Origin of the sequence: Streptomyces nigra (assembly GCF_003074055.1) — a bacterium.
Taxonomy (GTDB): Bacteria; Actinomycetota; Actinomycetes; order Streptomycetales; family Streptomycetaceae; genus Streptomyces; species Streptomyces nigra.
Genome location: NZ_CP029043.1, coordinates 5129774 through 5359992, shown reverse-complemented (window position 1 = coordinate 5359992; position 230219 = coordinate 5129774). Strand labels below are relative to the sequence as shown.

Genomic DNA, 230219 nt, shown 5'->3' with positions numbered 1-230219 from the left:
TCTTGTCGGCAATCGCTTCTACGAGCTGCGCCTTGTTCACGTCTTCCCCTTCGGAGACATCGCCAGAACGAAAGTGTTCAAGCTTTTTCGCACGTTAGGCAGATATATACCGCAAATCAAACACGAAACGGGCTAATCACCCTTGTGCCGCAACAGACTCGACTGCCTCGAAGGTGTTCTCAGCGTTCCTCTTCGGGGAATCGCCCCGCGTCGAGGTCCGCGACGAACCGCTCCAGACGCCTTGCCGCTTCGGCGACGTCGTGCTTGGCCGCGGCCGTAATGACCAGCAGCTTCCGGGTCAGCGCCATCCGTACGCCCTCCGGGACTTGCAGTGCGCGCACGCTCGCGTGCGCTTCCTTGAGTTGGTCCGCGACCGCCGCATAGAGCTCGAGTTGGCCGTCGTGTTCCATGCACAGATTGTGCCATCTGGGGCGAGTTGTCGCCTGCCAGGGGTGCAACTCCGGCCTCGGTTGGCCTTCCGGGCACTTGCGGAAGCCGCGGTGACACCACTCGCGTACCCCGGCAACACCCTTCTGAACGTGGGGTGTTGTGCCGGGCGTGGCGGACGGGCAGGGCCGTTCGGGTGCAGACATGGCAGTACCCCCGATCGGGCCGATCGGGGGTACCGCGGGTGTGTTGGGGTGGCCGAAAGTCGTCTTGCTCGGCCTGGCGGCTCAGCCCTGCAGGGTGCGCGGCTTGAACGACGGCCGCTTCGCCTCGTAGGCCGCGATGTCGGCCTCGTTCTGCAGGGTGATCGAGATGTCGTCGAGGCCGTTCAGCAGCCGCCAGCGGGAGTTCTCGTCCAGCTCGAAGGCGGCGGTGATCCCCTCGGCACGCACCTCACGCGCCTCGAGGTCCACAGTGACCTCAGCCGTGGGGTCCTTCTCGGTGAGCTCCCACAGCGCGTCCACGATCTTCTGCTCCAGCACGACCGTGAGCAGGCCGTTCTTCAGCGAGTTGCCGCGGAAGATGTCGGCGAAGCGGGACGAGATCACGGCCTTGAAGCCGTAGTTCTGCAGCGCCCACACGGCGTGCTCGCGGGAGGAGCCGGTGCCGAAGTCGGGGCCGGCCACCAGCACCGTGGCGCCTTCGCGCTCGGGGCGGTTGAGCACGAACTCCGGATCCTTGCGCCAGGCCTCGAACAGCCCGTCCTCGAAACCGTCCCGGGTCACCTTCTTGAGCCAGTGAGCAGGGATGATCTGGTCGGTGTCGACGTTGGAGCGGCGCAGCGGGACCGCCCGGCCGGTGTGCTTGGTGAATGCTTCCATGACTGATCAGACTCCAGCGGGCGTACGGGTCTCGGCGTCGGACAGGTCGGCCGGGGAGGCCAGGTGGCCCAGGACCGCGGTGGCCGCCGCGACCTGCGGCGACACCAGGTGCGTCCGGCCGCCCTTGCCCTGCCGGCCCTCGAAGTTGCGGTTGGACGTGGACGCCGAGCGCTCACCGGGGGCGAGCTGGTCGGGGTTCATGCCCAGGCACATCGAGCAGCCCGCGTGCCGCCACTCGGCGCCGGCCTCCTTGAAGACGACGTCCAGGCCCTCCGAGACGGCCTGCAGACCGACCCGCGCGGAGCCGGGGACGACCAGCATCCGTACGCCGTCGGCGACTTTGCGGCCCTTGACCAGCTCGGCGGCGGCGCGCAGGTCCTCGATGCGGCCGTTGGTGCAGGAGCCTACGAAGACGGTGTCCACCTTGATGGAGCGCAGCGGCTGGCCGGCCTCCAACCCCATGTACTCCAGGGCCTTTTCGGCGGCGAGGCGCTCCGAAGCGTCTTCGTACGAAGCCGGGTCGGGGACGGACGCCGAAAGCGGAGCGCCCTGGCCGGGGTTGGTGCCCCAGGTGACGAACGGCGACAGCGCGGAGGCGTCGATGACGACCTCGGCGTCGAACTCGGCGTCGTCGTCGGTCCGCAGCGTCTTCCAGTACGCGACGGCGGCGTCCCAGTCCTCGCCCTTGGGCGCGTGCGGGCGGCCCTCGAGGTAGTCGAAGGTGGTCTGGTCGGGGGCGATCATGCCCGCGCGGGCGCCGGCCTCGATCGACATGTTGCAGATGGTCATCCGGGCCTCCATCGAGAGCTTCTCGATGGCGGAGCCGCGGTACTCCAGGACGTAGCCCTGGCCGCCGCCGGTGCCGATCCGCGCGATGATCGCGAGGATCAGGTCCTTGGCGGTGACACCCTCGGGCAGCTCGCCGTCGACCGTGATGGCCATGGTCTTCGGGCGGGCCATCGGCAGCGTCTGGGTGGCCAGCACATGCTCCACCTGGGAGGTGCCGATGCCGAACGCCAGGCCGCCGAACGCGCCGTGCGTGGAGGTGTGCGAGTCGCCGCAGACCACGGTCATGCCGGGCTGGGTCAGACCCAGCTGGGGGCCGACGACATGGACGACGCCCTGCTCGACGTCGCCCAGCGGGTGCAGCCGGACGCCGAACTCGGCGGCGTTCTTGCGCAGGGTCTCCAGCTGGACGCGGGAGACGGGGTCCGCGATGGGCTTGTCGATGTCGAGGGTCGGGGTGTTGTGATCCTCGGTCGCGATGGTGAGGTCGAGCCGGCGCACCCGGCGACCGGTCTTGCGCAGGCCGTCGAAGGCCTGCGGGCTGGTCACCTCGTGCAGCAGGTGCAGATCGATGAAGAGGAGGTCGGGCTCGCCCTCGGCGCGCCGGACGACGTGGTCGTCCCAGACCTTCTCCGCGAGTGTCCTACCCATCGCTTTCCCTTCGGCCGGTCTACGGTCCACCGGCCCAACTAGAGATCTTGAGAAGGCGACCGCCGCCCGCGCCCCTGCTTCCGGGCGTCCGCCGCCAGGCCCGTTCTGGTCCACGAGCCGCTGTGCCTTCGTGACATCCAGAGTGGCGTGTTCCACGAGAAATTGAACTTGCGTTTCACAGAGTGAGACGCGAGTATCGTTTCATGGACAACAGTAGCGGCGTCGGCGTCCTGGACAAGGCAGCCCTTGTCCTGAGCGCCCTGGAGTCCGGACCGGCCACCCTCGCGGGACTCGTCTCGGCCACCGGACTCGCACGACCCACGGCACATCGGCTGGCCGTGGCATTGGAACACCACCGGCTGGTGGCGCGCGACATGCAGGGCCGTTTCATTCTCGGCCCCCGGCTCGCGGAACTGGCCGCGGCGGCGGGTGAGGACCGTCTCCTCGCGACGGCCGGCCCCGTCCTCACGCATCTGCGGGACGTCACGGGCGAGAGCGCCCAGCTCTACCGCCGCCAGGGCGACATGCGCATCTGCGTCGCCGCGGCGGAGCGGCTGTCCGGCCTGCGGGACACGGTCCCGGTCGGCTCGACGCTGACGATGAAGGCCGGTTCGTCCGCGCAGATCCTGATGGCCTGGGAGGAGCCGGAGCGCCTGCACCGCGGCCTGCAGGGCGCCCGCTTCACGGCCACCGCCCTCTCCGGCGTACGGCGCCGCGGCTGGGCCCAGTCGATCGGCGAGCGCGAGCCGGGCGTCGCGTCGGTCTCCGCGCCGGTGCGCGGCCCGTCGAACCGCGTGGTGGCCGCCGTGTCGGTCTCCGGCCCCATCGAGCGCCTCACGCGCCACCCGGGCCGTATGCACGCCCAGGCGGTCATCGACGCCGCCTCCCGCCTGTCCGAGGCACTGCGCCGCACGGGCTGACCCCCGCCTGCGACGACGTACGTACGCCGTCGGTCCGGGATCCGCCTCAACGCCGCGGCGGATCCCGGACCGACGGCACGACCTTTTCAGGAGTGCGGGGCTCCCCCAGTCAAGAGCTCGCGCTCTCCGAGTCAGGAACCCGCGCTCTCCGAGCGGTGGCCGAAGCGGTCCTTCGCGGACCGGCCGCGCCGCTCCACCGGCACCTGCCCGTGCGCGGCCGCGAGCCCGAACGCCGGCATGTCCCCGTAGATGGACTCGGAGGTGCTCGGGCACGTCGACGACGACGCCCTGCCCCGGACCATCCGCATGGGCGCGGCCCTGTGGGCTCTGCCGCAGGTGCCCGAGCCGGACGAGGACGACGAGCCCGTCCGTGGCGCCCATGAGACCGCGGACCGGCTGCTGGCGGACCTGGGCTGGACCGACGCGCAGGCGCTGGTGACGATCTCGCCGGCCTACCGCTCCCTGGTCGTGGCGCTGGCGGCGCTGCGCCGTCTCGGCTACGACTGGGACCCCCAACTCCTGCTGTCCTACGCGCGGTTGATGCACGGGGCGGCCGTCCTCGACCTGGACTTCGTGGAGACCCACGCGTCGGAGGCGGAGAAGGTCGAGACGGCGGTCCTCGGCGCGGTGCTCGTCGAGCCGATGCTGCGGGCCCTGCACCGGCTGGCCCAGGAGGAGTCCGCCCGGCGCTATGGCTTCGCGTGACCCGTGACACCCGGCCCGTGACCTGCGGCCGGGACACGCGGCCCACGACACGACGAAGGCCCCCCGCCGAAGCGGAGGGCCTTCTCGCTGTACCCCCGACCGGATTCGAACCGGCGCTACCGCCTTGAGAGGGCGGCGTGCTAGGCCGCTACACAACGGGGGCGAGGATCATACGTTTCCGCAGATCCGAGCTGGTCTACCTGGACTCGAACCAAGACTAACTGAACCAGAATCAGTCGTGCTGCCAATTACACCATAGACCAATGTGGTTTAGACCAGTTTGTACCCCCGACCGGATTCGAACCGGCGCTACCGCCTTGAGAGGGCGGCGTGCTAGGCCGCTACACAACGGGGGCCCTAGCGATCCTGCATCGAGGTCGGTGGGAGCTACCCGAGCCGTCCTCGCGGGAAGGATCTGTACCCCCGACCGGATTCGAACCGGCGCTACTGCCTTGAGAGGGCAGCGTGCTAGGCCGCTACACAACGGGGGCTTTGCGGATTGGTTTCCGCGGCGCAGATGAGCTCTGCGAGCTGGCCTACCTGGACTCGAACCAAGACTAACTGAACCAGAATCAGTCGTGCTGCCAATTACACCATAGGCCACTGGAACGCAAGCCCCGGAGGGGATCTTGTTCTAGTTCGCTCCCCCGGGTCCCGGCCTTTCGGCCCGCTCCCCGGCGGCGCAGGAAGAACATTACCTGAACGTGGGCCGGGCTCCAAAACGGGTATCGGCGCCGAGGAGCGCCGGGAGTTCGGCGAGCGAGGCGATCCGGTGGGGCCCGGAGCCCACGTCATCGCCGGTGTACACACCGTCACGGTCGATCCACACCGACAGCAGCCCGGCGTCCGCGGCCCCCCGTCCGTCGATGCGCGGATGGTCGCCGACGTAGGCCACCTGGTGCGGCGCGAGCCCCAGGGCGGCGCAGGCGGCGAGGAAGGCGCCGGCCTCCGGCTTGGACACGCCCAGCTCGGCCGCGCACAGGACGGCCTCGAAGCGGTCGTGGACGCCCAGCATCCGCAGCTTGCGGTCCTGGACGTGCAGGCTGGAGTTCGACAGGACCGCGTGCCGGTGGCTGGCGGCGAGGGCGTCCAGGACCGGCAGCACGTCCGGGAACAGCGCCCACGCCGTCTCGTAGTGCGCCACATACCGGTCGAACCAGGCGTCGGCCCCGGCGTCGGTCAGCTCCTCGCCGAGGAAGACCCGCACCCGGTCGCGGCGCTGTGCCTGGAAGGTCACCTCGCCCGCGGAGAAGCGCGCCCACTGGGCCTCGGTGATCTCGCGCCAGCGCGTCAGGGCCCGCTCGGCGCTGCCGTACCGCTCGAGCAGCCCCTCGGCCGCCAGGTGCGCGCGCATGCCGGCGCGGTCGGCCGTGGTGTAGTCGAAGAGGGTGTCGTCGACGTCCCAGACCACGGCGCGAATGCTCATGATCCGACGGTAGCGCGCGGCACCGGGGCGTGTCCGGGGGTCCGCCGGGCGGGCCGTCAGACCAGGGCCTCGGAGGAGTCCGGGGCCACGAAGAAGTCGGTGACGAAGCAGGTGACCTCGCCGTCGGCGCCGCGGCCCGTCCAGGTGGGGTAGGCGCCGTCGCCCCAGCCCGAGGTGAAGGCGGCCAGGGTGTGGCCGGTGCCGGGGGACGTGACCAGGTGGGGTCCTCCGGACCAGTCGCTGTTCTCGAAGGCGTCCCACAGCGGCCCCTCGTCCTCCTGCGCCTCGGGGAAGCCCTCCTCGGCCGCGGCGTCGTAGAAGCAGCCGGTGCCGGCGTCGACGCCGTAGCCGTAGAACTCGTCGTCGCCGAGGTCGGCCGGGTCCTGGCCGGGGCGCAGCGCCAACTCCCAGGTCACGGTGGGTTCGTCGCGGACGACCAGGCGGGCCGCGGCCACCCGGCGGTGGGGGCGGTCGGACGGGGCCTCGCCGGGGCGGGTGAGGGTGGCGACGGCGGCCTCGACGCGGTAGCGGCCGGGGGCGACCGTGACCGTGAAGGGCTCGATGTCGCCGGTGCCCAGGTACACGAAGGGGTCGCAGGCGACGACCCGGCCGGTGGGCAGGTCCAGCTCGCCGCCGTCGGCCACGTGGATCACACCGGTGGTCCCGGAGGGGTGGCTGAACGTGCTGCCCGGCGTGAACAGCCAGGTGTAGTCGCGAGGGGACATCGGCATGGCGGACGCGCCTTCCTGATCAAGGACTTGGTGGGAAGACCGTAGCGGGGACCACTGACATCGCCGACGACGAAGGGGCGGCACCCGCGCGACGCGGGTGCCGCCCCTCACGGGTACGCGGGGATCAGGCCGCGGTCAGCTTCGCGAGCGCCGCGTCGATCCGGGCCAGCGTCCGGTCCTTGCCCAGCACCTCGAGGGACTCGAAGAGGGGCAGGCCGACCGTGCGGCCGGTGACGGCGACGCGGACCGGGGCCTGGGCCTTGCCGAGCTTGAGGCCGTGGGCCTCGCCGGCGGCCAGGACGGCCTCCTTCAGCGACTCGGCGGAGGACCAGTCGGCGGCCTCCAGCTTCTCGCGGGCGGTGCGCAGCAGGGCGTCGGAGCCCTCCTTCATGGCCTTGGCCCAGGACGCCTCGTCGAAGACCGGCTCCGGCAGGAACAGGAAGTCGACGTTGTCGGTGATCTCGGAGAGGACCTTGAGGCGGGTCTGCGCGTGCGGGGCGATCGCCTGCCACTTCGCCTCGTCGAACGCCTCCGGGGCCCACGGGGCGAAGGGGGCCTGGAGCCACGGGCGGCAGCGCTCGGCGAAGTCCTTCACGTCGAGCAGCCGGATGTGGTCGGCGTTGATCGCCTCGCACTTCTTCAGGTCGAAGCGGGCCGGGTTCGGGTTGACGTCCTCGATCTCGAAGGCCGCGACCATCTCGTCGATGCTGAAGATGTCCTGGTCGGCGGAGAGCGACCAGCCGAGCAGCGAGAGGTAGTTGAGCAGGCCCTCGGGCAGGAAGCCGCGCTCGCGGTACAGGTTCAGCGAGGACTGCGGGTCGCGCTTGGAGAGCTTCTTGTTGCCCTCGCCCATCACGTACGGCAGGTGGCCGAAGGCCGGGGTCCGCTTGGCGATGCCCAGGTCGGCGAGCGCCTTGTAGAGGGCGATCTGACGGGGCGTGGAGGAGAGCAGGTCCTCGCCGCGCAGGACGTGGGTGATCTCCATCAGGGCGTCGTCGACCGGGTTGACCAGCGTGTACAGCGGGGCGCCGTTGGCACGGACGATGCCGTAGTCCGGGACGTTCTCCGGGAGGTAGGTGATCTCGCCGCGGACCAGGTCGGTGAAGGTGATCGGCTCGTCGGGCATCCGGAAGCGGACGATCGGCGTGCGGCCCTGGGCCTTGTACTCCTCGACCTGGGCGTCGGTGAGCTCGCGGCAGTGCCCGTCGTAGCCGGACGGCTTGCCGGCGGCGCGGGCGGCCTCGCGGCGGGTGTCCAGCTCCTCCTGGGAGCAGTAGCAGTGGTACGCGTAGCCGCCGTCGAGGAGCTTGGCCGCGACGTCCTGGTAGATGTCCATGCGCTGCGACTGGCGGTACGGCGCGTGCGGGCCGCCGACCTCGGGGCCCTCGTCCCAGTCGAAGCCCAGCCAGCGCATGGCGTCCAGCAGCTGTTCGTACGACTCCTCGGAGTCGCGGGCCGCGTCGGTGTCCTCGATGCGGAAGACCAGGGTGCCGCCGTGGTGCTTGGCGAACGCCCAGTTGAACAGGGCGGTGCGGACCAGGCCCACATGGGGGTTTCCGGTGGGTGAGGGGCAGAAACGGACGCGCGGGGGTACCCCCTGTCCGAGCGGGGGTGAGGACTTGGGGGAGGGTGCGCTAGCCACGCTTGACAACCTTGTTGGTGAGAGTGCCGATGCCTTCGATGGTGACGGCGACCTCGTCGCCGACGTGCAGGGGTCCGACCCCGGCCGGGGTGCCCGTGAGGATGACGTCGCCGGGGAGCAGCGTCATGGCCTCGGAGATGTTGACGACCAGGTCCTCGATGGAGTGGATCATCTCGCTGGTGCGGCCGAGCTGGCGCTGTTCACCGTTGACCGTGAGCTGGATCGTCAGGTCGGACGCCGTCTCGACGTCCAGGCCGGTCTCCACCCAGGGGCCGAGCGGACAGGAGCTGTCGAAGCCCTTGGCCCGGGCCCACTGCTTCTCGCGCTTCTGGACGTCCCGCGCGGTGACGTCGTTGGCGCAGGTGTAGCCGAAGATCACGTCCTTGACGCGTTCGCGCGGGACCTCGCGGCACAGCCTGCCGATGACGACGGCGAGTTCCGCCTCGTGGTGGAGGTCCTCGGTGAAGGACGGGTACTGGATCTCGTCGCCGGGGCCGATCACCGAGGTGGAGGGCTTGAAGAAGGCGAACGGGGCGTCGGGCACCTCGTTGCCGAGTTCACGGGCGTGCTCGGCGTAGTTGCGGCCGAAGGCCACGACCTTGTTGGGGAGCACCGGCGGCAACAGCCTGACCTTGCTCAGCGGCACCTTCGTGCCGGAGAGCTCGAAGTCCGTGAACGGGATGCCCTTGATGATGTCGAGGACGAGTTCGTCCGGCCTGTCGCCCTCGACCGCGCCGAAGGCGACGTTCCCGTCGATGGAGAATCTGGCGATGCGCACGGGATCCTGCGCCCCTCACTTGAGCCGGCTGGAGTCTGACGCTCCAGGCTAGCGCGGTGAGGCGTCCGCGCCTCGCGCGAGCGGCGCGGACGCCGGGGCCGTGTGGCGGATCCCTCCGCGGGGCGGTCGTCCGGGTGTGAACGACCGGCGGTCACCACCCGTACTAACCGGCGACGGTGGTCGCGGGGAGTTCCTGGAGGATGGTGCGCTTGGGGTTGGCGGTCTGAGCGGGGAGGTCGAGGGAGTGCTCCGGCTGCTCGGGGATGCGCAGTTCGTCGGCGCTGTCGAGGTGGGCCAGCTTCGTGCGCCGCGGGTTGGCTATGGTGTGGATCATCGTCGTCTTCACGCTCTTACTGAGTCCTGTCGTGACGAAGCGCCCGGATACGGGCCCGGTGGGGGCCTGCGTCCGGACGCGGGTGGGCAGAAACATCCCTCTTGTAAAGCGCCAGGCTAAACATCCGGTTCCCGGAGAAGTCGTGAAGACCACTTGATCTGGGTGTGAGTTTGCTCACGCTCGGATGCATAAAACGGTCAATTCAGACCTGCCCGGAGGGTCGGGGAAACGGACAATCGCCCCCTGAACCCATCATTCCGCTCCTGATCATGGCGACTGGGACACCCTCCGCGCGAAAGCGACTCGCGGAATTATGTCCGTTCTGGTGCGAATAAGGCTGCACGGCAGGTAATCCCGCACTCACGCGGTGTCACGTATGTCACGGCTCGACCTACGGGCCTTGTTGGAGATCCTGCACTGTGCTGGAATTCCACGGACCGCCGCAGGATCGAGCCGGCGCACAGGGGGCGCATCGACGCGCCGAGTGGCGGCGAGAAGGGGGAGCCAGCGCCGGTCACTCACGACCACCAGGGAGCGTGTTCAGGACGCTCCCCAATACGCCGACACCGTGTCCGACCGCTCACGCGGAAGGGCGCCTGGTCCAGAGGTTGCGACGCTAGTGCAGGGACGTTTCAAGAGGGATGGCAGCGCTTCGGCGGAGCCGGAGCACGGCGGGACCGACCGAGGTCCCTCGCCCCAGCACGCCCAGACCCAGGGCCCGGCCCCGTCGGTCGACAGCGGTGAGCGCTCCGGGCGCCCCGCCGTGTCGGCGTCTCCGGGTGCCGCGGTCCCCCCGCCTCCGACGAAGAAGCCGGCCAAGGGCGAGACCGGCCCGGGCTCGCGAATAGCCCTGCGCAACTGGCGTATCTCCACACGCCTCGTCGCGCTGCTGACGCTCCCCGTGGTCGCGGCCACCTCGCTGGGCGCCCTGCGCATCAGCGACAACATGGACGACATCCAGCAGCTGGAGAACATGCGGCTGCTGACGGACATGACGAAGCGGGCCACCGAGCTCGCCCACGCCCTCCAGGAGGAGCGGGACCAGTCCGCCGGTCCGCTCGCCCACGGCGCCAAGTCGACCGACTACACGGTCAAGGGCTACCGCGACAAGACGGACCGCGCCGCGCAGAGCTTCCGCGACGCCTCCGAGGAGATCGACGACCAGAGCCGCGACGGCAGCCTCAAGGGCGTCCGCGACAACATCGTCCAGCTCATCCGCGAGCTCGGCACGATCTCCGAGGTCCGCGGCACCGCGTTCCAGGCCGAAGGCAACTCCACGCAGACCGTGGAGGCCTACCACCGGCTGATCACCCACCTGCTGGACCTCTCCCAGGACATGGCCGAGGCGACCAGCAACCCGGACATGATCCAGAGCACCCGCGCCCTGGCGTCGTTCTCCTCCGCCAAGGAGTACGCCTCCATCCAGCGCGCGGTCCTCGCCGCGGCCCTGCCGGCGAACAACACCGCCGACGCCGACCTCTCGGACAACGACCGCCTCTACGCCGACTCCGCGCTGGAGAGCCAGAAGTCCGAGCTGCGCTCCTTCAAGAGCATCTACGGCAGCGAGCCCGCCGACGAACTGCTCAAGCCCATCGGCGAGGGCAACCCGACGATCAAGGCCAGCGACACCTACGCCACCCGCGCCCTGACCTCGGCCACCGGCCTCGCCTCGCTGGACAAGCGCTCCTACCGGGACTGGGTGGACGACAGCACCACCAAGATCCAGGGCATGCGCGCCATCGAGACCACGCTGCTCGAGGAGATGGAGCAGAAGGCCCGCGAGCTCCGCAACGAGTCGGAGAGCGAAGCGATCATCTCCGGTGCGCTGATCCTGCTCGTGCTCGGTGTGTCGCTGGTCGGCGCGTTCGTCGTGGCCCGCTCCATGATCCGCTCGCTGCGCCGGCTGGAGGAGACCGCCACCCGGGTCGCCCAGGACCGCCTGCCCGAGCTGGTCAAGCAGCTCTCCGAGTCCGACCCGCAGGACGTCGACACCTCCGTCGAGTCCGTCGGTGTGCACTCCCGGGACGAGATCGGCCAGGTGGCCGCGGCCTTCGACGACGTGCACCGCGAGGCGGTCCGCCTCGCCGCCGAGCAGGCCCTTCTGCGGGGCAACGTCAACGCGATGTTCACCAACCTCTCGCGTCGCTCCCAGGGCCTCATCCAGCGTCAGCTCTCGCTCATCTCCGAACTGGAGTCCCGCGAGGCCGACCCGGACCAGCTGTCCTCGCTCTTCAAGCTCGACCACCTCGCGACGCGTATGCGCCGTAACGGTGAGAACCTCCTCGTCCTCGCGGGTGAGGAGCCCGGCCGCCGGTGGACCCGCCCGGTCCCGCTGGTCGACGTGCTCCGCGCCGCCGCGTCCGAGGTGGAGCAGTACGAGCGCATCGAGCTGGCCGCCGTGCCGACCACCGAGGTGGCCGGCCGCGTGGTCAACGACCTCGTGCACCTGCTCGCCGAGCTGCTCGAGAACGCGACCTCCTTCTCCTCGCCGCAGACCAAGGTCAAGGTCACCGGTCACGCGCTGCCCGACGGCCGCGTGCTGATCGAGATCCACGACACCGGTATCGGCCTCTCCCCCGAGGACCTCGCGGCGATCAACGAGCGGCTCGCCTCGCCGCCCACCGTGGACGTGTCCGTCTCCCGCCGCATGGGTCTGTTCGTGGTCGGCCGTCTGTCGCAGCGCCACGGCATCCGCATCCAGCTGCGCCCGTCCGACTCCGGTGGTACGACCGCGCTGGTCATGCTGCCTGTCGACGTCGCCCAGGGCGGCAAGAAGCCGGCCGGCGGCAAGCCCGGCCCGAACGGCCCCGGTGCCTCCGGCGGTCCCGCCGCCGCGCAGGCCGCGGCCGGTGCGGCCGCCGCCCGCCGTCAGGTGCAGTCCGGCGGCGGCGCCTTCGGCGGAGGTTCGCCGAACGGCGGCGCTCCGGGCGGTGGCCGGCTCGGTGCCGGTCAGGGCCCGCGGGCCGCGCTGCCCGGACGTGACGGCGGTGCCCCGGGTGCGCCACGCGGACCGCAGGGCGGTCCCGGTGCTCCCGCGCAGGGCCGGCCGGCTCCGGCCGGTGCCGGCTTCGGCGGCCCCTCGCAGGGCGCCGGCCAGGGCATGCAGAGCAACGGCGCCGGTCAGGACCTCTTCGGCGGCTCCCGCGGGACCGCGCCCGGCCGCGACCAGTCCCGGCAGAGCGCCCCGACGCCCCCGCCGGCTCCGCCCGCCGCCGGCGAGCAGGGCCCCCGCCGTGGCCGCCGGCCGCAGCTGCCGCCGCGCGGCGGCGCGCGGGCCGAGCTGCCGGGCGGCAACCAGCCCTCGCGTCCCAGCTGGAGCGACGAGAACGCGCAGCCGCCCGTGCCGCGTGCCTCCCTCGACGCCCCGCGCGGCCACGACGAGGACCCGGCGCAGCAGACCTCGCGGATGCCGCGGATCGACGACCGGCAGGGCCCGGCCTCCACCTCGGAGTTCCCCCGCCCGGACTTCGACGCCCCGGCCCCGGGCGGATACGACCCGCAGAACACGGGTCAGTTCGCCCGCCCCAACGCCAACGCCCAGCACGACACCGGCCAGTTCGTCCGCCCGGACGTCTACGGCACCAACGGCTCGGGCCAGAACAACGGCTCCCAGACGGGCCAGTTCCCCGCGCCGCAGGCGTACGACGGCGGCTCGACGGGCCGGCACTCCCTGCCGGGCCGCCCGGGCCCCGAGTCCACGGGCCAGTTCGAGCGTCCCCAGGTCAACGGCAACGGGTCGTACGGCGGCAACACCGGCTACGGCGCCGGGCAGCAGCCCCCCGTCCCGCAGCGTCCGCAGCAGCGGCCCGCGCGTCAGGAGCCCGAGGCCCTGCCGCCGGCGACCGGTCCCGGCGACGGCCGTACCCCGCTGTACGACACGCTGGAGACCAACTGGTTCCACGGCGGACCGCAGGGACGCCACAGCACCGACACCCCGGCCGCCGCTCCGCAGCAGCAGGAGCGGCCGGCCCCCGCGGAGCGGCCCCAGCCGCCGTCCGCCCCCCAGCGCTCCGCGTCGACCGCCTGGCGCAGCTCACCGAACGACGACCTCGTCCGGCAGGCTGAACGCGTCAGGCAGCCCGCCGCGGGCGGAGTAACCACCTCCGGCCTGCCGCGCCGGGTGCCCAAGGCGAACCTCGTCCCGGGCACGGCTCAGCAGCAACAGCACCAAAGCGGTCCGCAGGTCTCGCGTGCGCCCGATGACGTACGCGGCCGGCTGACCAATCTTCGTCGGGGCATCGCTCAGGGCCGTCAGGCCGGCAGCGGCCAGACCGGCAGCTTCCCGAGCCCCACTCACCAGCAGGAGCGTTAGTTGAGCCAGATGAGCCAAGCGGCACAGAACCTCAACTGGTTGATCACCAACTTCGTGGACAACACCCCTGGGGTGTCCCACACCGTCGTCGTGTCCGCCGACGGCCTTCTGCTGGCCATGTCGGAGGGCTTCCCTCGCGACCGTGCCGACCAGCTGGCGGCCGTCGCGTCGGGTCTCACCTCGCTGACGGCAGGTGCCAGCCGGATCTTCGAGGGCGGCGACGTCGCACAGACCGTGGTGGAGATGGAGCGGGGGTTCCTCTTCCTCATGTCCATCTCGGACGGGTCGTCCCTCGCCGTCCTCGCGCACCCGGAGGCGGACATCGGCCTCGTCGGGTACGAGATGGCGCTCCTGGTCGACCGCGCGGGCGCGGTCCTCACCCCCGACCTGCGCGCCGAACTCCAAGGCAGTCTGCTCCACTGACATCTCCCGGATCCACCCGTCTCACCAAATCACCGTCCGGCCGCCACAATCCCCCCACTGGCCCCCTCACCCGACGGCTTGACCGACCGACTTGTGTCCCAGCCCGGAGGATTCATGACCCCGCCCACCGCCTCTCATGATCCGTACGCGGAGCCGTACGAGGATGAGGGCGACCAGCCGCTGGTACGTCCGTACGCGATGACCGGCGGCCGGACCCGGCCGCGCTACCAGTTGGCCATCGAGGCCCTGATCAGCACCACGGCCGACCCGGCGGCGCTGATGGGGCTCCTCCCGGAGCACCAGCGCATCTGCCACCTGTGCCGTGAGGTGAAGTCGGTCGCCGAGGTCTCCGCGCTTCTGTCCATGCCCCTGGGCGTGGCCAGGATCCTCGTGGCCGACCTCGCAGAGGCGGGCCTGGTCGCCATCCACCAGCCGGGTGGCGACGAGAACAACGGTGGCGCACCGGACGTGACGCTGCTCGAAAGGGTGCTCAGTGGACTTCGCAAGCTCTGAACCAAGCCGGGCGACCACCTCCGCGAAGATCGTGGTGGCGGGTGGCTTCGGCGTGGGCAAGACCACGTTCGTGGGTGCCGTCTCGGAGATCAACCCGCTGCGCACGGAGGCCGTCATGACCTCCGCGAGCGCGGGGATCGACGACCTCACGCACACCGGGGACAAGACCACCACCACGGTGGCCATGGACTTCGGACGCATAACCCTGGACCAGGACCTGATCCTGTACCTCTTCGGTACCCCGGGTCAGGACCGCTTCTGGTTCATGTGGGACGACCTGGTGCGCGGTGCCATCGGCGCCGTCGTGCTGGTGGACACCCGCCGGCTCGCCGACTGCTTCCCGGCGGTCGACTACTTCGAGAACAGCGGGCTGCCCTTCGTCATCGCCCTCAACGGCTTCGACGGACACCAGCCGTACACACCGGACGAGGTGCGCGAGGCGCTGCAGATCGGACCGGACGCGCCGATCATCACGACGGACGCCCGGCACCGCGCCGATGCCAAGAGTGCGCTGATCACGCTGGTCGAGCACGCCCTCATGGCACGGCTGCGGTAGCGCAAGTCAGCGGGCGCGTACGGCAGTTGTCGTAGATGTCCCGGAGCCGGCTGTGGCCTTTGACACGGTCGGCTCCGCTGTTCATAACGTTTCGGCAGAGGAATCGGGTGGTACGGCAACTCGTCGCGGTCGACCCGTCTCGCTGTGCGCACAAAGGCCCCGTCTTTTGACGGGGCTCGTTCTTTATGACCGTTTTATCTGGGACTTACATCGCACGGAATCCTCCTCTTCCACTGTTTGGAGGAGCGCGGGCCCACGTGCTGGAATGCCAGAACTGCCCACTGGCCGAAGACGTACTCATCGGTAATGCGTACTCCAAGGCGATGGGCTCTGAGACACAGCGGCACGACCTAGGTGCCGACCCCGCCGGAAGGTTGTTGGTCGAGTGAGGCGAAGCAAGAACAGTCCCGAGCCGTCGGCCCGGGGCAACTTCACCCCGCCGCCGCGCGGAGCGGCGCCCGCCCCTGTGCCCGGATCCGAGCCCACGGCCGCGCCGGCCTCGAGCGGCGGCCGTTTCTCGCCGCGCAACTGGCGCGTACCGACGCGGCTGAACGCGATCCTGCTCATACCCGTGATAGTCGGCCTCGTCATGGGTGGCTTCCAGGTCAAGAGCTCGATCGACACCTGGCAGCAGGCCGAGGACGCCGAGAACGTGGCCCTCCTGGTGCGCGCCGCCGAGGAGTACGGCAACGCCCTGCTGGACGAACGCGACCTCACCGCGGCCGACCTGCTCCAGGGCAAGGGCGCCACGGACACCGTGACCCAGCTGCGCTCGGCGACCGACAGCGCCAAGGAGAAGTTCGACCAGGCGGCACAGAACCTTCCGCACACGGCCGCACTCGACCGCCGTATGCAGCTCTTCCGGTCCAACGAGACCAAGCTGGCGCCCCTGCGCCAGGCCGCCTACACCAAGGCGATGGACCCGGTGAAGACCGAAGAGGGCTACGTCGCCGTCCAGCACTCCCTGATGGAGTTCGCCAACGAGCTCAGCCTGGGCACCGGCAACATCACCTCCTACGGCCGCACCGTCTACGCAGTCTCGCTCGCCAAGGCAGCCGTCTCGCTCCAGCGCTCGATCGGCGTGCACATGCTGATCCGGCCGAGCACCAAGGAGGCCGTGGTCCGTCAGCAGAGCGTCTCCCTCGTGTCGTACCGCTACCTCGAGGGCATCGCGATCAACGAGTTCGTCTCGGGCGCCACCCAGGACGACGTCGACCAGCTCGACCAGATCATGGCCGAGCAGCGTAAGAAGATCGGCGACAAGGGCCCGGCGGTCGACGCCGGTGACAGCAGCTCCACGCAGGGCGGCGCCTACACCGCCATGCCGGCCGCCGACGCCATGCTCCAGGGCATCGCCGCGGGCACCTTCACGCCGGAGCAGCTCGCCGCCAAGGGCGTCACGCCCAAGGCCTGGCTGGGCGCCTCCACCGCGAAGTTCGAGGGCTACCGCGAGATCGAGACCGACCTCGTGAGCAAGGCCGTGGACGAGGCCGCGAGCGTCTCCGAGGACGCCAAGACCGACGCCCTCATCACCGGTGCGGCCGTCGTGGTCGCCCTGCTCCTCGCGTTCATCCTGGCCGGCGCGGTCGCCCGGCAGATGTCCCGCGCGATGCGCCAGCTGCGCAACGCCGCCTTCGGCATCGCCGAGCAGCGCCTGCCGATGCTGGTCGACCAGCTCTCGCGCACCGACCCCGGCCGGGTCGACACGCGGGTCGCGCCCATCCCGATCACCACCCGCGACGAGATCGGCGAAGTCGCCCGCGCCTTCGACCAGGTCCACCGCGAGGCCGTCCGGCTCGCCGCCGAGCAGGCCCTGCTGCGGGGCAACATCAACGCGATCTTCACCAACCTGTCGCGCCGCAACCAGTCGCTGATCGAGGGCCAGCTGACCCTGATCACCGACCTGGAGAACAACGAGGCGGACCCGGACCAGCTGGAGAACCTCTTCAAGCTGGACCACCTCGCGACCCGTATGCGCCGCAACGGCGAGAACCTCCTGGTCCTCGCCGGCGAGGAGCCCGGCCGCCGCTGGGACCAGCCGGTCCCGCTGGTCGACGTGCTGCGCGCCGCCTCCTCCGAGGTGGAGCAGTACGAGCGCATCGAGCTGTCCGGCGTCCCGGAGGCCGAGATCCACGGCCGCGCGGTCACCGACCTCGTGCACCTGCTCGCCGAGCTGCTGGAGAACGCCACCACGTTCTCCTCGCCGCAGACCAAGGTGCGCGTCACCGCGACCCGTCTCCCCGACGGCCGCGTGATGATCGAGATCCACGACAAGGGCATCGGCCTCACCGCCGAGGACTTCGCGGACATCAACCACAAGCTGGCCAACCCGCCCACCGTCGACGCGGCGATATCCCAGCGCATGGGCCTGTTCGTGGTCGGCCGGCTGTCCGACCGGCACGGCATCCGGGTCCAGCTGCGCCCCTCGGGCGAGCAGGCCGGCACGACCTCGCTGGTCATGCTGCCGGACGCCATCACGCACGGTGGTGGCGGCGGCGAACAGCAGCCGCTGCAGGACGAGTTCACCGTCTCGCAGATCATCCCGGAGCAGCAGTTCCAGGGCGGCGAGAACTTCGGCCAGCCGATGCGTACGGCGGCGGAGCTCGGCTTCGACGACAGCGCCTACACCGAGGTCCCGGACGACATCCGCGAGCTCGACCCGGTCGGCCGCTCCCTGATGCGCGAGGAGCGCCGGGCGGCCCTGGAGGCCCAGTCGCAGGGCCAGGACGGCTCCGAGGCACCCGCCTACGACGAGTTCGGCCAGCCCGCCTACGACGACCGCAACGGCTACGCCGGCCACCAGGACGGCTACGACCAGCAGCAGGCGTACGACGAGCAGCGGCAGCACTCCTACGAGGAGCAGCAGCAGGCGTACGGCGAGCAGCAGCGCGCCGCCTACGAGGAGCCCCAGCAGGCGTCGTACGACGACACGTACTACGCGCCGAACGGCGGCCTGTCCCGCGACGACACCTTCTCGTCCAACGGCGGCTACCAGGACTCCGGCTATGCGGAGCCCGCGGCCGAGGAGCCGGCGGCGCGCAACGGCTCCGGCCAGGACGGTTTCACGGCCTTCGACCAGCGGCGTCACCAGGACGACTGGCCGCAGCAGGACAACTACCGCGACGGCTACCGTGACCAGTACGCTCCGGAAGCGGAATCCTCGCAGGCCGGTGACGTCACCGAGTCCGACAGCGTAGGCTTCGATCGTCCGGGACCGGCTCATTCCGCGCCCCACGCCATGACCGACGCCGGGCTTCCGCGTCGCGGCGCCGCCGCGAGCGGCACCAATGGCACGCGTCCCGTGCGGCAGGAAGCGCCGGCACCGGCTCCCACGCAGGAGAGCAACGGCGACAGCGGCTGGCGTTCGCAGAACGACGAGCGCTGGCAGCAGGCCTCGGCGCTCCGGAAGCCCAAGGCGGGCGGAGTCACCTCCTCCGGCCTGCCGCGGCGGGTCCCGAAGGCCAACCTGGTCCAGGGAGCCGCCGAATCCACCCCCCAGGGGGGCCCACAGGTCTCCCGTGCTCCCGAGGACGTCCGGGGCAGGCTGAGCAACCTGCGCCGCGGTGTCCAGCGGGGTCGCAGCGCGGGAAGTGAAACGAACGGCCAGGGCTTCGGTCCTGACAGCACCTACAACCAGGAGCGTTAGTGTGAGCCCGATGAGCCAGGCGGCACAGAACCTGAACTGGTTGATCACCAACTTCGTGGACAACACCCCCGGGGTGTCCCACACGGTGGTGGTCTCCGCCGACGGACTCCTTCTGGCGATGTCCGAAGGCTTTCCGCGCGACCGCGCCGACCAGCTCGCGGCCGTCGCCTCCGGTCTGACGTCACTGACGGCAGGCGCCTCCCGCATCTTCGAGGGCGGCAGCGTGAACCAGACGGTTGTGGAGATGGAGCGGGGATTCCTCTTCATCATGTCCATCTCCGACGGTTCGTCCCTCGCGGTCCTCGCACATCCCGAGGCGGACATCGGCCTCATTGGGTACGAGATGGCGCTTCTGGTCGACCGTGCCGGTACGGTCCTGACGCCGGATCTGCGGGCGGAACTCCAGGGGAGCCTGCTCAACTGAACGGACAGCGGTGCGTTTTGGCGTCCCGGGGCCGTAAGGTTTCGGGACGCGGCTCCACATGATGGGTGCCAGGCACAGTCGGAGGAGGAGAGAAAGTGGCAACACCCCCAGACGGTTCGTCATCGGGCAACTGGTCGTACGGCCCTGCCCAGGGTCAGAACGACGGTTCCCAGAACCGGTACTTCCCCTCCCAGCCGAACCAGCGGCAGCCGTACGCCCCGCAGGGTCCCGGACCCTCGCCGTACGACCAGCCGCCGGCGCCGCGCATCCAGCCGGTGCAGCCGCAGCGACGCGCCCCTGAGCCGACGCCCGCCGGGGCGTCGAACAACCCGCTGGTGCGTCCGTACGCCATGACCGGCGGCCGGACCCGCCCGCGCTACCAGCTCGCCATCGAGGCGCTGGTGCACACCACCGCGCAGCCGCACCAGATGCAGGGCCAGCTGCCCGAGCATCAGCGGATCTGCAACCTCTGCCGAGAGATCAAATCGGTGGCCGAGGTCTCGGCCCTCCTCACGATCCCCCTCGGCGTGGCCAGGATCCTCGTCGCCGACTTGGCGGAGGCAGGACTGGTCGCGATCCATCAGCCCGGCGGCGACGAGAACGCCGGCGGCCAGCCAGACGTGACACTGCTCGAAAGGGTGCTCAGTGGACTTCGCAAGCTCTAGCGGAGGGCCTTCCCGCTCCACCACGTCCGCGAAGATCGTGGTGGCTGGCGGCTTCGGCGTGGGCAAGACCACGTTCGTGGGTGCCGTCTCGGAGATCAACCCGCTGCGCACAGAGGCCGTCATGACGTCCGCTTCGGCCGGCATCGACGACCTCACCCACACCGGGGACAAGACGACCACGACGGTCGCCATGGACTTCGGCCGTATCACCCTGGACCAGGACCTGATCCTGTACCTCTTCGGTACGCCCGGCCAGGACCGCTTCTGGTTCATGTGGGACGACCTGGTGCGCGGCGCCATCGGCGCGATCGTGCTGGTGGACACCCGCCGGCTCGCCGACTGCTTCCCCGCGGTCGACTACTTCGAGAACAGCGGGCTGCCCTTCGTCATCGCGCTGAACGGCTTCGACGGCAACCAGCCGTACAACCCGGACGAGGTGCGCGAGGCGCTGCAGATCGGCCCGGACACCCCGATCATCACGACGGACGCCCGCCACCGCGCGGACGCCAAGTCGGCGCTGATCACGCTCGTCGAGCACGCGCTGATGGCGCGGCTGCGGTAGGCGGACGGCTTCCGCGGCCACTGGGCTGCCTCGGACGGTCGATGCCGTCGGAGGCAGCCTTCTGGCGTCTCAGGCGCTCTGTGCGCCGCTCAGGCACGACGAAGGGCCCCTCTCCGTACGGAGAGGGGCCCTCGCTGCGTTCTGGGCTCAGCGCCAGCTGTGCGGGGCGCGGAAGCCGCCCTCGCGCTCCAGGCGGCGCCAGCCGGCCTTGGCGCGGCCCCGGTGGGCTGGGGCCTCGGTGGGCCGGGCGGCGGCGCGGGCGAGGAGGATCGCCGTGATGGCGGCGACTTCCTCGGGGTCGGCGTGACCCTTCTCGACGCGGATGTCAGGGACGTTCATGGGTTCAGTCTCCATGGATGAGGTTTCCGCACGGATACCGGTGGGTTACTGCGGAGGGTTGCCGTGCTTGCGGGACGGCAGGTCGGCGTGCTTGGACTGCAGCATCGCCAGGGAGCGGACGAGGACCTCCCGGGTCTCGGAGGGGTCGATCACGTCGTCGACCAGGCCCCGCTCGGCCGCGTAGTAGGGGTGCATCAGCTCGGACTTGTACTCCTTGACCATGCGGGCCCGCATGGCCTCGGGGTCCTCGGCCTCGGCGATCTGGCGCCGGAAGATGACGTTGGCGGCGCCCTCGGCGCCCATCACGGCGATCTCGTTGGTCGGCCAGGCGTAGGTGAGGTCGGCGCCGATGGACTGGCTGTCCATGACGATGTACGCGCCGCCGTACGCCTTGCGCAGGATCAGGGAGATCCGGGGCACCGTCGCGTTGCAGTAGGCGTACAGCAGCTTGGCGCCGTGGCGGATGATGCCGCCGTGCTCCTGGTCGACGCCCGGGAGGAAGCCGGGGACGTCCAGGAAGGTGACGATCGGGATGTTGAAGGCATCGCACATCTGCACGAAGCGGGCGGCCTTCTCGGACGCCTCGATGTCGAGCACGCCGGCCAGCGACTGGGGCTGGTTGGCGACGATGCCGACGACCTGGCCGTCGAGCCGGGCCAGCGCGCAGATGATGTTGCGCGCCCAGCGCTCGTGCACCTCCAGGTACTCGCCGTCGTCGACGATCTCCTCGATGACCTTGGCCATGTCGTACGGCCGGTTGCCGTCGGCCGGCACCAGGTCGAGCAGCGCCTCGCTGCGGCGGTCCGCGGCGTCGGACGGCTCCACGCGGGGCGGGTTCTCCCGGTTGTTCTGCGGGAGCATCGACAGGAGGTACCGCACCTCGGCGATGCACGTCTCCTCGTCGTCGTACGCGAAGTGGCAGACGCCGGAGGTCTCGGCGTGCACGTCGGCGCCGCCCAGGCCGTTCTGCGTGATCTCCTCGCCGGTGACGGCCTTGACCACGTCGGGGCCGGTGATGAACATCTGCGAGGTCTCACGGACCATGAACACGAAGTCGGTGAGGGCGGGGCTGTAGGCCGCGCCGCCCGCGCACGGGCCGAGCATCACGCTGATCTGCGGGATGACGCCGGACGCCTTGGTGTTGCGCTGGAAGATGCCGCCGTAGCCGGCGAGGGCGGAGACGCCCTCCTGGATACGGGCGCCGGCGCCGTCGTTCAGGGAGACCAGCGGGGCGCCGGCCGCGATGGCCATGTCCATGATCTTGTGGATCTTGGTGGCGTGGGCCTCGCCCAGCGCGCCGCCGAAGATCCGGAAGTCGTGCGCGTACACGAAGACCGTGCGGCCCTCGACCGTGCCCCAGCCGGTGATGACACCGTCGGTGTACGGCTTCTTGGCCTCCAGGCCGAAGCCCTGGGCCCGGTGCCGGCGCAGCTCCTCGACCTCACGGAAGGTGCCGGGGTCCACGAGCAGCTCGATGCGCTCCCGGGCGGTCAGCTTCCCCTTGGCGTGCTGCGCCGCGGTGGCCTTCTCGCTCGGGCCGGCCAGCGCCTGGGCACGGATCTCGTGCAGCTCGGCGGTCCGTCCACGGGCGTCGATCGGCTCACCCGGTGCCTCATCCAAAACGGTCATGTAGTGACCTTACGAAGGACCCGGCGCAATGCGAGCCGTCGACTCCTCACAGTCTCCGGAGCGTTTTCCTGGTAGCACTGAACAGAACCGAGGCGGCATGCAGCCTTTCCGACTGCTCAGAGGGCGTGTGCCTTGTGGGGGTCGCACAAACCCGTCAGAGGAGAACCACCTCACATCGGTGGGTGCGGCATTGCGTCCCCGGAGTGACGCGGAGCCGGAGCCGGGGCCCGGTGGCGAGGATCTCGACCGTCTCGTCGGCCTGTGCCACCCGTCGTACGGGGTGGTCCCAGACGATCTCCAGGGGTTCGCCCGTCCGGGGTGGTTCGCTCACGCAGAGGGTAGCGGTGCGGCCGCGGCGGCGGACCAGCACGCTCGCTCCGGCGCCGGCGGTGAGCGGGCCCACGGTGCCCGGCTCCCAGAAGACGGCCGCCGTCACGCCGAGGGAGGGGACGTGGACGGCCTGGCGGTCGCCGTCATTGGCGAGGACGGACAGCCAGCGGCGGTCGGCCGCCCGCGCGGCGACCTCCCGGCGGCTCGCGCCCGGCATCAGCACATACCGGTAGGTGGCGCCGCGCGGGTCGGTGCCGTGGTCGAGCCAGAGGGTCTGCCAGCGGCGGGTGCGGCGCTCGGTGGTGCTGGTGGTGTTGATGTCGGCCCAGGCGCCGCCGCGGTCCTCGCGCAGGGTGCGCAGCCGCCCGTACGGCACGATCCAGCCGCCATGGCCCTCCAGGTGGGCCCAGCCGGGGCCGCGCACGAGCGCATGGGTGCCGCCCTCCCCCAGATTGCGGTTGTCGACGACGGTCTCGACGGGGACGCCGTCGGAGCAGCTGATCCCGGCACCGAGGCAGACCACGGCGTCGTCGAGGCAGAACCACGCCTTGCGGGCCCGCAGCGACGACCCCAGCCCCTCCAGATCCTGGCCGATGGCCGCGTACTCACCGTCCGTCGTGCCGCCGACCCACCGGGCACCGGGCCGGGCCTCGCCCCATTCGCCGCCGGCGCGGTCGGGGAGGCGTCGGGTGGAGACGGTCGTACCGGGGAGGCGGTACCAGTCGACGGTCGGCCAGTACCAGTCGGTGTACTGGTCGCCGAGACCGTCGGCCCACCAGGAGACCATGCCGGCGCCGGTGTGCCAGCCGCGCGGGTTCTCGCCGTTGCCGCACTCGTAGTGGGCGATCCGGTCGCCGGCCATGGCGATGTTCACGACGAAGCGCGGGCGGCGGTGGACGGCGCGGTCCATGGCAGCGAAGAGATGGTGCCCGACGGGCTCGTCGGCCGCCGGGACCGGCGACTCCGCCACGGCGTGCAGGCGCGCGAGGTCGGCGACCCCGAACTGACGTGACGTCAGTACCGGCGTGACACTGTCCCGTCGGATCCATCCCTTGACGAGCGCGTGCCAGCGGTCGCGCTCGGCCGTGCTCGCGCCGCCCGCGAGGAGGACGATCGCGGCGATGAGGGCGTGCCCGTGGTAGTGGTCGCTCCGCATGACCCGTCGGTCGTCGTTCTTCAGATAGCCCCGGCTGATGGCACGCCCGTTGACGCTGTCCATCACCAGTCCGTCGTGGATCAGCGGGGCGTACGCGCGCTCGACACTGTCGAGGACGATCCGGCGGTTGGGGTCGGTGACCTCCCAGTCGGAGCCGGCGAGCAGGGCGAAGAGGCGTCCGAGGCCGTCGAGGAGGACCTGGCCGTAGGTGCCGGAGTAGGCGACCCAGGTGTGCTGCACGAAGGACCCGTCGGCATGGAGACCGTCGCCGGACGTGACATACGGGAAGACCGGGGAGAGGGCGTCCCGGGCGAGCGCGATCCGGTCCGGGGCGCGGCCGAGGACGCCGCGCAGGGCGACGCTGCGGCAGAGGTCGACGCGGTTGGCTCCGGTGGAGGTGCCGGAGTAGTCGGTGAGCAGGGTGTCGGGGATGAAGTGGTCGACGGCGGCGCAGGCGGCGTCGATCCGGTCCTGGCCGAGGTGGTCGTGGAGGGCGGCCGTGATGTCCATGAGCAGGCGCGGGCTGCCGATCTGCCACTCCCACCAGTTGCCGTAGGGGGTGGTGCCGGGGTGGTAGACGGTGACGGAGAGATGGTCGAGCCCGCGCAGGACGTCGGCGAGCAGGGCGGGGTCGGCGGTGGCTCCGGTGCCGGGCTGGACGTGGGCCTGGGCCATGGTCCACAGACGGCTGTAGCTCCGGGTGATGCCGCCGGGCGGGTCGAAGGGCTGGCCGGGCCACAGGGACGTCGGGGTGGGGGCCATCGTCTGCTGGAAGCCGCGGGCCAGCGTGCCGGTCTCGGCGAGCCGGCCGGCGTACGGCTCGATGGCGGGGTCGTAACCGGTCCCCAGGGCGATGCCGAGCCAGCGGGCGCGGAGGGTGTCGTAGGGGTCGGCCGCCTCGGCGCGGGCCGGGGTCTCGGCCGTACGGCCGAGAGTCGCGGCGAGGGCGGCGGCGGTCAGCAGGGCTCGGCGCGTTGGGGTCATGTCCATGCCCTATCACGTGACAGCGCGTGACACCAGAATCACCTTGCGGATGATGTTGAAAGTTGAAGGGAATGCGTCTACGGTGGTGTGTGTTGGGTAGTTAAACATTCAACTTCACCCCCCTCGAGGAGAACGCCATGGGCATCTTCAACCGCAAGGACTCCGCCGCCACCACCGCGACCGCCACCCCGGCCGCCGCCGTGGCCGTCGCGCCCGAGCTGGCCGCGCTGACCGGCGACTACACGATCGACCCGGCACACTCCACGCTCGGCTTCGTCGCCCGGCACGCCATGGTCACGAACGTCAAGGGCAAGTTCCTCGACTTCAGCGGCTCCCTGCACCTGGACGGCTCGAACCCGGCCGCCTCCACGGCGTCCCTCGACATCAAGATGGACAGCATCGACACCGGGTCGGCGGACCGCGACGGGCACCTCAAGAGCGCGGACTTCTTCAAGACGGACGAGTTCCCGACGATGACGTTCCGCTCCACCAAGGCGGAGGCCCTGGGCGGCGACGACTACCGCATCACCGGCGACCTCACCATCCTGGGCACCACCCGCCCGATCACCATCGACCTGGAGTTCAACGGCGCCGCGAAGGACCCCTTCGGCAACGAGCGCGTCGGCTTCGAGGGCAAGGCGGAGATCCTGCGCTCCGAGTGGGGCCTGACCTGGAACGCCGCGCTGGAGACGGGCGGCGTGCTGGTCTCCGACAAGATCAAGCTGAACTTCGACATCTCGGCGATCAAGAACGCCTGATCGTCGCGACCTCCGGGTCGCCCTTTTCCGAGCACACCCGCCCCCCGGTTCCCGCCGGGTGGGCGGGTGCTCTGGTTCTTGCGTACGGGACGACGCCGATGCCCCCTTGTCAGTGCCGGGTGGCAGGCTCTGGCGGCATGCGCAGGGGCGGGAGGTCTTCGAGGGTGCGGTCGCCGACCCGGAGTCCCTGCCGGACCTTCCCGTCGTGCGGGCTTGTGCGGCCGACGGGGGTTGTGTCGAGGGCGAGGACATCCTGGGACTTCGACGATGCCGGTGAGATGGCGCGGCGGCTGCCCCGGCCGGCGGGGCTCTTCCTGGAGTAGGGGGCCGGCACTGGCCGGAGGGCCGGTGGCTGGAATTGGGTTCTTGTGGGGGGTGTCACAGGGTTCTCATAATCCAGCGAGCAGTTGAGGACGGGGTGTGTCGGACGTTCCCGATTGACATGTCCCCGTCATTGCAGGTCATCGCACCTTCTCGCGTTCGTATGTCGAACCCCCCACGGAAGGCATCACGTTGAAGAAGCTCCTCACCGCGCTCAAGAGATGCGTGGTCCTCGGCGCCGCCGCTCTCGCGATCGTCAGTCTCCAGCCCGTGTCGGCCGCGCAGGCCGCCGAGCGTGTCGTCGGCGGGACCCGTGCCGCGCAGGGCGAGTTCCCGTTCATGGTCCGGCTCTCCATGGGCTGTGGCGGCGCGCTCTACACCCAGCAGATCGTCCTCACCGCCGCCCACTGCGTCGGCTCGACCGGCCCCAACACCGGCATCACCGCGACCGCCGGTGTCGTGGACCTCCAGAGCTCCAGCGGACGGGTCCAGGTCCGCTCCACCTACGTGTACCGGGCGCCGGGGTACAACGGCACGGGCAAGGACTGGGCGCTCATCAAGCTCGCGCAGCCGATCAACCTGCCGACGCTGAAGATCGCCACCACCACGCAGTACAACTCCGGCACGTTCACCGTCGCCGGCTGGGGCGCCAACCGTGAGGGCGGGGCCCAGCAGCGCTATCTGCTCAAGGCCAACGTGCCGTTCGTGAGCGACGCCCAGTGCCGTTCCTACAGCGGTTACGGCGGGCTCGTCGCCAACGAGGAGATCTGCGCCGGGCTGCCCTCCGGCGGCGTGGACACCTGTCAGGGCGACTCCGGCGGCCCCATGTTCCGGCGCGACGCGAGCAACGCCTGGATCCAGGTCGGCATCGTCAGCTGGGGCATAGGCTGCGCCCGGCCGAACGCGCCCGGCGTCTACACCGAGGTCTCCACCTTCGCCTCGGCCATCGCCTCGGCGGCGTCCTCCCTCTGAACGGAATGGCTCAAAGGCCCGGTGCCGCAGGGCGCCGGGCCCGTCCGCCGCGTTTCAGAAGCCTCCACCGTCGAAGCCGCCTCCGCCGCCGCCTCCGAAGCCCCCGTCGCCGAAGCCGCCGCCGAAGTCACCGGAGTCGAAGTCCGCGCCCGAGACGTCGCCGCCCTCGTAGCCGCCGAAGTCGCCGTACCCGGAGCCGTAGTCGGCCCCGTACGCCGGGCCCGCCATCATGCTGCCGAGCAGGGTGCCGATGAGCAGGCCGGGCAGGATGCCTCCGCCGAAGTAGCCGCCCGCCCAGGGGCCGTAGGCCGGTCCGGCGTCCCAGTAGGGCCGTCTGCCGTACTCGGTCTCGACCTCGCGGACCGCGGGATCGCGGCCTTCGGCCAGCCGGGCCTGGTCCGCCGCGCACACCGGCACCTCGCGCGGGGCGCCGCCGGGCGGCGTCCAAGTCTCGTCGGCCACCGCGGGGCCGTGCCGCGGGTCGAAGAAGCAGGGTGGCCGGCGCTCCGGCAGAGGCCGGCCTTCCCGGCGGGCGGCCAGCAGGGCGAGGGAGAAGCGGCCGTCCGCCAGGGCCTGGGTGACCGCCTTGACGTCCTCCGGCTTGCGCGCGGCCTCCATCAGCCGCTTGGCTTTTTCGTAGGAGTCCAGGGCGTTCTCGTAGTCCGCACGCATCGCGTCGTCGGCGCCGGGTTCGCCAGGATGGAAGTCGAGCCGGTCCAGTTCCTCGCCGAACGCGGTGATGTCCTCGTCGACGACGACCCGCAGTTTCTCCAGCGCGGCCCGCTGCTCCTCCTCGTGGCGCCGCCGGTTGCGCCGGACCAGCGCGTAGGCGCCCGCGCCGCCCGCCGCGACCACGACCCCGGCGACGACGAGGCCACCGGTGTCCACACCGCCGCCTCCGCCGCCGTCGCCCCAGGAGGCGGGGGCCGAGCCCCGGGCGCTGCGCAGCGCCGCGTCGACGAAGTCGTTCAGCTGGGCCTTGGGGTCGTCGACGTCCTGGACCGACGTGACGAGGTTCTGCACGCCGCGCGAAGGCAGCACGACGGTGTCGGCCCGGGCCCCGAAGCGGTCGCCGCTGCGGATCGCGTACAGACCGGTGATGCCGGTCTCCGTCCGCAGGTTCAGGAAGATGTTCCGTTCGGGCTGGTCGGCCGGCAGGACGGCCACGAAGACCGGTTTGCCGGCGTCCTTGATCTTGTCGGAGAGCGCTTCGGCGTCCGACGACGACAGTTGGTCCGAGGCGGCGGGATCGACGTACACCGGATCCTCGCGGAGCGCCTCGGCCACCGTGGACAGGTCCGTGGCCGCATGTGCGCCGGGCGTACCGGTCAGGAGCACCGCCGCGGTGGCGGCGACCGGCACGATCAGCGAGCGCATGAGGCCCCTCAAGCGCGGAGTCCTCATGCCTTCGACGCTACCCGATGCGGCGGTCCCGGGCGCCCGGGACCGCCCGCGGCGCTACCGGGCCGGCGCGACCCCGGCCCGCAGCAGCCCGTAGGTGTACGCGTCCTCCAGCGCCTGCCAGGACGCGGCGATGACGTTCTCCGCGACGCCGACCGTGGACCACTCGCCCGCCCCGTCGGACGTGGAGATCAGGACGCGGGTGGTGGACTGGGTGCCGTGGACGCCCTCGAGGATGCGGACCTTGTAGTCGACGAGGTCGAGGGCGGCCAGCTGGGGGTAGATCTTCTCCAGGGCGACGCGCAGCGCCCGGTCGAGGGCGTTGACCGGGCCGTTGCCCTCGGCGGTGGCGACGATCCGCTCGCCCTTGGCGAAGAGCTTGACGGTGGCCTCGTTGGCGTGGCTGCCGTCGGGACGGTCCTCGACGATCGCGCGCCAGGACTCGACGTCGAAGTACTTCAGCGGCCTGCCCTCGACCTCGGTGCGCAGCAGCAGTTCGAAGGAGGCGTCGGCCGCTTCGTACGTGTAGCCCTTGAGTTCGCGCTCCTTGACCCGCTCGACGACCCGGCCGACCAGCTCGCGGTCGCCGCCGAGGTCGATGCCGAGCTCCTTGCCCTTGAGCTCGACGGAGGCGCGGCCGGCCATGTCGGAGACCAGCATCCGCATGGTGTTGCCGACCTGCTCGGGGTCGATGTGCTGGTAGAGGTCGGGGTCGACCTTGATCGCGGAGGCGTGGAGTCCGGCCTTGTGGGCGAAGGCGGAGACGCCGACGTACGGCTGGTGGGTGGAGGGCGTGAGGTTCACGACCTCGGCGATGGCGTGGGAGATGCGGGTCATCTCGCGCAGCCGGCCGTCGGGGAGGACCTTCTTGCCGTACTTCAGCTCCAGGGCGGCGACGACCGGGAACAGGTTGGCGTTGCCGACCCGCTCGCCGTAGCCGTTGGCCGTGCACTGGACGTGGGTGGCGCCCGCGTCGACGGCGGCGAGGGTGTTCGCGACCGCGCAGCCGGTGTCGTCCTGGGCGTGGATGCCGAGCCGGGCGCCGGTGTCGGCGAGGACGGTGGAGACGACGGCCTGGACCTGGGCGGGGAGCATGCCGCCGTTGGTGTCGCACAGGATGACGACGTCGGCGCCGGCCTCGGAGGCGGTGCGTACGACGGCCTTGGCGTACTCGGGGTTGGCACGGTAGCCGTCGAAGAAGTGCTCGCAGTCGACGAAGACGCGGCGGCCCTCGGCGACCAGGTGGGAGACGGTGTCGCGGACCATCTCCAGGTTCTCGTCGAGGGTGGTGCGCAGCGCCAGCTCGACATGCCGGTCGTGGGACTTGGCGACCAGGGTGATCACGGGGGCGCCGGACTCCAGCAGCGCCTTGACCTGCGGGTCCTCGCATGCCTTGCCGCCCGCGCGCCTCGTCGCGCCGAAGGCGACGAGCTGGGCGTGCCGGAACTCGATCTCCTGCTGGGCGCGGGCGAAGAACTCGGTGTCCCGCGGGTTGGCGCCGGGCCAGCCGCCCTCGATGAATCCCACGCCGAAGTCGTCCAGGTGACGGGCGATGGCCAGCTTGTCGGCGACGGTGAGGTTGATGCCCTCCCGCTGGGCGCCGTCGCGCAAGGTGGTGTCGAAGACGTGGAACGAGTCGTCGAGCTCGTTGGTCGGCGTCATGGTCGTAAGGCTCCTGATCTGGATCTCGGTCTAACCGGAATGACCGGCTCCACCGTCCCCACCTATGGTCCCTCACGCTCTCCGCCCGGCTGCGGGTGGGCCGGGAAACAGAAAAACCCCTCGCGGGTGCGAGAGGTCTGCGCGCGGGTCGAGGACGACGGTGTCCACCCGTACCTGGTCGTACGTGGTGGTCACTGCGGACCGGCGCGCCTGCTGCCAATAATCATGGCGAACGAGAGCACGGGGGAAGTCTGGCACACCTCCACCCCGTGCTCACCGTCCGTCTCAGGATGCGAACACTGTGCTGATCATCGACGGTGGCGTACGTACCCGTCGACGGCCGCGTTGGTGTCGCCGGCCACGAGCTGGGACGAGGCGCTGCCCAGGGTGACGCGCTCGGCTCCGGCACTGATGGTGGTGACGTGCACCGGCTCGTCGGTCACGGGGCCGCCGGTGACGGACGCGCTGATCAGACGGGTGCCACCGGTGCGCAGGTCGCGCAGATAGACGTTGGCCGGGCCGGCCGAGCCGTCGGGCAGGCGCGGGGTGGCCTCGTAGCCGACGTACCGGCCGTCGGCGCTGACGACGGGCCGGTCCGGCGAGGTCTCGCCGTCCGGGCCGGCGTCGATCCGCCGGGTGACGTCACGGCGCAGATCGCGGACGTACAGGTCGGAGGCGTCCGGGCCGCCGCCGGGCAGCAGGTCCTCGTCCCAGTTCTCGAAGGCGACGGTACGGCCGTCCGCGGAGAGCGTGGCGGGCATGGCGTAGCGCGTGGCCGGGGAGCCGTCCGCCTTGACGTTGACCTGCTCCTCGGTGCCGGTGCGGCGGTCGTGCACCCAGGTGACGCCGTTGGAGCTGCGCGGGACGGGCTGGGTGTAGAGCACGTACCGGCCGTCCGCGCTGACGTCCTGCAGCAGGGCCGCGTTGGTGGGGCGGTCGGTGTTGCTCACCCGCTCGGTGCGGCCGGTGCGGCGGTCGTGGACGTACACGGCGCCGAACAGGTCGCGGGCGCCCTCCTCCATCCGGTCGGCCTTGGCGTTGAAGAAGACGTACCGCGCATCGGCGGACAGACGGGCGCCGGCCGAGTACGCGGAGCCGCCGTCGAAGGCGACGCTGATCCGCTCGGTGGTGCCGGTGCGCCGGTCGTGGAGGTAGACGTCCTCCGCCCCGGTGTCGGCGGGCGGGGTCTCCCAGGGCACGAGATCGCGGGCGCGCGAGCCGAACAGGACGTAGCGGCCGTCGGCGCTGATGTCCCGCAGCGACGAGCCCTGATCGGCCTGGGTGCCGTCCGAGGCGACGCTGACGCGTTCGACGGCTCTGGTGCGCCCGTCGCGCACGAAGACGTCGGTGTCCGCGTTGGTGTCGCCCGGCACGAGATTGGCGGCGTCCGACGAGAACGCGGCGAACCGGCCGTCGGCGCTGAGCAGAGGCGCGGACGCGTGTCCGTCGCCCTGCTCCCCCGTGGCCGAGAGGGTGACCCGCTCGACAGGCGGGGCGCCGGGCGCGGCGCCGGCGTCGGGCCCGGTCAGTGCCGCCGTCGCGGCCAGGACCAAGACGGTGACGAGCGCGCGCGGGCGCGCGGTGCGGTGCATGGATGGTCCCCCTGTGAATCCCCGTGGACGCTTCTCCCCCGGCCCCGCGCCGAGGGCCCCCAAGCCAAACGCACAGCGCACGACGGGGTCAATCCCCCGAATTGGGTACAACCTGGACGCGTTCTCAGGCGTCCGCGACCAGGCTCTCGTCGAGGAACTCCCGTACATGGCCCAGGATCCGGGCGCGGTCGGTGCCGCGCAGACCGATCGCCACATGGATCGAGAAGCCGTCGAGGAGGGCCCGCAGCCGGGCGGCGAACCGGTCCGGATCGACCGGCCGGAACTCCCCGCGCGACACGCCCTCCGCGATGAGCGCCACGAGGTCGCGGTGCCAGGCGCCCTCGATCGCGGCCTGCCGGTCCCGGGCGTCGTCGTCGGCGTTCTGCGAGCGGTTCCAGACCTCCAGCCACAGCGTCCAGTGCGGGTCGCCCAGGCCGTCGGGGACGTACAGGTCGACGTAGGCGTCGAGCCGTTCGCGGGCGGAGTCGCCCCGGGCGAGCAGCCGGCCGCGTTCGGCGCCGAGGCGGCCCTCGCTCCACTCCAGGGTGCGCAGCAGCAGTTCGTCCTTGGAGCGGAAGTAGTACAGGAGGTGGCCGCTGCTCATACCGACCTCGCGGCCGAGCGCCGCCATGGTCAGCTTCTCCAGGCCGCGCTCGGCGATCATCTCCATGGCGGCGGCGAGCACCTCGTCGCGGGGCGGCGCCTGCCTGCGCCCACCGGCCATCTCATGCACTCCTACGTCATCGGCTGCTGCTGGGTGATGCAATGGATGCCTCCACCGCCCGCGAAGATCGTACGGGCGTCGACCAGGGTCACCGTGCGTCCGGGGTGGAGGCGGCGCATGATGCCGGCGGCGATCTCGTCGTGCGGGTCGTCGAAGGCGCACAGGATCACGCCGCCGTTGCAGACGTAGTGGTTGATGTAGGAGTAGTCGACCCAGTGGCCGTCCTCGTCCTTGAGCACGGTCGGGGCGGGCACCTCGACGACCTCGAGATGCCGTCCGCGCGCGTCGGTCGCGCCGCGCAGGATCTCCAGGTACTCCAGGGAGCGGGCGTGGTCGGGATGCTCGGGGTTCCGCTGGCTGTGCACGACGACGGTGCCGGGTCCGGCGAAGGCGGCGACGATGTCGACGTGGCCCTGGGTGCCGTACGTCCCGTAGTCGCCGGCGAGGCCGTGCGGGAGCCAGATCGCCTTGGTGGTGCCGAGCCGGGCGTGGATCTCCGCCTCGACCTGCTCGCGGGTCCAGCCGGGGTTGCGTCCGGCGCCGAGCTGCACGGTGTCGGTCAGCAGGACGGTGCCCTCGCCGTCGACGTGGATCGCGCCGCCCTCGTTGACCAGCGGCGAGGAGTGGACGGGGACGCCCGTGAGGCCGGCGATCCGACGGGCGATGCCGGCGTCGTGCTCCCAGCGGGCCCACTCCTGGCCGCCCCATCCGTTGAACACCCAGTCCACGGCGGCCAGTCGGCCGTCCTCGTCCCGGACGAAGGTGGGGCCGATGTCACGCATCCACGCGTCGTCGAGCTCGCTCTCCGTCAACTCGACGCCGGAGCCGAGCAGTTCCCGGGCGGAGGCGGCCTGACCGGGACCGTGGACCATGGTCACCGGCTCGAACCGGGCGACGGCGCGCGCCACTTCGGCCCAGGCGACGCGGGCCGCGGCGAGCTCGGCGGCGGTGGCGAACGTCGGGTTGGGACCCGGCCACGCCATCCAGGTGCGCTCGTGCGGGGCCCACTCGGGGGGCATGCGGAAGGTCATCACCACGTCCTAGAGGGCTGGAGGGCTGGAGGGCTAGAGGAAGTACAGGCGGTTGAGGGAGACGGAGTCGGCGGGCTCGGAGCGCAGCGGTTCGCCGTCGAGGGTGACCAGGCCGGTGCGCCCGTCGACCTCGACGGCCCCGACCCGGGAGTTGCGCCGCAGATCGGCGGGCCCGATGCCGCGGGTACCGCGCACGGCGACCCTTCTGCGCCGGGTGGGCATCGAGTCGCCGCCCTGGTCGAGGGCGGCCTGCGCGACGAAGGCCACGGAGAGGTCGGCGGGCGTGGCGCCGTACGCCCCGAACTGCGGGCCGAGCACCAGGGGCTCGCAGGTGTCGGTGGCCGCGTTGGGGTCGCCGGTCACCCCGTACGCGGGGAACCCGGCCTTGAGGACGAGCTGTGGCTTGGCACCGAAGAACTCGGGGCGCCACAGCACGAGGTCGGCGAGCTTGCCGACCTCGATCGATCCGACCTCGTGGGCGAGGCCGTGTGCGAGGGCCGGGTTGATGGTCAGCTTGGCGATGTAGCGCAGGACGCGCTCGTTGTCGTGGTCCTCGGGCGCGCCGAACTGCGCCTTCATCTTCCCGGCCATCGCGAGGGTGCGCCGGACGGTCTCGCCGGCCCGGCCCATGCCCTGCGCGTCGGACGAGGTGATGCCGATCGCACCCAGGTCGTGCAGGACGTCCTCGGCGCCCATGGTCCCGGCGCGGATCCGGTCACGGGCCATGGCGGCGTCGCCTGGCAGGTCGGTCTTGAGGTCGTGGACGGAGACGATCATGCCGTAGTGCTCGGCGACGGCGTCCCGGCCGAAGGGCAGGGTGGGGTTGGTGGAGGACCCGATGACGTTCGGGACGCCGGCCATCTTCAGGACGTTCGGGACGTGCCCGCCGCCGCAGCCCTCGATGTGGAAGGCGTGGATGGTGCGGCCCTCCAGCACCCTCAGGGTGTCCTCGACGGACAGGCACTCGTTCAGGCCGTCGCTGTGCAGGGCGACCTGGACGTCGTGGTCCTCGGCGACGCGCAGGGCGGTGTCGAGCGCGCGGGTGTGGGCGCCCATGTCCTCGTGCACCTTGAATCCGGAGGCGCCGCCCTCGGCGAGGGCCTCGACCAGGGGTGCCTCGTGGGAGGACGAACCCCGGGCGAGGAAGCCGATGTTGACCGGCCAGGCGTCGAAGGCGCCGAACGCGTGCCGCAGCGCCCAGGGCGAGTTGACGCCGACGCCCCAGACCGGTCCGAACTCCTGGCCGATGATCGTGGTGACGCCGGAGGCGAGCGACGCCTCCATGACCCGCGGGGACAGCAGATGGACATGGGTGTCGACGGCGCCGGCGGTGGCGATCAGGCCCTCGCCGGAGACGATCGAGGTGCCCGTGCCGACGACGACGTCGACCCCGTCGAGGGTGTCCGGGTTCCCGGCCCGCCCGATGGCGCTGATCCGCCCCTGCCGGATGCCGATGGACACCTTGCGGATGCCGAGGACCGCGTCGACGACCACGACGTTGCTGATGACGACGTCGCAGGTCTCGCGGACGGACGCCGCCTTCAGATGCAGCCCGTCCCGGGCGGTCTTGCCGAACCCGGCGAGGAACTCGTCGCCCGGGCGCTGGGAGTCGGACTCGACGCGGACGGTCAGCCCGGAGTCGCCGAGCCGGACGCGGTCACCGGCGCGGGGGCCGTGGGTGGCCGCGTACTCGTGCGGGGTGAGGCGGCGGGCCTCGGCGGGGTGTCCTCCGGGACGGCTCATCGGCCGGCCTCCTTCTCGTCGGTGCCCAGGTAGCCGCAGGCGGCGGCCCGGCGCAGGGCCTCCTCGCGGGCGCCGGGCGCGTCCAGCGGCCCGTCGACCAGGCCCGCGAAGCCGATGGCGACGCGGTCGCCGCCGATGGGGACGAGCCCGACCTCGGCGCTCTCCCCCGGCCCGAACCGGACGGAGGACCCGGCGGGCACGGCGAGCCGCATCCCGTACGCCTGGGCCCGGGTGAAGTCGAGGCGCGGGTTGGCCTCGAAGAAGTGGAAGTGGGAGGTGACGGAGACCGGCACGGCGGCGGTGTTGGTGACCGTCAGCCGCAGGGCCGGCTCGGGTTCGGCGTGCTCGGGGCCGGGCAGCAGGGCGCCCGGGGCGTGCTCGCCCAGGCCGCCGCCGATCGGGTCGGAGACGACCGCGAGCCGGGAGCCGTCGTCGAAGACGGCCTCGACGTGCACCTCGGTGACGACGTCCGCGACACCGGGCAGGACGTCGTCCGGGCCGAGCACGGAGCGGGCCCGCCCGATCGCCTCGGTGAGCCGGAGGCCGTCGCGGGCGGCCTCGCACACCGTGTCCGCGATGAGCGCGGTCGCCTCGGGGACGTTGAGCCGCAGCCCGCGCGCGCGGCGGGCCCGCGCCAGTTCCGCGGCACCGAAGAGCAGCAGCCGGTCACGTTCCGTGGGCGTCAGTCTCATACCGCGGCCTCCTCCTTGCCCGCCATAAGTTAGAACATCACTCTAAACGTCAGAATCCAGCATTCCAAGGGTTGACGACGAGGACGATCGCACCTCAGATTGAACGGCACTCTAATCGAGGGAGATCAGCCATGCCGAGGGAACAGCGCGGGGTCGACACCATCCCCGAGGACGAACGCACCAGTGGACCGAAGGACCTCGTGTCGATCCTGCTCGGGTCGAATCTCTGTCTGGGAGTGATCGTCTTCGGCTGGCTGCCGCCGTCGTTCGGTCTCGGCTGGTGGGCCTCCGTCAGCTCGATCGTGCTCGGCACCCTGGCCGGCACCGTCCTCACCGCCCCGCTGGCCCTGGTCTCGCTGCGCACGGCGACCAACCTGTCGACGTCGTCCGGCGCCCAGTTCGGCGTGCGCGGACGCCTGGTCGGCTCGGTCGTCGGCCTGCTGCTGGCTCTCGGATACTCCGCGCTCACCGTGTGGATCGGCGGCGACGTGATGGTCGGCGTACTGGGCCGCCTGACCGGCATGCCGGCCGACGACGTCGCGTACGGCGTGGTCTACGCGCTGCTGGCCGCCGCGACCGTCGCGGGCGCGGTGTACGGCTACCGCGTGCTGCTCGCCCTGTCCCGCGTCCTCGCGATCGGCATGACGGCCCTGCTGGTCCTCGGCGTGATCGCCTACGCCCCGCACTTCACGACCGGCGCGCTCCCGGAGGCCGGCGGCTATCTGCTGGGCGGCTTCTGGCCGACCTGGCTGCTGTCGGCGGTCGCGGCCGGACTGTCCGGGCCGATCGCGTTCATCACCCTGCTCGGCGACTACACCCGCTACATCTCACCCGTCCGCCACTCCGCGCGCCGGGTGCTGCACGCGACCTGGCTCGGCCTGATCCTGGGCCTGCTGGTGCCGCAGCTCTTCGGCACCTTCACGGCGTACGCGGCACGCGCGGCCCTCGACTACGCGGGGCCGCTGGTCGACGCCTCCCCCGACTGGTACCTGCTGCCGCTGCTGCTCGCCGCCTCGGCCGGATCGGTCGGCAACGCGGGCCTGATGCTCTACTCGATGGGCCTGGACCTGGACGCGATCCTGCCGCGCGCCTCCCGCGCGACGGCCACGTACGCGGTCGCCGTCGTCGCCACCGTGTGCGTCTTCGCCGGGCACTACGCCTCCAGCACCCAGGACGCGATGACGTCGTTCGTGCTGCTGCTGACGGCGATCGGCACGCCCTGGGCGGTCATCACCCTCATCGGCTTCGCCCGCTGCGGGGGCGTGTACGACGCGGAGGCGCTCCAGGTGTTCAACCGCCGGGCACGGGGCGGGATCTACTGGTACCGGGGCGGCTGGAACATACGGGCGACGGTGTCCTGGACGCTGGGCGCGGTGGTGGGCGTCCTGGCGGTCGCCCTGCCGTCGTACGAGGGGCCGCTGCTGGGCCTGACCGGCGGGGTGGACTGCAGCTTCCTGCTGTCGGGGCTGGTCGGGGGCGCGGCGTATCTGCTGCTGACCCCCGGCGCCGCCGCGCCCGCGAACACCGCGGCCGCCGTGGACAGCGTGCCCACGGCGGCCGTGAAGGTGCCTGCCGACGACTAACCCAGCGGGTGCATCCAGCCGTGCTTGTCGTCGGCCGTGCCGCGCTGGATGTCGAGGAGAGCCTGGCGCAGCCTCATCGTGACCTCGCCGGGCTCGCCGCCGCCCTGCTGCCACTCGGCGCCGGTGCGCTTGACGGTGCCGACCGGAGTGATGACCGCCGCGGTGCCGCAGGCGAAGACCTCGGTGAGGGTGCCGTTCTCCGCGTCGCGCTGCCACTGGTCGACGGAGACGCGGCCCTCCTCGGCCGTGTAGCCGAGGTCACGGGCGACCTGCAGCAGCGAGTCACGGGTGACGCCCTCCAGGATGGAGCCGGTGAGGGACGGGGTGACGATCCGGTCGCCGTACACGAAGTACAGGTTCATGCCGCCGAGTTCCTCGACCCACTTGCGCTCGACCGCGTCGAGGTAGCAGACCTGGGCGCAGCCCTCGGCGGCCGCCTCGGCCTGGGCCAGCAGGGAGGCGGCGTAGTTGCCGCCGGTCTTTGCGTCGCCCATGCCGCCGGGCACCGCGCGGACGTGGTCCTCGGAGACCCAGATCGACACCGGCTTGACGCCGCCCGGGAAGTAGGCGCCGGCCGGGGAGGCGATGACGATGAACAGGTACTCGCCGGCGGGCCGGACGCCCAGCCCGACCTCGGTCGCGAACATGAACGGCCGCAGGTACAGGGACTCCTCGCCGCCGTGCGCGGGGACCCACGCCTGGTCCTGCTTCACCAGCGCGTCACAGGCCTCGATGAACGTCTCGACCGGCAGCTCGGGCATGCCGAGCCGGCGGGCCGAGCGCTGGAAGCGGAGGGCGTTCTTCTCGGGGCGGAAGGTGGCGACGGTCCCGTCGGGCCGGCGGTACGCCTTGAGGCCCTCGAAGATCTCCTGCGCGTAGTGCAGGACCATGGTGGCCGGGTCGAGGGAGAGCGGCGCGTACGGCACGAGCTGGCCGTCGTGCCAGCCGCGGCCCTCGGTCCACTTGATCGTCACCATGTGGTCGGTGAAGTGGCGGCCGAACCCCGGGTCGGCCAGGATCGCGTCGCGCTCCGCGGAGGAGAGCGGGCTGGCGGAGGGCTTGAGCTCGATCGTGGGCGTCGTCATGAGTGGTTGTCCTTCACCGGTTGTGTGTGACGGGCCGCGCTCACGCCTGTACTGCCCGTGGCCAGTGCTAGGACGTCCGAGCATTCCCTCATTCCGCGGCTCCTTGTTCGATTATCGCAAGAGCGGGGCGTGGACGAAATCGGCCTGTTCGGTGCGTTCGGCGTGGAGTGCGACCCAGGGGTCGATGGTGTCACCCGGCGGCGGACATGCGGAAGCCGCCGGGTGGGATGACCCGGCGGCTTCGAGGGGTGCGAGCGGCGCGGGTCAGCCGGCTACTCGTACGGAGAGCGCGTCGCCGATCTCCGACGTGCTGCGCGCGGGCCTGCCGGTGCGGTCGGCCAGGTCGGCGGAGACCGCCTCGTCGATCCGGGCGGCCTCGGCCTCGTAGCCGAGGTGGCGCAGGAGCAGGGCGACGGACAGGACCGTGGCGGTGGGGTCGGCCTTGCCCTGGCCCGCGATGTCCGGGGCGGAGCCGTGCACCGGCTCGAACATGGACGGGAACTCGCCGGACGGGTTGATGTTCCCGCTGGCGGCGACGCCGATGCCGCCGGAGACGGCCGCGGCGAGGTCGGTGACGATGTCGCCGAAGAGGTTGTCGGTGACGATGACGTCGAACCGCTCGGGCTGGGTCACCAGGTAGATGGTGGCCGCGTCGACGTGCATGTACTCGGTGGTGACCTCGGGGAACTCCTCGGCCACCCGGTTGAAGACGTCCGTCCACAGATGACCGGCGAAGGTCAGCACGTTGTTCTTGTGGATCAGGGCGAGCTTCTTGCGCGGGCGGGCCTGGGCGCGGGCGAAAGCGTCGCGGACGACGCGCTCGACACCGAAGGCCGTGTTGACGGAGACCTCGGTGGCGACCTCGTGCGGGGTGCCCTTGCGGATCGTGCCGCCGTTGCCGGTGTACGGGCCCTCGGTGCCCTCGCGGACCACGACGAAGTCGATGCTCGGCTCGCCGGCGAGCGGGGTGGCCACACCCGGCAGGAGCTTCGAGGGACGCAGGTTGACGTGGTGGTCGAAGGCGAACCGGAGCTTCAGCAGGAAGCCGCGCTCCAGGACGCCGGAGGGGACCGACGGGTCGCCGATCGCGCCGAGCAGGATGGCGTCGTGGCCCTTGAGGGCGTCGAGGTCGGCGTCGGTGAGGGTCTCCCCCGTGGCGTGGTAGCGCCGGGCGCCGAAGTCGTACTCCTTGGTCTCCAGCTTCACATCCTGCGGGAGGACGGCGGAGAGGACCTTCAGACCTTCGGCCACGACCTCCTGGCCGATGCCGTCACCGGGGATCACTGCGAGATCGATGCTGCGAGACATGTCGGCACCCTACTGCTCGTCCCATGGGATGACACACGCCGTCCGCCATACGGACAGCGTGTGTCGGCGACGAGGTTCCCTACGCGGCCTGGTGGCCGGTCGCGCCGCCGTTGTCCCGGCGGTCGAGGGCGCGCTGGAGGGCAGCGGCCGCGTTCTTGCGGTCGTTGTCGCTGGTGCGGGAGAGATGACGGACTCGACGGCGGGCGGTCGTCTCGGCCATGGGAAATCGACTCCTTCGGCAAGCACGGGAGTGCGGGGAGGGTTACGAGACGCCGGAAGGGGCGGGGAGCGGTGCCGCAGGGGTTGCCTGCACGGGGCCCGGCTCACGACCGCCATTCGCTTGATCGAGCGAGACGTTCGGCTCCTACAAAGCTAAGGGAGCGGGACGCGTCTGTCTCCACAATTACTCGGACTTCCTACTATCTGAGACGGCACCCTCGGTCACACCGGTCTGACCTGTGCTTTTCCCGTCCGCCCCTCAGAGCACATCCCCGTCCCGCCAGTCGAAGACCAGCTCGAACGCGGGGTCCAGCGGACCGGCGAGCGCGGGCCGCACGAAGGTGCTCCCCTCCTCGTCGGGCAGCCGTACGACCCCCTCCACGCCGAGCGCGCAGATCCGCCCGGGCCACACCCGCCAGCCGCGCGCGGCGTACAGCGCGGCGCCCTCGTCGCCGGCGGAGAGCATCCCCGCGTCGTACGCCCGGTCGACGATCCGCTCCAGCTCCGCCATGATGCGCCCGCCGAGTCCGCGGCGGCGCCGGTCGGCCCGGACGGCGACGGCCTCGATGTAGCCGACCCGCAGCCAGCGGTCCCGGTGCCGGACCCGGCGCATCACGACCGAGCCGTGCCCGGCGAGCCGCCCGGCCTCGTCGTGGACGAGGGCGTGGACACCGCCGAGCGCGTGCTCCCAGTCCTCGTCGGCGAGATCGCCGTCGAAGGCCTCCTCCAACAATGCGCGCACGGCGTGGAGTTCGGCGGCGGTCAGATCGGCGGTGTGGGCGGTGCGCGCGGCACCGGCGGCTGCGGCGGACGTCATACGCCCAGTGTCCCGGCCGCCGCCGGGGCGGGGTCGGGCGTCAGCCAGTCGGCTGATCCTCCGCACGGCCCGGGAGGCACCGCCGCGCCCGGGGGAACGCTGGGTGCATGAACGACACGGCGAAGGTGTTCCTGGAAGGCGGCCCGGACGATCTGCCCGAGCGCATCGTCCCGGCCCCGTCCCCCGGCCCGGACGTGAAGATCGAGCTGCGCAACGGCTACGAGCACTTCCGGCCGACCTCCCGCCGCACCGGGACACCGCAGGGGGAACTGCCGGTGTACGAGTGGTGGGAACGCACGGAGATGCCCGGGTAGCGGGCTTACGGAGAAGCGCGAGGGGCCGGGCGCGAGCGCCCGGCCCCTGTCACGCACGACGGCTGGGTCAGCCCATGTGCGGGTACGCGTAGTCGGTCGGCGGGACCAGCGTCTCCTTGATGGCGCGGGTCAGCGTCCAGCGCATCAGGTTCTGCGGGGCGCCGGCCTTGTCGTTGGTGCCGGAGGCACGGCCGCCGCCGAAGGGCTGCTGGCCGACGACGGCGCCGGTCGACTTGTCGTTGATGTAGAAGTTGCCGGCCGCGTAGCGCAGCTTCTCCATGGTGCACGCGGTCGCCGCGCGGTCGGTCGAGATGACCGAGCCGGTCAGCGCGTACGCGGACACCGACTCCATCTGGGTCAGCATCTCGTCGTACGTGTCGTCCTCGTAGACGTGCACGGCGAGGATGGGGCCGAAGTACTCGGTCGTGAAGACCTCGTTCTCCGGGTCGCTGCACTCGATGACGGTCGGACGCACGAAGTAGCCGACCGAGTCGTCGTAGGAGCCGCCCGCGACGATCGTGCAGGACGGGTCGGCCTGGGCGCGGTCGATGGCGGCCTTGTTCTTGGCGAAGGCGCGCTCGTCGATGACGGCGCCGATGAAGTTCGACAGGTCGGTGACGTCACCCATGGTCAGGTAGTCGACCTCGGCCGCGAACTCCTCCTTGAAGCCGGAGTTCCAGATCGACGCCGGGATGTACGCCCGGGAGGTCGCCGAGCACTTCTGGCCCTGGTACTCGAAGGCACCGCGGGTCAGGGCGGTCTTCCGGACGGCGCGATCGGCGCTGGGGTGCGCGACGACGAAGTCCTTGCCCCCGGTCTCGCCGACGATCCGGGGGTACGAGCGGTACTTCTCGATGTTGTTGCCGACCGTCTTCCACAGGTACTGGAAGGTCCTGGTCGAGCCGGTGAAGTGGATGCCCGCGAGGTCGCGGTGCTCCAGCGCCACCTTGGAGACCTCGATGCCGTCGCCGGTGACGAGGTTGATGACGCCCTTGGGCAGCCCGGCCTCCTCCAGGAGCTGCATGAGCAGCACGGCGGCGTGGGTCTGCGTCGGGGACGGCTTCCAGACGACGACGTTGCCCATGAGGGCGGGCGCGGTCGGCAGGTTGCCCGCGATGGCCGTGAAGTTGAACGGCGTGATCGCGTAGACGAAGCCCTCCAGCGGGCGGTGGTCGAGGCGGTTCCACACGCCCGGGGAGTTCGCCGGGGGCTGCTCGGCAAGCAGGTCGCGGGCGTACTTGACGTTGAAGCGCCAGAAGTCGACGAGCTCGCACGGGGTGTCGATCTCGGCCTGCTGGGCGGTCTTGGACTGGCCGAGCATCGTGGAGGCGGCCAGCGTCTCGCGCCAGGGGCCGGCCAGCAGCTCGGCGGCGCGCAGGATGATCGCGGCGCGGTCGTCGAAGGACATGGCACGCCAGGCCGGCGCGGCGGCGAGGGCCGCGTCGATGGCGTCCTGGGCGTCCTGCTGGGTGGCGGTGCCGAAGGTGCCGAGGCGGGCCTTGTGGTTGTGCGGCTGCACGACGTCGATCCGGTCGCCGCCGCCCATCCGCTTCTCACCGCCGATGGTCATCGGCAGGTCGATGGGGTTCTCGGCCAGCTCCTTGAGCTTGGCCTCCAGCCGAGCGCGCTCGGGCGAGCCGGGAGCGTAGCCGTGCACCGGCTCGTTGACGGGGGTGGGGACCTGGGTCACAGCGTCCATGGGTTCCGTAACTCCTTACTGAGCGTGTGTATCGAGCCGTTGTGCAGGGGCCGGGGGGTGGGGCCGCGGTGCGGTGGCTCAGCCCTTGCTGACCATGGAGCGGACGAAGAACCGCAGGTTGGCGGGCTTCTCCGCGAGCCGCCGCATGAAGTAGCCGTACCAGTCGGTGCCGTAGGCCGTGTAGACGCGCATGCGGTGGCCCTCGGCGGCCAGCCGCAGGTGCTCGTCACTGCGGATGCCGTACAGCATCTGGAACTCGTACTCGTCCAGTTTGCGCCCCGCGCGGCGGGCGAGCTCCTGTCCGATGGAGATCAGTCGCGGGTCGTGGGAGCCGATCATCGGGTACCCGGTGCCCTCCATCAGGATCCGCAGGATCCGGACGTACGCCTTGTCGATGTCCTGCTTGCGCTGGAGGGCGACCTCGGCGGGCTCCTTGTAGGCGCCCTTGACCAGGCGGACCCGGCTGCCGGTCGCGGCGAGGCGGCGGGCGTCGTCCTCGGTGCGGAACAGATAGGCCTGGATGACGCAGCCGGTCTGCGGGAAGTCCTTCCGCAGCTCTTCGTGGATGGCGAACATCGAGTCGAGGGTGGTGTGGTCCTCGGCGTCCAGGGTGACCGTCGTACCGATGGCGGCGGCGGCCTCGACGACGGGGCGGACGTTGGCGAGGGCCAGCTCGTGGCCTCCCTCCAGCGCCTGGCCGAACATGGACAGCTTCACGGACATCTCGACGCGCTCGCCGAGCTCCAGGTCCTTGATGCGGTCGATGAGGTGCAGATAGGCGTCGCGGGCGGCGGCGGCCTGCTCGGGGCGGGTGATGTCCTCGCCGACGACGTCCATGGTCAGCTCCAGGCCCTTGCCGGTGAGCTCCAGGACGATCGGCACGATCTCGTCGACGGTCTCGCCGGGGATGAACCGGTCGACGACCTGCTTCGTCACCGGGGCCGCCGAGATCAGGCGTCGCATCCGGTCGCTGCGCGACGCGGCGAGAATCACGGGACCCAGCACGGGGCACCTCCACAGACAACGAAAGGCGGCCGAATCCCGACCATTCGGGTACGGCACGGAGAACCACCGTGAAACCTAGGGATCTCTCCGATCGTCGGCCATCGACAGCTGTCACGCATCCGTGCCGGAGATCTCAGACATATGTATGAAGCCCTCGGTGGAATGAGGGAGAATTGCCCGCGTGACGCCCGCAGACAAGGCCGACTACCAGGAGCTCGTGGACGAGATCTCCGAGCTTCTGGGCGCGCCGGCGACGCTGGAGAACCGCGACTTCGAGCTGATCGCCTTCGGCGCGTACGACAGCGAGGGCGAGCTCGACGCGTCGGCTCTGGACCCGGTGCGCACCCGCTCGATCCTGACCCGGCGCTCCACGGCGGCCGTGCGGACCTGGTTCGAGGGCTTCGGCATCACCCGGGCGAGCGGCCCGGTGCGTATCCCGCGCACCCCGGAGGCCGGGGTGTACCGCGCACGGATCTGCCTCCCGGTACGCCATCGGGGTGTCGTCCTCGGCTATGTGTGGCTGCTGGACGGCGATCCCGGCCCCACCGACCGGCAGCTGGACGACGCGATGGCAGTGACCGCGCGGATCGGCGCGCTGCTCGCGGACGAGGCGCAGCACGGCGCCGATCTGAGCCGTGAGCTGCGCGCGGTGCTGACCGCGGAGCGCGGCTGGCAGAGCGACATGGCCGTCGCCGAGCTGCGCACGGCCCTCGGCCCACGCGCGGACGGCGTCCACACGGTGCTCTGCGTGGCCCCCTGGCCGTCCGCGGACCCGGACGACGCCCCGTCGGTCCGGACGGTGCCGCACGCCACCGCGCTGTGCACGGTCCCCTGGGGCGCGGCCGGGCAGAGCCTCGCGGTGCTCGTCCGGCTGCGCTCGGCGGACGTACGGACGGCGGCGCACGCGGCGGCGGCCCGGCTCCTGAAGGACGGCACGACCCCGGCCCGCCCCTCCGCGGGCCTCGGCGAACCGCGCACCGGGCTCTCCGAGCTGGCCGCGTCCTGGCGGGAGGCGTCGGCGGCGGCGCGCGCGGCGCTGGCGGAGCCTCGCCTCGGCCCGGTGGCCGAGTGGTCCGGCATCGGCCCGTACCGCCTGCTGACCGCACTGCCCCCGGAGGCGTCCCGCGACGCGGCGGTCGCCCCGCTGCTCTCCCCCGCCCAGCGCGAGCTCGCCCACACCGCCGAGGTCTACCTGGACCGCGCGGGCCAGGCGGGCCGCACGGCCGCCGAACTCGGCATCCACCGCCAGACCCTGTACTACCGCCTCTCCCGCGTCGAGCAGCTCACGGGCCTGGACCTGGACGACGGCGAGGACCGCCTGTTGCTGCACATGGCGTTGAAGGCCGTCCGGCTCTAGAGGTTGCCTAACCGGCGGCCTCGATGACCATGCCGAGCCCCTCGGCGAGCGCGTCGGCGTCGGGCGCGCGGTCGGGGTCGAACTGCCACTGGACGATGAGGCCGGTCATCAGGGTGGTGTAGAAGCGGCCGAGCGTGTCCAGGGTCCTGTCCGGGACATCCTTCTCGGGCACGCCCGTGAACAGGGCGACGAGGGCCCGTTCGGCGTCCCGCTGCTGGCGCGCCAGGTGATCGCGTACGGCGGGCAGTTGGTCCCCCATGGCCACGATCTCGACGCTGAGCCGCCACATCGAACCGGGCTCGCGCATGGTGGCGATGATGTTGGCCCACACCTCGCGGAACCGCTCCAGGGAGCCGGGCGGGGCCGTGACACCCCCGCCCTCCGCACCCTCGAAGGCGTCGGACAGCTCGCCGACCAGGGCCAGGTAGGCCTCCGCCAGCAGCGCGTCCTTCGAGCCGTAGTGATAGCCGATCGACGCCAGGTTGGTCCCCGACTCCTTGACGATGTCGCGTGCCGTCGTGCGCGCGAACCCCTTCGCCAGCAGGCAGCGCTTGGCGCCTTCGAGCAGATCCTCACGGTGTCCCATGCGACTTACCCTACCGCCCGTCCATACAGCCGTCCTATACAGCCGTCCTAGACAAGCGTTTAAGACGTGCGTACATTCACCGGCATGACTTCCGAACCGAAGAGCGCCACCCGTGTGCCGACCCGTGCCGGCCGCCGCGAATGGACGGCCCTGGGCGTGCTGATGCTGCCGCTGCTGCTGGTCTCCATGGACGTCTCCGTCCTCTACTTCGCCATCCCGGCGATCGGCGCGGACCTGCGGCCCAGCGGCACCCAGCAGCTGTGGATCTTCGACATCTACGCCTTCGTCCTCGCCGGGCTGCTGATGACGATGGGCGCCCTCGGCGACCGCGTCGGCCACCGCCGGCTACTGCTCACCGGCGCCGCCGCGTTCGGCGCGGCCTCGCTCGCGGCGGCCTACGCCGGCAGCGCCGGGATGCTGATCGCGGCCCGCGCGGTCCTCGGCGTCGGCGGCGCCACCCTGATGCCGTCGACCCTGGCCATGCTGCGCGCGCTGTTCCATGACTCCGGCCAGCGCGCGAAGGCGATCGGGGTGTGGTCGGGCGTGATGACGGCGGGGATCGCGCTCGGCTCGGTGCTGAGCGGGGTGCTGGTGGAGTTCTTCTGGTGGGGCTCGGTCTTCCTGGTCAATCTGCCCGCGATGGCCCTGCTGCTGGTCCTCGGCCCGCTGCTGCTGCCGGAGTCGCGAGCGGACCGCCCCGGCCGCTTCGACCTGCTGAGCGTCCCGCTGTCGCTGGCGGCCGTGCTTCCCGTGATCTACGGGCTGAAGGAGATCGCCGCCGACGGCTGGAACGTCCGCTACGTCGTGTCGATCACCGTCGGCCTGCTCTTCGCGGCCCTGTTCGTGCATCGGCAGCGCACGGCGGCGGCGCCGATGATCTCCCCGGAGCTGTTCCGTGGCCGGGGTTTCGCACCGGCCGTCGCCCTCAACCTGCTCTCGGCGTTCGGTGTGATGGGCTCGGCCTATTTCACCACGCAGTATCTGCAGTCGGTGCTCGGCAAGAGCGCCCTGGAGGCGGCCCTGTGGGCGCTGTTGCCCTCGGTGCCGATCGCCGCGGCGGCCCCCGTCGCCACCGGGCTGGTGAACCGGGGCGTGCACCGGGCCCATGTCGTCGCGGGGGGCTTCCTCGTCGCCTCGGCCGGCTTCGGGGTGCTGTCCCTGGCCGGCCCCGACTCACTGGCCCTGGTCCTCGGGGCCTGCGCGATCCTCGCGGTCGGCGGTGTCGTCGCGATGTCCCAGATCATGGATATGGCGCTGGGAGCCGTGCCGGTGGAGCGGGCGGGGGCCGCGTCCTCGCTGATGGAGACGTCGAGCGAGTTCGGCGGGGCGATGGGCATGGCGGTGCTCGGCTCGATCGGGGCCGCCGTCTACCGCCATGAGGTCCCCGCGTCGGCGCCGGACGCGGCCCGCGAGACCCTGGGCGGTGCGCTGGCCGTCGCGGACCGGGTGCCGGGGCTGGCGGCGGTCGCGCGCGAGGCGTTCACCAGTGGGATGCAGGGCGCGGCACTCGCCGGGGCCGCCGTACTGGCCGGGGCGGCGGTGATGGCCGCGCTCACCCTGCGGCGGGCCCGCACCTGGGGGCGGACATGCGAAACGCCGGACGAGCCGAGCACGCTCGGCCCGTCCGGCGTCTGAGGAGACGACCTGGACCTGGATCAGGTCAGGTTCACCGCACGCGCGGACGTCGCGCCGATCTCGGCCGCGACCTCCGCCAGCACCCCGGCGGGCACCGTGTCGTCGACGGTGAGGACGGCCAGCGCCTCGCCGCCGGCCACGGCACGCGAGACCTGCATACCGGCGATGTTCAGGCCCGCCTCTCCGAGGATGCGGCCGACGGTGCCGACGACACCCGGGCGGTCCTCGTAGCGCAGGACGGCCATGTGGTCGGCCAGCGCGAGGTCCACGTCGTACTCGCCGACGGCGACGATCTTCTGGAGGTGCTTCGGGCCGGCCAGCGTGCCGGAGACCGACACCTCCTCGCCGTTCGCGAGAGTGCCGCGCACGGTGACGACGTTGCGGTGGTCGGCCGACTCGGAGCTGGTCGTCAGCCGGACCTCGACGCCGCGCTCCTGCGCGAACAGCGGGGCGTTGACGTACGACACGGTCTCGTCGACGACGTCCTCGAAGACACCCTTGAGGGCGGAGAGCTCCAGCACCTTCACATCGTGCTGGGTGATCTCGCCGTACACCTCGACGTCGAGGCGGACCGCGACCTCGCCGGCGAGCGCCGTGAAGATGCGGCCGAGGCGCTCGGCGAGCGGCAGGCCCGGCTTGACGTCCTCGGCGATGACGCCGCCCTGGACGTTCACCGCGTCGGGGACCAGCTCACCGGCGAGCGCGAGCCGCACGGAGCGGGCGACGGCGATACCGGCCTTCTCCTGCGCCTCGTCGGTGGAGGCGCCGAGGTGCGGGGTGCTGACGACCTGGTCGAACTCGAACAGCGGCGAGTCCGTGCAGGGCTCCTTCGCGTACACGTCGAGACCGGCGCCGGCGACCCGGCCCTCCTTGAGGGCGGAGTACAGCGCCTCCTCGTCGACGATGCCGCCGCGCGCGGCGTTGACGATGCGCACGCTCGGCTTGACCTTGCGCAGCGCCTCGTCGCCGATCAGGCCGACCGTCTCCGGGGTCTTCGGCAGGTGGACGGTGATGAAGTCGGAGACCTCGAGCAGCTCGTCCAGGGACAGCACCTTGACGCCCATCTGCGCGGCGCGGGCCGGCTGGATGTAGGGGTCGTAGGCGACGACCTTCATGCCGAAGGCGGACATGCGCTGGGCGACGAGCGCGCCGATGCGGCCGAGGCCGACGACACCGAGCGTCTTCTCGGCCAGCTCCACGCCGGTGTACTTGCTGCGCTTCCACTCGCCGTTCTTCAGCGCGGCGTTGGCCTGCGGGATGTTGCGGGCGGTGGCGAGCAGCAGACCGCAGGCCAGCTCGGCGGCGGTCACGATGTTCGAGGTGGGGGCGTTGACGACCATGACGCCGGCCTTGGTGGCGGCGGAGACGTCGACGTTGTCCAGGCCGACGCCGGCTCGCGCGACGACCTTGAGCTTGTTGGCGGCGGCGATCGCCTCGGCGTCCACCTTGGTCGCGGAGCGGATCAGGATCGCGTCCACCTCGGCGATGGCGGGCAGCAGCTCGGCCCGGTCGGCGCCGTTGCAGTGCCGGATCTCGAAGTCCGGACCAAGCGCGTCCACGGTCGCGGGCGAAAGCTCTTCAGCGATGAGTACGACGGGTTTCGAGCTCACGTGAGTCCTCACAAGTCCATTGCGGACGGCCGTCCCGACGGCCGCAGGCGGTGGAGGGAAGGTGGCCGCGGAAGACGCACGACGCTGTGGGCCTGACGCGTATGTAGTACGGCAGTGTAGTGCCGTGACGGAGGCGGTCTCACGCCCCCGCGGAAGGATCACTCGTCCGTGGTTGGACGAGATGGACAACAGGGTCGGAGCAGCTGCTCCGACCCTGTCGGCACGAGGCTTACGCCTCCTCGTTCACCCAGCTCATGAGCTTGCGCAGCTCCTTGCCGGTGGTCTCCAGCAGGTGCTCGGAGTCCTGCTGCTTGTACTCGTTGTACTTCTTCAGGCCGCCGTGGTACTCGTCCATCCACTGCTGCGCGAAGGTGCCGTCCTGGATCTCGCCGAGGACCTTCTTCATCTCCGCCTTGGTGGCGTCGGTGATGATCCGCGGGCCGGTGACGTAGTCGCCCCACTCGGCGGTCTCGGAGATCGACCAGCGCATCTTCTCCAGGCCGCCCTCGTACATGAGGTCCACGATCAGCTTCAGCTCGTGCAGGCACTCGAAGTACGCGATCTCCGGCTGGTAGCCGGCCTCGGTCAGCGTCTCGAAGCCCGCCTTGACCAGGGCGGCGGTGCCGCCGCAGAGGACGGCCTGCTCACCGAACAGGTCGGTCTCGGTCTCCTCGGTGAAGGTGGTCTTGATGACGCCGGCGCGGGTGCCGCCGATGCCCTTGGCGTACGACAGGGCGAGCGCGAAGGCGTTGCCGGAGGCGTCCTGCTCGACGGCCGCGATGCACGGGACGCCGCGGCCCTCCTCGTACTGACGGCGCACCAGGTGGCCCGGGCCCTTGGGGGCGACCATGCAGACGTCCACGCCGGCCGGGGGCTTGATGAAGCCGAAGCGGATGTTGAAGCCGTGACCGAAGAACAGGGCGTCGCCGTCCTTCAGGTTCGGGGCGATGTGCTCCTCGTAGACCTGGCCCTGGATCGGGTCCGGGACGAGGATCATGATGACGTCGGCCTCGGCGGCGGCCTCGGCGGGGGTCACCACGCGCAGGCCCTGCTCCTCGGCCTTCGCCTTGGACTTGGAGCCCTCGTGCAGACCGACACGGACGTCGACACCCGAGTCACGGAGCGACAGCGCGTGGGCGTGGCCCTGGCTGCCGTACCCGATGACCGCGCCCTTGCGGCCCTGGATGATGGACAGGTCGGCGTCGGCGTCGTAGAACAGCTCGGCCACTTTGGGTTCTCTCCTTGGGTGCAGGTGTTGCGTCCCACCGTATGACGGTGGGGGTGAGGGAGGTCTCGGGGTCTCGGAATGCGGGCGGCCGGATTCGCCCGGCCGCCCGAACGGCGTCCTACGCCGACCGGTCCAGGGCGCGCAGCGACCGGTCCGTGATCGAACGGGCGCCGCGGCCGATGGCGATCGTGCCGGACTGGACGAGCTCCTTGATGCCGAACGGCTCCAGCATCTTCAGCATGGCCTCCAGCTTGTCGCTGGAGCCGGTGGCCTCGATCGTGACGGCCTCCGGGGAGACGTCGACGGTCTTGGCGCGGAACAGCTGGACGATCTCGACGATCTGGGAGCGGGTCTCGTTGTCGGCGCGGACCTTCACCAGAACGAGTTCACGCTGAACGGCGGAACCGGGCTCCAGCTCGACGATCTTCAGCACGTTGACGAGCTTGTTGAGCTGCTTCGTCACCTGCTCCAGCGGGAAGTCCTCGACGCTGACGACGATCGTGATGCGGGAGATGTCGGGGTGCTCGGTGACACCGACCGCGAGCGAGTCGATGTTGAAGCCGCGCCGGGAGAACAGGGCGGCGATCCGGGCCAGGATGCCCGGCGTGTTCTCCACCAGGACGGAGAGCGTGTGCTTGGACATGATCTTTTACGTCTCTCTCGCTCAGTCGTCTTCGTTGTCGCCGAAGTCGGGGCGGACGTCCCGGGCGGCCATGATCTCGTCGTTGGAGGTGCCGGCGGCGACCATCGGCCACACCATGGCGTCCTCGTGGACGATGAAGTCGACGACGACGGGGCGGTCGTTGATGGAGTTCGCCTCCTCGATCACCTTGTCGAGCTCGTCCGGCGACTCGCAGCGCAGGCCCACGCAGCCCATGGCCTCGGCCAGCTTGACGAAGTCCGGCACGCGGGTGCCCTTGGCCTGCGGGTTGACGTCGTCCGGGCCGGAGTGCAGCACGGTGTTGGAGTAGCGCTGGTTGTAGAACAGGGTCTGCCACTGGCGGACCATCCCGAGGGCGCCGTTGTTGATGATGGCGACCTTGATCGGGATGTTGTTCAGGGCGCAGGTGGTGAGCTCCTGATTGGTCATCTGGAAGCAGCCGTCGCCGTCGATCGCCCAGACGGTCCGGTCCGGGACGCCGGCCTTGGCGCCCATGGCGGCCGGCACCGCGTAGCCCATCGTCCCGGCGCCGCCGGAGTTCAGCCAGGTGGCGGGCTTCTCGTACTGGACGAAGTGCGCGGCCCACATCTGGTGCTGGCCGACGCCCGCCGCGAAGACGGTGTTCTCCGGGGCGAGCCGGCCGATCCGCTCGATGACCTGCTGCGGGGAGAGCGAGCCGTCCTCGGGCAGGTCGTAGCCGAGCGGGTAGGTGTCGCGCCAGCGGCTGAGGTCCTTCCACCAGGCGGTGTAGTCGCCCTGGTGGCCCTCGGCGTGCTCCTTCTGGACGGCCTGGACGAGGTCGGCGATGACCTCGCGCGCGTCACCGACGATCGGCACGTCGGCGGCGCGGTTCTTGCCGATCTCGGCGGGGTCGATGTCGGCGTGGACGATCTTGGCGTACGGGGCGAAGCTGTCCAGCTTGCCGGTGACGCGGTCGTCGAAGCGGGCTCCGAGGGCGACGATCAGGTCGGCCTTCTGCAGCGCGGTGACGGCGGTGACCGAACCGTGCATGCCCGGCATGCCCACGTGCAGCGGGTGGCTGTCGGGGAATGCGCCGAGCGCCATCAGGGTGGTGGTGACGGGCGCTCCGGTGAGTTCCGCGAGGACCTTCAGCTCGGCGGTGGCGCCGGCCTTGAGGACGCCGCCGCCGACGTAGAGAACGGGGCGCTTCGCGGAGGTGATGAGCTTGGCGGCCTCGCGGATCTGCTTGGCGTGCGGCTTGGTGACGGGCCGGTAGCCGGGCAGGTCCATGACGGGCGGCCAGGTGAAGGTGGTCCTCGACTGGAGGATGTCCTTGGGGATGTCGACCAGGACGGGTCCGGGGCGGCCGGTGGAGGCGATGTGGAACGCCTGCGCGATGGTCCGCGGGATGTCCTCCGCCTTGGTGACGAGGAAGCTGTGCTTGGTGATCGGCATGGTGATGCCGACGATGTCCGCCTCCTGGAAGGCGTCCGTGCCGATCGCCTTGGACACGACCTGGCCGGTGATCGCGACGAGCGGCACGGAGTCCATGTGCGCGTCGGCGATCGGGGTGACCAGGTTGGTGGCGCCGGGACCCGACGTCGCCATGCACACCCCGACCTTGCCGGTGGCCTGCGCGTAGCCGGTGGCCGCGTGGCCCGCGCCCTGCTCGTGGCGGACCAGCACGTGGCGCACCCGGGTGGAGTCCATCAGTGGGTCGTAGGCCGGCAGGATCGTGCCCCCGGGGATGCCGAACACGGTGTCGGCGCCGACCTCCTCGAGCGAGCGGATGAGGGACTGCGCACCCGTGACGTGCTCGGGCATGGACTGCTGTCCTCCGGATCGGGGCCGGGGCTGTGGGTGAGCCCCGGAGGCCTGCTCGGTCATCGGCATTCTCTTCTCGATGCTGAGGGTTTTTGCGAGGTTTGGGCGGAGTGTCGGCGTTGCATCACAGGTGCTGGTGCAACAAAAAACCCCTCGTGCCATAAGGCAAGCGAGGGGAGCGCGCCGGGTGTGGGTCGCTGGGATTCCGGGTCGGTCCGGACGTCACCAGCTTCAGCCGACGCGCTTTCCAAGTACGAGAATTCGGGTGCGCATGGCACTGACCCTCCCCCCGGCGCGCACCCGGTGTCAAGTGGGTGGGACGGGAGTCTCATTATGTGAGCGGAGCCCCGTCCCGCCGCCGAGAACGGCCGGAACCCCTCCGGTGTACCTGCCCGTCCCCCGGTCGGCGGGCTCCCGCGCACTGCCCACGAACGCCGGTTCGACGGCGCCGTTCGGCACCGGGTAGTGGCCGGCGGTGAGCGCCCGGCGCAGCCGGTACTCGTCCAGCGGACCGGAGAAGGCCATGCCCTGTCCATGGGTGCAGCCCATGGAGCGCAGCGCGACCACCTGTTCGGGGAGGTCCACCCCGTCGGCCACCGACTGGAGCCCGAGGTCGGACGCGATCCGGAGCAGCCCGCCGGTGATCTTGTGCAGCCGGGCGGACTCGACGACGCCCTCGACCAGGCCCCGGTCGAGCTTGAGCACGTCGACGGGGAGCCGGCGCAGGGCGGTGATGGCCGCGTAGCCGCTGCCGAAACCGTCGAGGGCGATCCGGACGCCGAGCCGGCGCAGCCCGCTGAGCCGGCGCTCCAGCTCGTCCAGCGAGATCCGCGGGTCGAGGTCGGCCAGCTCGATGACGAGCGACCCGGACGGCAGCCCGTACCGGGTCAGGAGCGTCTCCACGGAGCCGAGGGGCATCGACCGGTCGAGCAGGCGGCGCGCACCCACCCGTACGGCGACGGGGACGGCGTGTCCGGTCGCGGTGCGCTCGGCGGCCTGCTCGACGGCCTCCTCCAGCATCCAGCGGCCGAGCTCGGCGGTCTTGTCGCTGTCCTCGGCCACCCGCAGGAACTCGGCGGGGGTGAACAGCACGCCCTGCGAGGACCGCCAGCGCGCCTGGGTGGCGACCGAGGTGATCCGGCCGGTCTCCAGGCACACCACCGGCTGGTGCAGCAGCGCGAACTCGCCGTCGTGGAGCGCGGCCCGCAGACGCGTGGCCAGCTCCGCCTTGCGGACGACGTCCTGCTGCATCTGCGGCTTGTACAGCTCGACGCGGCCCTTGCCGCCCGCCTTCGCCCGGTACATGGCCAGGTCGGCGTTGCGCAGCAACTCGCCCGCGCCGAGGCCAGGTTCGGCGAAGGCGACGCCGATGGAGGCGTTGACGCGGACATCGTTGCCGTCGATGAGGTAGGGCTGGGACAGCGTCACCCTGAGGCGGTCGGCGAGCTCCAGGATGTGTCCTTCCCGGGCGGTACGGTCGCGTGTGCCGTCCCCGGTGATCAGGGCCGCGAACTCGTCGCCGCCCAGCCGCGAGGCGATGTCCCCGCCGCGGACCGCGTCCTGGAGTCTGCGGGCGGCCTGGACGAGCAGCTCGTCCCCGGCCTGGTGTCCGATCGTGTCGTTGACGCCCTTGAAGCCGTCGAGGTCGATGAAGAGCACGGCCGTGTTGCGCAGGGCGACGCCCCGGTCGGTGGCGCGGCGGCCGGACAGGGCCTGCTGGACGCGCTTGGTGAACAGGGCGCGGTTGGGCAGGTCGGTGAGCGGGTCGTGCTCGGCGTTGTGCTGGAGCTGGGCCTGGAGGCGGACCCGCTCGGTGACGTCCCGGCTGTTGAAGATCAGCCCGCCGTGGTGCCGGTTGACCGTCGACTCGACGTTGAGCCAGCCGCCGTCGCCCGAGCGGAACCGGCACTCGATGCGGGTGGTGGGTTCCTCCAGCGGGCTGGTGGCGAGGAAGCGGCGCACCTCGTGCACCACGCAGCCCAGGTCCTCCGGGTGGATCAGGCCGGCCAGCTCCGAGCCGACCAGCTCCTCGGCCGAGCGGCCGTAGACGCCGGCGGCGGCCGGGGAGACGTACCGCAGGATGCCGTTGGGCGCGGCGATCATGATGACGTCGCTGGAGCCCTGCACCAGGGAGCGGAAGTGGTTCTCCTTCTGGGCCAGTTCCTGGGTGAGGGTGATGTTGTCGAGCAGCATGATGCCCTGGCGCACGACGAGGGCGAGCACCACGGTGCCGCCGGTGATGAGCACCACCTGGTCGACGCTCCGGCCGTTGAGGACGTTGTACAGGATGCCCAGGGTGCAGACGGCGGCCGCGAGGTAGGGCGTGAGCGCGGCCAGGGAACCGGCGATCGGCCGGGTCAGCGGGTACCGGGGCTGGTCGCCCTGCTGCGGGGCCGGGTGGTGGTGGCCGGCGCCGCGCTGGCCGGGCAGGTGCTCGTGGACCACGCGGGAGTGCCCCCCGTCGTCCTGCCGCCCTGCGTCGTCCTTCCCGCGCCGGGGCGCCGCCCAGGGCGCGTAGGCGAGGAGCAGGGAGCCGGCGAACCAGCCGGCGTCGAGCAACTGGCCGGACTGGTACGAGTGGTGGAACAGCGGCGAGGTGAACAGGGCGTCGCACATGACGGTCAGGGCGAGCGCGCCGATCGCGGTGTTGACCGCGGTGCGGTTGGCCGAGGAGCGCCGGAAGTGCAGGGCGAGCACCATGCTGACCAGGGCGATGTCCAGCAGCGGATAGGCGAGCGAGAGCGCGGTGTGCGCCACGCCGGGCCCTTCGGACTTGGCGGCCTGGGCGAGGGCGAGGCTCCAGGCCAGCGTCAGCAGCGAGCCGCCGATCAGCCAGGCGTCCAGCCCGAGGCAGACCCAGCCGGCCTTGGTCACGGGCCGCTTGGCGAGCACCAGGAGACCGACGATGGCGGGCGGGGCGAAGCACAGGAAGAACCCGTCGGCGTACGAGGGACTCGGCACGGGCCGCTCCAGGACGACCTCGTACCACCCCCAGACCAGATTGCCGAGGGCGGCCATAGCCGAGGAGAGCGCGAACAGCAGCCAGGCGGGCCGGAAGCGGATCCGGCGGCTGCGGGCGTACCGGAAGCAGGAGACTGCGGCGACCGCGGCGGCGGCGGCCAGCCCGAAGTCGCCCATGATCAGCGCGAGTCGGCCCGAGCCCCAGCCGAGCGCGGACCCGACGGCGTAGGCCGCGCACACCAGGGCCAGCGCGACCTGCTGGACGAGCGCCGAGCCGCCGAGCAGGGGGCGGTGGGGCAGGGTCGGCCGCGGCAGGCGCCGGTTCCGCACTCCGTCGACGCGTGTCGGGGAGGGCGGCGGCGAGCTCACCGGTCTCCTCCTGTGTGCGCCGCTCGCGGGTCCCGTGGGTCCGGGTGGGCCGGGCGGGTCTGCCGCCTCCTGCCGCCGGGCCCACCGTGATGGCGGCCGTGACGGCAGCCGTGACCATCCTCGTGGCCGCGTCCGCGGGCGGCCGTCCTCCAGGGTCGCCGTCGGCGGCCCCGCCGCGTCGGATCGATCGTCCATAGGCCGTGCATCGCCCGTCGCCCCCCTCACACATCTGGTCTGTCCGTCCCCGGCGCCGAACGGTGCACGGCGCAGCCCCTGTCCGGACGATACACCAGTCTCGTCACTCAGGGACATAGCACCTCTACTCTCCGTGACGACCAGCGCATATGCGCGTACGGACCGTCTCCGAAGGGTTGCGGACGGTACTCGAAGCGGATTTCCGGCTTGTTGCGTGGCGGCGCGCGCGTCACCCCGCGCGTGGTCGGCCGGTGGGCGTCACGCGGGGTTCGCGCCCGTCGTAAGGATCACGTTCCGCAAGGGCTCCCGGTTCACCCAACGAGTCAACTGGTCCACCAGCAACCGCTTCGCGCGCGGCAGGAACGCGGAGGTGGGTCCGCCGACGTGCGGGCTGATCAGAACGCCGGGGGCGCGCCAGAGGGCGTGCGCCGGCGGAAGCGGCTCGGGGTCGGTGACGTCCAGGGCCGCGGTGATGCGACCGGTCTCCAGCTCGGCCAGCAGGGCCTTGGTGTCCACGACGCCGCCGCGGGCCACGTTGACCAGCAGGGCGCCGTCCTTCATCCGGGCGAGGAAGGAGGCGTCGACCAGGTGCCGGGTCTCGTCCGTGAGGGGCGTGGACAGGATGACGACGTCCGCGTCGGGCAGCAGCGCGGACAGATCGGTGAGTGGATGCACAGGGCCGCGCGCCGTGGTGCGCGCCGAGCGCGCGACGCGCGCCACCCGCGCCACCTCGAAGGGGACGAGCCGGTCCTCGATGGCGGCGCCGATCGAGCCGTATCCCACGATCAGAACGTTTCTGTCGGCGAGCGCCGGGCGGAAACCACCGCGCCACTCCCCCTTGTCCTGCGCGCGCACGAAGTCGGGGATGCCGCGCAGGGACGCGAGGATCAGCGCGAGCGTGAGCTCGGAGGTGCTCGCCTCGTGCACCCCGCGCGCGTTGCACAGTCGCACGCCGGGTCGCAGATGCCGCAGACCCGGCTCCACGTGGTCGGTGCCGGCGGACAGCGTCTGCACGACCTCGACGGCGGTCATCTCCGGCAGGGGCCGCTGCCCGACCGGGGACGGCTTCATGTACGGCACGACGTAGAAGGCGCAGTCCGCGGGGTCGGCGGGATAGTCCTCGGCGCCGTCCCAGAAGCGGTACGCGGGACCTGCGGGAAGGCCCTCGATCTCGTCGGGACGGAGGGGGAGCCACACGTCAGCAGTCATGTCTGGAGGCTATGTCAGGCGAACTGGAGTGCAGAGGTTAGGTTGGGGTGCCGGAAGAGGGAGGGTTACGGCCAGGTGGAGCGCAGGACGATCGGCGCGGGCGCACTCGCGGTGGGAGCCGTCGGACTCGGGTGCATGCCGATGAGCTGGGCCTACAGCTCGTCGCGGCAGCGCGGCGAGGAGTCCCTCAGAACCGTGCACCGCGCGCTCGATCTGGGCGCGACGCTGCTGGACACCGCCGACATGTACGGCCCGTTCACCAACGAACTGCTGGTGGGGCGGGTGTTGAAGGAGCGGCGGCCGGACGCCTTCGTGTCGACGAAGGTCGGTCTGCTCGTGGGCGAGCAGCACATCGTGGCCAACGGCCGCCCCGGCTATGTGAAGCGGGCGTGCGACGCCTCGCTGCGCCGGCTGCAGACCGACGTCATCGACCTGTACCAACTGCATCGCGCCGACCCGGAGATACCCGTCGAGGAGACGTGGGGCGCGATGGCGGAGCTGGTGCAGGCCGGCAAGGTGCGGGCGCTGGGGCTGTGCGCGGTCGGCGCCCGCGGCGGCCGGCGTTCCGGCGCACGGCTGCACGACGCCACGATCCGCCAGCTGCAGCGGGTGCAGCAGGTCTTCCCCGTGAGCGCGGTGCAGGCCGAGCTGTCCGTGTGGTCGCCCGAGGCACTGGAGACGCTGCTGCCGTGGTGCGAGGCCCGCGGGATCGGCTTCCTGGCCGCGATGCCGCTGGGCAACGGCTTTCTGACCGGCACCCTGACCCCGGGCCAGGGCTTCGAGCCGGACGACGTGCGGGCCCGGCACCCTCGCTTCACCGCCGAGATGATGGCGGCGAACCAGCCGATCGTGGTGGGGCTGCGCCGAATCGCCGCCCGGCACGGCGAGGGGGTCACACCGGCGCAGGTGGCGCTCGCCTGGGTGCTGGCGCAGGGGCGGCACGTGGTGCCGGTGCCGGGTGCCAAGCGGGAGCGGTGGGCGGCGGAGAACGCGCGGGCCGAGGCGCTGCGGCTGACGTGCGAGGACCTGGCCGAGGTGGCGGAGCTGCCCCGGGCACGGGGATCCTGGGACTGACGGCGGTCCCGCTGCCCGGCCGGACCGGGCCGCGTGTCCCCTGACCGGAGATCCGGACCCGTGATCCGAGATCCGTGAGCGGAGATCGGGAACCCGTGGGGCCCGGGCGGTGTATGAAGAGTGAGACCCGCCGCGTCGAAGGGACCGTGATCGTGCAACGTCGAGCTGTGTCGGCCGTGTTGGCCGCGGCCGCACTCCTGCTGACGGCCGGATGTTCGTCCGGCGACGGTGACGCGCCGGAGAAGAACGGAGGGGCGAGACCGACCGCCACCGCCGGCTCGGAGACGTCGCCGAGCGCCCGGGCGACCGCGACACCGCCCGCGAAGGGCTCCGTCTCCGTGGTGCGCACGGTCGCCGAGGGCCTGAAGACCCCCTGGGGTCTCGCCCCGATCCCGGGCGGCGACCTGCTGGTCTCCTCTCGCGACGAGGCCACGATCACCCGGATCGACACGAAGACCGGGAAGAAGACCGAGCTGGGCCAGGTGCCCGGGGTGTCGCCGGCCGGCGAGGGCGGGCTGATGGGCATCGCCCTGTCCCCGGACTTCGCCGCGGACCACATGATCTACGCCTACTTCACCTCGGCCTCGGACAACCGCGTCGTGCGGATGCTCTACGACGAGAAGCGGCCCGCCGGACAGCAGCTGGGCGCACCGGACACGATCTTCAAGGGCATACCCAAGGGCTTCATCCACAACGGCGGCCGGATCGCCTTCGGCCCCGACCGGATGCTCTACGCGGGCACGGGCGAGAGCGGTGACACCGGTCTGTCGCAGGACAAGAAGTCGCTGGGCGGCAAGATCCTGCGGATGACCCCGGAGGGCGAGCCGGCGCCGGGCAACCCCTTCCCGGACTCCCCGGTGTACTCGTACGGCCACCGCAATGTGCAGGGGCTCGCCTGGGACCGTGAACAGCGGCTGTTCGCCTCGGAGTTCGGCCAGGACACCTGGGACGAACTGAACGCGATCAAGCCGGGCGACAACTACGGCTGGCCCGAGGCGGAGGGCCGCACCGACGACGACGCCTTCCACAGTCCGCTCGCCCAGTGGGCCACCGACGAGGCCTCCCCCAGCGGGCTGGCCCACGCCGAGGGCTCCCTGTGGATGGCGGGGCTGAGAGGACGGACCCTGTGGCGCGTCCCGCTGGGCGGCACCGAGGCGTCGGCCGACCCGCAGCCCTTCCTGAAGGAGGAGTACGGCCGGCTGCGGACGGTCGTGGCGGCGGGCGGTGACAGGCTGTGGCTGGTGACGAGCAACACCGACGGGCGGGGCGACCCCAAGGCCGGCGACGACCGCATCCTGGAGCTCAAGGTGAGCTGAGCCTCCGGCCGGGGGCCCGGTCCTGATCCTGGGGCTCGTCGGCGCCGTCCTCCTCGTCGGACGTCTCCGTGACCCGTATGACCACCTTCCCGGAGGCGAGGTCTATGGGGCCGCGTCCGGGGTCGTTGTCGCCGACGTCCTCGCGGCTCAGCTCCAGGCGCTTCTGTTCGTCGCGGGTGTGCTTGCGGCCCGGTGCGAAGAGTTCCTCGAACGGGTTGAACACAGGACCTCCCACGGCCGGCGTCCTTCTCAGCGTATGCCTCAGGCGTGCGTTCCGGAGCCGAGCGTCTCCAGGGGGAACAGCCCCATCCGGTGCGCCACGGCGGCCGCCTCGCCCCGGCCGGAGACACCGAGCTTGGCCAGGATGTTCGACACATGGACGCTGGCGGTCTTCGGGGAGATGAAGAGTTCCTCGGCGATCTGGCGGTTGGTGCGGCCCGCGGAGACCAGGCGCAGCACATCGCGCTCGCGGCTGGTGAGGCCGAGGGTGTCGGCCGGGTCGGCGGCGGGCGGGGCCGTGGTCAGGCTGAGGCGGGCCCGCTGGGCCAGCAGGGTCGTGGCGTCGGCGAGGGGGCGGGCGCCCAGGTGGTCGGCGGTGGCCCGGGTGAGCCGGAGCAGTTCCGTGGCGCGGGCGCGCTCGTCGTCTCCGCCCGCGGTCAGCAGCGCCTCGGCCAGGCGCAGGCGGACCCGGGCGAGGTCGTAGGGGCGTTCCAGGGCCTCGAAGGCGGTGACGACGTCGGACCAGGTGCCGGGGTCGGTGTGGTCCTCGGCCCGGTCGAGCTCGGCGCGGGTCCACCGCTCGTGGGCGCGCCACACGGGCGAGCCCGTGGCGAGGGTGCGTACGGCGTCGAAGAGGCGGCGCAGATAGGCGAGGCGTGCCTCGGGCCCGTCCGGCGGCGGGAGGGCGCGGGCCTCGGACTCGGCGACGGCGGCGGCCAGCAGCAGCGGCCAGGCGTAGCGCTGGGTGCCGGGCGGGAAGCCGGCGTCGAGGGCCCGGTCGGCCTCGGCGCGGGCGTCGAGGAGACGGCCCTCGGCGGCGGCGATCTCCAGGGCGAGGTGGGACATGGGGAGGTTGTGCTGGGGCATCGGGTCGTGGGTGCCGTAGGAGGCGCGGGCGGCGGCGAGATGGCGGGCGGCCTCGGCGGTCTCGCCGCGTCCGAGCGCGAGCTGGGCCAGGCGGTTGGCGGCGCCGCCGCGCGGCTTGGCGGACTGGCTGGTGCGCTGGGCGCTCACGGCGGCCTCGGCCGCCTCGTCCCAACGGCCCAGGGTCGTCAGGGACTCGGCGAGGTTGACCCACACCCAGGCCTCGGAGTCGCGCAGACCCCACTCCTGGGTGAGCCGCAGGCCCTCGCGCAGGATGGCCACGGCCTCCGCGGAGCGGCCGACGGCCTCCAGGGCGGACGGCAGGTTCGTATGGCTGCGGCCCACGACCGCGGTCAGGCCCCGGGCCAGGACGGCTTCCTTGACCTCGTACATCTGGGCGAGACCGACGCTCTCGCCGGCTTCGACCATGAGTCCGCCGAGGGTGAGGCGGGCGTTCAGCTCGATGTCCTCGGCGCCCACCATGCGCGCGTACTCCACGGCCCGTTCGGCCGCGGACACGGCGTCGGGGCCGGGGTCGCGCAGCATGGACCAGTTGGCGGCGGTGGCCAGCACCTCGGCGTGCACCTCGGACGGCGGCAGTCCGCGCACCAGGTCCTGGGCGGTACCGATCTCCTTCCAGCCGTCGCCGCGGGCCAGGGCCTGCATCAGCCGGGAGCGCTGGATCCAGAACCAGGCGGCGCGCAGCGGGTCCTGCTCCTCCTCCAGCAGGTGCAGGGCCCGCTTGGTGATCTTCAGGGCGCGTTCGCGTTCCCCGCAGCGCCGCCCGGCGACCGCCGCCTCGGCCATCAGGTCGAGATAGCGCAGCGGGGTGGGGGCGGGGTCGTGGGCCTCGCCGCGCCGCTCGGCCAGCGGCGGCGGATAGGCCTCGGTGTAGTCGACGGGGCGCAGGGTGGCGCGGATGCCGGCGGGGGTGGCGTCCCAGAGTTCCATCGCGCGTTCCAGCAGCCGGAGCTGTTCGGAGTGGGCGCGCCGGCGGCGGGCGGTGACGGAGGCGTCCAGGACGGCGGGCAGGGCCTTGGCCGGGTCGTGGGCGTGGTACCAGTAGCTGGCCAGCCGCATGACGCGTTCGCCGGCCGGGACGAGCGTCGGGTCGGCTTCGAGGGCTTCGGCGTAGCGGCGGTTGAGGCGGGAGCGTTCGCCGGGCAGCAGGTCGTCGGCGACGGCCTCGCGGACCAGGGAGTGCCGGAAGCGGTAGCCGTCGTCGCCGGGCGCGACGGTGAGGATGCTGGCGTTGACGGCGGCCCGCAGCGCCTCGATCAGATCGTCCTCGGCGAGGTCGGCGACGGCGGCGAGCAGCCGGTACTCGACGGTGGAGCCGCCCTCGGCGACGAGCCGGGCGATCCGCTGGGCGCTCTCGGGCAGCCGTTCGACACGGACGAGGAGGAGGTCGCGCAGGGAGTCGGTGAGGCCGGTGCAGCCGCCCTCGTGGGTGGCGACGGCGAGTTCCTCGACGAAGAAGGCGTTCCCGTCGGAGCGTTCGAAGATCGCGTCGACCTGGGCCGGGTCGGGTTCGCGGGCGAGGATGCCGGCGATCTGGCAGCCGACCTCGTCGCGGGTGAAGCGGCCGAGCTCGATACGGCGGACGGTGCGCAGCCGGTCGAGTTCGGCGAGGAGGGGGCGCAGCGGGTGACGGCGGTGGATGTCGTCGGAGCGGTAGGTGGCGAGGACGACGAGGCGGCCGGTGCGCAGGGTGCGGAAGAGGTAGGTCAGCAGGTGGCGGGTGGAGGCGTCGGCCCAGTGCAGGTCCTCCAGGGCGACGACGACGGTGCGGTGGGCGGCGAGGCGTTCCAGGAGGCGGGCGGTGAGTTCGAAGAGGCGGGCCATGCCCTCCTCGCCGGAGCGGTCCGCGCCGAGGACGGCGGGGGTCTCGCCGACCTCGGGCAGCAGCCGGGCCAGTTCGTCCTCCTGTCCGGCGGCGGCCGCGGCCAGCTCGTCGGGCAGTTGCCGGCGCAGGGCGCGCAGCGCGGTGGAGAAGGGGGCGAACGGAAGGCCGTCGGCGCCGATCTCGACGCAGCCGCCGAGGGCGACGACGGCGCCCGCGCGGGCGGCGGCGCCGGCGAACTCCTCGACGAGGCGGGTCTTGCCGACGCCCGCCTCGCCGCCGATGACCAAAGCCTGCGGCTCGCCCGCGGTGGCACGGGCGAGCGCGTCGTCCAACGTCTCCAACTCGGTGGTGCGGCCGACGAACACGGGACTTACGGAGCGGCTCTCCACGGGCCCGAGCATCGCACGCGGCGCGGTCGGCGCGGCACCGGTTTTCCGGGGGCCGTCCCCGGATCCGGTGTCCCGCGGCCTCACGCGGCGCGTGCGGTGCCGTGCCGGCCGGGGCGGGCGCTGGGCGAGGGCGTGTCCTCCGCGTTCCGTGCGGGGCGCTGGGCGGCGCGGCGCTGGGCGCGGCGGACCCGGACGGCCTCGCGGACCAGGCGCTGGTGCTCGGCCTGGCGGATCAGTTCGTCGGTGCGGAGGTGGTGCATCTCGTGCTCGAAGTGGTCGAACATGGTGGTTTCCCCCTGGTGGGTCCTGGTTGTCATCGCTTCCTGCGATGCCTCAACCTTCGTCTCCCAGGGGGGTCCGCCACATCGGGAGAGTGCCGCATCTTGCCGGGCCGGTGGGTGCCTTAGACACGGCTGAGGGGCCTCAGGCCGCCGTCTAAGGTGCTTACGGCGGCTCTGAGGCCCCTCTGATCTGCGCTGATCCCGCTCCGATCGGCGCGGTGCGCGGTGTCTCAGCCGGCGGAGGGCAGGCCGAGCAGGGCGTCGGTGTACTTCAGGACGGCCAGCAGCAGGCCGATGACGCCGAGGGCGACACCGCCCCAGGCGACCGACTTGATCCAGGCGGGCTGCGGCAGGCCGGGAGCGCCGAACGCGGGCCGGGCCAGCGCCACGACGCCGACGATCAGCGCGACCACCGCGAACAGGCCGGCGAACAGCGCGGAGGCCTGCCAGGCGTCGCCGTAGACCGCCTGGATCTGGGTGGCGACGGCGGCGTCGGAGCGGGTCTCCAACTGGCCGATGAGCGTCTGGCGGGCGGCGGCGACGGTGCCGATCCAGCCGCCGGTCAGGGACACGAGGCCGAGGGCGGCGGAGACCACCGCGGCGGCGCCCTGGCCGACGAAGGAGGGCGCCGCTTCCGTCGCCTCGGCGGCCACCTCCTCGCTCTCGTCGCCGGTGACGGCCTCGGCCGGGGCCTCGGTCGTCTCGGTGACGTCCACGTTCTCGTCGTCGGCCTTGGCCGGGGTCACGGTCTCGTCCACTGTCTTCGTTCCCATGTCTGGCACCGTACGGACGCTTCCTGAGAGGTGTCTTAATGATCGCTGTGCGCGGTGCGCACGCGTGCTTCGCGCCACTCCGGGGCGAGGATCGACCACAGTTCCAGGTCGTGGCGCACCCCACCATAGAGGTGGGCCTGCCGGCGTACGCCGTCCCGGGTCATCCCGAGGCGGCGGGCGACGTTCAGGCTGGAGGTGTTCCCGGCGGCGGCCACCCATTCGACGCGGTGGATGCCGCGTTCCTCGACGGCCCAGTCGATGAGGGGCCGCATGGCCCGGGTGACGAGGCCGCGCCCGGTCGCCGCGGGTTCCAGCCAGCAGCCGACCTCGCAGACCCCGGCGGCGGCGTCGAAGTTCAGGGTGAGGACGCCGCCGACGAGCCGTCCGTCCAGCCAGATGCCGTGGTACGACGCCTTGTCGGCGGCGCGCAGGTCGGCGTAGCGCTGGAGGGTCTCGCGGGCGGACACCGGGTCGGTGACGGCCGAGCCGAACGGGATGAACCGTCCGATGAACTCCCGGCCCCGCTCCAGATGGGCCAGGAACTCCTCCGCGTGCCACGGTTCCAGCGGCCTCAGCTCGGCTCCGTCGTCACCCAGGGATATCGCGTACATCGCCCCGTTGCTCCTTCTCCAGTTCCGCCACGACGTCGGTGAGCGTCTCATGGGCGGCACGGCACTCGGGCGGTTCGATGCTGATGCGGGGCATGCGCTTGTCGAGCCAGCGGGGCAGCCACCAGTTGGCACCGCCGAGCAGATGCATCAGGGCGGGGACGAGGAGGGTGCGCAGTACGAAGGCGTCCAGGGCGACGGCCGCCGCGAGGGCGATGCCGAACATGGCGATCACGCGGTCGCCGCTGAGGACGAAGGCGAGGAACACCGAGATCATGATGACCGCGGCGGAGTTGATCACCCGGCTGGTCTCGGCGAGGCCGATGCGTACGGCCCGCCGGTTGTCGCCGGTCTCCAGCCACTCCTCGTACATCCGGCTGACCAGGAAGACCTGGTAGTCCATGGAGAGCCCGAAGAGGACGGACACCATGATCACGGGGAGGAAGGGCTCGATCGGGCCGGCCCGGCCCAGCCCCAGCAGCTCGCTCCCCCACCCCCACTGGAAGACCGCGACGACCACGCCGAAGGCGGCGGCGACGGCGGCCACGTTCATCGCGGCGGCCTTGAGCGGGATGCCGACCGAGCGGAAGGCGAGCAGGAGCAGCAGACAGCCCAGGCTGATGACGACCCCCACGAACAGCGGGAGCTTGCCGACGATCACGTCGGCGAAGTCGTCGTAGCCGGCCGTCATACCGCCCACCTGTATGTCGAGGGCGGTGCCGGTCTCGGCGCGCGGCAGGACCTCGTCGCGCAGCCGGTCCACGAGGTCGCTGGTCCGCTGGGACTGCGGGGAGGACTCGGGAAGCACGGTGAGGTAGGCGGTGTCGCTGTGCGCGTTGTACGTCACCGGGGTCACCGAGGCGACGCCCTCGGTGGCGCGCAGGGTGGCGTCGAGGCTGTCCAGGGCGAGCTTGTCCTCGGCGCCGTGGACCTCGGTGACGAGGGTCAGCGGCCCGTTGACGCCGGGGCCGAAGCCGTCGGCGAGGAGGTCGTAGGCCTGGCGGGTGGTGGAGGTCGCCGGGTTGTTGCCCTGGTCGGAGGTGCCCAGGCGCAGGCCCAGGGTGGGCAGCGCGAGGACCGTGATGACGGCGAGGGCGATCGCGCCGAGCGCCTTGGGGTGCCGTTCGACGAACGCGGACCAGCGGGCGGCGAGCCCGGTGGGCAGTTCGGGCTGGGGGCCGCGCTCGGCGAGCCGGCGCCGCTCGCGGCGGCTGAGGGCGCGCATGCCGATGAGGGACAGCAGGGCGGGCAGCAGGGTGACGGACGCGGCGACGGTGAGGACGACGGTGAGGGACGCGGCGATCGCCACGCCGTTGAGGAAGCTCAGCCGCAGGATGAGCATGCCGAGCAGGGCGATGCACACCGTGGCGCCCGCGAACACCACCGCGCGCCCGGTGGTCGCCACGGCGTTGGTGATCGACTCGGCCACGGGCAGGCCGCGTTTGAGCCCCCGCCGGTGTCTGGTGACGATGAACAGGGCGTAGTCGATGCCGACACCGAGCCCGATCAGCATGCCGAGCATGGGGGCGAAGTCGGCGACCGTCATGGCGTGCCCGAGGAGCGCGATGCCCGCGTAGGCGGTGCCGACGCTCACCAGGGCGGTGGCGATGGGCAGCAGCGAGGCGGCGAGCGAGCCGAAGGCGAGGAAGAGCACGACGGCGGCGACGGCCACACCGACGATCTCGGCGGTGTGCCCGCCCGGCGACTCGGTGAGCGCGACGGCGGACCCGCCGAGTTCGACCTGGAGATCGTCGGTCGCGGCGGCCTTCGCCGTGTCCACGACGGTACGGGCCTCGCCCGCGTCGAGGTGCTCGGCGCCGGCGTCGAAGGTCACGGTGGCGTACGCGGTGTGCCCGTCCTCGCTGATCCGGGCGGGGCCCTGCTTGTCGTAGGGGTTGTCCACGGACGCGACGCCGGGCAGGTGGGCGATGTCGTCCAGGGTGCGCGTCATGGTCTGCTCGACGGCGCCGGCGCGGACGGTGCCCGACTCGGTGTGCCACACGACGGTGTCGCTGTCACCGCCGAGTCCGCGGAAGCCGTCCTGCAGCAGCTGGGTGGCGCGGCCCGACTCGGTGCCGGGGACCTCGTAGTCGTTGGAGTACGCGGAGCCCGTGACGGCGGCGGCCGCGGTCACCCCGCCGAAGGCGAGGAGCCAGAGCAGTACGGCGACGAGGCGGCGTTGGACACACCAGCGTGCAAGAGCTGCCACGAACGTGCTCCCAGGGGGACGATGTGTGGATCTTTGACCGGGAACAGTCGTTCATGAAGTGAACAGCCCGCAAAGAACGCATGAGCGATGTGAGACAACCCTTGCATCAGAAAATGATCGTTTGCCCCGATCGTGGGGTTGTTCACAGCAATAGGAGGAAGGTCACAGGAAAGTAACGGCGTTTGCGTCGTCGCAGGTGGCGCCTCTCACAGAAGTGCCCCCGCGCACCGGGAACTTATTCTGAGCGCCCGGCCGGGCTCCTCCGTATCCTTTCCGCTGCCCCGGACCCAAGGAGCCCATCCACCCATGCCGGACCACACCCCGCACACCCCGAGTGAGCACCTCGCCGCACGGCTGACCCACCCCCGCTATCCGCGCTCCGGCCACTACGACCCCCGCTGGGTGATCGACAACCAGATGGGGCCGAACGCGCTCTGGCTGCTGGAGTGGCTGGCCCCCGCCCTCGGCCTGGACGCCCTGCGCCCCGGCGCCCGCGTCCTCGATCTGGGCTGCGGCCGTGCCATGACCTCCGTCTTCCTGGCCAGGGAGTACGACGCTCAGGTCACCGCCGCCGACCTGTGGATCGAGCCCGACGACAACGCCCGCCGGGTCGCCGAGGCCGGCTTCGCCGACCGGGTGCTGCCCGTGAAGGCGGAGGCGCACGACCTGCCGTTCGCCGAGGGCTGCTTCGACACGATCGTCAGCATCGACGCCTACCAGTATTTCGGCACCGACGACCTCTACCTGCCCACGCTCACCCGGCTGCTGAGCCCCGGCGGCCGGATCGGCGTGGTCGTCCCCGCTCTGCGCGAGGAGCTGGACGGCGTGGAGCCGCCGGAGCATCTGCGGCCGTACTGGGAGCCCGCGTACTGGTGCTTCCACAGCGCCGGCTGGTGGCGGCGCCACTGGACCCGCAGTGGTGCCGTGGAGGTCGAGGCCGCCGACTGGCTGGACGACGGCTGGCGGGACTGGCTGCTGTGGTGCGAGGTCGTCGCCGAGGAGAGCCCGGAGGAGTTCCACCGCACGATGGCCCGCCAGGTCGCCGAGATGGTCCGCCGGGACGAGGGCCGCACGCTGGGCTTCGTCCGCCTGGTGGGGCGCCGCCTGTGACGACGAGGGGGGACGCACCGGCATCCGGTGCGTCCCCCCTCGGGGTGTCCTGCCGCGGGCTCAGCCCTCGCCGGCGCCCAGCTTCTCCAGGATGAGTTCCTTGACGCGGGCCGCGTCGGCCTGGCCGCGGGTGGCCTTCATGACCGCGCCGACCAGGGCGCCGGCCGCGGCGACCTTGCCGGAGCGGATCTTGTCGGCGATGCCCGGGTTGCCGGCGATGGCCTCGTCGACGGCGGCACCGAGGGCGCCCTCGTCGGAGACGACCTTCAGACCGCGCTTGTCGACGACCTCGTCCGGGGTGCCCTCGCCCGCGAGGACGCCCTCGATGACCTGACGGGCCAGCTTGTCGTTCAGGTCACCCTTCGCGACGAGCTCGGTGACCCGGGCGACCTGCTCGGGCGTGATGGACAGCTCGTCCAGCGCCTTGCCCGACTCGTTGGCGCTGCGGGCCAGCTCGCCCATCCACCACTTGCGGGCGGAGGCCGCGTCGGCACCCGCGTCGATCGTGGCGACGATCAGGTCCAGCGCGCCGGCGTTGAGGATCGCCTGCATGTCGGTGGCCGAGATGCCCCACTCCTCGCGGAGCCGGTTGCGGCGGGCCAGCGGAAGCTCCGGCAGCCCGGCGCGGATCTCCTCGACCCACTCGCGCGAGGGAGCCACCGGCACCAGGTCCGGCTCGGGGAAGTACCGGTAGTCCTCGGCCTCCTCCTTCACACGCCCCGAGGTCGTGGACCCCGTGTCCTCGTGGAAGTGCCGGGTCTCCTGCACGATCGTGCCGCCGGACGACAGCACGGCCGCGTGCCGCTGGATCTCGAAACGGGCCGCGCGCTCCACGGACCGCAGCGAGTTGACGTTCTTCGTCTCCGAACGGGTGCCGAACTTCTCGGTGCCGTGCGGGCGCAGCGACAGGTTCACGTCGCAGCGCATCTGGCCCATCTCCATCCGGGCCTCGGAGACACCGAGCGCCTTGATGACCTCGCGCAGCTCACGGACGTACGCCTTCGCGACCTCGGGGGCGCGTTCGCCGGCGCCCTCGATCGGCTTGGTGACGATCTCGATGAGCGGGATGCCGGCGCGGTTGTAGTCCAGCAGGGAGTGGGACGCGCCGTGGATACGGCCGGTGGCGCCGCCGACGTGCGTCGACTTGCCGGTGTCCTCCTCCATGTGGGCGCGCTCGATCTCGACGCGGAAGGTCTCCCCGTCCTCCAGCTGCACGTCGAGGTAGCCGTCGAAGGCGATCGGCTCGTCGTACTGGGAGGTCTGGAAGTTCTTCGGCATGTCCGGATAGAAGTAGTTCTTCCGGGCGAAGCGGCACCATTCGGCGATCTCGCAGTTCAGCGCGAGGCCGATCTTGATGGCGGACTCGACACCGGTCGCGTTGACGACCGGGAGCGCGCCGGGCAGGCCGAGGCAGACCGGGCAGGTCTGCGTGTTGGCGTCCTGGCCGAGCGCGGTCGAGCAACCGCAGAACATCTTGGTCTTGGTGCCGAGTTCGACATGGACCTCGAGGCCCATGACGGGGTCGTACGACGCGAGTGCGTCCTCGTACGACACCAGGTCGGTCGTGGTGGTCACGGTGAAACTTCCCTCTCAGCCCAGCAGGACGTCGTCGTCGCCCAGCCGCTTCAGCTCGCGGTAGAGGATGGCGAGGCCGGTGACGATCGCGGTGGCGGAGACGGCGGCGTCGATCAGACGCAGCGTGTCGCTCTCCACGCGGGCCTTCCGGGCCTGCTTGACGACGTTGACCGCACCGAACGCGGTGGTGGCCATGGACAGGTACAGCCCGGACTTCGACTTCTTGAAGCCCTTGGCCTTCGACATTGCCTTGCTCACAGCGACGGAGCCTCCTCGATCAGCGGGTGGCCCCACTTTTCCACGAAGGCCGCCTCGACGGCCGCGCCGACCTTGTAGAGCCGGTCGTCCTTCAGGGCCGGGGCGATGATCTGCAGGCCGACCGGGAGGTTGTCCTCCGGGGCCAGACCGCAGGGCAGCGACATGGCCGCGTTGCCCGCGAGGTTCGTCGGGATGGTGCACAGGTCGGCGAGGTACATCGCCATCGGGTCGTCGGCGCGCTCGCCGATCGGGAAGGCGGTGGTCGGGGTCGTCGGGGAGACGATCACGTCGACCTGCTCGAAGGCCTTCTCGAAGTCGCGCGTGATGAGCGTGCGGACCTTCTGGGCGCTGCCGTAGTACGCGTCGTAGTAGCCGCTCGACAGGGCGTACGTGCCGAGCATGATGCGGCGCTTCACCTCGGGGCCGAAGCCGGCCTCACGGGTGAGGGAGGTGACCTCCTCCGCGGAGTGCGTGCCGTCGTCGCCGACGCGAAGGCCGTAGCGCAGGCCGTCGAAGCGGGCGAGGTTGGAGGAGCACTCCGACGGGGCGATCAGGTAGTACGCCGACAGCGCGAGGTCGAAGGACGGGCAGTCCAGCTCGACGATCTCGGCGCCGAGCTCCTTCAGCAGTTCGACGGACTCGTCGAAGCGCTGGATGACGCCGGCCTGGTAGCCCTCGCCGCGGAACTGCTTGACCACGCCGACGCGCATGCCCTGGACGCTGCCGTTGCGGGCGGCCTCCACGACCGGCGGGACCGGGGCGTCGATGGAGGTGGAGTCCATCGGGTCGTGCCCGGCGATGACCTCGTGCAGCAGGGCCGCGTCCAGGACCGTACGGGCGCAGGGCCCGCCCTGGTCCAGGGAGGAGGAGAAGGCGACCATGCCGTACCGGGAGACCGCGCCGTACGTCGGCTTGACGCCGACCGTGCCGGTGACGGCGGCCGGCTGGCGGATGGAGCCGCCGGTGTCGGTGCCGATGGCGAGCGGCGCCTGGAAGGAGGCCAGGGCGGCGGACGAGCCGCCGCCGGAGCCGCCCGGGATCTTGGTGAGGTCCCAGGGGTTGCCGGTCGGGCCGTAGGCGCTGTTCTCGGTGGAGGACCCCATGGCGAACTCGTCCATGTTGGTCTTGCCGAGGATGACCACGTCGGCGGCCTTCAGCCGCTTGGTGAGCGTCGCGTCGTACGGCGGGATCCAGCCTTCGAGCATCTTCGAGCCGACGGTCGTCGGGATGCCCTCGGTGGTGAAGATGTCCTTCAGCGCGAGGGGGACGCCGGCCAGCGGGCCCAGCTTCTCGCCGCGCTCCCGCTTCTCGTCGACGGCGCGGGCCTGCGCGAGCGCGCCCTCGCGGTCGACGTGGAGGCAGGCGTGCACCTTCTCGTCGACGGCCTCGATCCGGGCCAGGTGGGCCTCGGTGACCTGGACGGCCGTGAGCTCGCCGGAGGCGATCTTCTCGGCGGTCTCGGCCGCGGTGAGCTTGATGATGTCCGTCATGACTTCTTAGTCCTCCCCCAGGATCTGCGGCACCTTGAAACGCTGCTGCTCCTGGGCCGGGGCGCCGGAGAGCGCCTGCTCGGGGGTGAGCGAGGGACGGACCTCGTCCTCACGCATGACGTTCGTCAGCGGGAGCGGGTGCGAGGTCGGCGGTACGTCTTGGTCGGCGACCTCACTGACGCGGGCGACCGCGCCGATGATGTCGTCCAGCTGTCCCGCGAAGTGGTCGAGCTCTTCGGGCTTCAGCTCCAGACGCGCCAGCCGGGCGAGGTGGGCGACCTCCTCGCGCGTGATGCCAGGCATGCAGCGATCCTCTGGGGTGAGTGTGTGTGGTTTGGCGGTTTGGCCCAATCCTATGGGGCGGGGGGCCGTGCCCGTGCATCGGTTTCCCGCGCACCGGCACCGGCGGACGCCGGCAGCGCCACGTCCGGTCGCGGAGCTTTCCGGCAGCGCCGGCGGCACGCCCGGGACCGAGGGCGCCGACGTGTCACTCGGCGGCCGGGAGCGCCGCCTTCGGACGCTGCCAGCCGCGCGATCCGCGCGCCCGCAGCCAGGCCGTCGTCTCCTCGGGCGGCATGGCGGCCGCCACCAGCCAGCCCTGGACGGCGTCGCAGCGCAGATCGCGCAGCCGCTCCCAGGTCTCGTCGTCCTCGACGCCCTCGGCGACGACGAGCAGGCCGAGGGAGTGCGCGAGGTCGACCGTGCAGCGCACGATCTCCGCGTCCTCGGTGTCCACCGCGAGCCGGGCCACGAACGAGCGGTCGATCTTCAGCTCGCTGACCGGCAGCCGCCGTAGATGCACCAGTGAGGAGTAGCCGGTTCCGAAGTCGTCGAGGGACATCTTCACGCCGTGCCCGGTGAGGGCGGCGAGGGTGTCGGCGGCGCGGGTCGGGTCCTCCAGCAGGACGTGCTCGGTGATCTCCAGCTGGAGCGCCCCCGCCGGGACGCCGTGCCGGGCGAGGCGGGCGGCGACGGAGCCGGCGAATCCGGGGGTGTGCACGTCGCGCGGGGAGACGTTGACGGCGACCGGTACGAACAGGCCCTGCGAGCGCCAGCGCGCCACCTGGCCGAGCGCGGTCTCCAGGACGTACTCGGTGAGGTGCGGCATCAGCCCCGAGGACTCGGCTATCGCTATGAACTCGTCCGGCGGCACCTTCCCGCGCTCGGGGTGCACCCAGCGGACCAGGGCCTCGAGGCCGGCGACCTGTCCGTCGAAGCGGACCTTCGGCTGGTAGTGCAGCTCGACCTCGTGCGCGTCCAGGGCGCGGCGCAGATCGCCGAGCAGGCCGAGCCGGTCCGGGGTGTTGGAGTCCCGCTTGGACTCGTAGACCTCGACGCCCGTACGGTCCCGCTTCGCCTGGTACATGGCGACGTCCGCGCGGCGCAGCATCCCCTCGGCGTCGAGCGCGTGGTCCGGGAAGACGGCGACCCCGGCGCTGGCCTCCAGCACCAGGGTGAGGCCGTCCAGGTCGAGCGGTGAGCTGAGCGCGGCGACCAGGCCGCGGGCGATGCGGGTCGCGGACGTGGTGGAGTCGGCGACGGGCAGCAGGACGGCGAACTCGTCTCCCCCGAGCCGCGCGGCCTCCGCCCCGCGCGGCAGGGCGAGCCGCAGCCGGTCGGCGATCTGCAACAGCAGCCGGTCACCGGCGAGATGCCCCAGGGTGTCGTTGACCGACCGGAAACGGTCGAGGTCGATCAGCATGAGCGCGGACCGGGCGCCGATGCGTTCGGCGTCGTCCAGCGCGGTCCAGATCCGCTCCTGCAGCCACTGGCGGTTCGGCAGCCCGGTCAGCGGATCGCGCAGCTGCTCCTCCGCCCGGGCCCTGGCGATCCACAGCGTGGAGTCCAGGGCGATGAGCGGTATGGCGAACAGCGGCAGCAGCAGGGGCTTGGCGACGGCGACCACGCACACCAGCGGGGCGATGCCGAGCAGCGCGACGGCGACCAGGCCCTGTCTGACCAGGGCGGTACGGGCGACGGTGGGCAGGCCGCCGCGCGGGGCGTGCAGATACCAGTGCAGGACGCGGGTGACGAGGAGATAGGCGACCGCGACCAGGACGACACCCGGCGCGGTGTACGGCGTCCAGGCGTCGGGGCTCCAGGGTCTCTCGACGCTCGGCACCCGGCCGAACGCGGCCAGCACCAGGGCGCCGGAGGCGATGCCGAGGATGTCGACCGCGCCGTGCAGCACGCCCTGGCGCCAGCTGCCGCGGCGGGCGACGCCGACCAGGACGACGACGGTGAGGCTGACCATGCCGGCCGGCACCCAGCCGTAGAGCAGCAGGACGGCGAGGGTGAGGGCGGCGCCGGAGCCGGTGCCGCCCCACCAGCGGGCGCGGCCGAGGGCCACCAGATGGCCGACGATGACGCCGGTCAGCACGGCCAGGGACCAGCCGACGGTGCCGGACGGGAAGAGGGCGTGGCCGCCGGTGAAGGCCCGGTAGAACCCGGCGCCGAGGACGAACGCGGCGGCCCCGACCACCGCAGCGGGCAACGCGGGCCAGTGGAGGTGCCGTTCCTGTCCGGAGTCGGGCAGCCCGGCGCCGGGCTCGCCGTCGCGTCGTACGCCGCCGCCGTCCGTGGTGTCCCGCCCGGTGCCCGTGCCCGGGCGATCCGCGGTCCGTGTCGCCCACCCGCGCCATGCGCCGGCCGTCCGGCGCAGCCGTGAGTGCGGGGCGGCACTCTCGGTCGGTTCCATTCCCGTCCCTCTCACAGCCGGCGGTGCCCACGCCACGCGGCCCGTCGCCCGACAACTTCCCTCGACGGCCCCGCGCTGGAAAACCCTTCCCCCCGCCCTTCCTTGCTCCTCGACGGCGAAGGGATGCCCCGACCGCAGCTGGGCACGGCAGGCGCACATCTCAACAGTAGGCCGCTGAAGGCGCGTACGGGCAGCGGTCGTCGACGGTTGCCCGAATGCGCCCCAGCCACCCGTATGCATCTGATATGCGCCCATCGGGCCAGGTTCAACCGCTACTGCTCCGCGGACAGGGCAACTTCGGCCGCCGCTTCCGGCCCCTGTTCCAGCAGGACGGCGAAGCCGTCCTCGTCCAGAACCGGCACCTTCAGCTGCATCGCCTTGTCGTACTTGGACCCCGGGCTGTCGCCCACGACGACGAAGGACGTCTTCTTCGACACCGAACCGGTCACCTTCGCTCCGCGGCTCTCCAGCGCCTCCTTGGCCCCGTCCCGCGTGTGGTTCTCCAGCGTGCCGGTGACGACGACCGTCAGCCCTTCCAGCGGGCGGGGGCCCTCGTCCTCGCCGGAGGACTGCTCCTCCAGCGGCACTCCGGCCGCCTTCCACTTGCGGATGATCTCGCGGTGCCAGTCCTCGGCGAACCACTCCTTGAGCGCGGCGGCGATGATGGGACCGACTCCGGCGGTCGCCGCGAGCTCTTCCTCCGTGGCCTGTTCGATGCGGTCGATCGAGCGGAACTCACGGGCGAGGGCCTGCGCCGCGACCGGGCCGACGTGCCGGATGGACAGACCGTTGAGGAACCTCGCGAGCGGGCGCTGCTTGGCCGCCTCGATGTTGGCCAGCAGGGCGAGGGTGTTCTTCCTCGGCCCGCCCTCCTTGTTGGCGAAGGGGGTGGCGACCTTCTCCTTGCCCGTCTTGGGGTCGCGCTTGGGCAGACCGCTGTCCGGGTCGAGGACGTACGCCTTGATGGGCAGCAGCTTCTCCACTGTCAGGTCGAACAGGTCGCCCTCGTCGGCCAGCGGCGGGTCGGCCGGCTCCAGCGGACGGGTGAGCGCGGCGGCGGCCACCGAGCCGAAGTGCTCGATGTCCAGGCACTCGCGGCCGGCGAGATAGGCGACCCGCTCCCGCAACTGAGCCGGGCAGGTACGGGCGTTGGGGCAGCGGAGGTCGATGTCGCCCTCCTTCATGGGCCGCAGCGGGGTCCCGCATTCGGGGCACTCGCTGGGCATCACGAACTCCCGCTCGCTGCCGTCCCGCAGGTCGACGACCGGGCCGAGGATCTCCGGGATGACGTCACCGGCCTTGCGGATGACGACGGTGTCCCCGATGAGGACGCCCTTGGCCTTGACGACCTCCTGGTTGTGCAGGGTGGCGAACTCGACCTCGCTGCCCGCGACGGTGACCGGCTCGACCTGGGCGTACGGGGTGACGCGGCCGGTGCGGCCGACGCCGACCTTGATGTCGAGGAGCTTGGTGTTCACCTCCTCCGGCGCGTACTTGTACGCGATGGCCCAGCGCGGGGCGCGCGCGGTGGAGCCGAGGCGGCCCTGGAGCCGGATCTCGTCGAGCTTGACGACGACGCCGTCGATCTCGTGCTCGACGGAGTGGCGGTTCTCGCCGTAGTACGCGATGAACTCCCGGATGCCCGCGAGGTCGTCGACGACGCGGTTGTGCGGCGAGGTGGGCAGACCCCAGGTCTTCAGCAGGTCGTAGGCCTGGGAGAGCCGGGTCATGCCGGAGAAGCCCTGGAGGGCGCCGATGCCGTGGACGACCATGTGCAGCGGGCGGGTGGCGGTGACGCGCGGGTCCTTCTGGCGCAGCGAACCGGCGGCGGCGTTGCGCGGGTTGGCGAAGGGCTTGTCGCCGGCGGCGACCAGGCGTTCGTTGAGCTCGAGGAACTTCGCCATCGGGAAGTAGACCTCGCCGCGGATCTCGACCAGCTCGGGGACCTCGTCGCCGTGGAGGCGCTCCGGGATCTCCGCGATGGTGCGGACGTTGGGCGTGATGTCCTCGCCCGTGCGGCCGTCGCCGCGGGTGGCGGCGCGGGTGAGACGGCCCTTCTCGTACGTCAGGTTGACGGCGAGTCCGTCGACCTTCAGCTCGCACAGGAAGTGGTACTCCTGGTCGCCCAGTTCACGGGCGATGCGGTCCACCCAGGCGGCGAGCTCCTCGTCGTTGAAGGTGTTGTCGAGCGACAGCATCCGCTCGCGGTGCTCGACCGCGGTGAACTCCGTCTCGTACGAACCCGCGACCTTCTGGGTCGGCGAGTCCGGGGTGCGCAGCTCCGGATACTTCTCCTCGAGGGCCTCCAGCCTCTTCAGCAGCCGGTCGAACTCGGCGTCGCTGACGACGGGGGCGTCCTTCACGTAGTACCGGAAGCGGTGCTCCTCGATCTGCTCCGCCAGCTGCGCGTGCTCTTCGCGGGCCTCGGCGGGCACCGCCGTCGTCTCCGCCTGCTTGTCGCCGGCCACCGTGTTTCCTCCCGTTACTCTGGGTTGTCCGCGAGGGATCTCGCCGCCTGGACGCAATGGGCGAGTGCCCGGCGCGCGTAGTCGGGGGACGCGCCCGCGAGTCCGCACGCCGGCGTGATCGTGACCGTCTCCGCGAGCAGCCCCGGTGACAGCCCCAGCCTGCGCCACAACGTCCTGACACCCATGACGCTACCGGCAGGGTCTGACAACGGGACGTCCGTGCCGGGGACGACACCGGCGAACAGCCGCGTGCCCCCTTCCACGGCCTCACCGATCGCCTCGTCGTCACGCTCCGTGAGAAGGGAGAGGTCGAAGGAGACCGCGGCCGCGCCCGCCCGGCGCAGCAGCGCGAACGGCACGTCCGGTGCGCACGAGTGGACCACGACCGGCCCGTCGCCGTGCACCCGACGACGTCGCGGAGGGTGGCCTCGACGATCTGCCGGTCGACGGCGCGGTGGGTGCGGTAGCCGCTGGCGGTCCTGACCTGGCCGCGCAGTACCGCGACCAGGGACGGCTCGTCGAGCTGGAGGACGAGCCGGGCGCCGGGGACCCGGCGCCCGACCTCCGCGAGATGCTCGCGCAGGCCCTCGGCGAGCGAGGCGGCGAGGTCGCGGCAGGCGCCGGGGTCGGACAGCGCGGCCTCGCCGTTGCGCAGCTCCAGGGCCGCGGCGAGCGTCCACGGCCCCACGGCCTGGACCTTCAGCGGCCCCTCGTAGCCCTGGGTGAACTCCTCCAGCGCGTCGAGGTCCTCGCGCAGCCAGGACCTGGCCCGCCGGGTGTCGCGGCCGGGGCGGTCGCCGAGCCGCCACCCGCTGGGCTCCACGCGCGCGTACAGCTCGACGAGGAGCCCCGCGGTCCGCCCGATCATGTCGGCGCCGGGCCCGCGGGCGGGCAGTTCGGCCAGGAACGGGAAGTCCTCGAAGGAGCCGGTGGCGGTCTTCGCGGCCTCGCGGGCGTCGCCGCCGGGCAGCGAACCGACGCCGGTGGCCGCGCCGAACGGGAACTCAGTGCTGTTGCTCACCCGGAAAGACTATGCAACGCCGGGCGGGCCCACCGCCGCTCATCTGCCGGGCCGGACCGTCAGGTCGTTCACCTCCGCGTCGCGCGGCAGGTCCAGGGTCATCAGGATCGTCGTGGCGACCGACTCGGGGTCGATCCAGCGCTCGGGGTCGTACTCCTTGCCCTCCTGCTGGTGCACCTTGGCCTGCATGGGGCTCGCCGTGCGGCCCGGGTAGACCGAGGTGACCCGGACGCCGTTGCCGTGCTCCTCGGCCCGCAGGGAGTCCGCCAGGGCCTTCAGACCGTGCTTGGAGGCCGCGTACGCCCCCCATCGGGCGTGGGCGGTGAGCCCGGCGCCGGAGTTCACGAACAGCACGTGCCCGCGCGCGGCGCGCAGCTGGGGCAGGAAGTGGCGCGTCAGTTCGGCGGGGGCGATCAGGTTGACGTTCAGCTGGTGGCGCCAGGTCTTGGGGGTGAGGTCGCCGACCGGGCCGAGGTCGACGACGCCGGCGATGTGCAGCAGGGAGTCGACCCGGTCGGGCAGCGACTGGTGGGAGAAGGCCCAGGACAGCCGGTCCGGGTCGGCCAGGTCGCCGACCAGGGTCCTCGCGCCCTCGTACCGGGCGGCGAGTTCCTTCGCGCGGGCGGCGTCGCGCGCGTGCAGAACGAGGTCGTCCCCGCGCGCGTGCAGACGGCGGGCGACGGCCGCGCCGATTCCGGAGCCGGCTCCGGTGATCACATGTGTAGCCATACCCGCCATGCTCGCACCAGGTCCGGATCAGGCCACGCCCTGGCTCTCCTCCAGGTAGGCGAGGGCGCCCACGGGCTCCTCGGCGAAGAAGACCAGGTCGGTGAGCGGGCGGGGCAGGAAGCCCTCGTCGTCCATGCGCCGGAACTGCTCCTTCAGGCCGTCGTAGAACCCGGCGGTGTTGAGCAGGACGACCGGCATCTCGGTGTGGCCGTGCTTCTTCAGCTCCAGGATCTCGGTCGCCTCGTCCAGGGTGCCGGTGCCGCCGACCATGATCACCACGGCGTCGGCCTTCTCCAGGAGCACCCTCTTGCGCTCGGCGAGGTCCTTGGCGACCACCATCTCGTCGACGCCCGGCCGCGCCTTGGCGGCGAGGAACTCCACGGACACCCCGACGAGCCGGCCGCCCGCCTCCTGCACACCGTCCGCGACGACCTTCATCAGCCCCACGTCGGAACCGCCCCAGACGAGCGTGTGCCCGCCCTTGCCCAGCAGTTCCGCGAACTCGCGCGCGGGGCCGGTGTAGCGGTCGTCGAGGTCGGCGGCGGAGAGGAAGACGCAGATACGCATGGGCCCACGGTACGCGGGAAGAACCGGCGGCCCGCGCGCGCTGTCCCCACATGACCCTTGGACACACGATCACGATCGAACAGGGGACCCGGCGCGTACGGGTCGTGCACGACGGCCAGGTGCTGGCGGAGAGCGACCGCCCGCTGGTACTGCGGGAGACGGGCTGTCCCGTGCGCTACTACCTCCCGCCGGAGGACGTCCGCCTGGACCTGCTGACCCCGTCGGCCACCCACACCCACTGCCCCTTCAAGGGTGACGCCTCCTACTGGTCGCACGGCGGCTCCGCGGACCTGGTCTGGGCCTACCCGGACCCGAAGCCGGACGTCGCGGCGATCAAGGACCACCTCTGCTTCTACGAAGTCGAGGTGTCGTAGGCGATTAGTTCCGTGCCGTACGGCAATCTGCACAGGCATGGACAAGAAGACCATTTCAGCCGACGGCACCTCCCTCGCCTACGCGAGCCGGGGCGAGGGTCCGCCGGTGATCCTCGTCAGCGGCGCGATGTCCACCGGGGACACCGTGGCGCCCCTTGCGGAGGCGCTCGCGGACCGCTTCACGGCCGTCGTCTACGACCGCCGGGGGCGCGGCGCGAGCGGTGACACCCGGCCGTACGCGGTGGAGCGCGAGGTGGAGGACCTGGCGGCGCTGATCGACGCCGTCGGCGGCGAGGCGGCGCTGTACGGCGTCTCCTCGGGCGGCGCGCTGGCGCTGCGGGCGGCCGCGAGCGGGCTGCCGGTGCGCCGGATCGCCGTGTACGAGGTGCCGTTCGCCGTGTACGAGGGCGGCGCCGAGGAGCGGGCGGAGTACACCGAGCGGCTGACGAGCGCGCTGGAGCAGGACCGGCGCGGGGACGCGGTCGAGCTGTTCCTGCGGCTGACCGGGCTCGGCGAGGGCCTCATCCAGGGCGCCCGGCAGTCCCCGATGTGGCCCGGCATGGAGTCGATCGCGCCGAGCCTGGCCTACGACGACGCCGTGATGGGCGACGGTCTGGTGCCGGAGGCCCGGCTGGCGTCGATCACGGCACCGGTCCTGTCGCTCGCGGGCGGCGCGAGCCCCGAGTGGATGCGCGAGGCGGCCCGCACCGTCGCGGACACGGCGCCCCGGGGGACGTACCGGGTGCTGGAGCGGCAGTCCCACATGGTGGAGCCGGAGGTGCTGGCGCCGGTCCTGGCGGAGTTCTTCGGGCAGTGACCCGGAGCGGGACACGCGCGCGTGCGGGGCCCTCGCGCGCAGGGCCCCTCCCGTCGCGCGGGGCCCTCAGACGGCCGCCGTGGACCCCGTCCGCACGGTCGAGGCGATCGTGGCCGAGCCCACCACGCGCGTGCCGTCGTACAGGACGATCGCCTGGCCGGGGGCGACCCCGCGGACCGGCTCGCCGAAGGTGACCTCCAGGCGGTCGCCGACCAGTTCGGCGCGCACCTCGGTCTCGCCGCCGTGGGCGCGCAGCTGGGCGGTGTAGGTGCCGGGGCCGGACGGGGCCACGCCGCACCAGCGGGGCTTGACCGCGGTCAGGGCGGACACGTCGAGGGCGGCGGCCGGGCCGACCGTGACGGTGTTGTCTACCGGCGAGATGTCCAGGACGTAGCGCGGCTTGCCGTCGGGTGCCGGGGTGCCGATGCGGAGCCCCTTGCGCTGGCCGATGGTGAAGCCGTACGCGCCCTCGTGGGTACCGACCTTGGCGCCGGACTCGTCGACGATGTCGCCCTCCGCCTTGCCGAGCCGCTTGGCGAGGAAGCCCTGGGTGTCGCCGTCGGCGATGAAGCAGATGTCGTGCGAGTCGGGCTTCTTGGCGACCGCGAGGCCGCGGCGCTCGGCCTCCGCGCGGATCTCGTCCTTGGTGGTGACGGTGTCGCCGAGCGGGAACATCGCGTGGGCGAGCTGGCGGTCGTCGAGCACGCCGAGGACGTAGCTCTGGTCCTTGGCCATGTCGGAGGCGCGGTGCAGCTCGCGCGTGCCGTCCTCGCGGACGATCACCTGGGCGTAGTGGCCGGTGCAGACCGCGTCGAAGCCGAGGGCGAGGGCCTTGTCGAGCAGCGCCGCGAACTTGATCTTCTCGTTGCATCGCAGGCAGGGGTTGGGGGTGCGGCCGGCCTCGTACTCGGCGACGAAGTCCTCGACGACGTCCTCGCGGAAGCGGTCGGCGAGGTCCCACACGTAGAACGGGATGCCGATGACGTCGGCGGCGCGGCGCGCGTCACGGGAGTCCTCGATGGTGCAGCAGCCCCGCGCGCCCGTGCGGAAGGATTGGGGGTTCGCGGAGAGCGCGAGATGGACGCCGGTCACGTCGTGCCCCGCTTCGGCCGCGCGGGCGGCGGCGACGGCGGAATCGACCCCGCCGGACATGGCGGCGAGGACGCGGAGAGGGCGGGAGGGCTGCGCGGTGTCAGTCATAACCCCTCCAGGGTACGGGGACGCGGGAACCAGGACCCCCGGGTATCCGTTGACGATCACATGGGACAGGGGAAGGCTTCCAAGGACGGCGACCGGAGGATCGGGCGCCGCGCGGTGCTGATCGGCGGGGCGGTGGCCGCGGCGGGCTCGGCCGTGCTCGCCCGTGACGAGCTGGCCCGCCTGTGGTGGCGGGCGCCGGGCGTGGAGAAGCCGCGCAAGGAGGGCGAGGTCGACTACGCGGGGGCGCGCTGGGTGGCCGCGTCGGAGGCCAACTGGCGGCGGGCGGACCGCCCCGACGACTACGGCATCGACATGGTCGTCATCCATGTCACGCAGGGCAGCTTCGCCAGCGCGGTGAAGGTCTTCCAGGACCCGGGGCACAAGGCGGCCGCGCACTACATCGTCCGCAAGGACGGGCACGTCACACAGATGATCCGCGAGCTCGACGTGGCGTACCACGCGGGCAACCGCGCCTACAACGAACGCAGCGTCGGCATCGAGCACGAGGGTTTCGTGGAGCGTCCCGAGGACCTCACGGACGCGATGTACGAGGCGTCGGCCAGGCTGACGGCCCGGATATGCGCGCGCTACGACATCCCGGTCGACCGGGAGCACATCGTCGGGCATGTGGAGGTGCCGGGGACCGACCACACGGACCCCGGCAAGCACTGGGACTGGGACCGGTACATGAAGCTGGTGCGCGCGGCCCGCACGGCACCCGCGTAGATCGTCAGGTCAGACCGGCCGCGCGGGCCCGTTCCACCGCCGGGCCGATCGCCCGGGCGACGGCCTCCACATCGGCCTCGGTCGAGGTGTGGCCGAGGGAGAAGCGCAGGGTGCCTCGGGCCAGGTCGGGATCGGTGCCGGTGGCGAGCAGGACATGGCTGGGCTGGGCGACGCCCGCGGTGCAGGCGGAGCCGGTGGAGCACTCGATGCCCTGGGCGTCCAGCAGCAGGAGCAGGGAGTCGCCCTCGCAGCCGGGGAAGGTGAAGTGCGCGTTGGCCGGCAGCCGCCCGCCGGGTGCGGGGTCGCCGCCGAGGATCGCGTCCGGGACGGCCGTACGGACGGCCTCGACGAGGGAGTCGCGCAGAGCGCCGATCTCGCGGGCGAACCAGTCGCGCTGCTCGGCGGCGAGGCGTCCGGCGACGGCGAACGAGGCGATGGCGGGGACGTCGAGGGTGCCGGAGCGGACGTGCCGCTCCTGGCCGCCGCCGTGCAGGACGGGGACGGGGGTCTGGTCGCGGCCGAGGAGGAGGGCGCCGATGCCGTACGGGCCGCCGATCTTGTGGCCGGAGACCGTCATCGCGGCGAGCCCGGACGCGCCGAAGTCGACCGGGACCTGACCGAAGGCCTGGACCGCGTCGGCGTGCAGCGGCACCCCGAACTCGGCGGCGGCCTCGGCCAGTTCACGGACCGGCATGACCGTGCCGATCTCGTTGTTGGCCCACATCACGGTGGCGAGGGCGACGTCGTCGGGGTTGCGGGCGATGGCCTTGCGCAGGGCGTCCGGGTGGACCCGGCCGTGTGTGTCGACGGGCAGGTACTCGACGGTGGCGCCCTCGTGCTCGGCGAGCCAGTGGACGGCGTCGAGGACGGCGTGGTGCTCGACGGGGCTGGCGAGGACGCGGGTGCGGGCCGGCTCGGCGTCGCGGCGGGCCCAGTACAGGCCCTTCACCGCGAGGTTGTCGGCCTCGGTGCCGCCGGAGGTGAAGACGACCTCGCTGGGGCGGGCGCCGAGCGCTTCCGCGAGGGTCTCGCGGGCCTCCTCGACGGTGCGCCGCGCGCGGCGGCCGGAAGCGTGCAGGGAGGAGGCGTTGCCGGTGACGCCCAGCTGGGCGGTCAGTGCCTCAGCCGCCTCCGGGAGCATCGGAGTGGTCGCGGCGTGGTCGAGGTAAGCCATGGTGGCCACGATTCTAGAGGGCCCCGGTGAGCGCTTTCGTGTCAAGGCCCCCGGGGGCGGGACCCGGGCGGGACCCCCTGGGTCGTGTCCGGCCTACAGACTCCAGGACAGCGTGTCGTCCAGCTGCAGGAAGGCGAGCAGCACGACCAGGTCGGCGACGCCCAGGCCCATGCCGAGGTAGGCGCGGCCCTTGCGCGCGGTGCCCCGCCACAGGGCCACCGCGGCCAGGACGACGGCGGTCGGGCCGAGGAAGATGTTGAAGACGAGGAGGCCGAGCAGGCCGAGGATGAAGGACGCGACGGCCATGCCGTCGGCGTCACGGGTGCGGGTCCGGGTGCGCGGCCGTTCGGCGGCCGGTGCGGTGAGATGCATGAGTGTCAGCTCCTGTGGGGTCGTCGGACCGACCGGTCGGCTGCCGGTGACGGACGTGTCGATGACGGACGTGTCAGTGGCGGCGGGCGTGCCGCTCGCGGGCGGCGAAGACGGCCAGCCAGCCGGCGATCACGGCGGCGGTGACGGCGCTGAAGGCGAGCGGCGCGTGGGCGACGGCGCCCAGCAGAACGCCCAGCAGCAGGAGCGCTGCGACGAGGAACAACATGGTCGGATCCCCCTCCGAGATCACGTGTCGATCTCTCTCAATTCGGTGAACAGTTGTGGTTACACTTGTTCACTGACTTCAGAGTACCCCGCCCCATGACTTCCCAACTCCAGAGAACAGTTGTTAACTGCATGGCATGAGTCACACCCTCGGCATACGGCAGGCCCAGAAGCAGAAGACCCGGCAGGCGCTCCTGGACGCCGCGTTGGCGCTACTGGAGGACCAGAGCCTGAGCAGCCTGGGTCTGCGCGAGGTCACCCGGGCCGTGGGCGTCGCGCCGACCGCCTTCTACCGGCACTTCCGCTCCACCGCCGATCTGGGCGTCGCCCTGGTCGAGGAGGCGCTCGGCAGCCTGCACCCGATGATCCGCAACATCGTCGCCTCGGCCGGTGAGAGCGACCGGCGCATCGAGCGGGCGGTCGAGCTGATCGCGGACCATGTCGAGCGGTACCCCGCCCATGTGCGGTTCATCTCCCGGGAGCGGCACGGCGGCGTGCAGCCCGTGCGGGCGGCGATACAGGACCAACTCGCCCTGTTCGGCGAGGAGGTGAAGGCCGCGCTGGCGCAGGACCCCGTCTCGGAGGGCTGGCAGGACGACGACCTGCGGATGCTCGCCCATCTCTACGTCGACCAGATGCTGGTGACGGCCTCGCTGTTCCTTGAGGCCCTGGAGGACCCGGAGGACGCACGCCGGCAGGTCGCCGAGGACGCGATCCGGCGGATGCGGCTGATCACCCTCGGCCGGGAGCACTGGCTGGACTGAGCGGCGGCGGACGCCGAGGGACCGCGAACGCAGAGCGGCGGCGGACGCCGAGGGGCGGCGAACACAGAGGGGCGGCACCCCCGTTCACCGGGCGTGCCGCCCCTTGTCGTACGTGTACGGCCTCAGCCGAGCCGCACCCGCGCCAGCTGGCGCGACTGGGCGACGAGCCGGTCCGCGCTGTCCCAGACCTCGGCGTCCTCCTCCAGGAAGCCGCCCGCGAGATTGCGGGTGGTGATGGAGACGCGCAGCGGGCCGGGCGCGGGGCGGTGGCGCACATGGACCGTCAGCTCGACGGTCGGGACCCAGCCGGAGATGCCGATCTCGAAGGCGGTGGGCGGCAGCGCGTCCACGGCGAGCAGCAGCGAGAGCGGGTCGGCGTCGCGGCCGTCGGCGAGGCCGAACCAGGCGCGCATCTCCCCCTTGCCCGAGGGCCGGCCGATCGCCCAGCCGACGGTGGCGGGGTCCAGCTTGAGCATCAGCCGCTCGGTGATGGCGGAGCTGCCGTCGACCGGGGCGGGACCGTCGTCGGCGCCGAAGCAGTGCTCGATGGGCGGGATCGCCGGCGGCCGGGCGGTGGTGCGGACGTCGTCGGGCAGGGTGTCCAGGTCGCCGTAGGAGGCGAGGACCCGGATGCGCTCGACCTCGTTGCCCTCGGCGTCGTACTGGAAGAGGGAGGCCTGGCCGGTCGAAAGGGTGCGGCCGGTGCGGACGACGTCCGTGCGCACGACCGCGGGGCCCGGCTGGGACGCGGTCAGATAGTGCGCGGAGATCGTGAACGGGTCGCGGTGCGGCAGGGCGTCCGCGAGGGCGCGGCCGAGCACGGCCAGCAGATAGCCGCCGTTGACGGCGCTGATGATGGTCCAGCCGGCGGAGAGATCGATGTCGTACACGCCGGGCTCGCGCCGGGAGAGCGCGGTGTCGCGGTCGAACTCGCTGTCGCCGATCGTGGCCCGCTGGGCCGTGGTGGCGGAGGCTGCTTCTGACATGCCTGAACGGTACAACAGCTAACTACTAAGCGGTAGCTTTTCGTTCGGCGAGGGCTTGAGCGTGAAACCCGGGGCCCGCTTCGCCCCTCTATGAGGACATGAGTCTCACCGGGACCCCGTTCCTCGTCACACTCGGCGTGCTGTGCGCCGTCGCCGTCGCCCTGCCGCTGGCCCTGTGGTCACGGGTGCCCGGGCCCAGGGCCGCGCGCGCCGCGGCCCGGCTGGCCATGCTGCTCTTCGCCCAGGCCACGGCGGTCGCCCTGGTCTTCACGCTGGTCAACAACTCCAACCAGCTCTACGACAACTGGGACGACCTGCTCGGCACCGGCGACCACGTCCGCACGGCCGCCGACCTCGGCGCGAGCGGCACCGGGGGCATAGCCGTGGAGACCCTGCCCAGGGTCCGCCAGACCTTCGAGCCGGGCAGGGGGCCGGGCATGCGCGCCGAGGGCGGTGTGCTCGTCACCCGGCTCGACGGCCGGGTGTCGGGGGTCCACGCCGAGGTCAACGTCTGGCTGCCGCCCCAGTACGACGACCCCGCCTACCGCGAGCACCGGTTCCCGGTGGTGGAGCTGCTGCCCGGGTATCCGGGCTCCTCGAAGGCCTGGTTCGGGTCGATGGACGCCACCGAGCAGTTGGCTCCGCTGATGCGCGCCGGGCGGATCGAGCCGTTCATCCTCGTCTCGCCGCGCACCAACCTGCTGCCGGGCGCGGACACCGGGTGCGCCAATGTGGCCGGCCGGGTCAACGCCGACACCTGGCTGAGCGTGGACGTGCCGAAGATGGTCATGGACAACTTCCGGGCGCTGCCCGCGCCCGACGGCTGGGCGGTGGCCGGCTACTCGGCGGGCGCCCACTGCGCGGCGAAGCTGGCCGTGGCCCACCCCGACCGCTACCGGGCGGCCGTCAGCCTGTCCGGGTACAACGACCCCGCCGCCGAGGCCGGCTCGCTCGCGTCCCGCACCCCCGCGCTGCGGGCGGCCAACGACCCGTACGTCCTGCTGACGCGGTCCCCCGCGCCGCCGCCGATCGCCCTGTACCTGTCGGGGCAGCCCGGCGACGGCTACGAGGCCGCGCAGGCCCTCGACCGGGCCGCCCGGCCGCCGACGCGGGTGGACGTGGTGTTCGTCCCGGGCAGCGCGGGGGGCCACACCATGGCGCTGTGGAAGCCGCAGATGGTGCCCGCCTTCCGGTGGCTGAGCGAGGTGATGACCGCCGAGGACGCGCCCCGCGCTACTCCTCTCGCACGGTCGAGCGCCGGTTCCACGCTCGCGGAGCCCGCCAGTGGAACCGCATGGCGAGCAGCCGCAGCACGAAGGCCGTGACCGCCGCGAGCGTGCCGGTGACCGGGGTCAGCACGTCGTAGTGGATGCACAGGACGGTCAGCGAGGCGCCGACGATCGCGGGGACGGCGTACAGGTCGCGGTCCCAGCGCAGCAGGGACGGCACCTCGTTGGCCAGCACGTCCCGCAGCACACCGCCGCCGACGGCGGTGGCCAGGCCGAGGGCCACGGAGGCGGTGAGGTTCAGCCCGTAGTCGTACGCCTTCGCCGTCCCGGCGACGCAGAACAGACCGAGGCCCGCCGCGTCGAAGACGTTGACGCCGGTCTGGATGCGCTCCACGTGCGGGTGCAGGAAGAACACCAGCATCGCGGCGAGCAGCGGGGTGAGGAAGTACCCCAGGTCGGTGAAGGCGGCCGGTGGCACGGCGCCGATGACCACGTCCCGGAACAGTCCGCCGCCCAGGGCAGTGACCTCGGCGAGGACGGCGATGCCGAAGACGTCGAAGTTCTTGCGGACCGCGAGCAGGGCGCCCGAGATCGCGAACACGAAGATCCCGATCAGGTCGAGCGTGTGCTGGACGGACGGGGCGAAAAGTTGCTGGAGCACCCGTACATTCTTACGCAGCAAACAGCCCCCGCCTTACAAAAGAAGGCGAGGGCTGCGGCGTGGCTACTTCTCGTCGCCCTCGGCGGGAGCGTCCGCGGGCGCCTCGGCGTCCGTCTCCGGGGCCTCGGCAGCCGGCTCCGGGGCCTCGGCAGCCGGCTCCGGCGCCTTCGAGACGTCCTTGGAGACGTCCTGCGAGTCGCCCTCGGAGACGCCCTTCGAGACATCCTTCGAGGCGTCCTTCGTGACCTTCCCGGCCTGCGGCAGCACCTCGGCCGCCACCGCCGCCGACGTCTGCGCGGACTCCGCGAGCACCTCGTCGGCCACCAGCTCGGCGGCCTCCTTGGCGGCGGTCAGCAGCACCGTGTCCTGCGGCTGCTGGTCCTCGAAGTTCTCCGGGTGGTGGCAGGCCACGCGCTGGCCGGGCCGCAGCTCCAGCAGCGGGGGCTCCACCGTCCGGCAGACCTCGGTCGCCTTCCAGCAGCGCGTGTGGAAACGGCAGCCGGGCGGCGGGGCGATCGGCGAGGGCACGTCGCCACGGAGCAGGATGCGCTCGCTCTTGGCGCCCCGGCGCTTGGGGTCCGGGACCGGCACCGCCGACATCAGGGCCTTGGTGTACGGGTGCATCGGCGCCTCGTACAGCGAGGTGCGGTCGGCGAGCTCGACGATCTTGCCGAGGTACATCACCGCGATACGGTCCGACACGTGCCGGACGACCGAGAGGTCGTGCGCGATGATCACGTAGGTCAGGCCGAGCTCCTCCTGGAGGTCGTCCATGAGGTTGACGACCTGCGCCTGGATGGAGACGTCCAGGGCGGAGACCGGCTCGTCCGCCACGACCAGCTTCGGCTTGAGCGCGAGCGCGCGGGCGATGCCGATGCGCTGGCGCTGGCCGCCGGAGAACTCGTGCGGGTAGCGGTTGTAGTGCTCGGGGCTCAGGCCCACCAGCTCCAGGAGCCGCTGGACCTCCTTCTTCACCCCGCCCTCGGGCTCGACGCCCTGGAGCCGGAAGGGCGCCGAGACGATCGAGCCGATGGTGTGCCGCGGGTTCAGGGAGCCGTACGGGTCCTGGAAGATCATCTGGATGTCCCGCCGCAGCGGGCGCATCCCGGCCGTGTTCAGCCGCGTGATGTCCTTGCCCTCGAAGTGGATCGAGCCGCCCGTCGGGTCCTGGAGGCGGGTGATGACCCGGCCCATGGTCGACTTGCCGCAGCCGGACTCCCCGACCACGCCCAGGGTCTCGCCCTTGCGCACCTCGAAGTCGATGCCGTCGACGGCCTTGACCGCGCCGACCTGACGCTGGAGGACGCCCTTGCGGATCGGGAAGTGCTTCTGCAGGCCCTCGACCTTGAGCAGCACCTCGCGCTCCTCGGCGGGGGCCGGCGCCTGGGCCGGTACGGCCGCGTCCGATTTCTTCGTCTCACTCACAGCTTCGGCGCAATCTCTTCGGTCCAGATCCGCGTGCGGTCCTCGGCCGAGAGGTGGCAGGCGGAGAAGTGCCCGCTGCCGACCTGCTGGAGCTCCGGGCGCACGGTACGGGTGACATCGCCCTTGGGGATGTCGGCGTACGGGCAGCGCGGGTGGAAGGCGCAGCCCGACGGGACGTTGATGAGGCTCGGCGGCTGGCCCTTGACGGGGATGAGCCGCTCCGAGGTCTCCCGGTCGATGCGCGGCATCGAGCCGAGCAGGCCCCAGGTGTAGGGGTGCTGCGGCCGCTCGAAGACGTCGTCGACGGACCCGCGCTCCACGCACCGGCCGCCGTACATCACGAGCACGTCGTCGGCGATCTCGGCGACCACGCCGAGGTCGTGGGTGATGAGGACGACCGCGGAGCCGAACTCCTTCTGCAGATCCCGGATGAGGTCGAGGATCTGCGCCTGGACGGTCACGTCGAGGGCGGTCGTCGGCTCGTCCGCGATGAGCAGCTCGGGGTTGTTGACCAGCGCCATCGCGATCATGGCGCGCTGGCGCATACCGCCGGAGAACTCGTGCGGGTAGTTGTCGACGCGCTTGCCGGGCTCGGGGATGCCGACCCGGTCGAGCATCTCGATCGCCCGCTTGCGCGCGGTCTTCTTGTTGACGTCGTGGTGGACCCGGTACGCCTCCACGATCTGGCTGCCGATCGTGTAGTACGGGTGCATCGCGGACAGCGGATCCTGGAAGATCATCGCCATCTCGCGGCCGCGGAGCCGGCGCACCTCGTCGGGCTCGGCGGAGATGAGCTCCTTGCCGCCGAGCCAGATCTCGCCGGACATCCGGACGTTCTTGCCGCGCGCCCCGAGCCGGTGCAGGCCCATGACGGCCAGCGAGGTGACCGACTTGCCGGAGCCGGACTCGCCGACGATGCAGAGGGTCTTGCCCTTCTCCAGCGAGAAGCTCAGCCCGTCGACGGACTTGACGAGGCCGTCGTCGGTCGGGAAGTGCACCTTGAGGTCGCGGACTTCGAGGAACGCCGTGGGCGCGTCGGAGGTGCCCGTCGCGGGCTCCCCCACTGCGGCACCGGTCTTGGAGAGTTCGGTCACGAGATCCTCACCCGCGGGTCGGCGGCGGCGTACAACAGGTCCACCAGGAAGTTTGCGAGGACGACGAAGAAGGCGGCCAGGAGCGTGACGCCGAGGATGGGCGGCAGGTCGTTGTCCCGGATGGACTGCACCGCGTACTCGCCGATGCCGTGCAGGGAGAAGACCGTCTCGGTGATCACGGCGCCGCCGAGCAGCAGTCCGAGGTCCATGCCGAACACGGTGATGATCGGCGTCAGCGCGGCCCGCAGACCGTGCCGGACGACGACCTTGCGCTCCCGCAGGCCCTTGGCGCGGGCGCTGCGGATGAAGTCCTCGTTCATCGTTTCCAGCATCCCCGAGCGGGTGAGCCGGGCGTAGATGGCGGAGTACAGCAGGGCGAGCGAACACCAGGCGGGGAAGAGCGTGTTGGCCCACTGCGAGGGGTTCTCGGTGAACGGCACGTACTCCCGGCCGAAGATCGGCCACTGGTAGGTGAAAAGGAACAGCGCCAGCTGGCCGGTGAAGAACATGGGCAGCGAGACACCCGCGAGGGCGATGCCCATGAACGTGCGGTCGGCGAACGACCGCGGCTTCAGCGCGGAGATCACACCGGCCGTCACACCGCCCACCAGCCACAGCACGGCGGCACCGGCGGCCAGGGAGACCGTCACGGGCATCCGGTCGGTGAGCTGGGGCCAGACCTCGACGTGCGTCTTGAAGGAGTAGCCGAAGCACGGCGCGTTGCAGTGCGCCGTGGTGGGGCCGAGGTCGTAGGTGGCGCCGGAGACGATCCCCTTGATGAAGTCCCAGTACTGCACGTACACGGGCTGGTCGAGACCGAGGTTCTGCTTGACCGCCTCGATGTCGGCCTGGGTGGGACTCTTCCCGATGTACTGCTGGGCCAGCTGGTCGGCCGTCTGGCCGGCGAGCCGGGGCAGCAGGAAGAAGATCGCGAAGGTGACCGCGGTGACGACCAGCAGCAGGATCACTGCCGCGAGCGTCCGGCGGAGGATATACGAGATCACGGGGATCGGCGCTGGTGCCCGCGGGCCGCATGGCCCGCGGGCACCAAAGCCTTCACCTGCCTTCCGGGGCTACTTCTTGGTCGTACCGATGTTGAGGTAGTCGTACTGACCGCTGAAGGCAGCCGTCGACACCAGGTTGGTGAAGCCGGCCGGGCGGTACAGCAGGACCTTGAAGTAGGTCAGCGGAACGAGGGCCGCCTCCTCCATCGCCTTCTTGTCGATCTGGGCGTAGAGGCCGTCGCGCTCGCCCTGGTCCTCGCTGGCGATGGCCTTCTCCAGCAGCGAGTCGACGTCCTTGTTGTCGAGCTGCGACAGGTTGGTGTTGCCGGACTCGCCGATCGCGTCGCTGTGCAGGATCTGCTGCAGGAAGCCGTAGCCGGACGGCCAGTCGGCACCCCACTGCATCATGTGCAGGCCGATGTTCTGCTTCTTGTTGAACTGCGGCACACCCGCGGCGTCGGTGAAGTACTTGCCCGACGGGAACTGCTTCAGGCTGGCGTTGATGCCGACCTTCTTCAGCGAGTCGATGATCGCGGTGGCCGCGTCGATCTCCGCCGGACGGTCGCTGCGCGCCGAGATGTTGGTGTCGATCGACGTCTTGCCGCAGGCCTTCAGCTGGTCCTTGGCCTTGGCCACGTCGCCCTTGTTGCCGGGCGTCGCGTACAGGTCGGACTTCTGGTAGCCCGGGATGTCCGGCGGCAGGACGGTGGAGGCGATGTCACCGCGGATCGGGCCGCCGAGGGCCGTCTGCACGGAGACCTTGTTGACCGCGAACTCCACGGCCTTGCGGCACTCGACCTTGTCGAACGGCGCGAGCTTGGTGTTGATCGCCATGTAGACCAGGCGGCCACCGTAGGTGTTGTCGGTGTTGGCCTTCTGGTCCGAGGAGTTGACGACCTTCGCCTGGGTCGCGGCCTGGACGCCCGTACCACCGAGGTCGATGGCCTTGCCGGACATGACGTCCTGGTCGATCGTCTCGGCGTTGACCTTCAGCTTGACGACGATCTTCTCGGGGTACTGCTTGCGCAGCGGGTCGCTCTTGGCGTCCCAGTTCTCGTTGCGGACCAGGACGGCTTCCTTGCCCTCCTGGTAGCTCTGGAACTTGTAGGAGCCCGACGACACGATCTTCTTGACGTAGTCGACGCCGGTGTCCTGCGCCTTCGGCACGGGGGCCGTCTGCGGGGTGGCGACCAGGTAGTCGAACTCCTGGAAGGCGCGGTTCAGCTTGAAGACGATCGTGGTGTCGTCCGGGGTCTGGATGGACGAGATGCCCTTGTCGCTCTTGTCCTTGTACGGGCCCTTGTACTTGTCGCCGCCCTCGAGGAACTGCTGGAAGTAGCTGGGGCCGAGGGAGAGCACGTCACGCGCGAAGTTGGAGCGCTCGACGGCGTACTTCACGTCCTTCGACGTGATCGGGGTGCCGTCCTCGTACTTCAGGCCCGGACGCAGCTTGTACGTCCAGGTCTTGCCGCCGTCGCTGGGCTCGCCCGGGGCGGAGGCCAGGTCCGGGACCAGCTCGTTGCCGGCCTCGCCGGCACCGGGCTTGAACGTCATCAGCGGACGGGCGTACAGCCGGCTGAGGTTGTACATGTACGCGTAGTACGTGTTGCCCGGGTCGAAGGAGTCCGGGACGTCGGAGTACTCGTACGTGACCGTCCCACCCGCCTGGGTGGAAGCGTTGACGACGCCCTTGGTCGCGGCGTTGGCACCGGCCGACTTCGATCCGTTGTTGTCCGACTTGTCATCGGCCTTGCTGCAGGCCGAAAGCAGCAAGCTCGCACTGCCGACGACCGCAACCGCGGCCAGCACTGACCTTCGCATGATGGTCTGCTTCCCCTCCATAGTTGGAAACTTGATGGGCTCTCGTCGCGGCCGCATGTCAGCGGCTGCGCGGGTCGAGAGCGTCGCGGAGTCCGTCGCCGAGCAGGTTGAACGCCAGGACGGTGACGAAGATGGCGAGGCCGGGCACGATCATGAACTGCGGGTCGACCTCGTAGAAGTCGACCGCCTGGTTGAGCATGCCGCCCCAGGAAGCCTGCGGGGGCTGGATGCCGACACCGAGGAAGCTCAGGCTGGCCTCGAAAAGGATGTTCGTCGGGATGAGCAGCGTCGAGTAGACGATGATCGGGCCGACCAGGTTCGGGAGGAGCTCCCGGAAGAGGATGTACGGCCCCTTGGCTCCCATCCCCCGGGAGGCGTCGACGAACTCGCGCTCCCTGAGGGCCAGGGTCTGACCGCGGACGATGCGGCCCAGATACGGCCAGTTGAAGAAACCGATGATGAAGATCAGCACGCTGATGTGCAGCGGCAGGCCCTCCAGGCCGAAGGCACCGCCCTGCAGGGTGGCCGAGATGGCGATGGCGAACAGCAGCAGCGGGAAGGCCAGGAAGGTGTCCATCAGCCGGCTGATGATCGTGTCGACCCGGCCGCCGTAGTAGCCGGCGACGACGCCGAGGACGGCGCCGATCGTGTTCGACAGGAGCGTGGCGCCGAACGCGACGACCAGGGACACCCAGGAGCCCTCGAGGATGCGGGTGGCGATGTCACGGCCGAACTTCGGCTCGACACCCAGCGGGTGCTCCCAGCTCATGCCGCCGAAGTCACCCTTGGGCAGCGAGGTGTTGGGATCGATGAGGTCCTGGTTGAGCGCGTTGGGGTCCAGGCCGAACAGCGCCTGGAGGGGGCGTGACAGGATCGCGAGCAGGATCAGCAGGATGACGATGACGCCGCCGGCGACGGCCACCTTGTCCTTCTTGAACCGGGACCAGGCGATCTGCCCCAGCGAACGCCCCTCGATCTTGCTCTTCTCGATCCCTGAGAGCACGGCCTCGGGCTGTGCCCCGGCCTCCGCTCCCGTTGTCTCGATCGGTGCGGTCACAGTGGAATTGACCCCTCTCGGCCGGCGGTTGCCGACCCCCCTGGCTGCCGCGGTAGCGGTTGCTCTCACTCGCACACAGGGCCGACCGGCCCGTGCCTAGCGGGGAGTCTTCAATGCGGGGGCGATCAGTCGCCAGAGCTGGCGGGGAAAGGATGCGTAACCGTGATGCTGTTTGGGGGATTCCGTTATCCGAACAGCGGGTAACAGCGGCCGGACGGGCACCAGTTGGGGCGTATGAGGGCGGACCGGGACCTTCTGATCGCATCTACGCGCGGAGATCCGCCTGGGAAACGACAGCGGGAAGGCGCTCACACCTACGACAGAGGGGGGTGGGGCGAACCGGCGTCATGGCAAGCCGAAGCTCAGTAACGGCCCTGTGCCGGAGGGTAGCCGTAGCCCGCGGCGGGGGCGGTGGCGTGTGCCTCGCGGTCGTAGAAGGGGCGCGCGGCCTGCCGCATCCACATCGCCACCGGATCGTCCTCGTCGGCCATCGCGACCGTGGAGACGGGCAGTCCGTCCGGGACCGCGCCGACCGACTGGAGCATCATGGAGCGCACCGCGTCCACGGCGGGCGGGCTGGTGTCGTAGACGTCCAGGCCGATCGCCAGATACGGGGCCCCGAGCGCGGGCTGGACCCAGGCGCGGCGCAGGGTGCGCACGGCCGGGGTGCGGTGGGCGTTCTGCGAGAGCAGGGCGTAGAACTGCGGGATCTCGATGGCGGGCTCCGACAGCCGCAGCGGTCCGGCGGGCTGGCGGTCCAGGCCGGTGGCGATCCGGCGCAGGTCGAGCCAGGGGATGCCGACGCCGCCGCCGGGGGCGTGCGGGTTCAGCCAGAGGCCGTAGTGGTCGGGGTGGAGGGTGCGGGCCACGTCGAGTCCGTCGACGACCTCGTAGCTGCGGTTCCAGCCGCTGGCCGACAGCTCCTGGGCGGAGGTGACGCACGGGGCGTAGGCGTGACCGTCGACCTCCATGTTCCCGTACTGGGCGTCCGGGGAGCCCGCCTGACCGTGCCACAGCAGCATCCAGACCTGGCCGGTGGCCGGGGTGGCGAGGGCGCGCAGGAGTGCCTCGTAGGCGTCGTAGCGCCCGGGGGTCACCTGGCGCAGCATGTGCTCGACCTGCCCGGTCGAGGTTGTGCCGCTCGCGCTCACCTTTTACCGCCCCTTCGGGAAAACATGGCATTGAGCCCGACATGGCTCTGAGCCCAGCTTAGGGCCTGTCGTCCGGATCGGTCCGGCGTCGCGGGGCGCCGGACCGCTCGTCGAAAATCTCGGGGACCACGCGTCCGGGATCTCAGGGCTCGCGTGTGTAGAACGGGCGGACCTTGGCGCGCATCCAGTCGATGACCGGGTCCTGGGCCACGTCGAGGAGGACCAGGTTGACCGGCCAGCGCACCGGCACACGGCCGAGGGCGCGGCCCAGGGCGTCCATCGGGGCGGCCCGCAAGTCGCCCTCCCACTGCGTCAGTTCGACGCCGACGAACAGCACCGGCTCGCCGTCCTCGATCGCGCCGAGACAGCGGCGGGCGGTGGCGACGACGCCGATCGCGGCGAACTCGGCGGACGCCGCGGACAGGAAGTCGACCGGGTCGTCCTGCCAGTCGGGCTCGTAGAGCTTGACGCGGCCTCCGGAGGCGAAGCCGTCCAGCGGGGTACGGCCCGCCCGGCACACCTCGGCCACCGCGGCCGGGGGCAGCGGCACGCCGACCACTCCGCCCGGGTTGACCGCGATGCCCACGTGCGGCGGCAGCCCGCGGGCGAACTCCACGGCCGGGGCGACGGTGTACGCCATGTGGGAGCCGACGACCTGCCGGAACTGCTCCTCTGAGGAGAACACCGGGACATAGCCCTGGCCGTCGATCTCCATGCCGGGCAGGTCGAGCGGACCGCTGTCCGGGCCGCCGCCGTTGGGCAGCGGCACCCAGACGAAGCTGCGGCCCAGCACCTCCACGATCCGGCCGCCGGCCGACGGCTGGCCGAGGGAGGCCGAGAGCACCTCCTCCAGTTCGTTGCCGGGCCAGCCGCCGTGCGGGTGGAGGGGAGAGCCTGCCGGGAAGTCCGCGGGGAGATCCGCTGCGAAGTCCATCTGTCTGTGACCGCCTGCTGTGAATCACGTCTGAGGGTCGAAAGGCTACCGGGACCCGGCCCCGCCCGGCCGGGCCCGGGTCAGCCCGTGAACCCGATCCGGCGCAGGGTGCCGGCCGCGTCCCGGTCGAGCAGCACCGCGGAGCCGCAGCCCCGGGGCAGCTCACCGCTGTCGACGGCGCGCAGCAGCCGGGCGGCGGCGCGCCGGTGACGCAGGAAGGCGTACCGGGAGACGCCCCGGCCGCGCTCGCGCTGCCCCTCCAGAGCGGTGTCCGGGTCGACGTCGAGCACCAGCAGGTGCAGGACGCCGCCGCGGCGCCGGGCGGCCCGGGCCAGCCAGCCGCGCACCCACGCCTGGGTGCCGCAGTCGTGCACGACGACCCCGCCGCCGCGGCGGACGGCGCGGCGCAGCCCGGCGTAGTGGGAGAGACGGACCAGGGGACGGTAGAGGGCGTAGGGCAGGAAACCGGGCATCCGGGCGTCCCAGCGGTCCCGGGTGTCCTGGGAGTCGACGCGCGGGCCGCGGACGGTCCGCCGCATCAGGGTGGACTTGCCGCTGCCGGGCAGGCCGGTGATCACGACGAGGTCGCGGGGGCCGAAGAGCAGGGCGGTCGGGCCGCGGCCCGACCGCTCGCGCAGGTCCCGCACCACCGGCGCGGGACGCGTCCGGGCCTCGACGGCCGAGGCCCCCGGCTGCCCGGGCAGGGCGATGCCCGACGTGGTGGCGTACGCCGTGGTGCGCTTCACCGTCATCGTCCTCCTCCGCATACAGGCTTCCCCATCCCCACCGAGCGTAAAGAGAAGGTAATGGAGGATCCTCTCTGTTTTCGTTCGCTTACTGCCACAGGCCGGTTACAGATGTGGCCTGGGGCAGACGGGGCCGGGCATGCGATGATGGCGGCGCCAACTGCATACCGGCCGTTTGAATCCGCGCGGGAGAGTCCCCGGCTGTACGCCGCCGGGGCGCCGAAGGAGCAAGTCCCTCCCTTGAATCTCTCAGGCCCCGTTACCGCGCGGGCGAGGCACATCTGAAAAGCGGGCCGCCGTCGCCGGTGGTCCCACCCAAGGTGCAAGTCATGCCCACGCGCGGTCATGACGAACCTCTCAGGTTCCGATGACAGATGGGGAGGAACGACCGCCCGTCATGCCTTGGGAGACGACCGACCGATGAGCAGTTCCGAACCGCGCCGTACCGCCCTGGACGCCCTGCACCGCTCGCTGGGCGCCACCATGACCGACTTCGCCGGCTGGGACATGCCCCTGCGCTACGGCTCCGAGCGCGACGAGCACAACGCGGTGCGCACCCGCGCCGGCCTGTTCGACCTCTCGCACATGGGCGAGATCACGGTCACCGGCGCCCAGGCGGCCGCCTTCCTGAACCACGCCCTGGTGGGCAACATCGCCTCCGTCGGGGTGGGCCGCGCCCGCTACACCATGATCTGCCGGGCCGACGGCGGCATCCTGGACGACCTGATCGTCTACCGGCTCGACGAGACCGAGTACATGGTCGTCGCCAACGCCTCCAACGCCCAGGTCGTGCTCGACGCGCTGACCGAGCGGGTGGCCGGCTTCGACGCCGAGGTCCGCGACGACCGTGACGCGTACGCGCTGATCGCCGTCCAGGGCCCCGAGTCCCCCGGCATCCTGAAGTCGCTCACCGACGCCGATCTGGACGGCCTGAAGTACTACGCCGGCCTGCCCGGCACCGTCGCCGGCGTGCCCGCCCTGATCGCCCGCACGGGCTACACCGGCGAGGACGGCTTCGAGCTGTTCGTGAAGCCGGAGCACGCCGTGGAGCTGTGGCAGGCGCTCACCGAGGCCGGTCAGGGCGTCGGCCTGGTCCCCTGCGGCCTGTCCTGCCGTGACACGCTCCGCCTGGAGGCGGGCATGCCGCTGTACGGCAACGAGCTGTCGACCTCGCTCACCCCCTTCGACGCCGGCCTCGGCCGGGTGGTGAAGTTCGAGAAGGAGGGCGACTTCGTCGGGCGCGAGGCGCTCCAGGCGGCCGCCGCCAAGGCCGAGACGAACCCGCCGCGCGTCCTGGTCGGCCTGGTCGCCGAGGGCCGCCGCGTGCCGCGCTCCGGGTACCCGGTCGTCGCCGGCGGCGAGGTCATCGGCGAGGTGACCTCCGGCGCCCCCTCCCCCACCCTGGGCAAGCCGATCGCCATGGCCTACGTCGACGCCGCGCACGCGGCGCCGGGCACCCCCGGGGTCGGCGTGGACATCCGCGGCAGCCACGAGCCCTACGAGGTCGTGGCGCTGCCGTTCTACAAGCGGCAGAAGTAGGAACCGCGCGCGGCACGAGCCGCGCCGCGCGTACAGACTGGCAGGGCGGCGTGCGACCGCGCACGTCCGCCGCCATGTCCGCCGTCCCAGTCGTCTCAGTCCCCCTTCATCAGCACTGACGCGTGTACAGGAGAATTCAGGCCATGAGCAACCCCCAGCAGCTGCGTTACAGCAAGGAGCACGAGTGGCTCGCGACCGCCGAGGACGGCGTCGCCACGGTCGGCATCACCGAGTTCGCGGCCAACGCGCTCGGCGACGTCGTCTACGCCCAGCTCCCCGAGGTCGGCTCGACCGTGACCGCGGGTGACACCTGCGGCGAACTGGAGTCGACGAAGTCCGTCTCCGACCTGTACTCCCCGGTCACCGGCGAGGTCACCGAGATCAACGAGGACGTGGTGAACGACCCGGCCCTGGTGAACTCGGCCCCCTTCGAGGGCGGCTGGCTGTTCAAGGTGCGCGTCACGGAGGAGCCGGCCGACCTGCTCTCCGCAGACGAGTACGACGCCCACACCGCCGGCTGAGGAGCCCGTACCCCCCATGTCTGAGAACTCCCTTCTGAACACGCCCCTGCACGAGCTGGACCCGGCGGTCGCCGCGGCGCTCGACGCCGAGCTGGAGCGTCAGCAGTCCACCCTCGAGATGATCGCGTCGGAGAACTTCGCCCCGGTCGCCGTCATGGAGGCGCAGGGCTCGGTCCTGACGAACAAGTACGCCGAGGGCTACCCCGGCCGGCGCTACTACGGCGGCTGCGAGCACGTCGACGTCGCCGAGCAGATCGCCATCGACCGGGTGAAGGAGCTGTTCGGCGCCGAGTACGCCAATGTCCAGCCGCACTCGGGCGCCTCGGCCAACCAGGCGGCGCTGTTCGCGCTGGCCCAGCCCGGCGACACCATCCTGGGCCTGGACCTGGCGCACGGCGGCCACCTCACCCACGGGATGCGGCTGAACTTCTCCGGCAAGCAGTTCCAGGTGGTCGCGTACCACGTGGACCCGGAGAGCGGTCTGGTCGACATGGACGAGGTGGAGCGCCTCGCCAAGGAGCACCGCCCGAAGGTGATCATCGCGGGCTGGTCGGCGTACCCGCGCCAGCTGGACTTCGCGGCCTTCCGCCGGATCGCCGACGAGACCGGCGCCTACCTGTGGGTGGACATGGCCCACTTCGCGGGCCTGGTCGCGGCGGGGCTGCACCCCAACCCGGTGCCGCACGCCGACGTGGTCACCTCCACCACCCACAAGACGCTCGGCGGGCCGCGCGGCGGGATCATCCTGGCGCGCAGCAAGGAGTTCGCGAAGAAGCTGAACTCCTCCGTCTTCCCGGGCTTCCAGGGCGGTCCGCTGGAGCACGTGATCGCCGCCAAGGCGGTCTCGTTCAAGGTCGCCGCCTCCGAGGAGTTCAAGGAGCGCCAGCGCCGCACGGTCGAGGGCGCCCGCATCCTCGCGGACCGGCTGACCGCCGAGGACGCCCGCGCGGCCGGGGTGAACGTGCTGTCCGGCGGCACGGACGTGCACCTCATCCTGGTCGACCTGCGGGAGTCCGAGCTGGACGGGCAGCAGGCCGAGGACCGCCTCCACGAGGTGGGGATCACGGTCAACCGCAACGCGGTGCCGGACGACCCGCGGCCGCCGATGGTGACCTCCGGGCTGCGCATCGGCACCCCGGCGCTGGCCACGCGCGGTTTCACCGCCGAGGACTTCACCGAGGTCGCGGACGTGATCGCCGAGACGCTGAAGCCGTCGTACGACGCCGCGGCGCTCAAGGCCCGGGTGAAGGCGCTGGCCGACAAGCACCCGCTCTACGCCGGTCTGAACAAGTAGGACCGTCGTCACTCTCCCGGGGCGTCCCGCACACTCGAAGGTGCGGGGCACCCCGGGAAAGCCCCCCGCACCACCCCGCACCGAGGAGTTTCCGTGGCCATATCGGTCTTCGACCTGTTCTCGATCGGCATCGGCCCGTCCAGCTCCCACACGGTGGGTCCGATGCGGGCGGCCCGTATGTTCGCGCGCCGGCTGCGCAACGAGGGCGTCCTGGAGTCCGTCACCGCCGTACGGGCCGAGCTGTACGGCTCGCTCGGCGCGACCGGGCACGGCCACGGCACCCCGAAGGCGGTGCTGCTCGGCCTGGAGGGCGACTCCCCGCGCACCGTGGACGTCGAGTCCGCCGACGGACGGGTGGAGTCGATCAAGCAGTCCGGCCGGCTGCGGTTGCTCGGCGAGCACGAGATCGCCTTCTCCTTCGACGACGACCTGGTCCTGCACCGCCGCAAGGCCCTCCCCTACCACGCGAACGGCATGACCCTGTGGGCGTTCGACGCCCAGGGCGGGGAGCTGCTGACGAAGACGTACTACTCGGTGGGCGGCGGTTTCGTCGTCGACGAGGACGCGGTCGGCGAGGACCGGATCAAGCTCGACGACACCGTCCTGAAGTACCCCTTCCGCACGGGCGACGAGCTGCTGCGCCTGACCCGGGAGACGGGCCTGTCGATCTCGGCGCTGATGCTGGAGAACGAGCGGGCCTGGCGCACCGAGGAGGAGATCCGCGAGGGCCTGCTGGAGATCTGGCGGGTGATGCGGGAGTGCGTGTCGCGGGGCATGTCCCGGGAGGGCATCCTGCCGGGCGGTCTGAAGGTCCGCCGGCGGGCCGCGAACACCGCGCGCAAGCTGCGCTCCGAGGGCGACGCGAAGGCCCTGGCCATGGAGTGGATCACGCTCTACGCGATGGCCGTGAACGAGGAGAACGCCGCCGGCGGACGGGTGGTCACCGCCCCGACGAACGGCGCGGCGGGCATCATCCCGGCCGTCCTGCACTACTACATCAACTTCGTGCCGGGCGCCGACGAGGAGGGCGTGGTCCGCTTCCTGCTGGCCGCGGGCGCGATCGGCATGCTCTTCAAGGAGAACGCCTCGATCTCCGGCGCCGAGGTCGGCTGCCAGGGCGAGGTCGGCTCGGCCTGCTCGATGGCGGCGGGCGCGCTCGCGGAGGTGCTGGGCGGCTCCCCGGAGCAGGTGGAGAACGCCGCCGAGATCGGCATGGAGCACAACCTGGGCCTCACCTGCGACCCGGTCGGGGGCCTCGTGCAGATCCCCTGCATCGAGCGCAACGGCATGGCGGCCGTGAAGGCGGTCACGGCCGCCCGGATGGCGATGCGCGGCGACGGCTCGCACAAGGTGTCCCTGGACAAGGTCATCAAGACGATGAAGGACACGGGCGCCGACATGTCCGTCAAGTACAAGGAGACGGCGCGGGGCGGGCTCGCCGTGAACATCATCGAATGTTGACGATTCCACGTCCATGACGCGTCAGCCGTGCCACGGTGGGGCATAAGCCAGGTCAACTCCTGTCCCCCCACGGCACTCAGGGAGTCCCCCCATGCTGCGCGGCATCGACGTGAGCGCGTACCAGTCCTCGTCCTACGACACCGACGGTCTCTCCTTCGTCTTCGTCAAGGCGACGGAGGGCCGCTCGTACGTCAACCCCAAGCTCTCCGCCCAGACGAAGCGGGCCCGTGACGCGGGTCTGGTCGTCGGCTTCTACCACTTCCTGTGGCCGGGCAACCTGACCGCCCAGGCCGACTACTTCCTGAAGAAGGCGCCGGAGAAGGCGGGTGACGTCCTCGCCGTCGACTGGGAGACCACCGGCGACGGCACGCACGCGAGCAACGCGGAGAAGGACCGGTTCATCCGCATCCTGCGCGAGAAGCGGCCGGACAACCGGGTCGTGCTCTACTGCAACCGCCATTACTGGCTGAACGTCGACACCACGTCGTACGCCGGTGACGGCCTCTGGATCGCCGACTATGTGACGGCGGGCAAGCCCCGCATCCAGGCGAAGTGGCGGTTCCACCAGTACACGGACGACCCGCTGGACAAGAACGTCGCGAACTTCTCCAGCAAGGCGGCGCTGCGGGACTGGGCCGAGGACGCCTGAAGGGGCGCCTTCCCGGAGGAGGGCGCCCCTTCGGCGGGGTCCTACTTGCTCAGGAAGGCCCAGAACTCGTCGAACGACAGCACCTTGTCGCCGTTGAGGTCGCGGCTCTTGATGATGGCCTCGGCGACGGCCTCGGTGACGTTCCAGTCCCCGCCCTGGGCGAGGGCGGTCTTGAACTCGGCGGCGGTGATGGTGCCGTCGCCGTCCGCATCGATGCGCTCGAACTGCTTGCGTGCTTCCTCGATGTCGATGTGCGCCACCGGTCCGCCCCTCTACTCGCGTGTACTCGCGTCAAGTCGTGTCGTGCTGGCTTTTTGCCGCAGGTCAGATTATCCGTTCGCGGGAGGGGGGCGGCCCTCAGCGTTCGGTGACCCTCATCTCGAACCAGGTGGTCTTGCCGCGGGGCAGGAGATCCACGCCCCAGCGGTCGGCGAGCTTGTCGACGAGGAACAGGCCCCGGCCGCTGACGTCCATCTCCTGAACGGGCATCAGACAGGGCAGCCCGCGCGAGGGGTCGCGGACCTCGATCCGGATCCAGCCGCGGCGGCGGCGCATCCGTAAGCCGAAGACGCGGGCGCCGGTGTGGCGGACGGCGTTGCCGACGAGTTCGGAGACGAGGAGCACGGCGTCCTCGGCCATCTTGGGGCTCAGCGCCCAGTGCCGCAGGACGATCACCTGGGTCAGCCGGCGCGCGGTGGCGGCGGACTCGGGGCGGGACGGCAGCGGAACTTCGGCCTCCGTGGGATTGCCGAACAACTCCAGCGCCTTCGCGGCAGTTTCGTCCTCGACCGCCGGCGACCAGCGCGCCGCGGTCGCACGGCTGTGTCCCCGCGGCTGTTCGATACCCTCCAGCCCCGCCATGCCCCCATCATGGCGGCCCGCGGGGCTCTCCGGGGCCGTTCCGGAGGAATACACCCCCCGGAAGCGGTCATTCCGCTGCACTCGATCGGCATATGCCACCGGCAGTTCGGAACCGTCCACAGCCCCGCTGAGCTGCGGCGGAGCCCCCTCCGGCGGCCTTCGCCGGGCTCCCTCGACAAGGCAGGCTTAAGGCTGGCTTAAGGCTCCCATAATCCGCCCCATCGGGGGATCCGGGTCAGACACGGTGTCAATTGCAAGGGGTACGGCGGACTTTCACCGGACCGCCGCGAGCCGTCAGAGGAACTTGGCCTTGCCCGGGCCCTCCTCGACGAAGCTACGCATGCCGCGTTCGCGATCCTCGGTCGCGAACAGGCCCGCGAACCAGTTCCGCTCGATGGCGAGGCCCGTCTCGATGTCCGTCTCCAGGCCGGCGTCGATGGACTCCTTGGCCGCGCGCAGCGCGATCGCCGGGCCCTGCGCCAGCTTCGCCGCCCAGGCGTGCGCCTCGGCGTAGACCTGGTCCGCCGCCACCACCCGGTCCACCAGGCCGAGTTCACGGGCCTCGTCGGCCTTGACCATCCGGCCGGTGAAGATCAGGTCCTTGGCCTTCGACGGGCCGACCAGACGGGCCAGCCGCTGGGTGCCGCCCGCGCCCGGGATCAGGCCGAGCAGGATCTCGGGCTGGCCCAGCTTCGCGTTGTCCGCGGCGATGCGGAAGTCCGCGCACAGGGCCAGCTCGCAGCCGCCGCCGAGCGCGTACCCGGTCACCGCGGCCACCACGGGCTTGGGGATCCGGGCCACCGCCGTGAACGACTCCTGCAGGGCGCGGGCGCGCAGGACCATCGCCGTGTGGTCCATGGCCTGCATCTCCTTGATGTCCGCGCCGGCCGCGAACACCTTCTCCCCGCCGTAGATCACCACGGCCCGCACGTCGTCACGGCGGCCGGCCTCCTCGGCGAGCTCCTTGAGCCGGTCCTGGGTGGCGACGTCCAGCGCGTTCATCGGCGGCCGGTCGAGACGGAGGGTACCGACGCCTTCGGCGACTTCGAGATTCACGGTCATGCGAGCAGGTTAACGGGGGCTAACCCGGGGCGGAGGGGTGCGGTCGGTCACATCTCCGGGCGGAGAACGCGAACGGCCCCGGTGCGGGTGCGCACCGGGGCCGTCAGGCCGTCACCAGGCGGGCGTTACGCCTTCCACTTCTCCCAGGACATGTTCCAGCCGTTGAGGCCGTTGTCCGGGGCGACCGTGGCGTCGGCGGAGTTCTTCACGACCACGACGTCACCGATCATCGAGCGGTTGTAGAACCAGGCGGCCGGGGCGTTCTTGTCCCAGGCGCCCTTGACGTCGCGCAGTCCGACACAGCCGTGGCTGGCGTTGGTGTTGCCGAAGGCGCCGCTCGCCCAGTAGTTGCCGTGGATGAAGGTGCCGGAGTCGGTGAGGCGGATGGCGTGCGGCACGTCCTTGATGTCGTATTCGCCCTCGTAGCCGACCGTGTCGCCGTTCATCCGGGTCTGGACGAACTTCTCGGTCATGACCATCTGGCCGTTCCAGGTCTCGTAGCCGGGCGCGCCGGTGGTGACCGGGATGGTCCTGATGACCTTGCCCTCGCGCGTGACCTTCATCTTCTTCGTCTTCACGTCGACGTAGGAGACCTGGTTGCGGCCGATGGTGAAGGTGATCTTCTTGTCCTGCTTGCCGTAGACGCCGTCGCGGCCCTCGACACCGTCGAGGTTCAGGTCGACGGTGACCTTGGTGCCGGCCTTCCAGTACTTCTCGGGCCGGAAGTCCAGGCGGTCGTTGCCGAACCAGTGACCGGCGACCTCGACGGCCGGCTCGGTCGTGATCCTCACGGCCTTCTCGACGTCGTCGGGGTTGGTGATGCCCCGGTCGAAGCGGAGGGAGAACGGCATGCCGACCCCGACCTCGGAGCCGTCCTCGGGGGTGAACCGGCCGAGGAAGGTGGCCTTCGGGGTGAGCGTGGTGAAGTCGGAGTCCTGTGTGGTCTCGACGCCCTCGGTGTCCTTGGCGACCGCGTGCACCGTGTACTTGGTCGAGGCGGCGAGATGCGCGGACGGCGTCCAGGTGGCGCCGTCGCCGGATATCTCGCCGTCGATCTTGTTGCCCTTGCCGTCCTTCACCTCGACGGCGGTCAGCTTGCCCTTGGCCGCGGTGACCTTCAGCTCGCCGCTGGTGTCGACGGCCTTGGCCCCGTCCTTCGGGGCTATGGTCACCTGCGCGCGGGACTTGCGGACCTCGGCCTGCGAGGAGTCCCCGCCCTTGGCGGTGTCACCGCCCGAGTCCGATCCGCCGCCGCCCCCGCACGCGGTGACGGCCAGCAGCAGCACTCCGGCGAGTGCCGCCATGCCCTTGCGTCCGCGCCGCGCGCGTGCGTCAACCGACGCCCCCGATATCGGCCGCACGTTCAATTCCGTGTCCCTCCCCCGGGCCTTTCCGGCCCCATTCCCCCGCGCGTCCACCGCGCTCACCGGCGCATATTAACCACAAGGTCAGGTCGTGGACGTCGGTGCTTCTGTCACCGTTTCGTTCCAACATCGCCGGGCGGGCGGCACGGCCCCCCGTCGCTCCACCCGGCGGCGTCGTGCGGCTACTTGACGGCGGTCCCCGCCTTCCAGTCCGTCCAGCCCATGTTCCAGCCGCCGAGGCCGTTGTCCGGGGCCACCCGCTTGTCGTTGCTGTGCACGACCTCGACGACGTCCCCGATGAGGCTGCGGTCGAAGAACCAGCCCGCGGGGGTGTCGGAGCCGCCGCCCTTGACGTCCCGCAGGCCCACGCATCCATGGCTGACGTTGGCGCTCCCGAAGACGGAGGGGTCCGCCCAGTAGTTGCCGTGCAGGAACGTGCCCGAGTCGGTCAGGCGCATGGCGTGCGGGACGTCGGGGATGTCGTACTCGCCCTTGCCGTCGGCCTTCTTGAAACCGACGGTGGCGCCGTTCATCCGGGTCAGCTCGAGCATCTCGGTGACGACCATCTTGCCGTTGTAGGTGGTGGTCTTCGGCGCGCCCGCGGTGATGGGCACGGTCGTCAGCAGGGCGCCGTCGCGCCGCACCTCCATGGTGTGCCGGGCCGCGTCGACGACGGAGACCTGGTGCCGGCCGACGGTGAAGGAGAACGTCTTGCGCTGCAGGCCGTACACGCCGGGCGCCCCCTCGACGTCCCGCAGGTCCAGGGCGACGGTGACCTGCGTGCCGGGTTTCCAGTAGTGCTCGGGGCGGAAGTCCAGGCGGGTCGCGCCGAACCAGTGCGGGCGGATCTCCACGGCCGGTTCGGCGGTGACCCGGACCGCGCGCTCCACGGCGGCCCTGCGGGCGATCGCGCGGTTGAACTTCAGGGACACGATCATCCCGGTGCCGACGGTCGAGCGGTCCTCGGGGGTGACGTAGCCGATGAACCGCTTGTCGGGGACGTACGTGGTGAACGTCGTGTGCCGTGCGCTGCGGCGCCCGTGGCCGTCGAGGGCCACCGCGTCGACCGTGTACCGGGCGGCCAGGGCGAGCCTGGGTTCGTCCGGCTCCCAGCGCAGGCCGTCCTTGGAGATGCGGCCGGGCACCGGGGTCTCCTCGGCGTCCTGCGACCGCACCACCCGCACGGACTCCAGGCGCCCGCTGCGCACCCGGACCAGCAGCCGGTCGTCGGGGGACGCGCCCTCGGCCTTGTCCTCGGGCGTCACCCGGATGACGTCCTCGGGCGCCGGTGCCTTGTCCAGCATCCGGCCGAGCCCGGCCCGGTCGCCGTCCTCGGTGCAGCCGGCCACACCGGCCAGCAGCCCCGCCCATGTCAGTACGGCGGCCACGACGGCCACCGCGCGCCGCGCGCGCCCTTGTACGTGCCTCACGAAGACCCCAACGACGGGGGCGGCCCTGGGGAAACGTGAGTGCGAGCTACGCGCTGGGCAGAACAGTGGGGAGACGACGCGACGGGGAGCCGCGGCACGGGACGGCCGCGGCCCCTTTCCCTACGCGTGTGGTCCCTGAGCCGTGGGAGGCCGTCAGGTGTCGAGCGCAGCCGAGCAGGAGGCGGTGGCCGGGGCGGTCGCCGCTGAGGAGGGGCGCCCGGCCGTGCTGAACGGGGCGCGCGGCAGGGCCCCGGGGGTCCCCGTGCGGCCGGGGGCGCCGGTGCCGCTCGGCGCCCGCTTCCGGGTCGGGCCGGACGGGGTGGCGGGCACCAACTTCGCGCTGTGGGCGGGCGGGGCGGAGGCCGTGGAGCTGTGCCTGTTCGACGAGCGGGGCAAGGAGACCCGCGCCAAGCTGACCGAACTGACGCATGAGATCTGGCACGGCTTCGTACCGGGCGTGATGCCCGGCCAGCGCTACGGCTACCGGGTGCACGGCCGCTGGGACCCGTGGACCGGCGCCCGCTGGAACCCGGCGAAGCTGCTCCTCGACCCGTACGCGCGCGCGGTGGACGGCGACTTCACCCTGCCGCCCGAGGTGTACGGGCACGTCCGGGACTGGCCGCAGCAGCATGTCGCGGACACCGTGCGCGACGAGCGGGACTCGGCGCCGTACGTCCCCAAGGGCGTGGTCGTGCACGACGACGCGCCCGACGACGAGTGGCAGGACGACCGCCGCCCCAAGACGCCGTGGGCCGACTCGGTCATCTACGAGCTGCATGTGCGCGGCTTCACCAAGCTGCACCCCGGCATTCCCGAGGAGCTGCGCGGCACCTACGCCGGGCTGGCGCACCCCGCGGCGATCGAGCACTTGGCGAAACTGGGGGTGACGGCGGTGGAGCTGCTGCCGGTGCACCAGTTCGCGCACGAGGACCATCTGCTGCGCCGCGGTCTGCGCAACTACTGGGGCTACAACTCGATCGGCTACTTCGCCCCGCACGCCGCGTACGCCGCCTCGGGGACGACCGGCCAGCAGGTCGGGGAGTTCCGGCGGATGGTGCGCGCCCTGCACGCGGCCGGGATCGAGGTCATCCTCGACGTCGTCTACAACCACACGGCGGAGGCGGGCGAGCTGGGCCCGACGCTGTCGCTGAAGGGCGTCGACAACCGCGGCTACTACCGGCTGCAGGCGGACGCCCGCCGCTACGCCGACTACACGGGCTGCGGGAACACCCTGCACGTCGTCCAGCCGCAGGTGCTGCGGCTCATCACCGACTCGCTGCGGTACTGGGTGACGGAGATGGGCGTGGACGGCTTCCGGTTCGACCTGGCCGCCGCGCTGGCCCGCTCGATGCACGACGTCGACATGCTGTCGCCGTTCCTCGCCGTGATCGCGCAGGACCCGGTGCTGCGGCGGGTGAAACTGATCGCGGAGCCGTGGGACATCGGCTCGGGCGGCTACCAGGTGGGTGCCTTCCCTCCCCTGTGGACGGAGTGGAACGACCGCTACCGGGACGCAGTGCGGGACTTCTGGCGCGGTGCCCTGCCGGATGTGCGGGACCTCGGGTACCGGCTGTCGGGGTCGAGCGACCTGTACGCGTGGGGCGGGCGCAGGCCGTACGCGTCGGTGAACTTCGTGACCGCGCACGACGGCTTCACCCTGCGGGACATGGTGAGTTACGAGCACAAGCACAACGAGGCGAACGGCGAGGGCAACCGGGACGGCTCCAACGACAACCGGTCCTGGAACTGCGGCGCCGAGGGCGGGACGGACGACGAGGACGTCCTGGCCCTGCGCCGCCGCCAGCTGCGGAACCTGCTGTCCACGCTGCTGCTGTCGACGGGCGTGCCGATGCTGGTCGCGGGCGACGAGATGGGGCGCACCCAGCGCGGCAACAACAACGCCTACTGCCAGGACAACGAGATCAGCTGGCTGGACTGGGCGCTGCTGGAGGAGCCGGGCTGGAAGGCGCTGTTCGAGCTGACCTCGCGGCTGATCGCGCTGCGCCACCGGCACCCGGTGCTGCGCCGGAGGGCGTTCTTCTCGGGCCGGCCGCACTCGGCCGACGGACTGCGGGACCTGGCCTGGTTCACCGCGCGCGGCACCGAGATGACGGAGGCCGACTGGTACGCGCCGGCCGCGACGCTGGGCATGTATCTGTCCGGGCGGGACATCCCGGGCCGGGACGAGCGGGGTGCGCAGATCGTCGACGACAGCTTCCTCGTGGTCCTGCACACCGGGCACCGGCCGGTGGACTTCGTGCTGCCGGGGACGCCGTGGGCGCGGCGGTACGAGGTGGTCGTCGACACCTCCCGGGAGGAGCAGGCACGGGAGCCGGGCGCGGAGCATCCGGCCGGCACGGAGATCAGCGTGCCGGGACGGACCGTGCTGCTGCTGCGGGTGGCGGGCTGATCAGCCCAGGATGCCGCGCTCGTAGGCCGTCGCGACCGCCGCCGCGCGGTCGTTGACGCCGAGCTTGGCGTACAGATGGGTGAGGTGCGTCTTCACGGTCGCCTCGCTGATGAACAGCTCGCGGGCGATCTCCCGGTTGGAGGTGCCCCGGGCGACCAGCGCGAGGACCTCGCGCTCGCGGGCCGAGAGCGGCTCGTCGCGCTCCCTCCTCGGGGCGCGCACGGCGGAGACCAGCCGGGAGGCGACGGCGGGCGAGAGGACCGTACGGCCCTCGGCTGCGGCCCGGACCGCGGTGAACAGCTCGTCGCGCGGGGCGTCCTTGAGCAGATAGCCGGTGGCGCCCGCCTCGATCGCGGGGATGGTGTCGGTGTCGGTGTCGTAGGTGGTCAGGACGAGGATGCGGGCGCGGGCGCCGGTGCGGGTGAGGTGGGCGATGGCCTTGACCCCGCCGCCGCCCGGCATGCGCAGGTCCATCAGGATCACGTCGGGGTCGAGGGCGGTGGCCCGCTCCACGGCCTCCTCGCCGCTCGCCGCCTCACCGAGCACGGTGAAGCCGGGCTCGGACGCGAACATGCCGCGCAGACCGTCCCGGACGACGGGGTGGTCGTCGACGATCAGCAGGGTGATGGGGGACGACGTCCCGGTCTCACGGCTCATGGCGGACCAACGGTACGCGAGCCGACAGGGCCGTGCCGCGCCCCGGTTCGGACTCCACGGCCAGACAGCCGGCGATGCGCTCGGCGCGGGCGCGCATCCCGGGGAGGCCGAACCCACCGGTGCGGCTGCGCTCCGGCAGGGCACCGGGGTCGAAGCCGCGGCCGTCGTCGCGGATGTCGAGGATGACCTCGTCGCCGAGGAAGGTGAGGGTGACGCCGACCCGGGTGGCGGCCGCGTGCCGGGCGGTGTTGGACAGGGCCTCCTGGGCGATCCGCAGCAGGGTCGCGGACAGCTCGTCGTGGAGGTGCTCGGTGGTGCCGGTGACGGTGAAGTCGGCGCGCGTGCCGGTGCGTTCGGACCACTCGGCGACCGTGCCCTTGAGGGCCTGCGGCAGGCCGTCGTGCTCCAGGGCGACGGGGGCGAGGTTGTGCACCGAGCGGCGGGCCTCGCCGAGGCTGTGCCGGGCGAGCGCGGAGGCGCGGTCCAGGTGGGTTCGGGCGGTGGCCAGGTCGGAGGCGCTCGCGACGACCTGGAGCTGGGCGATGATGCCGGTCAGGCCCTGCGCGATGGTGTCGTGGATCTCGGCGGCGAGACGGCGGCGCTCGTCGGCGACGCCCGCCTCCCGCGCCTGAACGAGCAACTGGCTGTGCAGCGCGGCGTTCTCCGCGAGGGCCTGGTGCAACGCCGTGTTGGTGCGCTCCAGTTCCGCGATGGTATCGGCGCGGGCGCGGGAACGCTCCTCCTGCTGGGTGGTGAGATGCCCGACGACGATGAGGAGGACGCTGTTGACCATGACGAGCCCGGCGAACACCAGCCACTGCACGGGCCGGTGGAACGGCAGCCCGCCCGCCTGGGAGCCGGAGACGGTGACCGCGCAGGCGAACGGCCCGGCCCAGCGCAGCCGCCGCCCCCGCATCAGCTCCTCGGCGTCGAAGTAGCCGGCGGCCGCGTAGAACGCGAAGAACGGGTTGAGCCAGGTCAGCGCGAAGCCGAGGGCCCAGCGCACCGCGTAGTACACGGTCCCTGCGGTGGACGGGCCTGCCCTGGTGCGGCTCGCGCGGCCCCACCACAGCTGGAGCGCGAAGCCGGCGGCGACCAGGGCTCCGGTCGCCACCCGCTCCCCCGCGGCGGGCGTCAGTTCGGCGGTGGCCAGCGCCAGCAGTGTGGCGACGGCGAGGAGGACGTACGGGCCCCTGGCGCGGATCGCCTGCCAGCGCCGCTCGATGTCCCGGTCCGACAGGGTCATGGCACCAGTCTGCACGGCGGGTCTCCTACTCCCAGCGGAACCAGCGCGCGGCCGCCGCCGACAGCAGCACCGCCCAGCCGGCCATGACACCGAGGTGGGACCAGGCGGGCCAGTCGCCGGCCGTGGCGTCGCCGAGGGCCTGGGCGGCGGCCCCGAACGGCGTGAGGACCACGATGTCCGCCAGCAGGTCCGGCATGGACGGCACCGGCAGCCAGACGCCCGCGCAGAACAGCGTCGGGAAGAACACCGCCGTGCCGATCGCGCCCGCGATCTTCACCGTGCGGGAGACCGCCGCGATCACCGAGCCGAGCGCGAGCGCGGCGAGGACGGCGAGGAGCAGCGCCATGAGATAGCCGAACGGCTGGCGGGGCAGGTGAACGTCGCACACGAGCCGTCCGACGGTGAGCGTCACCAGGGCGGAGAGCACCGCGGCGAGCGCGTGCACCAGCATCTGCGCGGACAGCAGCGCCGAAGGCCGGACCGGGGTGGTGGCCATACGGCGCAGGACGCCGTGCTCCCGGTAGCCGGTGAGGCCGGCCGGCATGGCCTGCACCCCGGCGACGATCATGCCGACGAGCACGGTGACCGGGACATAGGTGTCGACGACGCGCAGCCCGCCGAGCCCGTCCTGGGGTTCGCGGAACGCGGGGACGGCGCCCAGGATCACCAGCAGCAGCGGCGGGAACGCGAGGATCCAGAAGAGGCTGCCCGGTTCGCGGGCGAGCAGCCGGGCCTCGGTGCGCAGGACGGCGGTGTTCATGAGGGGGTCTCCGTGAGGTCCAGGTAGGCGTCGTCCAGGGTGGCGTCGCCGACGCGCAGTTGGTGGGCGGTGACGCGGTGCCGGGCGAGCAGGCTGATGACGGCGTTCACCGTCTCGTCGCCGCCGGTGAGGGTGATCCGGCCGTCCTTGTGGCTGATGGACGCCAGTCGGGGCAGCGCGTTCAGCTCGCGTTCGTCCAGCGGCGCGGACGGGGTGAAGGCGATGACCGTGGCGCCGGCGGAGCGGCGGATGAGGTCGGCGGGTGTGCCGAGGGCGGCGATCCGGCCCTGGTCGATCACGGCGACGCGGTCGCAGAGCCGCTGCGCCTCCTCCATGAAGTGGGTGACGAGCAGGACGGTCACCCCGCTGTCCCGGATCTCCTCGATGAGCCGCCAGGTGTCACGGCGGGCCCGGGGGTCGAGGCCGGTGGTCAGTTCGTCGAGGACGACGACACGCGGGTTCCCGACGAGGGCGAGCGCGATGAACAGGCGCTGCTTCTGCCCGCCGGAGAGCTTGCCGAACCGGGTGTCGAGCCGGTCGGCGAGGCCCAGACGGCCGGCGAGCGGACGCCAGTCGGCGGGTGCCGGGTGCAGGGCCGCGTACAGGCGCAGGGCCTCGCCCACGGTGAGCTTCTCCTGCAGGCGGCCCTCCTGGAGCTGGGCGCCGAGGACGTGGGTGACCCGGTCGTGGTCGGCGACGGGGTCGAGGCCGGTGACCCGCACCCGGCCGGCGTCGGGGACGCGCAGTCCCTCGACGCACTCGACGGTGGTGGTCTTCCCGGCGCCGTTCGGGCCGAGGATGCCGAAGATCTCGCCCTCCTCGACGGTGAAGGAGACGCCGTCGACGACGGGCCGGCCGCCGTAGGACTTGCGCAGATCGGTGACTTCGATGACGGGCATGCCCTCAGCGTGGCCGCGCCGGCCGGTCCCCGGTATCGGCCGTCGCGCTCGGAATCGCATCCCCCGATCGGATGATGCGCGGGGTACGACCTCGCCGCGCCGGTGTGTGCGGCCGGTCGAACGCGCAGGTCGTAGGACCGGGGACGGATGCGGGTCCGGCCAAAACTCGGTGGGCAGTGTCAGTGGCGATCCGTAGGCTCGCTGCTGATGGCCACTACACAGGAAACCCCAGGGAGCAGGTCCGACCGATCCGCCGTGCGCACGCTGCTGCGGCTGTGGCCGTATGTGCGGCCGGTGCGGGTGCGGTGGTTCACCGCCGCCGCCGTGGCCGTCGTCGCGTCCTGTCTGGCGCTGGTCATCCCCCTCGTCCTGAAGTGGATGGTGGACGGCCCCATCACCGAACGGGACCCGGCCGGGGTGTGGCTCGGCGCGCTGTTCCTGCTGCTGCTCGGCATAGGAGAGGCCCTGCTGTTCGGGCTGCGGCGGTGGCTGGTGGCGCGGCCGCTGGCCGGGGTCGAGGCGTCGATGCGGGCGGAGCTGTACCGGCATCTGCAGCGGCTGCCGGTGGCGTTCCACGACCGGTGGGCGTCGGGGCAGTTGCTGTCGCGCGGCACCACCGATCTGATGCTGGTGCGGATGTTCCTGGCGTTCCCGCTGACGTTCCTGCTGGTCAACAGCGTGACGATTCTGGCCGGCGTGGTCATCATGCTGGTCCAGGACGTCACGCTCGGGCTGGTGATCCTGGTGCCGGCGGTGCCGGTCATGGTCATGTGCGTGGTCTTCGAGAAGCGGTACGCGCTGGTGGCGCGGCGGGCGCAGGACCAGGTGGGCGATCTGACGACGCTCGTCGAGGAGAGCGTGCTCGGCATCCGGATCATCAAGGGGTTCGGGCGGCACCGCAGCCAGGCCCGGGCGTTCCGGGGGATGGCGCGGACGCTGCGCGGCACCGAGCTGCACAAGGCCAGGCTGCTGGCGACGATCTGGGCCGTCATCATCACGCTCCCCGAGCTGGCGATCGGCGCGGCCCTGGTGCTGGGCACGGTGCGGGTCGCCGACGGCGAGCTGTCGGCGGGCACCCTGGTGGCGTTCCTGTCGACGGCGCTCGCGCTGCGCTGGCCCGTGGACTCGATCGGCTTCCTGCTCGCGATGAGCCAGGAGGCGGCGACGGCAACCGAGCGGTACTTCGAGGTCATGGACGCGGCCCCCGAGAGCCGGGCGGTGGCCGAGGCCGGGGCGGACCGCGCCGACCGCGGGCTGCGCTTCGAGGGGGTGCGGTTCCGCTACCCGGACGCCCCCGAGGACTCCCCGCCCGTCCTGGACCGTATCGATCTGCACATCCGGCCCGGCGAGTCCCTGGCGCTGGTCGGCGCGACGGGCAGCGGCAAGACGACGCTGACGGCCCTGGTGCCCCGGCTGTACGAGCTGACGGCCGGGCGGATCACCCTGGACGGCAAGGACGTCGCGGCCATGCCCCGCGAGGAGCTGCGCGCGCTGGTGGCGGTCGCCTTCGAGGAGCCCACGCTGTTCTCCGCGAGCGTCGCGGACAACGTTCTCATGGGGACCGCCGCGGACGCCGGTGAGCCGGAGCTGGAGCGGGCCCTCGCGGTCGCGCAGGCCGGCTTCGCGCACGACCTGCCGCACGGCACCGCGACCCAGGTCGGCGAGCAGGGGCTGAGCCTGTCCGGCGGCCAGCGCCAGCGGCTCGCGCTGGCCCGGGCGGTGGTGGGCCGCCCCCGCTTCCTCGTGCTGGACGACCCGCTGTCCGCCCTGGACGTGCACACCGAGTCGCTGGTCGAGGCGGCCCTGCGGGACGTCCTCGCGGACACCACCGCCCTGATCGTCGCGCACCGCCCGTCGACGGTCCTGCTCGCGGACCGGGTGGCCCTGCTGTCCGAGGGCCGGATCGCGGCCGTCGGCACCCATCACGAACTGCTGCGGGACAACGCCGAGTACGCGTATCTCATGGCCGGAGCAGAGGAGGCCGCCCGATGACGGCGACGACCGCGAAGCCGGGCACCGGCCGGCCCGACGAGCGGCCCGGGACCCGGGACGAGCAGTTCGACCAGGACGCCCTGCCCTCGCCGCCGGGCGCCACGGCCGCGCTGCTGCGGTCCCTGCTGGCCCCCATGAAGGCCCGGGTGGTGCTGACCACGCTGTTGCTGCTGCTCCAGCAGGCGGCCGTGCAGGCGGGGCCGCTGCTGGTGGCGTACGCCATCGACTCGGCGGTGCCCGCGTTCCGGCGCGACGACCTGGGGCCGCTGATCGCGGTCGCCGCCGGCTATCTGCTGTGCTCGGTGGCCTCCGGCGGACTGCAGTACGCGTTCTTCCGGGTGTCCGCCCGCGTCAACCAGGACGTGCTGCTCGATCTGCGGGGCCGTATCTTCCGTCACGCGCAGGCACTGAGCCTCGACTTCCACGAGCGCTACACCTCGGGCCGGCTGATCTCCCGCTCCACCACGGACGTCGAGTCGCTGCGCGAACTGCTCGACGAGGGCCTGCAGGAACTCGTCACCGTGGTCCTGTCGTTCGTCTACATCTCGGCGATGCTGCTGTGGCTGGACCTCGGGCTCGGCGCGGTGGCCGTGGCCTCCTTCGTGCCGCTGTACCTGCTGGTGCGGTCCTACCGGCGTCGGGCCGCGCGCGTGTACACGCAGCGGTCCACAGCGATCGCGGCCGTCATCGTGAAGTTCGTGGAGACGATGAACGGCATCCGCCCGGTGCGCGCGTTCCGCCGCGAGCGGGCCAACGACGCGGACTTCCGGGTCCTCAACCACCGGCACGAGCGCACCAACGGTGACGCCCTGCTGGAGATGGCCCGGTACGTCGTCGGATCCCGTCTGGTCGCCAACACGGCGGTCGCGGGGATCGTGCTGTGGGGCGCCTACCGGGTCGCGGGCGGCACCCTGGCCCTCGGTGTGCTGGCGGCGGCCGTGCTGTATCTGCGGCGGCTGTACGACCCGATCGACCGGCTCGGCATGTTCCTCAACTCGTACCAGTCGGCGGGCGCCTCCCTGGAGAAGATCGCCGGGCTGCTGGCCCAGACGCCGTCCGTGCCGGAGCCGTCCGCGCCGAAGGAGCTCCCGGCGAAGGCGGGCGGACAGCCCGGCCGCGAGGTCGTCTTCGACGGGGTCCGGTTCGCCTACCGCACCGGCGGCGAGGTGCTGCCCCGCTTCGACCTGACCCTGCCGGCCGGGCAGACCGTCGCCGTCGTGGGCTCCACGGGCGCCGGCAAGTCCACGCTGGCCAAGCTGCTCGCCCGGTTCTACGACCCGTCCGGCGGGCGGGTCCTGCTGGACGGCGTGGACCTGCGCGACCTGGCCGGGCCGGAGCTGCGGCGCGGGGTCGTGATGGTGACGCAGGAGGCGTTCCTGTTCTCCGGCACGGTCGCCGAGAACATCGCGATCGGGCGGCCGGACGCGACCCGTTCGGAGATCGAACGGGCGGCGAAGGCCATCGGGGCGCACGACTTCATCGCCGCGCTCCCCGAGGGCTACGACACCGACGTACGCAAGCGGGGCGGCCGTATCTCGGCGGGTCAGCGGCAACTCGTGGCGTTCGCACGCGCGTTGCTGGCCGATCCGGCGGTGCTGATCCTGGACGAGGCGACCAGTTCGCTGGACATCCCCGGGGAGCGTGCCGTGCAGCGCGCGATGTCGACGGTCCTGCGGGGCCGTACGGCCGTCGTCATCGCGCACCGGCTGTCCACGGTGGAGATCGCCGACCGGGTGCTGGTGATGGAGCACGGCAGAATCGTCGAGGACGGCACACCGGCCGAACTCATCGGCGGGACGGGACGGTTCGCGGATCTGCACCGGGCGTGGCGGGACAGCCTGGCGTGACGGACGGGCCATCGGGACGGCGGACGGGACACGGGGGACGATGATCGACGCGTACGGGGACCCGGGCGAGCCGGACCGCCGGGGCGGCTGGCGCTACCTGGGGTGGCTGGTCGGGAAGCAGCTGACGCGGTCCGTCGTCGGGGCGCTGATCTCCAGTGTGTGGATGGTGCTGCTGGCGGCCACCCCCTACCTGCTGTCGCGCGCCGTGGACGACGGGCTCGCGGACGGCGACCGGGGCGCGCTGCTGGGGTGGACGGCGGCGCTGTTCGGGGTGGGCGCGTTCAACGCCTGGCTGAGCATCATGCGGCACCGCACGATGACCCGGGTGCGGATGGACGCCAACTTCCGCACGGTCAAGGTGCTGGTCGACCACGCGGTGCGCCTCGGCGCCGCGCTGCCGCGCCGGGTCGGCGCCGGGGAGGTCGTCACCATCGGGGTGGGCGACGTGCAGACCATCAGCGGCTCCCTGACCGTCGTCGGGCCCGGGGTGGGCGCGGTCGTCGCCTATCTGGTGGTCGCCGGGCTGCTGGTGTCGGTGTCGGTGCCCATCGCGGTCGTGGTGCTGCTCGGGATGCCGCTCATCGGCGTGCTGGTCGGACCGCTGCTCGGACGGCTCCAGGGCGCCGAGACGGAGTACCGGGAGCTCCAGGGGGTGCTGACCGCCCGGATCACCGACCTGGCGGGCGGGCTGCGCGTCCTCAACGGCCTGGGCGGCAAGGGCCTGGTCGCGGACGCCTTCCAGAACGACTCGCGGCGGCTGCGGGCGCAGGGCTACCGGGTGGGCGCGGTGACCAGCTGGGTGCAGGCGCTCGGCGTCGGCCTGCCGACGCTGTTCCTGGCCGTGGTGACCTGGCTGGCGGCCCGGCTCGCCGCCCAGGGGTCGATCACGGTCGGCGAACTGGTGTCGGTCTACGGCTATGTCGCGGTGCTGGTGGGTCCGGTGGCGTTCTTCATCGAGTGCGGCTACCAGGTCAGCCGGGGCGTGGTGGCGGCGCGGCGCGTCGTGCGGTTCCTGCGCCTGGAGCCGATGGAGGACACCGGCACCCGGGACGCGCCCGCCGAGCCGGCGCCGCTGTACGACCCGGAGTCGGGGGTGCGGGTCCTGCCGGGCCGGCTGACGGCGCTGGCCGGGGCGCGGCCCGCCGACGCGGCGGCCGTCGTCGACCGCCTCGGCCGGTTCGCTCCGTCGGCGGCTACCTGGGGCGGCGTCCCGCTGGCCGAGATCCCGGCGGCGCGGGTGCGGGAACGCGTCCTGGTGGCCGACCACGAGGCGGACCTGTTCGCGGGCCCGCTGCGGGAGCTGGTGTCCGGGCACACCGACCGGGACGAGGCGGCGATCGCCCGGGCTCTGCGCACGGCGGTCGCGGAGGACGTCGTGCGGGGACTGCCGGACGGCCTGGACTCCCCGGTCGACGCGCGGAGCCGCAACCTGTCCGGCGGCCAGCGCCAGCGGGTCCGTCTGGTGCGCGCGCTGCTGGCCGACCCGGAGGTGCTGCTGGCGGTCGAGCCGACGTCGGCGCTGGACGCGCACACGGAGGCGCGGGTCGCCGAGCGGCTGCGCGCCGACCGCGCCGGCCGCACCACCGTCGTCACGACGACGTCCCCTCTCGTCCTGGACCGCGCGGACGTCGTGCACTACCTGGTCGACGGCAAGGTGGCGGCCACCGGGACGCACCGGGGCCTGCTGGAGTACGAACCCGGTTACCGGTCCCTGGTGGCGCGGGACGAGGACGCGGCGGACGCCGAGGAGGTCGTGCGGTGACGGACGGACAACACGCTCGGAAGTCCCGGCGCGGGGCCCTTCCGGTGGCCGGGCCCCAGGACGTCCGCCGGGCCACCGCCCGCCTGGTCCGCTCCGACGCCCGCGCCTTCACCGCCGTGCTCGCCCTGAACGCGGCCGCCGCGCTCGCCGGTCTGGCGGCGCCCTGGCTGCTCGGCCGGATCGTCGACGAGGTCCGGGCCGGCTCCGGGGTGTCGGCCGTGGACCGGCTGGCCCTGGCCATCCTGGTGGCGGCGCTGACGCAGGTGCTGCTGGCCCGCTGGGCCCGTTACGTCGGCCACCGCTTCGGCGAACGCACCCTCGCCCGGGTCCGCGAGGAGTACGTCCGCCGTACGCTCGCGCTGCCCGCGTCGGTCGTGGAGCGGGCCGGCACCGGCGACCTGACGGCGCGCGGCACCACGGACGTGACCGCCGTCGGCACCACCCTGCGGGACGCGGGGCCGGAACTGCTCATCAACGGCGTGCAGGTGCTGTTCCTGCTGGTCGCGGTGTTCGTGCTGGACCCCCTGTTCGGCGCCTGCGGGCTGCTCGGCCTGGTCGTGCTGTGGCCGGTGCTGCGCTGGTATCTGCGCCGGGCCCGGGCGGGCTATCTCGCGGAGGGCGCGGCCAACTCGGACGTGGCCGAGATCCTCGCGGCCACCGCCTCCGGCGCCCGTACCGTGGAGGCGCTGCGGCTGGAGGGGCGACGGGTGGCGGCGAGCCGGGAGGCGCTGGACGTCTCGCGCCGCGCCCGGCTGTACACGCTGTTCCTGCGCACGGTGTTCTTCCCGGCGGTCGAGATCGCCTATCTGGTGCCGGTGGTGACGGTCCTGCTGGTCGGCGGGGCGCTGCACGCGCGCGGCGCGATCAGCCTGGGCACGGTGGTCGCGGCGGCGCTGTACCTCCAGCAGATGGTCAACCCGCTGGACGAGATCCTGATGCGGGTGGAGCAACTGCAGAGCAGCGGCGCCTCGTTCGCCCGCGTGGAGGGGCTGGCCCGCGCCCCGCAGGCGGCGGACACGGCCGGCCCGGTCCCCGAGGGCGACCGGATCGACGTGACCGGCGTGCGCTACGCCTACGACCGGGGCGGCGAGGTCCTCGGCGGAGTCGATCTGGCCGTGCGGCCCGGCGAACGCCTCGCGATCGTCGGCCCGTCGGGCGCCGGGAAGTCGACGCTGAGCCGGCTGCTCGCGGGTGTGGACGCGCCCACCGCCGGCGCGGTGACGGTCGGCGGGGTGCCCGTGGCCGGGCTCGACCCGGAGCGGCTGCGCCGTCAGGTCGTCCTGGTGACCCAGGAGCACCACGTCTTCCTGGGCACGGTCCGCGACAACCTCCGGATCGCCGAGCCGTCCGCGTCCGACGAGACTCTGTGGGCCGCGCTCACCGCGGTCGGCGCCGACCCCTGGGTGCGGGAGCTGCCCGCGGGGCTGGACACCCCGCTCGGCGACGGAGGCACCCCCACGGACGGCTCGCAGGCCCAGCAGCTCGCCCTGGCCCGCGTGGTGCTGGCCGACCCGCACACCCTGATCCTCGACGAGGCCACGGCCCTGCTCGACCCGACGACCGCCCGGCACACCGAGCGGGCCCTCGCGGCGGTGCTGCGCGGCCGTACGGTCGTCGCCGTCGCCCACCGGCTGCACACCGCGCACGACGCCGACCGCGTGGCCGTGATGGAGGGTGGTCTGCTCACCGAGCTGGGCACGCACGAGGAGCTGGTCGCGGCGGGCGGGGCGTACGCGGCGCTGTGGCGGTCCTGGCACGGCGAGCGGCCCGCCTGACGCCGGGCTCCCTTCAACGCGCCCCGGGCCCCGAATCCTAGGGCGCATGATCGGAAGATTTATGCTCGGCGGGGTACTAGAGGCTGACACGCCCGAAGAACGTCCAGCAGAAAGCCACGGTCCATTGAACTTCTGGTCGATCTACCAGCACGGCTTCGCGCGGGTGGCCGCGTGCACGGGCCACACCGTCGTCGCCGACCCGCAGGCCAACGCGGAGGCCGCCCTGCGGCAGGCCCGGCGGTGCGCCGAGGAGGGCGTGGCGGTCGCCGTCTTCCCCGAGCTGGGGCTGACCGGCTACTCCATCGAGGACCTGCTGCTCCAGGACGTGGTGCTGGACGACGTGGAGCGGGCGCTGGACACGGTGGTCGCGGGGTCCGCCGATCTGCTGACGGTGCTCGTGGTGGGCGCCCCGCTGCGCCACCGGAACCGGGTCTACAACTGCGCGGTCGTCGTGCACCGCGGCCGGATCCTCGGCGTGGCGCCGAAGTCGTACCCGCCGAACTACCGCGAGTTCTACGAGAAGCGGCAGATCGCGGCCGGTGACGACGAGCGCGGCGGCACCATCCGGATCGGCGGCGAGGAGGTCCCGTTCGGGACGGACCTGCTCTTCGAGGCGCGGGACGTGCCGGGCCTGGTGCTGCACGCGGAGATCTGCGAGGACATGTGGGTGCCGGTGCCGCCGAGCGCGGAGGCGGCGCTCGCGGGCGCGACGGTGCTGGCGAACCTGTCGGGCAGCCCGATCACCGTGGGCCGGGCGGAGGACCGCCGGCTGCTGTGCCGTTCGGCGTCCTCGCGCTGCCTTGCCGCGTACGTCTACTCGGCGGCCGGTCTGGGCGAGTCGACCACGGACCTGTCCTGGGACGGGCAGACGATGATCTACGAGAACGGTGTGCTCCTCGCGGAGACGGACCGTTTCTCCGCCGACGACCAGTTCGCGGTGGCCGACGTCGACCTGGACCTGCTGCGCCAGGAGCGGCTGCGGATGGGCACGTTCGACGACAACCGGCGCACCCACGCCGGGCGCACCGGTGACTTCCGGCGGATCGCGTTCCTGCTCGACCCGCCGGCCGGCGACCTGGGCCTCAGGCGCCGGGTGGAGCGCTTCCCGTTCGTGCCGGCGGACGCCGACCGGCTCGCCCTGGACTGCTACGAGGCGTACAACATCCAGGTCGCGGGGCTCCAGCAGCGGCTGGCCGCGATCGGGAACCCGAAGGTCGTCATCGGCGTGTCCGGGGGTCTGGACTCCACGCACGCGCTGATCGTCGCGGCCCGCGCGATGGACCGGGCGGGCCGGCCGCGCAGCGACATCCTGGCGTTCACGCTGCCGGGCTTCGCGACCAGCGACCACACCAAGGACAACGCCCACAAGCTGATGAACTCGCTGGGCGTCACGGCGGCCGAGCTGGACATCACGCCGACCGCGCGGCTGATGCTCGAGGAGATGGGCCACCCGTTCGCGTCCGGTGAGCCGGTGTACGACGTCACCTTCGAGAACGTGCAGGCCGGCCTGCGCACCGACTACCTGTTCCGGCTGGCGAACCAGCGCGGCGGGATCGTGCTGGGCACGGGCGATCTGTCGGAGCTGGCGCTGGGCTGGTCGACGTACGGCGTCGGCGACCAGATGAGTCACTACAACGTCAACGGCGGGGTGCCGAAGACGCTGATCCAGCACCTGATCCGCTGGGTCGTCACCTCCGGGCAGTTCGACGAGGAGACCGGCCGCACGCTGACCGCGATCCTGGACACCGAGATCAGCCCGGAGCTGGTGCCGGGCGAGGAGATGCAGTCGACGGAGTCGAAGATCGGGCCGTACGCGCTGCACGACTTCACGCTGTTCCACGTGCTGCGGTACGGCTTCCGGCCGTCGAAGATCGCCTTCCTGGCCTGGCACGCCTGGCACGACGCCGAGGCGGGCGCCTGGCCGCCCGGCTTCCCCGAGGCCAAGCGGGTGGCGTACGACCTGGCGGAGATCAGGCGCTGGCTGGAGGTCTTCTGCCGTCGCTTCTTCGCATTCGCACAGTTCAAGCGCTCCGCGATGCCGAACGGCCCGAAGGTCTCGGCGGGCGGCTCGCTCTCCCCGCGCGGGGACTGGCGGGCACCCTCGGACGGCAACGCGGCGGCGTGGCTGCGCGATCTGGAGCGCATCGACGTCTGAGGCGGTCAGGGCGTCCCGAAACCTCCGGGGCGCCCGAGGCGTCCGGTCCGTTTATCGAACGTGAACTCCCGGACAACGAACGATTTCCGGCCAAGTTCCTGACGCGCCCCTGACAGAAACCGCAATCACCTGCCACTCTTCCCACGGCCGCGACACAGCAACCCCACAGCACCGCCGCACGGCGGTGGCCGCGGCCGCACTCCGCACGCGCACGTCGTTCTGCGTACCACCCCGATCTGCCCGGACGGCCCACCCGCCGGCCGGTCTCCCCTGGCCGTGTGATCCGCGGCCGCGCAGAAGGAGTCAGTGTTGAGAGACAGGTCCTCCCACAGACGCACCCCCCACACCCCCCGCCGCCGGGCCGCCGCCGTGGCCCTCGTCGGCGTCGCCGCGCTCGTCGCGGCAGCCGTCCAGACGGGCGCCGCGACCGCGGCCCCGCCCCGGGCCCCGCAGACCGCCGGCCAGGTGCTCCCGGGCGCCGAGTCGGTCAAGCTCACCCCCGCCCAGCGCGCCGAGCTGATACGCGAGGCCAACGCCACCAAGGCGGACACCGCGAAGGACCTGGGCCTCGGCGCCAAGGAGAAGCTGGTCGTCCGTGACGTCGTCAAGGACGGCGACGGCACGGTCCACACCCGCTACGAGCGCACCTACGACGGCCTGCCCGTCCTCGGCGGCGACCTGGTGGTGGAGACCGCGAAGTCCGGCGCCACCAAGGACGTCGTGAAGGCGACGAAGGCCGCCATCGAGCCGGCGACGACGGCCGCCGCCGTCCCCGCCGCGAAGGCGGAGAAGCAGGCGCTGGCCGCGGCGAAGGCCGACGACGCCCGGAGCGCGGACGTCGACAAGGCGCCCCGCAAGGTGATCTGGGCCGCGCAGGGCAAGCCCACCCTCGCCTACGAGACCGTCGTCGGCGGCCTCCAGGACGACGGCACGCCCAACGAGCTGCACGTCATCACCGACGCGGCGACCGGCGCGAAGCTCTACGAGTACCAGGGCATCGAGACCGGCACCGGCAACACGATGTACAGCGGCACGGTGACGCTCGGCACCACGCAGTCGGGGTCGACGTACAACCTGACCGACGGCGCGCGCGGCAACCACAAGACGTACAACCTCAACCGCGGCACCTCGGGCACCGGGACGCTCTTCTCCGGCGCCGACGACGTGTGGGGCAACGGCTCGCCGTCCAACGCGGAGACCGCGGGCGCCGACGCGCACTACGGCGCCGCGCTGACGTGGGACTACTACAAGAACGTGCACGGCCGCAGCGGCATCCGGGGCGACGGCGTCGGCGCCTACTCCCGCGTCCACTACGGCAACAACTACGTGAACGCGTTCTGGTCCGACAGCTGCTTCTGCATGACGTACGGCGACGGCTCGGGGAACACCCACCCGCTGACGTCGATCGACGTGGCCGGCCACGAGATGACCCACGGCGTCACCTCCAACACCGCGGGCCTCGTCTACAGCGGCGAGTCCGGCGGCCTCAACGAGGCGACGTCCGACATCTTCGGCTCGACCGTGGAGTTCTACGCGAACAACTCCTCCGACGTGGGCGACTACCTCATCGGCGAGGAGATCGACATCAACGGCGACGGCTCGCCGCTGCGCTACATGGACAAGCCGAGCAAGGACGGCGCGTCCAAGGACGCCTGGTACTCGGGCATCGGCTCGATCGACGTGCACTACTCGTCCGGTCCGGCGAACCACTTCTTCTACCTGCTGAGCGAGGGCAGCGGCACCAAGACGATCAACGGTGTCACCTACAACTCGCCCACCTCGGACGGTCTTCCGGTCACCGGCATCGGCCGCGCCAAGGCGGAGAAGATCTGGTTCCGCGCGCTGACCACGAAGTTCACCTCGAACACCAACTACGCGGCCGCCCGCACCGGCACCCTGGCCGCGACCGGTGAGCTCTACGGCACCACCAGCGCCGAGTACAAGGCCGTCCAGGACGCCTGGGCGGGTGTCAACGTGGGCACGCGCTCCGACGGCGGGGGCGGCGGCGGCACCGTCTTCGAGAACACGGCCGACGTCTCCATCCCGGACCGTGGCTCGGCCGTCACCTCGTCGATCACCGTGTCGGGGCGCACCGGCAACGCGCCGTCCAACCTCCAGGTCGGCGTGAACATCGTCCACACCTACATCGGTGACCTGAAGGTCGACCTGCTCGCCCCCGACGGGAGTGTCTACGTCCTCAAGGGCTACGGCACCGGCGGCAGCGCGGACAACATCGACACCACGTACACCGTGAACGCGTCCTCCGAGGCCGCCAACGGTGTCTGGCAACTGCGGGTCCAGGACAACGCGTCGCTCGACACCGGCTACATCAACAGCTGGAAGCTGACCTTCCCGTAGGCCGCACGCACGCGGCGCTTCCGAGTGCGGGGCGCCGTCCCGGTGGGTTCGACTCCCGCCGGGACGGCGCCCGTTCACATACCGGAAACATTTTCCGGACAGTCAAGATCAGGTCAACATCATCGCGGGGTCCTGACATGTACGCGACTTAGGTGCCACGCTTCCACCACCCGCCGCACCGAACTCCCGTTCTCCCCCACGAAGGAGCCCGTGTGACCCCCCTCTACGCGCGTCGCAAGCGCACCACCCTGGCCATATCGACCGCCGTCGCGGCCGGGGCACTCCTCACCACCGCCCTGACCACCGGGACGTCGTCCGCGGCCCCCGCCCCCGGCGCCGAGGCCGCCCCGCTCGCCGCCCCGGTCTCCCTGGCGCCCGCCACGCGCACCGCCCTGATCCAGGACCAGCAGGCCGAGGCCGCCGGCACCGCCGAGGACCTCGGCCTCGGCGCCCAGGAGAAGCTGGTCGTCAGAGACGTCGTCAAGGACGCCGACGGCTCCGTGCACACCCGCTACGAGCGCACCTACGCCGGGCTCCCCGTCCTCGGCGGCGACCTGGTCGTCCACGAGTCGGCGTCCGGCGCGCGCAAGGGCGTCACCAAGGCGACGAAGGCCGCCATCGAGGTCTCCTCCCTCAAGCCGGCGATCAGCGCCGCGAAGGCCGAGAGCCAGGCCCTGAAGCGGGCCGAGGCGGCCGGCGCCGAGAAGACCGAGGCCGACCGCGCGCCGCGCAAGGTGATCTGGGCCGCGAGCGGCAGGCCGACCCTCGCCTACGAGACCGTCGTCGGCGGCCTCCAGGACGACGGCACCCCGAACGAGCTGCACGTCATCACCGACGCCGCGACCGGCGCGAAGCTCTACGAGTTCCAGGGCATCGAGACCGGCAGCGGCAAGAGCCTGTACTCGGGCAGCGTCACCCTCGGCACCACCAAGTCCGGTTCGACGTACCAGCTGTACGACACCGGGCGCGGCGGTCACAAGACGTACAACAAGGCGCGCAGCACCAGCTCCTCCGCGGGCACCCTGTTCACCGACGCCGACGACGCCTGGGGCACCGGCAGCGCCTCCAGCTCCACCAGCGACCAGACGGCCGCCGTGGACGCCGCGTACGGCGCCCAGGTCACCTGGGACTTCTACAAGAACACCTTCGGCCGCAACGGCATCAAGAACGACGGCAAGGCCGCCTACTCCCGCGTCCACTACGGGAACGCCTACGTCAACGCGTTCTGGTCGGACAGCTGCTTCTGCATGACGTACGGCGACGGCACGGGCAACACCCACCCGCTGACCTCGCTGGACGTGGCCGGCCACGAGATGACCCACGGCGTCACCTCCAACACCGCGGGCCTGAACTACTCGGGCGAGTCCGGCGGCCTGAACGAGGCCACCTCGGACATCCTCGGCACGGCTGTCGAGTTCTACGCGGCGAACTCCTCCGACGCCGGCGACTACCTCATCGGCGAGAAGATCGACATCAACGGCGACGGCACGCCGCTGCGGTACATGGACAAGCCCAGCAAGGACGGCGCCTCCGCCGACAACTGGTCGTCGAGCCTGAAGAACCTCGACGTCCACTACTCGTCGGGCCCCGCGAACCACTTCTTCTTCCTCCTCGCGGAGGGCAGCGGCGCCCGGACGATCAACGGGGTGAGCTACAACTCCCCGACCTCCGACGGCTCGACGCTCACCGGCATCGGCCGGGCCAAGGCCGTCCAGATCTGGTACAAGGCGCTGACGTCGTACATGACGTCGACGACGAACTACGCGGGTGCCCGCACGGCGACCCTGAACGCCGCGTCGGCCCTGTACGGCTCCACCAGCACCGAGTACAAGGCGGTGGCCGCCGCCTGGGCCGCGGTCAACGTGAGCTGACCCGGTCCCGAACCGGCGGGCGGCACCCGGGACGACCGCGTCCCCGGGTGCCGCCCTACTCTTGGGACCCATGTCCTTCACGTACGACGACGTCGGCGCGACCCGGGAGACCGGCTTCTGCCCGCCCGGCTTCCACCCCCTCCATGTGCGCACCCGCATCGGCGAGGGCGAGGACGTCTTCCGCAGAGCCGCCGAGGCGGTGATGACCTGGGAGATGCACCGCGCGATGGGCGTCGGCATCGACGCCTCGGCCGACCGCGCGGCCACCGACGTCGACGTCACGGTCACCCTCGCCGGCATGATCAAGGCCCCATGCCGGGTCGTGTGGACCGTCGAGGAGTACCGCAGGACCGGCTGGGCCTACGGCACCCTCGCCGGCCACCCCGAGTGCGGCGAGGAGGCCTTCGTCGTGGAACGCACCGGCGACGGCACGGTCTGGCTCTCCGTGAACGCCTTCAGCCGCCCCGCCAAGTGGTACTCCCGCGCGGCCGGCCCGGCCACCCGAGGCCTCCAACACGCCTACGCCCGCCGCTGCGGCACAGTCCTGCGCAAGCTGAGCGCGCCGGAGTCCGAGTACTGACGCCCGGCCGGAGGACCGGCCGGGCGCACGCTCAGCGCAGCAGCACCCCGCCGCCCTCTCCCGTCTCCTCGGAGGGCACCGCCAGGAGGCCGAGTTCGGCGCTGGAGGCGAGGAGGCGGTGGGACGGGAGGATGCGGACCGTGTAGCCGTAGGGGCCGGTGCGGTCCAGGGAGAGCGGGCCCTCGTAGACCCAGCGGCCGTCCGTGTCGGGGCTGCCCACCGGTTTCAGCGGCACCGTGGCGGCGTCCGCGATCCGGTCCTCGCCGTCGACCCGGCCCGAGACGGCCTGCACCTCGACGTCCTCCGGGCCCAGCTCGCCGAGGCCGACGCGTACGCGCAGGCTCAGCGTCGAGCCGAGTTCCGCGGTGGGTGCCGCGGCCGACGTCTCGACGTGGTCGACGGTGACGGCGTGCCACGCCGAGCGCACCCGGGCCTTCCAGCCGGCCAGTTCACGCGCCGCGTCCGGGGCCATCGCGCGGTGGGCGTGCGCGGCCGGGGTGTAGAGGCGGTCGACGTACTCGCGGACCATGCGGCCCGCCAGCACCTTCGGGCCGAGCAGGGTCAGGGTCCGGCGGACCATCTCGATCCAGCGGTCCGGCAGACCGTCCCGCCCGCGCTCGTAGAAGCGGGGGGTGATCCGCTGCTCCAGCAGGTCGTACAGCGCCGCGGCCTCTATGTCGTCCCGGCGGTCGGGATCGGTGCCGGTGCCGTCGGCCGTGGGGATCGACCAGCCGAAGTCGGGCTGGAACCACTCGTCCCACCAGCCGTCCAGGACGGACAGGTTGAGGCAGCCGTTGAGCGCGGCCTTCATCCCCGAGGTGCCGCACGCCTCCAGGGGCCGCAGCGGGTTGTTCAGCCAGATGTCGCAGCCGGGGTAGAGCTTCTTGGCCATCGCCATGCCGTAGTCGGGCAGGAAGACGATGCGGTGGCGCACCCGGGGGTCGTCGGCGAAGCGGACGAGTTCCTGCACGAGGCGTTTGCCGCCGTCGTCCGCCGGGTGCGCCTTGCCGGCGACCACGATCTGGACGGGCCGCTCCGGGTGCAGCAGCAGGCTCATCAGCCGGTCGGGGTCCCGCAGCATCAGCGTCAGCCGCTTGTACGAGGGGACGCGGCGGGCGAAGCCGATGGTGAGGACGTCGGGGTCGAGGACGCCGTCGACCCAGCCCAGTTCGGCGGTCCCGGCGCCCCGCTGCCGCCAGGAGGCCCGCAGCCGCTCGCGCACCTCCTGGACGAGCTGTTCGCGCAGCACCCGGCGCAGCTCCCAGACCTCCTGGTCGGGGATGTCGGCGACGGCGTCCCAGCGGTCGGAGCCGCCGACGGTCAGCGCGTCCTCCATGCGCCGGGCGCCGATCCGGTCCGCGCCGAGGCGGAACACCTCGGGCGCGACCCAGGTCGGGGCGTGCACACCGTTGGTGACGGAGGTGATCGGCACCTCGTCGGCGTCGAAGCCCGGCCACAGCCCGGAGAACATCTCGCGGCTGACGTTGCCGTGCAGCAGGGACACGCCGTTGGCGCGCTGACCGAGGCGCAGGCCCATCACGGCCATGTTGAACAGGTTGGGTTCGCCGCCGGGGTAGGTCTCCATGCCGAGCTGGAGGACGCGCCCCACCTCGATGCCGGGCAGTTCGGCGTCGGGCCCGAAGTGCCGGGCGACCAGTTCGCGGTCGAACCGGTCGATGCCGGCCGGGACGGGGGTGTGCGTGGTGAACACCGTGCCGGCCCGGACGGCCTCCAGCGCGGCGTCGAAGTCGAGGTCCCGCTCGCACAGTTCGGCGATGCGCTCCAGGCCGAGGAAGCCGGCGTGGCCCTCGTTGGTGTGGAAGACCTCGGGCGCCGGGTGGCCGGTGAGCCGGCAGTACGTCCGCACGGCCCGCACCCCTCCTATGCCGAGGAGCATCTCCTGGAGCAGCCGGTGCTCGCTGCCGCCGCCGTAGAGCCGGTCGGTGACGCCGCGTTCGCCGAGGTCGTTCTCCTCGACGTCGGAGTCGAGCAGCAGCAGCGGGACCCGGCCGACCTGGGCCAGCCAGATCCGGGCGTGCAGCGACCGTCCGCCGGGCAGGGCCAGGCGGAGCCGGGCGGGGGTGCCGTCGGCCTCCTCGAGCAGGGCGAGCGGCAGCTCGTTGGGGTCCAGGACCGGGTAGTGCTCCTGCTGCCAGCCGTCCCGGGACAGGGTCTGGCGGAAGTAGCCGTGCCGGTAGAGCAGGCCGACGCCGATCAGGGGGACGCCGAGGTCACTCGCGGCCTTCAAATGGTCGCCGGCGAGGATGCCGAGACCGCCGGAGTACTGGGGCAGGGCGGCCGTGATGCCGAACTCGGGCGAGAAGTAGGCGATCGCCGCGGGCAGTCCGGCGGGCTGCACCTGGTACCAGCGGTCCCCGGTGACGTAGTCGTCGAGGTCGCGGGCGGCGGCGGTCAGCCGCTCCAGGAAGGACGCGTCCTGGGCCAGCTCGGCGAGCCGCGCGGGCGGGACGCTGCCCAGGAGGCGTACGGGGTCGTCGCCCGAGGCGGCCCAGCGCCCGGGGTCGACGGAGCGGAAGAGTTCGCGGGTCTGCGCGTGCCAGGACCAGCGCAGATTGCGCGCCAGATCGCTGAGGGGCCGCAGGGGTTCGGGGAGGACAGGACGGACGGTGAACCGACGGATCGCCTTCACTTTCCACCTCGGGCAGCACGTGGCAGGGGACACACGGCGGTGTGGGTCCCGTCAACGCCCCCGACGGTATCGGTATGCGGGGCTTCGTCACCAGCGTGCGTTTTGCGTACCCGGGGCGCGTCGTACGGCTGATGTCCGTCCGAAAGTGGACGCAACCTTTACGCATCCGGTCATGGCGGATATGGCCGATTCCACCCCCGTAGGCGTCCTTGTGGCGGCTTCTCGCATCAGGAGAGGGTGACGGATGGCGCGCCGGCCCACGCCGGGTGCACCGGGTGCTTCAGGGCCGCCGTGCGCCGAGTCGAGGAGGGGAAGCCACACCATGGCACGGACGCGCACACGGCGTCTGCGCTGGGCGGCCGGCCTGACCGCGGTGACCTGTGTCGCCGCGCTCTCGGTCGTCACCGCGCCCGCGCACGCCGCACCGGAGGGGCGGATACAGGGCGCCGGGCTGCCCGGCGCCGTCGGCGGCAGTTACGTGGTGACGCTCGGACAGGGGACGGCGGCCCTGTCGCCGACCGGAAGGAGCCTCGCCGCGCGCTACGGGGTCGAAATCAGCCATACGTACGGCACGGTCCTCAACGGCTGGGCCATCCGCGCCGACGCGAGACAGGCCAGGCGGCTCGCGGCCGACCCCCGGGTCGCCTCGGTCGCGCAGGACACCCGGGTGACACTGGAGGACACGCAGAAGAATCCACCGTCCTGGGGACTCGACCGCGTCGATCAGGCCAATCTTCCACTGAGCAGGAGCTACAGCTGGCCGCGCTCGGCAGGGGCCGGTGTGACCGTGTACGTCATCGACACCGGCGTCCGCGTCTCGCACCGGGACTTCGGCGGCCGCGCCCGCTACGGCTGGGACTTCGTGGACGACGACCGCACGGCGGCCGACGGCAACGGCCACGGCACCCACGTCGCCGGCACCGTCGCGGGCACCACATACGGCATCGCCAAGAAGGCGCAGGTCGTGGCGGTCCGGGTGCTGGACGACACGGGCGGCGGCAGCACCGCCGACGTCATCGCGGGCATCGACTGGGTGACCCGGAACGCGAAGAAGCCGGCCGTCGCCAACGTCAGTCTGGGCGGCTCCCGCAACCGCCAACTGGACGCCGCCGTACGCAACTCCGTGGCGTCCGGCGTCACCTACACGGTCGCGGCGGGCAACGCCGGACAGCCCGCCGCGCTGTACTCCCCCGCCGGGGTCTCCCAGGCCGTCACCGTGGGCGCGACCGACCGCACCGACCGGCGGGCCGGCTTCTCCAACCACGGCCCCGCCCTGGACCTGTTCGCCCCCGGTGTGTCGATCACCTCGGCGTCGAACGCGAGCGACACCGCGAAGGCTGCCTACTCGGGTACGTCGATGGCGTCGCCGCACGTCGCGGGCGCCGCCGCGCTCTATCTGGCGGACCATCGGCGGGCGACGCCCGCACAGGTGTCCAAGGCTCTGGTGGCGCGGGCCGTCTCCGGAAGGATCTCCGGCCGCGGAGCCGGCTCACCGGACGAACTCCTGCGGGTTGCGAAGCCGTGACGCACGGGTGACGGCCCCTCACGGGGACCGGTCCCGTTCGTCCGGAACGGGACCGGTCTTGTACGTAGACGTACGCGTGAGTAGTTAACAAAGTGCCGGATTGCCCACCCGAATAGGGTGGGAAGGCTCCTCCGGTACACCCCACCGTGCGCTCCCGGGCGCACACCCCCACGGGGTGCATCCGACAGCGACACCGTCACACCGCAGGACCCACCTCCCCATAGTCATCCGCCCACCAACGTTGACGCGGACAGGAGCGGTCATGCCCGCCAAGCACCACCAGTCGTCCTCACCCCCGACGCCCCGCACCCAGGCCCGGCCCGCCCGCGCCGATTCACCGCCCGCCCGTGACACCGTGACCGCCGACCCGGGACCGCCGGCGCCGCGGCGGCCCGCCCCGGCCGCCGGGGCGGCGGACGGGATCGGGCGCATACCGGTCCTCGACGTCCGCCCGGTCGTGCAGCACGGGCGCAGGCCCGCCAAGGCGGTGACCGGCGAGTCCTTCATGGTCACGGCGACCGTGTTCCGGGAGGGCCATGACGCGGTGGCCGCCAACGTCGTGCTGACCGATCCGAAGGGCCGCCCGGGTCCCTGGACCCCGATGCGCGAACTCGCCCCGGGCACCGACCGCTGGGGCGCGCTCGTGACGCCGGACGCGCCCGGTGACTGGAGCTTCCGGGTCGAGGCGTGGAGCGATCCCGTCGCCACCTGGCGGCACCACGCCCAGATCAAGATCCCGGCCGGTATCGACACCGAGCTGGTGCTGGAGGAGGGCGCGCGCCTGCACGAACGCGCCGCCGACGGCGTGCCCGAGGGCGCGGGGCGGACGGTGATCCTGCGGGCCGCCGAGGCGCTGCGGGACGAGACCCGCCCGGCGGCATGGCGGTTGTCGGCCGCGCTGACGCCCGAGATCGACGACGTCCTCGGCCGGTATCCGGTGCGGGATCTGGTGACGGCGTCGGAGGCGTTGCCGTTGCTGGTGGAGCGGGAGCGGGCGCTGTTCGGGTCGTGGTACGAGTTCTTCCCGCGCTCCGAGGGCACCCCGGAGCGGCCGCACGGGACGTTCGAGACGGCGGCGCGCCGGCTCCCGGCGATCGCCGCGATGGGCTTCGACGTCGTGTATCTGCCGCCGATCCATCCGATCGGGACGACGTTCCGCAAGGGCCCCGACAACACGCTGTCCGCCGGTCCGGACGATGTGGGGGTGCCGTGGGCGATCGGCTCGCCCGAGGGCGGGCACGACGCCGTCCACCCGGATCTGGGGACGATCGAGGACTTCGACCGGTTCGTGGCCCGCGCGCAGGAGTTGGGGCTGGAGATCGCGCTGGACTTCGCGCTGCAGTGCTCGCCCGATCATCCGTGGGTGTCGAAGCATCCGGAGTGGTTCCACCACCGCCCCGACGGCACGATCGCGTATGCGGAGAATCCGCCGAAGAAGTACCAGGACATCTACCCGATCGCGTTCGACGCGGACATGGACGGGCTGGTCGCGGAGACCCTGCGGATCCTGCGGCACTGGATGGGCCACGGGGTGCGGATCTTCCGCGTGGACAATCCGCACACCAAGCCGGTCGTGTTCTGGCAGCGGGTCATCGCCGACATCAACCGCACCGACCCCGATGTCATCTTCCTGGCGGAGGCGTTCACCCGTCCGGCGATGATGCACACCCTGGCGCAGATCGGCTTCCAGCAGTCGTACACGTACTTCACCTGGCGGACCGGCAAGCAGGAGCTGACGGAGTATCTGACCGAGCTGTCCGGGGAGGCCGCCGCCTACATGCGGCCCAACTTCTTCGTCAACACCCCCGACATCCTCCACGCCTACCTCCAGCACGGGCACCGCCCCGCCTTCGAGGTCCGCGCCGTCCTGGCCGCCACCCTCTCCCCCACCTGGGGCGTCTACAGCGGCTATGAACTGTGCGAGAACACCCCCCTGCGCGAAGGCAGCGAGGAGTACCTGAACAGCGAGAAGTACCAGCTGCGCCAACGCGACTGGGAGACCGCCGAACGCGAGGGCCGCACCATCACCCCCCTCATCACCCGGCTCAACATGATCCGGCGGGAGAACCCGGCGCTGCGACAGCTCCGCGACCTGCACTTCCACCACGCGGACAAGGAGGAGGTGCTCGTCTACTCGAAGCGCAGCGGCTCGAACACTGTTCTGGTGGTCGCCAACCTCGACCCCCACCACACCCAGGAGGCGACGGTCTCGTTGGACATGCCGCAACTCGGCCTGAACTGGCACGAGTCGGTGCCGGTGCGCGACGAGCTCACCGGCGAGACCTATCACTGGGGCAGAGCGAACTATGTGCGTCTGCTGCCCGGCGGCGCGCATGTGCTCGTCGTCGGACAGGAGCTCGGGGGGCGTCCCCGGGATGCGCGCGGCGAGGCTCTGCGACCGTCCACCCCGCAGATCGGAGGGTCACCCGCCACATGATCGTCAACGAGCCCGTCCCGGACACCTTCGAGGACACCCCTGCCAACGACCGTGACCCCGACTGGTTCAAACGCGCCGTCTTCTACGAGGTCCTGGTCCGCTCCTTCCAGGACAGCAACGGCGACGGCGTGGGCGACCTCAAGGGCCTGACCGCCAAGCTCGACTACCTGCAATGGCTCGGTGTCGACTGCCTGTGGCTGCCGCCCTTCTTCAAGTCCCCGCTGCGCGACGGCGGCTACGACGTCTCCGACTACACCTCCGTGCTCCCCGAGTTCGGCGACCTCGCGGACTTCGTGGAGTTCGTGGACGCGGCCCATCAGCGCGGGATGCGGGTCATCATCGACTTCGTCATGAACCACACGAGTGATCAGCACCCGTGGTTCCAGGAGTCCCGCAAGGACCCCGAAGGCCCCTACGGCGACTACTACATGTGGGCCGAGGACGACAAGGCCTACCCCGACGCCCGCATCATCTTCGTCGACACCGAAGCGTCCAACTGGACCTTCGACCCGGTCCGCAAGCAGTACTACTTCCACCGCTTCTTCTCCCACCAGCCCGACCTCAACTACGAGAACCCGGCCGTGCAGGAGGAGATCCTCTCCGCCCTGAAGTTCTGGCTCGACCTCGGCATCGACGGCTTCCGCCTCGACGCCGTCCCCTACCTCTACGCCGAAGAGGGCACCAACTGCGAGAACCTTCCCGCGACCCACGAGTTCCTGAAGCGGGTGCGCAAGGAGATCGACGCGCAATACCCGGACACGGTGCTGCTGGCGGAGGCGAACCAGTGGCCCGAGGACGTCGTCGACTACTTCGGCGACTACGCCTCCGGCGGCGACGAATGCCACATGGCCTTCCACTTCCCGGTCATGCCCCGCATCTTCATGGCCGTGCGCCGCGAGTCCCGCTACCCCGTCTCCGAGATCCTGGCGAAGACCCCGGCGATCCCGTCCGGCTGCCAGTGGGGCATCTTCCTGCGCAACCACGACGAGCTGACCCTGGAGATGGTCACCGACGAAGAGCGCGACTACATGTGGGCGGAATACGCCAAGGACCCCCGCATGCGCGCCAACATCGGCATCCGCCGGCGTCTGGCACCGCTCCTCGACAACGACCGCAACCAGATCGAACTGTTCACCGCGCTGCTGCTGTCCCTGCCGGGCTCGCCGATCCTGTACTACGGCGACGAGATCGGCATGGGCGACAACATCTGGCTCGGCGACCGGGACGCCGTCCGCACCCCGATGCAGTGGACGCCGGACCGCAACGCCGGCTTCTCGTCGAGCGACCCCGGGCGGCTGTTCCTGCCGACGATCATGGACCCGGTCTACGGCTACCAGGTCACGAACGTCGAGGCGTCGATGTCCTCGCCGTCGTCCCTGCTGCACTGGACCCGGCGCATGATCGAGATCCGCAAGCAGAACCCCGCCTTCGGACTCGGCTCCTACACCGAACTCCAGTCGACGAACCCGGCGGTGATCGCGTTCCTGCGGGAGTACGAGGACGACCTCGTGCTCTGCGTGAACAACTTCTCGCGGTTCGCGCAGCCGACGGAACTCGATCTCAGCCCGTTCACCGGCCGCCATCCGGTCGAGCTGTTCGGCGGGGTGCGATTCCCGGCCATCGGTGAGCTCCCGTACTTGCTGACGCTCGGGGGCCACGGCTTCTACTGGTTCCGGCTGCGCAAGGACGCCGCCGGAGAGCCCGGCGGGGCGGTTTCCACCGCCCCGCCGGGGGCACGCAGAAGTATCACCCCGACCGCCCGGGGAAAGGACGCGACGTCATGTCGGAAGCCGTCACCCGCAGCTCCCTCTCCACCCCGCCCGGCCTCCTCGCGTCACTGGAGCCCCTGCTCAGGGACTGGCTGCCGCGACAGCGCTGGTTCGCCGGCAAGGGGCGTCCGGTCACGGGCTTCTCGATGGTCGCGGCGACCGCCCTGCTGCCGCCCGGCGGCACCCGGGGCCTGTACCACCTGCTGGTGCGCGCCCATCAGCCGCTCACACCCGCGCGGGGCGCACCCGAACAGCCCGCCGACTGCTACCAGTTGCTCGTGGGAGAGCGCGAGGCCCTGCCGCCCCGCCTGGCACCCGCGCTGATCGGGCATGTCACCGAGGGCCCGCTCGCGGGACGCACCGTGTACGACGCGCTGTACGACCCCCGCCCCTGCGAACTGCTCCTGGAGGCCCTGCGCACCGGGGCCCGTATCGGCGCCCTGCGCTTCGAACGGGACACCGGCGGCGAGATCCGGTCGGGCCTGGTGCCCCGCCTGATCACCTCGGAGCAGTCCAACTCCTCTGTCGTATACGGCGATACGTTCATCCTGAAGCTGCTGCGCCGGGTCGTGCCCGGCGTCAACCCCGACCTGGAGCTGCCTCTGGCGCTGGCCCGCGAGGGCTGCGACCGGGTGCCCGCGCCGACGGCGTGGATGCGGGCGGAGCTGTCGGGTGAGCCGTATGTGCTGGGCGTGCTCCAGCCGTTCGTGCAGGGCGCGGCGGACGGCTGGGACCTGGCGCTGCGCGGGCTCGCCAAGGGCGAGGACTTCGCGGCGGCGGCGCGGGCGCTGGGGCGCGCGACCGCCGAGGTGCACACGGCGCTGGCCCGCGCCCTGCCGACCGTCACGCTCGGGCACACGCAGGTGCGGCAACAGGTCGAGGGCATGCTCGAACGGCTCGACGCGGCCGCCCAGGCGGTGCCCGCGTTACGGCCGTACGCGCCCGCCCTGCGCTCGGCCTTCGACGCGCTGGCCGAACTCGCCGCCGAGGGCTCCACCTGGACGGCCCAGCGCGTCCACGGCGATCTGCACCTCGGGCAGTGCCTGCGCTCGCCCTCCGGGCAGTGGTGGCTGATCGACTTCGAGGGCGAGCCGTCGAAGCCGCTCGCGGAACGGCGGATGCCGCAACCGCCGGTGCGGGACGTGGCCGGCATGCTGCGCAGCTTCGACTACGCCGCCCACTCCGCCGAGCATCCGGCCCCCGGCTGGGCCGAGGCCTGCCGGGCCGCCTACTGCACCGGCTACGCCGAGGCCGGCGGCGCGGACCCGCGGACCGATCCGGTGCTGCTGCGGGCGTACGAGACGGACAAGGCGATCTACGAGGTCGTGTACGAGGCCCGGCACCGGCCGGACTGGCTGCCGGTGCCGATGACGGCGATACGCCGGCTCGCCACCGACGCCCCGCCCGCACCCCCCTCCACCCCCGTGTTCCCCCCTTCGCCGAGGAGGCCCCGCCCGTGACCCCCCGCACCACTCCCCCCAGCGAGCCGGCCCCGCAGACGCCGGTCGAGTCCACGACGGCCGAGACGAAGACGCCGGCGAAGAAGGCGGCGGCCAAGAAGGCGCCGTCGAAGAAGGCCGCGCAGGCCGGGACGGCCAGGTCCGCGCAGGCCGTGGAGAAGGCCGTGGCGTCCATGCGGAAGGGGGCCGCGAAGAAGGGGACGGCGAAGAAGGCCCCGGCCGCGGCGGCTGCGAAGAAGGCCGTCGAGAAGACGGTGGTCGCGAAGAAGGCGGCTGCGAAGAAGGCGGCACCGACCGAGAAGACGGCTGCCAAGAAGGCCGCGACGACGAAGAAGGCCGTGGCGAAGAAGACGACCGCCAAGAAGGCCGCGACCACGACCGCCACCGCCAAGAAGGCGGTGGCGAAGAAGGCCGCCGTCAAGCAGTCCCCCGCGAGGAAGACCGTCGCCAAGCAGGCCACCGCGCGGACGCCCGCCAAGGCCGCCGCCGCGAAGGGTTCCACGGGCGAGGGCTCCGTGCCGCCGTCCGCGGGCGCGGGCACGGGCGCGAAGAAGGCCGGGGCCCGGCGCATCCCCGCCCAGCAGGCCGCTCAGAAGAAGATCCCCGCCCAGCAGGCGAACGAGGGCAAGGGCGGCGGCGAGCAGCAGCCTGCGGCGCCCGTGACGGTCGCGGACTCCGCCGCCCTGGACGCCGCCGACCGCGACCGGCTGCTGTCCGGCACCCACCACGAGCCGCACTCCGTGCTCGGCGCGCACCCGGTCCCCGGCGGGGTCGCCTTCCGCGCCTTCCGGCCGTTCGCCCTGTCGGTGACGGTCGTCGCCGGTGCCGTACGGGGGGAGCTGCACGACGACGGCGACGGGTTCTTCACCGGGCTGCTCCCGCTGCGGGACGTACCGCAGGACTACCGGCTTCTCGTGGCGTACGAGGGGACGGTGCAGGAGACCGAGGACGCGTACCGCTTCCTCCCGGCGCTGGGCGACCTGGACCTGCATCTGATCGGTGAGGGCCGGCACGAGGAGCTGTGGCGGGCCCTCGGCGCCCAGCCGATGACGCACCAGGGCGTGACCGGCACCCGCTTCACCGTGTGGGCGCCGAACGCGCGCGGCGTCTCGCTCGCCGGCACCTTCAACTACTGGGACGGCACCGGCTACCCGCTGCGCTCGCTCGGCGGCACGGGCGTGTGGGAGCTGTTCGTGCCCGGCATCGGGGAGGGCGAGCTCTACAAGTTCGAGATCACCCGGCCCGACGGTTCGAAGACGCTGCGCGCGGACCCGATGGCCCGGCGCACGGAGGCCCCGCCGAACACGTCGTCCATCGTGTACGCCTCGCAGTACGAGTGGGGCGACGCGGCCTGGCTGGAGCGGCGCGGGACTCCGGCCCCGCACGAGGCGCCGTTCTCGGTGTACGAGGTACATCTGGCGTCATGGCGCCCGGGGCTGACGTACCGCCGGCTCGCCGAGCAGCTGCCCGCCTACGTCAAGGACCTGGGCTTCACCCATGTGGAGCTGATGCCGGTCGCCGAGCATCCCTTCGGGGGCTCGTGGGGCTACCAGGTCACCGGGTTCTACGCGCCGACGGCCCGGCTCGGCACCCCCGACGACTTCAAGTACCTCGTGGACCGGCTGCACCAGGCCGGGATCGGGGTGCTGATGGACTGGGTGCCGGCGCACTTCCCGCGCGACGACTGGGCTCTGGCCGAGTTCGACGGACGTCCGCTGTACGAGCACGAGGACCCGCTGCGCTCCGCGCACCCCGACTGGGGCACGCTGGAGTTCGACTTCGGACGGCGCGAGGTGCGCAACTTCCTGGTCGCCAACGCGGTGTACTGGTGCGAGGAGTTCCACATCGACGGGCTGCGGGTGGACGCCGTCGCCTCGATGCTCTACCTGGACTATTCACGTGAGCCGGGCCAGTGGGTGCCGAACGAGCACGGGGGCCGGGAGAACCTGGACGCGGTGGCGTTCCTGCAGGAGATGAACGCGACCGTCTACCGGCGCAACCCGGGGATCGTGACGATCGCGGAGGAGTCGACGGCGTGGGACGGGGTGACCCGGCCGACGCATGTGACCGGTCCCGGCGGCTTCGGCGGGCTGGGGTTCGGGCTGAAGTGGAACATGGGCTGGATGCACGACTCGCTGCAGTACATGACGAAGGAGCCGGTGCACCGCAGGTACCACCACGACGAGATGACGTTCTCGATGGTGTACGCGTACAGCGAGAACTACGTCCTGCCGATCTCGCACGACGAGGTGGTGCACGGCAAGCGGTCGCTGGTGTCGAAGATGCCGGGTGACTGGTGGCAGCAGCGGGCCAATCTGCGGGCCTACCTGGGCTTCATGTGGGCGCACCCGGGGAAGCAACTCCTCTTCATGGGCCAGGAGTTCGCGCAGGGCGCCGAGTGGTCGGAGGCGCACGGGCCGGACTGGTGGCTGCTGGATCCGGCGTACGGGGCGGAGGCGGACCATCGGGGGGTGCGGGATCTGGTGCGGGACCTGAACACGGTGTACCGGCATACGCCGGCGCTGTGGCAGCGCGACACCGATCCGTCCGGGTTCCGGTGGGTGGTCGGGGACGCCGCCGATGACAACGTGTTCGCGTTTCTGCGGTACGACGCGGAGGGGGTGCCGTTGCTGGCGGTGTCGAACATGTCGCCGGTCGTGCGGGAGGAGTATCGGCTGGGGGTGCCGGAGGAGGTGCCGGCGTGGCATGAGGTGGTGAACACGGATGCGGCGCGGTACGGGGGCGGTGACGTGGTCAATCCCGACCCGGTGAAGCCCGAGCCGCAGACCTGGCACGCCCACCCGGCCAGCATCCGCCTGACGCTGCCGCCCCTGGCCACGGTCTGGCTCCGCCCGGCCTAGGTCTCCTCGCCCCCGCCGCCCCTTCCCGTCCCCGGGGGCTGCCGCCCCCGGGCCCCCGCTTCGGCCCTGGACGGGCCTCGTCCTCGAACGCCGGAGGGGCTGAATTCAGCCCCTCCGGCGTTTGAGGAGCGGGGTCTGGGGTGGAGCCCCAGAAGGATGGGACGGGTAGGGGCGGCGGGGGCGAAGGAGGTCAGTTCTCGGCCAGGGCCTTGGGGAGGCGGCCCGTGTGGAGGACACCCAGGCGTTGCGTCGCACGCGTCAGGGCCACGTACAAGTCGCTCGTGCCGTACAGCCCCGGCTCGACCACCAGCACCGAGTCGAACTCCAGGCCCTTGGCCTGACGGGGGTCGAGGAGCACGACCGTACGCGTGAGATCGGGCTGCTCCCCCGCCGTCACCCCGTCCAGCCGGGCGGCCAGCCGCCGGTGCAGATGCCGCGGCGCGATGACCGCGAGCCGCCCCTCCGCAGGGGTCAGCTCCTTCACCGCCGAGGCCACGGCCTCAGGCAGATCGTCGGTGGCCCGCACCCAGGGCCGCTCTCCCGTCGACCGTACGGAACTCGGCGGTTCGAAGTCCGGGTCCTCCGCCCGGACGACGGCCGCCGCCAGCTCCATGATCTCGGCGGGCGTGCGGTAGTTGACGCCGAGCCGGGTGTGCTCCCAGCGGTCCTCGACATACGGCTGGAGGATCTTCTCCCAGGAGCCGACGCCGGCCGCCTCGGCGGTCTGCGCCGGGTCGCCGACGAGGGTCATCGACCGGGTGGGGACGCGCCGCATGAGCAGGCGCCAGGCCATCGGCGACAGCTCCTGCGCCTCGTCGACGATGATGTGCCCGAACGCCCAGGTCCGGTCGGCCGCCGCGCGCTCGGCGGCGCTGCGGTGGTCGTCCTCCTCCTGCCGCTCGGCGAACCGCTCGGCGTCGATGATGTCGTGGGCGGAGAGGACCTCGCTGTCCTCCTCGTCCTTGTCGTCGAACTCGTAGGTCCGGGACGCGTACGACACGTCCAGCACGCCCTGCGCGTAGGCGATCTGCGTCTCGCGCTCACGCTCGGCGCGGACCCGGGCGAGCCGGTCGTCCTCGCCGAGCAGTTCGGCGGCCTCGTCGAGCAGCGGTACGTCCGCAACCGTCCACGCCCGGGTGACGGGCCGCCGGATCGCGGCGGCGTCCTCGTCGGGGAGGTAGCCGACGGGGTCGGCGAGGAAGTCGGCGACCAGGCGCTGCGGGGTGAGCCGGGGCCACAGCTGGTCGATGGCCGCCCACACCTCGGGGTTCTCGGCGATCTCGTCGCGGATCTGGGTGATGTCGCTGGGGTCGAGGAGGCTGGTGCCGTCGAAGGGGTCGGTGCCGACCCGCTCGGCGTACAGCTCGGTGAGGGTGTTGAGGATGTGCCCCTCGAAGTGCTCCCGGGCCGCGTTGTGCGGCAGCCGGGCGGCGCGGGTCTTCTCGCGGGCGACCTTGACCAGTCCGTCGTCGAGCATGAGGACCTCGCGGTCGTGCTCGATGGCGATGACCGGGTCGGGCAGCGCCTGCCAGTCCCGGACGACCTCGGCGAGGACGTCGGCCATGTCGGCGCGGCCCTTCACGGCGGCCGCCTCGCGGGTGTCGGTCGCGGTGGCCTTCACGCCGGGGAAGAGTTCGCCGACCGTGGCCAGCAGGACGCCGGTCTCGCCGAGGGAGGGCAGCACCTCGCCGATGTAGCCGAGGAAGGCGGGGTTGGGGCCGACGATGAGGACGGCCCGCTTGGCGAGCAGCTCGCGGTGCTCGTAGAGGAGGTAGGCGGCGCGGTGCAGGGCGACGGCGGTCTTGCCGGTGCCGGGGCCGCCCTCGACGACGAGGACGCCGCGGTGCGGTGCCCGGATGATCTCGTCCTGCTCGGCCTGGATGGTCTGCACGATGTCGTGCATCCGGCCGGTGCGGGCGGCGTCGAGCGCCGCGAGGAGCACGGCGTCGCCGCTGGGGTCCTCGTGGCCGGTGCGCTCCCGGTCGCCGAGGTCCAGGATCTCGTCGTGCAGGGCGGTGACCGTCCGCCCCTCGGTGGTGATGTGCCGCCGGCGGCGCAGCCCCATCGGGGTGTGGCCGGTGGCCAGGTAGAAGGGGCGGGCGACGTCGGCCCGCCAGTCGATGAGGATCGGGGTGCGTTCGGTGTCGTCGGCGCGCAGACCGATCCGGCCGATGTGGTGGGCGCCGCCCGAGGAGAGGTCGATCCGGCCGAAGCACAGGGAGCCGTCGACCGCGTTCAGCGCGGCGAGCAGCCCCGAGCGTTCGGCGACGAGGATGTCCCGCTCCAGACGGGCCTGCATGGGCTTGTCGCCCTGGGCGAGCGCGTCCGTGACTCCGGCCTCGGTGTCGCCGCGCAGGGCGTCGACGCGTGCGTACAGGCCGTCGATGAATTCCTGCTCGCGTCGCAATTCACCGTCTTGGAATTCGGTGTTTGACAATTCCGCTCCCGCCCGGATATACTGTGCTCACTGAACTTCTCCGCGCCTTCCCTATTCGAAGTCGCGAACCATTGAATATACGCAAAGAAATCCCCCGGGCGCAATTGCCCGGGGGATTTCTCGTTGCGTGTGGCGCGGTGCTCAGAGCACGTCTGCCAGCTCCTCCAGCAGCCGACGCTTGGCCCGCGCCCCGACCATCGCCTTCACCGGCTCGCCGTCACGGAAGACGAGGAAGGTCGGCATGGACAGCACCTTGTAGGCGTTGGCCGTCAGCGGATTGGTGTCCACGTCGAGCTGGACGACCTTCAGCCGCTCCCCCTCCTCCGCGGCCAGCGCGCCCAGCACCGGCCCCATCTGCCGGCACGGCGGGCACCAGTCGGCGGTGAACTCCACCAGCACCGGCAGTTCCGCCCCGATCACCTCCGCCGCGAAGTCCGCGTCCGTCACCTCGGTCACGCCCGCCGCCTTGATCACAGCTCCCGCCCTCCCAGTTCGCACAACGGTGGTTCGCTCCCGGCCAGCGCCAGCCGCAGCCCGATCTGCTCGCGGACGGCCCGCAGCTCGCCGATCAGCGCGTCGAGCTCGTCCAGCTTGCGCCGGTACACCGCGAGCGAGGCCGGACAGGTGTCGCCCTCCGCATGGCCGGCCCGCAGGCACTCCACGAACGGCCGGGTCTCCTCCAGGTCGAACCCGACGTCCTGCAGCGTCCTGATCTGCCGCAGCAACCGCAGGTCGCCCTCGTCGTACACCCGGTGCCCGTTGGGGCCGCGCCGCGCGGGCAGCAGCCCGCGTGACTCGTAGTAGCGCAGGGTGCGCGTCGTGGTCCCGGCCCGTGCGGCCAGCTCGCCGATTCGCATGCGGTCGAACGTAGTCCTTGACGCCGACGTCAGGGCAAGGGCCGCACACGGCCGGACGCCCGGCCCCGGTTCAGGCGGGGCCGGGCGTCCGGTGCGAAGGGGCCGGTCAGGGCGGTCACGCCTTCGCGAGCTCCTTCTCGCCGTCCTGGCCGGGGGCCTCGGCCGGGGCGGGCTCGGTGTCGTGGCCGTGGTCGTGGTCGTGGTCGTCGAGCAGAGTCTTCTCGTCGACGGGGATACGGCCCGCGAGCACCTCGTCGACGCGCTCCCGGTCGATCTCCTTCGTCCAGGTGCCGATGAGCACGGTGGCGACGGCGTTGCCCGCGAAGTTCGTCAGGGCGCGGGCCTCGCTCATGAAGCGGTCGATGCCGACGATCAGGCCGATGCCGTCCACCAGGGCCGGCTTGTGCGACTGCAGACCTCCGGCCAGGGTCGCGAGCCCGGCGCCGGTGACGCCGGCGGCGCCCTTGGAGGCGACCAGCAGGAAGAGCAGCAGCGGGATCTGCTCGCCGATCGACATCGGGGTGCCCATGGCGTCGGCGATGAACAGGGACGCCATGGTCATGTAGATCATGGTGCCGTCGAGGTTGAAGGAGTAGCCGGTCGGGACGGTGATGCCGACGACGGGCTTGCTGACGCCGAGGTGCTCCATCTTCGCGATGAGGCGCGGCAGGGCCGACTCGGAGGACGACGTCGACAGGATCAGCAGGAACTCACGGCCCAGGTACTTGAACAGCGTGAAGACGTTGAGGCCGGCGACGATCCGCAGCAGCGCGCCCAGCACCAGGAAGACGAACAGGAAGCAGGTGACGTAGAAGCCCAGCATCAGCACGGCGAGGCTCTTGAGCGCGTCCACGCCGGCCGAGCCGGTGACGGCGGCGATGGCGCCGAAGGCACCGATCGGCGCGGCCCACATCACCATGGCGAGGATGCGGAAGACGAGCCGCTGGATGTGCTGCACCCCGCGCAGGATCGGCTCGCCGGCGGAGCCCATGGCCTGCAGCGCGAAACCGGCGAGCAGGGCGATCAGGAGGGTCTGCAGGACCGACTCGGAGGTGAAGGCGGAGACGATCGTGGTCGGGATGATGCCGAGCAGGAACTCGGTGGTGTCCTTGGCCTCCGCGTCCACCTGCGCCTGGCCGACGTCCTTGACGGCGTCGGTGACGGCGAGGCCGGAACCGGGCTCCAGGATGTTGCCGACGACGAGGCCGATGGCGAGGGCGACCAGCGACATCGCCAGGAAGTAGACCAGCGCGATACCGCCGACGGCGCCGACCTTGGCGGCCTTCCGCACGGAGCCGATGCCCAGCACGATCGTGCAGAAGATGATCGGCGAGATCATCATCTTGATCAGTGCGACGAAGCCCGTGCCGATGGGCTTCAGCTCCACGGCGAAGTCGGGCGCGACCAGGCCCACGGTGATACCGAGGGCCACCGCGATGATCACCGCGATGTAGAGGTAGTGCGTGCGGTCCCGCTTGGCGACGGGTGCGGCAGGTGCCGTATCGGGGGAACTGGCGGCGGCCACGGCTGCCCTCCTTGACGTCTTCGTCGGTTGTCACCGGCGTGCGGCTCACGTCCGGGGTGGGGGTTCGCTGGGGACCAGGGCGTGTTTCCAAGAACACGCCCCAGCGCGCCCCTGGGGACGGGGGTCGTATGCAGCGATGCGGTGACTATCTCCCGGCGTGTGAGGGCGGTCACCCTTCCGTTCATTTAGTTCACCGGGAACCGTGCGGGCAGACTGGCGGCATGCGTATCCCCGTCCCGAGACCCCGCAGCCTGGCCGGGCAGCTGTTCGCCATGCAGGCCGTGCTGATCGCGGTGCTGTTCTCCGGGTACGCCGTGTTCACCTACCTCAGCGACCGCGATCAGGCCGAGGACGCGGCGGGCCGGCAGGCCGCGGCGGTGGCTCAGGCGATCGCCGACGCCCCGTCGACCCGCGAGGCCATCCGCACCGACGACCCGACGGCCGACCTCCAGCCGTACGCGCTGCGGGTCCAGCGGGACGCCGAGGTCGACTTCGTCACGATCATGGATCCGCGCGGGATCCGCTGGACCCACCCGGACGACCGGCAGATAGGGCGGCCCTTCCGCGGGCACACCGAGCGCGCGCTGCACGGGGAGCCGTTCACGGAGACCTACACCGGCACCCTGGGCCCCTCGGTGCGGGCGGTGGTGCCGATCTACGACGGCGGCACCGGCCGGAACGACATCGTGGGCCTGGTCAGCGCGGGCATCCGGGTGGAGGAGATCAGCAAGCGGGTGCAGGAGCAGTTGACCGCGCTGATCGGCGGCGCGGCGGGCGCGCTGACGCTGGGCGCGGTCGGCACGTATGTGATCAACGCGCGGCTGCGCCGGCACACCCACGGGATGAACGCGGCCGAGCTGAGCCGGATGCACGACTACCACCAGGCCGCCCTGCACGCGGTGCGCGAGGGTCTGCTGATGCTGGACGGGCAGTTCCGGGTGGCGCTCATCAACGACGGGGGCCGGGAGCTGCTGGGCGTCGGCGACGTGGTGGGCCGGTCCGTGGCGGAGCTGGGGCTGCCGGCGCCGCTGACGGGGGCGCTGCTCGCCTCCGAGCCCCGGGTGGACGAGGTGCATCTGACCGCGGAGCGGGTGCTGGTGGTGAACACCTCACCGGTCTCGGGCGGTGAGCGGCGGGGCACGGTGGTGACGCTGCGCGACGTGACCGAGCTGCAGTCGGTGATGGGCGAGCTGGACTCGGAACGGGGCTTCACGCAGGCGCTGCGCTCACAGGCGCACGAGGCGGCGAACCGGCTGCACACGGTGGTGTCGCTGATCGAGCTGGGGCGGGCCGAGGAGGCGGTGGAGTTCGCCACCGCCGAGCTGGAGCTGGCGCAGGCGCTCACCGACCAGGTCGTCGCGGCGGTCAGCGAGCCGGTGCTGGCGGCGCTGCTGCTCGGCAAGACCGCACAGGCCAACGAGCGGGGCGTGGAACTCGTCGTCTCCGAGGACAGCCGGCTCGACGACGGGCTGCTGAGCGAGGCGCTGCCCGCCCGGGACCTGGTGACGGTCCTGGGCAATCTGATCGACAACGCCGTGGACGCGGCACAGGGAAGCGTGGGGGCACGGGTGACGGTGACGGCGTACGCGCGGGACGGCGAGCTGGTGCTGCGGGTGACGGACACCGGCACCGGGGTGGACCCCGCGCACGCCGAGGCGGTGTTCCGGCGCGGGTTCTCCACGAAGCCGGCCGGGCCGGGCGGCCGGGGCCTGGGGCTGGCGCTGGTCCGGCAGGTCGTGACCCGGCACCGGGGGGAGCTGGCGGTGACCCGGGCCGAGGGCGGCGGGGCGGTGTTCGAGGTGCGTTTGCGCCTGGCGGACGGCGGCTCCGGTGACCCGGGTGCGGGTACCGTGCCCGCGCAGGGCGGGTCCGCCGAGGACGCCGTGGCCGTGAGAGGTGACGTATGACAGGGGGCGGCGCCGCGCAGCCGATCCGGGTGCTGGTGGTCGAGGACGACCCGGTCGCCGCGGACGCGCATGTGATGTACGTCGGCCGGGTGCCGGGCTTCGTCGCGGTCGGTACGGCGCACACGGGCGCGGAGGCGCGCCGGGCGCTGGAGCGGACGCCGGTGGATCTGCTGCTGCTGGATCTGCATCTGCCGGATGTGCACGGGCTGCAGCTGGCCCGGTCGCTGCGGGCCGCCGGGCATCACGCGGACGTGATCGCGGTGACGTCGGCCCGGGATCTCGCGGTGGTGCGCGAGGGGGTGTCGCTGGGCGTCGTGCAGTACGTGCTGAAACCGTTCACCTTCGCCACGCTGCGGGACCGGCTGGTGCGGTACGCGGAGTTCCACGCGGCCGTCGGCGAGGCGAGCGGCCAGGACGAGGTGGACCGGGCGCTCGCGGCGCTGCGGGCGCCGGGTCCGGCGGCGCTTCCGAAGGGCCTGAGCGGTCCGACGCTGGAGCGGGTGACCGGTGCGGTGCGGGACACGGACGGCGGGCTGACGGCGGCCGGGGTCGCCGAGGCCGTGGGGATCTCCCGGATCACGGCCCGCCGCTATCTGGAGCATCTGGTCGATGCCGGGCGGGCCGAACGCAGGCCGGTGTACGGGCAGGTGGGGCGACCGGAACTGGTGTACCGGTGGGTACCGGGGCCGGGGACGGGCCGATAGACGCCGGCCGTCACGACCTCCTCAAGCGCTTTCCCCCGCACATCCATTGACCTGACTAGACCACTCCTCTTAGGTTCACCGGGCAGCCGTCCAGCGCCACAACGTCGTGCGCCCGCAGGAGGTCATGCCCGTGCGCCCCACCGCCGCCCTGCCCCCGCTCCTCGCCGTCGCCCTCGCCGCCGCCACGCTCACCGCGTGCGGTGGCGGTTCCGGCAGCGACCCGGACACGCTGAAGGTCTCCTTCAAGCAGTCCACGGACAACTCCGTGAAGGTGATGGACACCTATCTCGCGGACATCAAGAAGCAGTTCGAGAAGGCGAACCCCGGCAAGAAGGTGGAGTTCGTCCCCATCAAGGCCCCGGACTCGGAGTACTACACCAAGCTGCAGCAGATGCTCCGCTCCCCCAAGACCGCTCCCGACCTGGTCTACGAGGACACCTTCCTCATCAACTCGGACATCACCAGCGGGTACTTGAAGCCGCTCGACCCGTACCTCGCGAAATGGCCGGACTGGGACCAGTTCATCGACACGGCCAAGGCCGCGGCCAAGGGCGAGGACGGCAAGACGTACGGCGTCCCGGACGGCACCGACACCCGGGGGCTGTGGTTCGACAAGGGGATCTTCGCCAAGGCGGGCCTTCCCGCCGACTGGCAGCCGAAGACCTGGGACGACGTCCTCGACGCGGCCCGCACGATCAAGAAGAAGGTCCCCGGCGTCACCCCCCTCAACGTCTACACCGGCAAGCCCGCCGGCGAGGCCGCCACCATGCAGGGCTTCGAGATGCTGCTGTACGGCACGAACGACGGCTCCTCGGACCCGCTGTACGACAAGGGGTCCAAGAAGTGGATCGCCGGAAGCCAGGGCTTCAAGGACGCCCTGGCGTTCGTGGAGACGGTCTACAAGGAGAAGCTGGGACCGGACGTCTCGGACGCCCTGGACCCCAACTTCGGTACCCGGGTGCGCGGTGAGCTGCTGCCCGAGGGCAAGCTCGGCATCGATCTCGACGGGTCCTGGCTGCCGCAGGACTGGCTGGAGGGCAGCGGCCACGAGTGGCCGGAGTGGTCGCGGAAGCTGGGGCTGGCCGCCATGCCCACCCAGCACGGGCAGGCGCCCGGCAAGGTGAGCATGTCCGGCGGCTGGACCTGGGCGATCCCCGCCAAGGCCGGAAACCCGGACCTCGCCTTCGAGTTCGTGAAGACCATGCAGACCAAGGCGAACGCGAAGAAGTGGTACATCGCCAACTCCGGTATCGCGGTCCGCGAGGACGTCGCCGCCGACCCCGCGTACGTCGACGCGCAGCCCGGCATCAAGTTCTTCACCGATCTGGTGGCCTCCACGCACTACCGGCCCGCCTACCCGGCGTACCCCAAGGTCTCCACCGCGATCCAGGAGGCGATGGAGGGCGTCACCACGGGTGACGCGTCGGTGGAGGAGGCGGCGAAGGCGTACGACGAGGAGCTGGAATCGGCGACCGACGGCCAGGTGATCGAGAAGTGAGCCGCCGCCCGTGAGCACCGCCACCGACCCCGGCCTCGAGAAGAGGCCGGGTCCCGCCGCCGCGCCGCCCCGCCGGGCCGCCCGGCCCCGTCGCGTCCCGCTGCTGCGCGTCCTGCCGCTGACCCCGGCCGTCGTCCTGCTGCTGCTGTTCCTGGCCGGCCCGATCGCGTACTGCGCCTACATCGCGTTCACCGACCTCCAACTGACCGGGCAGGCCGAGGACTCTTTCGTCGGGTTCGAGAACTTCACCACCGCCTTCGGCGACGACGCGTTCCTGAACGCCGTGTGGCTCACCCTCGTCTTCACGGTGATCTCGGCGCTGGTCGGCCAGAACACGCTGGGGCTGGCCCTGGCGGCGCTGATGCAGCGTGCCTCGAAGCCGGTGCGCACCCTGGTCGGCGGCATCGTCATCACGGCGTGGGTGCTGCCGGAGGTCGTCGCCGGCTTTCTGCTGTACGCCTTCTTCCGCCGCGAGGGCACCCTGAACGCCGTACTGGACTGGCTCCATCTGCCCACCCAGAACTGGCTGTTCACCCTGCCGATCCTGGCGGTGTCCTTCGCGAACGTCTGGCGGGGCACGGCCTTCTCGATGCTGGTGTACTCCGCGGCCCTCAACGAGATCCCGAAGGAGATCACCGAGGCCGCGGAGGTCGACGGGGCCGGTGGCTGGCGCCGGCTGTGGCACATCACGCTGCCGATGATCCGGCGCTCCATCGGCACCAATCTGATGCTGATCACCCTGCAGACGCTGTCCGTGTTCGGGCTGATCTGGGTGATGACCCGGGGCGGTCCGGGCGGCCGCAGCCAGACGCTGCCGCTGTTCATGTACGAGGAGGCGTTCCAGAAGAGCATGATCGGCTACGGCACCGCGGTCGCCCTGCTGCTGCTCGTGGTGGGCTCGCTGTTCTCGGTGGTCTATCTGCGTCTGCTGCGAACGGAGGTCTGAGCCATGGCGCGTACGCTCACGTCCCGCCGGGCCTCGCACCGGCTGGCCGCCGACGCCGGACTGCTGGTGGTGGCCGCCGCGTTCGTGCTGCCGCTGGCCTGGGTGGTGCTGTCCGCCCTGGACCCGCACGCGGATCTGCGGGTGAAGCTGCCCGACGGTCTGACCCTGGACAACTTCGACGCGGTCATGACCCCGGAGATCACCTTCACCCCGCTGCTGAACAGCCTGCTGCTGTGCGCCGGCGGGACCCTGCTGACGGTGGCCTGCGCGGCGCTGGCCGCCTATCCGCTGTCGCGGTTCCGGTCCCGGTTCAACCGGCCGTTCCTGCTGACGGTCCTGTTCGCGACGAGTCTGCCGATCACCGCGATCATGGTGCCGGTGTACGCGCTGTTCGTGCAGGTGAACCTGATCGACACGATGGAGGGCACGATCTTCTTCTTCGCCGCGTCCCAACTGCCGTTCGCCATCTGGCTGATGAAGAACTTCATGGACGGGGTGCCGAAGGAGCTGGAGGAGGCGGCCTGGACGGACGGTGCGTCGTCGCTCCAGTCGCTGGTGCGGATCGTGCTGCCTCTGATGGGGCCGGGTGTGGCGGTCGTGACCGTGTTCTCGTTCGTGATGATGTGGGGGAACTTCTTCGTCCCGTTCATGCTGCTGCTGACCCCGGACCAGATGCCGGCGGCGGTGAGCATCAACGAGTTCTTCGGCAACCGGGGCACCGTGGTCTACGGGCAGCTGGCCGCGTTCTCGATCCTGTACTCGACGCCGGTGATCCTGTTGTACGTGCTGGTGGCGCGGCGGCTGGGCGGCGGGTTCGCGCTGGGCGGGGCGGTCAAGGGGTGATGGGCGGGGGCGGCCGTCGGATTCGAGCCGCCTCCCGGGGCGCGTCGGGCCGTGGCCGGCGGCGCACGAGCCGTACGTGTCTTCGAGTCCCGTCCGTTCGGTCGGCCGCCGCGGGTCGGTCCGACGGGAGGCCCGGCTCCGGACATGACTCCGCACACGAGACCGAATATGCCGCCTGAGCTTGCCGTTCCCCGGGCGGGGGCCCCCGAGGGGCCGCGCCGGGTGCCTCGAGGCGGTGTCCCACCGGGTGCGACACCGTCTCTCTCCAGAGACCGAACCCGCCGGTAGCCGTATCTTCGTACGATCCGTGATCCTGGCTGAACAGACCGTAGTCACCGCATCGGGGCCGTCCTACGGTGTGGGCCGTGCGCCGACCGCCAGCTCAGCCGAACCAGCCGCCCCACCGTTCCAGCCATCGCAATCCGCCCACCCCGCCGTTCAACGCCCCCACCGCCCGCCGTCTGAGAGCCGGCCTCAGCATGGGGCCCGAGCACGTCGCCTACGGCATGCGGGTCTCCTACGGCCTTCCCCATGTCACCGGGGACCTCGTCCTCGCATGGGAGCGCGAACTCCTCGCGCCGGACAACGCCGAACTCACCGCCCTCGCGGGCGTCCTGTGGTGCTCGCCGGGCGAACTGCTCGGGAAACCCCGGACGTTGCGCGAGCACCGTGTCGCCCGGGGCCTCGCGCCCGAGGACGTGGCCCGTGCCGTCGGGCACGATCTGCACGCCTACCTGCGGATGGAGGAGCACGACGCCTGGCGGGGCACCGACCGCCAGTCCGCCGCGCTCGCCGACGTGCTCGGGCTGTCGCTGCCCGACTTCATCACCGTGACCGGCCGTGACGGACGCCTGGCCGACCTGCTGCGCAGCGCGGTGACGACGCGCTGGCAGGCGTACGTCCGCCCGGTGGGCGCGATGGCGCCGCTGGACCGGCGGCTGATCCAGGAGGCCCTGCGGGAGCTGCACCAGGAGTACCAGGGGCAGATGACCGCCACCCTCAGCTGGGGTGCGGGCTCCGGCGACTCCAGCGCGGCGGGCCGGGCGTTCCTGGACGGGATCGTCGAGCGCTTCTGGACGGCGGTGCAGGGCGGCACCCCCTGACACCGGCCGACACCCCCTAGAAGACGGACTCCGCCTCGTCCATGCGGTCCTTGGGGACCGTCTTCAGCTCGGTGACGGCCTCGGCGAGCGGGACCATCACGATGTCCGTGCCGCGCAGGGCCGTCATCCTGCCGAACTCGCCGCGGTGGGCGGCCTCCACGGCGTGCCAGCCGAACCGGGTCGCGAGGACGCGGTCGTACGCGGTGGGCACGCCGCCGCGCTGGACATGGCCGAGGATGACCGGCTTGGCCTCCTTGCCGAGGCGCCGCTCCAGCTCGAAGGCGAGGGCGGTGCCGATGCCCTGGAAGCGCTCGTGGCCGAACTGGTCGATCTCGCCCTTGCCGTAGTCCATGCTGCCGTCGGCGGGGTGGGCGCCCTCCGCGACGCAGATCACGGCGAACTTCTTGCCGCGGGCGAAGCGCTCCTCGACCATCTTGACGAGGTCGGCGGGGTCGAACGGGCGCTCCGGGAGGCAGATGCCGTGCGCACCGGCGGCCATGCCGGACTCCAGGGCGATCCAGCCCGCGTGCCGGCCCATGACCTCGACGACCATGACGCGCTGGTGCGACTCGGCCGTCGTCTTGAGGCGGTCCATGGCCTCGGTGGCGACGCCGACGGCGGTGTCGAAGCCGAAGGTGCGGTCCGTGGAGGAGATGTCGTTGTCGATCGTCTTGGGGACGCCGACGACCGGCAGGCCCGCGTCGGAGAGCATCCGGGCGGCCGTCAGGGTGCCCTCGCCGCCGATCGGGATGAGCGCGTCGATACCGAAGTCACGGGCGATGTCGGGGGCGTTCTCACAGGCCTCGCGCAGCCGGGCGCGCTCGAGGCGGGAGGAGCCGAGTATGGTGCCGCCACGGGCCAGGATGCCGCTGACCGCCTCCAGGTCGAGGGTGCGGTAGTGGCCGTCGAGCAGGCCCGCGAAGCCGTCCTCGAAGCCGATCACCTCGTCGCCGTACTGGGTGACGGCGCGGTGCACGACCGACCGGATCACGGCGTTCAGGCCGGGGCAGTCGCCGCCTGCGGTGAGAACTCCGATGCGCATCGTGCTGTGTCTCCTGCTCGCTGTCGTGATACCGGTGAGCCGATCCGATTGTTTCACGGCTCCGAGGGCCCTGTCGCTTGTGTCCGGCCCGCCCCGGTTCGCCCAGTTTGGGGCCGTGCCCGTGCCGCCTCCGTCCTGCGCCTACCCCCTGCCGGGCCCCTCATCCTGGCGGGCGCCCTAACGAGGGCCAAGGGTAGTGTCAAGAGGGTTTCACTCCTCTCACCGGGTGATGTCGCGACCCGTTGTGGGACCCGAGGACGCGACGGACGAGACGGCGACAGAGGAAACGGAGATCACGCGTGACGCGCAGCGTGTACGTGACCGGCATCGACCGCGGCGACGGCCGCCAGGTCGTCGAGCTGGGGGTGATGGAGCTCCTGACCCGCCAGGTCGATCGGGTCGGGGTGTTCCGGCCGCTGGTCCACCACTCCCCCGACCGCCTGTTCGAGCTGCTGCGCGCCCGGTACCGCCTCTCCCAGGACCCGGCGACGGTCTACGGGATGGACTACCACGAGGCGTCCGCCCTGCAGGCCGAGCGTGGCACCGACGAACTGGTGTCCACGCTCGTCGACCGCTTCCACGCGGTCGCCCGGGACTACGACGTCGTCCTGGTGCTCGGCACCGACTTCGCCGACACCCAGCTCCCGGACGAGTTGTCCCTCAACGCCCGGCTCGCCAACGAGTTCGGCGCCTCCGTCCTCCCGGTCGTCGGCGGACGCGGACAGAACACCGAGTCGGTGCTCGCCGAGACCCGCAACGCCTACCGGGCGTACGAGAACCTGGGCTGCGACGTGCTGGCCATGGTGACCAACCGGGTGGCCCGCGAGGACCGGGACGAGATCGCCGGGCGGCTGGCCTCCCGGCTGCCCGTTCCCTGCTACGTCGTCCCCGACGAGCCGGCCCTGTCCGCACCGACGGTCGCGCAGATCGTCCAGGCGCTGGACGCGAAGGTGCTGCTCGGCGACGACTCGGGGCTCGCGCGCGACGCCCTGGACTTCGTGTTCGGCGGCGCGATGCTGCCGAACTTCCTGAGCGCGCTGACGCCGGGCTGCCTGGTGGTCACCCCGGGCGACCGGGCCGACCTGGTCGTCGGCTCGCTGGCGGCGCACAGCGCCGGCACCCCTCCGATCGCCGGTGTGCTGCTCACCCTCGACGAGCGGCCCGGCGACGAGATCCTCACCCTGGCCGCACGCCTCGCGCCGGGCACGCCGGTGCTGTCCGTGCCGGGGTACAGCTTCTCGACCGCCGAGCGACTGTCGTCGCTGGAGGGCAAGTTGAGCGCGGCCACCCCGCGCAAGGCGGAGACCGCACTCGGCCTGTTCGAGCGGTACGTCGACACCGGGGACCTGCTGAGGCGGGTCTCGGCGCCGAGCTCCGACCGGGTCACGCCGATGATGTTCGAGCACAAGCTGCTGGAGCAGGCGCGCGCGGACCGCCGGCGCATCGTGCTGCCCGAGGGCACCGAACCGCGCGTCCTGCAGGCCGCCGAGGTGCTGCTGCGGCGGAACGTCTGCGACCTCACCCTGCTCGGACCGGCCGACCGGATCCGCAAGACGGCCGCCGACCTCGGCATCGACCTGGGCGACACGCAGCTGATCGACCCGGCGACCAGCGAGCTGCGCGACTCCTTCGCCGAGAAGTACGCCGGGCTGCGCGCCCACAAGGGGGTCACCGTCGAGCTGGCGTACGACGTGGTCAGCGACGTCAACTACTTCGGTACGCTGATGGTCCAGGAGGGGCTCGCCGACGGCATGGTGTCGGGGTCGGTGCACTCGACCGCGGCGACCATCCGGCCCGCGTTCGAGATCATCAAGACCAAGCCGGACGCCGACATCGTCTCCTCGGTGTTCTTCATGTGCCTCGCCGACAAGGTGCTCGTCTACGGCGACTGCGCGGTGAACCCGGACCCGGACGCCGAGCAGCTCGCGGACATCGCCGTGCAGTCGGCGGCCACGGCCGCGCGGTTCGGGGTGGAGCCGCGGATCGCGATGCTGTCGTACTCGACGGGCACCTCCGGCTCGGGCGCCGACGTCGACAAGGTGCGCGAGGCGACCGGGCTGGTCCGCTCGCGCCGCCCCGACCTGCGCATCGAGGGTCCCATCCAGTACGACGCCGCCGTGGAGCCGACCGTGGCCGCGACCAAGCTGCCGGAGTCCGACGTGGCCGGCCAGGCGTCCGTGCTGATCTTCCCGGACCTCAACACCGGCAACAACACCTACAAGGCCGTGCAGCGCTCGGCCGGCGCGATCGCCGTCGGCCCGGTCCTGCAGGGTCTGCGCAAGCCGGTCAACGACCTGTCGCGGGGCGCCCTCGTCTCGGACATCGTCAACACCGTCGCCATCACGGCGATCCAGTCCCAGTCCCCCGTCCCGTCCTCCGAGCGGAAGGCCGCCGCCCCGTGACCGCCACCCGCGTCCTCGTCCTCAACTCCGGCTCGTCGTCGCTGAAGTACCAGCTGCTCGACATGCACGACCGTACGCGGCTCGCCACGGGGCTCGTCGAGCGCATCGGCGAGCGGACCTCACGGCTGAAGCACACCCCGCTGACCGGCGGCGGCGAGAGCCGCGAGCGCGGCGGCGCGATCGCCGACCACGACGCCGCCCTGAAGGCCGTCGCGGCGGAGCTCGCGCAGGACGGTCTCGGGCTGGACTCGCCGGAGCTGGCCGCGATCGGGCACCGGGTCGTGCACGGCGGCAAGCGGTTCACCGAGCCGACCGTCATCGACGAGGCGGTGCTCGCCGAGATCGAGCGGCTCATCCCGGTGGCGCCGCTGCACAACCCGGCCAATCTCACCGGCATCCGCACGGCGCGCTCGCTGCGCCCGGACCTGCCGCAGGTCGCCGTCTTCGACACGGCCTTCCACACCACGATGCCGGAGTCGGCCGCCCGCTACGCCATCGACGTCGAGACCGCCGACCGGCACCGCATCCGGCGCTACGGCTTCCACGGCACCTCGCACGCGTTCGTCTCGCGGGCCACGGCCGAACTGCTCGGCAAGGCACCCGAAGAGGTGAATGTCATCGTGCTGCACCTCGGCAACGGCGCCTCGGCATCGGCGGTGCGGGGCGGGAGGTGCGTGGAGACCTCCATGGGGCTGACGCCTTTGGAGGGACTCGTGATGGGTACGCGATCGGGTGACACCGATCCCGCCGTCATCTTCCATTTGACGCGCGTCGCCGAAATGTCCATCGAGGAAATCGACGCCCTGCTCAACAAGAAGAGCGGATTGATCGGGCTCTGCGGTGACAACGACATGCGGGAGATCAGGCGCCGCGTCGACGAGGGCGACGAGCGCGCACAATTGGCGTTCGACATCTACATTCACCGGTTGAAGAAGTACATAGGCGCCTATTACGCGGTGCTCGGCCGGGTGGACGCCGTCGTGTTCACGGCCGGGGTCGGGGAAAACGCGGCCCCGGTCCGCGAGGCGGCCGTGGCGGGCCTGGAGCAGCTGGGTCTCGCCGTGGACCCGCAGCTGAACGCGGCGCGCGGCGGCGGGGCGCGGGTCATCTCACCGGCGGGCGCGCGGGTCGCGGTGGCGGTGGTGCCGACGGACGAGGAACTGGAGATCGCGACGCAGACCTACGCTCTGGTCGGCGGGGGCGGCGACTGAGCGACGGCAACGGAGGTAAACGGCCCGGTAACACGGCTGAGCAAAGCACAGCTCATTTGTACTTTCCACCAGACGGAATATTCCGCGGCGAAACAAACCGATAGGATCGTCCCATGCGCCGTTCGAAAATCGTTTGTACTCTCGGCCCCGCGGTCGACTCCCATGAACAGCTCGTGTCGCTGATCCAGGCCGGCATGAACGTTGCCCGCTTCAACTTCAGCCACGGCACCCACGAGGACCACCAGGGGCGGTACGAGCGCCTGCGGGCCGCCGCCGAGGAGACCGGCCGCGCCATCGGCGTGCTGGCCGACCTCCAGGGGCCGAAGATCCGTCTGGAGACCTTCGCCGAGGGCCCGGTCGAGCTGGAGCGCGGCGACGAGTTCGTCATCACCACCGAGGACGTCCCGGGCGACAAGTCCATCTGCGGGACGACCTACAAGGGCCTGCCCGGAGACGTCTCCAAGGGCGACCAGATCCTGATCAACGACGGCAACGTCGAGCTGAAGGTCACCGAGGTCGAGGGCCCGCGGGTGCGGACCATCGTCATCGAGGGCGGTGTGGTCTCCGACCACAAGGGCATCAACCTGCCGGGTGCGGCGGTGAACGTGCCGGCGCTGTCCGAGAAGGACGTCGAGGACCTGCGCTTCGCGCTGCGCATGGGCTGCGACCTGGTCGCCCTGTCCTTCGTGCGGGACGCCGACGACGTCCAGGACGTGCACAAGGTCATGGACGAGGTCGGCCGCCGCGTCCCGGTCATCGCCAAGGTGGAGAAGCCGCAGGCGGTCGCCAACATGGAGGACGTCGTGATGGCGTTCGACGGCGTGATGGTCGCGCGTGGCGACCTGGCCGTCGAGTACCCGCTCGAGAAGGTCCCGATGGTGCAGAAGCGCCTCATCGAGCTGTGCCGGCGCAACGCGAAGCCGGTGATCGTGGCGACCCAGATGATGGAGTCGATGATCACCAACTCCCGTCCGACCCGCGCCGAGGCCTCCGACGTCGCCAACGCGATCCTGGACGGCGCGGACGCGGTCATGCTGTCGGCGGAGTCCTCGGTCGGCGCCTACCCGATCGAGACGGTCCGGACGATGTCGAAGATCGTCACGGCCGCCGAGCAGGAGCTGCTCTCCAAGGGCCTCCAGCCGCTGGTGCCGGGCAAGAAGCCCCGCACCCAGGGCGGTTCGGTCGCCCGCGCGGCCTGCGAGATCGCCGACTTCCTCGGCGGCAAGGGCCTGGTCGCCTTCACCCAGTCCGGCGACACCGCCCGCCGCCTGAGCCGCTACCGGGCGGCGCAGCAGATCATCGCGTTCACGACGGACGAGTCCACGCGCAACCAGATGACCCTCAGCTGGGGCGTCGAGCCGCACGTGGTGCCGTTCGTGAACAGCACCGACGAGATGGTCGACCTGGTCGACCAGGAGATCGTCAAGCTGGGCCTGTTCCACGAGGGCGACATCGTGGTCATCACGGCGGGCTCGCCGCCCGGGGTCCCGGGCACGACGAACATGGTCCGGGTCCACCACCTGGGCGGCCAGGGCCGCGACTGACGGCCCCTGTAGGGCTCTTGTACGACATCGAGGGCGCCCCCTGTTGAAGGGGGCGCCCTCTGTGTGTGTCAGTGCCTCACGGCGGGATTCACGCCTGACCGGCCGCCTGGACGAGCGCGGACGCCAGGGCGTCGAAGTTCTCCCGGTAGAAGCCCGTACGGATGTGGAAGGGCTCCTGCGCGAAGAGGCCGCCACGCTCGACGAACCTGATGGGCGCGGCGGTCAGCGCACTGTGCACCATGTGGAGTTCCCCGCCGGTGAGGCGGACGTCGCAGGACTCCGTGCGCCGCCCGGCCAGCCGTCCCACGAGCCCGTCGACGGCCTCCCGCCCCGCGCCGACCAACAGGGTCAGCTGCGTGTCACCGTAGTCCAGCCCGGCGAGAAAGCTCAGGGCCTCGTACATCGCCGACACCTGACGGGGCGTGAGCCGAACGACGAAGGCGTCGCCGTCGCGGGTCACTTTCAGCTGGGTTCTCAACTGTTCCTCTCTCCTGGGCGGCGATGCGGCCAGCGCGTGCGAAGGGCGCCCCCTCCCCTGTCGGCCGGGGGCGCCCTCCGGTGCCGGGCCTCTTTGTCAGTCCTCGTCCTCGAGAAGCAGACCCATCGCTTCGGGGAACTCCAGAGCCATGTCCCTGCGTTCAGGGTCCTCCTCCGCCTCAGCGATGGCGCGGAAGTGGTCGATCAGGGCGTGCCGGTCCTCCTCGGAGGCCTGGTCCAGTCCCGTCTGCAGACCTGCCGCGGCCCACTCGCCGACCTTCACGGCGTCGTCCGGGTCGATGACGTCGTCGTCCGCCAGCTCTACCGCCAGAAGCAGATCCATGACGGCTTCCGCGAGCACACGGACGACGGCCTCGGGCCGGCCGACCCGAGCGGAGTGCTCGGGAGCGGGGCGCAGCGACTCGGCGAACTCGACGGCCGCCGCCTTCCGCTCCGGCACTCCTTCACGGTCGGCGTTCTCCCGGAAAACCAGCGCCAGCGCCCGCTGTTCCTCACCGGTGGCGTCGGCCAGCCCAGACCGGAGGATGCCCACCGCTCCCGCGGTGAGCCGCCCGGCGTCATCCGGATCGAGTCCGCCGGGGCGCGCGGACCGCAGAGTCACCACGACGTCCATCAGGACATTCGTGAGAAGGCGTTCGAGTTGGGTCACGGTGCCACGATCCTCACTCGGATGTTGGTGATGAGCTGCTTCGCGAGGATCTTCCGCGCCTCGGCAGCCACCTTGGCATTCGGAACCTCCCAGACACCTGTCATCCCGTTCTGTTCCAGGGCCAGGGACTGGTTCTGCGCCTGCCTGTAGGACTTGGGATACCGGGTGACGTTGTACTTGCGGTCGATCATGATCTTGTTGGCGACGTCGATGCCGTCGAACTTGATCTCCGCGAGTCTGACTGCACCGGGCTTGTAGTACTGAAGGGCCGGAGCGAATCCCTGTCGGGCCCCCATCGCTCCCGCATCGTACTTCGCGGCGTCGGAGCTGGCGGACAAGGTTTCCGTGAGCCATCGGATCTCGCCGTCGCAGTTGTGCGCCAGGACCGGCGCGTCTCCTGCCAGCACATAGAACGTGTGCAGGTCGGCGACAGTGATGTCGTACACCGACCGAGGGGCGAGGTCGGGCCGGTCCCGCAGAGCCGTCACCACGCGGACCGTTCCGTCCGGGGTGCGCAGACGGTCGCCGACGCGCAGGTCGGCCACCAGGGTCCACCCACGGCCGGTGACGAAGAAGCGGTGGCCCGTGGTGCTGGAGAGCCGCCCGCCGTCGGCAACCGTGATGTCGACCAGATGGTCGGTGTCGTGGCGCCATGTCCGGGTGACCTGACGCGCCTTCAGAAGGCCGGTCTCCGTGTCGGCGGCCAGAACCGTGTCGTTCTCCCGCACGTCACGGATCGCCTTGCGTGATCCATCCCCCATCAACACCCGGGTCTCGCCGGGGAAACTGTTGATCCGGCACGCTGTCTTGAGCGCGTCGGAGGTGTTGATGATCCGTTCGACATCGGCCAGTGTCGCGGGGTTGATACGCAGGATCTTGAGCGCGTCGAATGCGTCTCTGACCCCGATCCCGGTCCGCATCGCGGCGTCCACGGCGCGGATGCCGTCGGCCACGGCTGTCACGGCCTTGCCGGGCACGAACCAGGTCGCCGCCCACGCGCAGCCCGAGACGGAACCGTGGTAACACGCGGTGAAGTCGTGCGTGAGCGCCTCGATGATCGGCGCCCACAGCTGTTCGACCACGTCCCAGGCGCTGACCAGGATTGCCTTGTTCTCAGTGATCTTCTTGACCTCGGAGTCGAGGAAGATCGAGCTCTCGTCCGGGCAGCCGGACTGCGTGGCGGGGACGTTCGGGTCGGTGCACAGGTAGTAGTCGACGGTGACGTTGACCGTCACCTCGAACTCGTTGCAGTGGGTGGTGGGGTCGGCCCAGGCGATCCCGCACACGCTGAGCGACTTCTGACCGAGCCACTTCGGCTCACCGACCGGATCGATCTTGTCGATGATGTAGAAGACGCTGCCGAGCCCCGTCCCGGCGCCCGACGCCACCTGCTTGTTCGCGTCGGTGCGAGCCGCCTGCTCGGCCGCTTCCTGTGCCTCCTCGGCGTACTTCTCGGCGTCCTTCGCCGCCTCTTCCGCCTCGGTGGCCGCCTTGTCCGCGCGGTCGGCTGCCGCTCGGGCCTCCTTGGCGTCCTCCTCGGCCGCCGAAGCGGCCTTGCGGGCCGCTTCCGCGTCGAGCGCCGCCTCGTCGGCGGAGTCTCGGGCCGCCTTTGCGTGGCTCTCGGCACGGCCCGCCGCCTTGTCGGCTGCCGCCGCGTCCTCCGCCGCCTGGCGGTCGTACTCGACCGTGCGGGCCAGTGACGCGACCGCCTTCGACGCGGCCTTCGCGGCGTCGGCGGCGTATCCCAGGGCCTCCTTCGCGTAACCCCGGGCGTCCGACGCGTGCTTGGCGGCGTTCGCCGCGTGCTGGTAGGCGGCCTTGGCGTCGCCCTTCGCTTGGTCGGCGAGCGCCTGCGAGGAGGCTGCCTCCTCCTGGGCGTTCTTGGCGTGCGTCTCGGCGACGGCCCGCTGCTGCTCCGCGATCGTCTTGGAACCCTGCCCGGCCAGCACCACCAGACCGGCGACCGAGTCGGTGTCGACGTACGGCGAGCCGAGCTGGATGGCGTCGTTCGCCGGCTTGGCCACCTGCGCGGCGGCCTTCCCGGCGTCCACGGCGGCCTGCGCCGTGACGTAGGCGAAGCCCGCCGCCTTCGCGGACGCCGCCAGCGCCTTGCCGGCCTCCTTGTTGGCCTCGTCCGCCTCGGACTTGGCGGTCTTGGCCTTCGCCTCCGCCTCGTCGGCCAGCTTCACCGCCGTCTTGGCCTCGGCCGAGGCGTGCTGCGACGCCTTGATGGCGTCGGCCGTGGCACTCGTCGCGGTCTTCACCGCGGCGTCCGCCTTCAGCTTCGCGGCCTGCGCGGCATCGGCGTTGGCGCGGGAGCGCTTGGCCGCGGACTCCGCACGGGTGGCCGCCGCGTCCGCGTCCGCCGCCGCCTGGGTCGCCGCGTCGGCCGCGGAGCGGGCCTTGGTGGCAGCGGTCTCGGCGTCGTCGGCGTGCTTGTCGGCCTGATTGGCGGCGGCACGGGCCTCGTCGGCCGCGCTTCCGGCCTCCAGCGAGTCGGCGTAGGCGGCCTTCGCGTCGGCCTTCGCCCGGGCGGCGTCCGCCTTTTGCTCGGCGTCCCACGCGTCGTCCCGCATGCTCTTGGCGTGGTCACGGGCCTTGACGGCCACGTTGCGCTTCTCGACCGCCGTGCCTTCGGACGCCTCGGCCTTCTCGCGCGCGTCCTTGGCCTTCGCCGCCTCGCTCTGGGCCGTCTTCTTGTGCTGCTCCGCCTCCGCCTGCTTGGCGGCGGCCTTCTCCTTCTCCGCCTTGGCCGTCTTCTCCTCGGCCTCGGCGGCCAGCCGCTTGGCGTGGGCCGTGGCCGCGGCCGACTTGGCCTCGCCCTCGGCCTTCAGAGCCACCGCGAGCTTGGCCTCCGCGGTCTCCTTGTCCTTCTTGGCGTTGTCGCGGTGCACCTTGGCCGCGTCCGCCGCGGCCTTCGCCTGCAGCTCGGCCTTCTCGGCGGCCTTCTTGCGGAACTCGGCCTTCGCCTGCGCCGCCTGGGCGAGCGCGCGCTGGGCGATGGTGTCGCTGTCGCTGGCGGAGGCGCGGGTCGCCGCCTCGGCGGTCTCACCGGCCTTCACCATCGCTTCCAGCGCGGCCGCCACACCCTTGGTGACCTGGGCCTTCTGCTGGCCCACGAGCAGCCCGCGGCCCCGCGGAGCGCCCTGCTGATCGGCGATGGCGTACGCCGCCTGCTCGGCGGTGTCGGAGGTGGTCGCCGCCTTCTGCGCGGCGGCCAGCTGCGCCTTCAGCGCCGTCAGCTGGTTCGCCGCACTGGTGCGCGCGGCCGCGAGGCCCGCCTTCGCCTTGTCGAACTGGGCCTTCGGCGGAACGGTCCCCTTCTGGCCGGACGGCTTGATGGTGACCTTCTGCGCGGTGGCACCGGAGCACGTCCACAGCCGGGAGTCCTGGCCGTTGTCGTACGTCTTCAGGTCCAGGCACTTGCCCGTGCCCACGTTCTTCAGCGGCGTGGCCGCGCGGACGTTGTACTCCCAGGTCTGCGCCGGGGTGCTCTTGCACGTCGCGAGCTGGATCTTCGTACCGTCGGCCGCGTTGTTCCCCGCGACCTCGACGCACTTGAGCGCCTTGACGTTGCGCAGGTGCAGGCCCTTGTCGTCGCCCTCGACGGTCCACTGCTGGGCGGCGGAGCCGTTGCAGGTGTAGATCTGCACGGCGGTGCCGTCGGTCGTGCCCCCGCCCGCGGCGTCCAGGCACAGGCCCTTCTTGCCGGTCACCTCGATGGTGGTGGGCGCGTTCCCGATGGCGCCGACGCCACCGGCGGACCAGTAGTCCTGCCAGCGGGTGAGGTGGTCGGCGGTCCAGGACTGCCCGATCAGGTCGCCGAGCGCCTTGGCGCCGACGGTGAGCGCCTTCGTGGCGTCCTTGTTGGCGGTCAGGATCTGGTTGCGCTGGGTGGCCTGGGCCGCGATCTCCTGCTGCCACTCGGCCGCCGCGGTGGCGGTGGCGTCGCTGAGGGCGTCGCGCGGGTCGAGCGGGTCGCGCCAGGCGCACGTGGAGAAGCGGGACTTGAGGTCCTCGACCGCGACGCGGTACTCGGGCGAGCCCGGTTCCGGGGCGGTACGGGGGAAGCCCCCGGAGGTCAGGAAGATCCGGGCGTCATCGGCTCCGGTCGGCTGGCCCGAGGTGTCCGTGAGCCACTGGAAGGCGTCGCGCTCGGCGAGGGCCCGGTTCCACTCGTCGCTCGGCAGGCTCGGGTCGGGGTCCTTGCCGTAGAGCGGGGTGCCCAGGTCGGTGACGGCCTTGCGCGTGGCGGCGTCGGCGGCGGGGGTGGAGTCCTTGTAGAAGGTCTCCTCGTCCTGCCAGAAGCGGTCGGCGGTCCACCGGTCGAGGCCGGTCTGGGTGTAGAAGCCGGGCTTGCCGTTGCCGCCGTCCGGCGGCCAGTGGAAGCCGGTGTCGGTGAAGCCGGCCGGGTTGGTCAGGCCCTCGAGCGGCTTCTTCCAGGCGTCGCGCTGGGCGCCGAGGTCCTGCAGCGCCTTGTCGGCGGTGGCCCGGTCGCTCTTGAACGCCGTGGCCAGCGGCGTGTTCTCCCAGTACTTCCGGTCGGCGAGGGTGTGGAGCTCCTCGGCCGGCCGGTTGAGGGCGTCCTGGGCCGTGCCGGCCATCGCGGGGCCGCCCAGGCGCAGGACGTCGGCCATCAGGCACTGGTCCTGGCGCAGTTGCTCGGCGGCCGTGTCGTCGAACCACGGGCTCGAACCGGCCACGGGGGCGGCGTCGTCGAGCGAGTTCGTGGGGCGCGTGAGCAGGTCGGGGCTCACAGCGAGGCCGGTGAGGAGGGCGGCGGCCAGCGGCAGCGGAAGCAGCCGCGTGAAGCGGCTCCGTCTCATGCGCGGCGCCGGCCCGGAGGACCCGGGGGGTCTGGAACGCAAGGGGGCATCCCTTCCTGGGTGCGGAGGGCAACCAGGGGCGGGCGTTCACAGATGGGGCGCGAGAAGGCGATGAGAGGTCATGCGGGCACGACAGACGTGCGCTTCCCCCTGTGTTCCCCCGTCGACGACGCAGTTCCCCCGGTCGCAGTCGGTCGTACACGGCCCGAATGTGGTCATGTTCGGAACACGTGCAGCTCAACTGTACCCAAAGTCAGTCGATTTGAGGGAGGGACAGGGGAGGCAGAGTGAAGGAAGAGTGACGCGAAGCCGGAACACGTCTGTGGCCCGGCCCTCGGATGAGGACCGGGCCACAGCCGCTGTGCGGCTCCCGAACGGGCTCGTGTCGGCGTCGCGGTGACGCCCGGCTCAGTCGGTCGTGAAGTTGTGCAGCCCCGGCACATGCAGGGTGCCGCCGAACTGGGCGGCCTGCGTGACCTTGACCTTGGTGAAGTAGATCAGGGGGATGTTCAGCGGCGGCGGGTTGTCCGGGTCGAAGGTGACCGGGATCAGCCCGAGCAGGTTGCCGGAGATGCTCTCCGTGTACATCACCGTCTTGCCACCGCGGATGGTCGACGTCGAGCCCTTGGCCGCCTGCACGTGGTAGGTCTTGCCGGACTGCTTGTCGTTCACCGTCTGGTGCAGGTCACCGATGTCGGTGCCGTCGGAGATGACGTACTTCAGCACCTTCTTCTTCTTGCCGCTGGCCGTCTTCACCTCGACGATGCCCTGGTAGTCGGCACCCTTGAGCAGCAGCGAGCTGGCGTTGAGGTACCACGGGTCGTCGGGCAGCGGCACGGTGTTGTCGACGCCGCCCTCGTCGTCGGTGGCGACCGGACAGTCATCCGGGTCGACGCCGGCGCTCTCGGACGGGCTCGGCGTGGCGGTGACCTCGTCGGCCGCCTCCTTCACCGCGTCGGAGGTGTCCTTCGCCGCGTCGGACGCCTTGTCACCGGCGTCCTCGACGGCCTTCCCCGCCGTGTCGGTGACCTTGTCGGTGGTCTCCTTCACCGGGTCGGACGCCGCGGAGGACTCCTTGGCGGAGGGCTCCTCGCCGGACGACGCCTCCTCGGTGGCGCTCGCCGAGGGCGACGGCGTGGGGCTCGCGCTCTCGTCGCCCTTCGCACCGCCCGTGAAGATGCCCTCGATGGCGTCGCCGATGTTCTCCAGCAGGTTGCCGCCGCTCTGGGAGGGCGACGGGGACGGCGTGGCCGTCTCGGCGGACGGGGCCTCCCCGGTCTTGCTCTCCGACGGCTTCGGCGCGGGCTCGGCGTCGTCGGAACCTGAATCCGACGAGGACGAACCGCCCGCGGACTGCGAGGAGTCCGAGGAGCCGGAGTCCGAGGAGCTGTCGGAGCCGGAGTCCGAGGGGTCCGGCTTCGCCGTCTCCTCCTCGTCGGCCGACGCGCTGGCGCTCGGGGACGGGGACGCCGAGGCGTCGGCATCGTCCTCCAGCGCGGCCACACAGTCCTTGTACTCGTCGGCCGTCAGGCTGTTGGCCATGGGCTTGGTGGCGTTGTCGCTGTCGGCCTGCGCGAGCGTGGGCGTGAAGCCCATGCCCATCAGGACCGCAGTCGGCATCGCCGCCAGGGCTATCGCCTTGCCCGCGGGCATCTGGAATCTGGTGAACAGCGGCTTCTTGGGCGCCGCGTGTCGCGGCCCGGTTCTCACACGGGACGTGTCCACCTCAGTCCCGTGGGTCACCTCGTCAGCCGGCACTGTGCCTCCCGTTCGCCCCGTTCGCCGGGCTCGTTCCTGACAGATCGTTCGACTCGCCCACCACGGGCTTCAGGGCGGTGGTGTCGGAGTCCGCGGCACCTTCCGGTGCGGACCCCTCACTCGTCGTGCCGGCCTGCGCGGGCTGCGCGTCCTCGTCCTTCCCGGGCGCCCAGGACACGGCCATCGCTCCGCCGATCAGGGCGAGGAGGAAGCCGATGAGGAAGCCACCGAGGTTGGACACGGGAATGGAGACCAGGCCCAGCAGGATCGCCGCGATGCCCGCGAAGACACGCACGTGCTTCTGGAACCAGAGGCTGATGCCCAGGACGACAAGCAGCACACCGATGATCAGCGATCCGGCGCCCGCCGTCGTGGCCATCGCCAGCGTCAGGTGCCCGATCTGCAGGTTGGCGTACGGGAAGTACGCGATCGGGAGGCCGCCGAGCATGATGAACAGACCTGCCCAGAACGGCCTGGTGCCCCGCCAGGCGCGGAACTTCCGCCTGGCGACCCGGAGGTAGTGCTCATCGGTGCCGGGAACGGCAGGAGTCTCGGCGCTCATGGAAAACAGCTCCCTGGTGCGGCGTTGCTGTGGTGGTGAAGCGAGGGTGAGTCGTTGGCCCGCCCGCCTGCGCGGCAGACGGGTGGAGAGTGCACGGGCGGGGGTGCCACCGGCTCCCCCGCCCGTCAGAGAGTGCTCAGTAGCACTCCGCGCCGTCCGTCGACAGCGACATCTTCAGGCCGCTGAGCTTGAAGGTTCCGGCGGTGGTCGCCCACGCCGTCTGCTTCACGTCCGTGAGGACGGCCTTCTCGGCCTGCTGGGCGAACCCGTACGGGTTGGCCTGCTCGCCGCCGCCCTTCATGCCCGGACCCTTGTTGGCGTCCTTGGCAGCCACACCGATGTCGATGTTCGTGAACTCGGCGTCGGCCTTCAGGTCGGCGACGTCGATGTAGAGGTTCTTCGCCTCGACCGGCTTCTTCGGGTCGGTGCCGGCCCGCAGGACCAGGCTCACGTCACCGACGAACGGCAGGTCCGGGGTGACGACCGACTGGCACAGGTTGTTGATCGTGGCGTTCGTGAACGCCGAGACGGCGACGGGGTGAACCGTCTTCTTGCCGGAGAGCGTGTAACCCTCGTCAAGAGCGCCGTACTGCGAGAAACCAGTACCGGTGAGCTTGTCCGTCGTCACCTTGAACGACTGACCCGAAACGCTGAACGACGCTGCCAGAGCGCCCTGCGCGAGGGCGACACCTATCGCTGCCGTGGCGGCGACGCTGGGCACCATGACCACAGCGAACCGCTTCCATCTGGTCCCGCCACGCACCTGGGACTCCATATTTCCTCCTTCTCGGACGTACATCTCCGGCCCTGGCTGCCACTGTCGGCTCGACGGCTCAGCCGGGCAGGGATGGGAGAAGTGCTACGTCCTCGGGAAGGAGAGCGCCCGCGCTCGGTGGCGCGAGAACCGCGCCCGAATCACCGGCGATCACCCCCGAGCGACAACCACTGGTCGCGCCTGACACGCATCACGCACAACCTTGCTGGACAGGCTTCACCGAACGGGTGAAGACCCCCCTGCCCAAGAGCCGGCGCCACTGCCGCCGGCTCTGCTCGGTGGGGACCCAGGAACTCCCGCGACCCGACCGGCTGTCGGGGGTAGGGAACAGGACCGAGCGTGGCCGATCGTGGTGCATTCTCGCCGCCCGCACAAGGGGCCTCGTTACTGGGTAGTAACGGCGGGATAACCGAACAACGACCCGCCGGTCTCGGTCGACGACACAGGGTGGCCCCGGACGACCGGACAAATCCAAGAATGGACAGACGAAAGCCGACAGAACGACGCCTGCGACTTACCCGCAGTAACGGCGGCCGCGATTACCAAGATTTGGCAAAGCGCGGCCGCCTGGATGCTCTGTCGGCCAATCCCTTCACTTCCGCAACACGGCGCAGAGCGATCGACGACCGGTCGGAACCGGCCCCTCGCCCCGGTCGCGGAGCGCCTAGAACAGCGCCCGCGCCAGCGCCCTGCGCGCCGCCGCCACCCGAGGATCGTCGGCGCCGACGACCTCGAACAGCTCCAGCAGCCGCAGCCGTACGGCGTCCCGGTCGTCGCCCGCCGTGCGCCCGACCGTCTCGATGAGCCGGCCGAAGGCGTCCTCGACGTGACCGCCGACCAGGTCGAGGTCGGCGGCGGCGATCTGCGCCTGCACATCGCCGGGCCGGTCGGCGGCGTCCTTGCGCACCTGCTGCGGGTCGAGGCCCTGCACCCGCTGGAGCAGTTCGGCCTGCGCGAGGCCCAGCTTGGCCTCGCTGTTCGCCGGGTCGTCGGCCAGGACGTTCTTGTAGGCCTGGACGGCACCGGCCAGATCGCCCGCGTCCAGGGCCTGTACGGCGGCCTCGAGCTGGGCGTCGTACGGACCGGCGGGCACCTCGGGGGCGGCCTGGACGCCGCCCGGCTCGGCGTCGGGGTCGACGGCGAGGCCGGTGAGCCCGAAGCGCTGCTCGGCCACCGCGACGAGCTGGTCCAGCGTCTGGCGGATCTGTGCCTCGCCGGCCGCGCCCTGGAAGAGCGGCAGCGCCTGGCCGGCGACGACCGCGAAGACGGCCGGGATGCCCTGCACCCCGAACTGCTGCATCAGCATCTGGTTGGCGTCGACGTCGATCTTGGCGAGGAGGAGGCGGCCGTTGTACTCGACGGTGAGCCGCTCCAGGAGCGGGCTCAGCTGCTTGCACGGCTCGCACCACTCGGCCCAGAAGTCGATGACGACCGGTACCTCGGCGGAGCGCTGGAGGACGTCGCGCTCGAAGCCCGCCTCGTCCACGTCGATGACGAGGTCGGCGGGTGACACGGCTCCCGGCCCGCCCTGCCGGGCGGCCTCGGCTCGCGCCTGCTCCGCCTTCGCCTTGGCCTCCTGGGCCGCCTTCACCGCGGCGAGGTCGACGACCCCGCTCATGGACATGTTCCGTGGCTGCATGCGTCTATCCTCCCCCGTTCGGCGCGCCCTGTGAAAAGCGGTGTGAAAACCGGCCCGGGCCGGTGTGGTTCGACGCGGGTCCCCACCCGCGTCAGCGTGGTCAGGCGTGGTGCGTGGTCAAGCCTGGTGCGTGGTTCAAGCGTGGTCATCGCTTTCGCTACGAGTCGTAGCGTAATGGCATCGGGGACCCTCTGGACACCCCCCGGCCGTGATCTCCCTCACCGGCCGCACGACATCCGCACGGATAGGGTCGAACCATGGAGAGCCAGCCCGTTCCCGCCCGCCCGGGACGCCCGCGCAGCGCCGCCGCGGACGCGGCGATCCTGGCGGCCACCCGGGAGGCGCTGGTCGAGCTCGGCTGGTCGAAGCTCACCCTCGGCGATGTGGCGACCCGGGCCGGGGTGGCGAAGACGACCCTGTACCGCCGCTGGTCCGGCAAGCACGAACTGGTCGTGGACGCGGTCGCCGAGCTCTTCGACGCGCTGCGCCTGCCCGACCGGGGCAGTCTGGCCGCCGACATCGAGGGCGTGGTGCTGCAGTTCGCGGCGATCCTGGCCCGGCCGGAGGCGAAGAGCGGGCTGATGGCGGTGGTGGCCGAGTCGACCCGGGACGAGGCGCTGCGCGACCGTATCCGCACCTCGATCGTGGACCGGCAGAAGCGGTTGGTGCTCGAGGGCCGGGCGCGCGCCCAGGGCCGCGGGGAGCTGCCGCCGTCATCGGACCCGGCGGAGTCGGACCGGACGGCCGACCTCATCTTCGACATGGTGGCGGGGGCCGTCGTGCACCGGACGCTGGTGAGCGGGCATCCGGCGGACGAGGAGTGGGTGCGTGGCTTCACCCGGGTGCTGCTGCTGGGGCTGGCGGGGGCGGCCGCGGCCGGCGACTGAGCGCCGGCTGGAGCCGCCCTCCACTCCGGCCTCAGAAGCCCGCCGGCTCCGTGTACACGCCCCACTCGTCGCGCAGGACGTCGCAGATCTCGCCCAGGGTGGCCTCGGCGCGCACGGCGTCCAGCATCGGCTCGATCATGTTGGCGCCGCTGCGGGCGGCGTCCAGCATCGCGTCCAGCGCGGTGCGTACGGCGGCGTCGTCGCGGGCGGCCTTGCGGGCGGCCAGCACCCTCACCTGCTCGCGCTCCACCTCGTGGCTGACCCGCAGGATCTCCAGGTCGCCGGTGACCGAGCCGGTGTGGACGTTGACGCCGACGACCTTCTTGTCGCCCTTCTCCAGGGAGCGCTGGTACTGGAAGGCGGACTCGGCGATCTCGCCGGTGAACCAGCCGTCCTCGATCCCGCGCAGGATGCCGGAGGTGATCGGCCCGATGGGGTGCCTGCCGTCGGGGTGGGCGCGCAGGCCGCGCTCCTTGATCTGGTCGAAGATCTTCTCGGCGTCGGCCTCGATCCGGTCGGTGAGCTGCTCGATGTACCAGGAGCCGCCCAGCGGGTCGGCGACGTTGGCGACGCCGGTCTCCTCCATGAGGACCTGCTGGGTGCGCAGCGCGATCTCGGCGGCCTGCTCGCTGGGCAGCGCGAGGGTCTCGTCGAGGGCGTTGGTGTGCAGCGAGTTGGTCCCGCCGAGCACGGCGGCGAGCGCCTCGACGGCGGTGCGGACGACGTTGTTGTACGGCTGCTGCGCGGTCAGCGAGACACCCGCGGTCTGGGTGTGGAACCGCAGCCACTGCGCCTTCTCGCTCTGCGCGCCGTACACGTCCCGCATCCAGCGCGCCCAGATGCGGCGGGCCGCGCGGAACTTGGCGATCTCCTCGAAGAAGTCGACATGGGCGTCGAAGAAGAAGGACAGGCCCGGCGCGAAGACGTCGACGTCGAGGCCGCGGCTGAGGCCCAGCTCGACGTAGCCGAAGCCGTCCGCGAGGGTGTACGCCAGCTCCTGCGCGGCCGTGGCCCCGGCCTCGCGGATGTGGTACCCGGAGACGGACAGCGGCTTGTAGGCGGGGATGCCGGCGGCGCAGTGCTCCATCAGGTCGCCGATGAGGCGCAGGTGCGGCTCGGGCTGGAAGAGCCACTCCTTCTGCGCGATGTACTCCTTGAAGATGTCGGTCTGCAGGGTGCCGTTGAGCACGCCCGGGTCGACGCCCTGGCGCTCGGCGGCCACGAGGTACATGCAGAAGACGGGCACGGCGGGCCCGCTGATGGTCATGGACGTGGTGACGTCGCCCAGCGGGATGTCCTTGAACAGGACCTCCATGTCGGCGGCGGAGTCGATGGCGACGCCGCAGTGCCCGACCTCGCCGAGCGAGCGCGGGTCGTCGGAGTCGCGGCCCATGAGGGTCGGCATGTCGAAGGCGACGGAGAGACCGCCTCCGCCGTTGCCGAGGATCATCTTGTAGCGCTCGTTGGTCTGCTCGGCGTTGCCGAACCCGGCGAACTGCCGGATGGTCCACGTCCGCCCTCGGTAGCCGGTCGGGTAGAGCCCGCGGGTGAAGGGGTACTCCCCGGGCCAGCCGATCCGCTCGAAGCCCTCGTACCTGTCTCCCGGCCGGGGCCCGTACACCGGCTCCACGGGGTCCCCGGAGAGCGTGGTGAAGTCTGCGTCGCGCTTGCGCGCGGCGTCGTACCGGGCCTGCCAGCGACGGCGGCCCTCCTCGATGGCGTCAGCGTCCATACCCATGAATTTACTTGGACGTCCTAGTAAATGTCGATGGGAGAACCGCCGCACCCGGGGCGCGGCGGTCGTGTCAGGCCTTGGCGACGGCCGGCTCCACACCGCTGACCAGCGGTTCCACATCCCGTGTGACCTTGCGCTCCACAAAGAAGGCGGCCAGCGGAATGGTGCCGGAGAGAAGCACCCAGAGCAGCTTCCCGAACGGCCACTTCGCCTTGGACCCGAGGTCGAACGCGAAGATCAGGTAGACGATGTAGAGGAAGCCGTGCACCTGGGAGACGGCGAAGGTGACGTCCTCGCCCATGTCGAAGCCGTACTTGAACACCATGCAGGTGCACAGCACGAGCAGCATGACGGCGGTGACGTAGGCCATCACCCGGTAGCGGGTCAGGACGCTCTTCTTCATGCGGAAGAGCGTAACCACCTGTTCCGGGAGATCTTGGCCGGGGTCAGCTCTCCTCGAAGTCGTGTGCCGCGACCCGCAGCGGGCGCAGCATCGCGAAGATCTCCGCGCACTCCTCCGCGTCGTAGACCCCGAGTCCGAAGTCCATGGCCATCAGGTCGCGGGTGGCCGCGTCGACGACCTCGCGGCCCTTGTCGGTGATGGAGGCGAGGGTGCCGCGCCCGTCGTTGGGGTTGGGGCGCTTGGCCACCAGGCCGGAGCGCACCAGCCGGTCGACGGTGTTCGTCACCGACGTGGGGTGCACCATCAGCCGCTCGCCGATCTTGGACATCGGCAGTTCGCCGGCCTTGGAGAAGTTCAGCAGCACCAGCGCCTCGTACCGGGCGAACGTCAGCCCGTACGGCTTGACCACCGAGTCGACCTCGGCGAGGAGGATCTGCTGGGCGCGCATGATCGAGGTGATGGCGGCCATGGACGGCACGCTGCCCCAGCGCTGCTTCCAGAGTTCGTCGGCGCGGGCGATGGGGTCGAAGGGAAGACTGAGCGGCTTCGGCACGTCCCCGACCTTACCGGCCGGTCACATGCTGGTCAGCCCCGTCTCGCCCTTCGGTCCCGCTCCCGGCGCCCGCGCCGGCCGCTCAGGCGGTGGTGCTCTCCCTGACCTGGAAGACCGCCGTCCAGCGGTCGTCGTGCAGACAGGCGTTCATCGGCTCGACCAGGGTCCGGTGCGCGGAGCCGGACCGCCAGGCCCGTACCGCCTCGAAGCTCTCCCACTCACTGGTGAGCAGCCACTGGGCGGGGTCGTCCAGCGAACGGCACAGTTGCTCGCCGAGATGCCCGGGGACGCCGGCCGAACCCCGGCGGACCTCGCGGTAGGACGCCACGAAGTCCGCCTCCATCCCCTCGCGCACGCGCAGCAGCCGCACCACGCGTACGCGCTCCGGGGCTCCGCCCGTCATGACGGGTCGAGGACGACGGGGAGTTCGGCGAGGCCCCGGAAGGCGGGGAACGGCACGGTCATCCAGCGCGCGTCCTCGGGCTTCTGCGCCAGGGCCACCTTGGGGTGCCGCGCGAAGAGCGTACCCAGGGCGATCTGCATCTCCAGCCGGGCGAGCGGGGCGCCGACGCAGTAGTGCGGGCCGTAGCCGAACGCGAGGTGCGAGGCCTGGACGTTCGGGCGGCGTACGTCCATCTCGTCGGGGGCGGTGAACAACTCCGGGTCGCGGTTGGCGCCGGTGATGGAGATCTGGACCAGGGCGCCCTTGGGGATCAGCGTGTCCCGGACGACCACGTCCTCCTTGGCGTAGCGGAACGTGGAGTTCTCCACGGAGGTCTCGAACCGGAAGACCTCCTCGATGGCCTGGGCCAGCGTGCTCGCGTCCTTCAGCGCCAACTCCTTCTGGTCGGGCCGGCTGAGCAGGTGGTAGACCGCGTTCCCGATCTGGTACGCCGTCGACTTGTGCCCGGCGAAGAGCAGCACCCAGGCGGTGGAGACGAGTTCGCCGTCGGTGAGGGAGCCCTCCTGGTCCTGGGCGGTGACGAGGGCGCTGAGCAGACCGCCGTCGGGCTCCCGGCGCTTACGGGCGCACAGGTCGACGAGATAGTCGCGGAGATTTCCCTCGGCGATCTCCAGTTTCGCGCGCGCCTCCGGACCGAATCCCGTCTGGGCGACCGTCGCGGACCATTCCTGCGCCTGCTTCCGCTCGTTCTCCGGAACGCCGAGGAGTTCACAGATCACCTGCAGCGGAAGGGGGAAGCAGAATTCCGGGAGGAGATTCACCGGCTCGGTCGTCGGGCACGCGTCGAGCAGTTCGTCGGTGATCTGCTGGACCCGCGCCCGCAGCGATTCCACGCGCTTCGGGGTGAAGGTGTTGCCGACGATGCGCCGCAGCCGGGTGTGCTTCGGCGGGTCGGAGAAGAGCATGTTGTCGTCGAGGGCGATCGACGAGTCGCCGAAGATGCGGTGGTAGGCGTCGATGGCGCCGTACATGTCCTTGCTGAACCGGGGGTCGGCGAGGGCGGCGCGGGCGTCGTCATAACGCGTGATGAGGTACGTCTCCACGCCGTGCGGCGGGGACAGCGGGCAGACCGGCGCCGCCTCCCTGAGGGCGGCGTACACGGGGTGCGGGTTTGCGCGGAACTCCCGGCTGCACGACGACGCCGCGGCGGCCGCCTCCTGTGCCGACAGTGCCTCGGATTCCTCGGATGCGAACGCTTGCGTCATGACTGGTCCCCGGGGTTGGCGTGAATGTCCGTGGTTTCGAAGCCACAGTTCCCCGGGGCGTTCAGGGCCGCAAACGGTGCTGCGCCATACGGGTTCGCTCGGTGAAGCACGTGTGGCTCGGAGCCCGTCACGGTAGACATCGACGACGTGAGCGGACACGAAGCGGAATCTGTACCAGTTCTCGTCGTCGGCGGCTCCCTGGTGGGTCTTTCCACGTCGGTCTTCCTGGGACGCCTCGGAATTCAGCACCTGCTCGTGGAACGGCACGAGGGGACGTCCACGCACCCGCGCGGCCGGGGCAACAACGTGCGCACCATGGAGATCTACCGGACCGCCGGGGTGGAACCGCGGATCCGTGAGGCGGCGCGCGTGCTCTCCGGGAACGACGGGATCCTCCAGGTGGACTCCCTCACCGGGTCCAGACGCCGCTGGATCATCGGGGACATCTCCGGCGGCATGGACATCACCCGGGTGAGCTCGTCGGACTGGTGCCTGTGCAGCCAGAACGACCTGGAGCCGGTCCTGCTGGAGTACGCGCGGGAGTTGGGCGCGGACATCCGGTTCGGCTCCGAGGTGGTCTCCTTCGAGCAGGACGGCGAGGGGGTGCGGGCCGAGATCCTGGACCGGGCGTCCGGTGCGACCCGTGTCGTGCGCGCCGAGTACCTGGTGGCGGCCGACGGCCCGCGCAGCCCGGCGCGCACCCGGCTGGGGATCGGGCAGTCCGGTCCGGGCGAGCTGTTCCACAACGTGAGCGTCACCTTCCGCAGCCGGAACCTGAAGGACCACATCGGCAAGAAACGTTTCGTCGTGTGCTACGTCACCGACCCCGAGGGCGAGGGCGCCCTGCTCCCGGTCGACAACGAGGAACGCTGGGTCATCCATGTGCCCTGGTATCCGGCGCGGGGCGAGACCCTCGACGACTTCACCGACGAGCGGCTCACCGCGCACATCCGTGCCGCGGCCGGCGTCGACGACATCGACGTCGAGGTCACCGGCCGGGCGCCCTGGCACGCCTCGAAGCGGGTCGCGGACGCGTACGGCGAGGGCCGTGTCCTGCTCGCCGGAGACTCCGTCCACGAGATGCCGCCGACCGGCGCGTTCGGCTCCAACACCGGTATCCAGGACGCGCACAACCTCGCCTGGAAGCTGGCGGCCGTGCTGCGCGGCTGGGCGGGCCCGGCGCTGCTGGACACGTACGAGGCGGAACGGCGCCCGGTCGCGCTGGCCACCGGCACCCGCGCCTGCGTCCAGGCCGCCGACGAGCAGCACCCCGGCTTCAGCCCGACGGGACGCAACGACGATCCGGCGGACCTGATGACCGTCGCCCTCTGCTACCGCTACGCCTCCCGGGCCGTCGTGGACGCCCCCGCGCAGCGCCCGGTCGTCCCCGACTCCTTCGAGCTCGGCGGTGAACCGGGCACCCGCGCGCCCCACATGTGGGTGACCCGGGACGGCTCCCGGATCTCCACGCTGGACCTGTACGAGCAGTCCTTCGTGCTGCTCGCCGGGTCGGGCGGGCAGAAGTGGCGGACCGCGGTCCAGAAGGCGTCGGCGAACCTGGGCATGCCCGTCGAGGCGTATCTCGTGGGCACCGGGCCCGACCACGACCTGGCCCCGGAGGCGGACGCCGACTGGGCCGAGCTGCACGGCACCGCCGAGGACGGCGCGGTGCTGGTGCGCCCCGACGGCTTCGTCGCCTGGCGGGCCGACGCGGCGATGCCGGACGCCGACCGTGTGCTGACGAACGTGCTGCAGAGCGTGCTCTGCCGCGACTGACCCACGCGGTCACCCCTCATCACTGTCACCCCTCATCGAGCACCGAGGACGGTGTGCCATGCCCCCTCTCGCCGGACGTATCGACGTCCACCATCACTTCACCGCCCCGGCCTGGCTGGACTGGGCGGAACGACGCGGCGTCGTCGACCGGGAGCGGCTGCCCTGGTGGACCCGCTGGGACCGGGACGCAGCCCTGGAGATCATGGACAAGACGGGCATCGGCACCGCGGTGATGACCGTGGCCATGCTCGGCCGGTTCCAGGAGCGCGCCGAGCGCCAGGAGAGCGCCCGGGTCGCTCTGCGCGCCGCGGCCGACGTCGTCGAGGCGGACCCGGAGCGCTTCGCCTTCTTCACCCCGGTCTTCCTGGACGACCTGGAGCTGTCGTCCTGGAGCGTGCGACACGGCCTCGACGAGCTCGGGGCGGTCGGGGTGAGCACCCGGACCAGCATGAACGGCGTCTTCCTCGGCGACCCGGCGCACGACCGGCTGCTGCGGGAGCTCGACGAGCGGTCCGCGGTCGTCAGCACGCACCCCATGGAGGTGCCGGCCGGCGGGAAAGACGGCGGCGGGCTGCCCGGCATGCCGCCCTTCGTGTGCGACTTCCTGATGGACACGACCCGCGCGGCCGTGAACCTCATCCGCAACGGCACCCTGGACCGCTACCCGAACCTGAGCTTCATCCTGCCGCACGGCGGTGGCTTCCTCCCCTACATGGCGACCCGGCTGGAGCTGTTCGGCGGGGCCGTGGAGCCGGCCGTCGAGCCCGAGCGGGTCCGCGACTATCTGCACCGGTTCTACTTCGACACCGCCGGGCCGATGTCGCCGTCGGCGACGCCGACGCTGATGGCGACGGTGGATCCGGACCGGATCCTGTTCGGCACGGACTGGCCGCCCACGCCCGCCCATGTCATCGCCGACCGTGTGACGCCCGCCCTGGACAGCGACCCGTTCCTGTCCGAGGAGCAGCTCCAGCGGATCAACCGGGACAACGCGCTGCGTCTGATGCCGGCGCTCGACCGGTCGTAGCCGGGACTTGGCGGACGAAAGGCCGCCGCCCGCACCGGACGGGTGCGGGCGGCGGCCCATGTGCTGCGCTCAGTCCTTGCGCCACTGGTAGAAGCAGCGGGCCATCGCGTCCTTCGGACTCCGCCAGGTCTGCGGGTCGTAGGGGCTGACGAACGCCTCCAGGCGGCGGCTGATGCCGACGAACTCGGGGTGCCCGGCCACCTTGGCGATGGCGGGGCCCGGGTCCTGCTCGGCCTCGATGAAGTGCATGTAGACGTCGCCGAACTGGAACAGCGAGCGCTGGGTGACGCCCACGAGGTGGGGCAGTTCGCCGCGGTCGGAGTCGGCGAAGACGCCGGCGATGTCCTTGGCCGCGCCGGGCTCCATCCTGGCGACGATCAGTGCGTGGTGCATGCCGCCTCCACACGGTCGCGGATGAGGGCCATCTGGATGGGCGAGTTGCGGTTGATGTTGTCCGTCATCCACGCGTCGTCGACCGGGGCGTCGGGCTTCATCTCGAAGTCCTGCGTCCAGTGCATCCGGGTGCCGTCCGGGGTCTCCTCGTACTCCCACACGATGTTCATGTAGGCGAAGGGGCCCGTCTCGATGCGGCGGGCGCGGACGACGAGCTTCTCGCGGTCTGCGACGCGCTCGGAGACCCAGCTCCAGACCTTGCCGTTCTCGTCGGGGTGCATGGTGAGGCGGAACGTCACCGTGTCGCCGTCGCGGGAGAGCACCTCGCAGGAGGCGTACTCGCTGAACAGCTCGGGCCAGCGCTCCAGGTCGTTCGTCATGTCCCAGACGAGGTCGACGGGCGCGGCGATGGTGATCTCGTTCTCGGTGTGTCCGGCCATGTCAGGCTCCCGTCGCGAGCGAGCCGTTGACCAGGTCGAGGAAGGCGCGCGGGCTCTTGCAGCGCTCCGCGTCGGTGGGCAGCGCCCGGCCGTGGCGGTTCTCCAGCTCGCCCACGATGCCGAGCAGGCCGAGGGAGTCCAGCCCGAACTCGGCGAACGGGGTGTCGGCCCGGCCCTCCAGGTCGTGCGGGTCGACGGTCACACCGGCGGCCTGCTTCATCAGGGTCGCCAGTTCCGTGAAGGTCACCTGGGTCACTTGTGTCGTCATACGCGTTCTCCTTGTCGTCTGTCCGGCGTCGTCCATCCGGCGGTCGTGTCGCCCCGGCGCAGGACGAGCGCCGCGTTGGAGCCCATGAGTCCCCGGCTGAGGACGAGGGCGGTGCGCAGGTCGGCCGGGCGGGCCGAGGACGTCACCAGGTCGATGTCGTGGCAGACGTCGAAGACGCCCGGGGTCGGCGGGATCAGCCCGTGCTCCATGGCCTGCACCGCGGCCACGACGTCGAGCAGGGGCGCGCCGCAGTAGGAGCGCCCGATACCGGCCTTGGGGGCGGTCACCGGCACACGGGTGCCGTGCGCGCCGAGGGCGTCGGCGAGGGCGAGCGCCTCGGCGCGGTCGGCCTCGGGGACGCCCAGCGCGTCGGCGAAGACCACGTCGATCTCCTCCGGTGCGCAGCCGGCCTCGTCGAGGGCGCCCCGGACGGCCTGCGCGAGCCCTTCGCGGGAGCGGTCCCAGCGGGAGGCGCCGGTGAAGGTGGCGGAGTGCCCGGCGACGGTGGCCCGTACGTCCGTGCCCCGGCGCCGCGCGCGGTCCAGGTCCTCGACGACCAGGACGGCACCGCCCTCGGCGGGGACGAATCCGCAGGCCGCGGAGGTGAAGGGGCGGTAGGCGCGGGTGGGGTCGGCCTCGGTGCTGAGCTCGGGGTAGCCGAGCTGGCAGACGGCCGAGTAGGGGGCGAGGGGTGCCTCGGCCGCCCCGACCACGATGACGTCGGTGCCGCGATGGACGGCCCGGGCGGCGTGCGCGACGGCGTCGAGGCCGCCCGCCTCGTCGCTGGCCACGACCGAGCAGGGGCCCTTGAAGCCCTTGCGGATGGAGATCTGGCCGGTGCTGGCGGCGTAGAACCAGGCGATGGACTGGTAGGGCCCGACGAACCGGGAGCCCTTGCCCCACAGTTTCTGCAGTTCGCGCTGGCCGAACTCGCCGCCGCCGGACCCGGCGGCGGTGACGACGCCCACGGAGTAGGGGGCGTCCGTCCAGGCGGCGGCGCTGAGCCCGGCGTCCTGGAGGGCGGCGTCGGCGGCCGCGAGCGCGAAGTGGGTGAACTTGTCGGTCTGGACGAGGAAGGTCTCCTCGATCAGCGCGGTGGCGTCGAAGCCTCGGACCTCGCCCGCGACCCGCAGCGGCAGATGCTCGCAGCCCTCGCGGGTGACCCGGTCGAGGACGCTGGTGCCGTCCTTGACGTTCTTCCAGTAGGTGTCCGCGTGCAGTCCGTTGGGCGCGACCACGCCGATGCCCGTGACGGCCGTCCGCCGGGTGCGTCGACCACTCATCGTCGTCTCCTCCCCTGGGGGCCCGTCAGGAGCACCGCGGACTGGAACCCGCCGAAGCCGCTGCCCACGGACAGGACGTTGTCCAGCCGGCGGGGGCGTGCGGTGCGCGGGACGTAGTCCAGGTCGCACTCGGGGTCCGGGGTCTCGTAGTTGGCCGTCGGCGGCACCACCTGGCGGGCCAGCGCGAGGACGCAGGCGACGACCTCGATCGCGCCGATCGCGCCGAGCGAGTGGCCCACCATGGACTTGATGGAGCTCATGGGGGTGTCGTAGGCGTGGGAGCCCAGCGACTTCTTGACGGCGGCGGTCTCGTGCCGGTCGTTCTGGCGGGTGCCCGAGCCGTGCGCGTTGACGTAGTCGATCTCCGTGGGGTTCACCCGCGCGTGGTCGAGCGTCTCGTCGATGGCGCGGGCCATCTCCAGGCCCTCACTGGTCAGACCGGTCATGTGGTAGGCGTTGCCGAAGGTGGCGTAGCCGCCGATCTCGCAGTAGACGTGCGCGCCGCGGGCCCGGGCGTGCTCCAGTTCCTCCAGGACGAGTACGGCGGCGCCCTCGCCCATGACGAAGCCGTCGCGGTGGGCGTCGAAGGGCCGTGAGGCGTGGGCCGGGTCGTCGTTGTTCGGCGACGTGGCCTTGATGGCGTCGAAGCACGCCATGGTGATCGGGGAGATCGGGGAGTCCGAGGCCCCGGCGAGGCAGATGTCGGCGCGGCCCTCCTCGATGGTGTGGAAGGCGTAGCCGACGGCGTCGAGGCCGGAGGTGCAGCCGGTGGACACGGTCTGCACCGGCCCCTGGGCGCCGAAGCGTTCGGCGACGTCGGCGGCGAGCGTGCTGGGCGAGAACGCCCGGTGCAGCTGGGGCTCGGCGGCCCGGTGGTCGACGTCCCAGCGCTCGCCGTGCGCGCTGACCAGGACGTAGTCGTGCTCCAGGCGGGTGGTGCCGCCGACCGCGCTGCCGAGGGAGACGGCCACGCGCCAGGGGTTCTCGGCGGCGAAGTCGACCCCGCTGTCGGTCACCGCCTCCTGGGCGGCGACCAGGGCGAACTGGATGTAGCGGTCGGCGCGTTCGCCGACGGCGGGGTCGAGCCCGTGCGCGACGGGGTCGAAGTCGCACTCGGCGGCTATCCGGGAGCGCAGTCCCTCGGGGTCGAACAGGGTGATGCCGCGGGTCGCCGTACGGCCGCTGGACAGCAGGTCCCAGAAGGCGGGGACCCCTATGCCGCCGGGGGCGACCACGCCTATGCCGGTCACCGCCACGCGCCGGGTCATGACAACACCCCGGGCCGGGCGGGACTCGCTCCCTCTTCCTGGACCAGCGGGTACGGCTTGACGTCGTCGCTGATCTCCGGGGCCTCGGTGTCGACGTGGCCGAGGCTCGGCTTGGGGGCCAGCGGGCCGAGGTGGAAGACCATCCGGGCCTCCTCGTCACCGACGTTGCGGAAGCGGTGCCGCATGTCGATGGGGATCATGAGGCCCTGGTCGGCCCGGAGCGGAAACGTTTCTCCGTCCAGGTCCACCTCCAGCCGGCCCTCCACGACGTACACGAACTCCTCCGAGTACGGGTGGTAGTGCTCGCTGATGCGTTCGCCCGGCCGCATGATGGCCAGGCCCATGAAGCCGCTCGTGGCGCCCACCGTGACGGGGGTGAGCAGGGTGCGCAGATCGCCGCCGCGCTTGCGGTTGGGCTCGATCTCGTTGAGGTCCACGACGCGCGGGCGCATCTTGTCCATGGGTTGTCTCCAGGTCGTTCGGTGAGGTGTCGGTCCCCGGGCCGTCAGGACTGCGCGGCCCTGCGGTCGGTGATCAGCGCCATGCCGGCGTGGGCGAGGAGGCGGTTGGCCTCGCGCTCGCCCGGAAGCGGTCCCGGCACGCCGAGCGCCTCGCCGTCGAGCAGGCGGGCGAGGACGGCGGCCTTCCGGGGGCCCTGGATGCCGAGCGTCCTGACCGGGTCGGTCTCGGGGTCGCCCCGGACGTCGACCAGGCGGACGACGATGTCCTCGCGCTGGAAGACGGTGCTGCGGTGGACGGGTGACGCCGGGTCGGCGGCGGCCGCCTCGTCCTGCCGGCCCAGCAGTTCGGCGAGCGCCATCCCGCTACCCGGCCGGGCCGGGTAGTAGAGGGCGTGCCGGGTGATGCCGTCCGGTTCCGGGCCGCCGCGCGCCACGTGGTGGACGGGCGGCATCGCGGCACGGATGAAGAAGGTGCGGGCCGAGTCGGGGTCGGTGAGGTCCCGGTCCTGCTCCAGATGCGGGTTGAGGGCCTCTTCCACGGCCCGGATCTCGGGCTGGCGGGAGACATGGCGCAGCGCCTTGGTCAGGTCGCCCTCGACCTCGACGGTGCGCACGACGCGGTTGCCGTGCATGAAGAGGGTGGTCCGGCGCAGCCGCGTGGTGTCGTCGACGCGGGCCTCCGGCGGGGTGTAACCGGCGAGGATCTCCGCGACCTTGGACTCGGAACCGGGCTTGACGGTGAAGGTGAGGGCGTGTCGGATCACGCCGTCGCCGGTCCGCGGGGCGGACTGCAGCCCACCGGTGGGGCGCTGGTGTCCGCCGGTCTCGCGGACGACGCCGAAGCGCGTCGAGCGGAGCTCACGGACGCAGTTCTGCAGCGGCCGGACCGTCTCGATGTGGTCCTCGCTGTTGACCCAGGCGAGGTAGGGCGGGGCGGACTCCCACTCACTGGTGATGATCCACTGGGCGGGGTTTTCCACGGACTGGCAGAGCTGGTCACCGAGGTGACCGGGTATCGACGCGACGCGGTCGCGCATCTGCTCGTAGGCGGCCAGGAACTCGTGCTGCGCGTCTTCTTTGAGGTCGACGAACAGGAGGACGCGCATCCTGGAGCCGTCGAACGCCGACTGCGACGTGTAGGGCGAAGTGGTCATCCGGCGGACCCTTCCTTCGCGGGAGCAAGCGGCGGCCGTACCCTCGTCCACCAGCGCGAACGCGGGTGCCGGCCCTGAGCCTTCATCGTGGGTCAGGGCCCCAGGGACCGCGAGCCGCGCGGGCCATCCGAGGGATCTCCGCACGGCCGGAACGCCGCGAGGCGCCCCCGCGGCCGGGGGCGCCTCGAAGTCCCCCCCGCGACGAGGGGGGTTGGAGCGGGCCGGTGCGCGCCGGCCGCCGGTTCACCCGGCCAGGTACCGCTCGACGGTCTCCACCTTGGAGGTGAGGCCGTCGCTCACGCCGGGCCGGATGTCCGCCTTCAGCACCAGCGAGACCCGGGGCGCCCGCGCCTCGACGGCCGCGACGGCGCGCTTGACGACGTCCATGACCTCGTCCCAGCTCTCGCCCTCGATCGAGGTGAACATCGCGTCGGTGCGGTGGGGCAGCCCGGACTCGCGGACCACCCGGACGGCGTCGGCGACGTACTCCCCCACGTCCTCGCCGACACCGAGCGGGGTGACGGAGAACGCCACGATCATGCGTTCACGACCCCTTCCTGACGGGCGCGGGAGGCGATCACCGCGTCCTCGGCCTCGCGCTTGAGGCGGCGGTCGGCGAAGAAGCCGCCGGTCGGCAGGACCGACAGGACCAGGTAGAGGGCGGCGGTGCCCAGCGGCCACTTGGCGCGGTTCCAGGCGTCCGCCCAGAAGATCAGGTACAGCACGACCAGCATGCCGTGGACCGCGCCCATCACGGGAACCGCGTTGAAGTCCGTGGTCCGCTTCAGCACCGAGCAGACGAGCAGGAGCAGGAACGACACCGCCTCGGGGGTCGAGACGAGGCGGAGACGGCGCAGAGCGCCGGCGGTCTTGATGTCCACGGGTCACCTTCGGGGTGGAGTCGGCGGGAGGGGCGGCGAGCGGCCCGCATCGCTTGTGAACGCAAGCACAATCGCCCCGGCCATTGTGGCAAACCCGCCGGCCGCCCGGGGCGCGGGGGTGGAAGGCGCCCGCGCGCCTCCCCTCCCAGGGTCGTGTCAGGGGTGAAGTCCGTCGCAGGTATCTGTCCGCCAGAGGCGCCTGCGGTTACCTTCGCTGCGTGGCGATGTTCCGACTCCAGGGCAGCAAGGTGCTCGCCGTCGACATGACCGGGGACGCCGTGAGGGCGAAGAACGGCTCGATGGTCGCGTACGACGGGCAGATGGCCTTCAAGAAGATGAGCGGCGGCGGCGAGGGCATCCGGGGCATGGTGACCCGGCGCCTGACCGGTGAGCAGATGACGATGATGGAGGTGAAGGGGCACGGGACCTGCTGGTTCGCGGACCGGGCCTCGGAGATCAACCTGGTCGGCCTCCAGGGCGACAAGCTGTACGTCGAGTCGAGCAATCTGCTCGCGACGGACGGCGGGCTGCGCACCGGCACGACCTTCACGGGGATGCGCGGCGCCTCCCAGGGCAACGGGCTGTTCACGACCACGGTCGAGGGGCACGGGCAGGCGGCGATCATGTCGGACGGCCCGGCCGTGGTGCTGCGGGTCAGCGCGCAGTACCCGCTGACGGTGGACCCGGGGGCGTATGTGGCGCACCAGGGGAACCTGCGGCAGTCCTTCCAGTCCGGTGTGACGTTCCGCACGCTGCTGGGCGAGGGCGGCGGGGAGGCCTTCCAGATCCGCTTCGAGGGGGACGGGCTGGTGTACGTGCAGCCGAGCGAGCGCAACACGATCGCGGGGGACGTCTGAGATGGGCTTCCGTGAGATCAACTCCAAGATGATCGAGGCGACGGTCGTCCCCGGGCAGCGGCTGTTCAGTCAGCGCGGCGCGATGCTCGCGTACAAGGGCGACGTCTCCTTCACCCCGAACACGGCCGGCGGCCAGGGCGGGATCATGTCGATGATCGGGCGCCGGGTGGCCAATGAGGACACCCCGCTGATGACCGTCGAGGGCAACGGCACGGTGCTGTTCGGGCACGGCGGCCACCACATCCAGGTGATCGACCTGACCGGGGACACCCTGTGCGTCGAGGCGGACCGGCTGCTCGCCTTCGAGGGCACCCTCCAGCAGGGCACGCTGTTCCTCGGCTCGCAGGGCGGCGTGATGGGCATGGTGCGCGGGCAGATCAGCGGGCAGGGCCTGTTCACCACGACCCTCAAGGGGCACGGCTCGGTGGCGGTCATGGCGCACGGCGGTGTCCTCGAGGTCCCGATCACCCCGCAGCGCCCGGTCCACGTCGACCCGCAGGCGTACGTCGCCCACCACGGCGACGTGCGCAACAAGCTGTCGACGGCGCTGGGCTGGCGGGACATGGTGGGCCGGGGCTCCGGCGAGGCGTTCCAGCTGGAGCTCAGCGGCAGCGGTGCGGTGTACGTGCAGGCGTCGGAGGAGAAGCTGTGAGCCACTACCCGGGCGCGGGTCCCACGGTGTACGACCCCATGACGCTGCCCAGCGACGACAACGTCAATTCCTACACCTTCTGCGTGGAGCTCAAGGGGAACCAGTGGTTCCTGCAGAAGGGCAAGATGATCGCGTACTACGGCTCGATGGAGTTCAACGGCATCGGGCACGGCCGTCTGGACCGACTTGTCCGTACGTCCTTCCATTCGCCACTGCACGCGAGCGACTGGGTCGTGGCGGAGGGCTCGGGCAAGATGCTGCTGGCCGACCGGGCTTTCGACGTCAATTCGTACGACCTCGAAGACGGCAACCTGACCATTCGCTCGGGCAACCTGCTCGCTTTTCAGCCAACTCTTGCCCTCAAGCAATCGATCGTGCCGGGTTTTCTGACGCTGATCGGAACCGGAAAGTTCGTGGCCGCATCTAACGGGCCGGTGGTGTTCATGGAACCGCCGATCCGGGTGGACCCCCAGGCGCTCGTCGGCTGGGCCGACTGCCCGTCGCCGTGCCACCACTACGACCATGGCTATATGACCGGCGTGATGGGCGGTCTACGTGCACTGACGGGCCTCGGAGGGGCCTCCGGGGAGGAGCATCAGTTCGAGTTCGTCGGGGCCGGCACGGTGCTGCTCCAGTCGAGCGAGACCCTCATGGCGGAGCAGGCCACAGGGGTGCTTCCGCCGGACGCCGGAGTCCCCGGTTCCGGTGGGGCGCACACAGGCCCTTCACAAGCGGGCGGGGCACCGCGCCTTCCCGGACAGCTGGGAGACCTCCAGCGTCGCTTCGGGCTGTGAGCGGTAGTCTGCGGAGTGTGACATCGAACGTGTGCGCACACGAGTGACCCGTCACAGACCACCCCTCACTAGTTCGCCTTTCAACATTTTAGGTAGACTTCATTCATGGAGACCGAGACGGCCACCCGCTGGCTGACCAATGCGGAGCAGTGCGCCTGGCGCACCCACCTGGAGGTCAACAGGCTGTTGACGTACCAGCTCGAGAAGGACCTCCAGCCGTTCGGCCTGACAATGAACGACTACGAGATCCTGGTGAACCTGTCCGAGTCGGAGGACGTACGGATGCGGATGAGCGACCTCGCGTCGGCCACCCTCCAGTCCAAGAGCCGGCTCTCCCACCAGATCACCCGGATGGAGAACGCCGACCTGGTCCGGCGCGAGAACTGCGAGTCCGACCGGCGCGGGCTCTACGCGGTCCTCACCGAGCACGGCATGGAGACGATGAAGAAGGTCGCGCCGCATCACGTGGCGTCCGTGCGCAGGCACTTCATCGACCTGCTCTCCCCCGAGGCGCTGACCGAGCTCGACAAGGCCCTCAAGCCGATCGCCGAGCATCTGCGCAGCCAGCGCGGGCGCCCCTAGGGGGCGTCTCGTCGATCATGCCGGGCTCCCGGCGCCTGGCACCGCGCCTCGCCGCGTTGTCGTCACTCTCCCCCACGCTCGAACGAGCTCCCGCGGGGGCACCCCCACCGCGCCGCATCGACTCCCTCCTCCGCCTTGCGATGCACGGCACCGGACACCGGGAGCTGACCCGGCCTGATCGACAGGACACCCCTGGGGCGTCCGGCGCCTACCGAGCCCGCGGCAGGCGGAGCTCGAACAGAGCTCCGCCCGCGGGCGCCCGGCCCACGGTCAGCGTCCCCCCGTGCCGCACGGCCACGTCACGGGCGATGGCCAGACCGAGCCCGGCACCCCCGTCGTCCCGGCTGCGCGCCTCGTCCAGCCGGACGAACCGCTCGAAGATCCGCTCCCGGTCGGCCTCCGGCACCCCGTCCCCGTCGTCGGCGACGGCCACGACCGCCCACTCCCCCTCCGCCCGCACGCCCACGGTGACCGCCGAACGGGCGTGTCGCCGCGCGTTGTCCAGCAGGTTGGTGAGCACCCGCCCCACCTGCGCCCGCGACCCGGCCACCGGCACCTCGTCCGCCGTCACCGTCACCCCGGCCCGCCCCTCGGCGTGCTCGCGGGCCAGCGCGCCCAGGTCGAAGCGCGCGTCCCCCGGCCGCTCCCCCGCGTCCAGCCGGGCGAGCAGCAGCAGGTCCGCGGCGAGCGTCTGCAGCCGTACGGTGTCCGTCACCGCCCCGTCCAGGTCGAGCAGCTCGGGGTGCGCGGCGCCCACCTCCAGCTGGGTGCGCAGCGAGGCGATGGGGCTGCGCAGCTCGTGCGAGGCGTCGGCGACGAAGCGGCGCTGGCGTTCCACGGAGCTCTCCAGCGCGGCCAGCGTCTCATTGGTCGTCAGGGCCAGCCGGGCCACCTCGTCATGGGTGGCCGGGACCGGGACGCGGCGCGCCAGGTCCTCGCTTGCGGTGATGGCCGCCATCTCGCGCCGGATGCCCTCGACCGGGCTCAGCGCGCGCCGGGTGACCAGCCAGGTCGCGCCCGCGACGACCGCGAGCAGCAGCGGGAAGCCGATCAGCATGGCGGTGGTGGCGGTGCCGACGGCGCTGCGCTCGGCCGCGAGCGGCGCCCCGGCGTACACCGTGAACTTCCCCCGGTCCTCGAACTCCACCTCGACGGCGGCGAAGCGGTAGTCCGCGGTGGTGCCGTCGATGGTGGCCGTGCCGGTGCTGAAGTCCGTGTCGGAGTCGACTTCGCCGCGGGGGGCGGGGTCGTCGTCGTCCGGCCCGTCGGAGCCGTTCGCGTCGTCGGAGTCGTCTGCGTCGTCGTCGGCCTCCCCGCCCGCCGGTCCGCCCGAATTCCGCGACCGGGCGGTGTCGACGCCTGCGCCGGTGACGCGCTCCAGGTCCTCGCTCGCCGCGACCACCCTTCCGCGTTCGTCGACGATCTGGACGGGCCGGTCGTCCTCGTCGAGGCCGGTGAGCCTGTCGTAGGGCCGGCCGTCGGACAGCTCGACGGCGACGGCCCGCGCCGCGCTCGCCGCCTCGGACTCCGCCTGCCCCGTCAGATCGGAGCGCAGCGACAGCAGGACGGCCGCCCCGGCGGCGAGCAGGGCCACCGCGACCACCAGCGTGGCGGCCAGCGTCGCCCGGGAGCGGACCGAGCCGAACCAGCGACGCGTCATGACGCCGTCTCCGGACGCTCCAGCCGGTACCCGGCGCCCCGGACGGTCCGGATGAGCTCGGGCCGCAGCTTGCGCCGCAGCGCGCTGACGTACACCTCGACGATGTTCGGGTCGCCGTCGTAGGCGAAGTCCCAGACGTGGTCCAGGATCTCCGACTTGGACACCACCTCGCCGGGCCGTGTCACGAGCGTCTCCAGCACCGAGAACTCCCGGGTGGTCAGCGGCACCTCGTCGGCGCCGAGGAAGACCCGGCGGGCGGCCGTGTCGACCCTGAGGTCGCCGAGGACGTGGACGGGTGAGGCGCCCGCGCCCTGCCGGCCGCGCCGCAGCAGCGCCTTGACCCGGGCGACCAGGACGACGTACGAGAACGGCTTGGTGAGGTAGTCGTCGGCGCCCGTGTCCAGGCCCTCCGCCTCGTCGTACTCGCCGTCCTTGGCGGTGAGCATGAGGATGGGCACGTCGTGGCCGGCGGCGCGCAGGGCGGCGCAGACCCGGTAGCCGTTCATGCCGGGCAGCATGATGTCGAGGATCACGAGGTCGTGGATCCCCTCGCCGGCCAGGTGCAGCCCCTCCAGGCCGTCGTGGACGACGTCCACGGCGTAGCCCTCGGCGGTCAGGCCCTTGGCGAGGGACCGGGCCAGGCGTCTTTCGTCCTCCACGATCAGCAGGCGCATGCGTACAGCCTGGCAAAGCCCACCTGAAGACGTCTTCAGGGTCCTTCAGCTTCCTCTCAGCATCGAACGGGCACATTGAATCCCGTCGAAAGGCACCGAGCCGGAATGTTCGGCGGAAACCGGGAGGAAATCCATGAAGCGCAACATCGTCCTCGCCACCGTGGCCGCGGCGGCCCTCATCGGCGGCGGCACGGTCGCGGCCTACGCGGGCAGCGGTGACGACGGCGCGTCGCCCCGGCAGTCGGACATCCGGGTCGCCGACGACCGCGACGACGCGCCGAAGGACGACACCGACGACCGGGACGACGCCCGGGACGACCGGGACGACGCCCGTGACGACCGCGAGGAGGCCGCTTCGCAGGCGCGGGGCGCCGATGTCACCGCCGCCGAGGCGATCGCGGCGGCGCTGGAGCGGACGCCGGGCACGGCCGTCTCCGCCGAACTGGACGACGACGGCTCGCGCGTCTGGGAGGTCACCGTCGTGAAGGCCGACGGCACCGAGCACGACGTACGGGTCTCCGCCGGCGACGGCAAGGTCCTGAGCGACCGGCGCGACGACGACGGTGACGACGACGGCCGCACGGACCTCGCCGCGCTGAAGGGCTCCACGGTGGATGCCCGCGAGGCCGCCGAGGCGGCGGCCGCGAAGGGCACCGTCGTCGAGATCGACCTGGACGACGACGGCCCGGCCGTCTGGAAGGCCGAGACCACCAAGGGCGAGTGGAACGTCGACCTCGAGAGCGGCGCGGTGACCGCGCACCACGACGACACGGGCCAGGACGACGACCGCGACGACCGTAACGACCGCGACGACGACTGACGTCAGGACGTCAGGACGTCTTCGCCGCACGAACCCCGTCCCCCACGGGTCGAGGGGCGTCACCCCGCCGGGTGGCGCCCCTCGCCACTGTCCCGGCCACCAGCAGGGTCGCCGCGCCGGTCGCCGCCAGGCACCAGCCCGTCGGCAGGAGTCCCGCCAGCACCCCGGCGCCCGCCGTCCCGGCCGTACTGCCCGCGTTGACCGCGGTGTTGACCCAGGCGCCGGCCCGCACCCGGGCATGCGCCGGGGCCGCCGCGTCCGCGAGGAGGTAGGCCGTGGTGAGGGCGGGCGCCACGAAGAACCCGGCCGCCGCCATGACCGCCGTGAGCGTGCCGAGGCCGGTCGCCAGGCCCGCGAGCAGCACCGCGAGGCCGAGACCGGCCGTCAGCAGCGGCAGCCGTACGCCGGCCGAAGTACGCCAGGACACCGCGCCGTTGAGCAGCCCGCCGACGGCGCTCCCTGCCGACAGGGCGGCCAGCGGCCAGGCCGCGCCCCCGCCGCCCGGGCCGTGGCCCTCGGCGAACGCGACGACGAGCAGATCGACGGCGCCGAGCGCGAGCCCGACGCCCAGGGCGGCGAGCACGGGCCGCCGGATCGTGCGCAGGACACGGCCCCGGCCGCCCTCGTGTTCCTTCGCTCCCGCACGTTCGGGCCGTACCGACCGCACCACGGGCGACAGGACGAAGCCGGCCGCGCCCGCCGTGATCAGCGCCGCCCCGGCCGCGATGCCGACGGCCGGCGGGGCGAGGGCGACGACGAGGCCGACGAGCAACGGGCCCGTGACGAACAGCAGTTCCTCGGCGACGGCGTCCAGGCTGTAGGCGCGCCGCAGCAGATCCGGGTCGGGGGCGATCCTGCCCCACACGGCCCGCATGGCCGGGCCGAGCGGCGGCGTACAGGCCCCGGCCGCGGCGGCCACGGCGCCCACGACGAGCGGCGGGGCGGCACCCGGCCGCCAGACGACGGCCGTCAGCAGCCCGAGCAGCCCGGCGTAGGCGGCGGTCATCGGGACAAGGGCCCGGCGCGGCCCGTGCCGGTCGATCAGGGCCGCCCGGGCGGGCGACAGGAAGACGCTCGTCGCGGAGAACAGCGCCATCACGGCGCCCGCCACCGTGAAGGACCCGCTGGTCCGGGTCACGGCGAGCATCAAGGACAGGGGAACGATCCCGTACGACAGCCGGCCCAGCAGGGCGGCGGCGAAGGTCGTCCGGGCATGGGGCAGGCGCAGCACGTGCGCGTAGGAGGCAGGCATGGCGAGTCCTCGCGATGGCGTGGAGGAAGGGGACACCGAGGGGCCACGGGAGCCGTCGGGCTCGGACCGCGGCCCGGTGTCCGCCTACGCCAAGGAGAGGTACATGCGGATCAAGGTAGCAAGAAGGACCGACGCGGCCTAGGGTCTTTCGTTTGGATCAGGCCGGATCAGGGAGCGGGGTCCGGTGCCGTGCATCGCAAGGCGGAGGACGGCGCCATGGCGACCGACGACAACGCGGCGAGGTGCGGCACCGGACCCCCGCGACCCCGGCGAGAGGGCGTGCCGGGCGTCTTTGCGGACACGGCCTAGGTGCGCGTCAGGCCCTCCACCAGTTCGTCCGCCGCGCGGTACGGGTCGAGTTCGCCGGCCGTGATCCGCTCCGCGAGGGCGCCGAGACGGCGGTCGCCGTGCAGGTCGGCGATGCGTTCGCGAAGGGCGGTGACGGCGATGGTCTCCACCTCGCGGGCGGCGCGGGCGCGCCGGCGCTCGGCCAGGACGCCCCGCTCCTCCATCCAGGCGCGGTGCTTCTCCAGGGCCTCCACGACCTCGTCGACGCCCTCGCCGCGGGCGGCGACCGTCTTGACGATGGGCGGGCGCCAGTCGCCGGGGCCGCGGGACTCGCCGAGGCCCAGCATGTGGTTGAGCTCGCGGGCGGTGGCGTCGGCGCCGTCGCGGTCCGCCTTGTTGACGACGTAGACGTCGCCGATCTCCAGGATGCCCGCCTTCGCGGCCTGGATGCCGTCGCCCATGCCGGGGGCGAGGAGGACGACGGAGGTGTCGGCCTGGGAGGCGATCTCCACCTCCGACTGACCCACGCCGACGGTCTCCACCAGGATCACGTCGCAGCCGGCCGCGTCGAGGACGCGGATGGCCTGCGGGGCGGCCCAGGCGAGGCCGCCGAGATGCCCCCGGGTCGCCATGGACCGGATGTAGACGCCGGGGTCGGAGGCGTGGTCCGACATCCGGACCCGGTCGCCGAGCAGCGCCCCTCCGGAGAAGGGCGAGGACGGGTCGACGGCCAGGACGCCGACCCGCTTCCCCTGCTTGCGGTAGGCCGTGACGAGCGCGGAGGTCGACGTCGACTTGCCCACGCCCGGGGACCCGGTCAGACCGACGACGTAGGCGTTGCCGGTCAGCGGGGCCAGTGCCGCCATGACCTCCCGCAGCTGCGGGGACGCCCCCTCCACGAGGGAGATCAGCCGGGCCACGGCCCGCGGCCGGCCTTCCCTGGCCTGGGCCACCAGGGTGGAGACGTCCTGCATCACAGCTCCGTTCACAGATCGTTCGCTACTGCGTCGTCCTCGCGAAAGGACGTCAGGCCTTCGGTACCCGCACGATCAGCGCGTCACCCTGACCGCCGCCACCGCACAGCGCGGCCGCGCCGACGCCGCCGCCGCGCCGCTTCAGCTCCAGGGCCAGGTGCAGCACGAGCCGGGCACCGGACATGCCGATCGGGTGGCCCAGGGCGATGGCACCACCGTTGACGTTCACCTTTTCCGATGACACGCCGAGGTCCTTCATTGACTGCACCGCGACGGCGGCGAAGGCCTCGTTGATCTCGATCAGGTCGAGGTCGGAGACCTCCAGGCCCTCCTTCTTCAGGGCGTGCAGGATGGCGTTGGACGGCTGGGACTGCAGCGAGTTGTCGGGGCCCGCGACATTGCCGTGGGCGCCGATCTCGGCGATCCAGTCCAGGCCGAGCTCCTGGGCCTTGGCCTTGCTCATGACGACGACCGCGGCGGCGCCGTCGGAGATCTGCGAGCTGGAGCCGGCCGTGATCGTGCCGTCCTTGGCGAACGCGGGACGCAGCTTGCCGAGCGACTCGGCGGTGGTGTCGCCGCGGATGCCCTCGTCCTTGCTGAACAGGACCGGGTCGCCCTTGCGCTGCGGGATCTCGACCGGGGTGATCTCGGCCTCGAAGACGCCGTTCTTCTGGGCGGCTGCGGCACGCTGGTGGGACAGGGCGGCGATCTCGTCCTGCTCGGGGCGGGCGATGCCGAGACGGGTGTTGTGCTTCTCCGTGGACTCGCCCATGGCGATGTTCTCGAAGGCGTCGGTCAGGCCGTCGTGCGCCATCGCGTCGAGCACCTGCACCGCGCCGTACTTGTAGCCCTCACGGGACTTGGGCAGCAGGTGGGGCGCGTTGGTCATGGACTCCTGACCACCGGCGACGATCACGTCGAACTCGCCGGCGCGGATCAGCTGGTCCGCGAGGGCGATGGCGTCGAGGCCGGACAGACACACCTTGTTGATGGTGAGCGCCGGGACGTTCATGGGGATGCCGGCCTTGACCGCGGCCTGGCGCGCCGGGATCTGCCCCGCCCCGGCCTGGAGCACCTGGCCCATGATCACGTACTGGACCTGGTCGCCACCGATCCCCGCACGGTCGAGGGCGGCCTTGATGGCGAAGCCGCCGAGGTCGGCTCCGGAGAACGACTTCAGCGAGCCCAGCAGCCGTCCCATCGGGGTACGGGCACCCGCGACGATGACGGACGTCGTGCCGTTTCCAGAAGACATGAGGTGAGATCCCCTTCCAGCCTGCACAGCCGAGGAGTGAACGAGGGTTTACTTCGAATGTACTGAGTGGCACTCCGTGCCGTCACCGGGCCGTCGGTGTGATCGCGCGCACGTTGCGTAACCACCCCGTGAGCGCTCCACTGAATCCATGCTGACGCGAATCGACCACATCGGAATCGCCTGCTTCGATCTCGACAAGACCGTCGAGTTCTACCGGGCCACCTACGGCTTCGAGGTCTTCCACTCCGAGGTCAACGAGGAGCAGGGCGTCCGCGAGGCCATGCTCAAGATCAACGACACCTCCGACGGCGGCGCCTCCTACCTGCAGCTTCTCGAGCCGACCCGCCCGGACTCCACCGTGGCGAAGTGGCTCGACAAGAACGGCGAGGGCGTCCACCACATCGCCTTCGGCACCGCCGACGTGGACGGCGACGCCGCCGCGATCAAGGAAAAGGGCGTGCGCGTGCTCTACGAAGAGCCGCGGCGCGGCTCCATGGGGTCACGCATCACGTTCCTGCACCCCAAGGATTGTCATGGTGTTCTGACAGAACTGGTCACTTCGGCGCCTGTTGAGTCACCTGAGCACTGACCCTCGTACATAGGGGCCGGTAGGGTGGGGGGCGGTCGCTCTCTGAACCGAGGTGACCGCATGCCGGGGTCCGGGTATCGGGGGGCGAGCGTCGGGGCAGCAGCCCATGCTCCGCCGTTGATCTGACACCATTCCCCGGGGGCACCGTCCGTTCGGACGGACGGGGCTCATGGCCAGGGATGCGACCAGGGGACGGATGGGACCGCGCAGTGCGGGGCTACGAACGCCAGGAGCGAGAGCCGGCGGCTGACGTCGACCACCTCTCTCGGTTCGAGGCCGAGATGGATCGGCTGAAGACCGAGCGGGAGAAGGCGATCCAGCACGCCGAGGACCTCGGCTACCAGGTCGAGGTGCTGCGCGCCAAGCTTCACGAGGCGCGCCGCACCATCATGTCCCGGCCCGCCTTCGACGGCGGTGACATCGGATACCAGGCCGAGCAGTTGCTGCGCAACGCCCAGGTGCAGGCCGACCAGCTGCGCCAGGAGGCCGAGCGCGAGCTGAGCCAGGCCCGCGCGCAGACGCAGCGCATCCTCCAGGAGCACGCCGAGCAGGCCGCCCGGCTCCAGGCCGAGCTGCACCAGGAGGCGGTCACCCGCCGCCAGCAGCTGGACCAGGAGCTCGCCGAGCGCCGGCAGACCGTCGAGTCGCACGTCAACGAGAACGTGGCCTGGGCGGAGCAGCTGCGCGCCCGCACCGAGCAGCAGGCCCGCCGGCTGCTGGACGAGTCGCGCGCCGAGGCCGAGCAGGCCCTGTCGGCCGCCCGCGCCGAGGCCGAGCGGCTGGCCGGAGAGGCCCGCCGCCGGCTGACGGACGCCGCCGAGGAGGCCCGTACCGAGGCGGAGCAGATCCTGCGCCGGGCACGGACCGACGCCGAGCGCCTGCTGAACGCCGCCTCCACCCAGGCCCAGGAGGCCACCGACCACGCCGAGCAGCTGCGCAGCTCCACGGTCAACGAGTCGGACGCCGCCCGCCGCCAGGCCCTCGAGCTCAGCCGGGCCGCCGAGCAGCGCATGGCCGAGGCCGAGGAGGCGCTGCGCAAGGCGCAGTCCGAGGCGGAGAAGCTGGTCACCGAGGCCAAGGCGGCCGCCGAGAAGACGCTGTCCGGGGCCGAGTCGGCCAACGAGCAGCGCATGCGCACGGCCAAGGAGCAGGTCGCCCGGCTGGTCGAGGAGGCCACCAAGGAGGCCGAGAACACCAAGGCCGACGCCGAGCAGGTCATCGCCGACGCCCGCGCGGAGGCCGAGAAGGTCCTCGCGGAGGCCGCCGAGAAGGCCCGCACGCTCACCGCCGAGGAGAGCGCGACCCAGCTGTCCAAGGCGGCCAAGACCGCCGAGGACGTGCTCAACAAGGCGCAGCAGGAGGCGCAGAACACCACCAAGGCCGCCGTCGAGGAGGCCGAGCGGATCCGCCGGGAGGCGGAGACCGAGGCGGACCGGCTGCGCGCCGAGGCGCACGACATCGCCGAGCAGCTCAAGGGCGCGGCGAAGGACGACACCAAGGAGTACCGGGCCAAGACGGTCGAGCTCCAGGAGGAGGCCCGCCGGCTGCGCGGCGAGGCCGAGCAGCTGCGCTCGGAGGCCGTCGCCGAGGGCGAGAAGATCCGCGCGGAGGCCCGCAAGGAGGCCGTCCAGCAGATCGAGGAGGCGGCCAAGACCGCCGAGGAGCTGCTGGCCAAGGCCAAGCAGGACGCGGACGACCTGCGCCAGAAGGCCACCACGGACAGCGAGAAGGTCCGCACCGAGGCCATCGAGCGGGCGACGACGCTGCGCCGGCAGGCCGAGGAGACGCTGCAGCGCACCCGGCAGGAGGCCGAGCGGCACCGCGAGGAGGTCGTCGAGCAGGCCGAGGGCATCAAGGCCGACGCCGAGCGGGCCGCGCAGGAGCTGCGCGAGGAGACCGAGCGCGGCGTCGAGGCGCGCCGCGCGGAGGCCGCCGAGGAGCTGACGCGGCTTCACACCGAGGCCGAGCAGCGGCTCGCGGCGGCCGAGGAGGCCCTGCGCGACGCCCGTGAGGAGGCCGCCCGTATCCGCCGGGAGGCCGCCGAGGAGACCGACCGGCTGCGCGGCGAGGCGGCCGAGCGGATCCGTACGCTCCAGCAGCAGGCCGAGGAGGAGGCCGACCGGCTGCGCACCGAGGCCGCGTCGGACGCGTCGGCGTCCCGTGCCGAGGGTGAGGCCGTCGCCGTACGGCTGCGGTCGGAGGCCGCGGCCGAGGCCGAACGGCTGAGGTCGGAGGCCCAGGAGAGTGCCGACCGGGTACGTGCCGAGGCGCAGGCCGCCGCCGAGCGGCTGGCCACGGAGGCGTCGGAGACGCTGGCCGCCGCCCAGGAGGAGGCCGGCCGGCGCCGCCGCGAGGCCGAGGAACTGCTCGGTTCCGCACGCCAGGAGGCCGACCAGGAGCGCGAGCGGGCCCGCGAGCAGAGCGAGGAACTGCTGGCCTCCGCCCGCAATCGGGTGGAGGAGGCGCAGACCGAGGCCGAGCGCCTGGTCGAGGAGGCCGACCGGCGCGCCACCGAGATGGTGTCGGCGGCCGAGCAGCACGCGCAGCAGGTCCGCGACTCCGTGACCGGGCTGCACGAGCAGGCCCAGGAGGAGATCGCCGGGCTGCGCAGCGCCGCCGAGCACGCGGCCGAGCGCACCCGTCGCGAGGCCGAGGAGGAGGCGGACCGGGTCCGTTCCGACGCCTACGCCGAGCGGGAGCGGGCCGGCGAGGACGCCGCGCGGCTGCGGCGCGAGGCCAAGGAGGAGACGGAGGCCGCCAAGTCGCTGGCCGAGCGCACGGTCGGCGAGGCCATCGCCGAGGCGGACCGGCTGCGCACGGAGGCCACCGAGCACGCCCAGCGGCTGCGCACCGAGGCGTCCGACACGATCGCGGAGGCGGACCAGGCGGCGTCCCGGACCCGGGCGGACGCCCGCGAGGACGCCAACCGCATCCGCTCGGACGCGGCGGAGCAGGCCGACACGCTCATCACCGAGGCCCGTTCCGAGGCGGAGCGGCTGCAGTCGGAGACGATCGCCGAGGCCGACCGGATGCTGGCCGAGGCGCACGCCAAGGCCGAGGAGCTGCGCGCGGAGGCCGCGGACACGGTCGGGTCGGCGCAGCAGCACGCCGAGCGGGTCCGCAGCGAGTCGGAGCGGGTGCGGGCCGAGGCGGCCGCGGAGGCGGAGCGTCTGGTGGCCACGGCCCGCGAGGAGGCCGAGCGCACCCTGGACGAGGCCCGCAAGGACGCCAACAAGCGGCGTTCGGAGGCGGCCGAGCAGGTCGACACGCTCATCACGGAGACCACCGCCGAGGCGGACAAGCTGCTCACCGAGGCGCAGCAGCAGGCGCACAAGACGACCGCGGACGCCGAGGCGCAGGCCGACACGATGGTGGGCGCGGCCCGCAAGGAGGCCGAGCGGCTGGTCGCCGAGGCGACGGTCGAGGGCAACACCGCGGTGGAGAAGGCCCGTACGGACGCCGACGAACTGCTGGTCGGGGCCCGCCGGGACGCCACCGCGATCCGGGAGCGGGCCGAGGAGCTGCGCGACCGCATCACCAGCGAGATCGAGCAGCTGCACGAGCGCGCCCGGCGGGAGGCCGCCGAGACGATGAAGTCGACCGGCGACCGCTGCGACGCGCTCATCAAGGCGGCCGAGGAGCAGTTGTCCAAGGCGCAGGCGAAGGCCAAGGAGCTGGTGTCGGAGGCCAACTCCGAGGCGGGCAAGGTCCGTATCGCCGCGGTGAAGAAGGCCGAGGGGCTGCTCAAGGAGGCCGAGCAGAAGCGGGCGACGCTGATCCGCGAGGCCGAGGAGCTGAAGGCGGAGGCGATCCGCGAGGCCAAGGCCACGGTCGAGGAGGGCAAGCGCGAGCTGGAGGTCCTCGTCCGGCGCCGCGAGGACATCAACGCCGAGATCTCACGCGTCCAGGATGTGCTGGAGGCGCTCGAGTCCTTCGAGGCTCCGGGCGGCGCGAAGGACGGCGGGGTCAAGGCGGGGGCGACCGTGGGGGCTCCCCGATCGGGTGGCAAGGCGTCCGACGGCTAGCGTCCGGGGCGGGTTCCGGTGTCTCCTGGGGGCTTTGACCGGGTTTTTGGCAAGCCGTCCGACGGTTAGCCACTCAAAAGGGGTCTCATTCTCCAGATCAAACACGTATCCGCTCGATGACACACCGCTTCGGCCCCTAGGATTCCACTTATCACCTCACCGGTCTCATTCGACAGGAACCCCATGAGCGACACTTCCCCCTACGGCTTCGAGCTTGTGCGGCGTGGGTACGACCGCGCTCAGGTGGACGAACGGATCTCGAAGCTCGTCTCCGACCGTGACAGCGCTCTCGCCCGTATCACCGCCCTGGAGAAGCGCATCGAGGAGCTCCACCTCGAGACGCAGAACGCCCAGGCGCAGGTGACCGACTCCGAGCCGTCGTACGCGGGCCTCGGCGCGCGTGTCGAGAAGATCCTCCGCCTCGCCGAGGAGGAGGCCAAGGACCTGCGCGAGGAGGCGCGGCGGGCGGCGGAGCAGCACCGCGAGCTCGCCGAGTCGGCGGCCCAGCAGGTGCGCAACGACGCGGAATCGTTCGCGGCGGAGCGCAAGGCCAAGGCCGAGGACGAGGGTGTCCGCATCGTCGAGAAGGCGAAGAGCGACGCCTCTCAGCTGCGTTCCGAGGCGCAGAAGGACGCTCAGTCCAAGCGCGAGGAGGCGGACGCCCTCTTCGAGGAGACCCGCGCCAAGGCCGCGCAGGCCGCCGCCGACTTCGAGACCAACCTGGCCAAGCGCCGGGAGCAGTCGGAGCGCGACCTGGCCTCGCGTCAGGCCAAGGCCGAGAAGCGCCTCGCCGAGATCGAGCACCGCGCCGAGCAGCTGCGCCTGGAGGCCGAGAAGCTGCGCACCGACGCCGAGCGCCGTGCCCGCCAGACGGTGGAGACCGCGCAGCGCCAGGCCGAGGACATCGTGGCGGACGCGAACGCCAAGGCCGACCGGATCCGTTCGGAATCCGAGCGCGAGCTGGCCGCTCTCACCAACCGCCGCGACAGCATCAACGCACAGCTGACCAACGTGCGCGAGATGCTGGCGACCCTCACGGGCGCCGCGGTGGCCGCCGCCGGCACCCCGGCCGAGGACGAGCCGATCTCCCGCGGGGTCCCCGCGCAGCAGACCCGGTGACCGGCTGACGCCGTAGAACGACCGAGGCCCGTGCCCCTTCGTGGGGCGCGGGCCTTCGCCGTGCGCGGGCTGAACGGAATTACCGAGGACTGTTTGCACCGCCCGGGTGGCATCGGCCCAACGGTCCCCCTAGCGTGGCCGCATGATCGAGCTGTCGGGGCTGACCAAGCGGTACGGCGAGAAGGTGGCGGTGAACAACCTGTCCTTCACCGTCAGACCGGGCATCGTCACGGGCTTCCTCGGCCCGAACGGCGCGGGCAAGTCGACGACGATGCGGATGGTGCTGGGCCTGGACCATCCGACGGCCGGTGACGTCCGTATCGACGGCCGGCACTACCAGGAGCTCAAGGACCCGCTGACGTACATCGGCGCCCTGCTGGAGGCGAAGGCCTGGCACGGCGGCCGCAGCGCCTACAACCATCTGCTGTGTCTCGCGCAGAGCAACGGCATCCCGGATGCCCGGGTCCGCGAGGTGCTGGAGACGGTCGGCCTGACCGCGGTCGCCCGCAAGAAGACCAAGGGCTTCTCGATGGGCATGGGGCAGCGCCTGGGCATCGCGGCCGCGCTGCTCGGCGACCCCCGGATCCTGATGTTCGACGAGCCGGTCAACGGCCTCGACCCCGAGGGCATCCACTGGATCCGCAATCTGATGAAGTCGCTGGCCGCGCAGGGCCGTACGGTCTTCGTCTCCTCACATCTGATGAGCGAGATGGCGCTGACCGCCGACCACCTCGTCGTCATCGGGCAGGGCCGGCTGCTCGCCGACACCTCCATGGCCGACTTCATCGCCCGCAACTCCCGGGCGTACGTCCGCATCCGCAGCCCCCAGCGGGAGCGGCTGCTCGACCTGTTGCACACCGAGGGCGTCACCCCGGTCGAGGCGGGCGACGGCGCGCTGGAGGTCGACGGCGCCACGTCCGAGCGGATCGGGGAGCTGGCGGCGCGGCACCAGATCGTGCTGCACGAGCTGAGCACCCAGCAGGCGTCCCTGGAGGAGGCCTTCATGCAGCTGACCGCGGAGTCGGTCGAGTACCACGCGCACACCGGTCAGGCCCCGGCCCCGCCGCCTGAGCGGCAGCAGGCGTGGGGCGAGGGCTGGAGGAGGAACTGATGGCGACGACGCAGGTACTCCGCTCCGAGTGGACCAAGATCCGCTCGGTGGCCTCCACGGTGTGGACGCTGTCCCTGGCGCTGGTCGTGACCGTGGCCCTCGGCATGCTGATCTCGGCCCTGTCGAGGAACGAGTTCGACAATCTGAGCGAACGGGACCGGCTGGAGTTCGATCCGACCTTCATCAGCTTCGCGGGGATGAGCCTCGGTCAGCTCGCGATGATCGTGTTCGGGGTGCTGGTCGTCTCGAACGAGTACAGCACCGGCATGATCCGGATCTCGCTGGCCGCCGTGCCGCGCCGCGGCACCTTCCTGTTCAGCAAGATCGCGGTGGCGACCGCGCTGGCGCTGGTTGTCGGCCTGGCGACCAGCTTCCTCACGTTCTTCCTCGGGCAGGCGATGCTGGGCGACCACCGGGCGTCGATCGGCGACCCGGGAGTGCTGCGGGCGGTGTTCGGCGGCGGGCTGTACATGATGCTCATCGCGATGTTCTCGATGGGGATCGCGGCGATGCTGCGCTCCCCCATGCTGTCGCTGGGCATCCTGATGCCGTTCTTCTTCCTGGTCTCCAACATCCTCGGCAACGTCTCCGCCACCGAGAAGGTCGGCCGCTATCTGCCCGACCAGGCCGGCAGCGCGATCCTCCAGGTGGTCACCCCGGTCGACGACGACCGTCCCTACGGCCCCTGGGGCGGGCTCGGCATCATGGCGCTGTGGGTGATCGCGGCCCTCGTCGGCGGCTATCTCACGCTCCGGAAGCGGGACGCCTAGGCACATAAGGGGTGATCCGGGGCCGGTGGGGCGAAGTTTTACTCGCCCTTGAGTGGAACCGTCAGCGCCCTTATATCCTCCTAACCCTTACGGGGGGCGTGCGCCCCGCTGTCCTGAACCTTTCGATGGGTGCGGAGCATGATCGAGGCAGTCGGCCTGACCAAGCGCTACGGCGACAAGACCGCTGTGTACAACCTGTCCTTCCAGGTGCGGCCCGGTGCCGTCACCGGCTTCCTGGGGCCCAACGGCTCCGGCAAGTCGACGACGATGCGCATGATCCTCGGTCTGGACAACCCGACCGCGGGCCACGTCACCATCGGCGGCTACCCGTACCGCAGGCTGCCGAACGCGCCCCGCCAGGTCGGCGCGCTGCTCGACGCCAAGGCGGTCCACGGCGGCCGGTCCGCCCGCAGCCATCTGCTGAGCCTCGCGCAGCTCGCCGGCATCCCGGCCCGGCGGGTGGACGAGGTGCTGGGCGTGGTCGGCCTCCGGGACGTCGCCGGGCGCCGCTCCAAGGGCTTCTCCCTGGGCATGGGCCAGCGCCTGGGCATCGCGGCCGCCCTGCTCGGCGACCCGCAGGTGCTGCTGTTCGACGAGCCGGTCAACGGCCTCGACCCCGAGGGCATCCACTGGGTGCGGAACCTGATGAAGTCGCTGGCGGCCGAGGGCCGTACCGTCTTCGTCTCCTCCCACCTGATGAGCGAGATGGCGCTGACCGCCGACCACCTCATCGTGATCGGGCGCGGCCAGCTGCTCGCCGACATGAGCGTGAAGGACTTCATCGCGGCGAACTCCGCCGGATTCGCCCGGGTCCGCACCCCCGACACCGAGCCGCAGCTGCGCGAGAAGCTGGCCGGCGCGCTCACCGAGGCGGGCGGACATGTGCTGCCCGAGCAGGACGGCGCGCTGCGGGTGACCGGGCTGCCGCTCCCGCAGATCAGCGACATCGCCCACAGCTCGGACGTACGGCTGTGGGAGCTGTCGCCGCACCAGGCCTCGCTGGAGGAGGCGTACATGCGGATGACGCAGGGCGCCGTCGACTACCGCTCGACCGCGGACCAGAAGGAAGGGCTGCAGCGGCCGCTGCCGCCCGGCGCCCAGCCGCCGATGCCGGTGCCCGGCCAGGGCCAGCCCGGCTGGTACGCCCCGCCGCCGCCCCCGCAGGGGGCGCCCGGCCCCTACGGCGCGCCCGCGGGCCCCGCCGCCGCGCCGGGGGCGCCCCCGGCCAACCCGTACGCCCAGCCGGCCGCCCAGGCGCCGCAGGAGGCGCCCGCGAGCCAGGCGCCCGCGCCGCAGCCCGCCGCCGCGCCCGCGCCCCCGCAGGCGCCCGCCCAGCCGCCCGCGCCGCCCACGCCGGCCGCCGCGCCGCAGGAAGCCGCCCCCGCCGCCCCGACCAAGTCCGAGGAAGCCCGATGAGCACGCCCCAGCCCCCGATGCCGCAGACCGCCGCACCGACCTGGCAGGCGGCTCCCGGTCAGCCGTACCCCACGTACACCTCGCCGATCCCGGTGGTGCGCACGCACCTCGGGCACGCGCTCGCGTCCGAGTGGACGAAGATCCGGTCGGTGCGCTCCACGGTGTGGACGCTCGGGGTGTTCGTGGCGCTCGTGGTCGGCATCGGCCTGGCGGTGGCCGCGCTGATCGCCGCCAACGCCTCACAGGAGAGCCTGGCGGGCGAGAGCCCCCTGCCGTTCGGGTTCTTCGGCCTGCTGCTCGGCAGCATCTGCATCATCACGCTCGGCGTGCTCACCACGGCGTCGGAGTACGGCACCGGCATGATCCGGACCACGATGACGGCCTGCCCGACCCGCGGCCGGGTGCTGGCGGCGAAGGCGATCGTCTTCTTCGCGGTGGCGTTCACGGTGACGCTGGTGTCGGCCGTCCTGGTCGCCCTGGCGGACGTCGCCATGCTGGACGGCGCCCGCGAGCCGTCGACCGAGGAGTGGCTGAAGGGCACCGTCGGCGTCTCGCTCTATCTGGCGCTGCTGGGGCTGCTGTCGCTCGTCGTCGGCTCGGTCATCCGGCACTCGGCGGGCGCGATCACGATCATGATCGGCCTCCTGCTGGCGCCGCTGGTGATCGCGCTCTTCATGTTCGCGGAGAGCCTGCAGGACCTGCAGCAGGCGCTGTTCGAGTACTCCATCCCGAACCAGCTGGGCGTCTTCTACGCGCAGTCCCTGTCGCAGTCCGGCCCGGACGGCTGGGACCCTCTGTGGATCATGCTCGGGGTGACGGCCGCCGTGTTCGCGGGCGCCTGGGCGCTGCTGGAGCGGCGCGACGTGTAGCCCCTCAGAACCTCGGCGCGTTACGGGACCGCTGCACCCGCGTGGTGCGGCGGTCCTTCGCGTTCCAGCACGCCTTGTGCCAGTGGCGGCGGTCGTCGACGCCCACGTGGTCCGGCCAGGCGACCACGTGCGGGACACCGTCCGGGATCATCTGGTCGCAGCCCGGGCAGCGGTACGTCTTACCGTGCGCGCTCGAGCCCGCCACATGCCGTACGTTCCAGTCCTCGCCCTGCCAGCTCTCCGCGGACTGCCAGCCGCCGTAGCGGCCGGTGCGGTCCTCCGCGGAACCGCGGCCGGACGGGCCGGCGCCCTTGGATCGGTTGCGACGCGGGGACACGGGACACCTCACGGAGCTATACAGGACGGGGGTCGACTCAAGCCTACGCGGCACCGACCGGGGTACCCGTACGGCACCAACCCCCACAAGTCCCCCGCGCGGACCCTCGATTCTGCAGACAATCCGCAAATCCCCCCGCCAGGCCGTGTCCTCGGCACGTGTCAGACGGTTATGCCCGCTGGGGGAGCTCCGCGTCGGAGCCAAGGAAGCAGGAAAACAGCAATGCGCGTAGGTAGTTTCGTGTTGGCGGCCCGGTTCCCGGGCCAGGGCGACGGGGAGGCGCTGCACCGGGCGGTCCGCTCCGCCGAGGTCGCCGAGGAGGCGGGCCTCGACTCGGTCTGGCTGGCCGAGCACCACTTCGTGCCGTACGGCACCTGTCCGTCCGCGGTCACCCTGGCCGCCCTGCTGCTCGGCCGCACGCGCCGGCTGCGGGTCGGCACCGCGGTCAGCGTCCTGCCGACCGCGCACCCGGTGGCCCTGGGCGAGCAGGCCGCCCTGCTGCACATCACGTCCGGCGGGCGGTTCTCGCTGGGCGTCGGGCGCGGCGGGCCCTGGGTCGACCTGGAGGTCTTCGGCTCGGGCCTCGGCGCCTACGAGGAGGGCTTCCCGGAATCACTCGATCTGCTGCTGCGCTGGCTGCGCGAACCGGCCGTCGGGGCCGCCGGCGAGCGGTTCGGCTTCCGCGAGGTGGCGGTCGTGCCCCGGCCGTCGGAGTGCCTCACGGACGTGGCCGGCCCCGAGGTGGTCGTCGCCTGCACCTCGCCGCGCAGTGTGCGCCTCGCGGCCGAGCGCGGGCTGCCGATGCTCCTCGGCATGCACGTGGGCGACGAGGAGAAGGCACAGATGGTCGCCCTGTGGCGGGAGCACGCGCGCGCGGCCGGGCGCTCCGGGGACGAGATCCGCGAGGCCGCCCATGTCTCCGCCGGGGTCTGCCAGATCGCCGACCGCCGCACCGACGCCGTGGAGACGCTCACGAAGGCGATGCCCGGCTGGCTGCGGCAGGGCCTGGACGCCCATGTGACGGTGGACGGCCGCGCGCGGGCCATGCGCGACCCGCTCGCCTACACCGAACTGCTCTGCGGGCTGCACCCGGTGGGCACCCCGCGCCTCGCCGCCGACCGGCTCGCCGCGACCAGCGAGCGGACCGGGATCTCCCGTTTCGCCCTGCTGGTCGAGGGCTCGGGCGACCTGGCGGCCACCGAGGAGAACGTACGGCGGCTGGGCGCGGAGGTCCTCCCGCAGCTCGGCTGAAACGCGTGCGGGAGGTCCCCGCCGGTGGGCTTGCCGCCCCGGTACTGAATGCACCTCCCGCGTACGGAGCGGCAAGCGAGCGCCTCGCGTCAGCAGTCCCTGAACTCCGGGGACTGGTTGAGCACCTGACTGCGGACCGAGGTGAAGCGGGCCAGTGTGTCGTCGACCGAGGAGTCGACCGGGAACACCGCCACCCGGTGGCAGTTCTGGAAGGCCAGCCGCACCCCGAAGTGCCGCTGCAGGGCGCCGCGTATCGCGTCGCTCGCAAGGGCACGCAGCAACTGACCCCGTGCCTGCTCGTCCGGCGGGGGCGTCTGGTTGTCGGCGAACTGACCGCCGTCGACCTTCAGCTGAGCCACCAGGGAGCTGATCATCTCCCATGCATAGGGCAGGGAGGTCCGGACGCAGTCGACGAATTCGGCTTCGTCGACCTCGCCTCGCTCGGCCTTCTCGAGTAGGGCCGGTGAGACGTCGAGCGACATGGGTTCTCCTCTCGCACCCCCGCCGTGGCAGGGGTTGCCGGACAGATGAGGGAGTCCGCGCGGCCGGACACGCTGTGTGCACACCCCGCGACCTCCCGTTTAATACGGTAGGCAACAGACCGTGACGGCACCAGGAGAATGCGTACATGTGCCAGTCCCTTTAGGCTCACAATCGGCCAGAAACGAACAGGGGCAGTCCGGGGTCTTCCGGACTCCCTTAGGGCGGATCGCGTCGACCCTGGCCCGTCGAGTAGCGTTGCGGACCATGCGTCTCGTCATTGCCCGATGCTCCGTCGACTACGCGGGCCGGCTCACCGCCCACCTGCCCTCGGCGCCCCGTCTGATCCTGGTCAAGGCGGACGGCAGCGTCTCGATCCACGCGGACGACCGGGCCTACAAACCCCTGAACTGGATGTCGCCGCCCTGCACCCTGAAGGAGGGCGACGGCGAGCAGAAGGACGTCTGGACGGTCACCAACAAAGCGGGCGAGAAGCTGATCATCACGATGGAGGAGATCCTCCACGACTCGTCCCACGAACTGGGCGTGGACCCCGGTCTGATCAAGGACGGCGTGGAAGCGCACCTCCAGGAACTCCTCGCGGACCGCATCGAGACGCTCGGCGAGGGCTACACACTGATCCGGCGCGAGTACATGACCGCCATCGGCCCGGTGGACATCCTGTGCCGGGACGCCGAGGGCCGCACGGTCGCGGTCGAGATCAAGCGGCGCGGCGAGATCGACGGTGTGGAGCAGCTGACGCGCTATCTGGAGCTGCTGAACCGCGATCCCCATCTCGCCCCGGTGCGCGGCATCTTCGCGGCCCAGGAGATCAAGCCGCAGGCCCGGGTGCTTGCGACGGACCGCGGGATCGGCTGCCAGGTGCTCGCCTACGACGCGATGCGCGCCATCGCGGACGACAAGCTGCGGCTGTTCTGACGCGAACCACTCAGGACGAAGGGCCGGTTCCGTCGGACGGAACCGGCCCTTCGTCGTGAGTGGATCCTGAGGGGACCTCAGATGACGGTGTCGGAGCTGTCGCTCGGCGAGCCGGGGCCGTCGCTCTGCGGGGCGCTCGCGGAGCTGGTCTCCGCCGGGCCGGAGGAGGACGGGCCGCTGGCCGACGTCGAGCTGGTCGGCGTGTTCGTCGGGTCCTCCGTCGGGGTGCCGGTCGGGTCCTCCGTCGGCTCCTCGGTGGGATCCTCCGTCGGTTCCTCGGTCTCCGTCTCGGTCGGCCGGGGCGGCTTGGTCGAGGACGGCGGCTTCGTGCTCGACGGCGGCTTGGTCGTCTCGTCCGAGTCGCCGCCGCCCGGCTTGTGCGTGCCGCTCGGGTCGTCCGACGGCTTCGCCGAGCTGGTCGGCGTCGGGTCGTCCGAGGTGCCGAGCGTGCCGTCGGGGCCGGGGTCCGTGGGCCGGCTGGTCGCCGACCCGGTGTCACCGGAGTCCTTGCCGTCGGTGCCCGCCACCTCGTCCGCGCCGAGGCTGTCGTCGCCGGCGCCCTGGCTCGCGGACGGGTTGACGCCGACCCGCGTGGACGGGCCCTCGGGGTCGCCGTCGGAGGTCGCGCCGAGCGTCACCACCGTGCCGAGGACGGCCACCAGGAGCGCGCCCGCGCCGGCCGCGACGAGGTTGCGCCTGGCGAAGCTGCGGACTCCGCCCCGGCCCTTGTGGGAGGGCAGCGGGGAGGCGGCGGGCGCGGCCGAGCGGTGGGTGACCAGCGTCGAGGTGTCGACGACCGGCGGGAAGGGGGCGGGCACTCCCCCGGGCGGCGACTGGGACTCCTCGTACCGGGCGTCCGGGACCTCCTCGCCCGCCGTCGCGCCGAAGGCGGCGAGTCCCGGCGCGGTGCCGGAGCGGTCGTCGACGAGGGCGAGGGCGCGGCGGCCCGCGACGGTGCCGCGCTTGTCGGCGAGGGCGCCGCGCAGGCCGATCGCGGTCTCCAGCTCGGTGCGGGCCCGGTCCAGCCGGCCGTCGCACAGGGCGAGGACGCCCAACTCGTGGTGGAAGTAGGCCTGTTCGGTGACGTCACCGGCCGCCCGGGCCGCCTCGGCGCCCGCGCGCAGCGCGCGCTCCCAGGCGCTCCAGTGCAGTCCGGCCGCGAACGCGGGCGCCGCGGCGCGGGCCAGCTGGACGGCGGGGTCGGTCTCGTCCTCCTCGGACGCGGAGGCGTCCGCGGCGGAGGCCGGGGCCGGGGAGGCCACGAGCACGCCCAGCGCGGCCAGCAGGGCGTCCGCCTCGGCGCTGACGCGCTCAGGGGTGACCGAGGGGTGCCCGGCCCACCAGGTGTAGTGCTGGGCGGCGCTGAGGGCGGTCTCCTCGATGTCGTCGGCGTAGCCGGCGCTCTCCAGCTGGATCTGCACGCCGGCGGCGAGCCGGTAGCGGGAGCCGATCGGCGAGACCAGTCCGCAGTCGGCCAGCTCGCCGAGGGCGGCGTCCGCGTGGGTGTCGCCGACGAGGGCGGGCAGATGGGCCTGGTGCGGCATCTCGCCGCCCAGCGCGACGGCGAACCGCAGGGCGGCCCGGGCGGAGGCGCTGAGCCGGGAGGCGAGCAGCCGGGCGGGCGCGGCGGCCTCCCCGAGGGACGGCAGCGGCACCTCCTCGCGGTCGCGCACGCTCTCGGTGTCGACGGCGTCGGCGGGCGGGGCGTCCTCGAAGACGCCGTACTCGTCGATCGCCTCGGCCTCGGCACGCAGCCGGTCCCGCTGCCGCAGCAGCGCGCCCGCCTGGACGAACCTCAGCGGCAGGCCCTCCGACTCGAACCAGAGGTCGCCCGCCCAGTTCCGCTCGTCCTCGGTGAGGTCGCGGCCGACGACGTGCTCCAGCAGCTCCATGCCGGCGGCGCGCTCCAGGCCGCCGAGCTCGACCTCCTCCACGTCGGACTCGGCGGACGGGGCAGGCACGTCGGGGGTGGCGCCGATCAGGAAGGCGCACTCGGGCGTCGCGTCGAGCAGCTCGTCGAGGGCGGCGCCGCCGAACTCGATGTCGTCGAGGACGACGACGGCTCCGATGTCCCGCACGCAGGCGAGCAGTTCGTCCTGTTCCGGACGGTGCAGCGGGGCGTCGTGGACGGCGCGGAAGAGGTCGTGCAGCAGATCGTCCGCGGTGCGGCGGAAGCCGGTGAGCCGGATCACCCCGTCGGGCGCCAGGTCCTCGCAGTCCTCGGCGACGAGGTCGAGGAGGCTGGTGCGGCCGGCGCCGCGGGGGCCGACCAGGCGCACGGAGCGGCCGCGCGCGAGCAGCCGTACGAGTTGTTCGCGCTGCTCCTGGCGGGCCAGCAGGGGCGGGGCGGGGCGCGTCGGCCCGGGCGGGACCGGGGGCCGCGCGGAGCGGTCGGCCTCGGCGCGGTCGGCCGCGGAGAGCTTCTCGGGGCGGGCCGGCCGCTCGGCCGGCGGGCAGGGTTCTATCTCACTGCCGTCGACCGGGTTGACGGTGAGCAGGAGATCGCCCGAGACGAGCTGCACGGTGCGGGCGAGTGTCGGCGCGTGCTGTCCGAAGTCGGGTGTCAGGGGATCCCTGGGCGGGCGCGGACGCGACGACTGCTCGTCGGCGTCGTGGCCGTACCCCTCGGGTCCCCGGGTGTTCGGGTCCATAGGTTCCAAGCCCCCCAAAAGCGTCGTGTGCGTCTGCCAAGCCCCTCCCGGCCTTGCTGCACACCGCGCTGTCGCTTCTGGTCCGGGCCCGCTCGAAGGGAAACGTCTAGCCAGCGGGCAGCCGAACCCTAAACCTTCGCACAGTATCTACGACAGCCCGGGGTCCCGCGCCGTCCGAGACATCACAGTCTCGTGAGGATTGTGCGTGGTGCGCCGTTCGCAGACGGAACGCCCGACTGTCCCGCCCCACCCGTGCCGGGGTGTCACACCCGGGGCAGGGACTCCACCCCGATGCCGCCCTCGATCGCCAGGATCCGGTGCAGCCGGGTGGCCACCAGCAGGCGCTGCATCTGCAGCGGCACGCCGCGCAGCACCAGGCGCCGGCCGCAGCGGCCGGCCCGCCGGTGGGCCCCCATGATCACACCGAGTCCGGTGGCGTCCCAGGAGTCCAGCTCGGACAGGTCGAGCACCAGATCGCCGACTCCGTCGTCGACGGCCGAGTGCAGGACCGTACGGGCGTCCGCCGCGCTGCGGACGTCGAGGCGGCCCCCGACGACCAGCTCGGCGTGGTCGCCCCTGATGTGCATAGCGCTCCCCTAAGCGTGCGTTCGTGCTCCGCGGTGTGTGGTCTGCGTAGGTGCGTGGGTCTGTCGTTGCTACGAGTCTTCGCAGTGGCCGGTGATGCAACCTCTGACTGCGTTCAGCGGCCGGAGGTTGCCGTCTGTAAGCGAACCGATACCGAATTCACCCCATCGCGTGACTCGTGCGGAGGCTGTGCGGTGGTGTACGAAACCTCAGTAGCTGTAAAAGCCTTGCCCGCTCTTGCGGCCGATGTCACCCGCGTCCACCATCCGGCGCATCAGCTCCGGCGGGGCGAACTTCTCGTCCTGGGACTCGGTGTAGATGTTGCTGGTGGCGTGCAGCAGGATGTCGACGCCGGTCAGGTCGGCCGTGGCCAGGGGACCCATGGCGTGCCCGAAGCCCAGCTTGCAGGCCAGGTCGATGTCCTCGGCGGTGGCGACGCCCGACTCGTAGAGCTTGGTCGCCTCGACGACGAGCGCCGAGATCAGCCGGGTGGTGACGAAGCCGGCGACGTCGCGGTTGACGACGATGCAGGTCTTGCCGACGGACTCGGCGAACTCACGGGCGGTGGCGAGGGTTTCGTCGCTGGTCTTGTAGCCGCGGACCAGCTCGACGAGCTGCATCATCGGCACCGGCGAGAAGAAGTGCACGCCGACGACCCGCTCGGGGTGCTCGGTGGCCGCCGCGATCTTGGTGATCGGGATGGCGGAGGTGTTGGAGGCGAGCACGGCGTCGGGGCGCACGATCTTGTCGAGCGCGCGGAAGATCTCGTGCTTGACCTCGAGCTTCTCGAAGACCGCCTCGATGACGACGTCGGCGTCGGCGGCGGCGTCCAGGTCGGTGGTCGCGGTGATCCGGGCCAGGGCGGCGTCGGCGTCGTGCGCCTCCAGCCTGCCCTTGCTCACGAACTTGTCGTACGAGGCCTTGATGCCGTCCGTGCCCCGCTTGAGCGCCTCGTCCGTGACGTCCCGAAGGACGACGTCCCAGCCCGCCTGCGCGGAGACCTGGGCGATCCCGGAACCCATCAAGCCGGCGCCGATGACGGCAAGCTTCCGTGCCACTGTTGCGACTCCTTCGAGAAACGCCTTACACCCTGTTGAGGTTGCTCTTCGGCGGACCCTAGCGGCAGTGAGGCACTGTGTGACCGGTTAGTAACGCGAGTCACGTCTCATCTGACGGACATCACACCGGCACGGCTCATCGCTCGCCCCGGACGGCGTAGTTGAGCACCTTCTCGCTCAACAGCTCCTCGATGTCGTCGAGAAGCACCAGCGTCTCCCGGGACACTTCGCCCGGTTTGCGCCCCTTGAGCATCTCCCGGCCGACGGCCGTGAAAACGGTGTGGTGGATCCAGGCGAGCTGACCGGCGATCAGCCCCGGCAGCGGGTCGCCGGCGTCGGCGCCGGTGTCCTCGCGCAGGGTCGTCTCGAGGTCGTCGTGGATCTCCTGCTGGAGGCTCCACAGGCGCGAGCGCAGCGGGGGCGCCTCGTGGATGCAGCGCATGAAGCGGTCGTAGCCCTCCATGAGGCCGATGCGGGGCGAGACCGCCTCGACGTCGGCGCGCAGCTCGCGCAGCACCGCGCGGGCGGCCGACTCCCCCTCCGGCCGCGCCCGGACCCAGCGGGACAGCTGGTCGACGACGCCGGCGGAGCGGTCGAAGAACAGGTCCTCCTTGGCCGGGAAGTAGTTGTAGACGGTGTTCACCGACACGTCGGCGGCCTCCGCCACGTCCGCCATGGTCACGGTCACGAAGCCGTGCTCCAGGAACAGCCCGGTGGCGATGTCCGAGATCCGCTGCCGCGTCTCGCGCTTCTTGCGCTCCCTGAGCCCTTCCGTCATGCCCTCATCCTAACTTCGATGGGGTCTCTTGAATTTTGGGGCCGTTGCAAAATTTCAGGGACTCTGTTTTCCTGAGGCGCATGCCTGTCATCAGTGCGGCCGGACTGGCCCGTACCTTCCAGACCCGGCGCGGCCCCGTGGAGGCCGTGCGCTCCGTCGACCTGACCGTCCACAAGGGCGAGATCCTCGGCTTCCTCGGCCCGAACGGCGCCGGCAAGACGACGACCCTGCGGATGCTGACGACCCTGCTGGCGCCGACCGGCGGCGCGGCCACCGTCGCCGGGCACGACCTCGCGACCGACCCCGCGGGAGTGCGGCGCGCCAGCGGTTACGTGGCCCAGTCGGGCGGGGTGGACCCGCAGATCACCGTGCGGGAGGAGCTGGTGACCCAGGGCCGCCTGTACCGCCTGCCGAAGGCGCGGGCCGTCGAGCGCGCCGCGGAACTCGCCCACGACCTCGGCCTGACCGAGCTGCTGGACCGCAAGGCCGGCGCCCTCTCCGGGGGCCAGCGCAGGCGCCTGGACATCGCGATGGCGCTCACCCACCGCCCGGCGGTGCTGTTCCTCGACGAGCCGACGACCGGTCTCGACCCCGGCAGCCGGGCCGACCTGTGGGACCTGGTCCGGCGGCTGCGCGACGAGCAGGGCACCACCGTCTTCCTGACCACCCACTACCTGGACGAGGCCGACGCCCTCGCCGACCGCCTGGTGATCGTCGACCGCGGCACGGTCGGCGCGGAGGGCACGCCGAGCGCGCTGAAGCTGCGCCACTGCGGCTCGATCGACGCGTCCCTCCAGGACACCTTCCTCGCCGTCACCGGGCGCGGCCCGGTCCCGGCCGACGCCGCCCCCGTAGCCGTATAGGACCCCTCATGCTGATCCAGGACACGGCCCTCATCTACGGCCGTTACATGCGCCAGTCCCTGCGCTCCCGCTTCGCGCTGCTCTTCGGCGTGCTGATGCCGTTGCTGTACCTGCTGTTCTTCGGCCCGCTGCTCACCGACCTGCCGCTCGGCGGGAAGGGCTCCTCCTGGCAGGTGCTGGTGCCTGGGCTGCTGCTCCAACTCGGGCTGTTCGGCGCGTCCTTCGCGGGGTTCGCCGTCATCATCGAGCAGGGCCAGGGCGTGGTGGACCGGATGCGGGTGACGCCGGTCAGCCGGCTCGCCCTGCTGCTCGGGCGGGTGCTGCGGGAGGCCACGGTGTTCGTCTTCCAGGCGGTGCTGCTGGTGCTGGCGGCGCTCGTGATGGGGCTGCGCGCCCCGCTGCCCGGTGTGCTGATCGGGTTCGCCTTCGTGGGGCTGCTGACGGTGTCGCTGGCCTCGCTGTCGTACGCGCTCGCGCTGAAGGTCCGCACCCCGCAGGAGTTCGGCCCGGCGGTCAACGCGCTGACGATGCCGATGATGCTGCTGTCCGGCCTGATGCTGCCGATGACGCTGGGGCCGCGCTGGCTCGACGTGCTGTCCCACTTCGTACCGTTCCGCTATCTGGTGGACGCGGTCCGGGACGCCTACGTCGGCGCGTACGCCACGCAGCACATGCTGTACGGCACGGTCGTGGCCGTCCTCTTCGCCGCGCTCGCCGTGACAGTGGGCACACGCGTGTTCCGCGCCGCCGGGGGATAACTAGGCTGGTCACATGGTCAATCTGACGCGCATCTACACCAGGACCGGCGACCGGGGCACCACCGCCCTCGGCGACATGAGCCGGACCTCCAAGACCGATCTGCGGATCTCGGCGTACGCCGACGCCAACGAGGCGAACGCCGTGCTCGGCACCGCCATCGCGCTCGGCGCGCTGGAGGAGGAGGTCGTCGAGGTCCTCACCCGTGTGCAGAACGACCTGTTCGACGTGGGCGCGGACCTGTCGACGCCGGTCGTGGAGAACCCGGAGTACCCGCCGTTGCGGGTGGAGCAGTTCTACATCGACCGGCTGGAGGCGGACTGCGACCGCTTCAACGAGCGGCTGGAGAAGCTGCGGTCCTTCATCCTGCCCGGCGGCACCCCCGGCGCGGCCCTGCTGCACCAGGCGTGCACGGTGGTCCGGCGCGCGGAGCGCTCGACGTGGGCCGCGCTGGAGGTGCACGGCGAGACGATGAACCCGCTCACCGCGACCTACCTCAACCGCCTCTCCGACCTCCTGTTCATCCTCGCCAGGACGGCGAACAAGGAGGTCGGGGACGTGCTGTGGGTGCCGGGCGGGGAGCGCTAGCCGGTCACCGGCCCACGGTCCGACGTTCCGGTTCCGGGTCGGGCTCGGCGTTGGGCCGCTTCGGCCACAGCAGATAGGTCAGGGCGACCAGGCCGTGGATGCCGGCGGCGCGCAGCGCCACCCACTGGAAGGACCGCAGGGACGAGGTGTCGCCCTCCCCGACGTACCAGACGGCGGCCTGGAGCAGGGCGAGCGCGACCGCCGCCGCGAGGAGCGTCCGCAGCCACAGGGCGCCCTCGTGCCGGGCCCGCGCCATGCCGTACCGCGGCGGGCGCGGGGGCCGGGGCGCCCCGGCCAGACGGTGCGCGGCGTGGCCGTCCAGCCAGCGGATCGTGTAGTGGCCGTAGGCGACGGTGTAGCCGATGTAGAGCGCCGCCAGGCCGTGCTCCCAGCCGGGCTCGGCGCCGTTCCTGAGGTCGACCGCCGTGGCGGCGAACAGGACCAGCTCCAGCACCGGCTCGCACAGCAGCAGCACGACGCTCGTCCGGCGCCACTTCAGCAGGTAGCGCACGGCCAGCCCCAGGGCCAGCAGCACCCAGAACCCGACCTCGCAGGCGACGATGAGGGCGACGATCACCACAGGCTCCCTTCGTTCACCCCTCCAGGCTCCCGCCGAGCGCGCCCCCTTCCGTCGTCGGCGGTGACGAAACCGCCGTACATCGAAAGATGCAGTCCGGGACCCGCCTCGGGCAGCACGCGTCCGCCCCGGGCAGCGTGTTGGATGGGACGCATGGCCCTCCCCCGCCCGCACCGCTTCGACGTGTACGTCGCCGTCGCCGGGCTGCTCGGCGGTCTGCTTCTGGTGGGCATCGGCCTGGGCAACCGGTCCCGCGAGGACCCCGTCACGCTCTTCGACGGCCCCTGGCCGATCCTGGTGCCGCTCACCGTGATGGCCTGCTGCGAACTGCTGCGCCGGGCGGCCCCGCGGACGGCCCTGATGATCGCCACGCCCGCGATCGCCGCGGACGTCCTGACCCAGGGCAATCTGGCGACGGTCCTGATGTTCACCGACATCATGTACGCGGCCGTGCTGTACGGCCCGCTCGCCTCGGCCCGGCGCATCCAGTGGATCACCGGGCTGCTGACGGTGACCGGCACGGTCGTCCCGTACGCGGTCTGGCGGGTGCCGGAGGCGCTGCTCATCGGCGTGGTCATCGGGGTCGTGGCGTACGGCCCCGCCGCCACCGGCTGGATCGTGCGCAACCACCGCGACGCCGCCGAGGCCGCCCGGCTGCGGGCCGAGCAGACGGCGCTGCTGGCCGAGATGGACCGCGCCCAGGCCGTGACGTCGGAGCGCTCCCGGATGGCCCGCGAGCTGCACGACCTGGTGGCCAACCACCTCTCGGCGATCGCCATCCACTCCACCGCCGCGCTCTCCCTGGACGACCCGGCGACCTCCCGGGAGGCACTGTCCGTGATCCGGGAGAACAGCGTCGCCGGGCTCGCCGAGATGCGCCGGCTCATCGGCATCCTGCGGGACGCGGGCGCCGGCACCGAACCGGCGGCCGCCCCGACCCTGGACGGCCTCGACGCGCTGGCCGACGGCGCCCGCGCCAACGGCCTGGACGTCCGTCTCGACGCCGACCCCGGCACGGTCCCCGCGCCCGTGGAGCTGGCCGCCTACCGGATCGTCCAGGAGTCGCTGACCAACGCCCTCAAGCACGCGGCGCCCGGCCCGGTCACGGTCACCCTCGCCCGGCGGGACGGCTGTCTTGCCGTCACCGTGACCAGCCCGTTCGGTGACCGGGAGGGGCCGCGCGCGCCCGGTTCGGGCGCCGGTCTGGTCGGGATGCGGGAGCGGGCCGCGCTGCTGGGCGGGACGTTCGAGGCGGGCCCCGCCCATGAACCGGGGTCCGCGGACGGCAAGATCTGGGCCGTGCGCGCCCTGCTTCCGCTGGCCGAAGGAGACTCCGCATGATCCGTGTCCTGGTCGCCGAGGACCAGTCCGCGGTCCGCGCCGGCCTCGTCCTCATCCTGCGCAGCGCCCCCGACATCGAGGTCGTCGGCGAGGCGGCGGACGGCGAGCAGGCGGTGGCGCTCGCCCGGGAGCTGCGCCCCGACCTGGTGCTGATGGACATTCAGATGCCGCGTCTGGACGGGGTGTCGGCCACCCGGCAGGTGGTCGCCGAGCGGCTCGCGGACGTACTGGTGCTGACCACCTTCGACCTGGACGAGTACGTCTTCGGGGCGCTGCGCGCGGGGGCGTCGGGGTTCCTGCTGAAGAACACCGAGGCGAAGGATCTGATCACGGCGGTGCGTACGGTGGCCGGTGGCGAGGGCCTGATCGCGCCGGCCGTCACCCGGCGTCTGATCGCCGAGTTCGCCGCGAAGCCGGCCCGGGAGGCCGATCCGACCGTCCTGGACTCTCTCACCCGGCGCGAGCGCGAGGTGCTGTCGTGTCTCGGCGAGGGGCTGTCCAACGCCGAGATCGCGAACCGGCTGGACATGGCGGAGGCGACGGCGAAGACGCACGTCAGCCGTCTGCTGGGGAAGCTGGAACTGCGCAGCCGGGTCCAAGCGGCCGTACTCGCCCAGGAGTTGGGTATCTAGACCGCGGGCGGGGGATGCCCATCCGGTGCCGAACGTCAAGTGGTCCAGACCTATTGACCTGTGGTCCAGACCTTTCTATTCTCACCGCACCATGAGTGGGCGTGAGGCTCAGTCACGCCCCAGGACTCCCCAAGGAGGCGCGACATGCGCTTCAGACACAGAGCCGTGGCAGGATTCGCGACGCTGCTGCTCCCGCTGGCAGGCCTGGTCGGCCTCGCGAGCCCCGCCGAGGCGGCGGCTTCCGCCACCGCCACCTACTCCAAGCCCCAGGACTGGGGCACCGGCTTCGAGGGCAAGTGGACGGTGAAGAACACCGGCACCACGACGCTCTCCTCGTGGACCGTCGAGTGGGACTTCCCCTCCGGCACCTCGGTCACCTCCGCCTGGGACGCCGACGTCACCTCCTCCGGCAACCACTGGACCGCCAAGAACAAGTCCTGGAACGGCACCCTCGCCCCCGGCGCCTCCGTCAGCTTCGGCTTCAACGGCAAGGGCTCCGGCTCGCCCTCCAACTGCAAGCTCAACGGCGGCAGTTGTGACGGCGGCCCGAGCGAGCCCGGGGACAACCCGCCCAGCGCCCCCGGCACCCCCACCGCCTCGGACATCACCAACACCTCGGTGAAGCTGTCCTGGAGCGCGGCCACCGACGACAAGGGCGTCAAGAACTACGACGTCCTGCGCGACGGCGCCAGGGTCGCGACCGTGACCTCCACCTCGTACTCGGACACCGGCCTCACCGCCGGCACCGACTACTCGTACACGGTCCAGGCGCGGGACACCGCCGACCAGACCGGCCCGGTCAGCGGCGCCCGCGCGGTGCGCACCACCGGCGGCACCACCGAGCCCCCGCCCCCCGGCGACAAGGTCAAGCTCGGCTACTTCACCGAGTGGGGCGTCTACGGCCGCAACTACCACGTCAAGAACCTGGTGACGTCGGGCTCCGCGTCCAAGATCACGCACATCAACTACGCCTTCGGCAACGTCAAGAACGGGCAGTGCACCGTCGACGACACCTACGCCGCCTACGACAAGGCGTACACCGCCGACCAGTCCGTCAGCGGCCAGGCCGACACCTGGGACCAGCCGCTGCGCGGCAACTTCAACCAGCTGCGCCAGCTGAAGGCGAAGTACCCGCACATCAAGGTGCTGTACTCCTTCGGCGGCTGGACCTACTCCGGCGGCTTCGGCCAGGCGGCCCAGAACGCGGCCGCGTTCGCCAAGTCCTGCAAGGCCGTCGTGGAGGACCCGCGCTGGGCCGACGTCTTCGACGGCATCGACATCGACTGGGAGTACCCGAACGCCTGTGGTCTCACCTGTGACACCTCCGGCCCGGCGGCGTTCCGGACGCTGATGCAGGCGCTGCGCGCCGAGTTCGGCTCGAACTACCTGGTCACCGCGGCCATCACCGCCGACGGCTCCAACGGCGGCAAGATCGACGCGGCCGACTACGGCGGCGCCTCGCAGTACCTCGACTGGTACAACGTGATGACGTACGACTACTTCGGCGCCTTCAACGCGCAGGGCCCGACGGCCCCGCACTCGCCGCTGACGTCGTACGCCGGCATCCCGCAGGCCGGATTCAACTCGGCCGACGCGATCGCCAAGCTGAAGTCCAAGGGCGTGCCGTCCAAGAAGCTCCTGCTCGGCATCGGCTTCTATGGCCGCGGCTGGACCGGTGTGACCCAGGCCGCCCCCGGCGGCACGGCGACCGGCGCGGCCCCCGGCACCTACGAGGCGGGCATCGAGGACTACAAGATCCTCAAGAACTCCTGCCCGGCCAACGGCACCATCGCCGGCACCGCCTACGCCCACTGCGGCACCAACTGGTGGTCGTACGACACCCCGTCGACGATCGCCGGGAAGATGAGCTGGGCCAAGAACCAGGGCCTCGGCGGAGCCTTCTTCTGGGAGTTCAGCGGCGACACCGGCAACGGTGAGCTGGTGAGCGCCATCAACAGCGGTCTGCAGTAACCCGTACGGCAGTACGAAGCAGCCACGGACAGGTCACGAGCCTGTCCGTGGCCCTTTTTCGTCTCCGCACTCCCCCGGCTCGCTCCGCGCGCCCCCGGCGCACGCGGACCAGGGCCGTTCGGCGGGGCCGGCGGGCCGGACGGCCGTAGGAGCGGCGGGCGCCGACGGGGAACACTACGTATCTCCAGTCAGCAAGTGGAATCCGTCATTCGGGGGGACAGCGATGAAGCGCAAGTTCAGCAGGGCGGCCAGGCCGGACAGGACCGGCCGGGCTGCACGCCCTGGGAGGATCGGCCGGCCCAGGATGGTCGCCGCGGCGAGTGTGTTCACCGGTACGACGGCCGCCGCACTCCTCGCGGTGTGCCCCGTCACCGTGTCCGTCACGGTCGCCGCCGACGCCCCGGCACTCGTCGTCGGGCAGCAGAACGCGCCGATACCCCAGCAGCGGCCGGTGTGTCCGACGGCGTGAGGGGGCGGTGTCAGGTCCCGCTGCTGTTAGGCGACGTTGACGCGCTGGCCGGGCGGGGCGGCCTCCAGCCAGGCCAGGAAGCCGGTGAGCGCGTCCTCGCTCATGGCCAGTTCGAGCCGGGTGCCCCGGTGGAGACAGGTGAGGATGACGGCGTCCGAAAGGAGCGCCAGTTCCTCCTCGCCGTCGGGGACACGGCGGCCGGCCACCTCGATGGCGGAACGCTCCAGGACGCGGCGCGGACGGTAGGCGTAGGAGAAGACGCGGTACCACTCGATACGGTCGCCGTTGTAGCGGGCGACGCCGTAGCTCCAGCCCTTGCCGCTGGTGTCGGACTTCTCCGGCACGTCCCAGCGCAGGGAACAGTCGAAGGTGCCGCCCGAGCGCTGGATGAGCCTGCGGCGCAGGCCGAAGACGAACAACCCCAGCACCACAAGGGCGACGACGGTTCCGCACACAGTCAGAGCGAGGACCATCGACACCGACCTCCTCGTCTCCTAGGTAACGGAACGGAAAAAACTTCCATATCTGCCTCAGCCGCGACCGGCACCGGATCGCTCCGGTCCCAGCCGCGGCTGAGTGACGTCAATCGCGAGCGCTCCCCCTGAGCCTAAAGGGCCCGGGAGGCGACCCGGGGGGTCAGCGCGCCGTCGCCGCCCGCAGGCGGACCTCCGCGCGGCGCCCGGCGGAGGCGTCGTCCGCCGACTTCGCGCGCTCGAGCGCCCGCTCCGCGCGCTGGACGTCGATCTCCTCGGACAGTTCGGCGATCTCCGCCAGCAGCGACAGCTTGTCGTCCGCGAACGAGATGAAACCGCCGTGCACCGCGGCGATGACGGTCCCACCATCACTCGTACGGATGGTCACCGGGCCCGACTCCAGCACACCGAGCAGCGGCTGGTGACCGGGCATGACGCCGATGTCGCCGGACGTGGTGCGCGCGACGACCAGGGTGGCCTGGCCCGACCAGACCTCACGGTCGGCCGCGACCAGCGCGACGTGCAGCTCAGCAGCCAAGATGGCTCCTCGGGTCACCACCCGGCGGTTCTGCCGGGTGTTGGTTACAAGTCTAATAGGCATGAATGAGGGGGCGGGACGTGCCCCGCCCCCTCATCACGAGCTCAATGGCTCACGAAGACCGATGCGTCAGGAGACGCCCAGCTCCTTCGCGTTCTTCTTGAGGTCCTCGAGACCACCGCACATGAAGAACGCCTGCTCCGGGAAGTGGTCGAACTCACCGTCGCAGATCGCGTTGAACGCGGTGATCGACTCGTCCAGCGGCACGTCCGAGCCGTCCACACCGGTGAACTGCTTGGCGACGTGCGTGTTCTGGGACAGGAAGCGCTCGACGCGGCGGGCACGCTGGACGACCAGCTTGTCCTCCTCGCTGAGCTCGTCGATACCGAGGATCGCGATGATGTCCTGGAGGTCCTTGTACTTCTGCAGGATCCCCTTGACGCGCATGGCGGTGTTGTAGTGGTCCTGCGCGATGTAGCGCGGGTCCAGGATCCGGGACGTGGAGTCCAGCGGGTCCACGGCCGGGTAGATGCCCTTCTCGGAGATCGGACGGGACAGAACCGTCGTCGCGTCGAGGTGGGCGAAGGTGGTGGCAGGCGCCGGGTCGGTCAGGTCGTCCGCGGGGACGTAGATCGCCTGCATCGAGGTGATCGAGTGACCACGGGTCGAGGTGATGCGCTCCTGGAGGAGACCCATCTCGTCGGCCAGGTTCGGCTGGTAGCCCACCGCGGAGGGCATACGGCCGAGCAGGGTCGACACCTCGGAACCGGCCTGGGTGAAGCGGAAGATGTTGTCGATGAAGAACAGCACGTCCTGCTTCTGCACATCGCGGAAGTACTCCGCCATGGTCAGACCGGCCAGGGCCACGCGCAGACGGGTGCCCGGGGGCTCGTCCATCTGGCCGAAGACCAGCGCGGTCTTGTCGATGACGCCCGACTCGCTCATCTCGTCGATGAGGTCGTTGCCCTCACGGGTGCGCTCACCGACACCGGCGAACACCGACACACCGTCGTGGTTGTTGGCGACGCGGTAGATCATCTCCTGGATGAGCACCGTCTTGCCGACGCCGGCACCGCCGAACAGGCCGATCTTTCCACCCTTGACGTACGGGGTGAGAAGGTCGATGACCTTGACGCCGGTCTCGAACATCTCGGTCTTCGACTCGAGCTCGTCGAAGTTCGGGGCCTTGCGGTGGATGGACCAGCGCTCGCCCTCGTACTTCTCGTCGACGTTCAGCACCTCACCGAGGGTGTTGAACACCTTGCCCTTGGTGAAGTCGCCGACCGGGACGGTGATGCCCGTGCCCGTGTCGGTGACGGCGGCCTGGCGGACCAGGCCGTCGGTGGGCTGCATGGAGATCGTGCGGACCAGGCCGTCACCCAGGTGCTGGGCGACCTCGAGGGTCAGCGTCTTCTTCTCGCCGGCGTTGGCCGGGTCGGCCACCTCGACGTGAAGGGCGTTGTAGATCTCCGGCATCGCGTCGACGGGGAACTCCACGTCGACGACCGGGCCGATGACCCGGGCGACGCGGCCCGTAGCCGTCGCGGTCTCAACAGTGGTGGTCATTTATCGGTCACTCCCCGCGGTCGCGTCGGCCAGGGCGCTGGCGCCACCGACGATCTCGCTGATTTCCTGGGTGATTTCGGCCTGGCGGGCCGCGTTGGCAAGACGGGAGAGCGTGTTGATCAGCTCGCCCGCGTTGTCGGTGGCCGACTTCATCGCGCGCCGCGTGGCGGCGTGCTTCGAAGCGGCCGACTGGAGCAGCGCGTTGTAGATCCGGCTCTCGACGTACCGCGGCAGCAGGGCGTCGAGGACGTCCTCCGCCGACGGCTCGAAGTCGTACAGCGGCAGGATCTCGCCCTCGGACGGGGCGGTCTCCTGCGCGACCTCCTCGAGGCGCAGCGGAAGCAGCTGGGCGCCCAGCGCCTGCTGCGTCATCATCGAGACGAACTCGGTGTAGACGATGTGGAGCTCGTCCACGCCGCCCTCGGCCGTGTCCTTCTCGATGGCCTCGATCAGCGGGGCCGCGACCGTCTTGGCGTCCGCGTACGTCGGCTCGTCCGTGAAGCCGCTCCACGACTCCGCGATCTTGCGCTCGCGGAAGTTGTAGTGCGCCACACCGCGACGGCCCACGATGTACGTCTCGACCTGCTTGCCCTCGCGCTCCAGGCGCTCGGTCAGCTGCTCCGCCGCCTTGATGGCGTTGGAGTTGAAGGCGCCGGCGAGACCACGGTCGCTCGTGAGGAGCAGCACCGCGGACCGCGTGACCGTCTCGGCCTGCGTGGTCAGCGGGTGCTTGGTGTTCGATCCGGTGCCGACCGCCGTGACCGCGCGGGTGAGCTCGGTCGCGTACGGCGTGGAGGCCGCCACCTTGCGCTGCGCCTTGACGACGCGCGAGGCGGCGATCATCTCCATCGCCTTCGTGATCTTCTTGGTCGCGGTGACGGATCGGATGCGACGCTTGTAGACCCGGAGCTGAGCTCCCATGAGTCAGGTCCCTTCCTTACGTCACTTGGCGGCAGCGGCCGGAGCGTCCTCGCCGAGCAGCTTGCCGTCCGCGGTCTCGAACTGCTTCTTGAACTCCGCGATGGCGTCGGCGACGGCGGTGAGGGTGTCGTCCGACATCTTGCCGCCCTCCTTGATGGAGGTCATGAGGCCCTGCTCCTTGCGGTGCAGGTACTCCAGGAGCTCCTTCTCGAAGCGCCGGATGTCGGCGACCGGGACGTCGTCCATCTTGCCGGTGGTGCCGGCCCACACGGAGACGACCTGGTCCTCGGTGGACATGGGCTCGTACTGGGCCTGCTTCAGCAGCTCGACCATGCGCTGGCCGCGCTCCAGCTGCGCCTTCGACGCGGCGTCCAGGTCGGAACCGAAGGCGGCGAACGCCTCCAGCTCACGGAACTGGGCCAGGTCGACACGCAGACGGCCGGAGACCTGCTTCATCGCCTTGTGCTGCGCGGAACCACCGACTCGGGAGACGGAGATACCGACGTTCAGCGCGGGGCGCTGACCGGCGTTGAAGAGGTCCGACTCCAGGAAGCACTGGCCGTCGGTGATGGAGATGACGTTGGTCGGGATGAACGCCGAGACGTCGTTGGCCTTGGTCTCGACGATCGGCAGACCGGTCATCGAACCGGCACCCATCTCGTCGGAGAGCTTCGCGCAGCGCTCCAGCAGACGGGAGTGCAGGTAGAAGACGTCACCCGGGTAGGCCTCACGGCCCGGCGGGCGGCGCAGCAGCAGGGACACGGCGCGGTAGGCGTCGGCCTGCTTCGAGAGGTCGTCGAAGATGATGAGGACGTGCTTGCCCTCGTACATCCACTGCTGGCCGATGGCCGAACCGGTGTACGGCGCCAGGTACTTGAAGCCGGCCGGGTCGGACGCCGGGGCGGCGACGATGGTCGTGTACTCCAGCGCGCCGTTCTCCTCCAGCGCGCGGCGGACCGACGCGATGGTCGAGCCCTTCTGGCCGATGGCGACGTAGATGCAGCGGACCTGCTTGTTCACGTCGCCCGAGCGCCAGTTGTCGCGCTGGTTGATGATCGTGTCGACGGCCAGGGCGGTCTTGCCGGTCTGGCGGTCACCGATGATCAGCTGACGCTGGCCACGGCCGATCGGGGTCATCGCGTCGACGGCCTTGTAGCCGGTCTCCATCGGCTCGTGCACCGACTTGCGCTGCATGACCGTGGGGGCCTGCAGCTCGAGGGCACGACGACCGCTGGTCTCGATCTCGCCGAGGCCGTCGATCGGGTTGCCGAGCGGGTCGACGACACGGCCGAGGTAGCCCTCACCGACGGCCACGGAGAGCACCTCACCGGTGCGCGTGACCGGCTGGCCCTCCTCGATGCCGCTGAACTCACCGAGGACGATGGCGCCGATCTCGCGCTCTTCCAGGTTGAGCGCGAGGCCGAGGGTGCCGTCCTCGAACTTCAGCAGTTCGTTGGCCATGGCCGAGGGGAGGCCCTCGACCTTCGCGATGCCGTCGCCGGCAAGGGTGACCGTACCGACCTCCTCGCGCGAGGCCGCGTCCGGCTTGTACGACTGGACAAAGTTCTCCAGCGCGTCCCGGATCTCCTCCGGCCGGATCGTGAGCTCCGCCATCTGGGTTCCCTGCTCTCCTTGTTGGGCCCGAAGTTTCACTTTGGGGGGATGGGGACTCCCCCCTGAACGAGGTGAATCCTCTGTACGACCCAACTGGGCCGTCGTAAGTACGTACTGCTTATTGAGTTGCTGCTAGCCCGCCAGGCGGCGGCCGGCGTCCTCGATGCGGTCCGCGATCGAGCCGTTGATGACCTCGTCGCCGACCTGCACCCGGATACCTCCGACGACCTCGGGGTCCACGTCGAGATTGAGGTGCATCTGACGGCCGTAGACCTTGGCGAGGGCGGCGCCCAGGCGCTGCTTCTGCCGGTCGCTCAGCGGCACCGCCGAGGTGACCACGGCGACCATGCGCTCCCGGCGCTCGGCGGCGAGCTTGGACAGGGACTCCAGTCCCGACTCCAGGCTACGTCCACGCGGTGCGGTCACGAGGCGCGTCACCAGACGCTCGGTGGTCGCCTTGGCCCGGCCGCCGAGGAGGCTGCGCAGCAGCTCGCTCTTGGCCGAGGTGGTGGCGCCACGGTCGGTGAGCGCGGCACGCAGCTCCGTGTTGGAGGAGACGATCCGGCCGAACCGGAACAGCTCGTCCTCGACGTCGTCGAGCGTGCCCGCCTTCTGGGCGGCGGTGAGGTCGGCGGTGTTCGCCAGCTCCTCGAGCGCGTCCACCAGGTCGCGGGACTGCGACCAGCGGGAGCGCACCATGCCGCCCAGCAGGTCGGCGGTCTCGCCGCCGACCTGGCTGCCCAGCAGACGCCGGGCCAGGTCGGCCTTGGCCTCGCCGGCCTGCGCCGGGTCGGTGAGGACCCGACGCAGCGACACCTCGCGGTCGAGCAGCGCGGTGACGGCGGCCAGCTCGTCTGCGAGCCGTCCGGCGTCGACGGACGTGTTGTCCGTCAGCGCGTCGAGTCGCTCGCGTGCGGCTGCCAGGGCCTCGCGGCTCGCTCCGTTCATCGTCCGGCCTCGGCCTTCTCCTCGAGCTCGTCGAGGAAGCGGTCGATGACACGGCTCTGCCGGGCGTGGTCCTCGAGGGACTCGCCGACGAGCTTGCCGGCCAGTTCGGTGGCGAGCTTGCCGACGTCCTGGCGCAGCGCGGACGCGGCGGCCTTGCGGTCGGCCTCGATCTGGGCGTGACCGGCGGCGACGATCTCCTCGCGCTGCCGCTGGCCTTCCGCGCGCATCTCGGCGATGAGCGTGGCGCCCTGCTCCTGCGCCTCCTGGCGCAGACGCGCGGCCTCGTGCCGGGCCTCGGCGAGCTGAGCCTTGTACTGCTCAAGGACGCTCTTGGCCTCGGTCTGGGCGGCCTCGGCCTTCTCGATACCGCCCTCGATGGCCTCGCGACGCTGCTCCAGAACCTTGTTGATGTTCGGGAGAAGCTTCCAGGCGAGGAAGCCGAAGACGATGACGAAGGCGAGCAGGCCAATGACAAGCTCGGGGATCGGCGGGATGAGGGGGTTCTCCCCACCTTCGCTCGCCGCGATGAGCAGCTTGCTCATGTGAGTGCCTTTCGTCTAGTCGGCTGGACTGGTCTGGTGGCTCAGTAGCCGTAGACGAACGGCATGACCAGACCGATCAGGGCGAGCGCCTCACAGAAGGCGAAGCCGAGGATCTGGTTGGCACGGATCAGGCCGGCAGCCTCGGGCTGACGGGCCAGCGCCTGGGTGCCGTTACCGAAGATGATGCCGACGCCGACGCCCGGGCCGATCGCGGCGAGGCCGTAACCGATGGAGCCGAGGGAGCCTTCGACAGCAGCAAGGGTCTGGGACATGCCAGTTCTTCCTTTTCTTTACGGACCGATGGGGGTTGGCCACCGGACGATCTGGGAGGTGGAGGGGCAGTGGCTCAGTGGTGCTCGGCCATGGCGCCCTGGATGTACGTGCAGGTAAGCAGCACGAACACGTACGCCTGAAGGGCCTGGATGAACAGCTCGAAGGCGGTCATCACGATGACCATCACGAACGAGACGCCCGCGTAGGCGATACCGAGGCCGTTCAGCATGTACCAGCTGGCGATCGTGAAGAGCAGCAGCAGGGTGTGGCCGGCGAACATGTTCGCGAACAGTCGCACGGCGTGCGTGAACGGGCGGATCAGCAGGTTCGAGAAGAGCTCGATCAGCATGGCCAGCGGAAGGACCGCGCCGAGAGACTTGTCGTAGCCGGTGACGTTCTTCCAGAAGCCGACGAAGCCCTGTCGCTTGAAGGTCAGCGCCACCCACACGACGTAGACGATCAGCGCCAGCACCAGCGGGTACGAAATGATCGCGGTGACAGGGAACTGGGCGACCGGGATGATCGACCAGAGGTTCATCATCCAGACGAAGAAGAAGAGCGAGACGACGAAGGGGACGTACTTCTCACCTTCCTTCTTGCCGATCGTCTCGTAGACGACGCCGCGGCGGATGAAGTCGTAACCCGCCTCCGCGACCATCTGGAGCTTGCCGGGGACGACCTGCGGACGACGGAAGGCAGCCCAGAAGAAGCCGATGATGATCACCGAGCCAAGCAGCGCCAGCAACATCGTCTTGTTGAAGTACAGGTTGCTGTCTCCGTCGCCCCACAGGGGCTGGAACAGGAACGAGTGCAGGCCCGGAGACACCTCGGTGAAACCACAACCGTCGAACAGGTGGCAGTTGGTGTCGAAGGCGAGCACCTGCGTCGGGTCAGCACTCACCGCGGGCTCCTTCAGCGTGGCGCATAGGTACGGCAACCTCGTTGTGTCGGCGCGGCGCGGGGCCGCGGGTCGGCACGGGACTGGTGTTACGGATATGGGGGCGGCTGGGGGGCATCTCGCCTCGCGATTGAGCAGGCGTCAGCTCAGATGCCCGCGCCCGCGATGCCGCAGTTGGCACCGGACGATAGCAGGACTTCTGGAGCGCCTTTATCCCGCCCCTACCCCTCACGACGAATGCCCCGTCTTTTCGGACTTGCCGCCGTTGGAGGAGGCGTCCGAATCGGGTTCCACGTAGAGGATCTTGGCCTTCATGTGGGCCCGGGTCTGCGCGGCGATCCACACGAGCGTGGTCCCGAGCAGGGTGAACGCGAAGGCCCGCGGGTTGAACAGCGTCGTGTTCTTGAACGCGGCCATGAAGATGAAGAGCAGCAGGATCTGCGCGGCGTACAGCATCAGCCCCATGGCCTGGAACAGATGCGGAAGCGATTTGGCAGTGCGCTGGAGCACGTAGAGGCCGAGCCCCATGAAGAGGATCACGACCAGCGTCGCGACGACGGCCCCGATCGCGCCCTCGGCACCGGCGACCACACCACTGACGACGGCGGCTACGGCGCCGGCGGCAGCTGTGGGCACACCGGCCTGGAGCAGGGTGCGGGCGTCATTGGACGGCATGGCGGCAACTCCGCTTTCACGGTGGGGGCAGGGTGTCGTCATGGACGAGCGTAGTCCCGGGCTGAGAGAGAACCTCACGCCGGTGGACCGTCGCACTGCGGCCCTACGGCTCTATCCGGGGGTTCTCGTGAACCGTATCACAAACTATTTGATGAGGTCTTTACCTGGGAGTGTGCCTACTGTCACACATGAGGGTGACCGCGCGCGTCTGTGCGGACAGCCGGGCGAGTTGTCTGATATTGGGGCGCTTCATTCCCCCATGACTTGGCAATGCTCTCGTCAGATTCTTACCTTGAGGCGCTTCTCACCTGGGACGGGAACGGGCGCCCAGCGCGGTCGACCCGTTGGCGCCGGCAACGACCGGAGTGCGCGCTTCCGCGTCGGGGGCCTGAGCCGGCTCGGCCTCGGTGCCGCGTGACGCGGCGCCCGCGGAGCGGGCCACCGCGCGGCTCCTGCGGTAGCGGGGCGGGACGAAGTGTTCCGCCCAGCGGGGGGTGCGGGGGGTGAAGCGCGGCAGGAGCAGGAGGATCAGGCCGATCGCGCTGAGGACGACCACACCGAGCACGATCCACATGGACGCCGAGTTGACCGAGTAGGTGAGCGCGCCGAAGGCGATCAGGGCCGACCAGAAGTACATGATCAGCACCGCGCGGCTGTGGGAGTGGCCGATCTCCAGCAGCCGGTGGTGCAGATGCCCCCGGTCGGCGGCGAACGGCGACTGGCCGCGCCAGGTGCGGCGCACGATCGCCAGGATCAGGTCCGCCGCCGGGATCGCGATGATGGTCAGCGGCATCAGCAGCGGGATGTAGAGGGGCACCATCTGGTGGACCGCGCTGCGCTCGGACCCGCCGAAGAGGTTGTCGGGGTCGACCTGCCCGGTGACGGAGATGGCGCCCGCCGCCAGGACCAGCCCGATCAGCATCGAGCCCGAGTCGCCCATGAAGATGCGCGCCGGGTGCATGTTGTGCGGCAGGAAGCCCAGGCACATGCCCATCAGGATCGCCGAGAACAGCGTCGCGGGGGCCGCGGCCTCGATGCCGTACGAGTACCAGATGCGGTAGGCGTACATGAAGAACGCCGCCGCCGCGATGCACACCATGCCGGCCGCGAGGCCGTCGAGCCCGTCGACGAAGTTGACCGCGTTGATGGTGATGACGACCAGGGCCACCGTCAGCAGGGTGCCCTGCCACTGGGTCAGTGCGACCGTGCCGACCTTGGGGATCGGCAGCCACAGGATGGTCAGGCCCTGCATGACCATCACACCCGCGGCGATCACCTGACCGCCCAGCTTGATCAGGGCGTCGATCTCGAACTTGTCGTCCAGGACGCCGATCAGCCAGATCAGCGCCGCCCCGGAGAGCAGCGCCCGCGGCTCGTTGGACTTCTCGAAGACCGCGCTGAGGTTCGTCAGGTGGTCCGCCACCAGCAGGCCCGCGCACAGGCCGAAGAACATCGCGATCCCGCCGAGCCGCGGGGTGGGCTCCCGGTGCACGTCACGGGCGCGGATCTCCGGCATCGCCCCGGCCACGATCGCGAACTTCCGCACCGGCCCTGTCAGCAGATACGTCACCGCGGCCGTGACACAGAGTGTCAGCAGGTATTCACGCACGGGCTTCCCCACAAGTCTCGCCGGCCATCTCAGCCCCACACCCTAGCGACGGACGCGTACGCGACGCATATGTGAGGGGACTTCCGGGTAACGACGATGGTTGCACGTGTGGCTGTGTGCCCGGCGCGGGTACCCCGTCTCACCGGGGATAGGGCGGAAATCCACCGGCCAGCTCCCGCACTTCTTCACGGGCCGTGTGACTTTCGCCCTCCCCGCGCAGCACGCGCGCGATGAGCGCGGCCACCCGGACCATCTCCTCCTCCCCCATGCCCTGCGTGGTGACTGCGGCGGTGCCCAGCCGCAGGCCCCGGACGTCGCCGTGCGGCAGTGCGCAACAGTCCAGTACGACGCCGGCCGCCGCGAGCCGGAGGCGAGCCGTACGCCCGTCGACGCCGAGCGGGGAGGGGTCGGCGGTGATGAGGTGGGTGTCCGTGCCGCCGGTGGTGACGACGAGCCCCTGCGCGGCGAGACCGGCGGCGAGCGTGCGCGCGTTGGCGACGACCTGGTGCGCGTACGCGGCGAACGCCGGGGTGGCGGCCTCCCCGAAGGCGACGGCCTTGGCGGCGACGGTGTGCATCTGCGCCCCGCCCTGGGTGAACGGGAACACCGCCCGGTCGACGCGCTCCGCGAGGTCGGAGCCGCACAGGAGCATGCCGCCGCGCGGGCCGCGCAGCACCTTGTGGGTGGTGGCGCAGACGATGTCGGCGTACGGCACCGGGCTGGGCGCCGCTCCCCCGGCCACCAGCCCGATGGGGTGGGCGGCGTCGGCGATGAGATACGCCCCGACCTCGTCGGCGACCTCGCGGAAGAAGGCGTGGTCGATGTGGCGGGGGTAGGCGATCGAACCGCACACGATCGCCTTGGGCCGGTGGGTGCGGGCGAGGGTGCGCACCTGGTCGTGGTCGATGAGGCCGGTCTCCGCGTCGACGCCGTACGGGACGAAGTCGAACCAGCGCCCGGAGAAGTTGGCGGGCGAGCCGTGCGTGAGGTGCCCGCCGTACGGCAGGCCGAGGGCGAGGACGGTGTCGCCGGGCCGCAGCAGGGCCGCGTAGGCGGCGAGGACGGCGGAGGACCCGGAGTGGGACTGCACATTGGCGTGCTCGGCGCCGAAGAGGTCCTTGGCGCGCTCCACGGCGAGCCGCTCGGCGACGTCGACCATCTCGCACCCGCCGTGGTACCGGCTGCCCGGATACCCCTCCGCGTACTTGTTGGCCAGCGGCGAGCCGAGCGCGGCCAGGACGGCCGGCGACGTGAAGTTCTCGGCGGCGATCAGCTGGAGCGTGGTGGACTGCCGGTCGAGCTCGCCGTGCAGGATGTCGGCGAGCTGGGGGTCCTGCCGCCGCAGGACATCGGCCTCGAGGGTATGGGTGACCGACATGGTGGGCTCCGGACGTGCGTCGACGATGACGTGAGTCCAATGTAGGCCCGGCCGGCCGGAGCCGCCCTGCGGTGTTAGGCCCTCGCGGGCACCCCCGTCAGCGCCGTCACGACGGGATCGAGTGCCTCGTGTATCTCCTCGCCCACCGAGCGGAAGAACGTCAGCGGTGCCCCGTACGGGTCGTACACCTCGTCCGCCTCCGCCGTCGGGGCCAGAAGCCACCCGCGTAGAGCCGCCGCCGCACGCACCAGCGCACGCGCGCGCCGCACCACACCGTCCTCCAGCGGAGGCAGCGTCGCGGGGTCTATGGCGCGGACCAGGCGGGTGAACTCCTTCAGGGTGAAGGTGCGCAGGCCCGCCGAGTGGCCCATGGAGATGACCTGGGCGCGGTGGTCGCGGGTCGCCGTCAGGACCAGGTCGGCCATGATGACGTGCTCGTCGAGCAGCTCGCGGCCCGTGAAGCCGCCGGCGTCCGCGCCGAAGTCGGCGAGGACCGTCTCGGCGTTGGCCTCCATGGGCGCGCCCTCGTGGCCCCAGGTGCCGGCGCTCTCCACGACGAGGGAGCGGCCCAGCACGCCGAGCCGCTGCTGCACGAGATGACGCGTCAGCCGCTCGGTGATCGGCGAGCGGCACACGTTGCCGGTGCTGACGTGGAGGATGCGGAAACTGTCGCGCGGGAGCCCCACGAAGGTCGTCGTGATCTCCGCCGCGCTTTCCCGGTTGCCTATGCCGCGCCCCGGTTCAGGGGCTGTCAATTGGCCACCTCGAGGTCGGGTACGACCTTGCGGAGCTCCTCCGCCGAGATCGCGCCCTGGCGCAGCAGCATCGGCACCTCGCGGGTGACATCGACGATGGACGAGGGCACGTTGCCCGGGGTGGGGCCGCCGTCCAGGTAGACGGAGACCGAGTCGCCGAGCATGTTCTGCGCGGCGTCGCAGTCCTCGGGCGCCGGGTGCCCGGTGAGGTTCGCGGAGGACACCGCCATCGGGCCGACCTCGGTCAGCAGCTCGATGGCGACCGGGTGCAGCGGCATGCGCACGGCGACCGTGCCCCGGGTGTCGCCGAGGTCCCACTGCAGGGACGGCTGGTGCCGGGCGACCAGGGTGAGCGCGCCCGGCCAGAAGGC

196 protein-coding genes, 5 tRNA genes, 4 pseudogenes and 2 riboswitches (2 of these 207 running past the window's edge) are annotated in these 230219 nt (G+C 71.4%); of the genes and pseudogenes, 76 read left to right on the top strand and 129 right to left on the bottom strand.

Annotated features, from left to right (window positions below; genetic code table 11):
* From DC008_RS24970 to leuC, 4 genes are all read right to left on the bottom strand, one after another.
* Window positions 1-40, bottom strand: the 5' portion of a protein-coding gene (locus DC008_RS24970; RefSeq protein ID WP_108708868.1) for an HU family DNA-binding protein. Its footprint begins 614 nt before the window's first position; 40 of the gene's 654 nt are visible here — the first part of the coding sequence; it begins with the start codon at window positions 38-40; its stop codon lies off the left edge, out of view.
* Between the two features lie 139 nt (window positions 41-179).
* A complete protein-coding gene (locus DC008_RS24965; protein ID WP_055623329.1) occupies window positions 180-410 on the bottom strand; it encodes an SCO5555 family protein in 231 nt (76 codons plus the stop codon).
* A gap of 264 nt (window positions 411-674) precedes the next feature.
* Complete coding sequence (leuD, locus tag DC008_RS24960; RefSeq protein WP_108708867.1) at window positions 675-1268, bottom strand: 3-isopropylmalate dehydratase small subunit; 594 nt, start codon at window positions 1266-1268, stop codon at window positions 675-677.
* A 6-nt stretch (window positions 1269-1274) separates the two neighbouring features.
* Complete coding sequence (leuC, locus tag DC008_RS24955) at window positions 1275-2705, bottom strand: 3-isopropylmalate dehydratase large subunit (protein ID WP_108708866.1); 1431 nt, start codon at window positions 2703-2705, stop codon at window positions 1275-1277.
* A 203-nt stretch (window positions 2706-2908) separates the two neighbouring features.
* Between leuC and ndgR the strand changes: the two genes are divergently transcribed.
* Window positions 2909-3625 (top strand): IclR family transcriptional regulator NdgR, encoded by a 717-nt coding sequence (gene ndgR, locus DC008_RS24950; RefSeq protein WP_055623332.1) that lies wholly within the window; start codon window positions 2909-2911, stop codon window positions 3623-3625.
* A 131-nt stretch (window positions 3626-3756) separates the two neighbouring features.
* Here the strand turns inward: ndgR and DC008_RS24945 are convergent.
* Window positions 3757-3882, bottom strand: a pseudogene (locus DC008_RS24945) (DUF4188 domain-containing protein); the annotation flags it as partial.
* Window position 3883: 1 nt separating this feature from the next.
* Between DC008_RS24945 and DC008_RS24940 the strand changes: the two are divergent.
* A pseudogene (locus DC008_RS24940) lies at window positions 3884-4330 on the top strand (MerR family transcriptional regulator); the annotation flags it as partial.
* 90 nt (window positions 4331-4420) lie between these two features.
* Here DC008_RS24940 and DC008_RS24935 read toward each other — a convergent pair.
* From DC008_RS24935 to DC008_RS24890, 10 genes are all read right to left on the bottom strand, one after another.
* Window positions 4421-4493, bottom strand: a tRNA-Glu gene (locus DC008_RS24935).
* 28 nt (window positions 4494-4521) lie between these two features.
* Window positions 4522-4593 (bottom strand) — tRNA-Gln (locus DC008_RS24930).
* 20 nt (window positions 4594-4613) lie between these two features.
* A tRNA-Glu gene (locus DC008_RS24925) sits at window positions 4614-4686 on the bottom strand.
* A 62-nt stretch (window positions 4687-4748) separates the two neighbouring features.
* Window positions 4749-4821, bottom strand: a tRNA-Glu gene (locus tag DC008_RS24920).
* A 40-nt stretch (window positions 4822-4861) separates the two neighbouring features.
* Window positions 4862-4933, bottom strand: a tRNA-Gln gene (locus DC008_RS24915).
* A gap of 91 nt (window positions 4934-5024) precedes the next feature.
* Window positions 5025-5756, bottom strand: coding sequence for an HAD family hydrolase (locus DC008_RS24910; RefSeq protein WP_108708865.1), 732 nt, complete (start codon window positions 5754-5756; stop codon window positions 5025-5027).
* Window positions 5757-5812: 56 nt separating this feature from the next.
* The gene (locus DC008_RS24905) at window positions 5813-6487 is read right to left on the bottom strand and encodes a DUF4241 domain-containing protein (protein ID WP_108708864.1); all 675 of its coding nucleotides are present in this window, start codon (window positions 6485-6487) and stop codon (window positions 5813-5815) included.
* Window positions 6488-6611: 124 nt separating this feature from the next.
* Window positions 6612-8129: a glutamate--tRNA ligase gene (gltX, locus tag DC008_RS24900; RefSeq protein WP_108708863.1), complete on the bottom strand. Its 1518-nt coding sequence runs from the start codon at window positions 8127-8129 to the stop codon at window positions 6612-6614.
* A complete protein-coding gene (locus tag DC008_RS24895; protein WP_108708862.1) occupies window positions 8122-8907 on the bottom strand; it encodes a fumarylacetoacetate hydrolase family protein in 786 nt (261 codons plus the stop codon). Before DC008_RS24895 ends, gltX begins: the two co-directional genes overlap by 8 nt.
* Window positions 8908-9070: 163 nt before the next feature.
* A complete protein-coding gene (locus DC008_RS24890; protein WP_164492368.1) occupies window positions 9071-9253 on the bottom strand; it encodes a hypothetical protein in 183 nt (60 codons plus the stop codon).
* Between the two features lie 607 nt (window positions 9254-9860).
* Here DC008_RS24890 and DC008_RS24885 point away from each other — a divergent pair.
* From DC008_RS24885 to DC008_RS24850, 8 genes are all read left to right on the top strand, one after another.
* Window positions 9861-13553, top strand: a complete 3693-nt coding sequence (locus DC008_RS24885) for a sensor histidine kinase (RefSeq protein ID WP_108708861.1) — start codon at window positions 9861-9863, stop codon at window positions 13551-13553.
* Between the two features lie 9 nt (window positions 13554-13562).
* Window positions 13563-13976 carry a roadblock/LC7 domain-containing protein gene (locus DC008_RS24880; RefSeq protein WP_055624380.1) on the top strand — a complete coding sequence of 138 codons (414 nt, stop codon included), beginning with the start codon at window positions 13563-13565 and terminating at the stop codon, window positions 13974-13976.
* Between the two features lie 114 nt (window positions 13977-14090).
* Complete coding sequence (locus DC008_RS24875; protein ID WP_003997626.1) at window positions 14091-14489, top strand: DUF742 domain-containing protein; 399 nt, start codon at window positions 14091-14093, stop codon at window positions 14487-14489.
* Complete coding sequence (locus DC008_RS24870; protein WP_055624289.1) at window positions 14470-15045, top strand: GTP-binding protein; 576 nt, start codon at window positions 14470-14472, stop codon at window positions 15043-15045. Before DC008_RS24875 ends, DC008_RS24870 begins: the two co-directional genes overlap by 20 nt.
* Window positions 15046-15430: 385 nt before the next feature.
* A complete protein-coding gene (locus DC008_RS24865) occupies window positions 15431-18691 on the top strand; it encodes a nitrate- and nitrite sensing domain-containing protein (protein WP_108708860.1) in 3261 nt (1086 codons plus the stop codon).
* 10 nt (window positions 18692-18701) lie between these two features.
* The gene (locus DC008_RS24860) at window positions 18702-19115 is read left to right on the top strand and encodes a roadblock/LC7 domain-containing protein (protein WP_004983065.1); all 414 of its coding nucleotides are present in this window, start codon (window positions 18702-18704) and stop codon (window positions 19113-19115) included.
* 95 nt (window positions 19116-19210) lie between these two features.
* Window positions 19211-19780, top strand: a complete 570-nt coding sequence (locus DC008_RS24855; RefSeq protein ID WP_062666611.1) for a DUF742 domain-containing protein — start codon at window positions 19211-19213, stop codon at window positions 19778-19780.
* On the top strand, window positions 19761-20342 hold the full coding sequence (locus tag DC008_RS24850) for a GTP-binding protein (protein ID WP_026248371.1): 582 nt from the start codon (window positions 19761-19763) through the stop codon (window positions 20340-20342). Before DC008_RS24855 ends, DC008_RS24850 begins: the two co-directional genes overlap by 20 nt.
* Window positions 20343-20489: 147 nt before the next feature.
* Here the strand turns inward: DC008_RS24850 and DC008_RS24845 are convergent, their stop codons facing one another.
* The 3 genes from DC008_RS24845 to DC008_RS24835 all read right to left on the bottom strand — a co-directional run bounded on the left by DC008_RS24845 (window position 20490) and on the right by DC008_RS24835 (window position 24786).
* A complete protein-coding gene (locus DC008_RS24845) occupies window positions 20490-20681 on the bottom strand; it encodes an acyl-CoA carboxylase subunit epsilon (protein WP_055624292.1) in 192 nt (63 codons plus the stop codon).
* Between the two features lie 45 nt (window positions 20682-20726).
* Window positions 20727-22310, bottom strand: coding sequence for an acyl-CoA carboxylase subunit beta (locus DC008_RS24840; RefSeq protein WP_108708859.1), 1584 nt, complete (start codon window positions 22308-22310; stop codon window positions 20727-20729).
* A 154-nt stretch (window positions 22311-22464) separates the two neighbouring features.
* Complete coding sequence (locus DC008_RS24835) at window positions 22465-24786, bottom strand: polysaccharide lyase 8 family protein (RefSeq protein WP_108708858.1); 2322 nt, start codon at window positions 24784-24786, stop codon at window positions 22465-22467.
* 131 nt (window positions 24787-24917) lie between these two features.
* On the opposite strand from DC008_RS24835, the gene DC008_RS24830 reads away from it, so the two are divergent.
* Window positions 24918-25538 (top strand): YceI family protein, encoded by a 621-nt coding sequence (locus tag DC008_RS24830; protein ID WP_108708857.1) that lies wholly within the window; start codon window positions 24918-24920, stop codon window positions 25536-25538.
* Window positions 25539-26051: 513 nt separating this feature from the next.
* Entirely contained in the window at window positions 26052-26831 is a 780-nt protein-coding gene (locus tag DC008_RS24825; protein WP_108708856.1) for a S1 family peptidase, read from the top strand.
* A 54-nt stretch (window positions 26832-26885) separates the two neighbouring features.
* Here DC008_RS24825 and DC008_RS24820 read toward each other — a convergent pair whose 3' ends face one another.
* The 7 genes from DC008_RS24820 to ureA all read right to left on the bottom strand — a co-directional run bounded on the left by DC008_RS24820 (window position 26886) and on the right by ureA (window position 35676).
* Complete coding sequence (locus tag DC008_RS24820; protein WP_108708855.1) at window positions 26886-28235, bottom strand: hypothetical protein; 1350 nt, start codon at window positions 28233-28235, stop codon at window positions 26886-26888.
* Window positions 28236-28289: 54 nt separating this feature from the next.
* On the bottom strand, window positions 28290-29894 hold the full coding sequence (gene cimA / locus DC008_RS24815) for a citramalate synthase (RefSeq protein ID WP_108708854.1): 1605 nt from the start codon (window positions 29892-29894) through the stop codon (window positions 28290-28292).
* A gap of 308 nt (window positions 29895-30202) precedes the next feature.
* Window positions 30203-31486: a TolB-like translocation protein gene (locus DC008_RS24810; protein ID WP_164492366.1), complete on the bottom strand. Its 1284-nt coding sequence runs from the start codon at window positions 31484-31486 to the stop codon at window positions 30203-30205.
* A 124-nt stretch (window positions 31487-31610) separates the two neighbouring features.
* Window positions 31611-32210, bottom strand: a complete 600-nt coding sequence (locus DC008_RS24805) for a TetR/AcrR family transcriptional regulator (RefSeq protein WP_108708852.1) — start codon at window positions 32208-32210, stop codon at window positions 31611-31613.
* Between the two features lie 11 nt (window positions 32211-32221).
* Window positions 32222-33241 carry an agmatine deiminase family protein gene (locus tag DC008_RS24800; RefSeq protein WP_108708851.1) on the bottom strand — a complete coding sequence of 340 codons (1020 nt, stop codon included), beginning with the start codon at window positions 33239-33241 and terminating at the stop codon, window positions 32222-32224.
* A gap of 33 nt (window positions 33242-33274) precedes the next feature.
* Entirely contained in the window at window positions 33275-34984 is a 1710-nt protein-coding gene (locus DC008_RS24795; RefSeq protein ID WP_108708850.1) for an urease subunit alpha, read from the bottom strand.
* The gene (ureA, locus tag DC008_RS24790; RefSeq protein WP_108708849.1) at window positions 34981-35676 is read right to left on the bottom strand and encodes an urease subunit gamma; all 696 of its coding nucleotides are present in this window, start codon (window positions 35674-35676) and stop codon (window positions 34981-34983) included. Before ureA ends, DC008_RS24795 begins: the two co-directional genes overlap by 4 nt.
* Window positions 35677-35807: 131 nt before the next feature.
* On the opposite strand from ureA, the gene DC008_RS24785 reads away from it, so the two are divergent.
* Window positions 35808-37259, top strand: coding sequence for a cytosine permease (locus DC008_RS24785; RefSeq protein ID WP_108708848.1), 1452 nt, complete (start codon window positions 35808-35810; stop codon window positions 37257-37259).
* Here DC008_RS24785 and DC008_RS24780 read toward each other — a convergent pair.
* The 4 genes from DC008_RS24780 to DC008_RS24765 form a co-directional block, all read right to left on the bottom strand.
* The gene (locus DC008_RS24780; RefSeq protein ID WP_108708847.1) at window positions 37256-38344 is read right to left on the bottom strand and encodes a branched-chain amino acid aminotransferase; all 1089 of its coding nucleotides are present in this window, start codon (window positions 38342-38344) and stop codon (window positions 37256-37258) included. The two genes, DC008_RS24785 and DC008_RS24780, sit on opposite strands and share 4 nt — an antisense overlap.
* A gap of 264 nt (window positions 38345-38608) precedes the next feature.
* The gene (locus DC008_RS24775) at window positions 38609-39652 is read right to left on the bottom strand and encodes a 3-isopropylmalate dehydrogenase (RefSeq protein ID WP_108708846.1); all 1044 of its coding nucleotides are present in this window, start codon (window positions 39650-39652) and stop codon (window positions 38609-38611) included.
* Window positions 39653-39731: 79 nt separating this feature from the next.
* On the bottom strand, window positions 39732-39872 hold the full coding sequence (locus DC008_RS24770; protein WP_107096849.1) for a hypothetical protein: 141 nt from the start codon (window positions 39870-39872) through the stop codon (window positions 39732-39734).
* Window positions 39873-40130: 258 nt separating this feature from the next.
* Complete coding sequence (locus DC008_RS24765) at window positions 40131-40688, bottom strand: GNAT family N-acetyltransferase (protein ID WP_108708845.1); 558 nt, start codon at window positions 40686-40688, stop codon at window positions 40131-40133.
* A 107-nt stretch (window positions 40689-40795) separates the two neighbouring features.
* Here DC008_RS24765 and DC008_RS24760 point away from each other — a divergent pair, with 107 nt between their 5' ends.
* Window positions 40796-41002, top strand: a complete 207-nt coding sequence (locus tag DC008_RS24760; protein ID WP_108708844.1) for a DUF5988 family protein — start codon at window positions 40796-40798, stop codon at window positions 41000-41002.
* Window positions 41003-41069: 67 nt separating this feature from the next.
* Here the strand turns inward: DC008_RS24760 and pruA are convergent, their stop codons facing one another.
* Both pruA and DC008_RS24750 read right to left on the bottom strand, forming a co-directional pair.
* Complete coding sequence (gene pruA / locus DC008_RS24755) at window positions 41070-42701, bottom strand: L-glutamate gamma-semialdehyde dehydrogenase (protein ID WP_108708843.1); 1632 nt, start codon at window positions 42699-42701, stop codon at window positions 41070-41072.
* Window positions 42702-42779: 78 nt separating this feature from the next.
* Entirely contained in the window at window positions 42780-43706 is a 927-nt protein-coding gene (locus tag DC008_RS24750) for a proline dehydrogenase family protein (RefSeq protein ID WP_108708842.1), read from the bottom strand.
* Window positions 43707-43887: 181 nt separating this feature from the next.
* Here DC008_RS24750 and DC008_RS24745 point away from each other — a divergent pair, with 181 nt between their 5' ends.
* On the top strand, window positions 43888-45063 hold the full coding sequence (locus DC008_RS24745) for a PucR family transcriptional regulator (protein ID WP_108708841.1): 1176 nt from the start codon (window positions 43888-43890) through the stop codon (window positions 45061-45063).
* A 7-nt stretch (window positions 45064-45070) separates the two neighbouring features.
* Here the strand turns inward: DC008_RS24745 and DC008_RS24740 are convergent, their stop codons facing one another.
* A complete protein-coding gene (locus tag DC008_RS24740) occupies window positions 45071-45649 on the bottom strand; it encodes a TetR/AcrR family transcriptional regulator (protein WP_108708840.1) in 579 nt (192 codons plus the stop codon).
* A gap of 84 nt (window positions 45650-45733) precedes the next feature.
* Between DC008_RS24740 and DC008_RS24735 the strand changes: the two genes are divergently transcribed.
* Entirely contained in the window at window positions 45734-47284 is a 1551-nt protein-coding gene (locus tag DC008_RS24735; RefSeq protein ID WP_108708839.1) for an MFS transporter, read from the top strand.
* A 20-nt stretch (window positions 47285-47304) separates the two neighbouring features.
* Here the strand turns inward: DC008_RS24735 and serA are convergent, their stop codons facing one another.
* The 6 genes from serA to DC008_RS24705 form a co-directional block, all read right to left on the bottom strand.
* On the bottom strand, window positions 47305-48894 hold the full coding sequence (serA, locus tag DC008_RS24730) for a phosphoglycerate dehydrogenase (protein ID WP_108708838.1): 1590 nt from the start codon (window positions 48892-48894) through the stop codon (window positions 47305-47307).
* A 229-nt stretch (window positions 48895-49123) separates the two neighbouring features.
* Window positions 49124-50122, bottom strand: coding sequence for a ketol-acid reductoisomerase (gene ilvC / locus DC008_RS24725; protein WP_108708837.1), 999 nt, complete (start codon window positions 50120-50122; stop codon window positions 49124-49126).
* A 118-nt stretch (window positions 50123-50240) separates the two neighbouring features.
* A complete protein-coding gene (gene ilvN, locus DC008_RS24720; RefSeq protein WP_055624315.1) occupies window positions 50241-50765 on the bottom strand; it encodes an acetolactate synthase small subunit in 525 nt (174 codons plus the stop codon).
* 21 nt (window positions 50766-50786) lie between these two features.
* Window positions 50787-52631 carry an acetolactate synthase large subunit gene (locus tag DC008_RS24715; protein ID WP_108710840.1) on the bottom strand — a complete coding sequence of 615 codons (1845 nt, stop codon included), beginning with the start codon at window positions 52629-52631 and terminating at the stop codon, window positions 50787-50789.
* A 243-nt stretch (window positions 52632-52874) separates the two neighbouring features.
* Window positions 52875-55898: a putative bifunctional diguanylate cyclase/phosphodiesterase gene (locus tag DC008_RS24710; protein ID WP_164492364.1), complete on the bottom strand. Its 3024-nt coding sequence runs from the start codon at window positions 55896-55898 to the stop codon at window positions 52875-52877.
* 453 nt (window positions 55899-56351) lie between these two features.
* On the bottom strand, window positions 56352-57302 hold the full coding sequence (locus tag DC008_RS24705) for a 2-hydroxyacid dehydrogenase (RefSeq protein ID WP_108708835.1): 951 nt from the start codon (window positions 57300-57302) through the stop codon (window positions 56352-56354).
* A 75-nt stretch (window positions 57303-57377) separates the two neighbouring features.
* Here DC008_RS24705 and DC008_RS24700 point away from each other — a divergent pair, with 75 nt between their 5' ends.
* Both DC008_RS24700 and DC008_RS24695 read left to right on the top strand, forming a co-directional pair.
* Window positions 57378-58376: an aldo/keto reductase gene (locus DC008_RS24700; RefSeq protein WP_108708834.1), complete on the top strand. Its 999-nt coding sequence runs from the start codon at window positions 57378-57380 to the stop codon at window positions 58374-58376.
* Window positions 58377-58489: 113 nt separating this feature from the next.
* Window positions 58490-59692 (top strand): PQQ-dependent sugar dehydrogenase, encoded by a 1203-nt coding sequence (locus tag DC008_RS24695; RefSeq protein ID WP_108708833.1) that lies wholly within the window; start codon window positions 58490-58492, stop codon window positions 59690-59692.
* On the opposite strand, the gene DC008_RS24690 is transcribed toward DC008_RS24695, so the two are convergent.
* The 6 genes from DC008_RS24690 to DC008_RS24665 all read right to left on the bottom strand — a co-directional run bounded on the left by DC008_RS24690 (window position 59679) and on the right by DC008_RS24665 (window position 66881).
* Window positions 59679-59915, bottom strand: a complete 237-nt coding sequence (locus DC008_RS24690; protein ID WP_108708832.1) for a DUF6191 domain-containing protein — start codon at window positions 59913-59915, stop codon at window positions 59679-59681. The genes DC008_RS24695 and DC008_RS24690 overlap by 14 nt on opposite strands.
* A 38-nt stretch (window positions 59916-59953) precedes the next feature.
* The gene (locus tag DC008_RS36285; RefSeq protein ID WP_108708831.1) at window positions 59954-63022 is read right to left on the bottom strand and encodes a helix-turn-helix transcriptional regulator; all 3069 of its coding nucleotides are present in this window, start codon (window positions 63020-63022) and stop codon (window positions 59954-59956) included.
* A 68-nt stretch (window positions 63023-63090) separates the two neighbouring features.
* Window positions 63091-63327: a hypothetical protein gene (locus DC008_RS24680; protein ID WP_244221411.1), complete on the bottom strand. Its 237-nt coding sequence runs from the start codon at window positions 63325-63327 to the stop codon at window positions 63091-63093.
* 194 nt (window positions 63328-63521) lie between these two features.
* On the bottom strand, window positions 63522-64064 hold the full coding sequence (locus DC008_RS24675) for a hypothetical protein (protein WP_108708829.1): 543 nt from the start codon (window positions 64062-64064) through the stop codon (window positions 63522-63524).
* Between the two features lie 35 nt (window positions 64065-64099).
* On the bottom strand, window positions 64100-64675 hold the full coding sequence (locus DC008_RS24670) for a GNAT family N-acetyltransferase (RefSeq protein ID WP_108708828.1): 576 nt from the start codon (window positions 64673-64675) through the stop codon (window positions 64100-64102).
* Window positions 64653-66881, bottom strand: coding sequence for an MMPL family transporter (locus DC008_RS24665; protein WP_108708827.1), 2229 nt, complete (start codon window positions 66879-66881; stop codon window positions 64653-64655). Before DC008_RS24665 ends, DC008_RS24670 begins: the two co-directional genes overlap by 23 nt.
* Window positions 66882-67187: 306 nt before the next feature.
* On the opposite strand from DC008_RS24665, the gene DC008_RS24660 reads away from it, so the two are divergent.
* Complete coding sequence (locus DC008_RS24660) at window positions 67188-67991, top strand: SAM-dependent methyltransferase (protein ID WP_108708826.1); 804 nt, start codon at window positions 67188-67190, stop codon at window positions 67989-67991.
* A gap of 60 nt (window positions 67992-68051) precedes the next feature.
* On the opposite strand, the gene gatB is transcribed toward DC008_RS24660, so the two are convergent.
* From gatB to DC008_RS24615, 9 genes and pseudogenes are all read right to left on the bottom strand, one after another.
* Window positions 68052-69566 (bottom strand): Asp-tRNA(Asn)/Glu-tRNA(Gln) amidotransferase subunit GatB, encoded by a 1515-nt coding sequence (gene gatB / locus DC008_RS24655; RefSeq protein WP_108708825.1) that lies wholly within the window; start codon window positions 69564-69566, stop codon window positions 68052-68054.
* 15 nt (window positions 69567-69581) lie between these two features.
* The gene (locus DC008_RS24650) at window positions 69582-69824 is read right to left on the bottom strand and encodes a hypothetical protein (protein ID WP_079033834.1); all 243 of its coding nucleotides are present in this window, start codon (window positions 69822-69824) and stop codon (window positions 69582-69584) included.
* Window positions 69821-71314, bottom strand: a complete 1494-nt coding sequence (gene gatA, locus DC008_RS24645; protein WP_108708824.1) for an Asp-tRNA(Asn)/Glu-tRNA(Gln) amidotransferase subunit GatA — start codon at window positions 71312-71314, stop codon at window positions 69821-69823. The genes DC008_RS24650 and gatA overlap by 4 nt, the downstream gene beginning before the upstream one ends.
* A 6-nt stretch (window positions 71315-71320) precedes the next feature.
* Window positions 71321-71617 carry an Asp-tRNA(Asn)/Glu-tRNA(Gln) amidotransferase subunit GatC gene (gene gatC / locus DC008_RS24640; RefSeq protein WP_019754397.1) on the bottom strand — a complete coding sequence of 99 codons (297 nt, stop codon included), beginning with the start codon at window positions 71615-71617 and terminating at the stop codon, window positions 71321-71323.
* Window positions 71618-71801: 184 nt separating this feature from the next.
* Window positions 71802-74012: a putative bifunctional diguanylate cyclase/phosphodiesterase gene (locus DC008_RS24635; RefSeq protein ID WP_108708823.1), complete on the bottom strand. Its 2211-nt coding sequence runs from the start codon at window positions 74010-74012 to the stop codon at window positions 71802-71804.
* A 272-nt stretch (window positions 74013-74284) separates the two neighbouring features.
* On the bottom strand, window positions 74285-76480 hold the full coding sequence (gene ligA / locus DC008_RS24630; RefSeq protein WP_108708822.1) for an NAD-dependent DNA ligase LigA: 2196 nt from the start codon (window positions 76478-76480) through the stop codon (window positions 74285-74287).
* Between the two features lie 14 nt (window positions 76481-76494).
* Window positions 76495-77501: pseudogene (locus DC008_RS24625) on the bottom strand (methionine synthase).
* Between the two features lie 39 nt (window positions 77502-77540).
* Window positions 77541-78230: an SDR family oxidoreductase gene (locus tag DC008_RS24620; RefSeq protein ID WP_208645972.1), complete on the bottom strand. Its 690-nt coding sequence runs from the start codon at window positions 78228-78230 to the stop codon at window positions 77541-77543.
* A 27-nt stretch (window positions 78231-78257) separates the two neighbouring features.
* Entirely contained in the window at window positions 78258-78797 is a 540-nt protein-coding gene (locus DC008_RS24615; protein WP_108708820.1) for an LOG family protein, read from the bottom strand.
* 50 nt (window positions 78798-78847) lie between these two features.
* On the opposite strand from DC008_RS24615, the gene DC008_RS24610 reads away from it, so the two are divergent.
* Together DC008_RS24610 and DC008_RS24605 are read left to right on the top strand one after the other, a co-directional pair.
* Window positions 78848-79171 (top strand): DUF427 domain-containing protein, encoded by a 324-nt coding sequence (locus DC008_RS24610; RefSeq protein ID WP_108708819.1) that lies wholly within the window; start codon window positions 78848-78850, stop codon window positions 79169-79171.
* A gap of 37 nt (window positions 79172-79208) precedes the next feature.
* A complete protein-coding gene (locus DC008_RS24605) occupies window positions 79209-79988 on the top strand; it encodes an alpha/beta fold hydrolase (protein ID WP_108708818.1) in 780 nt (259 codons plus the stop codon).
* 66 nt (window positions 79989-80054) lie between these two features.
* On the opposite strand, the gene mnmA is transcribed toward DC008_RS24605, so the two are convergent.
* On the bottom strand, window positions 80055-81188 hold the full coding sequence (gene mnmA / locus DC008_RS24600) for a tRNA 2-thiouridine(34) synthase MnmA (RefSeq protein ID WP_108708817.1): 1134 nt from the start codon (window positions 81186-81188) through the stop codon (window positions 80055-80057).
* Between the two features lie 60 nt (window positions 81189-81248).
* On the opposite strand from mnmA, the gene DC008_RS24595 reads away from it, so the two are divergent.
* Entirely contained in the window at window positions 81249-81914 is a 666-nt protein-coding gene (locus DC008_RS24595) for an N-acetylmuramoyl-L-alanine amidase (RefSeq protein ID WP_108708816.1), read from the top strand.
* Between the two features lie 4 nt (window positions 81915-81918).
* On the opposite strand, the gene DC008_RS24590 is transcribed toward DC008_RS24595, so the two are convergent.
* The 3 genes from DC008_RS24590 to DC008_RS35495 form a co-directional block, all read right to left on the bottom strand.
* A complete protein-coding gene (locus DC008_RS24590; protein ID WP_108710839.1) occupies window positions 81919-83088 on the bottom strand; it encodes a cysteine desulfurase family protein in 1170 nt (389 codons plus the stop codon).
* 93 nt (window positions 83089-83181) lie between these two features.
* The gene (locus DC008_RS24585; RefSeq protein ID WP_108708815.1) at window positions 83182-83460 is read right to left on the bottom strand and encodes a DUF4190 domain-containing protein; all 279 of its coding nucleotides are present in this window, start codon (window positions 83458-83460) and stop codon (window positions 83182-83184) included.
* Between the two features lie 73 nt (window positions 83461-83533).
* Window positions 83534-83686, bottom strand: coding sequence for a hypothetical protein (locus tag DC008_RS35495; protein ID WP_164492363.1), 153 nt, complete (start codon window positions 83684-83686; stop codon window positions 83534-83536).
* 136 nt (window positions 83687-83822) lie between these two features.
* Here DC008_RS35495 and DC008_RS24580 point away from each other — a divergent pair, with 136 nt between their 5' ends.
* Window positions 83823-84449, top strand: a complete 627-nt coding sequence (locus DC008_RS24580; protein ID WP_108708814.1) for a TetR family transcriptional regulator — start codon at window positions 83823-83825, stop codon at window positions 84447-84449.
* Window positions 84450-84571: 122 nt separating this feature from the next.
* On the opposite strand, the gene DC008_RS24575 is transcribed toward DC008_RS24580, so the two are convergent.
* Window positions 84572-85435, bottom strand: coding sequence for a thioesterase family protein (locus DC008_RS24575; RefSeq protein ID WP_108708813.1), 864 nt, complete (start codon window positions 85433-85435; stop codon window positions 84572-84574).
* A gap of 98 nt (window positions 85436-85533) precedes the next feature.
* On the opposite strand from DC008_RS24575, the gene DC008_RS24570 reads away from it, so the two are divergent.
* A complete protein-coding gene (locus DC008_RS24570) occupies window positions 85534-86760 on the top strand; it encodes an alpha/beta hydrolase (RefSeq protein ID WP_108708812.1) in 1227 nt (408 codons plus the stop codon).
* Here the strand turns inward: DC008_RS24570 and DC008_RS24565 are convergent.
* From DC008_RS24565 to DC008_RS24525, 9 genes are all read right to left on the bottom strand, one after another.
* Window positions 86669-87325 (bottom strand): trimeric intracellular cation channel family protein, encoded by a 657-nt coding sequence (locus DC008_RS24565; protein WP_108708811.1) that lies wholly within the window; start codon window positions 87323-87325, stop codon window positions 86669-86671. The two genes, DC008_RS24570 and DC008_RS24565, sit on opposite strands and share 92 nt — an antisense overlap.
* Window positions 87326-87388: 63 nt before the next feature.
* The gene (locus tag DC008_RS24560; RefSeq protein ID WP_108708810.1) at window positions 87389-88750 is read right to left on the bottom strand and encodes an ABC transporter ATP-binding protein; all 1362 of its coding nucleotides are present in this window, start codon (window positions 88748-88750) and stop codon (window positions 87389-87391) included.
* Complete coding sequence (locus tag DC008_RS24555) at window positions 88747-89844, bottom strand: ABC transporter ATP-binding protein (protein ID WP_108708809.1); 1098 nt, start codon at window positions 89842-89844, stop codon at window positions 88747-88749. Before DC008_RS24555 ends, DC008_RS24560 begins: the two co-directional genes overlap by 4 nt.
* On the bottom strand, window positions 89841-90848 hold the full coding sequence (locus tag DC008_RS24550; RefSeq protein WP_055624347.1) for an ABC transporter permease: 1008 nt from the start codon (window positions 90846-90848) through the stop codon (window positions 89841-89843). The genes DC008_RS24555 and DC008_RS24550 overlap by 4 nt, the downstream gene beginning before the upstream one ends.
* 69 nt (window positions 90849-90917) lie before the next feature.
* Window positions 90918-92669 (bottom strand): ABC transporter substrate-binding protein, encoded by a 1752-nt coding sequence (locus tag DC008_RS24545; RefSeq protein WP_483027319.1) that lies wholly within the window; start codon window positions 92667-92669, stop codon window positions 90918-90920.
* A gap of 58 nt (window positions 92670-92727) precedes the next feature.
* Window positions 92728-93726 carry an ABC transporter permease gene (locus DC008_RS24540; protein ID WP_108708807.1) on the bottom strand — a complete coding sequence of 333 codons (999 nt, stop codon included), beginning with the start codon at window positions 93724-93726 and terminating at the stop codon, window positions 92728-92730.
* A gap of 362 nt (window positions 93727-94088) precedes the next feature.
* Window positions 94089-94877 carry an enhanced serine sensitivity protein SseB C-terminal domain-containing protein gene (locus DC008_RS24535; protein ID WP_108708806.1) on the bottom strand — a complete coding sequence of 263 codons (789 nt, stop codon included), beginning with the start codon at window positions 94875-94877 and terminating at the stop codon, window positions 94089-94091.
* 142 nt (window positions 94878-95019) lie between these two features.
* Complete coding sequence (locus DC008_RS24530; RefSeq protein WP_108708805.1) at window positions 95020-95811, bottom strand: enhanced serine sensitivity protein SseB; 792 nt, start codon at window positions 95809-95811, stop codon at window positions 95020-95022.
* 80 nt (window positions 95812-95891) lie between these two features.
* On the bottom strand, window positions 95892-96563 hold the full coding sequence (locus DC008_RS24525; RefSeq protein ID WP_108708804.1) for an AAA family ATPase: 672 nt from the start codon (window positions 96561-96563) through the stop codon (window positions 95892-95894).
* A gap of 170 nt (window positions 96564-96733) precedes the next feature.
* A riboswitch (glycine riboswitch) is annotated at window positions 96734-96832 on the top strand.
* Window positions 96833-96941, top strand: a riboswitch (glycine riboswitch). It abuts the riboswitch before it with no gap.
* A gap of 36 nt (window positions 96942-96977) precedes the next feature.
* Between DC008_RS24525 and gcvT the strand changes: the two genes are divergently transcribed.
* The 5 genes from gcvT to DC008_RS24500 all read left to right on the top strand — a co-directional run bounded on the left by gcvT (window position 96978) and on the right by DC008_RS24500 (window position 102021).
* On the top strand, window positions 96978-98096 hold the full coding sequence (gcvT, locus tag DC008_RS24520; RefSeq protein ID WP_108708803.1) for a glycine cleavage system aminomethyltransferase GcvT: 1119 nt from the start codon (window positions 96978-96980) through the stop codon (window positions 98094-98096).
* Between the two features lie 143 nt (window positions 98097-98239).
* Complete coding sequence (gene gcvH / locus DC008_RS24515) at window positions 98240-98617, top strand: glycine cleavage system protein GcvH (RefSeq protein WP_108708802.1); 378 nt, start codon at window positions 98240-98242, stop codon at window positions 98615-98617.
* Window positions 98618-98633: 16 nt separating this feature from the next.
* Window positions 98634-99911: a serine hydroxymethyltransferase gene (gene glyA / locus DC008_RS24510; RefSeq protein WP_108708801.1), complete on the top strand. Its 1278-nt coding sequence runs from the start codon at window positions 98634-98636 to the stop codon at window positions 99909-99911.
* Window positions 99912-100004: 93 nt separating this feature from the next.
* Window positions 100005-101372, top strand: a complete 1368-nt coding sequence (locus tag DC008_RS24505) for an L-serine ammonia-lyase (protein WP_108708800.1) — start codon at window positions 100005-100007, stop codon at window positions 101370-101372.
* A 91-nt stretch (window positions 101373-101463) separates the two neighbouring features.
* Complete coding sequence (locus tag DC008_RS24500) at window positions 101464-102021, top strand: glycoside hydrolase family 25 protein (protein ID WP_108708799.1); 558 nt, start codon at window positions 101464-101466, stop codon at window positions 102019-102021.
* 41 nt (window positions 102022-102062) lie between these two features.
* On the opposite strand, the gene DC008_RS24495 is transcribed toward DC008_RS24500, so the two are convergent.
* From DC008_RS24495 to DC008_RS24475, 5 genes are all read right to left on the bottom strand, one after another.
* The gene (locus tag DC008_RS24495; RefSeq protein ID WP_055624358.1) at window positions 102063-102281 is read right to left on the bottom strand and encodes an EF-hand domain-containing protein; all 219 of its coding nucleotides are present in this window, start codon (window positions 102279-102281) and stop codon (window positions 102063-102065) included.
* A 97-nt stretch (window positions 102282-102378) separates the two neighbouring features.
* Window positions 102379-102882, bottom strand: a complete 504-nt coding sequence (locus DC008_RS24490; RefSeq protein WP_108708798.1) for an ATP-binding protein — start codon at window positions 102880-102882, stop codon at window positions 102379-102381.
* 294 nt (window positions 102883-103176) lie between these two features.
* Window positions 103177-103944, bottom strand: coding sequence for an enoyl-CoA hydratase/isomerase family protein (locus DC008_RS24485; protein ID WP_055624360.1), 768 nt, complete (start codon window positions 103942-103944; stop codon window positions 103177-103179).
* A 125-nt stretch (window positions 103945-104069) separates the two neighbouring features.
* Window positions 104070-105311 (bottom strand): L,D-transpeptidase, encoded by a 1242-nt coding sequence (locus tag DC008_RS24480; RefSeq protein ID WP_108708797.1) that lies wholly within the window; start codon window positions 105309-105311, stop codon window positions 104070-104072.
* A 179-nt stretch (window positions 105312-105490) separates the two neighbouring features.
* Window positions 105491-106738, bottom strand: a complete 1248-nt coding sequence (locus tag DC008_RS24475) for a L,D-transpeptidase (RefSeq protein ID WP_108708796.1) — start codon at window positions 106736-106738, stop codon at window positions 105491-105493.
* 157 nt (window positions 106739-106895) lie between these two features.
* Here DC008_RS24475 and glgX point away from each other — a divergent pair, with 157 nt between their 5' ends.
* Complete coding sequence (gene glgX, locus DC008_RS24470) at window positions 106896-109148, top strand: glycogen debranching protein GlgX (protein WP_108708795.1); 2253 nt, start codon at window positions 106896-106898, stop codon at window positions 109146-109148.
* Here glgX and DC008_RS24465 read toward each other — a convergent pair whose 3' ends face one another.
* From DC008_RS24465 to DC008_RS24450, 4 genes are read right to left on the bottom strand one after another with little or no spacing between them, the layout of a single operon-like run.
* Entirely contained in the window at window positions 109149-109805 is a 657-nt protein-coding gene (locus DC008_RS24465) for a response regulator (RefSeq protein WP_108708794.1), read from the bottom strand. It lies immediately after the preceding gene.
* Window positions 109795-111051, bottom strand: coding sequence for a sensor histidine kinase (locus tag DC008_RS24460; RefSeq protein WP_108708793.1), 1257 nt, complete (start codon window positions 111049-111051; stop codon window positions 109795-109797). The genes DC008_RS24465 and DC008_RS24460 overlap by 11 nt, the downstream gene beginning before the upstream one ends.
* Before the next feature lie 25 nt (window positions 111052-111076).
* Entirely contained in the window at window positions 111077-111811 is a 735-nt protein-coding gene (locus tag DC008_RS24455; protein ID WP_108708792.1) for an ABC transporter permease, read from the bottom strand.
* Window positions 111808-112710, bottom strand: coding sequence for an ABC transporter ATP-binding protein (locus DC008_RS24450; protein ID WP_108708791.1), 903 nt, complete (start codon window positions 112708-112710; stop codon window positions 111808-111810). The genes DC008_RS24455 and DC008_RS24450 overlap by 4 nt, the downstream gene beginning before the upstream one ends.
* A gap of 207 nt (window positions 112711-112917) precedes the next feature.
* On the opposite strand from DC008_RS24450, the gene DC008_RS24445 reads away from it, so the two are divergent.
* From DC008_RS24445 to DC008_RS24410, 8 genes are all read left to right on the top strand, one after another.
* Window positions 112918-114702 carry an ABC transporter ATP-binding protein gene (locus tag DC008_RS24445; RefSeq protein WP_108708790.1) on the top strand — a complete coding sequence of 595 codons (1785 nt, stop codon included), beginning with the start codon at window positions 112918-112920 and terminating at the stop codon, window positions 114700-114702.
* Window positions 114699-116549, top strand: coding sequence for an ABC transporter ATP-binding protein (locus DC008_RS24440; RefSeq protein ID WP_108708789.1), 1851 nt, complete (start codon window positions 114699-114701; stop codon window positions 116547-116549). The genes DC008_RS24445 and DC008_RS24440 overlap by 4 nt, the downstream gene beginning before the upstream one ends.
* Window positions 116550-116589: 40 nt before the next feature.
* Window positions 116590-118311, top strand: coding sequence for an ABC transporter ATP-binding protein (locus DC008_RS24435; RefSeq protein WP_108708788.1), 1722 nt, complete (start codon window positions 116590-116592; stop codon window positions 118309-118311).
* On the top strand, window positions 118308-120086 hold the full coding sequence (locus DC008_RS24430; protein WP_108708787.1) for an ABC transporter ATP-binding protein: 1779 nt from the start codon (window positions 118308-118310) through the stop codon (window positions 120084-120086). Before DC008_RS24435 ends, DC008_RS24430 begins: the two co-directional genes overlap by 4 nt.
* Window positions 120087-120210: 124 nt before the next feature.
* Complete coding sequence (locus DC008_RS24425) at window positions 120211-122241, top strand: NAD(+) synthase (RefSeq protein WP_108708786.1); 2031 nt, start codon at window positions 120211-120213, stop codon at window positions 122239-122241.
* 309 nt (window positions 122242-122550) lie between these two features.
* On the top strand, window positions 122551-124599 hold the full coding sequence (locus tag DC008_RS24420) for a M4 family metallopeptidase (RefSeq protein WP_108708785.1): 2049 nt from the start codon (window positions 122551-122553) through the stop codon (window positions 124597-124599).
* A 212-nt stretch (window positions 124600-124811) separates the two neighbouring features.
* The gene (locus DC008_RS24415) at window positions 124812-126470 is read left to right on the top strand and encodes a M4 family metallopeptidase (RefSeq protein ID WP_108708784.1); all 1659 of its coding nucleotides are present in this window, start codon (window positions 124812-124814) and stop codon (window positions 126468-126470) included.
* A gap of 70 nt (window positions 126471-126540) precedes the next feature.
* On the top strand, window positions 126541-127050 hold the full coding sequence (locus DC008_RS24410) for a DUF1990 domain-containing protein (protein WP_108708783.1): 510 nt from the start codon (window positions 126541-126543) through the stop codon (window positions 127048-127050).
* Window positions 127051-127081: 31 nt separating this feature from the next.
* Here the strand turns inward: DC008_RS24410 and DC008_RS24405 are convergent, their stop codons facing one another.
* On the bottom strand, window positions 127082-129700 hold the full coding sequence (locus DC008_RS24405; RefSeq protein WP_108708782.1) for a glycosyltransferase family 1 protein: 2619 nt from the start codon (window positions 129698-129700) through the stop codon (window positions 127082-127084).
* Between the two features lie 322 nt (window positions 129701-130022).
* Between DC008_RS24405 and DC008_RS24400 the strand changes: the two genes are divergently transcribed.
* From DC008_RS24400 to glgB, 5 genes and pseudogenes are all read left to right on the top strand, one after another.
* The gene (locus tag DC008_RS24400; RefSeq protein WP_108708781.1) at window positions 130023-131225 is read left to right on the top strand and encodes a S8 family peptidase; all 1203 of its coding nucleotides are present in this window, start codon (window positions 130023-130025) and stop codon (window positions 131223-131225) included.
* A 262-nt stretch (window positions 131226-131487) separates the two neighbouring features.
* Window positions 131488-133662, top strand: a complete 2175-nt coding sequence (locus tag DC008_RS24395; protein WP_108708780.1) for an alpha-1,4-glucan--maltose-1-phosphate maltosyltransferase — start codon at window positions 131488-131490, stop codon at window positions 133660-133662.
* Window positions 133659-135356 (top strand): annotated as a pseudogene (gene treS / locus DC008_RS24390) (maltose alpha-D-glucosyltransferase); the annotation flags it as partial. The gene DC008_RS24395 and the pseudogene treS, both read left to right, overlap by 4 nt.
* A gap of 86 nt (window positions 135357-135442) precedes the next feature.
* Entirely contained in the window at window positions 135443-136891 is a 1449-nt protein-coding gene (locus tag DC008_RS24385; RefSeq protein WP_108708779.1) for a maltokinase N-terminal cap-like domain-containing protein, read from the top strand.
* Window positions 136888-139752 (top strand): 1,4-alpha-glucan branching enzyme, encoded by a 2865-nt coding sequence (gene glgB, locus DC008_RS24380; protein WP_108708778.1) that lies wholly within the window; start codon window positions 136888-136890, stop codon window positions 139750-139752. Before DC008_RS24385 ends, glgB begins: the two co-directional genes overlap by 4 nt.
* A 190-nt stretch (window positions 139753-139942) precedes the next feature.
* Here the strand turns inward: glgB and DC008_RS24375 are convergent, their stop codons facing one another.
* The 4 genes from DC008_RS24375 to DC008_RS24360 form a co-directional block, all read right to left on the bottom strand.
* Window positions 139943-142159 carry a HelD family protein gene (locus tag DC008_RS24375; protein ID WP_235075056.1) on the bottom strand — a complete coding sequence of 739 codons (2217 nt, stop codon included), beginning with the start codon at window positions 142157-142159 and terminating at the stop codon, window positions 139943-139945.
* Between the two features lie 171 nt (window positions 142160-142330).
* Window positions 142331-142645 carry a thioredoxin family protein gene (locus tag DC008_RS24370; protein ID WP_108710838.1) on the bottom strand — a complete coding sequence of 105 codons (315 nt, stop codon included), beginning with the start codon at window positions 142643-142645 and terminating at the stop codon, window positions 142331-142333.
* Between the two features lie 14 nt (window positions 142646-142659).
* Window positions 142660-143046, bottom strand: a complete 387-nt coding sequence (locus DC008_RS24365; protein ID WP_108708776.1) for a MerR family transcriptional regulator — start codon at window positions 143044-143046, stop codon at window positions 142660-142662.
* Between the two features lie 115 nt (window positions 143047-143161).
* Window positions 143162-144571, bottom strand: coding sequence for a cation:dicarboxylate symporter family transporter (locus DC008_RS24360; protein WP_108708775.1), 1410 nt, complete (start codon window positions 144569-144571; stop codon window positions 143162-143164).
* 221 nt (window positions 144572-144792) lie between these two features.
* On the opposite strand from DC008_RS24360, the gene DC008_RS24355 reads away from it, so the two are divergent.
* The 6 genes from DC008_RS24355 to DC008_RS24330 all read left to right on the top strand — a co-directional run bounded on the left by DC008_RS24355 (window position 144793) and on the right by DC008_RS24330 (window position 151572).
* Window positions 144793-146478 (top strand): sensor histidine kinase, encoded by a 1686-nt coding sequence (locus DC008_RS24355; protein WP_108708774.1) that lies wholly within the window; start codon window positions 144793-144795, stop codon window positions 146476-146478.
* The gene (locus tag DC008_RS24350) at window positions 146475-147182 is read left to right on the top strand and encodes a response regulator (protein WP_108708773.1); all 708 of its coding nucleotides are present in this window, start codon (window positions 146475-146477) and stop codon (window positions 147180-147182) included. The genes DC008_RS24355 and DC008_RS24350 overlap by 4 nt, the downstream gene beginning before the upstream one ends.
* A 124-nt stretch (window positions 147183-147306) precedes the next feature.
* Complete coding sequence (locus DC008_RS24345) at window positions 147307-148680, top strand: extracellular solute-binding protein (protein ID WP_108708772.1); 1374 nt, start codon at window positions 147307-147309, stop codon at window positions 148678-148680.
* A gap of 10 nt (window positions 148681-148690) precedes the next feature.
* Window positions 148691-149626, top strand: a complete 936-nt coding sequence (locus tag DC008_RS24340; protein ID WP_374207465.1) for a carbohydrate ABC transporter permease — start codon at window positions 148691-148693, stop codon at window positions 149624-149626.
* Between the two features lie 3 nt (window positions 149627-149629).
* Complete coding sequence (locus tag DC008_RS24335) at window positions 149630-150469, top strand: carbohydrate ABC transporter permease (protein ID WP_108708771.1); 840 nt, start codon at window positions 149630-149632, stop codon at window positions 150467-150469.
* A 365-nt stretch (window positions 150470-150834) separates the two neighbouring features.
* Window positions 150835-151572 carry a helix-turn-helix domain-containing protein gene (locus tag DC008_RS24330; RefSeq protein WP_108710836.1) on the top strand — a complete coding sequence of 246 codons (738 nt, stop codon included), beginning with the start codon at window positions 150835-150837 and terminating at the stop codon, window positions 151570-151572.
* Between the two features lie 16 nt (window positions 151573-151588).
* On the opposite strand, the gene DC008_RS24325 is transcribed toward DC008_RS24330, so the two are convergent.
* Window positions 151589-152614 carry an ATP-dependent 6-phosphofructokinase gene (locus tag DC008_RS24325; RefSeq protein ID WP_108708770.1) on the bottom strand — a complete coding sequence of 342 codons (1026 nt, stop codon included), beginning with the start codon at window positions 152612-152614 and terminating at the stop codon, window positions 151589-151591.
* Window positions 152615-152913: 299 nt separating this feature from the next.
* On the opposite strand from DC008_RS24325, the gene pta reads away from it, so the two are divergent.
* The 3 genes from pta (at window position 152914) to pyk (ending at window position 157771) form a co-directional block, all read left to right on the top strand.
* Window positions 152914-155016, top strand: a complete 2103-nt coding sequence (gene pta, locus DC008_RS24320) for a phosphate acetyltransferase (RefSeq protein WP_108708769.1) — start codon at window positions 152914-152916, stop codon at window positions 155014-155016.
* Window positions 155013-156227 carry an acetate kinase gene (locus DC008_RS24315; RefSeq protein WP_108708768.1) on the top strand — a complete coding sequence of 405 codons (1215 nt, stop codon included), beginning with the start codon at window positions 155013-155015 and terminating at the stop codon, window positions 156225-156227. Before pta ends, DC008_RS24315 begins: the two co-directional genes overlap by 4 nt.
* Window positions 156228-156340: 113 nt before the next feature.
* The gene (gene pyk, locus DC008_RS24310) at window positions 156341-157771 is read left to right on the top strand and encodes a pyruvate kinase (protein ID WP_108708767.1); all 1431 of its coding nucleotides are present in this window, start codon (window positions 156341-156343) and stop codon (window positions 157769-157771) included.
* An 88-nt stretch (window positions 157772-157859) separates the two neighbouring features.
* On the opposite strand, the gene DC008_RS24305 is transcribed toward pyk, so the two are convergent.
* The 7 genes from DC008_RS24305 to DC008_RS24270 form a co-directional block, all read right to left on the bottom strand.
* Entirely contained in the window at window positions 157860-158249 is a 390-nt protein-coding gene (locus DC008_RS24305) for a hypothetical protein (protein WP_123954030.1), read from the bottom strand.
* A 96-nt stretch (window positions 158250-158345) separates the two neighbouring features.
* Window positions 158346-158918 (bottom strand): hypothetical protein, encoded by a 573-nt coding sequence (locus tag DC008_RS24300; protein ID WP_108708765.1) that lies wholly within the window; start codon window positions 158916-158918, stop codon window positions 158346-158348.
* Entirely contained in the window at window positions 158915-163744 is a 4830-nt protein-coding gene (locus DC008_RS24295; RefSeq protein ID WP_108708764.1) for an RICIN domain-containing protein, read from the bottom strand. The genes DC008_RS24300 and DC008_RS24295 overlap by 4 nt, the downstream gene beginning before the upstream one ends.
* Window positions 163745-164152: 408 nt before the next feature.
* Complete coding sequence (locus tag DC008_RS24290; protein WP_108708763.1) at window positions 164153-165502, bottom strand: hypothetical protein; 1350 nt, start codon at window positions 165500-165502, stop codon at window positions 164153-164155.
* A complete protein-coding gene (locus DC008_RS24285) occupies window positions 165492-166064 on the bottom strand; it encodes a DUF6114 domain-containing protein (RefSeq protein ID WP_108708762.1) in 573 nt (190 codons plus the stop codon). Before DC008_RS24285 ends, DC008_RS24290 begins: the two co-directional genes overlap by 11 nt.
* A 136-nt stretch (window positions 166065-166200) precedes the next feature.
* A complete protein-coding gene (locus tag DC008_RS24280; RefSeq protein WP_108708761.1) occupies window positions 166201-166839 on the bottom strand; it encodes a DUF6230 family protein in 639 nt (212 codons plus the stop codon).
* 664 nt (window positions 166840-167503) lie between these two features.
* On the bottom strand, window positions 167504-168478 hold the full coding sequence (locus tag DC008_RS24270) for a tetratricopeptide repeat protein (RefSeq protein ID WP_108708759.1): 975 nt from the start codon (window positions 168476-168478) through the stop codon (window positions 167504-167506).
* 257 nt (window positions 168479-168735) lie between these two features.
* Between DC008_RS24270 and DC008_RS24265 the strand changes: the two genes are divergently transcribed.
* Window positions 168736-169365 carry a TetR/AcrR family transcriptional regulator gene (locus DC008_RS24265; RefSeq protein WP_108708758.1) on the top strand — a complete coding sequence of 210 codons (630 nt, stop codon included), beginning with the start codon at window positions 168736-168738 and terminating at the stop codon, window positions 169363-169365.
* Between the two features lie 31 nt (window positions 169366-169396).
* Here the strand turns inward: DC008_RS24265 and icmA are convergent, their stop codons facing one another.
* From icmA to DC008_RS24240, 5 genes are all read right to left on the bottom strand, one after another.
* The gene (icmA, locus tag DC008_RS24260; protein ID WP_108708757.1) at window positions 169397-171097 is read right to left on the bottom strand and encodes a coenzyme B12-dependent isobutyryl-CoA mutase large subunit; all 1701 of its coding nucleotides are present in this window, start codon (window positions 171095-171097) and stop codon (window positions 169397-169399) included.
* Window positions 171098-171170: 73 nt separating this feature from the next.
* Window positions 171171-171503 (bottom strand): DUF3817 domain-containing protein, encoded by a 333-nt coding sequence (locus tag DC008_RS24255; protein WP_055624985.1) that lies wholly within the window; start codon window positions 171501-171503, stop codon window positions 171171-171173.
* Window positions 171504-171546: 43 nt separating this feature from the next.
* Window positions 171547-172056 (bottom strand): MarR family winged helix-turn-helix transcriptional regulator, encoded by a 510-nt coding sequence (locus DC008_RS24250; protein WP_055624986.1) that lies wholly within the window; start codon window positions 172054-172056, stop codon window positions 171547-171549.
* An 82-nt stretch (window positions 172057-172138) separates the two neighbouring features.
* Window positions 172139-172459 (bottom strand): antibiotic biosynthesis monooxygenase family protein, encoded by a 321-nt coding sequence (locus DC008_RS24245; protein WP_108708756.1) that lies wholly within the window; start codon window positions 172457-172459, stop codon window positions 172139-172141.
* Complete coding sequence (locus DC008_RS24240) at window positions 172456-173724, bottom strand: cytochrome P450 family protein (RefSeq protein ID WP_108708755.1); 1269 nt, start codon at window positions 173722-173724, stop codon at window positions 172456-172458. The genes DC008_RS24245 and DC008_RS24240 overlap by 4 nt, the downstream gene beginning before the upstream one ends.
* A gap of 147 nt (window positions 173725-173871) precedes the next feature.
* Here DC008_RS24240 and DC008_RS24235 point away from each other — a divergent pair, with 147 nt between their 5' ends.
* Both DC008_RS24235 and DC008_RS24230 read left to right on the top strand, forming a co-directional pair.
* The gene (locus tag DC008_RS24235) at window positions 173872-175500 is read left to right on the top strand and encodes an FAD-dependent oxidoreductase (RefSeq protein WP_108708754.1); all 1629 of its coding nucleotides are present in this window, start codon (window positions 173872-173874) and stop codon (window positions 175498-175500) included.
* Window positions 175501-175558: 58 nt separating this feature from the next.
* Complete coding sequence (locus DC008_RS24230; RefSeq protein ID WP_108708753.1) at window positions 175559-176527, top strand: amidohydrolase family protein; 969 nt, start codon at window positions 175559-175561, stop codon at window positions 176525-176527.
* Between the two features lie 69 nt (window positions 176528-176596).
* Here DC008_RS24230 and DC008_RS24225 read toward each other — a convergent pair whose 3' ends face one another.
* The 9 genes from DC008_RS24225 to DC008_RS24185 all read right to left on the bottom strand — a co-directional run bounded on the left by DC008_RS24225 (window position 176597) and on the right by DC008_RS24185 (window position 182675).
* Window positions 176597-176920, bottom strand: coding sequence for a TcmI family type II polyketide cyclase (locus DC008_RS24225; RefSeq protein WP_055624991.1), 324 nt, complete (start codon window positions 176918-176920; stop codon window positions 176597-176599).
* Entirely contained in the window at window positions 176905-177360 is a 456-nt protein-coding gene (locus DC008_RS24220) for an SRPBCC family protein (protein ID WP_108708752.1), read from the bottom strand. The genes DC008_RS24225 and DC008_RS24220 overlap by 16 nt, the downstream gene beginning before the upstream one ends.
* A 1-nt stretch (window position 177361) precedes the next feature.
* Window positions 177362-177628 (bottom strand): acyl carrier protein, encoded by a 267-nt coding sequence (locus tag DC008_RS24215; protein WP_055624993.1) that lies wholly within the window; start codon window positions 177626-177628, stop codon window positions 177362-177364.
* Complete coding sequence (locus tag DC008_RS24210) at window positions 177625-178911, bottom strand: beta-ketoacyl synthase N-terminal-like domain-containing protein (protein WP_108708751.1); 1287 nt, start codon at window positions 178909-178911, stop codon at window positions 177625-177627. Before DC008_RS24210 ends, DC008_RS24215 begins: the two co-directional genes overlap by 4 nt.
* Window positions 178908-180179: a beta-ketoacyl-[acyl-carrier-protein] synthase family protein gene (locus DC008_RS24205; RefSeq protein ID WP_055624995.1), complete on the bottom strand. Its 1272-nt coding sequence runs from the start codon at window positions 180177-180179 to the stop codon at window positions 178908-178910. Before DC008_RS24205 ends, DC008_RS24210 begins: the two co-directional genes overlap by 4 nt.
* Window positions 180176-180640 (bottom strand): cupin domain-containing protein, encoded by a 465-nt coding sequence (locus DC008_RS24200; RefSeq protein ID WP_108708750.1) that lies wholly within the window; start codon window positions 180638-180640, stop codon window positions 180176-180178. Before DC008_RS24200 ends, DC008_RS24205 begins: the two co-directional genes overlap by 4 nt.
* 44 nt (window positions 180641-180684) lie before the next feature.
* Window positions 180685-181794 carry a SchA/CurD-like domain-containing protein gene (locus DC008_RS24195; protein WP_108708749.1) on the bottom strand — a complete coding sequence of 370 codons (1110 nt, stop codon included), beginning with the start codon at window positions 181792-181794 and terminating at the stop codon, window positions 180685-180687.
* 243 nt (window positions 181795-182037) lie between these two features.
* Entirely contained in the window at window positions 182038-182334 is a 297-nt protein-coding gene (locus DC008_RS24190) for an MTH1187 family thiamine-binding protein (RefSeq protein WP_108708748.1), read from the bottom strand.
* Window positions 182331-182675: a DUF3817 domain-containing protein gene (locus DC008_RS24185; protein WP_108708747.1), complete on the bottom strand. Its 345-nt coding sequence runs from the start codon at window positions 182673-182675 to the stop codon at window positions 182331-182333. Before DC008_RS24185 ends, DC008_RS24190 begins: the two co-directional genes overlap by 4 nt.
* Window positions 182676-182899: 224 nt before the next feature.
* Between DC008_RS24185 and DC008_RS24180 the strand changes: the two genes are divergently transcribed.
* From DC008_RS24180 to DC008_RS24165, 4 genes are all read left to right on the top strand, one after another.
* On the top strand, window positions 182900-183532 hold the full coding sequence (locus DC008_RS24180) for an AIM24 family protein (protein ID WP_055625000.1): 633 nt from the start codon (window positions 182900-182902) through the stop codon (window positions 183530-183532).
* Window position 183533: 1 nt separating this feature from the next.
* A complete protein-coding gene (locus DC008_RS24175) occupies window positions 183534-184184 on the top strand; it encodes an AIM24 family protein (RefSeq protein WP_108708746.1) in 651 nt (216 codons plus the stop codon).
* Window positions 184181-184978 carry an AIM24 family protein gene (locus DC008_RS24170; RefSeq protein ID WP_108708745.1) on the top strand — a complete coding sequence of 266 codons (798 nt, stop codon included), beginning with the start codon at window positions 184181-184183 and terminating at the stop codon, window positions 184976-184978. Before DC008_RS24175 ends, DC008_RS24170 begins: the two co-directional genes overlap by 4 nt.
* 105 nt (window positions 184979-185083) lie before the next feature.
* Window positions 185084-185560: a MarR family winged helix-turn-helix transcriptional regulator gene (locus tag DC008_RS24165; protein ID WP_055625003.1), complete on the top strand. Its 477-nt coding sequence runs from the start codon at window positions 185084-185086 to the stop codon at window positions 185558-185560.
* A 208-nt stretch (window positions 185561-185768) separates the two neighbouring features.
* On the opposite strand, the gene DC008_RS24160 is transcribed toward DC008_RS24165, so the two are convergent.
* Together DC008_RS24160 and DC008_RS24155 are read right to left on the bottom strand one after the other, a co-directional pair.
* A complete protein-coding gene (locus tag DC008_RS24160; RefSeq protein ID WP_108708744.1) occupies window positions 185769-187220 on the bottom strand; it encodes a sensor histidine kinase in 1452 nt (483 codons plus the stop codon).
* Window positions 187217-187894: a response regulator transcription factor gene (locus DC008_RS24155; protein WP_108708743.1), complete on the bottom strand. Its 678-nt coding sequence runs from the start codon at window positions 187892-187894 to the stop codon at window positions 187217-187219. The genes DC008_RS24160 and DC008_RS24155 overlap by 4 nt, the downstream gene beginning before the upstream one ends.
* 133 nt (window positions 187895-188027) lie before the next feature.
* Between DC008_RS24155 and DC008_RS24150 the strand changes: the two genes are divergently transcribed.
* Window positions 188028-188714 carry a PepSY domain-containing protein gene (locus DC008_RS24150; protein ID WP_108708742.1) on the top strand — a complete coding sequence of 229 codons (687 nt, stop codon included), beginning with the start codon at window positions 188028-188030 and terminating at the stop codon, window positions 188712-188714.
* A gap of 10 nt (window positions 188715-188724) precedes the next feature.
* Here DC008_RS24150 and DC008_RS24145 read toward each other — a convergent pair whose 3' ends face one another.
* The 3 genes from DC008_RS24145 to DC008_RS24135 form a co-directional block, all read right to left on the bottom strand.
* The gene (locus DC008_RS24145) at window positions 188725-189966 is read right to left on the bottom strand and encodes an MFS transporter (RefSeq protein ID WP_108708741.1); all 1242 of its coding nucleotides are present in this window, start codon (window positions 189964-189966) and stop codon (window positions 188725-188727) included.
* Window positions 189967-190271: 305 nt separating this feature from the next.
* On the bottom strand, window positions 190272-191228 hold the full coding sequence (meaB, locus tag DC008_RS24140) for a methylmalonyl Co-A mutase-associated GTPase MeaB (protein WP_108708740.1): 957 nt from the start codon (window positions 191226-191228) through the stop codon (window positions 190272-190274).
* A gap of 52 nt (window positions 191229-191280) precedes the next feature.
* A complete protein-coding gene (locus DC008_RS24135; RefSeq protein ID WP_079033892.1) occupies window positions 191281-192483 on the bottom strand; it encodes an acetyl-CoA C-acetyltransferase in 1203 nt (400 codons plus the stop codon).
* A 148-nt stretch (window positions 192484-192631) separates the two neighbouring features.
* Here DC008_RS24135 and mce point away from each other — a divergent pair, with 148 nt between their 5' ends.
* The 7 genes from mce to DC008_RS24100 all read left to right on the top strand — a co-directional run bounded on the left by mce (window position 192632) and on the right by DC008_RS24100 (window position 202382).
* Window positions 192632-193072: a methylmalonyl-CoA epimerase gene (gene mce / locus DC008_RS24130; RefSeq protein WP_108708739.1), complete on the top strand. Its 441-nt coding sequence runs from the start codon at window positions 192632-192634 to the stop codon at window positions 193070-193072.
* Window positions 193073-193281: 209 nt separating this feature from the next.
* Window positions 193282-197097: a polarized growth protein Scy gene (gene scy / locus DC008_RS24125; RefSeq protein ID WP_108708738.1), complete on the top strand. Its 3816-nt coding sequence runs from the start codon at window positions 193282-193284 to the stop codon at window positions 197095-197097.
* A 183-nt stretch (window positions 197098-197280) separates the two neighbouring features.
* Window positions 197281-198216 (top strand): coiled-coil domain-containing protein, encoded by a 936-nt coding sequence (locus DC008_RS24120; protein ID WP_055625012.1) that lies wholly within the window; start codon window positions 197281-197283, stop codon window positions 198214-198216.
* A gap of 142 nt (window positions 198217-198358) precedes the next feature.
* On the top strand, window positions 198359-199327 hold the full coding sequence (locus tag DC008_RS24115; protein ID WP_108708737.1) for an ABC transporter ATP-binding protein: 969 nt from the start codon (window positions 198359-198361) through the stop codon (window positions 199325-199327).
* Window positions 199327-200097, top strand: a complete 771-nt coding sequence (locus tag DC008_RS24110; protein ID WP_108708736.1) for an ABC transporter permease — start codon at window positions 199327-199329, stop codon at window positions 200095-200097. The genes DC008_RS24115 and DC008_RS24110 overlap by 1 nt, the downstream gene beginning before the upstream one ends.
* Before the next feature lie 138 nt (window positions 200098-200235).
* Window positions 200236-201513 carry an ABC transporter ATP-binding protein gene (locus tag DC008_RS24105; RefSeq protein ID WP_108708735.1) on the top strand — a complete coding sequence of 426 codons (1278 nt, stop codon included), beginning with the start codon at window positions 200236-200238 and terminating at the stop codon, window positions 201511-201513.
* A complete protein-coding gene (locus tag DC008_RS24100) occupies window positions 201510-202382 on the top strand; it encodes an ABC transporter permease subunit (protein ID WP_108708734.1) in 873 nt (290 codons plus the stop codon). Before DC008_RS24105 ends, DC008_RS24100 begins: the two co-directional genes overlap by 4 nt.
* Window positions 202383-202386: 4 nt before the next feature.
* On the opposite strand, the gene DC008_RS24095 is transcribed toward DC008_RS24100, so the two are convergent.
* On the bottom strand, window positions 202387-202719 hold the full coding sequence (locus DC008_RS24095; protein WP_108708733.1) for an ATP/GTP-binding protein: 333 nt from the start codon (window positions 202717-202719) through the stop codon (window positions 202387-202389).
* A gap of 222 nt (window positions 202720-202941) precedes the next feature.
* Between DC008_RS24095 and DC008_RS24090 the strand changes: the two genes are divergently transcribed.
* The gene (locus DC008_RS24090) at window positions 202942-203970 is read left to right on the top strand and encodes an LLM class flavin-dependent oxidoreductase (RefSeq protein WP_108708732.1); all 1029 of its coding nucleotides are present in this window, start codon (window positions 202942-202944) and stop codon (window positions 203968-203970) included.
* 89 nt (window positions 203971-204059) lie between these two features.
* On the opposite strand, the gene DC008_RS24085 is transcribed toward DC008_RS24090, so the two are convergent.
* Entirely contained in the window at window positions 204060-204452 is a 393-nt protein-coding gene (locus tag DC008_RS24085; protein WP_055625193.1) for an SCO5389 family protein, read from the bottom strand.
* 265 nt (window positions 204453-204717) lie between these two features.
* On the opposite strand from DC008_RS24085, the gene nucS reads away from it, so the two are divergent.
* Window positions 204718-205389, top strand: coding sequence for an endonuclease NucS (gene nucS, locus DC008_RS24080; protein WP_108708731.1), 672 nt, complete (start codon window positions 204718-204720; stop codon window positions 205387-205389).
* 77 nt (window positions 205390-205466) lie between these two features.
* On the opposite strand, the gene DC008_RS24075 is transcribed toward nucS, so the two are convergent.
* From DC008_RS24075 to DC008_RS24060, 4 genes are all read right to left on the bottom strand, one after another.
* Window positions 205467-208040: an ATP-binding protein gene (locus tag DC008_RS24075; RefSeq protein ID WP_108708730.1), complete on the bottom strand. Its 2574-nt coding sequence runs from the start codon at window positions 208038-208040 to the stop codon at window positions 205467-205469.
* Between the two features lie 263 nt (window positions 208041-208303).
* Window positions 208304-208627: an STAS domain-containing protein gene (locus tag DC008_RS24070; RefSeq protein ID WP_055625190.1), complete on the bottom strand. Its 324-nt coding sequence runs from the start codon at window positions 208625-208627 to the stop codon at window positions 208304-208306.
* A 207-nt stretch (window positions 208628-208834) separates the two neighbouring features.
* Window positions 208835-209683 (bottom strand): 3-hydroxyacyl-CoA dehydrogenase family protein, encoded by an 849-nt coding sequence (locus DC008_RS24065; protein WP_108708729.1) that lies wholly within the window; start codon window positions 209681-209683, stop codon window positions 208835-208837.
* Between the two features lie 136 nt (window positions 209684-209819).
* Window positions 209820-210461, bottom strand: coding sequence for a TetR/AcrR family transcriptional regulator (locus DC008_RS24060; RefSeq protein ID WP_108708728.1), 642 nt, complete (start codon window positions 210459-210461; stop codon window positions 209820-209822).
* A gap of 80 nt (window positions 210462-210541) precedes the next feature.
* Here DC008_RS24060 and DC008_RS24055 point away from each other — a divergent pair, with 80 nt between their 5' ends.
* Genes DC008_RS24055 through DC008_RS24045 form a run of 3 tightly spaced genes read left to right on the top strand, consistent with a single transcriptional unit; the run spans window position 210542 to window position 212668 of the window.
* Entirely contained in the window at window positions 210542-211324 is a 783-nt protein-coding gene (locus DC008_RS24055; protein WP_108708727.1) for an ABC transporter ATP-binding protein, read from the top strand.
* An 8-nt stretch (window positions 211325-211332) separates the two neighbouring features.
* Entirely contained in the window at window positions 211333-212082 is a 750-nt protein-coding gene (locus DC008_RS24050) for an ABC transporter permease (RefSeq protein WP_108708726.1), read from the top strand.
* 13 nt (window positions 212083-212095) lie between these two features.
* Complete coding sequence (locus DC008_RS24045; protein ID WP_108708725.1) at window positions 212096-212668, top strand: cob(I)yrinic acid a,c-diamide adenosyltransferase; 573 nt, start codon at window positions 212096-212098, stop codon at window positions 212666-212668.
* A 4-nt stretch (window positions 212669-212672) separates the two neighbouring features.
* On the opposite strand, the gene DC008_RS24040 is transcribed toward DC008_RS24045, so the two are convergent.
* Complete coding sequence (locus DC008_RS24040; RefSeq protein WP_108710835.1) at window positions 212673-213245, bottom strand: hypothetical protein; 573 nt, start codon at window positions 213243-213245, stop codon at window positions 212673-212675.
* Between the two features lie 153 nt (window positions 213246-213398).
* Here DC008_RS24040 and DC008_RS24035 point away from each other — a divergent pair, with 153 nt between their 5' ends.
* The 4 genes from DC008_RS24035 (at window position 213399) to DC008_RS35490 (ending at window position 217658) form a co-directional block, all read left to right on the top strand.
* The gene (locus tag DC008_RS24035) at window positions 213399-214586 is read left to right on the top strand and encodes a sensor histidine kinase (protein ID WP_108708724.1); all 1188 of its coding nucleotides are present in this window, start codon (window positions 213399-213401) and stop codon (window positions 214584-214586) included.
* Window positions 214583-215218 (top strand): response regulator, encoded by a 636-nt coding sequence (locus tag DC008_RS24030; protein ID WP_108708723.1) that lies wholly within the window; start codon window positions 214583-214585, stop codon window positions 215216-215218. The genes DC008_RS24035 and DC008_RS24030 overlap by 4 nt, the downstream gene beginning before the upstream one ends.
* A 144-nt stretch (window positions 215219-215362) precedes the next feature.
* Entirely contained in the window at window positions 215363-217189 is a 1827-nt protein-coding gene (locus DC008_RS24025) for a glycoside hydrolase family 18 chitinase (protein WP_108708722.1), read from the top strand.
* A gap of 304 nt (window positions 217190-217493) precedes the next feature.
* Window positions 217494-217658: a hypothetical protein gene (locus DC008_RS35490; protein ID WP_164492361.1), complete on the top strand. Its 165-nt coding sequence runs from the start codon at window positions 217494-217496 to the stop codon at window positions 217656-217658.
* A gap of 26 nt (window positions 217659-217684) precedes the next feature.
* Here the strand turns inward: DC008_RS35490 and DC008_RS24020 are convergent, their stop codons facing one another.
* The 14 genes from DC008_RS24020 to DC008_RS23955 all read right to left on the bottom strand — a co-directional run.
* Entirely contained in the window at window positions 217685-218131 is a 447-nt protein-coding gene (locus tag DC008_RS24020) for a DUF2550 domain-containing protein (RefSeq protein WP_108708721.1), read from the bottom strand.
* A gap of 163 nt (window positions 218132-218294) precedes the next feature.
* A complete protein-coding gene (locus tag DC008_RS24015; protein WP_055625180.1) occupies window positions 218295-218669 on the bottom strand; it encodes a F0F1 ATP synthase subunit epsilon in 375 nt (124 codons plus the stop codon).
* Between the two features lie 129 nt (window positions 218670-218798).
* Window positions 218799-220235, bottom strand: a complete 1437-nt coding sequence (gene atpD, locus DC008_RS24010; protein ID WP_055625179.1) for a F0F1 ATP synthase subunit beta — start codon at window positions 220233-220235, stop codon at window positions 218799-218801.
* Window positions 220236-221156: a F0F1 ATP synthase subunit gamma gene (locus DC008_RS24005; protein WP_108708720.1), complete on the bottom strand. Its 921-nt coding sequence runs from the start codon at window positions 221154-221156 to the stop codon at window positions 220236-220238.
* Between the two features lie 21 nt (window positions 221157-221177).
* The gene (gene atpA, locus DC008_RS24000) at window positions 221178-222770 is read right to left on the bottom strand and encodes a F0F1 ATP synthase subunit alpha (RefSeq protein ID WP_055625177.1); all 1593 of its coding nucleotides are present in this window, start codon (window positions 222768-222770) and stop codon (window positions 221178-221180) included.
* Window positions 222771-222902: 132 nt separating this feature from the next.
* Entirely contained in the window at window positions 222903-223718 is an 816-nt protein-coding gene (locus DC008_RS23995) for a F0F1 ATP synthase subunit delta (RefSeq protein ID WP_108708719.1), read from the bottom strand.
* Window positions 223715-224260, bottom strand: a complete 546-nt coding sequence (locus DC008_RS23990; RefSeq protein ID WP_055625175.1) for a F0F1 ATP synthase subunit B — start codon at window positions 224258-224260, stop codon at window positions 223715-223717. Before DC008_RS23990 ends, DC008_RS23995 begins: the two co-directional genes overlap by 4 nt.
* Window positions 224261-224301: 41 nt before the next feature.
* Window positions 224302-224532 (bottom strand): ATP synthase F0 subunit C, encoded by a 231-nt coding sequence (gene atpE, locus DC008_RS23985; protein WP_009321656.1) that lies wholly within the window; start codon window positions 224530-224532, stop codon window positions 224302-224304.
* A 74-nt stretch (window positions 224533-224606) separates the two neighbouring features.
* Window positions 224607-225434, bottom strand: a complete 828-nt coding sequence (gene atpB / locus DC008_RS23980) for a F0F1 ATP synthase subunit A (RefSeq protein ID WP_055625174.1) — start codon at window positions 225432-225434, stop codon at window positions 224607-224609.
* A 225-nt stretch (window positions 225435-225659) separates the two neighbouring features.
* The gene (locus DC008_RS23975; RefSeq protein ID WP_108708718.1) at window positions 225660-226106 is read right to left on the bottom strand and encodes a Cg1360 family ATP-synthase-associated protein; all 447 of its coding nucleotides are present in this window, start codon (window positions 226104-226106) and stop codon (window positions 225660-225662) included.
* Between the two features lie 304 nt (window positions 226107-226410).
* The gene (locus DC008_RS23970) at window positions 226411-227715 is read right to left on the bottom strand and encodes an MraY family glycosyltransferase (RefSeq protein ID WP_108708717.1); all 1305 of its coding nucleotides are present in this window, start codon (window positions 227713-227715) and stop codon (window positions 226411-226413) included.
* A 139-nt stretch (window positions 227716-227854) separates the two neighbouring features.
* Window positions 227855-229093 carry a serine hydroxymethyltransferase gene (locus tag DC008_RS23965; protein ID WP_108708716.1) on the bottom strand — a complete coding sequence of 413 codons (1239 nt, stop codon included), beginning with the start codon at window positions 229091-229093 and terminating at the stop codon, window positions 227855-227857.
* Window positions 229094-229167: 74 nt separating this feature from the next.
* A complete protein-coding gene (locus DC008_RS23960; RefSeq protein WP_055625170.1) occupies window positions 229168-229848 on the bottom strand; it encodes an arsenate reductase/protein-tyrosine-phosphatase family protein in 681 nt (226 codons plus the stop codon).
* A protein-coding gene (locus DC008_RS23955; protein ID WP_108708715.1) for an L-threonylcarbamoyladenylate synthase crosses the window boundary here: on the bottom strand, window positions 229845-230219 show its 3' portion. Its footprint extends 273 nt past the window's final position; 375 of the gene's 648 nt are visible here — the last part of the coding sequence; its start codon lies off the right edge, out of view; it ends in the stop codon at window positions 229845-229847. Before DC008_RS23955 ends, DC008_RS23960 begins: the two co-directional genes overlap by 4 nt.

Coding starts and splice junctions, on each gene's coding strand:
- DC008_RS24325 (WP_108708770.1), bottom strand. CDS start 152,614: ATGCGCATCGGAGTTCTCACCGCAGGCGGCGACTGCCCCGGCCTGAAC.
- DC008_RS23995 (WP_108708719.1), bottom strand. CDS start 223,718: ATGAACGGAGCGAGCCGCGAGGCCCTGGCAGCCGCACGCGAGCGACTC.
- DC008_RS24120 (WP_055625012.1), top strand. CDS start 197,281: ATGAGCGACACTTCCCCCTACGGCTTCGAGCTTGTGCGGCGTGGGTAC.
- DC008_RS24575 (WP_108708813.1), bottom strand. CDS start 85,435: ATGTCAGAAGCAGCCTCCGCCACCACGGCCCAGCGGGCCACGATCGGC.
- DC008_RS24500 (WP_108708799.1), top strand. CDS start 101,464: ATGCTGCGCGGCATCGACGTGAGCGCGTACCAGTCCTCGTCCTACGAC.
- DC008_RS24205 (WP_055624995.1), bottom strand. CDS start 180,179: ATGACCCGGCGCGTGGCGGTGACCGGCATAGGCGTGGTCGCCCCCGGC.
- DC008_RS24775 (WP_108708846.1), bottom strand. CDS start 39,652: ATGTCTCGCAGCATCGATCTCGCAGTGATCCCCGGTGACGGCATCGGC.
- DC008_RS24230 (WP_108708753.1), top strand. CDS start 175,559: ATGCCCCCTCTCGCCGGACGTATCGACGTCCACCATCACTTCACCGCC.
- DC008_RS24200 (WP_108708750.1), bottom strand. CDS start 180,640: ATGGACAAGATGCGCCCGCGCGTCGTGGACCTCAACGAGATCGAGCCC.
- DC008_RS24055 (WP_108708727.1), top strand. CDS start 210,542: ATGCCTGTCATCAGTGCGGCCGGACTGGCCCGTACCTTCCAGACCCGG.
- glyA (WP_108708801.1), top strand. CDS start 98,634: ATGTCTGAGAACTCCCTTCTGAACACGCCCCTGCACGAGCTGGACCCG.
- DC008_RS24530 (WP_108708805.1), bottom strand. CDS start 95,811: ATGGACTTCGCAGCGGATCTCCCCGCGGACTTCCCGGCAGGCTCTCCC.
- DC008_RS24780 (WP_108708847.1), bottom strand. CDS start 38,344: ATGACGACGCCCACGATCGAGCTCAAGCCCTCCGCCAGCCCGCTCTCC.
- DC008_RS24770 (WP_107096849.1), bottom strand. CDS start 39,872: ATGGCCGAGACGACCGCCCGCCGTCGAGTCCGTCATCTCTCCCGCACC.
- DC008_RS24840 (WP_108708859.1), bottom strand. CDS start 22,310: ATGACCGTTTTGGATGAGGCACCGGGTGAGCCGATCGACGCCCGTGGA.
- gatC (WP_019754397.1), bottom strand. CDS start 71,617: ATGCCTGGCATCACGCGCGAGGAGGTCGCCCACCTCGCCCGGCTGGCG.
- DC008_RS24135 (WP_079033892.1), bottom strand. CDS start 192,483: ATGTCTTCTGGAAACGGCACGACGTCCGTCATCGTCGCGGGTGCCCGT.
- gatA (WP_108708824.1), bottom strand. CDS start 71,314: ATGACGGACATCATCAAGCTCACCGCGGCCGAGACCGCCGAGAAGATC.
- DC008_RS24740 (WP_108708840.1), bottom strand. CDS start 45,649: ATGGGACACCGTGAGGATCTGCTCGAAGGCGCCAAGCGCTGCCTGCTG.
- DC008_RS24460 (WP_108708793.1), bottom strand. CDS start 111,051: ATGACCCTGTCGGACCGGGACATCGAGCGGCGCTGGCAGGCGATCCGC.
- DC008_RS23990 (WP_055625175.1), bottom strand. CDS start 224,260: ATGAGCAAGCTGCTCATCGCGGCGAGCGAAGGTGGGGAGAACCCCCTC.
- DC008_RS24115 (WP_108708737.1), top strand. CDS start 198,359: ATGATCGAGCTGTCGGGGCTGACCAAGCGGTACGGCGAGAAGGTGGCG.
- DC008_RS24400 (WP_108708781.1), top strand. CDS start 130,023: ATGGCACGGACGCGCACACGGCGTCTGCGCTGGGCGGCCGGCCTGACC.
- DC008_RS24180 (WP_055625000.1), top strand. CDS start 182,900: ATGTTCCGACTCCAGGGCAGCAAGGTGCTCGCCGTCGACATGACCGGG.
- DC008_RS24965 (WP_055623329.1), bottom strand. CDS start 410: ATGGAACACGACGGCCAACTCGAGCTCTATGCGGCGGTCGCGGACCAA.
- DC008_RS24675 (WP_108708829.1), bottom strand. CDS start 64,064: ATGGGAACGAAGACAGTGGACGAGACCGTGACCCCGGCCAAGGCCGAC.
- DC008_RS24285 (WP_108708762.1), bottom strand. CDS start 166,064: ATGAGCGCCGAGACTCCTGCCGTTCCCGGCACCGATGAGCACTACCTC.
- DC008_RS24195 (WP_108708749.1), bottom strand. CDS start 181,794: ATGACCACTTCGCCCTACACGTCGCAGTCGGCGTTCGACGGCTCCAGG.
- DC008_RS24660 (WP_108708826.1), top strand. CDS start 67,188: ATGCCGGACCACACCCCGCACACCCCGAGTGAGCACCTCGCCGCACGG.
- DC008_RS23965 (WP_108708716.1), bottom strand. CDS start 229,093: ATGTCGGTCACCCATACCCTCGAGGCCGATGTCCTGCGGCGGCAGGAC.
- DC008_RS24145 (WP_108708741.1), bottom strand. CDS start 189,966: ATGCCTGCCTCCTACGCGCACGTGCTGCGCCTGCCCCATGCCCGGACG.
- leuD (WP_108708867.1), bottom strand. CDS start 1,268: ATGGAAGCATTCACCAAGCACACCGGCCGGGCGGTCCCGCTGCGCCGC.
- DC008_RS24155 (WP_108708743.1), bottom strand. CDS start 187,894: ATGCGCCTGCTGATCGTGGAGGACGAAAGACGCCTGGCCCGGTCCCTC.
- DC008_RS24105 (WP_108708735.1), top strand. CDS start 200,236: ATGATCGAGGCAGTCGGCCTGACCAAGCGCTACGGCGACAAGACCGCT.
- DC008_RS24150 (WP_108708742.1), top strand. CDS start 188,028: ATGAAGCGCAACATCGTCCTCGCCACCGTGGCCGCGGCGGCCCTCATC.
- DC008_RS24765 (WP_108708845.1), bottom strand. CDS start 40,688: ATGACGTCCGCCGCAGCCGCCGGTGCCGCGCGCACCGCCCACACCGCC.
- DC008_RS24350 (WP_108708773.1), top strand. CDS start 146,475: ATGACAGGGGGCGGCGCCGCGCAGCCGATCCGGGTGCTGGTGGTCGAG.
- DC008_RS24715 (WP_108710840.1), bottom strand. CDS start 52,631: ATGACCGAGCAGGCCTCCGGGGCTCACCCACAGCCCCGGCCCCGATCC.
- DC008_RS24005 (WP_108708720.1), bottom strand. CDS start 221,156: ATGGGAGCTCAGCTCCGGGTCTACAAGCGTCGCATCCGATCCGTCACC.
- DC008_RS24615 (WP_108708820.1), bottom strand. CDS start 78,797: ATGCGTATCTGCGTCTTCCTCTCCGCCGCCGACCTCGACGACCGCTAC.
- DC008_RS24085 (WP_055625193.1), bottom strand. CDS start 204,452: ATGTCGCTCGACGTCTCACCGGCCCTACTCGAGAAGGCCGAGCGAGGC.
- DC008_RS24165 (WP_055625003.1), top strand. CDS start 185,084: ATGGAGACCGAGACGGCCACCCGCTGGCTGACCAATGCGGAGCAGTGC.
- ndgR (WP_055623332.1), top strand. CDS start 2,909: ATGGACAACAGTAGCGGCGTCGGCGTCCTGGACAAGGCAGCCCTTGTC.
- DC008_RS24450 (WP_108708791.1), bottom strand. CDS start 112,710: ATGCCCGTCATCGAAGTCACCGATCTGCGCAAGTCCTACGGCGGCCGG.
- DC008_RS24255 (WP_055624985.1), bottom strand. CDS start 171,503: ATGAAGAAGAGCGTCCTGACCCGCTACCGGGTGATGGCCTACGTCACC.
- DC008_RS24355 (WP_108708774.1), top strand. CDS start 144,793: ATGCGTATCCCCGTCCCGAGACCCCGCAGCCTGGCCGGGCAGCTGTTC.
- DC008_RS24190 (WP_108708748.1), bottom strand. CDS start 182,334: ATGATCGTGGCGTTCTCCGTCACCCCGCTCGGTGTCGGCGAGGACGTG.
- DC008_RS35495 (WP_164492363.1), bottom strand. CDS start 83,686: ATGTTGTTCCTCGTCGCAGCGCTCCTGCTGCTGGGCGTTCTGCTGGGC.
- DC008_RS24270 (WP_108708759.1), bottom strand. CDS start 168,478: ATGCAGCCACGGAACATGTCCATGAGCGGGGTCGTCGACCTCGCCGCG.
- DC008_RS24395 (WP_108708780.1), top strand. CDS start 131,488: ATGCCCGCCAAGCACCACCAGTCGTCCTCACCCCCGACGCCCCGCACC.
- DC008_RS24225 (WP_055624991.1), bottom strand. CDS start 176,920: ATGCACCACGCACTGATCGTCGCCAGGATGGAGCCCGGCGCGGCCAAG.
- DC008_RS24025 (WP_108708722.1), top strand. CDS start 215,363: ATGCGCTTCAGACACAGAGCCGTGGCAGGATTCGCGACGCTGCTGCTC.
- DC008_RS24220 (WP_108708752.1), bottom strand. CDS start 177,360: ATGGCCGGACACACCGAGAACGAGATCACCATCGCCGCGCCCGTCGAC.
- DC008_RS24280 (WP_108708761.1), bottom strand. CDS start 166,839: ATGGAGTCCCAGGTGCGTGGCGGGACCAGATGGAAGCGGTTCGCTGTG.
- DC008_RS24570 (WP_108708812.1), top strand. CDS start 85,534: ATGAGTCTCACCGGGACCCCGTTCCTCGTCACACTCGGCGTGCTGTGC.
- cimA (WP_108708854.1), bottom strand. CDS start 29,894: ATGACGCCGACCAACGAGCTCGACGACTCGTTCCACGTCTTCGACACC.
- DC008_RS24245 (WP_108708756.1), bottom strand. CDS start 172,459: ATGACGGGCGGAGCCCCGGAGCGCGTACGCGTGGTGCGGCTGCTGCGC.
- nucS (WP_108708731.1), top strand. CDS start 204,718: ATGCGTCTCGTCATTGCCCGATGCTCCGTCGACTACGCGGGCCGGCTC.
- DC008_RS24365 (WP_108708776.1), bottom strand. CDS start 143,046: ATGCGAATCGGCGAGCTGGCCGCACGGGCCGGGACCACGACGCGCACC.
- DC008_RS24905 (WP_108708864.1), bottom strand. CDS start 6,487: ATGCCGATGTCCCCTCGCGACTACACCTGGCTGTTCACGCCGGGCAGC.
- DC008_RS24585 (WP_108708815.1), bottom strand. CDS start 83,460: ATGCATCTCACCGCACCGGCCGCCGAACGGCCGCGCACCCGGACCCGC.
- DC008_RS24160 (WP_108708744.1), bottom strand. CDS start 187,220: ATGACGCGTCGCTGGTTCGGCTCGGTCCGCTCCCGGGCGACGCTGGCC.
- DC008_RS24810 (WP_164492366.1), bottom strand. CDS start 31,486: ATGCACCGCACCGCGCGCCCGCGCGCGCTCGTCACCGTCTTGGTCCTG.
- leuC (WP_108708866.1), bottom strand. CDS start 2,705: ATGGGTAGGACACTCGCGGAGAAGGTCTGGGACGACCACGTCGTCCGG.
- DC008_RS24735 (WP_108708839.1), top strand. CDS start 45,734: ATGACTTCCGAACCGAAGAGCGCCACCCGTGTGCCGACCCGTGCCGGC.
- DC008_RS24545 (WP_483027319.1), bottom strand. CDS start 92,669: ATGCGAAGGTCAGTGCTGGCCGCGGTTGCGGTCGTCGGCAGTGCGAGC.
- atpE (WP_009321656.1), bottom strand. CDS start 224,532: ATGTCCCAGACCCTTGCTGCTGTCGAAGGCTCCCTCGGCTCCATCGGT.
- DC008_RS24785 (WP_108708848.1), top strand. CDS start 35,808: ATGCCGAGGGAACAGCGCGGGGTCGACACCATCCCCGAGGACGAACGC.
- DC008_RS35490 (WP_164492361.1), top strand. CDS start 217,494: ATGGTCGCCGCGGCGAGTGTGTTCACCGGTACGACGGCCGCCGCACTC.
- DC008_RS36285 (WP_108708831.1), bottom strand. CDS start 63,022: ATGCTCGGGCCCGTGGAGAGCCGCTCCGTAAGTCCCGTGTTCGTCGGC.
- DC008_RS23975 (WP_108708718.1), bottom strand. CDS start 226,106: ATGCCGTCCAATGACGCCCGCACCCTGCTCCAGGCCGGTGTGCCCACA.
- icmA (WP_108708757.1), bottom strand. CDS start 171,097: ATGGACGCTGACGCCATCGAGGAGGGCCGCCGTCGCTGGCAGGCCCGG.
- pyk (WP_108708767.1), top strand. CDS start 156,341: ATGCGCCGTTCGAAAATCGTTTGTACTCTCGGCCCCGCGGTCGACTCC.
- DC008_RS24820 (WP_108708855.1), bottom strand. CDS start 28,235: ATGAGGACTCCGCGCTTGAGGGGCCTCATGCGCTCGCTGATCGTGCCG.
- DC008_RS24455 (WP_108708792.1), bottom strand. CDS start 111,811: ATGAACACCGCCGTCCTGCGCACCGAGGCCCGGCTGCTCGCCCGCGAA.
- DC008_RS24635 (WP_108708823.1), bottom strand. CDS start 74,012: ATGGAACCGACCGAGAGTGCCGCCCCGCACTCACGGCTGCGCCGGACG.
- DC008_RS24860 (WP_004983065.1), top strand. CDS start 18,702: ATGAGCCAGGCGGCACAGAACCTGAACTGGTTGATCACCAACTTCGTG.
- DC008_RS24060 (WP_108708728.1), bottom strand. CDS start 210,461: ATGACGGAAGGGCTCAGGGAGCGCAAGAAGCGCGAGACGCGGCAGCGG.
- DC008_RS24175 (WP_108708746.1), top strand. CDS start 183,534: ATGGGCTTCCGTGAGATCAACTCCAAGATGATCGAGGCGACGGTCGTC.
- DC008_RS24805 (WP_108708852.1), bottom strand. CDS start 32,210: ATGGCCGGTGGGCGCAGGCAGGCGCCGCCCCGCGACGAGGTGCTCGCC.
- DC008_RS24035 (WP_108708724.1), top strand. CDS start 213,399: ATGGCCCTCCCCCGCCCGCACCGCTTCGACGTGTACGTCGCCGTCGCC.
- DC008_RS24845 (WP_055624292.1), bottom strand. CDS start 20,681: ATGAACGTCCCTGACATCCGCGTCGAGAAGGGTCACGCCGACCCCGAG.
- gcvT (WP_108708803.1), top strand. CDS start 96,978: ATGAGCAGTTCCGAACCGCGCCGTACCGCCCTGGACGCCCTGCACCGC.
- DC008_RS24605 (WP_108708818.1), top strand. CDS start 79,209: ATGGACAAGAAGACCATTTCAGCCGACGGCACCTCCCTCGCCTACGCG.
- DC008_RS24045 (WP_108708725.1), top strand. CDS start 212,096: ATGGTCAATCTGACGCGCATCTACACCAGGACCGGCGACCGGGGCACC.
- DC008_RS24580 (WP_108708814.1), top strand. CDS start 83,823: ATGAGTCACACCCTCGGCATACGGCAGGCCCAGAAGCAGAAGACCCGG.
- DC008_RS24345 (WP_108708772.1), top strand. CDS start 147,307: ATGCCCGTGCGCCCCACCGCCGCCCTGCCCCCGCTCCTCGCCGTCGCC.
- meaB (WP_108708740.1), bottom strand. CDS start 191,228: ATGCAGGACGTCTCCACCCTGGTGGCCCAGGCCAGGGAAGGCCGGCCG.
- DC008_RS24800 (WP_108708851.1), bottom strand. CDS start 33,241: ATGACCTTCCGCATGCCCCCCGAGTGGGCCCCGCACGAGCGCACCTGG.
- DC008_RS24610 (WP_108708819.1), top strand. CDS start 78,848: ATGACCCTTGGACACACGATCACGATCGAACAGGGGACCCGGCGCGTA.
- DC008_RS24410 (WP_108708783.1), top strand. CDS start 126,541: ATGTCCTTCACGTACGACGACGTCGGCGCGACCCGGGAGACCGGCTTC.
- DC008_RS24100 (WP_108708734.1), top strand. CDS start 201,510: ATGAGCACGCCCCAGCCCCCGATGCCGCAGACCGCCGCACCGACCTGG.
- DC008_RS24295 (WP_108708764.1), bottom strand. CDS start 163,744: ATGAGACGGAGCCGCTTCACGCGGCTGCTTCCGCTGCCGCTGGCCGCC.
- DC008_RS24680 (WP_244221411.1), bottom strand. CDS start 63,327: ATGACAACCAGGACCCACCAGGGGGAAACCACCATGTTCGACCACTTC.
- DC008_RS24525 (WP_108708804.1), bottom strand. CDS start 96,563: ATGACGGTGAAGCGCACCACGGCGTACGCCACCACGTCGGGCATCGCC.
- ilvN (WP_055624315.1), bottom strand. CDS start 50,765: ATGTCCAAGCACACGCTCTCCGTCCTGGTGGAGAACACGCCGGGCATC.
- DC008_RS24490 (WP_108708798.1), bottom strand. CDS start 102,882: ATGGCGGGGCTGGAGGGTATCGAACAGCCGCGGGGACACAGCCGTGCG.
- DC008_RS24910 (WP_108708865.1), bottom strand. CDS start 5,756: ATGAGCATTCGCGCCGTGGTCTGGGACGTCGACGACACCCTCTTCGAC.
- DC008_RS24835 (WP_108708858.1), bottom strand. CDS start 24,786: ATGGACATGACCCCAACGCGCCGAGCCCTGCTGACCGCCGCCGCCCTC.
- DC008_RS24335 (WP_108708771.1), top strand. CDS start 149,630: ATGGCGCGTACGCTCACGTCCCGCCGGGCCTCGCACCGGCTGGCCGCC.
- DC008_RS24830 (WP_108708857.1), top strand. CDS start 24,918: ATGGGCATCTTCAACCGCAAGGACTCCGCCGCCACCACCGCGACCGCC.
- DC008_RS24485 (WP_055624360.1), bottom strand. CDS start 103,944: ATGACCGTGAATCTCGAAGTCGCCGAAGGCGTCGGTACCCTCCGTCTC.
- DC008_RS24670 (WP_108708828.1), bottom strand. CDS start 64,675: ATGTACGCGATATCCCTGGGTGACGACGGAGCCGAGCTGAGGCCGCTG.
- atpA (WP_055625177.1), bottom strand. CDS start 222,770: ATGGCGGAGCTCACGATCCGGCCGGAGGAGATCCGGGACGCGCTGGAG.
- DC008_RS24695 (WP_108708833.1), top strand. CDS start 58,490: ATGAAGAGTGAGACCCGCCGCGTCGAAGGGACCGTGATCGTGCAACGT.
- DC008_RS24705 (WP_108708835.1), bottom strand. CDS start 57,302: ATGACTGCTGACGTGTGGCTCCCCCTCCGTCCCGACGAGATCGAGGGC.
- DC008_RS24240 (WP_108708755.1), bottom strand. CDS start 173,724: ATGACGCAAGCGTTCGCATCCGAGGAATCCGAGGCACTGTCGGCACAG.
- DC008_RS24110 (WP_108708736.1), top strand. CDS start 199,327: ATGGCGACGACGCAGGTACTCCGCTCCGAGTGGACCAAGATCCGCTCG.
- DC008_RS24620 (WP_208645972.1), bottom strand. CDS start 78,230: ATGGCTACACATGTGATCACCGGAGCCGGCTCCGGAATCGGCGCGGCC.
- DC008_RS24020 (WP_108708721.1), bottom strand. CDS start 218,131: ATGGTCCTCGCTCTGACTGTGTGCGGAACCGTCGTCGCCCTTGTGGTG.
- DC008_RS24435 (WP_108708788.1), top strand. CDS start 116,590: ATGATCGACGCGTACGGGGACCCGGGCGAGCCGGACCGCCGGGGCGGC.
- mce (WP_108708739.1), top strand. CDS start 192,632: ATGCTGACGCGAATCGACCACATCGGAATCGCCTGCTTCGATCTCGAC.
- DC008_RS24595 (WP_108708816.1), top strand. CDS start 81,249: ATGGGACAGGGGAAGGCTTCCAAGGACGGCGACCGGAGGATCGGGCGC.
- DC008_RS24590 (WP_108710839.1), bottom strand. CDS start 83,088: ATGGCTTACCTCGACCACGCCGCGACCACTCCGATGCTCCCGGAGGCG.
- DC008_RS24070 (WP_055625190.1), bottom strand. CDS start 208,627: ATGCACATCAGGGGCGACCACGCCGAGCTGGTCGTCGGGGGCCGCCTC.
- DC008_RS24880 (WP_055624380.1), top strand. CDS start 13,563: ATGAGCCAAGCGGCACAGAACCTCAACTGGTTGATCACCAACTTCGTG.
- DC008_RS24465 (WP_108708794.1), bottom strand. CDS start 109,805: ATGAGCCGTGAGACCGGGACGTCGTCCCCCATCACCCTGCTGATCGTC.
- DC008_RS24030 (WP_108708723.1), top strand. CDS start 214,583: ATGATCCGTGTCCTGGTCGCCGAGGACCAGTCCGCGGTCCGCGCCGGC.
- DC008_RS24265 (WP_108708758.1), top strand. CDS start 168,736: ATGGAGAGCCAGCCCGTTCCCGCCCGCCCGGGACGCCCGCGCAGCGCC.
- DC008_RS24760 (WP_108708844.1), top strand. CDS start 40,796: ATGAACGACACGGCGAAGGTGTTCCTGGAAGGCGGCCCGGACGATCTG.
- DC008_RS24090 (WP_108708732.1), top strand. CDS start 202,942: ATGCGCGTAGGTAGTTTCGTGTTGGCGGCCCGGTTCCCGGGCCAGGGC.
- DC008_RS24445 (WP_108708790.1), top strand. CDS start 112,918: ATGGCCACTACACAGGAAACCCCAGGGAGCAGGTCCGACCGATCCGCC.
- DC008_RS24440 (WP_108708789.1), top strand. CDS start 114,699: ATGACGGCGACGACCGCGAAGCCGGGCACCGGCCGGCCCGACGAGCGG.
- mnmA (WP_108708817.1), bottom strand. CDS start 81,188: ATGACTGACACCGCGCAGCCCTCCCGCCCTCTCCGCGTCCTCGCCGCC.
- DC008_RS24795 (WP_108708850.1), bottom strand. CDS start 34,984: ATGAGCCGTCCCGGAGGACACCCCGCCGAGGCCCGCCGCCTCACCCCG.
- gcvH (WP_108708802.1), top strand. CDS start 98,240: ATGAGCAACCCCCAGCAGCTGCGTTACAGCAAGGAGCACGAGTGGCTC.
- DC008_RS24215 (WP_055624993.1), bottom strand. CDS start 177,628: ATGACGACACAAGTGACCCAGGTGACCTTCACGGAACTGGCGACCCTG.
- DC008_RS24875 (WP_003997626.1), top strand. CDS start 14,091: ATGACCCCGCCCACCGCCTCTCATGATCCGTACGCGGAGCCGTACGAG.
- DC008_RS24210 (WP_108708751.1), bottom strand. CDS start 178,911: ATGAGTGGTCGACGCACCCGGCGGACGGCCGTCACGGGCATCGGCGTG.
- atpD (WP_055625179.1), bottom strand. CDS start 220,235: ATGACCACCACTGTTGAGACCGCGACGGCTACGGGCCGCGTCGCCCGG.
- DC008_RS24050 (WP_108708726.1), top strand. CDS start 211,333: ATGCTGATCCAGGACACGGCCCTCATCTACGGCCGTTACATGCGCCAG.
- pruA (WP_108708843.1), bottom strand. CDS start 42,701: ATGGACGCTGTGACCCAGGTCCCCACCCCCGTCAACGAGCCGGTGCAC.
- DC008_RS24075 (WP_108708730.1), bottom strand. CDS start 208,040: ATGGACCCGAACACCCGGGGACCCGAGGGGTACGGCCACGACGCCGAC.
- DC008_RS24385 (WP_108708779.1), top strand. CDS start 135,443: ATGTCGGAAGCCGTCACCCGCAGCTCCCTCTCCACCCCGCCCGGCCTC.
- ureA (WP_108708849.1), bottom strand. CDS start 35,676: ATGAGACTGACGCCCACGGAACGTGACCGGCTGCTGCTCTTCGGTGCC.